Source organism: Serratia sp. BNK-4 (assembly GCF_048685115.1).
Lineage (GTDB): Bacteria > Pseudomonadota > Gammaproteobacteria > Enterobacterales > Enterobacteriaceae > Serratia > Serratia bockelmannii.
This window is the reverse complement of sequence record NZ_JBLQTM010000001.1, coordinates 4137102-4365625: the sequence shown is the minus strand read 5'-3', so window position 1 is coordinate 4365625 and position 228524 is coordinate 4137102. Positions and strand designations below refer to the sequence as shown.

Sequence of the window (228524 nt, the reverse complement as noted above, 5' to 3'; positions counted from 1 at the left end):
AACAAGGGCTAACCCGATGGCTTATCTCAACGTCACCCGCCTGAACAAACACTATGGCCAGACCCAGGTGTTTCAGGATATCGATTTCACCGCCGAAGAGGGGGAGTTCGTCACCCTGCTGGGGCCGAGCGGCTGCGGCAAATCGACGCTGCTGCGCTGCCTGGCCGGCCTGACACCGGTCGACAGCGGGCAAATTTTATTGCAGGGCCAGGATCTGGTACCGCTGGCGCCGCAAAAGCGCGGCATCGGCATGGTGTTCCAAAGTTATGCGCTGTTCCCCAATATGACGGTGGAAGGCAACGTGGCATTCGGCCTGAAAATGCAGAAGCTGGCGGCCGGGCAGATCGGCCAGCGGGTGCAGGAGGTACTGGCGCTGGTGGAGCTGAGCGATCTGGCAAAGCGCTATCCGCATCAGCTGTCGGGCGGCCAGTGTCAGCGCGTGGCGCTGGCGCGATCGCTGGTCACTCGCCCGCGTCTGCTGCTGCTCGACGAACCGCTGTCGGCGCTGGACGCGCGTATCCGCAAACACCTGCGCGAGCAGATCCGGCGCATTCAACGCGAGCTGAACCTGACGGCGATCTTCGTCACCCACGATCAGGAAGAGGCGTTGACCCTATCGGATCGCATCGTGCTGATGAACAAGGGGCAGATCGTGCAGAGCGGCGACGCGGAAACCTTGTATACCCAGCCGGCGGACGCCTTCGCCGCCGGATTTATCGGCAACTATAACCTGTTGACCGCCGAACAGGCCGCCCAACTGACCGGGCGCAGCTATGTCGGCAAGGTGGCGATCCGCCCCGAGTCTATCGGCCTGTTGCCGGCCGGACAGGGGATCGGTGGGGTGATCCTGGGTCACAGTTTGCTCGGGAATGTGGTACGGTATCGGATTCAGGTTTGCGAGATAGAATTGCTGGTTGACGTGCTCAACCGTTCGGTGGCCGACCTGCGGCCCGACGGCGCGGAAATTGGGCTACACTTGGAACCTGTTGTATTGCGGGAAGTTGCATGACTTCGCAGCGCGGCGCCGGGGCCTTCCCGCCGCCGCATTAACCTTTCTCTTCTGCGGTCTGCCGCCCGCCCGCTGTCCTGCCAGACCCACGCCCGGCAGGCGGGACCGCGCGCTGTACCCGTCATCCTTTGGCTCGCCTCTCTGCGTCGCGTGACAAGCATCGGGTATCAGCCTCCTTTGGCCGGGCGTTAATGGAGCGTATCTTCCGTGCTGACCCTTCTTCACCTGCTTTCGTCCGTGGCGCTGTTGGTGTGGGGTACCCACATCGTGCGCACCGGGATCATGCGGGTTTACGGCGCCAATCTGCGGCGCGTGTTGAGCGACAGCGTTGAGAAAAAGCCGCTGGCGTTCGTTTCCGGCATCGGCGTGACCGCGCTGGTGCAAAGCAGCAACGCCACCGCGCTGCTGGTGACCTCTTTCGTCGCGCAGGGGCTGGTGGGGCTGGCGCCTGCGCTGGTGATCATGCTGGGCGCCGACGTCGGCACCGCGCTGATGGCGCGCGTGCTGACCTTCGATCTTTCCTGGCTGTCGCCGCTGCTGATCCTGGTCGGCGTCTTCCTGTTCCTCAGCCGCAAGCAAATGCGGATCGGCCAGATCGGACGCGTCCTGATCGGCCTTGGGCTGATCGTGCTGGCGCTGGAGCTGATCGTCGCCGCCGCCACGCCGATCACCCAGGCGGCCGGGGTGAAAGTGCTGTTCTCGTCGCTGACCGGCGACGTGATGCTGGACGCCCTGACCGGCGCGCTGTTCGCCATCGTCAGCTATTCCAGCCTGGCGGCGGTGCTGCTGACCGCCACCCTGACCGCCACCGGCGTGATTTCTCTGAAGGTGGCGCTCTGTCTGGTGATCGGCGCCAACCTCGGCAGCGGCCTGCTGGCGATGATCAACGCCAGCGGGCAGAACGCCGCCGGGCGGCGCGTAGCGCTCGGCAGCCTGCTGTTCAAGCTGGTGGGCTGCATACTGGTGCTGCCGTTCGTCTCCTATCTGGCGGATTTGATGGCTCAGCTGCCGGGCGGCAGCGAAGAGCTGGTGATCTATTTCCACGTGTTCTACAACCTGATCCGCTGCCTGGTGATGATCCCACTGGCCGGGCCGATGGCGACGCTGTGCGAGCGGCTGATCGTCGACGAAGCGGCCGACGATCCGCGCATGCGGCCGCGCCATCTGGACGCCAGCGCGCTGGACACGCCGACGCTGGCGCTGGCCAATGCGGCGCGCGAAACGCTGCGCATGGGCGACGTGGTGGAACACATGATGATCCTGCAACGTGAAGTGCTGCACGGTAAGCAGGGGGTCGATAAAGAGGTGCGGCGCCTCGACGATGACGTCGACGTGCTGTACACCGCCATCAAGCTGTATCTGGCGCAGATCCAGAAGGAAGATCTGGGCGAGGAAGACTCGCGCCGCTGGGCGGAGATCATCGAAATGGCGCTCAACCTGGAACAGGCGGGCGACATCATCGAGCGCATGGCCGGCGACGTGGGCGCCAAGTCGCACGCCGCGCGCCGCGCCTTCTCGGCGGAAGGGTTGGCGGAGCTGGACGGGCTGCACGAACGGCTGATCGGCAACCTGCGCCTGGGGCTGTCGGTGTTCCTGTCCGGCGACGTCACCAGCGCCAAACGCCTGCGCCGTTCCAAGCACCGCTTCCGCATTCTGGATCGCCGCTACGCGCACGCGCACGTCGATCGTTTGCACCAGCAAAACGTGCAGAGCATCGAGACCAGTTCGTTGCATTTGGGATTGTTGGGGGACATGAAGCGCCTGAACTCGCTGTTCTGCGCGGTGGCTTACAACGTGTTGGATCAGGATGCCAAGGACGACGATCGCGACTGGGAAGACACCCCGAGCACGCTGTAAAAAAACGCCCCCGGTTTTAACCGGGGGCGTTGTGCAGGAAAGGCGCGTTATTTGCCGCTGAACACGCCGGCTTTGGCATCCGCCTGTTTTGTTGAGGCATGGCCGCTGACGAACGGCACGTTGCCGTCAACGCCCTGTTTCGCCGCACCGGCGGCCAGGCCGCCAACCGTGGCCGCCGCATCGACGCGGCCGCCGCCCTGATAGCGTTGGCCGTTGACGTCCTGCTGGCTGACCTGGCTACCGCCCAGTTCCACCTTGCCTTGCTGGCTGCGGATCTCGCCGCCGGTCAGTTGGGTTTGGCCGCCGACCTGCAGCGCCACGCCGTTCTTACCGGTGATCGCCGATTGCTCGCCGACCGCGTTGTTGTTCACCACGTCGGCATTGACCTTGAGGTGCCCCTGGCGACCGGCCGGACCGGTGATGCTGTCTTTCACCGCGCCGCCGACGGTGCGTGCGCCGCGATCCCACAGCGGGCCTTGCGGTTTTTCGCCGGTCGGCGTTGCCGGCAGCGTGACTTTGCCTTCGGCCTTGCTGAAGCTGACCGCGCCGGTGGTGTCCTGCTGCGGATCGAGGCGACGCGCCACGCTGTTGTACTTGTCGGTGGTGGCGTCGGCCACTTTGTTCACTCCGGCCTCCAGTTTCTCTTTCACCTTACCGGCGTAACGTGGTGTGCCGACCTTCGACAGCTTGGAGGTGATGCTGCTGCCCGGATCGTTGCTGTGGCTCAGGCCGGCATCCACATCGACCTTCACCGCGTTCTCAACGTCTTTGCGGCTTTCAACGTGCAGATTGCCGCCCACCTTGCCTTGTACGCTGTCGGCATCGACACGCGCGCCGGCGAGACGGGTGTCTTTGCCGCTGTTGATCGCCACGTCGCCCGCGGTGATGCCGGTGTTGGCGTGGGTGGTTTTATCCTGTTGTTCCACGCCGACCTTCAGACCGGCACCCAGCGTGTGGGTATCTTTGCCGGTGTTCGGGTCGACCTTGCCGCCGGCGTCCTTGTTGAAGGTTTGGCCGCCTTTGGCGTTGGCTTTGATGCCCAGGCTCCAGTTGTCCTTATGCTGCTCGTTTTTGGCGGACTCCAGCAGGATGCCGCCGTTTTTCGCCTCGAGCGCGGCGCTGCCGCCGCTGACTTTGGCCCCCTGCAGATGCAGTGCGTCATCGCCTTTGCCGTTGGCGGACAGGGTGACCTTGCCGTCTGAGGCGATAGTGGCGCCCTGACGCTCGGTTGTGGACTCATTCACCTTGGCGATGTCGAAGGCGCCGCCGGCGGAGAGGTTGCCGCCGGTTTTTTCCTTGCTGTCGCTGCTGCCGGCGCCCAGATCGATATTGCCGGACAGCTTGCTTTCCTTACGCGTTTGGGTCGATTCCGCCGCCTGCAGTGCGACCTTGTTACCCGCGCTCAGGCTGACGTCGCCCTGGCTCTTGACGTTGGTGCCCTGCAGCGTCAGATCGCGGCCCGCCTTCAGCTCAACGCCCTGTTGGCCACTAACGTTGCCGACCTGCGCGGTGCTGCTGCTGCTTTCGCCGTTGTGGGTGCCGCCGCCGAACCCGGCGCCGAAGTTTTTACTGTCGGCGGTGAAACCGCCCTTGGCGGAGGCTTTGACGTTAAAGCCGCTGTGGCTTTCGCTCTGCTTGTCGCTGGCCTGATCAAGGCGGATATCGCCGCCGGCGTTGACGGCGGTTTTACCGCTGCCGCCGTTCAGCGCGGTGCCCTGATAGACCGCGTCTTTTTTCACGTTGACGTTGATGCCGTTGGCCGCGTCGATCGAGCCGGTCACCGCCTGGCTGGCGCTGCTGTTGCTGCGCTGGGTGCCGCCTTCGCCCTTGGCGTCCACGGTCAGATCGCTGCCGGTGGAGGTGTAGACGCGCACGCCGGCGCTGCCGCGGGTATCGCGGCTCTGCTCTTCCTGACGATTTGTCGCAGCTTCGCTGCGGTGGCTGTCCGCCGTCAGCGTGACCGCGCCTTTGTTGGCTTGATATTGCGTGCCCTGATCGCGCACTTTGCCTTTGGCGTTGATGTCGATGCTGCCGGCTTTCACCGAGCTGACGACCGCCTGCGAGCTGCTGCTGCGTTTTTCGCTGCTGCCGCCCTGTGCGCCGATATCCAGGCCGACGTTAGGCGCGCCGATGCCGCCGATGTCGTTGATGACGCCGGTGGCGTCCAGCTTGGCCGCCTTGCCGACCGCACGCTCGACCGGACGGGTCACGGCGCTGTAATCGACGTTGGCACCGATGTTCACGCCGACGTCGGTTTTGGTAGTGTTGCTGCTGGTGGTGTCGGCAGCGGCCAGGTGATCGACGTCCGCGGCGTTTTCTTGATAGGTGCCGCCGACGCTGTGCTGCGCACCTTGCTGGGTCAGCTTGTCACGGGCGTTGACAGTCAGGTTGCCTTTGACGTCGCTGCCGGAGGTGACGGCCTTGCTGCTCTGCGCCTGTGTTTTGCTGTTCTCGTAGCCGGCCTCCACACCGCTGCCGAGCTTGTCGATGCCGCCGGTGTAGTAGAAACCACCGCCGACCTTGGTCTGCTCGGTATTCGAGGTGGTTTTGTCGTCCGCCGCCAGGAACGAAACCTTATTGCCGCTGACGCTGGCGTCGCCTTTGTCGGCGACCAATTTGGATCCGCTGAAGGTCACGTCCTTATCCGCGTCGAGCTTCACGCTGCCGCCGCTGAGGGTGGCGCCGCGGTTCTCGGTGCGGGTGGTTTTCTCGCTGTCGCGGGTGTGTTCGATGCGTAAACCGGCGCGGTATTGCTTGTCGCCGGCTTCTTTGGCGTAGCCGTTGACGGTGAGCGCGGTTTTCTGCTCGTCGATGTTCTGCTGCTGCTCGGCGGCCTTGACGTTGATATTGCCGGTCTGCGACGTGACGCTCAGCTCGCCGCCGCTGGCGACCTGGCTGCCGATCACGTCGGTGTCCTTACGGCTGACCAGCTTCAGGTTGGTGTCGGACTTCAGCTCGCTGGCGGTGCTGCTCTGATAACTGTTATCGGCCTTGTGCGAACTGCTGGTGATGTTGAAGGCGGTGCCGGTACGCGCGTCGATTTTGTCCACGGTGGTGCTCAGCGCGTTGTCGATGCGCAGGCCGCCGTGGGTGGCGGTGACTTCGCCGCCTTTCTGGCCGCGCGCCTTGCTGCCGGTAATGGTGACGCCTTGCTGACCGTTCAGGCGCAGGGTGCCGCCGCTGGTCAATTCGGAAGCGTGGCTGACTTCGCGGCGATTGCTGTTGTTCTTGTTGTCGCCGCCGCCGATGCCGCCCCAGGAGGTTTTGTTATCGCGCACCGCTTTGGCGTTGGCGGTTTTCTGCACCCCGACCTGGATTTGGTTATCTGCGTCGATCGTCAGATCGCGCTGGGCGTGGACCTTGGCACCCTGAGTCGAGACATTGCGGCCAGCTTTCACCGTCAGTTCGCCCTGGCTGCGCAGTTCACTGGCCTTCAGGCTTTCGCTTTCGTCGCTGCTGCTCCAACTGCCGGTGCGCAGGCTGGAGGTGTGGTTGCGCTGATAGCCGCGTTCGCTGGACTTATCTTTCTCCACCAGCCCGGCGAGGTGCACATCGCGAGCCGCTTTGACGCTCAACGCCCGGTCGGCGCTGACGCTGGCGCCCAACAGGTTCACGTCTTCCCGAGTACTGACGAGTTTGGCGTTGCCGCTGGCGGCGACGGTGCTGCCCGCCTGCTGCAGTTGCTCGCGTTCGCGGGTGACGTCGTATTGCCAGGAATAGAACCAGCGGTCGTCGGTGTGACCTTGAGTTTGCTTCAACTGCTGGCCGTCGAGCGTCAGCTTGCCGCCCTGCAGGGTGATGTCTTCGCCGCGAATATCGGTGGCGGTGAGGTGCGCGTGGTTATCCGCCACCAGGCTGATGTTCTTGCCTTTCAGCTCGGTGCGGGTCAGCTTCTGGCTGCTGCTGCGATCGTTGACGTAGATGCCGCCACGGTAATTTTGATAGTTATCGCCGCCGTTTTTGTTGCTGCTGGCGTCGTCGACGCGGCTTTCGCTGCGAATATCGTAGGCTTTCACCTTGAGTTCGTCGCCGGCAGCCAGCGTGCCGGCCAGCTTCACGCCGCTGCCTTGCGCGGTGTTGATGATGTTGATGCGCCCGGCCTGCATGCTGCCGAGGTAGTAGCTGTCCAGCGCGGTCGTCGGCTGTTCGCTGGCCAGCACCTTGCCGTCGCGCGCCACGCGGTTAAGGCCGCTGATGGCGTTGATCGCCGCCGGCGTCACTTTGCCGTTGCGGTGGGTGAAGTCTTGTACGATCACGTCGCCGCGGCTGTCTATCTTCGGTGCGATCAGATCCAGCACGCCGCTGGCGTTCAGGGTGCCGTTGAGGCTCAGGGTATTGCGGTTGCCCAGGGTGCTGTAGCCCTGCAACAGGCCGTTTTCCACCAGCGGGTTGCCGACCACCAGCGAGGAGCGGCTGGTGTTGATGAACCCGCAGCCCTGGCAGCTGATGCCGTTCGGGTTGGCCAGCACGTAGTCGGCCGCCATGCCGAAGATCTCTTGCTGGCCGTGCAGCAGCGACGGGTTGCGGCCGATCACTTCATTAAGGATCACACTGGCTTCGCGTCCGCCCAGATTCGGGTTGGCACCCAGTTGCCCGGCCAGCTGCGACAGCCCCGCCTCGCGGGAGTTGTTCAGCACCGCGCCGGGTTGGTTGACGTTGAAGTCCTGGTATTGGTTATGCGACAGCCCGCTGCCGTTCGGCGCGACGATGTCGACCACCTGGGCGCCGGTCGCGGCGGTGGAAACGCCGGGGCCGTTGGCGCCGTTGGCCGTGACGATCTCTCCGGCGTAGGCGCCGGTGGAAGCGGCGAGAATTATCGCCAGCGCGGCGGCCAGTTTGCCTGCCGCCGAAAGTCTGAAGTTATTATTTTTCATCCATGTCTCTCCGTATATTGCCGTGGGGTCCTGCAAAACTGCTGATTAAAAGGTGTAAGAAAAGCGCGCCAGCACCTGAACGGGATCCTCGGGCGTGGCGTGGTTCGACAAGATCCAGCCGCGGCTGACCTCCAGATCGACCAGCGCCTGGCGGTAGCGTAACGTGGCGCCGCTGCTCAGCCCGGCGCTGCTGCGCCAGCCCGAGTTATCCTGACGCGGCAAAATGCGGCCGACGTCGGCGCCAAGGCGCGGCGTCAGCGTGGCGGCGCCTAAATTGAAGCTGCGCGACAGCGTATTCTGCAAATACCAGCCGTTGTCGCCGGACTGGGTGCTGCGGCTGAAGCCGCGTACGGCGCTGCGATCGGTGAGGCTCAGCCACTCCACGCCGGGCAGCGGGTCGCGGCTGTACTGGCCATAGAACAGGTTGTTGAGCTGATAGGTGGCGTCACCCAGCTTGAGACGCTGGCTGAGGTTGGCGAACAGCTTGCCTTTGGTGAACTGGCTGTCGAGGTGCACCGAGCTCGGGTGGCGATCGGCGCCCAGCCATGGCAGGCCCTGTTCGACGCTGAGGTTGGCGCTGAACACCCCGTTGGGCAGAATCTGCAGGTGGCTGGCGCTCAGCTCGGCCAGGGTCAGCGTGGGGCTGCTGACCTCGAGGCGCACGCTTTCGAAGTAGTTATCGATGCGCTTGTAGGTCAGCTGTCCGCTCAGGCTGTCTATCTGATCGTGATCGCGGTAAAACACGTAGTCGCTGCGCAGACCGTACTGTTGGGTCTGGCCGTGCAGTTTGACCACGTTGTGCGGCAGCTGCTGGTGGTTCTCATAGGACGAGAAGCTGGCGAACCCGCTGAAGGTGAACGCGCCGTACGGCAGCGAATAGAGCAGGGTATAGGCGCGATTATAGCGGTGAGCCGGGTTTTCCAGCGTGCTGTTGGCGTTCAGGCTGACGAAGTCCGACAGGCCGAACGGGCTGTCCAGCGTGGCGGTGGCACGTGCCAGCCACTGGCCGGTGCTTTTTTGGCCGTAATTATCCGTGCCGGCGGTAATCAGCCAGGGCTTGGCATGCTGGTTGCGCAAACGAATAACCGAACCGCCAACCTGATGGCCGGGCAATATATCCAGCTTGGTGGTATTCGATTGCAAACGGTTGGCCTGATCCAATCCCTGGTCGAGTTCGGTTAATTTCAACGGCTTGCCTTCCAGCCCCGGAAATAATAAACGACTGTTGACCCAGCGATCGCCGCCTTCTATTTTCTCGATAAATCCTTCGGTGACGCTTAACCCCAATTCTCCTTGTGAATTAGGGCGAACAATTTGCACGCGCGCGGTGATATAGCCCTTTTGCACATAAAGACGCGTTAATTCACGGATCAGGCGATTGATATCGTTGCTGCTGATGCACTGTTCCGGCAACGCGCTCAGGGCGGATAAATCGCTCGGCGAGAGCAGGGTGACGCCCTGCAGATAAACGCCGGCGATCGGCAGGCACTGCGCGGACTGCGGCAGGGCGGGCGCGGCCGGCTCCGGCTCCGCCAGCAGGCGTTGCTGCTTCAGCTGCTGGTAACGGCGTTGCTCAATCAACTGGTTGACTTCACGCGTGCTGTCTTGCAGCGCGCGGCGCGACTCGCCCATCGACATATCCCGCATCATGTGGGCATCCGGCAGGGTTTCGGCGGAAAGGGCCGTGCTGACCAACAGCGTCAAGGCGGTGATTTTTTTTATCATTGTAATCCATTATGAGAGGCCGCCGGGGCAGCCAGCCCAATCCATGAGGTTAACCACGGGCGGCCGAGGGCCGGCCCGAAATAATGAGCGACATGCACATTGCGAGGTATCTTGATTTGCCGCAGCAAATAAGACGGTGGGTATATATCTAAATAATAATTAGGCTGCTTCTTTTATGGCGGGCAACCCTGGTGACTTAATTAATTAAAAAAAGTAGAACGTCTCTTCCTCTTGCCAACATTATCGGCATGGATAGGAAGAATCTGAATTTTTATTTTTCACGGATGATAGGGGATGAGGGAAATTATGACAATCCGACCAGTGGGAAATACGAAATTTCGCAGGGAAGAAACGGGACGCAATTGTTTGCGTCCCGACAGGCGGTTTATTTTTTCTTGATAGGGCGGCCGGACCAATACCCTGCCAGCAGCGAACCGGAGAGGTTGTGCCAGACCGAGAACAGCGCGCCCGGCAGCGCGGCCAGCGGCGAGAAATAGATTTTGCCCAACGTGGCTGCCAGCCCGGAGTTCTGCATCCCGACTTCGATCGCCAGCGTGCGGCAGGTGGACTCGTCGAAGCCGAACAGTTTGCCGCCCCAGTAGCCGCTCAGCAGGCCGATGCCGTTGTGCAGGATCACCGCGACGATCACCACCAGACCGACCGAGGCGATATGGCTTTGGCTGCCCGCCACCACCGCGCTGATGATGGCCAGAATGCACACCATCGACAGCGCCGGCAGCAGCGGCTCGATGCGCTTCACCGTTTTGGTCAGGGTATGGTGGACGATCAGGCCCAGGCCGATCGGGATCACCACGATCTGCAGAATGCTTAACAGCATGCCCATGATATCGACGCTGATCTCGGCGTCGACGTACAGGCGGGTCAGCAGCGGCGTGGCGAACACCCCCACCAGCGTTGAGACCGCCGAGATGGTCACCGACAGCGCCACGTCGCCCTTGGCCAGATAGATCATCACGTTGGAGGCGGTGCCGCTGGCCACGCTGCCCACCAGCACCATGCCGGCGGACAGATCCGGCGGCATGCGAAACAGCATCGCCAGGATCCAGGCCGCCAGCGGCATGATCAGATAGTGCAGGAAGATGCCGGCCGCCACCGGGCCGGGGCGCGCCAGCACGCGTTTGAAGTCGTCCAGTCGCAGCGTGACGCCCATGGCGAACATGATCAGCATCAGCAGCGGGCTGACGTAGGGGCCGATGCCGGTAAAGGTGGTCGGGGTGTAATAGGCGGCGACGGACAGCAGTATCGCCCACAGGGGGAAGAGACGCGTGAGTAGAGCCAACATGCAGGTTTTCCTTAGCCAGATTGAGAACGATGGGTGTGGTTGTGTTTTTTGCGGGTTCAGCAGGCTGAACCCCTGCAGGTTTTGAACGGATTTTTTAGACGCAGGGGCGCAGCATGCTGCGCCCGCAATCAGGGATAATGACTTATTCGAACAGGTTGTGATGCAGGGTACGCACCACCTGTTCGGCTTCTTCGCCCGGCACTAGGAAGCACAGGTTATAGCTGCTGGCGCCGTAGCAGATCAGGCGGATATTGAACGGATCGAGCACGCCGAACACCTCTTTGCCCACGCCGCAGGCGCGCGACAGCTGGTTACCGATGATCGCCACCAGCGCCAGGTTTTCTTCCACTTCCACCCGGCACAGCGACGACAGTTCGGTCAGCAGTGAGGTGGTCAGCAGGCTGCCGCCGACGGAGGTGGCGCCGGTGGTGTCCATGGTCAGCGCGATGCTGACTTCCGAAGTGGTGATCAGATCGACGGAGATGTTGTGGCGCGCCAGAATGTTGAACACCTCGGCCAGGAAACCGCGCGCGTGCAACATGTTCAGGCTGTGCAGCGTCAGCAGCGTTTGCTTGCGGCGCAGCGCCAGCGCGCGGAACAGCGGCGGATTCTCGGTGGTGTTGCACACCAGCGTGCCGCCGGCCGCCGGATCCTTGCTGGAGCCGACGAACACTGGAATGTCGCTGCGCACCGCCGGCAGCAGGGTGGCCGGATGCAGCACTTTGGCGCCGAAGGTGGCCATTTCCGCCGCCTCTTCGAAACCGATTTTGTCGATGCGCTTGGCCGCCGGCACCACGCGCGGATCGGTGGTGTAGATGCCCGGCACGTCGGTCCAGATATCTACCCGGCCAACGCCGAGCGCCTCGCCGAGCAGCGCGGCGGTATAGTCGCTGCCGCCGCGGCCGAGCGTGGTAGTGCGGCCTTTCGGCTCGCTGCCGATAAAGCCCTGGGTGACCACCAGCGCTTCCTGCAGGCGTGGCTGCAACTGCGATCGGGCCAGTTCGCTGAGCGCGGCGCTGTCCGGCACGGCGCGGCCAAAGTGATCGTCGGTGCGCATCACTTTACGCACGTCGAACCATTCGGCCTGCACGTTGCGGGCGCGCAGGATTTCCACGAACAGCAGGGTGGACATCAGCTCCCCATGGCTGACCAGCTCGTCGGTCAACGCCGTCGAGGTGGCCAGCGACGCGGCCTCCGACAGCATGGCGATGTTTTCCAGCAGGCGGTCTATCTCGTCGCGGATCACCGCAGGCGCCGCGAGGCGATCGAGGATGGCGTACTGGATGCGACGAATTTCATCAAGCTGGTAGTTGCGCTTGTCGGCCTCGCAGCCTTCGGCCAGGGCGACCAACAGGTTGGTGACGCCCGCCGAGGCGGACAACACCACCAGGCGGACCTGCGGGTTGGCCAGCACGACGTCGGCGCTGCGGTTCATGGCTTCAAAGTCGGCGACGCTGGTGCCGCCGAACTTGGCTACCACGGTGGAATTTTGGGGTACTGCTTGGTTCATGTAGAAACCTCGTGTCAGGGATGCCCGTTTGGGGGCACTGTAATTCCATAGCCTTGGCACAAGGGGAGAGCGGTAAACAGGGGGCAGGCGTAGAGGTCAGGCTACGATACACCCAGAAGCGCCCCACCTTGTCGATCGCCCTGTGGGCGATCCCCTGGTGACAACCCAGGGGATTCAGCCCCTGTAGTCGATACGATAATGGCCGGCCATTATCGTACCTCGGCGTCGCTCCCCCTCGGGTGCCGTCAACGGAGAAACGGCTCCTCTGACACTCTACCTGGGCGACGCGCCTCTTCTGGCTTGCGCACCGGGTGCGCAAGTAGGCTGTTAGGAATAGCCGGTTATTGCCATTCTGTCAACGTACGGACGGTGAGGGATTTTCATCTTGTACCAGCGCGATAAGCGTACAGGGCATCGCGGGCGTGGAACCGGCGCCAATCGGTTGCAGAGAACCGTCTTCCTTTTGGCTGAATAGCGGGATAACGCCCTGATGTTTCTCCAAATACTCCAGCCAACCGAAATTTTCGTTCAATTTGGTCGCTTTGATGGTGGCCCCCCTGGCGAGCAGGCTGCTCAGGCGGCCGTAGGTGGCTTCCTGATTAAATAAAATTTCATGCCGGCGGAAACGCGAACTTTCCGCGCTGGCGCCGCGCCCTTTCAGCGGCGCCCCCGAACGGATGGCAAACACGTGATCCTCGCCGAAGAGATGGCCGAAGTGGTAGACCGCCAGCGCGTTCTGGTGGCGATTGGGCGACAGCGCCAACACCTGGGCGATATTGCTCAGATCGAGGTAGTTCTCGGCGTGTTCGGAGTAGGCGTGGCCATAATAGGCCGGAATGCCGTCCATACGCGCCTGACGGTAGTATTCCCAACTGCTGTCGGTGACGATCACCGGCACGTTCAGCTTGATCAGCGCCTGCGCCAGCATGCGCGCCACGCTGTTGGCGCCGACGATCAGTACGCCGCGCGGCTTTTGCTGCTGCACCCGCAGCCAGCGCGCCATCATGCCGCTGGTCAGGCTTTGCAACACCACGGTACCGATGATGATGGCGAACACCACGGTCACCAGCCGGTCGGCGCCCTGATAGCCGCTGCGCTGCAGCGTCAGCGCGAACAGCGAGCTGACCGCCGCGGCCACGATGCCGCGCGGGGCGATCCAGCACAGCAGCAGCCGATCGCGCCAATGCAGGGAAGAGCGCCAGGTCGAGACCGCGATGCACAGCGGCCGGGCGATAAACTGCACCGCCAGCAGCAGCAGCAGCAGCGGCCAGCCCATGTTCCACAGCGCCTGGATGTCGAGCCGCGCCGCCAGAATGATGAACAGCGCCGAGATCAGGATCGCCGACAGTTCTTCTTTGAACGCCAGAATATCGCTGGTATCGACGTCGCGCATGTTGGCCAGCCAGATGCCCATCACCGTGACGGTCAACAGGCCGGATTCGTCGGCGATGGCGTTGGAAACGCCGAAGGCGGTCAGCATGATCGCCAGCACCGCCAGGTTCTGCAGGTAGCGTGGCAGCCAGACGCGGCGCAGCGCCAGGCCGAGCAGGTAGCCGAACAGCGCGCCGGCGATCAGGCCGACGGCGGCAGTCACGCCCAGCGTCCAAAACAGGTGGGTATAGGACTCCGCATTCTGCTTCAGTACGATGAACTCGAACACCAGCAGGGTGAAGATGGCGCCAACCGGATCGATGACGATCCCTTCCCAACGCAACACCTGGTTAATGTTGGCGTTCGGTCGCACCACGCGCATCAGCGGAGCGATCACCGTCGGCCCGGTCACCACCGTCACCGCGCCGATCAGCGCCGCCAGCTCCGGCGGGAAATCCAGCAACCACCAGCTGGCGAGGCTGATGACCAGAAAGGTGACCAGCATGCCGACGGTGACCAGATTACGCACCACGCCGCCGAGGCCGCGTATCTCCTCGAAGCGCAGCGTCAGCGCCCCCTCGAACAGGATGATCGCCACCGACAGCGACACCAGTGGAAACAGCAGATCGCCGAACAGCAGATCCGGCTGCACCAGATGCACCGTCGGGCCGAGCACGATGCCGAACAGCAGCAACGGCAAAATGGCCGGCAGACGCAGCAGCCAGGCCAGCCACTGCGCCAGCAGCGACGCCAGGCCGATAAGCACCAACATAAGCGGGGCGGATAATTCCATAAGCGAGATCCCTTTCAAATGACGAAATAAGTAACGATGACACAGCCTGATGACAATTCGGCAACCCCGATAACAGGCCGTTAGCCAAAAGTATAGAGTGAAAGCTGAAACGAGGCGGCAATGCGTTGACAGTTAGCGCCTATCGCAAGAAAAGCGATCATAATCACAGTCGAACAGGCTACAATCGGACAAACGCGTCATTTTTATTCTCAAGCCTAAGAGTGTTGCTATGAAAAATATCAATCCTAGTCAAACCGCTGCTTGGCAAGCCCTGCAGCAACATTATGCACAGATGAAAGACGTACGGATCGCCGACCTGTTCGCCGAGGACAGCGATCGTTTCTCCAGGTTCTCCGCGACCTTCAACGATCAAATGTTGGTGGACTATTCCAAGAATCGCATCACGCAGGAAACCCTGGAGAAGCTGCAGGCGCTGGCGAAAGAAACCGATCTGCAAGGCGCCATCAAATCGATGTTCGCCGGTGAGAAGATCAACCGCACCGAAGATCGCGCGGTGCTGCATATTGCCCTGCGCAATCGCAGCAACAGCCCGATCCTGGTCGACGGCAAAGACGTGATGCCGGAAGTGAACGCGGTGCTGGCCAAGATCAAACAGTTCTGCGCGCGCGTCATCGGCGGCGAGTGGAAAGGCTACACCGGCAAGCCGATTACCGACGTGGTGAACATCGGCATCGGCGGTTCGGATCTCGGCCCTTACATGGTGACCGAAGCGCTGCGCCCGTATAAAAACCACCTGAACATGCACTTCGTCTCCAACGTTGACGGTACCCACATCGCCGAAACGCTGCAGCCGCTGAATCCGGAAACTACGCTGTTCCTGGTGGCGTCCAAAACCTTCACTACTCAGGAAACCATGACCAACGCCCACAGCGCGCGCGACTGGTTCCTGAGCAGCGCCGCCGATCAACAGCACGTGGCCAAGCACTTCGCTGCGTTGTCCACCAACGGCAAAGCGGTGGCCGAGTTCGGCATCGATACCGACAACATGTTCGAGTTCTGGGACTGGGTAGGGGGCCGTTACTCCCTGTGGTCGGCGATCGGTCTGTCGATTGCGCTGTCCATCGGTTACGACAACTTCGAGCAGTTGCTGAGCGGCGCGCACGCCATGGACAAGCACTTCGCCGAAACGCCGGCGGAGAAAAACCTGCCGGTGCTGTTGGCGCTGATCGGTATCTGGTACAACAACTTCTTCGGCGCCGAAACCGAAGCCATTCTGCCGTACGATCAGTACATGCACCGTTTTGCCGCTTACTTCCAGCAGGGCAACATGGAATCCAACGGCAAGTACGTCGACCGCAACGGCAATCCGGTGGATTACCAGACCGGCCCTATCATCTGGGGCGAGCCGGGCACCAACGGCCAGCATGCGTTCTACCAGTTGATCCACCAGGGCACCAAGCTGGTGCCGTGCGATTTCATCGCGCCGGCCATCAGCCATAACCCGCTGGGCGATCACCACGCCAAACTGCTGTCCAACTTCTTCGCGCAGACCGAGGCCCTGGCGTTCGGCAAGTCGCTGGAAGTGGTGGAGGCGGAGTTCGCGGCGCAGGGTAAAACCCCTGAGCAGGTTAAACACGTGGCGCCGTTCAAAGTGTTTGAAGGCAACCGTCCGACCAACTCGATCCTGCTGCGTGAAATCACCCCGTTCAGCCTGGGTAGCCTGATCGCGCTGTACGAGCACAAGATCTTTACTCAGGGCGCGATCCTGAACATCTTCACCTTCGATCAGTGGGGCGTGGAGCTGGGCAAACAGCTGGCTAACCGCATCCTGCCGGAGCTGGCGGGCAGCGAGAAAATCAGCAGTCACGACAGCTCGACCAATGCGCTGATCAACCGCTTCAAGGAATGGCGCTAATCGCCTGATCTGAAGCCAATAAAAAACCCGCCGCGGCGGGTTTTTTTACGTCTGCGAAAGTTACAGATTGATTGGCACTTCGAAGCTGACGCCCGCGCCCACGTCATCGGCGGTGCTGTGATCGTTGTCGGTGTACCACAGGCTGGTATCAAACTTAACCTGAGACGGGAAGGTGTAACCCCAGCCGACCTGAATGCCCTTCAGCGTATCGGATTTCGGGAAGGCCTGGTTAATGCTTTGGCTCAGCGGGTTCACCTTGGCGTAAACTACGCGGGTGCTCCAACGCTGGCTGTCGTCCAGCACTAGCTCGACGCGGCCGGACAACATCTGGCCGTCGCCGCCCATCGCATGCCCCAGCGGGTAACCCTGTTGGTAGTAGCCGCCTTTGTAAGTGTAGTGAGTGTACACATAGTTTTTACGGCTCATATCCGAACGGGTGTCTGACCCTTCGATATACCAGTTGATGGTGGTCGGGCCCCATTCCGGGTGGCCTTCCAGACCGAGCAGATAGGTATTTTGCGACGGCAGATAGCCCGCCTCATCTTCACCCACCAACTGACCGTACAGGCTAACCGGCAGGCCGATCAGCGGCTGCATTTTCAGCTTGAAGTCGAAACCGGCGAGCTGGTTGCCCGGATCGTTGCCTTTACCTGAATCATCGTTATCTTTGCCGGTAAATCCATCCCAGAACGAGCTCCATGACTGCGGACGGCCTTCACCACCCCACATCATGATACGCGACGCCCCCAATTCCAGGAAGTCAGTCGGCATCATGGTGAAACGGCCGCCGATCAGTTTGGTGTGCGGTACAGAACTGTACTGCGACAGCTGGCCGGCGGACAATTGATATTGCCAGCGGCCGATCCACGACAGCCACGGGGTTTCAAACGGTGATTGGTCGGCGCGCTGCAGCATAAAGCCGGCCACCGGGCGCGCGGCGTCGGAGCGGATCAGGCTGCCGTCGTAACCCGGTCCCCACCACTGGGAAACCTCGCCGAAGGAGAGCCACTGATTCCAGATTTTCACCGCGCCGTAGGAGCCGTTCATATTGAATTTGGAACCGTCGCTGACGCGCTGATCGCCTTCCACCGAGCCCTGCAGACGCACGTCCCAGAACTCGCCGTTGGCGCCGGCGCCGATGGTCAGGCGATCGTCGGCGTACTCGTTTTGGCCGAAGCCCTGCGGGGTGCCGGGTTTATCGGTCGACGCGTAACCGCTGACGCGGATGTTGGCTTTCAGGGCATCGACACGACGTTGTACGCGGTCAATGACGTTTTTCTCAGTGTTGGTCACCGGCTTGGCCTGCGCGATAACGGAACTGATCTCTTCTTGACTCAGCGGCCAGGTGGACAGGCTGACGTTGATAACGCCGCGGTCAGACAACCAGGCGAGATCGTTACGCAGATCGTTGTCAGGGGCTACCAGGCCGGCGGCGTGGCCGGACAATGCACAGGTAAACAGGCCCGCAGCGACCAGTCCGTTAAGTTTAGCGCGCATAAAGAATTCCCTTGTTAATTCGAGGTTATTGGTTTTATGTAAAGATCTCTGTGACCCATGATAGTTGACATTTCGATTTGCTACAAATCTATAAGCCAGAAACATCTTATTATAACTTTATGAATTAAATGGGGTTTAAAGTGCTTTCGCGCGGGGCATAATTTTTAAGACAATGCCTATATTGGCACGGTTGAATCATATAAGCGGTATTCAGAGAGAGGTTTTATGGCAAAAACGTCGCGTTCGATAATGATAGCGAAAGGACTGCAGCGAGTGCTGAACGTGGGCTTGTTGCTGCTGGCGGCAATTCTGGTGGTGTTTCTGGTCAAGGAAACCATCCATCTGGCGAAGGTGTTATTTATCAACAGCGAAGAGTCGTCTTCTTACCTGTTGATTGAAGGTATCGTGATTTATTTCCTGTACTTTGAATTTATCGCCTTGATCGTCAAGTATTTTGAGTCGGGTTATCATTTCCCGTTGCGCTATTTTATTTACATTGGCATTACCGCGATTATTCGTTTGATTATCGTGGACCACAAAAACCCCATCGATACCCTGATCTACGCCGCGGCGATATTGGTGCTGGTGGTGACGCTCTATCTGGCCAATACCGACCGGCTGAAACGGGAGTAGCGATAAAAATGGCGGCCAAAGGCCGCCAAAGACACAGGATATAATTACCCGTCGTCTTTCAAGCGACAGCGTTGTTGACTGCACTCGCTAACCCCAGTTACTTACTGAAGTAAGCGCCTGGGCTTAGCGAGCTGGTCGCCTAGCTGTAACTTGAAATCCATAGGGTAAAAGATAAGGAAAAACATCAAACGCACTGCAGTGGCACAAATTACCCCTTCACGCCGCCGGCCGTCAGGCCGCCCACCAGCCAACGCTGCGCCAGCAGGAACACGGCGGTAATCGGTATCGCTGACAGCACCGCGGCGGCGGCGAAGTCGCCCCACAGATAGTTCTGCGGGTTGAGATATTGCTGCATCCCCACCGCCAGCGTGTAGCTGTTCACATCGCGCAGCAGCAGCGACGCGACCGGCACTTCGGTGATGGCGGCGATAAACGACAGAATGAACACCACCGCCAGAATCGGCACCGACAGCGGCAGCAGCACCAGACGGAATGCCTGCCACGGCGTGGCGCCGTCCAGCGCTGCCGCTTCTTCCAGCGAGTTGTCGATGGTTTCGAAATAGCCCTTGATGGTCCAGACGTGCAGCGCGATGCCGCCCATGTAGGCGAAGATCACGCCGCCGTGGGTGTTCAGGCCGATAAACGGAATGTACTGGCCCAGGCGATCGAACAGGGCGTACAGCGCCACCAGCGACAACACTGCCGGGAACATCTGGAAGATCAGCATGCTTTTCAGCAACGTGCTCTTGCCGCGAAAGCGCATACGGGCGAAGGCGTAGGCGCAGGTGGTGGACAGCGTCACGATGCCGATGGCGGTGATCGCCGCGATCTTGATGGAGTTCCACAGCCACAGCAGCACCGGGAACGGCGGCGGCGTCACGCTGCCGTCGGCGTGGGTGACGCTGAAGCCGAGCGCCAGCCGCCAGTGATCCCAGGAGAGGGTTTCCGGTATCAGGCTGCCGGTGGCGAAGTTGCCGGCGCGCAGCGAGATGGCGACCACCATCAGCAGCGGGAACATGATCAGGGCGATAAAGCACAGCATCAAAATATGGGTGATCCACAGGCGCAGGCGCTGGGACTTGGGTTGAACCATGGCCATCGTTATTCTCCCTAATCGAAGTTCATCTTGCTGGCTTTCAAATTCAGGATCGCCAGCGCGCCCACCAACAGGAAGATCAGCGTGGCGATGGCGGCCGCCAGCCCGAAGTCTTGCCCGCCACCGCCTTCGAAGGCGATGCGGTAGGTGTAGCTGACCAGCAGATCGGTATAGCCGGCCGGCGTGGTGGTGCCGATCATGTCCGGGCCGCCGTTGGTCAGCAGCTGGATCAGCACGAAGTTGTTAAAGTTGAAGGCGAAGCTGGCGATCATCAGCGGCGTCAGCGGCTTGATCAGCAGCGGTAAGGTGATGCGGAAGAAGTTTTGCCACGGGTTGGCGCCGTCCATCGCCGAGGCTTCGTACAGATCGTCCGGGATCGCCTTCAGCAGCCCCATGCACAGGATCATCATGTAGGGGTAGCCGAGCCAGGTGTTGACGATCAGGATCATGCTCTTGGCGGTGAGCGGATCGCTGAACCAGGCCGGTTTGATGCCGAATAGATGGCTGAGCATCATGTTGATCTCGCCGAAGCTTTGGTTGAACAAGCCTTTGAAGATCAGGATCGAGATGAATGACGGCACCGCATAGGGCAGGATCAGCAGCACGCGGTAGATCGCCTTGCCTTTCAGCGCCTCCCACTGCACCACGCAGGCCAGCACCATGCCGACCGCCACGGTGAGGATCACCGTCATCACCGAGAACACGATGGTCCAGATGAAGATCGACACGAACGGTTTCTTAATGCCCTCGTCCTGCAGCACCCGCAGGAAGTTTTTCCAGCCGGTGGTGACGGTATAACCCGGGCTCAGGGTTTCCTGCGCCCAGCCGCCGTCGGCGTTGATCGCCTGATAGAAGCCGGTGTCGCCGTTTGGCCGGTAGCGTACCTGGGTCTGGTTGTTGGTCAGCGTGCTGCCGTCTTTGTCCAGCGCATACAGCGGGCGGGTGCCGGAGAACTGGCGCAGGGAGCTCATGCGCAATTCCCCGCCGTCGGGCAGTTGCGCCACCAGCTGGCTCAGCGCCTGCCGGTTCTGGGTAATCACCCGCAGCGTGGCGCGTTCGCCCTGCGGCGCGGCGTTCTGCGCCGTCAGTTTCAGGGTTTGCGGCGCGGCGGCGTCGAGGCGGAAAGGCTCGGAGATCAGCGGCTGTTCACTGTCCGGTGGCGTCAGCTGCAGGCGCCACTGCTGGTTTTCCGCCGGGTAGAGGCCAAAGGTAAAGGTTTGGCCGCTCTGGAACTGGCGCTGCATCAGCACCGATTGCGCGCGTTCAAAAGTCAGCTGGTTGGTGCTGCTGTAGTTGGTGAAAGCGATGGCGATGGTGCAAATCAGCGGGAACAGGACGAACAGCCCCATGCCGGCGACGCCGGGATACACATAGCGCCAGGCGTAGGCGCGGCGGTTGGCGAAGACGTAAAGCCCGGCGCTGACCAGGATCAGCGTCAGGATGGCGAACAGGTATTCACCCTGTGCATACATCAACACAATCAGGTAGCAGGTCACCAGGCTGAACAGGCCGACCACCAGCCATTTCAGCGCGTCGCTTTGCCACCACTTCGATTTTTTACGCGCGGGCGTCCCGGCGTGAGCGAATTGCATAGGGCGTTCCTTTCTGTGAAGCAACGGCGGGGCACCGTGGCACCCCGCACGACGTCGTTACTTGGTGATACGGGTCTGCACGTCGTCCAGCGCGGCTTTCACCGTCTGACGGCCGCTGACGGCGTTGATCACCGCGCTGCGTTCGGCGTACCAGAAGGCGCTCATCTGCGGGATGTTCGGCATGATTTCCCCGTTTTGCGAGTTCTGCATGGTGGCGGCGATCTTCGGATCTTTGGCCAGCGCTTCCTGATAGGACTTCAGCGCCACCGCGCCCAGCGGCTTGTCTTTGTTGACGTCCGCCAGCCCTTCGTTGGTCAGCAGGTAGTTCTCGAGGAACTCGGTCGCCAGCTCTTTATTCGGGCTGGCGGCGTTGATGCCGGCGGTCAGCACGCCGACGAACGGCTTGGACGGCTTGCCTTTGAAGGTCGGCAGCAGCGTCACGCCGTAGTTGATTTTGCTCTGCTCGATGTTGTTCCAGGCCCACGGCCCGTTGATGGTCATCGCGGTCTGGCCTTTGTTGAACGCGGCTTCGGCGATCGAGTAGTCGGTATCGGCGTTGATGTGTTTGTTTTTCACCAGATCGACGATGAACTGCAGACCGGCCTGCGAACCGGCGTTGGCGACGCCGACATCCTTGATGTTGTATTTGCCGTTTTCATACTTGAAGGCATAACCGCCGTCGGCGGCGATGATAGGCCAGGTGAAGTAGGGTTCCTGCAGGTTCCACATGATGGCGCTCTTGCCGTTGGCGCGCAGCTGTTTGTCCAGCGCCGGGATTTCTTCCCAGGTCTTCGGCGGCTGTTTGACCAGGTCTTTGTTATAAATCAGCGACAGCGCTTCGACGGCGATCGGGTAGCCGATCAGCTTGCCGTCATAGCGCACGGCGTCCCAGGTGAACGGGAACAGCTTGTCCTGGAAGGCTTTGGACGGGTGGATTTCGGCCAGCAGGCCGGACTGCGCATAGCCGCCGAAGCGGTCGTGGGCCCAGAAGATGATGTCAGGGCCGTCGCCGGTGGCGGCCACCTGCGGGTATTTCTCTTCCAGCTTGTCCGGGTGCTCGACGGTGACTTTGATGCCGGTGTCTTTTTCGAATTTCTTGCCGACTTCGGCCAGGCCGTTATAGCCCTTGTCGCCGTTGATCCAGATAACCAGTTTGCCTTCCTCGATCTTGGCGAAGGCGGAAGAAGAGAGCACCAGGGTGGCCAGTGCCGAGAGTGCCAGCGTGCGGGCGAGGGTAATGCTGCGAGTCATAATCCAGTCCTTCTTTTTGTGGGCACATAAATCAAGGAGAGACGTTTCGCGGTAATAGTGGGTCACAACGCGACATATTCTCATCCTCCCCCCCTCTACGCCCCTGAGATGAGGAGTGTGATCCAGTTAACGTTGCGCTCTATTCTGTGGCGTCAGGCACAAAATGGGGGGGCGATTTTTGCCAGCCGGATCACAGAATTGCCTTAAGCGCGGAACTTCTCATCGCCGCGGTCGTTCTCTCATCCTCCCGCCTCCTCCCCCATGAAAAATCTTGTTACGGATGATTACCCTTTCCGGCGACTCCCGCACTATCGGCCCATTGATTTTCAACGCCACGCGCAGCAGGGATACCGGATTTATGTCGTCAATGCCTATCGCTACTCAGCCCACCCTGTACCGGATCCATCCGGCCAGTTTCCGTGACGGAAACGGGGACGGCGTGGGCGACGCGCACGGCATGCTGGCGGCGCTGCCGTACCTGAAAGCGCTGTCGATCGACGGCCTGTTGCTGCCGCAGACGCTGGCGCCGGAGACCGAGGCAACGGTGACGGGCGAAGGGCTGACGCTGTGGTACGCCGATGAAGCCAACCGCGTTCGCAATGCCGTCGCGCCGCGGCGGTTCGCCCACGGTGCGCTGGCGCTGGACGTGATGCCGTTCAGCGCGGAGAAGCTGGTGGCGGTGCTGCACGCCCGTCGTACCACATTGGCGGACAGCCTGTGGAGCACCGGGGACGCCGATCAGCCCCGGGTGGTCAGCCGCTGGGGGCAGGGCGACCTGCGTTCCGCCGCCGCCTTTCTGACGCTGCTGGCGATGCTACCGGCGCCAATCTGCCTGTATCAGGGCGAGGAGCTGGGGCTGCCGCATGCCGCCGGCCTGCAAGATCCGCGCGGCGCGCAAACGCCGATGCCGTGGCACGAAGCCCCCGAACAGGTCACCGCCGGCGAAATCAGCTGGTATCAACAGGTGGCGATCGAACACCGCGCATTGGCCATCAGCCGCCAACAGCACGACAGCCACTCCACCTTACGTTACTGCCAGGCGCTGTTGGCCCTGCGTCGTTCGCCGCTCATCCAGCATGGCGAACTGAACGAAGTCAGCCAGCGCGATGGCGTGGTGCGCTTACTTATTACCCATCAGGATCAATGCCTTGAAGCGCTGATAAACCTGCAGCCTTATACTCAGGCGGCCGCGCCGTCTGAGGCGACCTTGCCGTTGGCATGGCAGCACGGCGCGCAGCAAGAGGGTCATCAATGGGTTTTGGCGGGCTTTGCCTCCGCCATTTTCACACGACATGTTAACTGCGAAAGCAGGGGAGTAACGCATGGCTAGCGTGACACTGCGCAGCGTTTATAAGGCCTTCGGTGAGGCCGTGATTTCCAAAGACGTCAATCTGACCATCGAAGACGGCGAGTTTGTGGTGTTTGTCGGGCCTTCGGGCTGCGGTAAATCGACGCTGCTGCGCATGATCGCCGGGCTGGAGGACATCACCTCCGGCGAGCTGCTGATCGGCGAGAAACGTATGAATGAGGTGCCGCCTTCCGAGCGCGGCATCGGCATGGTGTTCCAATCCTATGCGCTGTATCCGCACCTGTCGGTGGCGGACAACATGTCGTTCGGCCTGAAGCTGGCCGGCGCCAAGAAAGCGGAAATCAATCAACGGGTGAACCAGGTCTCCGAGGTGCTGCAACTGGCGCACCTGCTCGACCGGCGGCCGAAGGCGCTGTCCGGCGGGCAGCGTCAGCGCGTGGCGATCGGCCGCACGCTGGTGGCCGAGCCGGACGTATTCCTGCTTGACGAACCGCTGTCCAACCTCGACGCCGCGCTGCGGGTGCAGATGCGCATCGAGATCTCCCGTCTGCACAAGCGCCTGCAGCGCACCATGATTTACGTCACCCACGATCAGGTCGAGGCGATGACGCTGGCCGACAAGATCGTGGTGCTCGACGCCGGTCGCGTGGCGCAGGTCGGCAAGCCGCTGGAACTGTATCACTACCCGGCCAACCGCTTCGTCGCCGGGTTTATCGGCTCGCCGAAGATGAACTTCCTGCCGGTCAAGGTGACCGCGGCGGAGCCGCAACAGGTGCAGGTCGAACTGCCCAACCGCCAGCTGGTGTGGCTGCCGGTGGAAGGCGCGGGCGTTCAACCCGGCGCCAACCTGTCACTGGGCATTCGCCCTGAACATCTGCTGCCCGGCGAAGCCTCAGAAGTGCGGCTTACCGGCGACGTACAGGTGGTGGAGCAGCTCGGCAACGAGACGCAAATCCACATCCAAATCCCGGCCATCCGTCAAAACCTGGTGTACCGCCAGAATGACGTGGTGCTGGTAGAAGAAGGTGCCACATTCGCCATCGGCCTGCCGCCTCACCGCTGCCACCTGTTCCGTGAAGACGGTACGGCATGTAAACGGCTGCACCAGGAGCCGGGCGTTTAAAGCATCAAAGTCGGTATAACAGGAGAATAATGATGACTACTCTGCGCAAACTTCCTCTGGCACTGGCTGTCGCCGCCGGTGTTCTCTCTACTCAGGCGCTGGCCGTGGATTTCCACGGTTACGCCCGTTCCGGCATCGGCTGGACCGGCAGCGGCGGTGAGCAACAGTGTTTCAAGGCCACCGGCGCCGCGAGTAAATACCGTCTCGGCAACGAATGCGAAACCTACGCCGAACTGAAACTGGGGCAGGAAGTGTGGAAAGAAGGCGACAAGAGCTTCTATTTCGACACTAACCTGGCCTATTCGGTCTCGCAGCGTTCTGACTGGGAAGATGTGACCCCGGGCTTCCGCGAAGTCAACGTGCAGGGTAAAAACCTGATCGAGTGGCTGCCGGGCTCCACGCTGTGGGCCGGTAAGCGCTTCTATCAGCGTCATGACGTTCACATGATCGACTTCTACTACTGGGATATCTCCGGCCCGGGCGCCGGTCTGGAAAACATCGATCTGGGCTTCGGCAAGCTGTCCGCTGCCGTGACCCGCAACTCGGAGTCCGGCGGCTCTTACGGCTACCTGGATAACGAATGGAAACAGCGTCCAACCGTCAACGACACCTTCGACGTGCGCTTGGCCGGGCTGGAGCTGAACCCGGGCGGCACCCTGGAGCTGGGCGTGGACTACGGCCGCGCCAATGCGCAGGATAACTACCGCCTGGCCGACGGCGCCAGCAAAGACGGCTGGATGTTCACCGCCGAACACACGCAGAGTATCCTGAACGGTTACAACAAGTTCGTGCTGCAGTACGCCACCGACTCGATGACCTCGCAGAACAACGGCCGCAACGAAGGCGCCACCATTGATAACAACGGCAAGATGATCCGCGTGTTGGATCACGGCGCCATCGACTTCAACGATCAGTGGGCACTGATGTACGTCGCCATGTTCCAGGACATCGACCGCGACAACAACAACGGCACCACCTGGTACACCGTGGGCGTGCGCCCGATGTACAAATGGACGCCGATCATGAGCACCTTGCTGGAGGCGGGCTATGACAACGTCAAATCCCAGCGCACCGGCGATCGCAACGGCCAGTATAAAGTGACCCTGGCGCAGCAATGGCAGGCGGGCAACAGCATCTGGTCGCGTCCGGCCATCCGCCTGTTCGCCACCTACGCCAAGTGGGACGAGAAGTGGGGCTACGCCACCGGCGATGACACCGGGTATAACGCCGGCACCGCTTACAACGACACCAGCATGCATACCTTCAGCCGCGGCAAGGATGACGAAGTCACCTTCGGCGCCCAGATGGAAATTTGGTGGTAACGACGACAGGACGGGGAGGGCCGCCGGCTCTCTCCCAACCGCATTCGCCGCGGCCGGATCTCTTGCCTGATCCGCCGCGGCGCTGAAAGAGGATATAACGATGAAAAAGAATCTGCTGTCACTCTGCCTGTCGCTGGCGCTGACCGCCGGCGCGCCTCTGGCGGCCAACGCCGAGACGCCGGCTAACGTTTCCGTCGCGCCGGCCATCAGCGCCGCCACGCTGCAAAGCCTGCCGTGGCAGCCGCTGCAGCCGCCGGTGTCGCAAGAAGTGAAGCTCGACGCCGTCAGCCCGCAGCTCAATCAGGGCGAGATCCAGGGGGCGATCGCCGCCTATACGCTGCCGGCCGATCGCGGCTCGCTGGAAGTGACGCTGAGCAGCCTCGCTAAAAACAATTCGCTGTACGCGCCGAGCGTGCTGGTGCTGGACGAGCATCTGCGCCCGGCGGCGTATTACCCGAGCAGCTATTTCCCTTACCAGCCGCCGGGAGCAATGTCCTCCGATCGCCTCGAAGGCACGTTGAAACTGACGCCGGCGCTTGGTCAAAAACAGATTTACCTGCTGGTGTACACCACTCGGCAGGACTTGGCGAAAACCACGCAGTTGACCAATCCGGCCAAGGCCTATGCGCAGGGCGTGGGCAACGCGGTGCCGGATATCCCGGATCCAATCGCCGGCCACGCGACGAGCGGCACGCTGAAGCTCAAGGTGACCGCGGAACAGGGCACCGGCAACGTGATGATCGGTATGCTGCAGCCTGCGCCGACCGTGGCGCCGGTGGTGGTAGGATCAACCGCACCGGCCGCTGTGGCGGCGCCGGCACCGACCCCAGAGAAACCGGCGGAGCCGATGCTCAACGATACCGAAAGCTACTTCAATAATGGCATCAAGCAGGCGGTGAAGGCGGGCGATATCGACAAGGCGCTGAAACTGATGAATGAGGCCGAGAAGTTGGGCTCGACCACTGCGCGTAAAACGTTTATCAGCAGCGTTAAAGGCAAGGGGTAACACCCAGCGCTGCCGATGCTGGCTCGATGATTGGTGCGCCTTGGCGCACCTTTTTTCATCCGCGCGCCAGCGTTGCACCGATCAACGCCAGTAGACGGGCGTTATCGACCTGCTGCATGATGCGCACCGGCTTGCCCTGCGGCGGCGGCATGCCGACCGTCAGGCGTAGGCTGTCCGGCCGCCAACGGCGTGAGCTGCCGCGCGTCAACGCCCCTTCCAGCGCCACATCCACATGGAACATTTCGGTCGTGACCAGCTGCGGTTCCAGCAGCCAGGCGATCACCAGCGCATCATGGATCCAGCAGCCCGGCAGGCGCCGCGTATGGCGCGAATAGTCGATCCACGGCTGCGTGGTGGCGCGCAAATAGCGGCACAGCGGCGTGTCCGGCTGCGTCAACGCGGCCAGATCCGCCTGGGTCAGCATGGTCTGGGTGGTGACATCCAGCGGCGCCAGCGTGATAGCGGCGCCGCTGTTCAGCACCAGCCGTGCCGCTTCCGGATCCAGGCCGAAATTGGTGTCCTTGATGTACCCGTCGACGTTGAATACGCCACCCATGATTACGATCTCTTTCACCGCCTGCGCCATCTGCGGGTAAAGCTGCATGGCGTGCGCAACGTTGGTCAGCGGGCCGATCGCCGCCAGCGTTACCTCGCCGGGATGGCGGCAGATCAGCTCGCCGATGGCGATGGCGGCGTCCGGTGCGGGCGCGTTGGCGAGTGAGGGCGCGGGCAAGTCGCGCCACAGCGCTGCCAGCTTGGGATCGGCGATCGGGCGGTCCAGATGCGCGCGCCACGGCTCCGGCGGCTCACTCAGGGCGCGCGCCGCGCCGAGGGCGACAGGAACCTGATAGCCGCTCTGCGCCAGCAGATCGGTGGTGACGGCGAAGCCCACTTCGCGCGGGGTGTTGCCGGCCACGATGCTGATCAGCTCCAGCTGCAGCTGCGGTTTGGCCGCCAGCGCCAGGGCCAGCGCCAGCCCGTCGTCGACGTTGGCGCCGGGGACGCCATTGCCGGGATCGCAATCAATGATTAAACGCATATAAGGTGTCCTGAAAACCCGCTAACAGCCGCATGAATGGCGGATGCGCAGTTGAAAAGCGAATTCATGCAGCTCGGCGGGCGCGGCACCGGCGGCCAGCATGGCGATGGCCCGCTTGGCCATGGCGTCGATCGGCTGCTCGACCGCGCTGAGCGGCGGCACGCTGAATTCGGATTGCTGCGTGCCGTTAAAACAAATCAGCGCCAGATCGTCCGGTGCGCGCAACCCATGCTCTGCCAGCGCCGACAGGCAGCCGAGCGCCTGCTGTTCGTTGGAGGTGAAAACGGCGCGTGGGCGTGGGCCTTGCACCAGGCACTGGGTGGCCTGGTAGCCGCCTTGGCGGGTGTAGGGCACCTCGAAAATCCACTCGTCGCGCGGCGCAATGCCCGCCTCCAGCAGCGCATCGCGCCAGCCGTTCAGGCGATCCTGCGCGTTGAGCATGGTCAGCGGGCCGATAAAAATGCCGATGTCGCGATAGCCGTGCTGCAGCAGATGGCGGGTCGCCTGGCAGGCGGCGTCGCGCTCGTCGACGCGGATGGCGCAGACGCCGGCCTGGCTGTCGATGGTGTCTATCATCACGCAGGGCGTGCCGGAGGCGCGGATCAGCTCGAACCACGGATGGCGATCGACGCTGGTGTACAGCAGGCCGTCGACCTGGCGGCGCAGCAGGTTGTTGATCAGCTCATACTCACGCTGCCGGTCATCGCCGGCGTCACCCAGCAGCAGCACGCGGCCGCGGCTGAAGGCCTCTTGCTGCAGCGCCCGCGCCAGCGTGGCGAAGAAAGGGTTGGAAATATCCGGCACCACCAGCCCGTAGGTTTGCGTGCTGCCGGAGGCCAATGCCCGCGCGATGTCGTTAGGCCGGTAGCCGGTCTGCTCGATCGCCGCCAGCAGGCGCAGCCGGGTGGCTTCCGCCACCGGGCGCGGGCCGTTGTTGATCACATAGCTGACCACGGCGACGGAGGTGCCCGCTACGCGGGCCACGTCGGCGCGGGTAACGCGTCGCGCGGAGTGATTATCCAAATTGGGTTCCTGTTCGCCTTCTCGCTACGCGGCATCCTGCGGCAGGTTGAGATCGCGGCCGCGGGTTTCGGGAGCAAAGAAGGTGGTGATTAAGCCGATGGCCGCCATTACAACAAAATAGCAGGCGACAGGCCACCAGTGACCGAAACCGGACAGCAGCGCGGTGGCGATCAGCGGCGCGGTGCCGCCGGAGAGGATCGAACCGAGCTCTTTGGCGAACGCCATCTTGGAGTAGCGATTCTTCACGCCGAACAGTTCGACGCCGTAGGCCGCCTGCACGCCGAAGATCCCCAGCGACGCGATGCACATGCCGACCACGATCACCGAGATGACGATCGCCGGTTCACGGCTGTCGAGCAGCCAGAACGCCGGGAAAGCGTACAGCACCAGCAGCAGGCAGAACCAGCGGTAGGTGATGCGGCGGCCGAAGCGATCGGACAGCCAGCCGGCCAGCGGGATCACCAGAAAACCGCACAGCGAGGCGATCAACACCGCCAGCGCCGGCACCGATTTATCGACCATCAGCACCTTGGCGACATAGCCGACGATAAAGCCCTGGCACAGGTAGGAAGGGCCGTTTTCGCCGATGCGCAGGCCGAGCATCACCCAGAACGCCTTGGTGCGCTGCAGGTAGCTGCGCGTATCCGGCGCGGCCTGGGCGGCGTCCAGCATGCGCTGGTGGTTTTGTTGCAGCTCGCGTTCGAAGACCGGCGTTTCCCGCACGTGGCGACGCAGGTACAGCGCCGCACCGGCGATCAGAATGCTGGCGAGGAACGGAATGCGCCAGCCCCAGCTCATCAGATCTTCCTTGTCCAGCTGCAGTACCAGCAGCCATACCAGCGACGCCAGCAGAGTGCCGCTGTTCGAGCCAATGGCGATGATCGACGCCACCAGCCCGCGCCGTTTGGCCGGCGCGTATTCCGCCAGCATCACCGCGCCGCCGGACAGTTCCGCACCGGCGCCGAACCCCTGCGCGAAGCGCAGGATCACTAGGCAGGTAGGCGCCCAGACGCCGATTTGCGCATAGGACGGGATCAGGCCGATCAGCGTGGTGGAGAGGCCCATCAGCGCCACGGTGGTGATCAGCACCACGCGGCGGCCTTTGCGATCGCCGATCCAGCCGAACACCAGCGCGCCGATCGGCCGCGCGACGAAGCCGACGGAGTAGGTGGCGAAACTGGCCAGCAGCGCCACCAGCGGCGTGGCTTCCGGGAAGAACACGTCGCCGAACACCATGCCGGCCGCCAGGCCGTACAGCGCGAAGTCGACGTATTCCATGGCGGTGCCGAGCCAGCAGGAGAAGGTGGCGCGCCAAAATTGGCTGCGCCCCTCTTTGGTCGCCAGGCGTTCATCGGCCGCCAGCGCGGCGTCGGCGGTCTGTGAAGGGGCAAGCGTTGTTTCGCTCATGGCAGTGCTATCCTCTTTTGTTCTGCGCCTGGAGGGGCGCGGCTAAAGATGGTTTCCCTGGTGCCGGCAACAAAGGTGTGCCGACAAATCATGTCGGACGCATGGCGATTCAACGCTGCTGTATCAGGGTATCTACGCGCGTAGATAACAAAACGCGAGGAAGCTGAAACTTTGCGGGCGATCACAGAATCGTCAGCGCGCCGGGAAATGAAGATAGAGAAGGCGGATGGCAAAAAGATGACAGAACCCCGGTTTTTCCGGCCGATAGGCCTGCCGTTTTCGCCACGAATCAGCCTGCCGCTTTCGCATTTCTGCGCTACAATGGGGGCCTGTTAACAGTTTGTATCGCCTGGCGCGCCACACCGGCCGCGGTTCAGGCGAGGAGTAAAGCAATGTCTGGCATCAGGGATTCCATCCTGCCGCCGCTGGAGTGGTTGTCCGAACAGGATCCTCCGGCGCCCGCCGCCGTCAGCGACTGGCTGATGGAGTTAGGCTCCATGACCCGCCGATTTGAACGCCATTGCGCCCAGGTGCGCGTCGAACCGCAGCGCGAATGCTTCGTCACGCGCGAGGCGCTGGGCGACGAGGCGAACCACCTGCCCGACAGCCCGCGCTACTGGCTGCGCGAAGTGGTGCTGCTGGGCGACGACCAGCCCTGGCTGCTTGGGCGCACGGTGATCCCGGAACATACGCTGACCGGCCCCGATCAGGCGTTGGTGGATCTGGGCACGCTGCCGCTCGGGCGCTATCTGTTCAGCAGCGGCGAGCTGACCCGCGACTATATCCATATCGGCCGGCAGGACGCGCTGTGGGCGCGTCGTTCACGGCTGCGGCTGGCGGGCAAGCCGCTGTTGCTGACCGAACTATTTTTACCGGCTTCGCCGCTGTATTCAGCGGTCCCCGCATAAAGAGAGGAGAGCAAGACGTTGGAGGGAAGCGTGACTCAAAGTAAATGGCGGGCTTACAGCCATTTGATGCGCATTGATAAACCGATCGGCACGCTGTTGCTGTTGTGGCCGACGCTGTGGGCGCTGTGGCTGGCCGGGAAAGGCGTGCCGCCGCTCTCGATTCTGGTGGTGTTCGTGCTCGGCGTGTTCCTGATGCGCGCCGCCGGCTGCGTGGTGAATGACTACGCCGATCGCGCGGTGGACGGCTACGTAAAGCGCACCGCCGGGCGGCCGATGCCGAGCGGTCGGGTGAGCGCGAAAGAGGCCAAGGTGCTGTTCGTGGTGCTGGTGCTGATCTCCTTCTGCCTGGTGTTGACGCTGAATGCGATGACCATCTGGCTGTCGCTGGCGGCGCTGGCGCTGGCCTGGGTGTATCCTTTTATGAAGCGGGTGACCAACCTGCCGCAGTTCGTGCTGGGTGCCGCGTTCGGCTGGGGCATTCCGATGGGCTATGCGGCGGTCAGCGAATCGCTGCCGCTCAGCTGCTGGCTGCTGCTGCTGGCCAACATCTGCTGGACGGTGGCCTACGACACGCTGTATGCGATGGTCGACCGCGACGATGACCTGAAGATCGGTATCAAATCTACCGCTATCCTGTTCGGGCGTTATGACAAACTGATCGTCGGGTTGCTGCAGTTCGCGACGCTGCTGCTGCTGGTGTGGGTCGGTTATCTGGCGCAGCTCGGCGGCGCGTTTTACTGGTCGCTGTTGCTGGCGGGCGCGCTGTTCATTCACCAGCAAAAGCAGATCGCCGGGCGTGAGCGCGAAGCCTGCTTCAAGGCCTTCCTGCAGAACAACTATGTCGGGCTGGTGGTGTTTATCGGCATCGCACTGAGCTATCTGCCGGCGTAACGGTTTCCTGCAGCAAGAAAAAAGGCACCTCTCGGGGTGCCTTTTGTGTTTCCGCGCCGGACGAAATCACTCGTCTTGCTCTTCTTCCGCATCGGTTTGCGGCAGAGCGTTGGTCTCTTCCGGCATGTTGACGCTTTCGATGGTCAGCTTGATTTCCGGTGTGATCAGATCGCTCAGCATGTTGTACACCTCGAGGGTGTGCTCGCGGATCGCATCGCCGCTGTCGTTGATATAGCCTTCTTCGCGCAGCGTCGCCACCAGGGTGGAGAATACCGCCTTGTCGAAGAACTCCGGCGCGTTGATGCCGTGCAGCACCGACAGACGCTGCGCCATGATACGGCTTTCTTTCTCCAGCGCGCCGCGGTTGATGCTCGGGTTAGCGCTGAGGATCGACATAGTTATGGCGTAGCGTTGCAGGGTTTCGCGCACCCCGGCGGCCAGCAGCTGCAGCGGGCGAATGCGCGCCGGGTTCAGCACCAGCTCGTCGCCTTTGTCGCAGATAAGCTGTTGGCGGATCAGCTCGTCGATCATCGGCCGCAGCACGTCCGGCAGCTGTTCCTTGTCGTTATGCAGGAACAGCTCGGCTTTCAGCATCGGGTAGATCATGCCGATCTGGCGCAGCAGTTCGGCGCGCGATACCCGGCGATGATGCATGACGATGCTGGCGATCAGCGATGGCAACACCAGCAGGTGGTGGATGTTGTTGCGGTAATAGGTCATCAGCACCGCCTGCTCGCGCGGCAGGATGATGATGTCGCCGATGTTGTCCTTTTCCACCTCGAACTTGTTCATGTTCAGCGCGTGATCCAGCAGCTCGTCCGGCGTCTGCGTCGGTACGGTGACATCATGGGCGTAAGGCGCGTTGCGCATCAGCTGCAGGTAACACTCGAGCTGCTCGAGCAGCTGTTCGCGGGTCAGCGAACGCTGGCGCGAGGCCAGCAGCGCGGTGGAACACAGGTTCATGGCGTTGGCCGCGGCGGCGTTGTTGATGCGCACCATGATCTGGCCGGCCAGATCGTTGACCGTCGGCGTCAGCCAGCTTGGGCGTTGAGCTTCGATCGGATCGATCGACTCGCGCCACTGCGGCACGTGCTGGTTGAGGTAAGCGGTCAACGGCAGCGGTTCGCCGAAGTTGACGTAACCCTGGCCCAGATTGCGCAGCTTGCGCAGGCCGCGCAGCATCTGCAGCAGGCTCTCTTTTTCCTTGGTGGCGCCGCGCAGCTCTTTGGCGTAGGTGCCCACTTCCATCACATGCTCGTAGCCGATGTAGATCGGCACCAGCGTGATCGGACGGGCGCCGCCGCGCAGCATCGCCTGGATGGTCATCGACAGGGTGCCGGTTTTCGGTTCCAGCAGACGCCCGGTGCGGGAACGGCCGCCTTCCACGAAATATTCCACCGAGTAACCGCGAGTGAACAGCTCGCCGAGGTATTCGCGGAACACCGTCGAGTACAGCTTGTTGCCTTTAAAGGTGCGGCGGATGAAGAACGCGCCCAGGCGACGGAAGATCGGGCCGGCCGGCCAGAAGTTGAGGTTGATGCCCGCAGCGATGTGCGGCGGCACCAGGCCCTGATGATACAGCACGTAGGACAGCAGCAGATAGTCCATGTGACTGCGGTGGCAGGGCACGTAGACGATCTCGTGGCCGTCCTGCGCCAGCTGGCGCACGCGCTCGGCGTTGGTGACGTTGATGCCCTGATACAGCCGGTTCCAGGTCCAGCTCAGCACGCGGTCGGACAGACGCACGGTTTCGTAGGAGAAATCGGCGGCGATCTCTTCCATCAGCGCGATGGCGTTCTGCTGGGCCTTCTCGTGCGAGATCTTCTTGCTGCGCGCTTCGTCCTCGACCGCTTTTTCGATCGCTTTGGACGCCAACAGCTTGTTGAACAGGTCCTGACGGGCCGGCAGGCTCGGGCCTACCGCGGCCAGGCGCTGACGCGAGAAGTGCATGCGCGCCACGCGCGCCAGTTTCTGCGCGATGGTTTTATCCGTGCCGTGCTCGGTGGCCATGCGGCGCAGCGAAACGGTGTTGGAGAAACGCACGAAGCTGTCGCGGCCGAGCCACAGTACGGCGAAGAATTTCTGCACGCCGTTCAACAGACGCAGGTGTGGCGTGCCGTGACCTTCGCGGCCCGGCGAACGGCCGAACATGACCGAAACCGGCAGCATCTGAATGTCGAGATCCGGATTGCTGCGATGCAGATCCAGATAGTCGTGGAACAGCTTTACCGACTCTTCTTTCGGGGTGTAGTAGCGGAACACGCGCGGGCCGTCGTGAATGAACACGTAGCTCGGCAGCACGGTGCCGTCGATCTCCAGCGCGTTGAGCGGATCGGGCAGATCCTGCGCCAGGCACTGGGTGCGCAGCGTCAGCAAATCCGCCTTGGAATTGTAAGGTAAAACATACAAAATCGGCCGTGAGGGATCCAACCCTAGCTCGGTAACCGGATCTGAAGGGATGACCTTACTTCTTACCAACAATTTAAGTGGTAAATTCAATATTTTATAATAAATTTTACGCCAACCTGACATAACAACGTGAAGCCTCTTGTTAGCAATGCGCCGCAAGCATACCAGAAACCGGGTAGCAGATCTGTGGTGTTCGAAAACCGAGAGCCGTCAGCGCGGACTGTTCTAGACTCTTTTTATTATGACCGACCTCTGAGAAAGGCACGAAAACATGGCAAACCAAGCAACCGGATTGACCCGCATCATCAAGGCCGCCGGCTATTCTTATAAAGGGCTTTCCGCCGCCTGGCAACACGAGGCGGCGTTCCGCCAGGAACTGGTGGTGACCCTCCTGGCTATCATACTGGCTGTCTGGCTGGACGTGGGTGCGATAGCGCGCATTTTATTGATCGGATCGGTGGCGCTGGTGATGATCGTCGAGATCCTGAACAGCGCGATCGAGGCGGTGGTGGATCGCATCGGCAGCGAACACCATGAGCTGTCCGGGCGGGCCAAGGACATGGGATCGGCGGCGGTGTCGCTGGCGATCGTGCTGGCGCTGTTCGTATGGGGCACGGTCTTGTGGCAGCATTTTGGCTGACGAAAGTCGCCTACTGACTGATTTTTATTTATTCTTCGGTTCCCAATCCGCGCTTACCTGTATATACTCACAGCAAGACTGTATAAACAAACAGGGGGCGGAATGAAAGCACTAACTACCAGACAGCAAGAGGTCTACGATCTGATTCGCGATCATATTTCGCAAACGGGCATGCCGCCAACGCGTGCCGAGATCGCGATGCGTCTGGGGTTCCGTTCGCCTAACGCCGCCGAAGAGCACCTGAAGGCGCTGGCACGCAAAGGCGTGATCGAAATCGTCTCCGGTGCGTCGCGCGGTATCCGCCTGTTGATGGAAGAAGAAGAAGGGTTGCCGCTGATCGGTCGCGTCGCCGCCGGCGAACCGCTGCTGGCGCAGCAGCACATCGAAGGGCACTACCAGGTGGATCCTTCCCTGTTTAAACCGAGCGCCGATTTCCTGTTGCGGGTGAACGGCATGTCGATGCGCGACATCGGCATTCTGGACGGCGATCTGCTGGCGGTGCACAAAACGCAAGACGTGCGCAACGGCCAGGTCGTGGTCGCGCGCATCGAAGACGAAGTGACGGTCAAGCGCTTGAAAAAGCACGGTAACATGGTTGAGCTGCTGCCGGAGAACAATGAATTCCAACCGATCGTGGTCGATCTGCGCCAGCAGAATTTCACGATCGAAGGGCTGGCGGTCGGCGTGATCCGCAACGGCGACTGGATTTAATCGCCGCGCCATCACCGCCGCTCCCTGTATCAATCGCCCCTGTTTTGGGGCGTTTTTGTTTCTGACTTCGCCCTTTGTCACTCTGTCACAGGAACATCCCATCATGCGCCTGATTTCCGCCTTCACCAGCGACACCGATAAAGCCCTGTGGCGCCTCGCCCTGCCGATGATTTTCTCCAATATCACCGTGCCGCTGCTCGGGCTGGTGGACACCGCGGTGATCGGCCACCTCGACAGCCCGATCTATTTGGGAGGCGTGGCGATCGGCGCGGTGGCGACCAGCTTCCTGTTCATGCTGCTGCTGTTCCTGCGCATGAGCACCACCGGCCTCGCGGCGCAGGCGCTGGGAGCGAAAAACCCGCAGGCGCTGGCGCGCGCCTTTATGCAACCGCTGCTGCTGGCGCTGTTGGCCGGGGGGGCGATCGTCCTGTTGCGCTACCCGCTGATCGAACTGGCGCTGCGGATCGTCGGCGGCGATGGCGAGGTGCTGGAGCAGGCGCGGCGTTTTCTTGAGATCCGCTGGTTGAGCGCGCCGGCGGCGCTGGCCAACCTGGTGCTGCTGGGCTGGCTGCTCGGCGTGCAGTACGTGCGTGCGCCGGTGATCCTGCTGATCGTCGGCAACCTGCTGAACATCGTGCTGGATATCTGGCTGGTGATGGGCCTGGGCTGGAACGTACGAGGGGCGGCGGCGGCCACCGCCATCGCCGAATATGCCACGCTATTGCTCGGCCTGTGGCTGGCGTGGCGAGTGATGCGTCTGCGCGGTATTACCCTGGCGATGCTGCGTCAGGCCTGGCGTGGCGATCTGCGCCGCCTGCTGGCGCTCAATCGCGACATCATGTTGCGCTCATTGCTGCTGCAGCTGTGTTTTGCGTCGCTGACCATTTTCGGCGCTCGCCTGGGGAGCGATGTGGTGGCGGTTAACGCGGTGTTGATGAACCTGCTGACGTTTACCGCCTATGCGCTCGACGGCTTCGCTTATGCGGTGGAGGCCCATTCCGGCCACGCCTACGGCGCCCGGGACGGCAGCCAACTGCGTAAGGTGTGGCACGCGGCCTGCAGGCAGGCTGGGCTGGTCGCGTTGGCTTTCGGCCTGGCGTATGCCGTTACCGGCCAGCAGATCGTGGCGGCGTTGACCTCCTTGCCGGAGCTGCGCGCGTTGGCCGCCCACTACTTACCGTGGCAGGTCATTCTGCCGCTGGTCGGGGTGTGGTGCTATTTGCTGGACGGCATGTTTATCGGTGCCACGCGCGGCGCCGAGATGCGTAACAGTATGGCGGTGGCCGCGGCAGGATATGGTCTGACGCTGTTCAGCGTGCCGCTGCTAGGCAACCACGGGCTCTGGCTGGCGCTGGCGGTGTTTCTGACGTTGCGTGGCGTGGCGCTGGGTTGGATTTGGCACCGTCATCAGGTGCGCGGCAGCTGGTTTGCTGCACGTTAGACCGGACGCTTTGTTGGGTTAATTATTAATTTATCTTATGTTTTTATTCATGTTTGCTTACATGTTTCCAGCCTGAATATTTCCGGTTTAGTTCGTTGTTTGTTAGCGTTTTTTGTGTTTATTTTTCTTTTTAATGGTTTTTTATTCTGATATTTGGCTTTTTTATTTCCATGTTTAACTAGAATGAATCATGTGGCTGGTGAATGAAGGGGAGCGGTGCTTCTTAAGGTGAAGGGAGTATCAACCAGAAAAACTTCTGTTTAACCCCGGCCGGCGACAGGGATCACTGATTCACCACAGGTTAACGGAGAGACTATGAATAAAGATCAAGCCGACGGTAACTGGAAGCAGCTGAAAGGCAAAGTGAAGGAAAAATGGGGCAAGCTGACCGATGACGATCTGACGGTCATCGAAGGGAAACGCGAACAGCTAGTCGGTAAAATCCAGGAGCGCTACGGTTACCAGAAAGAGGCGGCCGAGAAAGAGGTGAAAGCCTGGGAAGATCACACCAAACACCGCTGGTAACACGCAGGGCCGCCACTGACGGCGGCCGGCAACAGCGCAGGCCGGCGTCGCTCCATCCTCTGGCGCCCCGGCTGCAGGTACAGGGAAGTACCTGACTTCGTCTTACTTCTTCTTGATGGCGATGCTGTGATCGTGTTCGGCGCAGTCATGCTTGCTGTCACAAGCCTCAACTTCAACGCAACCGGCGCACAGACCGTGCGCTTCCACCACGCTGTGCCGCAGCGCAAATCCGGCTTCCTGCGCCAGCTTCTGCAGCGTTTCCTCCACGCCTTCGGTGGTGCGTTCGGTCACCTGGCCGCAGCGGTCGCAGATAAACAGCGCGGACGTATGCATCGGCTGTTCGAAATGGTGGCACAGCACGTAGCTGTTGGCCGATTCCACTCTATGGATAAACCCTTGCTCCAGCAGAAAATCCAGCGCGCGGTAGACCGTCGGCGGCTTGGCCTGCGGTTCGGCGACGCGCAGCAGATCGAGCAGGTCATATGCGCTGATTGCACCGGGTTGCTGAGTCATCAGACGCAGCACTTCCAGCCGTTGCGGCGTCAATCGCACATTGCGTTGCTGGCAGAGGCGTTCAGCCTGCGCCAGCAGCTTTTCCTGGGTGGTTGAGTTCATCGCAAATATCCCGGTACGTAAAAAAGCCGATTTTACCATGATTACGGCGAATCGCCGAGAGTTGCCCCCTTTTCCCCTGAGGATAGCGCAGGGAAAGGCGCGTCGATCGCGCGAAAAGAGAGTTGCATCACAACTTTTCCCCGCCGTCGGGCGGCAAATCAACGTTGCCGGTTTTAGCGCTGGAGAGCGGGGGACGAGAGCGGTATAACGCCTTTCACCCGCGTGATGAGCAGGAGCCCTGTGTGATGACGGAAAGAGAGAAGCTGTTAAGCGGCCTGGAGTACAACAGCCGCGATGAAGAACTGATCGCCCTGTACCATCGGGCGAGGGCGTTGACCAAAAGCTTGGGGGCGCTGGACTCGCATCAGGCGGACGAGAAAAACCGCCTGCTCGGCGAGCTGTTTGGCGCCTGGGGGAAGGCGAGTTGGATTGAAACGCCATTCTGGTGCGACTACGGGCAGCATGTCCGCATCGGTAAAAACTGTTTTATCAACGTCAATGCGGTGTTCCTCGATTGTAATACCATCACCATCGGCGACAACACGCTGATCGGCCCCAACGTGCAAATCTATACGCCGAGCCACCCGCTGAAGGCCGCAGAGCGCTTCACCGGCGATCCGGATTTCCCTTTCCGCACCTCGGCGCAGCCGGTGTCCATTGGCAACAACGTCTGGATCGGCGGCAACGTAGTGATCCTGCCGGGAGTGACCATCGGCGACGGCACGACCATCGGCGCGGGCAGCATCGTCACCGGCGACATCCCGGCCAACGTGCTGGCGCTGGGGCAGCCATGCCGGGTTATCCGCTCGTTGGAATAGGGCGTTATCGACGAGCAGGAGGCAAGGGGGCGGGATGGCTCTCTTTGCGGTGCGGGCCGTCGTTTGCCAACGGGCGGTCATCGGCCAACGCCAAGCGTGCGGCCGCCAGGCGGCTCATGACGGTGCCGATTGGCACCGCCAGCACTTTCGCGGCCTCCCGATAGGATAGCCCTTCGATATACACCAGAAACAGCGCGTTGCGCTGAGCCGCCGGCAGCCGGCTGACGCGTCGCATCACTTCATGGAGCCAGACCGGCTGTTCACCGTTGTCCGCATCGCCCAGCTCTTCCGCCGCCATGCAGCCTTGCCCCTGGCGAAGATGTTGGGCGCGAACTTCATTGAGCCAGATGGAGTGCAGGATGGAAAACAACCAGCGATCCAGGTGCGAACCGGGAGTGAATTGCGCAGCGCGCTCCAGCGCACGCAGGCAGGTCGCCTGCACCAGATCGTCGGCGATATCCCGCCGGTGCGAAAGCACCAGCGCATAGCGCCACAGGCGGGAGAGATAGTGGCCGAGTTCATCGCGTATCGCATCGCCGCTGATAGTCACCTCCGCAGGCGCGTCGGATCAAGATTCCGGGTGGCGGTCGATGGCCGCCGCCAAATCGCGGTACTCCTCGCATTTGGTGCCGCACAGCGACTGGATCACCTGCAGCTGCTGGCGCGCCAGATCGGGTCGGCCTTTCAGCATGTAGGCTTCCCCCAGGTACTCGCGCACTTTAGGGTATTTCGGATCGAGAGCTACTGATTTTAAATAATAGCCGATACCCTCATCGGTGCGGCCAAGTTTGCGCGTGGCGTAGCCGCGATAGTTCAGCGCAACGGCGGTGTTGGGATCTTTCAGCGTGTTGAGCATATCGAGCGCTTCCTGATAGCGGCCGCTTTTCGCCAGCGCATAGGCGTAGTTAGTGCGGTCGACGTCGTCGACCTTGCCGCTTTTATCCACCATGCAGGTCTGAGTTTTGCTGTCGTAGACCTGGCCTTTCGGGCAGGTCGGCGGGGTTTGGCTGCTGCCGTCGCCGCCCATCGCCAGCGCCGTGCCGGAAAACAGCAGGCAGCCGGCAATGGCCGATGCCAGCAGGCGTTTAATGAAGCTGTTCATGGTTGTGTCCTCAAGGCAGAGGCGCCGTGCGCGCCCGTAATGAGATAACACCTGAACGAGTGGGTTTATTCGCCTTGTCTCCGCTTATTTTTGCCGGCGGCAAGCGGGTTTTCCCAACGGCGCCGATTGTCGTTATAATAGCCGTTTGCGGCCGCGCGCCGTTCGTTGAACCCAGACAGACTCAGGTAGCCAGTAACTCAGCATGACGAAAGACAACCACGCCCCAACCTACGCCGCCAATCGTTTCTCCATCGCGCCGATGCTCGACTGGACCGATCGTCATTGCCGTTACTTCCACCGCCTGCTGACCAAGGAAACGCTGCTGTACACCGAAATGGTGACCACCGGCGCGATCATCCACGGCAAGGGCGACTATCTGGCCTACAGCGAAGAAGAGCATCCGGTGGCGCTGCAGCTGGGCGGCAGCGATCCGGCCGCGCTGGCGCATTGCGCCAAGCTGGCGGAGCAGCGCGGTTACGATGAGATTAACCTCAACGTCGGCTGCCCGTCCGATCGCGTGCAAAACGGCATGTTCGGCGCCTGTCTGATGGGCCAGGCGGCGCTGGTCGCCGACTGCATCAAGGCAATGCGCGACGTCGTATCGATACCAGTGACGGTGAAGACCCGCATCGGCATCGACGATCAGGACAGCTACGCCTTCCTGTGCGACTTTATCCAGACCGTCGCCGGGCGCGGCGAGTGCGACATGTTCACTATCCACGCTCGCAAAGCCTGGCTCTCCGGCCTCAGCCCGAAAGAGAACCGCGAAGTGCCGCCGCTGGACTACCCGCGCGTTTATCAGCTGAAACGGGATTTCCCGGCGCTGACCATCGCCATTAACGGCGGAGTGAAAACGCTGGAAGAGGCGCAGCAGCATCTGCAGCATCTGGACGGTGTGATGATGGGGCGCGAGGCGTATCAGAATCCGGGTATCCTGGCGCGGGTCGACAGCGAACTGTTCGGCGCGCAGACCGCGGTGCCGGACAGCGTGGCGATCGTCGAAGCGCTGTATCCGTATATCGAGCGCGAGCTGTCCAACGGCACCTATCTCGGCCACATCACCCGTCACATCCTCGGTTTGTTCCAGGGCGTGCCGGGCGCGCGCCAGTGGCGTCGCCACCTGAGCGAGAACGCCCACAAGCCGGGCGCCGATGCGCGGGTGGTGGAGCAGGCGCTGGCGCTGGTGCGTCAGCCGCGCGTCGAAATGGCGTAACCCGCAAAAAATTTGACCAATAGTTAGTGTTTTTCGCCAGGTATTCGGTACGTTACCGGATGCCTGTCCTATTTTTTCAATAGGTTAGCCCTTCCGCCATTCTGGCACGCTTCTTGTAATCCACTCTGCAGATACGTTGTATTGCAAAGGAGCAATCATGTTGGAAATCTTCTTTCTCATTGGCTTTGTGGTGATGCTGATGGTGACCGGCATCTCGCTGCTGGGGATCTTCGCCGCGTTGTTGGTGGCGGCGGCGTTCATGCTGTTGGGCGGGTTGTTCGCGGTGGTGATTAAGCTGCTGCCGTGGCTGATTTTGGCGGTGGTCGGGGTATGGATTTACCGTTCGATGCAGAAACCGCAGGCCAGGCGTTACTGATTTTTTGCTGAATAATCAGTCAGTCGCGATGAAACTTGCATAACTGCCCGCCACGCTAATGCGGCAGCGATCACAGCTTGGCAGTTTTACCCGGCGATGTGGCACATAAAGCGTGTTTTTTGCCGCACGGGGCTGTTAGGATGTGGGTCGATGCAGTGATGCGACCGATTTCATCACCGTGAGAGACAACCAAAATTCGTGTTGCTGAAGCAACCCCCTGTCTCTGGCGGACTCTGCTCTACCCCTACAAAACGCAGTAACAGAAAGGGCTCCGTAAGGAGCCCTTTTCTTTGGCCGCGATCAGGGGATCAGCAGGCTGGAGCCACTGGTGCTGCGGCTTTCCAGCACCTGGTGCGCACGCTGGGCGTCGGCCAGCGCGAATTTCTGCTCGTCTTTCACTTCTACCCGAATGGCGCCGCTGCCGATCAGCGAGAACAGCTCGTTGCTGGCGTACTGCAGCTCGGCGCGGTTGGTGATATAGCCGTTGAGGGAAGGGCGGGTGACGTACAGCGAGCCCTTCTGATTCAGCAGCGCCAGATCGACGCCGGTCACCGGGCCTGAGGCGTTGCCGAAGCTGACCATCAGGCCGCGACGCTTCAGGCTGTCGAGCGAGGCCAGCCAGGTGCTTTTACCCACCGAATCGTACACCACGCCGACCTTCTCGCCCTGCGTCAGCTCGGCCACCCGCTGGGCGATATCCTCTTTGTGGTAGTTGATGGTGGCCCAGGCGCCGGCCTGTTTCGCCAGCGCGGCCTTCTCGTCGGAACCGACGCTGCCGATCAGGCGCGCACCCAGCGCTTTCGCCCACTGGCAGGCGATCAGCCCGACGCCGCCGGACGCGGCATGGAACAGAAACACTTCACCCGGTTGCACGTCATAGGTCTGGCGCAGCAGGTAGTATACCGTCAGCCCTTTGAGGAAAGAGGCTGCACCCTGTTCAAAGCTAAGGTTGCCCGGCAGCAGCGCCACGCGTTCTGCCGAGACGTTGTGGATCTCGCTGTAGGCGCCGAGCGCCGATTGCGCATACACCACCCGGTCGCCCGGTTTGAGGACGCTGACCCCGGCGCCGACCTTGGTCACCACGCCGGCCGCCTCGGTGCCGAGGCCGCTCGGCAGGCTGGCCGGCGCGTACAGTCCGCTGCGCACATAGGTGTCGATGTAGTTGATGCCGATCGCCTTGTTCTCGATCTGCACTTCGCCGGCAGCCGGATCGAGCGGTGTAAAATCAACGTATTGCAAGACTTCCGGCCCGCCGGTGGCGGAGAATTGAATGCGCTTGGCCATGTTCTACCCTCATTTGGTTATCTGAATTCACCCTATGCCTTTTGGCTGTGGAGATCTAGCCTGCCCGTGCGCCAGCCTGTGGCAATTATGCGGCGGAATCGTGCGGAAAAATCACGTATACTCTTGCGTCAGCAGCCTCACCCTCATTCGCAACCGGATAAAGACTACGTTTCATGGCAGGAAAAAAACCAACCAACAAAACAAACGCGGACGAAACCAGAGAGCGTTCCAGAGATCGTCAGATGGAAGGGCTGAAGATGCCGCCGCACTCGCTGGAGGCCGAGCAGTCGGTGTTGGGCGGTTTGATGCTGGATAACGAGCGCTGGGACAACGTGGCGGAGCGCGTGGTCGCCAACGACTTCTTCAGCCGCCCACATCGCCTGATCTTTACCGAGATGCAGCGTCTGCTGGAGATGAGCAAGCCTATCGACCTCATCACCCTGTCCGAATCGCTCGAGCAGAAGGGTGAACTGGACTCGGTCGGCGGCTTCGCCTACCTGGCCGAGCTGTCGAAAAACACCCCGAGCGCCGCCAACATCGGCGCCTACGCCGACATCGTGCGCGAGCGCGCGGTGGTGCGCGAAATGATCTCGGTGGCTAACGAAATCGCCGACGCCGGCTACGATCCGCAGGGGCGCAGCAGCGAAGACCTGCTCGATCTGGCGGAATCCCGCGTATTCCAAATCGCCGAGAACCGCGCCAGCAAAGACGAAGGCCCGAAGGGCATCGAACGCATCCTGGAAGACACCGTATCGCGCATCGAACAGCTGTATCAGCAGCCGCACGACGGCGTGACTGGGGTCGATACCGGCTATCAGGACCTCAACAAGAAAACCGCGGGCATGCAAAAGTCCGATCTGATCATCGTCGCCGCCCGTCCATCGATGGGGAAAACCACCTTCGCCATGAACCTGTGCGAAAACGCCGCGATGACCCAGGAAAAACCGGTGCTGATCTTCAGCCTGGAGATGCCCGGTGAGCAGATCATGATGCGTATGCTGGCGTCGCTGTCGCGCGTGGATCAGACGCGCATCCGTACCGGCCAGCTCGACGACGAGGACTGGGCGCGCATTTCCAGCACCATGGGCATCCTGCTGGAGAAGCGTAACATGTACATCGACGACTCCTCCGGCCTGACGCCGACCGAGGTGCGCTCGCGCGCGCGGCGCATTTTCCGCGAGCACGACGGGCTTAGCCTCATCATGATTGACTACCTGCAGCTGATGCGCGTGCCGGCCCTGTCCGACAACCGTACGCTGGAGATCGCCGAGATTTCGCGCTCGCTGAAGGCGCTGGCGAAAGAGCTGCAGGTGCCGGTGGTGGCGCTGTCGCAGCTGAACCGTAGCCTGGAGCAGCGCGCTGACAAACGCCCGGTTAACTCCGACCTGCGTGAATCCGGCTCTATCGAGCAGGACGCCGACCTGATTATGTTCATCTATCGTGATGAGGTGTATCACGAGAACAGCGATCTGAAAGGGATCGCGGAAATTATTATCGGTAAGCAGCGTAACGGCCCGATCGGTACCGTGCGCCTTACCTTTAACGGCCAGTGGTCGCGTTTCGACAACTACGCGGGGCCACAATACGATGACGAATAATCAGCTAAGGAACTGAAATGAAAGCGGCAACCGCTGTAATCGACCGCCGCGCTCTGCGACATAATCTGCAACAGGTGCGCCGCCAGGCGCCGCAAAGCCGCCTGATTGCCGTTGTGAAAGCAAACGCTTATGGACATGGCCTGCTGGAAACAGCACACACCCTGCAAGACGCCGATTGCTACGGCGTGGCGCGCATCGGCGAGGCGCTGATGCTGCGCTCCGGCGGCATCGTCAAGCCGATCCTGCTGCTGGAAGGCTTCTTCAGTGCCGAAGATCTGCCGGTGCTGGTGGCGAACAACATCGAAACCGCGGTGCACTGCATCGAACAGCTCGAAGCGCTGGAGCAGGCCGAGCTGGCGCGCCCGGTGCCGGTGTGGATGAAGCTCGATACCGGCATGCATCGGCTGGGGGTGCGCCCCGAACACGCGGAGGCGTTTTATCAGCGCCTGTGCGCCTGCCGCAACGTGGCGCAGCCGGTCAATATCATGAGCCACTTCAGCCGCGCCGATGAACCGGAGTCCGACACCACGTTGAAACAGATCGCCCGCTTCGAGCAGTTCGCGTGCGGCAAACCGGGCCAGCGCTCGGTCGCCGCCTCCGGCGGCACGCTGCTGTGGCCGGACGCCCACAACGAGTGGGTGCGCCCCGGCATCATTCTGTACGGCGTGTCGCCGCTGGATAACGGCAGCGGCGCCGAGCATGGTCTGCAGCCGGCGATGACCCTGAAATCCAGCCTGATCGCGGTGCGCGAGCACAAGGCCGGCGAAGCGGTCGGCTACGGCGGCACCTGGGTCAGCCCGCGCGATACCCGGCTGGGCGTGGTGGCGATGGGATACGGCGACGGTTATCCGCGCAGCGCGCCGACCGGCACGCCGATCCTGATCAACGGCCGCGAAGTGCCGATTGTAGGCCGGGTGTCGATGGACATGATTTCGGTCGATCTCGGGCCGGATGCCGCCGATAAGGTGGGGGATGAAGCGGTGCTGTGGGGGCCGGCATTGCCGGTCGAGCGTATCGCCGCCTGCACCGGCATCAGCGCTTATGAACTGATCACCAAGCTCACGCAGCGCGTGGCGATGGAATACATCGGCGACTGATGCGCCGCAGGGGCCGACGTGCGTCGGCCCCGTTTCTCAGCGCGTTACTTCTTTACCGCCAACCACTTGTCGATAACCTTCTGATACTCGCCGGTCGCCTTGGCCAGGTGCAGCCACTGATCCACATACAGTTTCCAGCTCAGATCGTCGCGCGGCAGCATGTAAGCCTTCTCGCCGTACTGCATCGGTTTGGTCGGATTCACCGCGCACAGCTTCGGATAGCGCTTCTGCTGGTACAGCGCCTCGGAAGCGTCGGTGATCATCACGTCGGCCTTGCGGTCCACCAACTGCTGGAAAATGCTCATGTTGTCGTGCGTGAGCGTCAGTTTGGCCTTCGGCAGATAGGCGTGCACGAAGGCTTCGTTGGTGCCCCCCGCCGGTTCCAACAGACGCACCGACGGCTTGTTGATCTGCTCGAGAGTGCGGTATTTCTTCACGTCGGTGCAGCGCACCAGCGGGATTTTGCCGTCGGTATCCAGCTTGTCGGCGAAGAACACCTGTTTTTGCCGCTCCAGCGTGACGGATATGCCGCCCATTGCGATGTCGCACTTGCCGGAGGCGAAGTCCGGGGTCAGGGTTTTCCAGCTGGTTTTCACCCACTTCACTTTCGCGCCCAGACTCTTGGCCAGCGATTCTGCCATGTCGATATCGATGCCTTCATAGCTGCCGTCTTCCTTGAGGAAGGTATAGGGCTTGTAGTCGCCGGTGGTGCAGACCTCCAGGATCTTTTGCTGCAGCACTTTATCCAGGTGGGATTGCGCGCTGGCGCTGCCGGCGCCGAGCAGCAGCGCGAGGGGGAGTAGCTTTTTCATCTGGCGTCCTTTTTATACATTCGTGGTTTTATGCGTTACTTCGCCGTTAATTGTCGTTTGTCTGCATGAGTTAGCCGTTTTTTATGCCGCTTACCGGCGAAAACGCCGGGCGTTGCTGCTGTACGCGATTCAAGCGCCAGGGTGTGACGTCGGCAACGGTAAAAAAACTGGTAGGCTGTAACGTCAACATTTATTAACACAGTTTACAGGTGGCTATGTACAACATTGACGATTTTGATATGAAAATCCTGACGCTGTTACAGGCCAACGGCCGTCTGACCAATCAGGAGCTGAGCGAGCTGGTGGGGCTCTCGGCCTCCCAATGTTCGCGGCGGCGCATCAGCCTGGAGCAGGCGCAGCTGATCCGCGGCTACCACGCGCGGCTGGCGCCGGAGGCGGTCGGCCTGGGGCTGGTGGGGCTGATTGAAGTCAGCCTGATCACGCACGCGCAGGAGCAAATCGACAGCTTTCATCAGATGCTGGAGGACGTGGACGCGATCCTTGACGCTTACAAGACCACCGGCGACGCCGATTACCTGCTGAAAGTGGCGGTGGCTGACCTGCCGGCGCTGAGCGAATTCATCAGCCAGACGCTGTCGCCGCACAAAAGCGTGGCGCATATCAAAACGGCGGTGGTGCTCAATCGCATCAAGGAAAACGGTTTGTTGCCGGTGACGCGAGAAAGCTGAAACCGAATGCGCTTTTCCGTCTATATTAGGAACGTAACGCTGTGCCTAAACCACAATAAATAAACCAGGAGAAAAACCCCGTGTTCCAGAACGTTGACGCCTATGCCGGCGATCCCATTCTGTCGCTGATGGAAAAATTCAAACAAGACCCGCGCGCGCACAAGGTGAACCTGAGTATCGGCCTGTACTACGATGCGCAGGGCATCATCCCCCAGATGCGGGCGGTCGCCGCGGCGCAAGCGCAGTTGAACAGCGTCGAGCACGGCGCCTCGGTATACCTGCCGATGGAAGGGCTGCAACCCTATCGCTCCGCCATCCAGCAGCTGCTGTTCGGCGCGCAGCATCCGATGCTGCAGCAGGGGCGCATCGCCACCATTCAGACCGTTGGTGGTTCCGGCGCGTTGAAAGTGGGCGCCGACTTCCTGAAAAGCTACTTCCCGGATTCGCAGGTGTGGGTCAGCGATCCGACCTGGGAAAACCACGTCGCCATCTTCAGCGGCGCCGGTTTCAAAGTGAATACCTATCCGTATTTCGACAGCGAAAGCCTGGGCGTGAAGTTCGACGCCATGCTCGCTGCGCTGAAACAGCTGCCGAAGCACAGCATCGCGCTGCTGCATCCGTGCTGCCACAACCCGACCGGTTCCGACCTGACCCCCGCCCAGTGGGATGAGGTGGTCAAGGTGATCGCCGAGCGTGAAATCATTCCGTTCCTCGATATCGCCTATCAGGGCTTCGGCGGCGGCATGGAGCAAGACGCCTACGCCATTCGCGCCATCGCGGCGGCCGGCCTGCCGTGCCTGGTGAGCAACTCGTTCTCGAAGATCTTCTCGCTGTACGGCGAGCGCGTCGGCGGCCTGTCGGTGGTGTGCGAAAGCGAAGAGGCGGCCGGGCGCGTGCTGGGCCAACTGAAGGCCACCGTGCGCCGCAACTACTCGAGCCCGCCGAACTTCGGCGCGCAGCTGGTGGCCAAGGTGCTGAACGACGCCCAGCTGAAAACCCAGTGGCTGGACGAAGTGGAGAGCATGCGCACCCGCATTCTCGAGATGCGTCACGCGCTGGTGGACACCCTGAAGAGCGCGCTGCCGCAGCGCAACTTCGATTACCTGCTGGCTCAGCGCGGCATGTTCAGCTACACCGGCTTCAGCGCGGCGCAGGTCGATCGCCTGCGTGAAGAGTTTGGCGTCTATCTGATCCATAGCGGCCGCATGTGCGTGGCCGGCCTGAACCACAACAATGTGCGTCAGGTGGCCGAGGCGTTTGCCGCGGTGCAGTAACGCCTGTTAGTCTGAACGGACGTTCATCGGGGAGCGATAGCGATATCGCTCCTTTTTTATTGCCGGCGCGCCGCCGAAGTTGCCGCAAACCGGAGAGAGAATATACTGATTGAGGGGCGCTCACTCATGTGGCATCAGCAAACGCTAATCCTCAGCGCAAAAGCGCGTGGCTTTCATCTGGTTACCGACGAGATCGTCAACCAGTTAACCCACTTACACCGCCTGCAAACCGGCCTGCTGCATCTGTTGCTGCAGCATACCTCGGCCTCGCTGACGCTCAACGAGAACTGCGATCCCACGGTGCGAGCCGATATGGAGCAGCATTTCCTGCGCCAGGTGCCGGAAAACGCACCCTATCAACATGACTACGAAGGGCCGGACGACATGCCGGCGCACATCAAATCCTCGCTGCTGGGCGCTTCCTTGACGCTGCCCGTCAGGCACGGGCGGCTGATGTTGGGCACATGGCAGGGCATCTGGCTGGGGGAGCACCGCATCCACGGCGGAGCACGCCGTATTGTGGCCACATTACAGGGGGAATAACCCAATGAATAACAGCGCATTGCTGGAGTACTGCATGGCGAAACCGGGCGCGGAGCAGAGCGACCAGAACCAGTGGCAGGCCAGCCAGATCAAGGTGGGCGACGTGATGTTCGCGATGGTGTGCGAGGTCGAAGGGCGGCCGGCGCTGGCAATCAAGTCCAGCCCGGAGCTGGCGGAAAGCCTGCGCGAGCACCACCCGGAGATCGTCGCCTGCGACGGCCTGAACAAGGCGCACTGGAATACGGTGTTTCTCGACGGCAACCTGCCGAACTCGCAGTTTTATACGCTGATCGACAGCTCCTATCAGCTGGTGGTGGAAGGCCTGCCCGAACACGTGCGCCAGGAACTGCGCGCCTGATTGCCGGGCGGCGGCACCGCCCGTTTTTCTCCTGCTTTTTCGTGTTAAATCGTGATCGCGGCTTTAAATTGGGAACGTTCCCTTTTTGTCGTCAGGAAAAAACGGCTACGCTTGGGCATTCAAGAAACGCGATAAGATTAAGGAGGCCGACATGGCCATCAGCGAAGAAAAGCGCAAGATGATCGCCGGGGAGCTGTACGACGCCGGTGATGACCTGCTGCGCAGCGAACGTCGGCGCGCGCGCCAGTTGACGCATCGCTATAACCACTCCTCGCCGGAAGAGGGCGAGCTGCGCAAACAATGGCTGGACGAGCTGCTGGGCGGCTATCAGGGCGGCACCATCGAGCCGACCTTCCGCTGCGACTACGGCTATAACATCTATCTCGGCAAGAACTTCTACGCCAATTTCGACTGCGTGATCCTCGACGTGTGCGAGGTGCATATTGGCGATAACTGCCTGCTGGCGCCGGGCGTGCATATCTACACCGCCACCCATCCGCTGGACGCCGAGACCCGCGTCGGCGGCGCGGAGTTCGGCAAGCCGGTCAAGATTGGCGACAACGTGTGGATCGGCGGGCGCGCGGTGATCAATCCGGGCGTGACCATCGGCGATAATGCGGTCGTGGCCTCCGGCGCGGTAGTGACCAAAGACGTGCCGGCCAACTGCGTGGTGGGCGGCAACCCGGCCAGGGTCATCAAGCAGCTATAAAAAAACGGGCGCCGCCGGGCGCCCGCTGTCATCAGGCTCGCAGCGAGTCGATATCCACCACGAAGCGGTACTTCACGTCGCTTTTCAGCATGCGCTCATAGGCCTCATTAATTTGCTGCATCGGGATCAGCTCGATATCGGACGTGATGCCGTGTTGGCCGCAGAAGTCCAGCATCTCTTGCGTTTCCGCGATGCCGCCGATCAGCGAACCGGCGATACGGCGGCGCTTCATGATCAGGTTGAACACCTGCGGCGACGGATGATCGTGCTCCGGCGCGCCGACCAGCGTGAGGGTGCCGTCGCGGCGCAGTAAGTTGAGGAACGGGTTCAGATCGTGCTGAGCCGCTACCGTGTTGAGGATGAAGTCGAAGCTATTAACGTGCTGCGCCATTTCATCCGGGTTGCGTGAAATCACCACTTCATGGGCGCCGAGGCGCTTGGCGTCTTCTATTTTCGACGGCGAGGTGGTGAACAGCACCACGTGCGCGCCCATCGCCTGCGCCAGTTTGACGCCCATGTGCCCCAGCCCACCGAGGCCGACGATGCCGACCTTTTTGCCTGGCCCCGCGCCCCACTGGCGCAGCGGCGAATAGGTGGTGATGCCGGCGCACAGCAGCGGCGCGACCCCGGCCGGATCGAGGTTTTCCGGCACGCGCAGCACGAAGTCCTGATCTACCACCAGATTGGTGGAGTAGCCGCCGTAGGTTACGGCACCGGTCTGACGATCCTGGCCGTTATAGGTGCCGGTAAAGCCGTTCTCGCAATACTGTTCCAACCCCTCATCGCAGCTCGGACAGCTGCGGCAGGAATCCACCATGCAACCGACGCCGACCAGATCGCCGACCCGGTAACGCGAGACATGGCCGCCGACGGCGCTGACGCGCCCGACGATTTCATGGCCTGGTACCACCGGGTAAATCGTATTGCTCCATTCGTTGCGAGCCTGATGCAGGTCCGAATGGCAGACACCGCAGAACAACACCTGAATTTGCACATCGTGGTCGCGCAGGGCGCGCGGTGGGTAATCGAAAGGCACCAGCGCAGACTTCGCATCATGCGCGGCATAGGCATGGGTAATGTTCATGGTCGCTCCAGTTATCAATGTAGGGGGGACAACGCTTGGCCGGCAGCGGAGTGCCGGTAAGATGCGGCCTGAATCAGACAGGGCGGCCGCCGAGGGAACATTGATGATAAAAGCGGTGAGTGCGGAGGGAAATGCCTGAAAATGTCGAAATCTTGCCCGTTTCTGTTTGATTGCAATGAAACGGGTCAGCGTGCGGGTCGCCTGAACGACGGCCCGCACGTTGGCGATATTACTTGTTCAACAGCGGTTTCAGGAAGCGCGCGGTGTGCGATTTTTCACACTCGGCCACGGTTTCTGGCGTGCCGGCGACCAGGATCTCGCCGCCGCCGCTGCCGCCTTCCGGCCCCAGATCGACGATCCAGTCGGCGGTCTTGATCACGTCCAGGTTATGCTCGATGACCACGATGGTATTGCCCTGATCGCGCAGCTGATGCAGCACCGCCAACAGCTGTTGGATATCGGCGAAGTGCAGGCCGGTAGTCGGTTCGTCGAGGATATACAGCGTCTGGCCGGTGCCGCGTTTCGACAGCTCGCGCGCCAGCTTGACGCGCTGCGCCTCCCCGCCGGAGAGCGTGGTGGCCGACTGGCCGAGGCGGATGTAGGACAGGCCGACATCCATCAGGGTCTGCAGCTTGCGCGCCAGCGCCGGCACTGCGTCGAAGAAGTCACGCGCTTCTTCGATGGTCATCTCCAGCACTTCGTGGATGCTCTTGCCCTTGTACTTCACTTCCAGCGTTTCGCGGTTATAGCGTTTGCCCTTGCACTGGTCGCACGGCACGTAGATGTCCGGCAGGAAGTGCATTTCGACCTTGATCACCCCGTCGCCCTGGCAGGCTTCACAGCGCCCACCCTTGACGTTGAAGCTGAAGCGGCCCGGCGTATAACCGCGGCTGCGCGATTCCGGCACGCCGGCGAACAGCTCGCGCACCGGGGTGAAGATACCGGTGTAGGTGGCCGGGTTGGAGCGTGGCGTACGGCCGATCGGGCTCTGATCGATGTCGATCACCTTGTCGAAATGTTCCAGGCCGGTCACTTCGCGGAACGGCGCCGGCTCGGCGATGGTGGCGCCGTTAAGCTGGCGCTGGGCGATCGGGAACAGCGTATCGTTGATCAGCGTCGATTTGCCGGAGCCGGACACGCCGGTGATGCAGGTAAACAGACCGACCGGCAGCGTCAGCGTCACGTCCTTCAGGTTGTTGCCGCGCGCGCCGCTCAGCTTCAACACTTTGGTCGGATCGGCCGGCACACGCTGCGCGGGAATGGCGATCTCGCGCTTGCCGCTGAGGAACTGGCCGGTCAGCGATTCCGGCTGCGCCATGATGTCGTCGACGGTGCCTTCTGCCACCACCTGGCCGCCGTGCACGCCGGCGCCGGGGCCGATGTCGATCACGTGGTCGGCGGCGCGGATGGCGTCTTCGTCATGCTCCACCACGATCACCGTGTTGCCGAGGTTACGCAGGTGGATCAGCGTTTCCAGCAGGCGCTCGTTATCGCGCTGGTGCAGGCCGATCGACGGCTCATCCAGCACGTACATCACGCCCACCAGGCCGGCGCCGATCTGGCTGGCCAAACGAATACGCTGCGCTTCACCGCCGGAGAGCGTTTCCGCCGACCGGGACAACGACAGGTAGTTCAGGCCGACGTTCACCAGGAATTTCAGGCGATCGCCGATCTCTTTCAGCACTTTCTCGGCGATCTTGGCGCGCTGGCCGCTGAGCTTCATGTTCTGGAAGAAGGTCATCGCATGGCCGATGCTCAGATCGGAGATTTCCGGCAGCGTGGTGTCTTCGACGAACACGTTGCGCGCTTCTTCGCGCAGACGGGTGCCGTGACACGAGGCGCAAGGGCGGTTGCTGATGAACTTCGCCAGCTCTTCGCGCACCGCGCTGGATTCGGTCTCTTTATAGCGGCGCTCCATGTTGTGCAGCACGCCTTCGAACGGATGGCGGCGCACGGTGGTGTCACCGCGATCGTTGATGTATTTGAATTCGATCGACTCTTTGCCAGAGCCGCTCAGCACCGCCTTCTGTACGTCGGCGCTCAGGGTGTTGAACGGCGCTTCGACGTCGAACTCATAGTGCTCCGCCAGTGAACGCAGCATCTGGAAATAGTAGAAGTTGCGGCGATCCCAGCCGCGGATCGCGCCGCCGGCCAGCGACAGCTCGGGGTTTTGCACCACGCGATCCGGATCGAAGAACTGCTGCACGCCCAGGCCATCGCAGGTCGGGCAGGCGCCGGCCGGGTTGTTGAAGGAAAACAGGCGCGGTTCCAGCTCGCGCATGCTGTAGCCGCAGATCGGGCAGGCGAAGTTGGCGGAGAACAGCAGCTCGTCCGCTTTTTCGTCGTCCATGTCCGCCACCACCGCGGTGCCGCCGGACAGCTCCAGCGCAGTTTCGAACGATTCGGCCAGGCGTTGCGCCATGTCGTCGCGCACCTTGAAGCGATCGACCACCACTTCGATGGTGTGTTTTTTCTGCAGCTCCAGCTTCGGCGGATCGGACAGATCGCACACTTCACCGTCGATGCGCGCGCGGATATAGCCCTGGGCGGCCAGGTTTTCCAGCGTTTTGGTGTGCTCGCCCTTGCGATCTTTCACTACTGGCGCCAGCAGCATCAGGCGCTTGCCTTCCGGCTGGCTCAGCACGTTATCGACCATCTGGCTGACGGTTTGCGCCGCCAGCGGCACATGGTGATCCGGGCAGCGTGGCTCGCCGACACGGGCGAACAGCAGGCGCAGGTAGTCGTGGATCTCGGTGATGGTGCCGACCGTGGACCGCGGGTTGTGCGAGGTGGATTTCTGCTCGATGGAGATCGCCGGCGACAGACCTTCAATATGGTCGACGTCCGGCTTTTCCATCAGCGACAGGAACTGGCGCGCATAGGCGGAGAGTGATTCGACATAGCGCCGCTGCCCTTCGGCGTACAGCGTATCGAAAGCCAGCGAAGACTTGCCGGAACCGGACAGGCCGGTGACGACGATCAGTTTGTCACGCGGGATGATCAGGTTGATGTTTTTCAGATTATGGGTTCGAGCACCACGAACTTCGATATTGTCCATTTACACTTCCCGTCTTGATGATACACCGCGCCTGTCGCGATTTTTGCGGGGGATTTTGTGATGGATCTCGCAAAAAACCGGCACAGCCAGGTCGAAACGCATAATTATGACACAAAAAAACCTGAATGAATATCCAGTATGAGAATGCAACAAGGTCGATCGAAAAGACAATTCTGGAATGCAATTCGCACTTATCAACACGGGTGTGGTTTCGTACTCAGCGTGGTAAACTGACGCGTTTATACTGTGTAGAAATCAATCATCGGGAGAAGTGCTCATGGCCAGCAGAGGCGTAAACAAAGTAATTCTGGTCGGGAATCTGGGTCAGGATCCAGAAGTCCGTTACATGCCGAACGGCGGCGCAGTGGCCAACATTACCCTGGCGACCTCCGAAAGCTGGCGTGACAAGGCGACCGGCGAACAGAAAGAGAAGACCGAGTGGCACCGCGTCGTGCTGTTCGGCAAACTGGCCGAAGTGGCGGGCGAATACCTGCGTAAAGGCTCTCAGGTCTACATCGAAGGCTCCCTGCAGACGCGTAAATGGACCGATCAGGCCGGCGTGGAAAAATACACCACCGAAGTGGTGGTTAACGTTGGCGGTACCATGCAGATGCTGGGCGGCCGTCAGGGCGGCGGCGCACCGGCCGGTCAATCTGCCGGCGGCCAGGGCGGTTGGGGCCAGCCTCAGCAGCCACAGGGCGGCAACCAGTTCAGCGGCGGCCAGCAGCAGTCTCGCCCGGCGCAGAGCAGCGCTCCGGCGGCCAGCAGCAACGAACCGCCAATGGATTTTGACGACGATATCCCGTTCTAAGCCTGGCGACAGTGCTAAAAAAACCCCGCTCAGGCGGGGTTTTTTGTGGGCGCTCGCTGCCGATTTTCTGCGGCGGTGTCGCCAATCAGTAAATGGCTACCGGGTTGATGTTGACCTGCGTTGAACCGACATACAGCGGTTGCCCCAGCACGAACAGGAATTCCCAGGTTTTCGTGCGCACCAGTGGGCGGCTGTCGATCAGTTCCAGGTTATAGACGCCGCGCTTGGCCAGCAGGTATTGGTTGACCGGGAACTCTTCGTCATTTTTCGGGTTAGGGTACACTTCGGAGGCCCAGGTATCACCGCCAAAGGCCACGATGCCTTGGTCAGCCAGCCACTTCGCCGCTTCCATGCCGATACCCGGTTCGACCTCCAGGAATTTTTTATTGTCCTTACCAATCAGCTCCAGCCAACCGGTATTAAATAAAACAACGTCGCCTTTTCTTAAGCTAATGCCCTGCTTCTTAAGCACCGCTTGAATATCCGCAACGGAAAATTCGGTGCCGCCCGGAACGATGTCTTTATGATAATAAGCCGTCATATCGAGCACCACGCCGCGGGTGACCATGGGCGGCACTTTTTCCACGCCCAATTTTTTCACGCCATCAACGGTGACGAAGTCCGCCGCCTTATTGCCGTTATAATAAACGTTGTCGATGCCGATATGGCCTATACCGTTCAACTGGGTGCCGACGCCGGTCCAGGCATTCACCAATTCATCATTAAAGGTGAATTTATTTGGGCCAAGCGTTTTGCCGTCCTGCTGACCAGGCTGAATATTATATAAACGGAAGCTACGGTGGCGGAACGCCGGGAAATCTTTATCGACGGGAACCGCCAATGACAATGTCTTGCCCTGTTTTACCAGTTGCACGGACTGTAGTACCCCTTCCGGCGTGAGCAGGTTGGCGGCGCCGATTTCGTCTTTTGCACCGTAAACAGAAGGGTACCAGTCTGACGGCTGAGCGGCGGACTCTGCGGCCTGTGCAGGCACTGTGGCAAGCAAAGGCAGCAAGAGGGAGAGGCGATACAATGATTTCATCAGTGACTCATCCTTATAACGACGTAGTGCAGAGTGAATGAAAATGAACCGTCCGGACATAGGCGACGTCAGGCCGCCGAATAATAACCGGTAGAGAAAGAGGCTCATTTTTAGTACGCGGGTGTTTTAGCGTAATGCTTTATAAAGCATGGCGAATAACCACCCGACGATGACTTCCTTATGCGGAAATAAATAACGCCGTGCGAGCGGCGTCATTGATATTATTTTTTCAGCTCTGCACTCATGGTGACGAAATTGCCCATGTAGGCGCTGGTGATTTTGTAGCCGCTTGCACCGGCCTCTTGCGCTTTTTTAGCGATGAGAGCTTCGGTGGAGTCCAGCGTTCTACCGGTTGCGGTAACGCTTTCTGCTGCGGCGTTAAACGACAACATGGAAAACAGAGCGAGTGAAATAACGGTGGTCATGGTTTTCATATCTTTATCCTGTGTTCGACAATTCGAAAAATAAGGGTGTCCGGTACGACACGATGGAGCGAAGGATAAAGGGGACGGTGAGGTGAATAAATAACAGAATCGTCAATAAACTATTCCGTTTTTGTACATAAACTGATTCGATTGTTGTCTTTCAAGCGGTATTGGTGGGGTATAGCGGGGGGGGGGGGCGAACGGGTATGTATCGACCTTCAGGCTTACACTCCGCGACAGGCGAATAAATAAAAAGCCCCTTACGGGGCTTGGACGTTACGCCGAGAAACCGCCGTCTATGCTCAGGCTGGCGCCGGTGATGTAACCCGCCTGCGGGCCGGCGAGGTAGGCGACGAAGCTGGCGATCTCTTCATCTTTGCCGTAGCGGCCGATCGCCATCAGCTGCTTGAGTTGATCGGCGAATTCGCCGGCGTCCGGGTTCATCTCGGTGTCTACCGGGCCGGGCTGCACGTTATTGACGGTGATGCCGCGCGGGCCGAGATCGCGCGCCATGCCTTTGGTCAGGCCGATCAGTGCCGATTTGCTCATCGCATACACCGCCGCGCCGCCGAACGGCACGCGCTCGGCGTTGGTGCTGCCGATGTGGATGATGCGCCCGCCGTCATTCATGTGGCGCGCCGCTTCCTGGCTGGCGACGAACACGCTGCGCACGTTGACCGCTAGCATGCGATCCAGATCGTCCAGCGCCAGCGCTTCGGTGCCGCCCAGTGTAAACACCCCGGCGTTGTTCACCAGAATATCCAGGTTGCCGAAGTGGCTGACGGCCTGACGCACCGCCTGCTGCAGCGCCGCCGCATCGGCGCTGTCGGCCCTGATGGCGAGGGCTTTGCCGCCGGCGGCGGTAACGGCGCTTGCCACCGCTTCGGCGCGATCGGCCGAGGCGGCGTAGGTAAAGGCGACCGCGGCCCCTTCACTCGCCAACCGTTTGACGATGGCGGCGCCGATGCCGCGTGAGCCGCCTTGGACGAATGCGACTTTGCCTTGCAGAGGATGTGCTGTGGTCATGTTATTTCTCCAAAGTGGGTGAGGGTAAGGCGTTATTCCCAGTATCGGTGAAATGTCCGGCGGCCACTGTTCACAAAGAGCTTTGCCTGCCCACAACGAGAAAAGCCCCTTGCGGGGCTTCTTTCTTCCGTCGGTTGGCTGTTCGACGATCAGTTGAAGATTTCTGCGGTGCCGTACAGTTTGTTCTGGCCGCCGGCGGCGACGATGCGGTAGGAGCTGGCGCCCGACGCGGCGGCTTTGCTGGCCAGTTCGCTTTCCAGCGCGCTCAGGTTGGTGGCGCCGCTAACGGAGATTACGCCGATTTTTTGGGCGTCTGCAGCGGGTTGGCTGGAAGGCAGGTCAGCGGCGAAGGTAGCGAAAGAAGCGGTAGCCAGCAGCGCAGCGGTAGCAAAAATTTTGACGTTTTTCATGATGTGTTCCTCAGAGTATTTGTTAGGTGAGAGCCCGTTGCCTCTCGATGTGTTAAATAGTAGTGCACCGGGTGTGAATAAAAAATCGGAGAGTTTTGAGTATCTCTGTCAAATAAACTGATTGTTTTTCACCCGCTGGCGCGCGGTAAAAATCGCCACTACCCTTTACAGAGGATCTTTAACCGGAGAAGCGTAATGACGGTAAACGCGTTTATCGGCAGCTGGGCGCTGGTGTCGTCGGTGTTCAAAAACCAGAACGGCGAGCTGAATTACCCGCTGGGCGAGCAGGTGTTGGGGCGCATCCACTATGAGGCCAACGGCACGATGGCGGCGCAGCTGTATAGCGCCGTGCGGCCGCGTTTCGCCGCCGACGATTTGGCGCAGGGGTCTGAGCGGGAGATCCGCGCCGCCTTCATCAATATGATTTGCTACTTCGGCCACTATCAGGTGGAGGAAAGCGAACAGCGGGTGGTGCATCAGGTCGAAGGCTGTTCGTTCCCCAATTGGGTAGGCAGCCGTCAGGTGCGTTTTTACGCTTTCAGCGGCGATCGGCTGACGTTGCGCACGGTGCCCTTGCAGCTCGGCAACGGCGTGCAGGTTGGCGAACTGGTGTGGCAGCGGACAGGGGCTTCGTCATGATCATTGTTCATCATCTCAACCACTCGCGATCGCAGCGCATTCTGTGGTTTTTGGAAGAGCTGGGCGTGCCCTATCAGGTGCAACGCTACGAGCGCGATCCGCAGACCCTGCTGGCGCCGGCGGCGCTGAAAAAGATCCATCCGCTGGGCAAATCGCCGGTGATCGTCGACGGCGATCTGACGCTGGCGGAATCCGGCGCCATCATCGAATACTTGCAGGAAGCCTATGACGCGCAGGGCATGTTCATGCCGACCGACTTCCACGCGCGCCAGCAGTATCGCTATTGGCTGCACTACGCCGAAGGATCGCTGATGCCGCTGTTGGTGATGAAGCTGGTGTTCAGCCGCCTTGGCCAGCCGCCGATCCCCTGGCTGCTGCGGCCGGTGGCCGGCGCGATCGGCAAGGGCGTGCAGCGCGAATACCTCGACAAACAGATCGCGCCGCACTGCGAATACCTCGAACAGCACCTGAACAAGGGCAGCTGGTTTGTCGGCAACGATTTCAGCGCGGCGGATATTCAGATGAGCTTTCCGCTGGAGGCGATGGCGGCGCGCGGCGCGTTGGACAATTGCCCGAAACTGCGCGGCTTCCTGCAGCGCATTCATGCCCGGCCCGCCTACCAGCGGGCATTGGAGCAGGGCGGCCCTTACGACCTGCTGAGTTAAGCGGATGGGCTATACTCGATGGGGTCATTCTTCATCGGAGGTAGCCCATGGCTACGCAAATCTTCGTTAACCTACCCGTACGCGATCTGCCCGCCTCGATGGCGTTTTTCACCCACCTGGGGTTCGCTTTCAACCCGCAATTTACCGACGATACCGCCGCGTGCATGGTGGTCAGCGACACGATTTACGTGATGCTGCTGACCCATGACAAATTCAGGATGTTTACCCCGAACCCGATCGGCGACGCCAAACAGGCCACCGAGGTGCTGGTGTGCCTGTCGCAACCCAGCCGGGCGGCGGTGGACGAACTGGTGCGCAAGGCGATCGCCGGCGGCGGCAACACTTATCATCAGCCACGCGACTACGGCATGATGTATGGCCATGGCTTTCAGGACCTGGACGGCCATATCTGGGAATTGATGTATATGGATCCCGCTGCGGTACAGGCGCAATAATCTCGCCGGGGCGTCCGTCGCCCCGGTTTTATCGTGCAGACGCCATTCCCGCCACTTTCTGCATAAATTGCCGCGATCTTTAGTTGATTAGACGCCATGGAAGGCAGGATAATCGTTTGCCTTGAATAAACCACCATAAATTACCCGTACCGCGCGCTGCGAGTTAAACGTTTGCCTTGGTGCGCATTGCCGTTGGCGATGCGACGGAAGGGCAAGGAAGCGGAACGTGACGTAAACGATTACGTGGCGATCGGGCGCGGGCGAGATGACAGGCCTGCTGTGACGGGCCGATTAATGAAACACAGGGGAAGTAACCTATGTCGAACTCTCAAGCGAACCACGCCGCAAAACCAACCGGCGGGCTTGATGGCTATTTTAAAATTTCCGCGCGCGGCAGCAGCGTGCGACAGGAAGTGGTGGCGGGGCTGACCACCTTCCTGGCGATGGTGTACTCGGTGATCGTGGTGCCGAGCATGCTGGGCAAAGCGGGTTTCCCGCCGGCGGCGGTGTTTGTCTCTACCTGCCTGGTGGCCGGGCTGGGCTCGCTGCTGATGGGGCTGTGGGCTAACCTGCCGATGGCCATCGGCTGTGCGATTTCATTGACCGCTTTCACCGCCTTCAGCCTGGTGCTGGGCCAGCACATCAGCATTCCGGTGGCGCTGGGCGCGGTGTTCGTGATGGGCGTGCTGTTTACCGTCATCTCGGTCACCGGCATCCGCGCCTGGATCCTGCGTAACCTGCCGATGGGCGTGGCGCACGGCACCGGCATCGGCATCGGTCTGTTCCTGCTGCTGATCGCCGCCAACGGTGTCGGCCTGGTGGTGAAGAACCCGCTGGATGGCCTGCCGGTGGCGCTTGGCGCCTTCACCTCCTTCCCGGTGGTGATGACGCTGGTCGGCCTGGCGGTGATCTTCGGCCTGGAGAAGCTGCGCGTGCCCGGCGGCATTCTGCTGGTGATCATCGCCATTTCCATCATCGGCCTGATCGTCGATCCGGCGGTGAAATACCAGGGGCTGTTCGCCATGCCGAGCCTGGCGGACGCTGACGGCAAATCGTTGATCTTCAGTCTGGATATCATGGGCGCGTTGCAACCGGTGGTGTTGCCGAGCGTGCTGGCGTTGGTGATGACCGCGGTGTTCGACGCCACCGGCACCATCCGCGCGGTGGCCGGGCAGGCCAACCTGCTGGATAAAGACGGGCAGATCATCAACGGCGGCAAGGCGCTGACCTCGGATTCCCTGAGCAGCATCTTCTCCGGCCTGGTGGGCGCCGCGCCCGCCGCGGTCTACATCGAGTCCGCTGCCGGCACCGCCGCGGGCGGCAAAACCGGCCTGACCGCCACCGTGGTCGGCATCCTGTTCCTGCTGATCCTGTTCCTGTCGCCGCTGGCCTATCTGGTGCCGGTCTACGCCACCGCGCCGGCGCTGATGTACGTCGGCCTGCTGATGTTGAGCAACGTCACCAAGCTGGACTTCAACGACTTCGTCGACGCAATGGCCGGCCTGCTGTGCGCGGTGTTCATCGTGCTGACCTGCAACATCGTCACCGGCATCATGCTGGGCTTCAGCTCGCTGGTCATCGGCCGCATCTTCTCCGGCGAATGGCGTAAGCTGAACATCGGCACCGTGCTGATCGCCGTGGCGCTGGTGGCGTTCTACGCCGGCGGCTGGGCGATTTAAGCCTCTTGGGTTTCCCTCGCCCATCGGGCGGGGGAGCCTGTGACGGCAATTCCCTTCTTAAGATAAGTCTTCTTCTGCTCTGCACCGCGTTTTGAAAGGCACAACAAGCTTTAACGGCTGTAAAAAAAGTGATCTACTATCGGGACCAACGCAGGCCCTGAGCCGATGTCGTCTGAATCGTAGAGTCTAAGGAAAGCATGGAAATCTTTTTTACAATCCTCATTTTGATCCTGGTGGTCTCCCTGTCCGGGGTGGTGACGCGCATGTTGCCGTTCCAGGTGCCGCTGCCGCTGATGCAAATCGCCATCGGGGCCCTGTTGGCCTGGCCGCATTTCGGGCTGCACGTCGACTTTGATCCCGAACTGTTCCTGGTGCTGTTCATCCCGCCGCTGCTGTTCGCCGACGGCTGGAAAACGCCGACGCGCGAGTTCTTGCATCACGGGCGTGAAATTCTCGGCCTGGCGCTGGTGCTGGTGCTGATCACCGTGGTCGGCGTCGGTTATCTGATCTACGCCATGGTGCCGGGCATTCCGCTGGTGGCGGCCTTCGCGCTGGCGGCGGTGCTGTCGCCGACCGATGCCGTGGCGCTGTCCGGCATCGTCGGCAAAGGGCGGATTCCCAAGCCGATCATGGGCGTGCTCGAGGGCGAGGCGCTGATGAATGACGCGTCCGGCCTGGTGTCGCTCAAGTTCGCCATCGCGGTGGCGATGGGCACCATGGTGTTCACCGTGGGCGGCGCGACCCTTGAATTCCTCAAAGTGGCGATCGGCGGCCTGTTGGCCGGCGTGGCGGTCACCTGGACCTACAGTAAATCGCTGCGGGTGATGAGCCGCTGGAGCGGCGACGATCCGGCGACCCAGATCGTGTTCCTGCTGCTGCTGCCGTTCGCTTCTTACCTGATTGCCGAACACATCGGCGTCTCCGGCATCCTGGCGGCGGTGGCGGCGGGGATGACCATCAGCCAATCCGGCGTGATCCGCAACGCGCCGCTGGCGATGCGTCTGCGCGCCAACAGCGTATGGGCGATGCTGGAGTTCGTGTTCAACGGCATGGTGTTCATCATGCTGGGCCTGCAGCTGCCGGGCATTCTTGAAACCTCCATCCTGCAGGCGGAGCTGGATCCGACCATCCAGACCTGGTATCTGTTCGCCGACGTGGCTACCATCTACGCCGCACTGCTGGTGCTGCGTTTCACCTGGCTGTGGGTGATGAAGAAGGCCAGTAACCGCTTTATGAAAAAGCGTCCGCTGCAGTTCGGCGATTACAGCACGCGTGAGCTGTGGGTGGCGTCGTTCGCCGGGGTGCGCGGGGCGATTACCCTGGCCGGTGTGCTGTCGATACCGCTGTTGCTGAGTGACGGCACCGCCTTCCCGGCGCGCTATCAGCTGGTGTTTATCGCCGCCGGGGTGATCCTGCTGTCGTTGATCGTCGGCGTGCTGGCATTGCCGCTGCTGCTGCGCGGCGTGCAGGTGGCCGACAAGAGCGCCAGCAAACACGAAGAGCGCATGGCGATCGCCATGGCGGCCGAGGTGGCGATCGAGAGCGTGAATAAAATGGAAGAGCGCCTGGTTGCCGATACCGAAGAGAACCTCGATCCGCAGGTGTTGAAAGAGGTCAGCTCGCGGGTAACGGGCATGCTGCGGCGGCGCATCGCGTCGAAAGACGATATCGAGAATGCGCTGGCGATGGAAAACCTCGAGCGGCGTTTCCGCCTGACGGCGCTGCGCGCCGAGCGCGGCGAGCTGTACCACCTGCGCGCCACGCAGAAAATCAGCAACGAGACGCTGCAAAAACTGCTGCACGATCTCGACCTGCTCGAAGCGCTGTTGATCGAACGCGAAGGGTAAACCCCAGAAGAGGAATAAACGTTTTTCCTCTTTATTTCTGTCCTGAAGGGCCGCCTGTGCGGCCCTTGTTTTTTGGCTACTTGAGCGGCGGCCAATAGTCGCGGCAGCAGGCGATCCAGGCCTGCGCGCTGTGCGACAGGTAGCTGCCCTGACGCCAGATCAGGCCGATTTTCCACTCCATGCGCGGCTCCAGCGGCAGCCAGACCAGGTTTTCCTTGTCCAGCCAGCGGCAAACCGGCTCCGGCAGCATGGCGATGCCCACGCCGGCCTGCACCATCGAGGCGAGGAAGTCCCATTGGCCGCTGCGCACCGCGATTTGCGGTTCAAAACCGGCCTGGCGAAACGCCTTCATCAGCATCTTGTAAAGCGCAAAGTCTTCGTTATAAATCAGGATCGGGCTGTCGGCCAATTCGGCGATATTGATGCGGGTGCGGTTGAGCCACTGCGGCGTGCGCGGCGCCACTACGCACATCGGATGGCCCAGCAGCGGCAGAAAGGTCAGCGGTTGTTCCGAATCGAAGGGTAACACCGTCATCGCCAGATCCAGTTCGCCGGACATCACCGCCTGTTCGACCGACAGCCCGCCCAGCTCGGAAATCTTCAATTCGATACCGGGGTAGGTTTGGCGAAAGCGGCGGATCAGATCGGCGATCTGCCTGCCCACCATTGGCGGAATGCCCAGCCGCAGCACGCCCTTTTTCACCGAGCTGATGTCTTCCAGCTCCGCCTCCAGTTGCCGGAATTCGTCGAGGATCGTCAGGCCACGCTGATACACCGCCTGGCCGCTGTCGGTCAGGCGCAGTTTGCGGCCTTCGCGGATCAGCAGCGTGCACTCCAGCTCCTCCTCCAGATGCCGCAGCATCTTGCTGATGGTGGGCTGGGTGACGAACAGTTTTTCCGCGGCGCGGGTGAAGCTTTGCTGGCGCACCACTTCAACGAAGTAGCGCAGGGTGCGGACATCCACGTTAGGGTTCTCCTTGGGGACGCTACCGGCGGGAAACTATTCCCGGACGGCATGATGTCGATAATTTTAATTCATTTCAGGCGTGGTTTCCCGGCTGCGTATACTGTAGGCCGTTAATTTATTGTTTGAGGTCATCTTTCATGTCTCTGGCGTTACGCCGCGTTGCCCCCTCCCTGCTGACCCGCTTGCAGGTGCCGATTCAGGTGGCGTTGTATGCGGCGCTGTTCCTGATCGCCGATCGTCTGGTGCAACAATTCCACCTGCCGCTCCCCGCCAATATCGTCGGCATGTTGATGCTGCTGGCGCTAATCCTGCTGCGCATTCTGCCGCTGAGCTGGGTTAAGGCCGGCTCCCGCTGGCTGCTGGCGGAAATGCTGCTGTTTTTCGTGCCGGCGGTGGTGGCGGTGGTCAACTATGCCCAGCTGTTGATGGTCGAGGGCTGGAAGATCTTTTTGGTGATCGCGGTCAGCACCATGCTGACGTTGGGCGCCACCGGGCTGGTGGTGGACAGGGTGTATCGGCTGGAGATTTGGCTGCAGCGTCGGAAGCAGCGTCATGAATGATTTTATCCTTAGCTTGGCCTGTTTTCTGGCGACGCTGGCGCTGTACTTCGCCAACAAGAAGCTGTATCGCCGCCGGCGCACGCTGTTGCTGATGCCGCTGGTGCTGACGCCAATGATCCTGGTGCTGCTGCTGGTGGTCACCCACATCTCCTATCAGGACTATATTGGTGAAACTCACTGGCTGCTGTGGCTACTGGGGCCGGCAACCATCGCTTTCGCGGTGCCGGTGTATGAGAACCTGCATATCATCCGCCGCCACTGGCTATCGCTGACCGCCGGCGTAACGACCGCGGTGCTGGTGGCGGTGTACAGCTCGGTGTGGCTGGCGCGCCTGCTGACGTTGCCGGAAGAGGTGCAGCGCAGCCTGGCGGTGCGGTCGATCACCACGCCGTTCGCGCTGGAGGCCGCCAAACAGATGGGCGGGCAGCCGGATCTGGTGGCGCTGTTCGTGGTGATCACCGGGGTGTTCGGCATGGCGGTGGGGGATATTTTGTTTTTGCGGCTGGCGGTGCGCAGCCGTCTGGCGAAGGGTGCCGGATTTGGCGCCTCGTCGCACGGTGCCGGCACCGCTCGCGCTTATGAGCTGGGGCCGCAGGAGGGCGTAGTGTCGAGTTTGGTGATGATGCTGGCCGGCATCATTACGGTCGTGGCCGCGCCATTGATCGGCCGGCTGATGTGGTAAGACCTCTCGGGGCGGGCTCTGCCGCCCCTTTTACGTTATCTGTCGTTGGGAACGGTGCCGTTGGTGGACGCCAGAAAAAACGAAGAAATTTTTCAGCATAATTTTTCTCATCGTTATAACAAAAAACGATAGATGCGCCGCAGGCAAAATCGCCGTCCATTTTAATTGGAAGTAAATTAATTAAAAAATAAATTATTATCATTAAAACAATAAAGTATAACTTATTGATATGGAGGGGCTCTTACCGTAAGTATTGTTGCACATTAACTGTGGTGAATAATACAAAATAATATTAATCTCTCCATAATTATATCGAGTTAATAAAAGCGGAATACGCTCGTCATCCCTGAGTAATATCGGGGAAATAAAATGATCATTTATCCCCTTTCGCACATTTCGCCAAAAAAAATATCCTCTCCTATACTTCACACCTCAGCAAATTGAGGCACAGGGGGAACCTCTGGATTAACCATTTCATTCTTTCTTAGTTGGGGGAGACCCAGCTTTTCTACGGTTTTTTATTCTGACTTGAACTGTCGGACGGCCAGGCTTTGCCTAAATCCGGACGGACCCTTTCATTAACGTAATGAAAACGTGCTAGAGAATATTATGAACAAACAAACTGATGTGAAGAGTGGGGAATTCCGTACGGGTGCTCATATTTCGTTGGAAAAAGTCGAACTGCATGAAATTACCACCGCTCAGCGCGAGCTTTGGCTGAGCGCCAGCATGTCTGAAGGCTTGCCATTCAATATGTGGGGATACGGCACGATACAAGGGCCGTTGCAGATAGCCCTGCTGCGCCAGGCGATAGACGCGATCATTGAAGAAACGCCGGCGATGCAGGCCCATTTCACCGAACAAGACGGCGAGCTTTATCAATACCGTGCGGCGCGCAGTCATGACCCGCTTTCCGTGCATGACTTCAGCAGCCAGGAATACCCTGAGCTGGCGGCGCAGCGCTGGATGCGGCAAGATGCCGATCGCGTGATCTCCGCGCTGGATCAGGACCTGTTCGGTTTTGCCTTACTGACGTTGGCGCCGGGCAACTATATCCTCTACCGACGTTTTCACCACATGCTGGTAGATGGCCGCAGCGCCGAAGAGTTTATGCGTCGTATCGCGCTGTATTACAACGCATTAGCTGAGAAAAAAAACATTCCTGAATTCAGCAATTGCAGTTTTACCCGGCTCTATGAACACGACCTGCAGTACCGCGATTCTTCCCGCTTCGCCACCGATAAACAGTTCTGGCAAGGCTATACGCTCGCCGCGCCTTATAGCCTGACGCGTCAGGAGAAACTCGTCCCTTATTCGTCCATGCAAATCAGCAATCACACATTAAAAATAAATGAGATAGCGGCGATTGATCGGGGGGCGGAAAAAGCCGGCGTACATCGCGCTCATATATTGGCGGCGGCTGTCGCATTATGTTTCCATAGTATTACTGGTCAGACCTTATTGAATTTCAGCCTGCCGGTGACCGGTACGCGAGAGCGAAACAGTATTGGTATGACTGCGAATGTGGTGCCACTGATTTTAGCCATTAACCCTGAAAGTCGTCTGGCTGATTTTGCACAACAGGTCGCTGCGGAAATAGCCAAAGTGGTTCGTCGGCAATTATATCGCGGTGAGGATATTCGTCGCGATCGCAGCACCATGAGTTCATCCTGGTTTGGTCCCGCCATCAATATCGTTTCCTTCGATCATGGCGATCCGTTTTGGGGATGTAAGACACGTTGGTACTACGGTGGCAACATCGCCGTCAGCGATATGCAAATTCTGTTTTACGAAGATCAGCAGGCGCAAGAGTTGGACGTCATGTTTGCCGATGCGCCGCATGCCCATTCATTAAGCCAGCTTGAGAGTTTACAACGGCGTTTCCAATTTATTCTGCGGCTCCTCTCTGAACAACCTGAAGGCAGCATTGCCCAGGTGATGCAACAGATCTCTGCGCAGCCTGAAGCGGACGTCAGCGGCAGTTTCTATGATCTCCGTCGACTGCCGCCGGCCGCCGGCTTCATCCGCTGGGATCGCCCTGCTGCTGAGCTGGTGCGCCTCGCGACGTCACTCGGCCATCCTGCGGGGAATTGCCCGCTGAAAATCCTGTTGGCCGACCGGGCGCTGGGCGTTGGGCGCCTGGAAATGCTGCCTGACGCCGACAATGCGCCACCCGGTACGCTGCTCTGCGTCGACGATGCGGGTTGGAATATCGCCACGGCGGAAGGGGCGGTGCGGATCGGGGGCTGGTTCACCGCCGAAGGCGAGCTGACGGCGGGGGAAGCGCTGGCGCAGCTGCACGGTTTGACGGTGGGCGAGCCGTTACCGTTGCTTGATCCTTCGCAGGCGAAACGATTGGAGGAGCGACAGGCGGCCGGTGGGCATCATGCGGCCTTCTGGCAACCGCGATTGGCGCAGTTTACCCCGGCGGCGTTCCCGGTGGCCTGGCAGCGCGAAGCCCGGCCGGCATGGCAGGCTACGGCCTGGCAACACGCGGGCAAGATCGAGGTTGAAGCGGTGTTGACCGGGCTGGCGCTGTATCTGGGATTGATGGGCGGCGAAAGTGATTTCCAACTTGGCTGGCTGAACGCGACGGACGACGTCATCGGCGAACCGGGCCAGGTTTGGACACTGCCGCTGCAGATCTCGCTGAATCCGACGCTGGGTTTCGCCGAGGCGCAGGTGCAGATGCGACGCGAATGGCAGCAGGCGCGCGCGCGTCGCGCCTACCATCCGGCATTGCTCGGCCTGGACACGCGTTCGCGCGCCTGGTCAACCGTCGTGACGCTATTGCGCCGCGACACCTCGCCGGGATTCGACGACAGTCAGGAGGGCGCAGCGGCGGTGAAACGCTCCGGCGCTCGGGCAGTGCTGCAAATCTGTGAAAGCAACGCCGCTTTCCGTTGGGTGTACGACAGCGCCGCGGTGGGGGACGAGCAGATGCTGCGTGCCGCGCAGCATCTGCTATTGCTGCTCCGGCAGGCCGCTGCGGCGCCGAATGCGCCGGTGCGAGGCGATCGTTTACTGAGCCAGGCGGAGCGAGAGCTATTGCTCAACGTGCGCAACCGCACGCACCGGGCTTTCCCGCAGGCGTCGAGCGTGTCGGCCCTGTTTGAAGCGCAGGCGCGGCGTACGCCGACGGTGCCGGCGCTGTCTCAGGGGGCGATGTCGCTGAGCTATGCGGAATTGAACGCGCGCGCCAACCGGCTGGCGCATTACCTGACGGCACGCGGCGTAGGGCCGGAAAGCCGCGTAGCGGTCTGCGCCGCGCGCAGCCCGGAGATGATCGTCGCACTGCTGGCGATCCTGAAAGCCGGCGGCGCCTATGTGCCGCTGGATCCGGCTTATCCCGCTGAGCGTCTGCACTATATCGTGCAGGACTGCGCGCCGGCGCTGCTGTTGGCGGATAGTACCGGCCGCGCCGCGCTGGGGGCGGTAGCAGCGCCGTTGTTGGCGCTGGAAGACGCGCTGCCAGAGCAGGATCACGACCTGCCGCCGCGCGCGCAGCCAGGCAGCCTGGCGTATGTGGTTTACACCTCGGGCTCGACCGGCAAACCGAAAGGGGTAATGGTGGAGCAGGCGCACCTGATCAACCTGATCATGTGGCACTGCGAAGCGACCGGTTTGCAGGCTGGCGAGCGAACGACCAGCATGGCCGGGTTGGGTTTTGACGCCAGCGTTTGGGAAATCTGGCCGACGTTGACGCAGGGGGCGACGCTGCTGCTGCCGCCGGCAGAGGCGACGGGCAATGGCGAAGCGCTGCTGCAATGGTGGCGCGGCAGCGGTGTGCAGGTCGGGTTTATGGTGACGCCGCTGGCTGAGATCGCACTGATGGGCGAGATGCCTGCCGATCTGCGGATGCTGCTGATCGGCGGCGACAGCATTCGCCGCTGGCCGCTACCGGCGCCGCCTGGCGTAACCATTGTGAATAACTATGGGCCGACGGAGACGACCGTGGTAGCGACTTCGGGCGAGCCGGCGGTCGGTACGGCGATGCCGTCTATCGGCCGGCCTATCGCCAACGGCCGGGCGTACTTGCTGGATGACGATGGCCAGCCGGTGCCGCTGGGCGCCGTGGGTGAACTGTATATCGGCGGCGCGCAGGTGGCGCGCGGTTACCTGAACCAGCCGGCGCTGACGGCGGAGCGTTTCCTGGCCGATCCTTTCGCGCCGGGCGGCCGCATGTACCGCACCGGCGATCTGGCGCGCTATATGCCGGATGGCAGCCTGGAGTATCTGGGCCGCAACGATCTGCAGGTAAAAATTCGCGGCTTCCGCATTGAATGCGGTGAAATCGAGTCGCAGCTGGCTATGCATGCCGCCGTGCGCGACGCGGTGGTGGATGCGCTCACGGATGGCGAAGGCGACAAACGTCTGGTGGCCTGGGTCGTGCCGCAGCCGGAGGCGGAGCGTGAGGCGCTGGCGCAGACGTTGCGCCGGGCACTCGCTACAACGTTGCCGGATTATATGGTGCCGACGGCCTTTGTGTGGCTGGAGGCGCTGCCGCTGTCGCCGAACGGCAAACTGGATCGGCGCGCGTTGCCGGTACCGGCGCCGGATGCCGCCATGCGCGAAGCCTATGTCGAGCCACAGGGGGAAACCGAAACGCTGCTGGCTCAGATTTGGCAGGGGTTGCTGAGCGTTGAACGCGTGGGGCGTCACGACAACTTCTTCGAGTTGGGCGGTCATTCGCTGCTGGCGGTGAAGCTGATGGCGCAGCTGCGCCAGGCCGGGCTGTCGGCGAGCGTTCAGGCGCTGTTCTCCACGCCAACGCTGTCGGCTCTGGCGCAAACGCTGGTGTCGCAGCAGCGGATTCAGGTGCCGGAAAACGTGATTGCGCCGGGCTGCCGTGCAATCACGCCGCAGATGCTGCCGCTGGCCGATCTGACTCAGGCGGAGATCGATCAGATCGTCGACGGTGTGGAGGGGGGCATCGACAACGTACAGGATATCTACGCCCTTTCCCCGTTGCAGGAAGGGATCTTGTTCCACCACATGCTGGCGGAAGAGGGCGACCCCTACCTGCTGTCGGCACTGCTGCGTTTCGACAGCCGGGCGCGTTTCGATCGCTGGCTGGCGGCGATGCAGCAGGTGGTGGAGCGTCATGACATTTTGCGCACGGCCTTTGTCGGTGCGGGGCTGTCCGAACCGGTACAGGTCGTCTGGCGTCGGGCGCGTTTAGCGGTGATCGAGCTGGCGCTGGATCCGGCCGAGGGGCCGGTCGGCCGTCAGCTGGAAGCGCGCTTCGACCCCCGACGGATCCGGCAGGATCTGACGCGGGCACCGCTGCTGTATTACGTTATCGCCGAAGAGAGCGACGGCAGCTGGTACGTCTTGCAGCAGTGGCACCACCTGATTGGCGACCACTCGACGCTGGCGATGATGGGAGAAGAAGTCAACGCCATTCTGGCCGGGCGAGGCGATACGCTGGGCTGCGCGCAGCCGTTCCGCAATGCGGTGGCGCAAGCGCGTTTGGGGCTCAGCGAACAGGAACATGAGCGTTTCTTCCGCGGCATGCTGGCGGACATCGACGAACCGGTACTGCCGTTCGGGCTCGGCAACGTACACGGCGACGGACAGTGCGCCAATACCGGCCGTCTGGCGCTGGCACCTGCGCTGAATGCCGGCCTGCGTCGACAGGCGAAGCGGCTGGGCGTCAGCCTGGCCAGCCTGTGCCATCTGGCCTGGGCGCAGGTGCTGGCGCGCACCAGCGGGCGTGATGCCGTGGTGTTCGGCACGGTGCTGCTGGGCCGCATGGAATCGGGCGAAGGCGCCGACCGGGCGCTGGGGCTATTCATCAATACGCTGCCGCTGCGGCTGGATATGGACGGGCGCAGCGTTGAGGCGTCGGTGCGGCAGGCGCATGCGCGCCTGAGCGGCTTGCTGGCGCATGAGCACGCCTCGCTGGCGTTGGCGCAGCGCTGCAGCGGCGTGAAAAGCGGTGCGCCGCTGTTCAGTGCGCTGCTGAACTACCGCCACAACGACGGGGAAGCCTTGGCGCTGCCGGAAGGGGTCAGCCTGATCGGCGCGGACGAACGCACCAACTACCCGTTCGTGCTGTCGGTGGACGACGGCATGGATTCGCTGGCGTTGACGGCGCAGGTCATCGACCCCATCGAAGCCTCACGGGTGTGCCGCTATATGCAACAGGCGTTGACCGCTCTGGTGAATGCGCTGGAACACACGCCGGAAATGCCGGTACGTGAACTGTCGATTCTGCCGGACGACGAGTACGCCTTGCTGATCAATGGTTGGAACGCAACGGCACAGCCTTATCCGCAGGACGTTTGCCTGCATGGGCTATTTGAAGCGCAGGTGCGCCGCACGCCGGACGCCGTGGCGCTGGTTTGCGGCGACGCCGAACTGAGCTACGCCCAACTGAACGCGCAGGCCAATCGCCTGGCGCACGCGCTGATGCAGCGCGGCGTCGGGCCGGATTGCCGGGTGGCGGTGTGCGCCGAGCGCAGCCTGGCGATGGTGACGGCATTGTTCGGCATCCTCAAGGCCGGCGGCGCCTATGTTCCTCTGGATCCGGCTTATCCGGGCGAACGTCTGCAATATATCCTGCAGGACGCCGATCCGGTGCTGCTGCTGGCGGACGCCGCCGGCCGCGCGGCGCTGGGCGAACACGCGGTGCCGCTGCTGGCGCTGGATGAACCGTTGCCGGACGATCTGAACGCCGATAACCCGGCGCCGCGCGCGCAGCCCAATCATTTGGCCTACGTGATTTATACCTCCGGCTCGACCGGAAAACCGAAAGGCGCGATGAATGAGCATCGCGGCATCGTTAACCGCCTGATCTGGATGCAGCAGGCTTATGGGTTGACGCCGGCGGATACGGTGCTGCAGAAAACGCCGTTCGGCTTCGACGTCTCGGTGTGGGAATTCTTCTGGCCGTTGATGTATGGCGCGCGCCTGGTGATGGCGCGCCCGGAAGGCCACAAGGATCCGGAGTACCTGAGCCGCGCCATTGAACAGTATGGCGTGACAACGCTGCACTTTGTGCCGTCGATGCTGCAAAGCTTCCTGCTGTATGAAGGCGCGAGCCGCCGCTGTGGGCAGGTGGTGCGCGTCATGTGCAGCGGCGAGGCGCTGCCCGCCTCGCTGGTGGCGGAGTTCTACCGCCAGATGCCGCATGTCGAGTTGCATAACCTCTATGGTCCGACCGAAGCGGCGGTGGACGTGACCGCTTGGCACTGCACCCGCCAACCCGGGCTGGTGTCGGTGCCCATTGGGCGGCCGGTGGCCAATACGCGGATCTATCTGCTCGATGAACAAGGGCAGCCGGTGCCGCTGGGGGCGGTTGGCGAGCTGTATATCGGCGGCATCCAGGTAGCGCGCGGCTATTTCAACCGGCCTGAACTGACGGCGGAGCGCTTCCTGGCCGATCCGTTCGATGCCGGCCACGGCGGCCGCATGTACCGCACCGGCGACGTGGCCCGCTACCTGCCGGACGGCAATATCGAGTATCTGGGCCGCAACGATCAGCAGGTGAAGATCCGCGGTTTCCGTATCGAATGCGGCGAGATAGAGGCGGCGCTGGCCGCGCATCCGCAGGTACGCGAAGCCGTGGTGGATGCGCGCGGCGGCGACGGCGGTGAGAAACGCCTGATCGCCTGGGTGGTGCCGCAGCCAGGTGCCGATGAGGCGTCGCTGGCGGAGGTGCTGCGCCGGCATTTGGCCGACAAACTGCCGGATTACATGGTGCCGGCCGCTTGCGTGCTGCTGGAGGCGCTGCCGCTGTCACCAAACGGCAAGCTCGATCGCCGCGCATTGCCCGACCCGTCGGGCGAGGCCTATCGTCGTGAAGCCTACGAGGCGCCGCTGGGGGACGTCGAGCAGCGTCTGGCTGCGCTGTGGGAAGAACTGCTGGGCGTGGATCAGGTTGGCCGCAACGACAGCTTCTTCGCCCTGGGCGGCCATTCGTTGTTGGCGGTGCGTTTGGCCAACCGCCTGCAGCAAAGCGGGTTGCCGCTGTCGCTGCAGGCGCTGTTCGCCAACCCGGTCCTGCAGGCGCTGGCGCGCCAGATCACGCAGGCGGAAAGCCTGCCGCCGATTCTGCCTGCGCCGCGCGATGCGGCCTTACCGCTGTCGTTCGCTCAGCAGCGCCTGTGGTTCCTGACCCAACTGGACGGCATGAGCGAAATTTACCACATGCCGCTGGCGCTGCGGTTGCGTGGGCCGCTGAATCTGGCCGCCTGGCAGAGCAGCCTCGACGCGCTTTATGCGCGCCACGACGCGTTGCGCACCGTCTTTATCAGCCGCGACGGCCAGCCGCAGGCGCTCATTTTGCCGATCGCCGGTTTGCCGCTGACAATCCACGATCTGCGCGGCGTCGCGGATGCGCAGGCGCGCGCCGCCATGCTGATACGGGAAGAGGCTGTGGCGCCCTTTGATCTGGCCGGGGGCCCGCTGTTGCGCGCCAGCCTTATCCGGCTGAGCGACGAGGAACAGCTGTTCGCGTTGACCTGCCACCACATCATTTCCGATGGTTGGTCGAACGGCATATTGCTGCGGGAGCTGGGTGCGTTGTATGGCGCGTTGTGTCGCGGCGAACCATCGCCGCTGCCGCCGCTGGCGTTGCAATACGCGGATTACGCCCACTGGCAGCGGCAATGGCTGCAGCCGGCGCGCTTGTCGAAGCAGGCCGATTATTGGCGCCAGACGTTGGGCGATGCGCCAGCGCTGTTGACGCTGCCGACCGACCGTCCGCGCCCGGCGGTGCAGTCATTCGCCGGGGATCGGGTGGCCGTCTCGCTCGATGCCGAACTGACTGCAGCGCTGAGGCAATTCAGCCTGCGTCAGGGATGCACGCTGTTCATCACGCTGTTGACGGCGTGGAGCGTCGTGCTGTCCCGTTTGTCGGGGCAGCGCGATCTGGTGATCGGCACGCCGGAGGCCAACCGTCGCCGGCTGGAAACGGAACCGATGATCGGCTTCTTCGTCAGCACCTTGGCGCTGCGCATCGATCTGTCCGACGATCCGGATTTGTCGACGTTGGCGCTGCGCGTGCGCGATACGCTGCTGGCGGCGCGCGATCATGGCGATCTGCCTTTCGAGCAGGTGGTTGAACAGGTGAACCCGCCGCGTCATCGTGGCCATACTCCGTTGTTCCAGGTGATGCTGAGCTGGCAGGACGGTTCGGTGCACGACATCGGCCTGCCGGGGCTGCAGGCGGAAGCGATCGATGCCGGCTATGCCGCGGCGAAATATGACATGACGCTGGATCTGACCGAGATCGGCGAAGAGATCGCCGGTTCGCTGTATTACGCCACCGCGCTGTTCGATCGTGAAACCGCCGAGCGCTACGGGATCTATCTGCGCCAGGTGTTGCTGAGCATCGCGTTGGCGGCGCCGCAGCCGGTTTCGCAGCTTGCGCTGTTGCCGCAGAACGAACGGCAGCGGTTGTTGCATGGCTGGAACCGGACGCCGGACGAACCGCAGGCGGATCTCTGCCCGCACCATCACCTGGAGCGGCTGGCGCTGCGCACGCCAGAGGCGATCGCCGCGGTGTGCGGAGAAGAACGCCTCAGCTATCGGGCGCTCAATGAACGAGCCAACGCGTTGGCGCAGGTGTTGATCGCGCGCGGCGTCGGGCCCGATCGTCTGGTGGCGCTGTGTGCGGAGCGCAGCACGCCGATGCTGGTCGGGTTGCTGGCGATCCTGAAAGCGGGCGGCGCCTATGTGCCGCTCGATCCGGCTTATACCGGCGAACGCCTGGAGTACATTTTACACGATGCCCGGCCGGTGTTGCTGCTGGCCGACGCCGCAGGGCGTTCGGCGCTGAGCGGGGCTGATGTGCCGACGATGGCGCTGGAGGAAGACTGGGGCACCGAGGCCGCCAATCCGCAGGTTGCGGGGCTGACGGCGGCCAATCTGGCCTATGTGATCTATACCTCCGGATCGACCGGTAAGCCGAAAGGCGTGATGGTGGAACACCGTCAGGTTGAGCGCCTGTTTACCGCGACCGACGCCGGTTTCGGCTTTGACGCCGGGGATGTCTGGTGTCTGTTCCACTCGTTCGCCTTCGATTTCTCGGTATGGGAAATCTGGGGCGCGTGGCGCCACGGCGGCCGGTTGGTGATCGTGCCGCAGGAAACGGCGCGCTCTGCCCCCGCGTTCTATCAGTTGGTTTGTCACCAGGGCGTGACGGTGCTGAATCAGACGCCAAGCGCCTTTAAAGCGTTCATTCAGGCTCAGGACGACACGCCGCATCGGCTGCGCTACATCGTCTTCGGCGGCGAAATGCTGAATCCGGCCGATCTGGCGCCGTGGTATGCCCGTAATCGGCCGGACGCGCCGCGGTTAATCAATATGTACGGCATAACGGAAACGACGGTGCACGTCACCTACCGGGAAATGTCTCCTGCGGACATCACCGGCAGCGGCAGCCCGATCGGCCGGCGCATCCCGGATCTGCGCCTGTATCTGCTTGACGAACACGGTCAGCCGGTGGCGCAGGGCGCAGTGGGTGAGCTGTATGTCGGCGGGCTGGGCGTGGCGCGCGGCTACCTGAATCGGCCGGAGCTGAATGCGCAACGTTTCCTCGACGATCCTTTCGTGGCGGGAGAACGGATGTATCGCGCCGGCGATCTGGCGCGCTATCTGCCGAACGGTGAGCTGGAGTACCTGGGGCGCAACGACCAGCAGGTGAAAATTCGCGGTTTCCGCATTGAGTGCGGTGAGGTGGAGGCGGCGCTGCTGGACCATCCTGAGGTCCGCAGCGTGGCGGTTGACGCCTGGCAGGACAACGGCGGCGACAAACGTTTGGTGGCCTGGGCGGTGCCGGGCGAAGGGGGAGATCGGGAAACGCTGGCGCTGCGGCTGCGCCAGCATCTGGCCGGCCGTCTGCCGGACTATATGGTGCCGACGGCCTTTGTGTGGCTGGACGCGTTGCCGCTGACCACCAACGGCAAACTGGACAAACGCGCGCTGCCGGCGCCTGAGCTGGGGGCCGCCGCGCGCGCCGTTTATGAAGCGCCGGCCAATGAACGAGAACGCCTGCTGGCGTCCATTTGGCGTCAGTTGCTGAATGTTGAACGCGTCGGTCGTCATGATGATTTCTTCGCTCTGGGTGGACATTCGCTGCTGGCGGTACAGTTGGCCAATCGGGTACAGCAGGCCGGCTGGCGGCTGCCGCTGTCGGCGCTGTTCGCTGCGCCGGTGTTGCAGGCGCTGGCGCAGTGGCTGGAACGGGAGGGGGCGGCGCCGCCGACGGCCATCGTGCCGACCCCACGTCACGACGCATTGCCGTTGTCGTTTGCCCAGCAGCGGCTGTGGTTCCTGAGCCAAATGGGCGGGATCGGCGAGACTTACCATATCCCTCTGGCGTTGCGCCTTGACGGCGACCTGGATGCGCCGGCGTTCCAACGCAGCCTCGACGCGCTGTATGCCCGCCACGAAGCCTTGCGCAGCGTGTTTGTTTGCCAGGATGGGCAACCTCAGGTGCGGATCTTGCCGGAGGCGGCCATGCCGCTGGCGCATCACGACTTGCGCGGCGAGCGTCATGCGGAGCAACGTTTGCACGCGCTAGCCGAAACGGCGATGAAAGCGCCGTTCGATCTGGAAAGGGGGCCGCTGGTGCGGGCTTGTTTGCTGCAAGTGAGCGAGCGGCGGCATCTGTTCCTGCTGACCTGCCACCATATCGTTTCCGACGGCTGGTCTACCGGGATCCTGATGCGGGAGTTGAGCGCATTGTATGGCGCCTTCCAACGCGGTGAACCGTCTCCGCTGCCGCCGCTGGCGGTGCACTATGTCGATTATGCCGTTTGGCAGCGCCAGTGGCTGACGCAGGAACGGTTGGCCGAGCAGGCGGCGTTCTGGCGCCAGACGCTGGGCGATGCGCCGGCGCTGCTGACGCTGCCGACCGATCGGCCGCGTCCGGCGATGCAGTCGTTCGCCGGCGGCGAGGTGCCTCTGGTTATCGACGCGGCGCTCACCGACGCGCTGCGGCGGTTGAGCCGCCAATACGGCGGCACGCTGTTCATGACGGTGCTGGCCGCCTGGAGTTTGGTGTTGTCCCGCATGGCCGGCCAACCGCAGGTGGTGATTGGCACCCCGGAGGCCAACCGCAGCAGGCTGGAAATCGAACCGCTGGCCGGCTTCTTCGTTAGCACGCTGGCGATGCATGTCGATCTGCGCGGTGAGCCGACGCTGAAAATCTTGCTCGAACGCGTGCGCGAGACGGTATTGGCGGCGCGGGAAAACGGCGATCTGCCGTTTGAACAGGTGGTGGAGGTGGTCAATCCGCCGCGCCAGCTGGACGCGACGCCGCTGTTCCAGGTGATGCTGGCCTGGCAGGACGGCTCGGTGCGCGATATCGCATTGCCGGGCCTGCAAACGACGGATGCCGGGCTGAGCTATGACGTCGCGAAATTCGACATGACGCTCGAGTTGGCGGAAAGCGGCAGCGGCATTGTCGGCTCGTTGAACTACGCCAGCGCCTTGTTCGATCGCGACACGGCGGTGCGCTACGGCGCGTATCTGCAGCAGGCGCTGCGAGCGATGGCGGCGGATCTTGACCAGCCGGCGGCGCGCGTCGATCTGCTGCCTGCGGCCGAACGCCAGCTGCTGCTGCACGAGTGGAACCGCACCGAGCGGGCGTATCCGGCGCAGGCGTGCGTGCATCAACTGTTCGACGAGCAGGCGCGGCGCACGCCGCAGGCGACGGCGTTGGTCGATGGCGAGCAGCTTATCTGCTACGCGCAGTTGGCGGAGCACGCCAATCGGCTGGCCTGGCGCCTGATTAAGGCGGGCGTGGAGCCCGGCCAGCGCGTGGCGATCCGGTTTGAGCGCAGCGCTGCCCTGGTGATCGCCCAATTGGCGACCCTTAAGGCCGGTGCTGCCTATGTGCCGGTTGATCCGCAGCTGCCGGCCGGCCGCCAGAACTGGATCATCGCCGACAGCGGTGCAGTACTGTTGCTGAACGGCGGCGAGGACGACGCGCAGATCGGCGTCGGCGTCGCTCGTCTGCCTCAAAGCGATGACGCGGACCTGCCGTCCGATGCGCCGATATTGGCGAGCAACAGTCTGGATCTGGCCTACATCATGTACACCTCCGGCTCAACCGGTAAGCCGAAAGGCGTGATGGTGCCGCATCAGGGGATCAACCGACTGGTGATCAATAACGGTTATGCGGAGTTCAGCGACTCGGATCGTATCGCTTTCGCCATCAACCCGGCGTTCGATCCGGCGACGCTGGAAGTTTGGGGAGCCTTGCTGAACGGCGCCGCGCTGGTGGTAGTACCGCCGGCGGTCTTGCTGGACGCCTCGGCGTTCGCCGATTTGCTGACGCGCCAGGCGATTACGGTGCTGGTGCTGCCAACCTCGCTGTTCAATCAGCATGCGCATAGCATTCCCGCGACGTTAGCGGGGCTGAAATACCTGATCAGCGGCGGCGAAGCGGCGGATCCTCATGCCTATACCCGGGTGCTGAAGGAGGGGGGCCGGGTGCAGCTGATCAACGGATACGGCCCGACGGAAGCCACCACTGCCGCTACCTCGGCGCACATCACCGTGGCGGCGGGGCGGCACCGTTTGCCGATTGGCCGGCCGATCGGTAATACGCGGGTGTATCTGCTGGACGAACATCGCCAGCCGGTGCCGCTGGGCGCGATCGGCGAGCTGTATATCGGCGGCGTGGGCGTGGCGCTGGGTTACCTGAATCGCGAAGACCTCACGGCCGAGCGTTTCCTGGCGGATCCGTTTAACGAGGGAGGCCGCATGTATCGCACCGGCGATTTAGCGCGCTATCTGCCGGACGGCAACCTCGATTACTGCGGACGCAACGATCAGCAGGTGAAGATCCGCGGCTTCCGCATCGAGTGCAGCGAGATTGAAGTCCTGCTGGAAACGCACCCGGCGGTGCGCGAAGCGGTGGTTGACGTGCGCGGTGCGCATCCTGCGTTGATCGCCTGGATCGTGCCGCAAGCCGAGGCCGAGGGCCGCGATCTGACCGACGAGCTGCGGCGGCATTTGGCGGCGCAGCTGCCGGACTACATGGTGCCGGCGGCCTGTCTGATGCTTGCCGACTTGCCGTTGACCCCGAATGGTAAAGTGGATCGCCGCGCGTTGCCGACGCCACAGGCCGGCGATTTTGCGCGCGTGGGCCATGAAGCGCCTCAGGGCGACACGGAAACCCTGTTGGCGGCGATCTGGGGCGAATTGCTCGGTCTGCCGAATGTCGCCCGACATGACAATTTCTTCGAGTTGGGCGGGCATTCGCTGCTGGCGGTGAAACTGATCGCGGAGCTGCGTCGCTGCGGCCTGACGGCGAACGTGCAAACGCTGTTTACCGCCCCGACGCTGGCCTCGCTGGCGGAGGCGCTGGAGGCGCGCTGCGAAATCGAGATCCCCGAGAACCTGCTGCGGCCGGATAGCGCGCGCATCACGCCTGAGTTGCTGCCGCTGGCCTCGCTGAACCAGGTTGAGATCGACAGCATCGTGGCGCGCGTGCCGGACGGGGTGGCCAACGTGCAGGATATCTATGCGTTGTCGCCGTTGCAGGAGGGGATTCTGTTCCACCACCTGTTGGCGGAACGGGGCGATCCGTACCTGCTGTCTACGCTGTTGCGCTTTGAGAACCGCGAGCGTCTGGATCGTTGGCGGGCCGCGATGCAACAGGTGATCGATCGCCACGATATTCTGCGCACAGCGTTCATCAGTGAGGCGATCCGCGAGCCGGTACAGGTCGTTTGGCGCGCCGCCGCGCTGCCGTGGACTGAGCTGACGCTCGATCCGGCGCAGGGGGCGATTGGCGATCAACTGCTGGCGCGCTTCGATCCGCAGCATGCGCGTCTGGATCTCAGCCGTGCGCCGCTGCTGAACGTCGTGGTGGCGCAAGATAGCGATGGCGGCTGGTGGATGCTGCAGCAATGGCATCATTTGGTGGGGGATCATTCCACGGCGGCATTGATCGAAGAAGAGATCGCCGCGATCCTCGCCGGCAAAGGCGCCGAGCTGGGCGCCGCGCCGCCGTTCCGCAATGCGGTGGCGCAGGCGCGTTTGAGCGTCAGCGCGCAAGAACATGAAACCTTCTTCCGCGCCATGCTGGCGGACATCGAAGAGCCGGTGCTGCCGTTCGGGCTCGGCAACGTGCGCGGCGATGGCAAGGGCGTCACCACGGCGCACCAGCCTATCGACAAGGCGCTGAACGAACGTCTGCGGCATCAGGCCAAACGGTTGGGCGTGAGCCTGGCCAGCCTGTGCCATTTGGCCTGGGCGCAGGTCTTGGCCCGCACCAGCGGCCACGACCGCGTGGTGTTCGGTACCGTGCTGCTGGGACGCATGCAGGCGGGGGAAGGCGCCGAGCGAGCGATGGGGCTGTTTATCAATACCTTGCCGCTGCGCCTCGACATCGGCGATGACGATGTGGCGACGGCGGCGCGCCAGGCCCACGCGCGGCTGAGCGGGTTGCTGCAGCATGAGCACGCGCCGCTGGCGCTGGCGCAGCGCTGCAGCGGCGTGGCGGTGGGGATGCCGCTGTTCAGCGCGTTGCTCAACTATCGCCACAACAACGGCAGCGAGCTGGTGTTGCCGGAAGGCATGACGCTGTTGAGCGCGCAGGAGCGCACCAACTATCCGTTCGTCCTGTCGGTGGAAGACGGCGGCGACTCTCTGGGGCTGACGGCGCAGGTCAGCGAACCGGTGCCGGCGGCGAGGATCTGCGGCTATATGCAACAGGCGCTGGCCTCATTGGCGCAGGCGTTGGAAAGCCAGCCGACCCTGCCGGCGAGCGAGCTGGAGATCCTGCCGCCGTCTGAGCGCCGGCTGCTGCTGGAGGAATGGAATCAGACGACGGCGCCTTATCCGGCAGAGCTGTGCGTGCATCAGCTGTTTGAACGCCAGGCGCAGCGTGCGCCGCAGGCTGTCGCGATCGTGCAAGGCGACCGTCGGATCGGCTATGCGGCGTTGAATGCCCAGGCTAACCGGCTGGCGCATGCTCTGATCGCCCACGGCATTCAACCGGGCGAGCGCGTGGCGACGCGTCTGACGCGCAGCATCGATCTGGTGGCGACGCAGCTGGCGATCTTCAAGGCCGGCGCGGTGTATGTACCTATCGACCCGCAGCTGCCAGCGGCGCGTCAGCAGTGGATCCTGGAGGACAGCGGCGCGCGCCTTATCGTCGGTGAAGCGACGGACGGGGATACCTTGCCGCTGCTGCGGCCGGCAATCTCCGGCGGTGACGAGAACGACCCGGCGCTGTCGCTGTCGAGCGCTGAGGTGGCATACATCATGTACACGTCCGGCTCCACAGGGCTGCCTAAAGGTGTGATGACGCCGCACCAGGGCATCACTCGGTTGGTGATCAACAACCGTTATGCGGCGTTCGATGCGACCGAACGGGTGGCTTATGCCGCTAACCCGGCCTTCGACGCCGCGACGATGGAGGTGTGGGCGGCGCTGTTGAACGGCGGCGAACTGGTGGTGATCCCGGCGGAAACCGTGATGGATGCGGCGCGCTTGAGCGCCGCATTGACGCAGCATCGCGTGACGACGCTGTTCCTGACGACCGCGTTGTTCAATCAGTATGTGTACAGCATGGGCGCGACGCTCGCCCAGCTGCGCTATCTGATCTGCGGTGGGGAAAAGGAGGAGCCGAGCGCCTTCGAACGCCTGCTGCAGGAAGCGGGGCCGGTACAGCTGATCCATGCCTATGGGCCGACGGAAGCGACGACCTTCGCCACGACGGCGGCGATTGCCGAGGTGCAAGGCGCCATGCGTTTGCCGATCGGTAAACCGATCGGCAACACCCGCGCCTATGTGCTGGATGCGCGCGGCCGACCGGCGCCGCTGGGCGTGATTGGCGAGCTGTATATCGGCGGCGTCGGCGTGGCGCTGGGGTACCTCAACCGGCCGGAACTGACCGCGGAACGTTTCCTGAACGATCCGTTTAACCCGGGCGGGCGCATGTATCGCACCGGCGATCTGGTGCGTTACCGGGCGGACGGCAACCTCGAGTATCAGCGACGCAACGATCGTCAGGTGAAAATTCGCGGCTTCCGTATCGAGATGGGAGAGATAGAGGCGCGCCTGGCGGCGCATCCGGCGGTGAACGAAGCGGTGGTCGATGCCTGCTGCGTCGGTGCGGATACGCGGTTGATCGCCTGGATCAGCGTGCGTGAGAACGTGGCGAGCGACGGGTTGGCCGGTGAGCTGCGTCAGCACCTGGCGGCGCAGCTGCCGGACTATATGCTGCCTGCGGCCTTTGTCTGGCTGGCGGCGATGCCGCTGACGCCAAACGGCAAGATTGATCGGCGGGCTCTGCCGGCGCCGGAGATGGCCGCCGCCGCAGGCGAAGCCTACGAAGCGCCGCGCGGCGATACCGAGACGCTGTTGGCGCAGGCGTGGGCGGAGTTGCTGGGGCTGCCGCAGATCGGCAGACACGACAACTTCTTCGAACTGGGCGGCCATTCGCTGCTGGCGGTCCGTCAGGCCAGCCTGGCGCAGCAGTGGGGGATCGCACTGCAGGTACAGGCGATCTTTGACCACCCGGTGCTGGCGGATCTGGCGGCGCATGTCGAGCAGCGCACGGGCGGACAGCCGCTCAGGGCATTGCCGGCGCGCCGCAGCGGCCAGCGCCCGCCGGTCTTCTTCATGCCGACCGGTTATGGCGATCACTCCTATGTTTATGAGATAGCCAAAGAGATCGATGCGGACTTCCCGATTTATGCCGTGCCGTGGCCAGAGATGACCGACACGCCGCCGGCAACGATGGAGGCGATGGCGGAGATCGTTGCCGGCGTCATCCGGCAGGTGCAAGCCAGCGGGCCGTATCACCTGTTCGGTTATTCTTCGGGCGGGATCTTGACCTACATGGTGGCGGAACGGCTGCAGGCGGAGGGGGAAGAGGTGGCGCTGGTGGGCCTGCTCGACACCCTGCGGCCGCAGCAGGCGATGCGCGATGCGACACAGCTATTCCTCAGTTGGCTGGAGGTGGAACATCCGACGCTGGAGGCGCCGCTGTTCTCTCGCCTGCAGCCGCTGTCGGTGGAGGAGGCGTTGGCCGTGCTGCACGGCCAGGGCATCAGCACTTACCTCGACGATCCGCTGAAGGAAGCCGCGTTATGGCGCAAGCGTTATCACTATGCGACCCTGGTCGGCGCCAGCGTCATCCGGCCGCTCGGCCTTAATCTGCACCTGTTTAAAGCGGTGGAGGAGATGCCCGGCTTGCTGAACGACGATCTGGAAGCCTACTGGCAGCGCATCAAGCCGGCGGGTTACAACCGCCGCGACGGCTCGGCACTCGGCTGGGAGGGGCATTTGCCGGCGTCGGCGGTGACGGTCAACCTGGTTGATGGCGATCATGTCACCATGATGTCGGAAGCCGTGAACCGGCGCGGCTTAGGGGAGCGCATCAGCGCCGTGCTGAATTCGCTCGTCCGACGCTGACCGCGTTGCTTGTCAATGAAGCCCTCGCAGGAGGGCTTTTTTTTACCCGTTGGCGGCTGTTTTGACGAGTTCCACCACCAGCGGTGAAAGCTCGCCGCGCAGCGCGGCGCGTTCCGACTGGAACAGCGTGGCGACGTAAAAACGCCGGCCCGGCAGTTCGATGGCGCGCACGTCGCCTTCGCTGTCGTGGCCGCTGATGATCAGCGGGAAGCGCTCAAGATCGGCGACGAATTCCGGATTCACGCCAAAGTTGCAGTGGTAGCCTTCATGGGTGTTCAGGCTGCCGTAGGCCTGTGCGACGCGGGTGTCGGGCTGAAAAACGATGTCGCCGGTTTTTTCCACCAGCGAGCAACTCAGCGGGGCGATCACCAGCCGGCCACCGCTGTCGGTTTCCGCATGGCCGGCGTCGTGCCAGCCCATCACGTTGCGGGCGTATTCGACGATGGCGTATTGAAAACCACCGCAGGAGCCGAGGAACGGCACGTCGTTTTCCCGCGCATGACGGATCGCCATAAAGGCGCCGTCGTCGTAACGATACGGGCTGCCTGGCACCACCCAGATGGCGTCGAAATTTTGCAGCGTTTCGGGGGAGATCAAGGTTTCGGTCGGTAGCCACTGGGGCTGCACGTCAATATCGAGATGGGCGGCGGTGAGCTGGAGCGCCACGGGGATGGCCTGATGGGCCACGGCTTGCGGGTTGTAATCACCGACCAGAGCAATGCGAACTTGAGCTTTCATCATTTCCGTTCCTGTGCGGGTAAAGAAGGAGATTACAGGAAAGTAGAGTGTCGAGCCGCCGTTTTTTAAAGGTGGCGCACAAAAAAGCCCGGCATTGGCCGGGCTGAAAAAAAGGTCAGTACAGCGAGGGCGCACCAGCCGGTCGGGTTTTGAAACGGCGGTGCAGCCACATGTATTGCTCCGGCGCTCGCATGATCTCTTTCTCGATCACTTTGTTCATGTAAGCCGCCGCCGCCTGTTCGTCGCTGAGTGGATAGTCTTCCAGGGCCGGCTGGATCAGCAGGTCGTAGCCGCGGCCGCCTTCGCGGCGGATCAGCACCACCGGCACCAGCGCCGGGTTGGCCATGCGCGCCAGCATAAAGGTGCCGCTGGTGGTAGCGGCCTGATCGACGGCGAACAGCGGGGCGAATACGCTGCCGCGCGGGCCGTAGTCCTGATCCGGCGCGAACCATACCGCCTCGCCGCGCTTGAGCGCGTGCACCATGCCCCGCAGATCTTTGCGGTCGATCATCGCCTTGTTGGAACGCATGCGGCCTTTGGTCTGCGCCCACTCCATCGCTTTATTGTTGTGCGGACGGTACATCGCCATCATCGGCTGGCACAGGCCCATTGCCCGGCCGCCCAGCTCCAGCGACATGAAGTGCACGCCGATCACCAGCACGCCGCGATCGTCGCGCTGCGCCATTTTGAGGTGGTTGATGCCGGAGACGTTGAACCAGCGTTTGACGCGTTTATCCGACCAGAACCAGGCCATGCCGGTTTCCAACAGGCCCATGCCGAGCGATTCGAAGTTGCCCACCACCTTGCGCTCGCGCTGCGCTTCGTCCATCTCGGGGAAACACAGCTCGAGGTTGCGACGAGTGATGGTGACGCGGCGTTTGAGAAATCGCATCGAGGTACGCCCCATCCACACTCCCAGCCGATTGAGCAACGGGTAGGGGAGCTGGACCAGCAGGAACAGCAGGGCGAGGCCGAACCAGGTTAACCAGTAGCGCGGGTGCAGCAAGGCCAGTTGAAATGCTTTGGCTGATTTCATAGAAACTCTTTTTATACGTTAAAAGGGGCAGCAAGCTGTAACGCATATAAAGGTTCCACTCGATAGCGATACGACTACTCAGACACCCAGGTACGGCCAGGGTTTAGTCGGAATTCCATAATTGACTAAACATTTACATTCGAAGGGCGGTTTGCGCTGCTATCAGGCTTCGGAGGGATAGCTGTTGGCCAGCGGAGGCGGCTCTAGGAACGTGTATGTTAACACAGGGTACGGGGTGTGGCGGAAGAGGGGCATGCGAATATTCTCATTCGCGTTGCCCCTGTGTTGACGATTGGCGACGGTTTACAGGCTGGGGAGGATGATGGCGGCGAAAATAGCGACGATCACCAGCCACTTCAGCAGGTAGTAACCACGGCGGTTGCGCGCTTTCAGGCGTTGGCCGGCATCGCGCACTGCGTTGACGTACTTGAAGATGCGGTTGATGCCGCCGGTGCGGTCCTGATCGTCGTTCGGCGAGCTGGCTGCCGACATCAGCGTGGCGCCGACCCAGTGGTTGACCGCCTGCGCCCAGCGCCATTTCATCGGCCGTTCGACGTCGCAAAACAGAATGATGCGCGTCTGATCGGTGGCGTTCTGCGCCCAGTGCACGTAGGTTTCATCAAAGATCACCGCCTCGCCGTCACGCCAACTGTGCTGCTCGCCATCGACCTCGATGAAGCAGCGATCGTCGTTGGGCGTCATCAGCCCCAGATGGTAGCGCACCGAGCCGGCGTAAGGATCGCGGTGTTTACCTAAATGGCTGCCGGGCGGCAGCTCGGCGAACATCGCGGCCTTGACCGACGGGATGCGGTTGAGCAGCTCGACGGTTTTCGGGCACAGCGTTTGCGCCGAAGGGTGGCTGTCGCTGTACCACTTCAGATAAAAACGTTTCCAGCCGCGCTTGAAGAAGGTGTTGAATCCGGCGTCGTTGTGCGACTGCGCCTTTTTGATGTGATCCTGCAAGCGCACGGCTTCCTCGCGGATCACCTGCCAGTTGTCGGTCAGCGTCTGCAGCTCCGGGAAGCCTTTTTCGTCGAAATAGGGCTGTTTGGCGGGCAAACGGGAGAAGCCGGTCATAAACATGTTGATCGGCCCCATAAAGGTGGAGTGATCGAACAGTTGGCGGGTAAGCTTTTGTTTCTCTTTGCCGCGGGAGTGTGCGTAGAGGAAGCTGATGATAAAAATGCCGATAATGATCGCGGCAACCATAGAATCCATCCCTGTTGGTGCTTGTTAAAAATTCGTACAAATTATAGTTTTGTGACAGGAAAAATTTAACTTTTTCGTGCGCTTTCCCCGCTCATACTGCTTGGTGGCATAAAAAATCAATAAAACCGTTGGTAATAAAATTTTGTATCGATTTTTTTGGTTTTAGTCCTATTCTTAAATCGTTCAAGGGGCATTTCATGCCATCTTGTTTCATGACGAATGGCACGTATCTGAGAAAAGAGGGACTTATGAAGAAATCAATCATTGCCTTGTCTGCACTGCTGCTCGCTTCCCCGGTGTTCGCTGCTGAAACCGCGACCGACACCGCCGCTCACGCCAGCAACGAGGTCGTCGCTGAGGCGCATAAAGGGGCGGATACCGCCAAAGAAAAGCTGCACCAGTCTCAGGACAAGGGTGAAGAGCTGAAGCTGAAAGCCAAGCACGCCGCCGAAGGCAAGAGCGACAGCGTCGGCAGCAAAGTGAGCGAAGGCTCGCAAAAGGCCTGGCACTCCACCAAACAGGGTACGGAGAAGGCTTGGGACAAGACCAAGCAAGGGGCGGAAAGCCTCAAGAACAAAGCGACCGAATAAGGTCTCCGCTTTACCCCAAGGGCCGCGCTGCGGCCTTTTTTATTGCCCGCAAACCAGAGCCTATGCCCCCGCTTTGTCGCCCCGAGTAAAACGTGAGAGTATTCTTCATCGATTGGCGACTCAATCGTAAGCAAGGAGGAAGCTCTATGAGATCCCACTGGGTAAGGCGTTTATTGACACCCTCACCAACCTGGACAGGCAGAGCATCGGTTATCTTGGGTCTGCTGGTGTTTGGGATGTTGAGCGGGCTGGATAGCCTGGGTGTGGAGTTGGACGGGTGGAAGCGCTCCGTGATGGTCGCGGCCGTGGCGGGTATTTGCTATTTCATTGCCGGATATATTGATAAGCGCATTCCGCGCAAAGCCCCGCCAATGTAGGCATAAATCAGACAAAGAAAAAGGCGCTTATCAAATGAGATAAAGCGCCTTTTCAACACGTTAACTGACTAGTATCAGTTCATGCCGTATTTTTTCAGCTTCTTACGCAGCGTGCCGCGGTTGATGCCCATCATCAGGGCTGCGCGGGTCTGGTTGCCACGGGTGTATTGCATCACCATGTCCAACAGTGGCTGTTCAACTTCAGCCAGTACCAGCTCATACAGGTCATTTACGTCTTGACCGTTCAGTTGAGCAAAATAGTTCTTCAGTGCTTGTTTAACCGAGTCACGCAGAGGCTTTTGAGTCACCTGATCTTGTGAGTTAACGGTAGAAACGGTCAGTACGTCAGAATTTACGCGTTGTTCGAACATAGTTCTGTCAGCTCTTTTTTTACGCTAAGATTTTCGAAATATGCCTCCAACGCCTCCAGCTGTTCGCTGGCATCCTCTATGGCGTTGAATGTGCGCCGAAACTGGTCATTCGGAGCGTGTTCCTGGAGATACCAGGACACGTGCTTACGAGCAATCCGGAATCCCTTGCCTTGGCCATAAAAGCCGTGCAATTCCCGAATGTGCCCAATCAACAAGCGCTTCACCTCGCCAAGCGGCAGCGGCGGCAGCAACTCCCCAGTGTCCAGATAATGCTGGATTTCCCGGAAGATCCAGGGTCTCCCCTGAGCAGCGCGGCCTATCATCAGGGCATCGGCCCCGGTGTAGTCGAGCACTGCTCTGGCTTTATGCGGGTCAGTAATATCCCCATTCGCGATAATCGGAATGGAAACACTCTGCTTAACTGCCCGAATGCTGTCGTATTCCGCGTTGCCGTTAAACAGACAGGCGCGGGTTCGGCCGTGAATCGTCAGGGCCTGAATACCACAGTCTTCGGCCAGTTGGGCAATCTCTACACAGTTACGATGCTCTGGCGCCCAGCCGGTGCGAATCTTCAGCGTTACCGGCACATCCACTGCGTCAACCACCGCGTGGAGGATCCGTTTAACCAGATCCGGGTACTGCAACAAAGCGGACCCGGCAAGCTTCCGGTTCACTTTTTTGGCCGGGCATCCCATATTGATGTCGATGATCTGCGCGCCGCTGGCCACGTTGATACGCGCGGCGGCGGCCATATCATCAGGATCGCATCCGGCAATCTGCACGGAGCGGATCCCTGGTTCATCGCTATGCACCATACGCAGACGCGACTTATCCGTCCGCCACACCTCCGGGTTGGAGGAGAGCATTTCGGATACAGCCATCCCAGCACCCATTGCATGACAGAGGGTTCTGAACGGGCGATCTGTAATACCGGCCATCGGGGCCGCAATCAGGCAATTAGTAAGCTGGTGGTGTCCAATGCGCATAGACAAAGAGTGACCATACTGTGTCCGCAAGGGCGCGTATATTACGCATTTTTGCGTCGAGATGAAAGGCCAAACTTTAACCAATTGGCCCTGTATTAGGGCGAAAAATGCGCTACGCGGCGATTCATAAAAATATTATATATATTTTACAATAAGTTGACGAAAAGTGCTTATTTTGTGTGCGGCAAAATATTCGCCTTTGTGCAGAATATTATCTGCATTCGCCCGCTATTTTTGCTGGTATAGCCTGCCTGGAAGGCGCATTGTCAGGGCGATCCGTCGTTGAACGGCAAAAAATTGCATAAAATTTTGTCTCGTCCGTCTGGCGATCGCCGGACAAAAAAAATCCACCGGCGCAGGGCCGGTGGATGAGGAGGCAATAGACCGTGACGCTTACTTGCGGCGGCCGGTGATACGGCACCACTCTTCGCGCTCGGCGACCGGATCGAGCGTGAACTTCTCTTCGTAGGCTTCCGCTACGCTGCTCGCCTGGCTGGCCAGCACGCCGGACAGCCCCAGATGACCGCCGGCCTTCGGCAGGCAACCTATCAGCGGCGCCAGCTCGCGCAGCGGGCCGGCGAGGATGTTGGCGACCACCACGTCCGCCAGCAGGTCCGCCGGCTGGTCTTTCGGCAGATACAGCTCCAGACGCTCTGAAACGCCGTTACGCTGTGCGTTGTCGCGGCTGGCCTGAATGGCCTGGGGATCGATGTCGATGCCGATAGCGCGCGCCGCACCCAGCTTCAGCGCGGCGATCGCCAGGATGCCGGAACCGCAGCCGAAGTCGATGACGGTTTTGCCGGCCAGATCGAGGCCGTCCAGCCACTGCAGACACAGCGCGGTGGTCGGGTGGGTGCCGGTGCCGAACGCCAGGCCCGGATCGAGCATCACGTTAACCGCGTCGGGATCGGGAACGTCGCGCCAGCTCGGGCAGATCCACAAGCGCTCACCGAAGCGCATCGGGTGGAAGTTGTCCATCCACTCGCGCTCCCAGTCCTTGTCTTCCAGCTGTTCTATCTTGTGGCGGAAACCGGCGCCCAGCAGCGGGTGCTGTTCCAGCATCACCACCACCTCGGCCATATCGGTTTCGGCGTCGTACAGGCCGATCACGTCGGTATCGCCCCACAGCAGGGTTTCACCCGGCAGCGGTTCGAACACCGGGTTGTCGTGGGTGTCCTGGAAGGTCACCGACACGGCGCCGCTTTCCACCAGCGCGTCGCTCAGGTCTTCCGCCTGGCTGCCGGTGGTGTTCAGTTTGAGTTGGATCCAAGGCATAGCAATTCTCTTTAAGAGGGTAATGATGACGCCGCCCGGCGCTTTTCGCCGACGACGTTACCGAGATAAAACGCCAACAGGCTGAGCAACAGCGAAGGCACGATAGGATGCAGCCCCGCCGGTTGCAGGTTGAAGCTGGCCAATAGCGTATAGCATACCGCACCCGACACCATTGAGCTAAGCGCTCCCTGAGCATTGGCGCGTTCCCAATACAGGCCCAGCACCAGCGGCCACAGGAAGACCGCCTCCAACCCGCCGAAAGCCAGCAGGTTGAGCCAGATGATCATCTCTGGCGGCCGCCAGGCCGCCAGCAGCACCAGCAGACCGAGGATCAGCGTGGTCAGGCTGGAGAAGCGCTTGATCAACCGCTCGTTGTGGATCTGCTGTGGGCGTACGCCCAGGTAGAGATCCTTGATGATGGTGGCGGAGGATTGCAGCAGCTGGGCGTTGATGGTCGACATGATCGCCGCCATCGGCGCCGCCAAAAAGATCCCGGCGGCGTACGGCGGCAGCACGGTGATCATCAGCGTCGGGATCACCTGATCGGGGATCTTGAGGTCCGGCAAGACCGCGCGGCCGAGTGCGCCGGCCAGGTGCATGCCGAACATCAGCACCGCCACCACCACGGTGCCGAGCAGAATGCCGCGATGCACCGCCTTGCTGTCTTTGTAAGAGATGCAGCGCACGGCGGTGTGCGGCAGGCCGATCACCCCGAAGCACACCAGGATCCAGAACGACGCCATAAACGGCAGGCTGAGGATTTGATCGCCGCCCTGCGGCGACACTAGCGCCGGATCGATCTGCTGCAGCTTGTCCACCGCGCTGTCCAATCCGCCGGCGGCGTGGATCACCGCCACCAGCAGCAGCACGGTGCCGAGCAGCATCACCAGCCCCTGCATGGCGTCGTTCAGCACGCTGGCGCGGAAGCCGCCGAAGGCGGTGTACAGCGCGATGCTGATGCCGAAGATCAGCAGGCCGGTGTCGTAGGGAATGCCGGCGGCGGTCTCCAGCAGGCGGGCGCCACCGATAAACTGCACCGTCATGGCGCCGAGGAACGCCACCAGCAGACTGAGGCTGGCCAGCCACACCAGCAGGCGGCTCTGGTAGCGGCCATACAGCATGTCATTGAGGGTGATGGCGTTGTAGCGCCGCGCCAGGATGGCGAATTTCTTGCCCAGCACGCCGAGCGACAGCCACACCGCCGGTAGCTGGATCATCGCCAGCAGCACCCAGCCCAGGCCGTATTTATAGGCGGCGCCGGGGCCGCCGATAAACGAACTGGCGCTGATGTAGGTGGCGGTCAAGGTCATCGCCAGCACAAAGCCGCCCATCGAGCGGTTGCCGAGAAAGTATTCGCTGAGGAAATTCCCGCTCTGGCGGCGGCTGTAGGCATACACCGACAGGCCGAATACCAGCAACAGGTAGGCGACCAGCGGCAGGATCACTTCAGTTTGCATCGCTGTCCTCCAGCGAAATGTCGCGGAACACCGTGCGCACCATCAGCCAGCACAGGCCGGTGAACAGCAGCGGGACCAGCAGGCAGGCCATTTCGAACCAGTGCGGCAGGCCGGTGACGCCGATGGCGCTGTCCGGCAGGTAGGCCGCCAGCCCCCAGGCCAGCAGGTAGAGCAGCGTCAGCCCCAGCGCCCAGCGCGCTTCGCTGTGCGCCTGAATAAAGCGTTTGTCCATCCGTGTCTCCCATAGGTTTACGGTGATGGATTCATCAAAGGTAGGGAATTTTACGGCATGACGGCGTTTTGCCAAGCCGTTACTGGCGCAGCGCCAAAGAAAAAGGCCGGTGATTAACCGGCCTTTCGTCAGACGATGCTGCGTGGCTGCCTTAGGTTTCCTGCAGACCCAGCTTCTTCTCCAGATAGTGGATGTTGGTGCCACCGTGCTGGAAGTTTTCGTCGTTCATGATCTTCTGCTGCAGCTCAACGTTGGTTTTGATGCCGTCGATGATCAGTTCAGCCAAGGCGTTTTTCATGCGGGCAATCGCCACGTCACGGTTTTCGCCGAAGGTGATCAGTTTGCCGATCATGGAGTCATAGTACGGCGGTACGGTATAACCGGCGTAGATATGAGATTCCCAACGCACGCCGAAACCGCCTGGCGCGTGGAAGCGGGTGATCTTGCCCGGGCTCGGCAGGAAGGTGTTCGGATCTTCGGCGTTGATGCGGCATTCTACCGCGTGGCCGTGGATCTTCACTTCTTCCTGTTTGATCGACAGCGGCTGACCGGCAGCGATGCGCAGCTGCTCTTTGATCAGATCCACGCCGGTGATCATTTCGGTAACCGGGTGTTCTACCTGAATACGGGTGTTCATTTCGATGAAATAGAACTCGCCGTTTTCATACAGGAACTCGAAGGTGCCCGCACCGCGGTAGCCGATTTCCACACAGGCTTTCGAGCAGCGCTCGCCGATGTAGCGGCGCATTTCGCTGGTGATGCCCGGCGCCGGCGCTTCTTCGACCACTTTCTGGTGGCGGCGCTGCATGGAGCAGTCGCGCTCGGCCAGATAGATGGCGTTGCCCTGGCCGTCGGCCAATACCTGAATCTCGATGTGGCGCGGATTCTCCAGGTATTTTTCCATGTACACCATGTCGTTGTTGAAAGCCGCTTTGGCTTCCGCTTTCGTCATGTTGATGGACTGCTCAAGGTCTTTGTCGCTGCGCACGACGCGCATGCCGCGACCGCCGCCGCCGCCGGAGGCCTTGATGATCACCGGATAACCGATGCGCTTGGCGAAGGCACGGTTTTTATCCATGTCGTCGGTCAGCGGGCCGTCGGAGCCCGGTACGCAGGGCACGCCGGCTTTTTTCATGGCGTTGATCGCGGAAACCTTGTCGCCCATCAGGCGGATGGTTTCGGCTCTCGGGCCGATGAAGATGAAGCCGGAGCGTTCAACCTGCTCGGCGAAGTCGGCGTTCTCCGACAGGAAGCCGTAGCCCGGGTGGATCGCCACGGCGCCGGTGATTTCCGCCGCCGAGATGATGGCCGGGATGTTCAGGTAGCTTTTTACCGATGGCGCAGGACCGATGCAGACGGTCTCGTCGGCCAGCAGAACGTGTTTCAGATCGCGGTCGGCCGCGGAGTGAACCGCAACGGTCTTGATGCCCAATTCTTTACAGGCACGCAGTATGCGAAGCGCGATCTCGCCGCGGTTGGCGATAACAATTTTATCAAGCATGGGGGCGCCTCGTTATTCGATGACGACCAGCGGCTCGTCATATTCGACCGGCTGGCCGTTTTCCACCAGGATGGCTTTCACGACGCCGGACTTGTCCGCTTCGATCTGGTTCATCATTTTCATGGCTTCAACGATGCACAGGGTATCGCCGGCGTTCACTTTCTGGCCCACTTCCACGAAGGCTTTCGCGTCCGGGCTTGGGGTGCGGTAGAAGGTGCCTACCATTGGGGAACGAACGACATGGCCACTCACGGCCGCCGGTGCTGCAGGGGTTTCTGCCGCAGGCGCGGTGGCAACGGCGGTAGCCAGGGCTGGCTGCTGCTGTGCCGGCATCGCGTAAGCCTGCTGCATGACGGGATAAGCCTGCGCCGGTGCGGCACGGCTGATGCGAACCGATTCTTCGCCTTCAGAGATTTCCAGTTCAGAAATACCTGATTCTTCAACCAGTTCGATCAGTTTCTTGATTTTACGAATATCCATGAGTGTGATTCCGTACTCTTTTTGTGGAGCAATTAGTGGGTTTTCGACAGACGGTTAACCGCTGCCTGTAAAGCGAAAGCGTAGCCATCCGCGCCGAGGCCGCAAATCACGCCTACCGCTACGTCTGAGAGATAAGAGTGATGGCGGAAAGGTTCGCGGGCGTGCACGTTGGACAGGTGGATCTCGATGAACGGGATCTGCACCGCCAGCAACGCATCGCGCAGCGCCACGCTGGTATGCGTGAACGCCGCCGGGTTTATCAGAATGAAATCGGTGTTGCCGCGCGCCTGATGAATGCGATCGATCAGCTGATGCTCGGCGTTGGATTGCAGATGGCTCAGGGTAATATCCAATGCGGATGCCTGGTTTTCCAATCCGTTAACAATCTCTGTCAGCGTCGTGCTGCCGTACTTCTCCGGCTCACGCGTCCCCAGCAGATTGAGATTGGGGCCGTTCAGAAGCAAAATGTGAAACTTATCCGCCATTGTGCTGGTATCTCCGGCAATAAAACCATCATCGTAGAAAATAACCCGATGTTACCGATTTGTCACCTGTTAAGGGGCAAATTCACCCTGAGAACAGAAACAAGGTCGGGCATTATAACGATATCGTAGCAATTCGCAGCTAAATACTGGTCTTATCAGCGAAGATATTCAACCCCAAATCGAGGAACTGGGGGATCCGTGACAGGAATATGAGCGCTGGAACACAGAAAAAGTTCCCGCCGGCGGCGCGCGTTTTTCCGCGCCAATAACGCGCACCGCCGCGCGATTCAGCGCCACCAGGCGCGGAATTTCTTGTAACGCAGGCCCAACAGCGCCACCGCCAACAGCGCGTAAATGAACGGCTGGGGGGAGAATGTTTTGACCGACCACAGGTAGTGGATGGGGGCGAGGATCGCCGCCAGATAGACGAAGTTGTGCAACGTTTGCCATTTGGCCCCCAGCTTGCGCATTGCCCACAGCGTTGACGTGGCCGCCAGCGCCAGCAGGATCAACCAGGTGAGGATGCCGAGCGTCAGATACGGGCGGTTCACCAGCTCGCTGCCCAGCAGGCCGAGATTGCTCAGCCCCAGCTCCAGCGTGGAGTAGCTTATCAGGTGCAGCGTGCCCCAGGCAAAGCACCACAGCCCCACCAGACGGCGACAGCGGATCAGCAGCGGCTGCCGGGCGTAGCGCGCCAGCGGGGCTATCATCAGCGTGGCCAGCAGCAGTTTCAGCGTCATCCTGCCGGTGAAATGCTGGATGTCCTTGGACGGATCGGCGCTGAACCAGCCTTGATCCACTGCCAGCACCAACCACAAAAAGGGCAAAAACGCCGCCAGATGCAGGGCGGCTTTCAGCCATTTGATATGAACAGGCGTCAGGCGCACTTAGAAATTCTCCCGCAGATCCATACCGCGATACAGCGACGCTACCTGGTCGGCATAGCCGTTGAACAGCAACGTCGGCTGCCGTTTGACGTCGAGAATGCCGCCGGAGCCGATAAAGCGCTCGGTGGCCTGCGACCAGCGCGGATGATCGACGTGCGGATTCACGTTGGCGTAAAAACCGTACTCGTTCGGCGCGGATTGGTTCCAGGTAGTCGGCGGCTGATCGCGCACCAAACGGATATGCACGATCGATTTGATGCCTTTGAAGCCGTATTTCCACGGCGTGATCAGCCGCAGCGGCGCGCCGTTTTGCGGCGGCAGGGTTTTGCCGTATACGCCGACGGTCAGCAGCGCCAGCGGATGCATCGCCTCGTCCAGCCGCAGCCCTTCGACGTAGGGATATTTCAGGCCGCCGCCGATAAAGCGATCTTTCTGGCCGGGCATCTGCTCCGGATCGTACAGCGTCTGGAAGGCCACGTAGCGCGCGTTGCTGTTCGGTTCGGCCAGCTTGAGAAGCTTGCCCAGTTCGAAACCGATCCACGGCACCACCATCGACCAGGCCTCGACGCAGCGCATGCGGTAAATGCGCTGTTCCAGCGGGAAACGCTTCATCAGATCGTCGATGTCCAGCGTGATCGGCTTCGCCACTTCGCCGTCGATGCGCACTTTCCAGCCTTCGGTCTTTAGCCCGCCGGCGTTGGCGGCCGGATCGGCTTTGTCGAGGCCGAACTCATAGAAGTTGTTGTAGCCGGTGACCTTGTCTTCCGGCGTCATCGCCAGCTGCGCCTGCCAGGCGGCCGGTTTGCTGAATTCCAGCGCTTTGCCCGGCGGCGCCTTGGGGCGATCGTTGCCCTTGAACCACGACAGCAGGTCCGCCTGCGCGCCGGTAGGCAGCGCCAGCGTGGCGGCGGTGATGCCGAGCGCCTGCAGCACCTTGCGCCGCTGGTGGAACACGCTCTCCGGCGTGACGTCGGCCTCGGTTAATTTCGGGTGTTTGTTCATGCTTATGCTCTCCGCGACTGATGCCCGCCGTCCGCGAGCGGCTGACGGGTCTTCATGAAATAAGCATGGCGTTAAAGCCGGCCGGAAGCGAGGGGGCGCGGGAAAATATGAAATTTCGCAGATGCGGGCGAACCCCCCGTTGCCGGGGGGAGAAGGTCAGCGGATTTTCACCAGGGTGCGGCCGGTGATTTGGTTGTTCAGCAGCGCGGCGGCGGTGGCCGGCGCCTGCTCGAGGGCGATTTCATGCGTGGCCTGCTGATAGAAGCTGTCCGGCAGAATGCCGGCCAGCCGTTCCCAGGCGGTTTGGCGGCGGTGCAGCGGCGTATGCACCGAATCCACGCCCTGCAGGCGCACGTTGCGCAGAATGAACGGCATCACGGTGGTCGGCAGTTGATAACCGCCCGCCAGGCCGCAGGCGGCGACGGTGCCGTTATAGTTCATCTGCGCCAGCACCCGCGCCAGCAGTTTGTCGCCGACGGTGTCCACCGCGCCGGCCCACAGCTGTTTCTCCAGCGGACGCGGCGTGTCGATATAGCCATCGCGCGACATGACCTCTTTGGCGCCGAGCGCTTTCAGGTACTCGGTATTGCTGTCGCGGCCGCTGATGGCGGTCACCCGGTAACCCAGCGCCGCCAGCAGGGCGATGGCGGTGCTGCCCACGCCGCCGCTGGCGCCGGTGACCAGGATATCGCCGTCGTCCGGGTGTACGCCGCCTTCTTCCAGCGCCATCACGCACAGCATGGCGGTAAAGCCGGCGGTGCCGATGATCATCGCCTTGCGCTCATCCAGGCCGTTCGGCAGCGGCACCAGCCACTCACCGGAGACGCGCGCCTGCTCGGCCAGGCCGCCCCAATGGTGTTCGCCCACGCCCCAACCGGTGAGCACCACGCTTTGCCCCTCTTTGAAGCGATCGTCGCGGCTGTGGCGCACGGTGCCGGCGAAGTCGATGCCCGGCACCATCGGGAAGTTGCGCACGATCTTGCCTTTGCCGGTGATCGCCAGCGCATCTTTATAGTTCAGGCTTGACCAGTTGATGTCGACGGTGACATCGCCTTCCGGCAACCGATCGCTGCCGATATCTTTGATATGAGCCAGAGTTTGGTCGTCTTGTTGTTCCAATAACAGTGCACGCATGTCACTCTTCCTCTCGTTTACACTTTTCTATCAATGGCTGAATCACATTTATTTGACTATATGCATAATAAGCGGCCCAAGTCCTGATAAAGGACAAAAACGGCGCTTGCAGGTTTAATTCCTCGGCAAGGCTTGTTAGGGTTGGACGGCCCCTTTTAGCTAAAGGGTGAACACTCACTTAACCATAGCGGACAAGGCACAGGGATGCGATTTACCACCAAACTCTCTGCATTGATCACTCTGTTGGTCGCGCTGGCGATGTTTTTGATGCTGATGGGATGCTCATACAGCTTCTTTTACGTTACCCAGGATCGCCAGGAGCGCCGCTTTGATTCGCTGGTCACCTCTCTCGATCAAGCCATGTTGCAGGAATCGCCGCGCGATCAGGAGAAATGGTTGCCGATTGTCATGCGTCCGCTCGGCATTGTGTCGATCCGCGTAGAGGCCGGTACCAGCAAGCTCCTCGACTATAAATTGCCGACGCTGAAAAAAGAGCCCTGGGATGCGCTGAACGGCTATCGTCAGGTCTCGCGAACTCTGTTGCAGCACCCGGGCAGTACGCTGCACATCACCTACCTCGATCCCTTCGCCAGCGACGTGCGCACGCTGCAATCCACCGCCGCCGTCACGCTGTCGATCGTCGTCATGGTGGTGGTTTTGCTGTTCAGCCTGCGCTGGCTGCGTGAGCAGGCCGACGGCGAAGATCGTCTGGAACGCCGTGCGCGGCGCATTCTGAACGGCGAGCGTGAAAACGTCATGCAGGGCGACGTGCGTGAGTGGCCAGCCAACGTCAGCGGCGCGCTCGACCGCCTGCTGGCCGATCTGGCGGAAGCGCGGGAAGAGCGCAGCCGGGTCGATACGCTGATCCGCGCCTTCGCCGCGCAGGATGCCAAAACCGGGCTGAATAATCGCCTGTTTTTCGATAATCAATTGACCACTCAGTTGGAAGATGAAGGCTCGCACGGCATCGTGATGATGGTGCGGCTGCCCGACTTCGAGACCCTGCGCGAGACGCACGGCAGCATGGCGGTGCAAGAGCTGATGTATTCGCTGGTCAACCTGCTGTCTACCTTCGTGATGCGCTACCCGTCGGCGCTGCTGGCGCGCTACTTCCACAGCGATTTTACCGTGCTGTTGCCGCATCGAACCCTGAAGGAAGCCGACGGCATCGCTTCACAGCTGGTCAACGCCATCGATGCCTTGCCTTCCACGGCGCTGATCGATCGCGAGGCCTTCCTGCACATCGGCATCGTGGCGTACCGCAGCGGTCAAACCACCGAGCAGGTAATCGACTATGCGGAGCAGGCGACGCGCCACGCTACGCTGCAGGGCGAAAACGGGTGGTATGTGTACGACAGCCAGGTGCCGGAAAAGGGGCGCGGCAGCGTCAAGTGGCGCACGCTGCTGGAACAGGTGCTGGCGCGCGGCGGCCCGCGGCTGTATCAGAAACCGGCGGTGACCGTGGAAGGCGAGGTGCACCATCGTGAGATCATGAGCCGGATCTATGACGGCACCCAGGAATTGCTGCCGGCGGAATATATGCCGCTGGTGCAGCAGTTGGGGTTGGCGGAGAGTTACGATCGCCAACAGGTGAGCCGCATCATTCCCTTGTTGGCGCAGTGGCCCGAGGAAACGCTGGCGTTTCCGCTGTGCGTGGACTCGATTTTGCAGCGCTCTTTCCAGCGCTGGCTGCGCGATACGCTGTTGCAATGCGAAAAAAGCCAACGTCGGCGAATTCTGATTGAACTTGCGGAGGCAGATGTGTGTCAACATATCGACCGTTTGCGTCCGGTGCTGAGGCTGTTGTCAGGGCTGGGCTGCCGTCTCGCGGTGTCCAAAGCGGGTTTAACCGTGGTCAGTACGTCCTATATCAAGTCGCTGCAGGTGGAGATCGTCAAGCTCCACCCGGGGCTGGTGCGGAGCATCGATAAGCGGGACGAAAACCAGCTGTTCGTGCAGAGCCTGACCGGCGCCTGCGCGGGCACGCGTGCTCAGGTGTTCGCCGCCAGCGTACGTACGCGCAACGAATGGCAGACGCTGAAAGAGCGGGGGATCCACGGCGGGCAGGGCGACTTTTTCGCATCGCCGGAACCTATCGACGCGGGGCGTAAAAAATATTCACGTCGTTATCGTGTTTAAGCTGATTGCCGGACAAAAATTGACGTAGAATGAGCGCCGGATCCATCTGGGCCATGTCACCCGTCATTTTGGAGTTTTCTCCAATCTGCCTGCGACAACGACGCCTATTTGAGATAGGCTCTTGTCAGCTTTTATCTGGTTGGCGTTGGTAGGTGCTTACCATCGGCGGCAATCAGGGAATATGTTAGATTTTATGAGCTGTGTTACGCCGTTTCGTGCGTTGACAGGGTGGTAAACTGAGCCTTTGTTCAGGGAATTCAGGCCTCATCCAATTTCCGTGCATTCGAGCAGAAACAATACAGACTATTTTTCACCGAAGTAGAACGTTTTTGCGCCTTGTCGCTGCTTCGTGTGGTTGGTAAAGTAGGCGGATTTTATTTTCCGCCCCCAGCTTGCAGGATTATCCTTTCGTTATGTTTAAGAAATTTCGTGGCATGTTTTCCAACGACTTGTCCATCGACTTGGGTACCGCCAATACCCTGATTTATGTTAAAGGGCAAGGCATCGTACTGAATGAACCTTCGGTGGTTGCCATTCGTCAGGATCGTGCCGGCTCCCCAAAGAGCGTCGCGGCCGTCGGTCATGACGCCAAACAGATGCTGGGCCGCACCCCCGGCAACATCGCGGCCATTCGCCCGATGAAAGACGGCGTGATCGCCGATTTCTTCGTGACTGAAAAAATGCTGCAGCACTTTATCAAACAGGTTCACAGCAACAGCTTTATGCGCCCAAGCCCGCGCGTGCTGGTCTGTGTGCCGGTCGGCGCGACCCAGGTTGAACGCCGCGCTATCCGCGAGTCCGCCCAAGGGGCCGGCGCGCGTGAAGTGTTCCTGATTGAAGAGCCGATGGCGGCGGCGATCGGCGCAGGTCTGCCGGTTTCCGAAGCGACCGGCTCCATGGTGGTGGATATCGGTGGCGGTACCACTGAAGTGGCGGTGATCTCGCTGAACGGCGTGGTGTACTCTTCTTCCGTGCGCATCGGCGGCGACCGTTTCGATGAAGCCATCATCAATTATGTGCGCCGCAACTACGGCTCGCTGATCGGCGAAGCCACCGCAGAGCGCATCAAGCACGAAATCGGTTCTGCCTATCCGGGCGACGAAGTGCGCGAAATCGAAGTGCGCGGCCGTAACCTGGCTGAAGGCGTACCGCGCGGCTTTACCCTGAACTCCAATGAAATCCTCGAAGCCCTGCAAGAGCCGCTGACCGGTATCGTCAGCGCGGTGATGGTTGCGCTGGAGCAGTGCCCGCCAGAATTGGCCTCCGACATTTCCGAACGCGGCATGGTATTGACCGGCGGCGGCGCGCTGCTGCGCAACCTCGATCGCTTGCTGATGGAAGAAACCGGCATTCCGGTCGTGGTGGCGGAAGATCCGCTGACCTGCGTGGCGCGCGGTGGCGGCAAGGCGTTGGAAATGATCGACATGCACGGCGGCGATTTGTTCAGCGAAGAATAGTCAGCCCCTGGAAGGAGGAATCGTATCGGATGAATGCGCACAGCGAAAATCGGGTACGGTTCCTCTTTCTGTTGTCGAGGAACTCGCATAATTTATGAAGCCGATTTTTAGCAGGGGGCCTTCCCTGCAACTGCGACTTTTTTTGGCGGTGATTGCGGCCATTGGCCTGATCGTTGCCGACAGCCGGCTCGGCACGTTCGTGAAGATACGCAACTACATGGACACCGCAGTCAGCCCTTTCTATTTTCTGGCCAACGGGCCGCGTAAAGTTTTGGACAGCGTGTCAGAGACGCTGGCCACCCGCCAACAGCTGGAGCTGGAAAACCGCGCTCTGCGGCAGGAACTGCTGCTGAAAAACAGCGATATTCTTCTTCTTGGCCAATTCAAGCAGGAAAACGCCCGCTTGCGCGAGCTGCTGGGTTCTCCGCTGCGCCAGGACGAACACAAGATGGTCACCCAGGTGATCTCCACCGGCTCCGATCCTTACAGCGATCAGGTCGTTATCGACAAAGGGTCGGACAACGGCGTCTATGAAGGCCAGCCGGTGATCAGCGACAAGGGCGTGGTTGGCCAGGTGGTGGCGGTGGCGAAAGTCACCAGCCGCGTGCTGCTGATCTGCGACGCCTCGCACGCGCTGCCGATTCAGGTGCTGCGTAACGATATTCGAGTGATCGCCGCGGGCAGCGGCTGCGCCGACGATCTGCAACTGGAGCATCTGCCGAACAACACCGATATCCGCGTTGGCGACGTGCTGGTGACCTCCGGCCTCGGCGGCCGCTTCCCGGAAGGCTATCCGGTGGCGGTCGTTTCCTCGGTCAAGGTCGACAATCAGCGCGCTTACACCGTGATTCAGGCGCGGCCGACCGCCGGTCTGCAGCGCTTGCGCTACCTGCTGCTGCTGTGGGGCGCCGATCGCAACGGCGACATGCCGCTGCCGCCGGACGAAGTGCACCGCGTCGCCAATGAGCGCCTGATGCAGATGATGCCGCAGGTGTTGCCGCCTGCCGGTTCTGTTGGGCCGCAGCTGCCCGCACCGGCCACCGGCGTGGCGCCGCAACCCGCCGGCGCTACGCCATCGGCTCAGCCTGCCGCGGCGGGAGTGGTGCAATGAACAGTTACCGCAGCCACGGGCGCTGGATCATCTGGCTGTCGTTCCTGGTAGCGTTGGTGCTGCAAATCATGCCGTGGCCGGAGCAGATCTACATGTTCCGGCCTTCCTGGCTGGTGCTGATCCTGATCTACTGGGTGATGGCCTTGCCGCATCGTGTCAACGTCGGTACCGGCTTCGTGCTGGGGTTGATCATGGATCTGATCCTCGGCTCTACGCTGGGCGTACGCGCGCTGGCGCTGGGCATCATCGCCTATCTGGTGGCGTTCAAATTCCAACTGTTCCGCAATATGGCGCTGTGGCAACAGGCGTTGATCGTCGTGCTGCTGTCGCTGTCGATGGATGTGGTGGTGTTCTGGGCTGAGTTTTTAGTGATCAACGTCTCTTTCCGCCCAGAGGTATTCTGGAGTAGTGTGGTAAACGGCATTTTGTGGCCGTGGTTATTCCTGTTGATGCGCAAAATCCGCCGTCAGTTCGCCGTACAGTAAGGGTATATCAATGACTTCGCTTTATCTGGCCTCCGGCTCCCCACGTCGACGTGAACTGTTGACCCTGTTGGGCGTGTCGTTTGACATTCTGCTGACGCATACCGAAGAGCAGCGCCGGGAAGGCGAAGCCGCAGAGGCCTATGTGCGCCGTCTGGCGCAGGACAAGGCCAAGGCGGGCGTGGCGCTGGCGCAGGAAGATCGGCCGGTGCTGGGCGCAGACACCATCGTGGTGCTCAACGGCCGGGTGCTGGAGAAGCCGCGCGACGAAGCCCATGCGGCGGACATGCTGGCGGCTCTGTCGGGCAAACAGCATCAGGTGATGACGGCGGTGGCGATCGCCGATCGCCACGACGTGCGCTGCCAGCTGGTGGTGACCGACGTGACGTTCCGCAGCCTGTCACAACAGGATATCCGCGACTATATTGCTACGGGCGAACCGATGGATAAAGCGGGCGCCTACGGCATTCAAGGAAAGGGTGGTTGTTTCGTCAGAACGATAACCGGGAGTTATCACGCGGTGGTCGGTCTGCCGCTGGTCGAAACACATGAGCTGCTCAGTAATTTTGTCGCATTACGTGATGTAAGAACCGGTTGATGGGCGCTGCCATTATCGACCGGCTCTGAGGAGAAGGCATGACAGCTGAGCTACTGGTTAATATCACACCGTCTGAAACGCGGGTCGCCTATATCGATGGCGGCATTCTGCAAGAGATTCATATCGAACGCGAATCCAAACGCGGCATCGTCGGCAATATCTATAAAGGGCGCGTCAGCCGCGTCCTGCCGGGGATGCAGGCGGCGTTTGTCGACATCGGCCTGGACAAGGCCGCCTTCCTGCACGCCTCCGACATCATGCCGCATACCGAATGCGTCGCCGGCGACGAGCGGAAAAACTTCCACGTGCGCGACATCGCCGAGCTGGTGCGCCAGGGGCAAGACCTGATGGTGCAGGTGGTGAAAGATCCGCTCGGGACCAAGGGCGCGCGTCTGACCACGGATATCACGCTGCCTTCGCGCTATCTGGTCTTCATGCCGGGCGCGGCGCACGTCGGCGTTTCGCAGCGCATCGACAGCGAAGCCGAGCGCGAGCGCCTGAAGTCCATCGTTGCGCCGCACTGCGACGAGCTGGGCGGCTTTATTATCCGCACCGCGGCGGAAGGCATCGGCGAGGAAGAGCTGGCGCAGGATGCCGCGTTCCTCAAACGCCTGTGGACCAAGGTGATGGAGCGCAAGAAGCGCAACCAGACCAAATACAAGCTGTACGGCGAGCTGGCGCTGGCGCAGCGCATCTTGCGCGATTTCGCCGGCGCGGCGCTGGATCGCATTCGCGTCGATTCGCGGCTGACGCACGATCTGTTGGTGGAGTTTACCGGCGAGTACATCCCGGACATTACCAACAAGCTCGAACTCTACACCGGCAGCCAGCCAATTTTCGATCTGTACGACGTGGAAAACGAAATCCAGCGCGCGCTGGAGCGCAAGGTTGAGCTAAAGTCCGGTGGCTATCTGATCATCGATCAGACCGAGGCGATGACCACCGTCGATATCAATACCGGCGCCTTCGTCGGCCACCGCAACCTCGACGAAACCATCTTCAATACCAACATCGAGGCGACGCAGGCCATCGCGCGCCAGCTGCGGCTGCGCAACCTGGGCGGCATTATCATCATCGACTTTATCGATATGAACAACGAAGAGCATCGCCGCCGGGTGCTGCACTCGCTGGAGCAGGCATTGAGTAAAGATCGGGTAAAAACCACGATCAACGGCTTCTCTCAGCTAGGCTTAGTTGAAATGACGCGTAAACGCACGCGTGAAAGCATTGAACATGTGCTCTGTCACGATTGTCCTACTTGCAATGGGCGCGGCACCGTGAAAACGGTGGAAACCGTGTGCTACGAGATCCTGCGCGAGATTGTACGCGTGCACCATGCTTACGATTCCGATCGCTTCCTGGTGTACGCCTCCGCGGCGGTTGGCGAAGCGCTGAAGAGCGAAGAGTCGCATGCGCTGGCCGAAGTGGAGATCTTCGTCGGCAAACAGGTGAAGGTGCAGATCGAACCGTTGTACAGCCAGGAGCAGTTCGACGTCGTCATGATGTAGCCCGCCCGACATCGGTAGGGGCCCGGCACGCCGGGCCCGTCAGTGCATAGATATTCCCGTTGCCAGGCAGCGGAGCAAGGAGAACTGCGTGAGGCGACTGCCTGGGATTCTGTTAGCAACAGGCGCCACCCTAATCGTGATTGTGGCGCTGCTGATCAGCGGGCTGCGCCTGATGCTGCCGAAGCTGAACGACTATCGTCCCCAACTGCTGGCGCAGGTGGAGAAGCTATCCGGTGTGCCTGTGCAGATGGATTTCCTGCAGGGCAGTTGGGAAACGTTCGGCCCACAGCTTGAAGTGCGCAACCTGAGCGTTACGCTGCCCAAAAGCGATGTGCATATCGAACGCGTGACGCTGGCGCTGGACGTGTGGCAATCCCTGCTGCACTGGCGCTGGCAGTTCCGCGATCTGACCTTCTATCAATTCCGCCTCGATCTGAACGCCACGCTGGGCGGCGATCGTGAGGGCGACGGCCTTGAGCCCGGTAAAATCAGCGATCTGATGCTGCGCCAGCTCGACCATTTCGATCTGCGCGACAGCCGTATCTCGTTCCTGACGCCCGCCGGCGCGCGCGCCGAATTCGACATTCCCCAACTGACCTGGCTCAACGGCCGCGATCGCCACCGCGCCGAGGGGCAGATCAGCCTGTCGACGCTGAACGGCCAGCACGGTGTGGTGCAGCTGCGCATGGACCTGCGCGATAATCAGGGCCTGCTGGACACCGGCACGGTCTATCTGCAGGCCGATAACATCGACATGAAACCCTGGTTTACCCGCTGGCTGCGCGCCAACACCGGGCTGGAAAGCGCCGACTTCAGCCTGGCGGCCTGGCTGCAGGTGCAAAACGGCGAGATCGCCGGCGGCCATGCGTTGCTCAAGCAGGGGGCAGCTAACTGGAATACCGGCGCCGCGCAGCACCGGCTGGACGTCGACAATCTGGCGCTTTCGCTGCGCCGCCAGGGCACCGGTTGGCAGCTCGACGTGCCGCAGTTGCGGTTGAGCACCGACGGCCAGGCGTGGCCGCAGGGCGCGCTTTCTGCGCTGTGGCTGCCGGAAAACACCGAATTTATGGGGCCGGCGCAGAATGAAGAGCTGCGGGTGCGCGCGACCCATCTTCAGTTGGAGCGTCTGTCGGCGCTGCTGCCGACCTTCTCGTTCCTCAGCCCGGACGTGCTCGATCGCTGGAACGATCTGCAGCCGCAGGGGCAGGTGGAAGCGCTGGCGCTGGACATCCCGCTCAAGCAGCCGGAAAAGAGCCGTTTTCAGGCGCTGTGGCGCGATGTCAGCTGGCAGCGTTGGGAACTGCTGCCGGGCGTCAACCACTTCTCCGGCGCGTTGAGTGGCGGGGTGGAGAACGGCCGCCTGACGCTGGGGCTCACCGACAGCACCCTGCCTTACGGCGACATGTTCCGCGCCCCGCTTGAAATCAGCAGCGCGCGTGGCGCGCTGACCTGGCGTTACAACGATCAAGGCTGGGAGCTGGCGAGTCAGGGGCTGGACGTCAAGGCGAAGTCGCTGTGGGTCAACGGCGATTTCCGTTATCAGCAGCCGGCCAAGGGCGATCCGTGGCTGAATATCCTGGCGGGCATCCGCCTGTATGACGGCGCCGACGCCTGGCGCTATTTCCCGGAACCGCTGATGGGCAAGCATCTGGTGGACTACCTGGGCGGCGCCATTCAGGGCGGCCAGGTGGATAACGCCACGCTGATTTATTCCGGCGATCCGCAGCATTTCCCGTACCGCAAAAACGAAGGGCAGTTCGAAGTCTTCGTACCGCTGCGTCACGCCACCTTCCAGTTCCAACCGGGCTGGCCGGCGCTGACCGATTTGGCGATCGATCTCGATTTCGCCAACGAGGGGCTGTGGATGCATGCGCCGCAAACCCGCTTGGGCAAGGTGGCGGGCAAAAATATCAGCGCGGTGATCCCGGATTACCTGAAAGAGCGGTTGCTGATCGACGCCGAAGTCGCGGGTGCGGGCAGCGACGTACATGACTACTTCATGCAGACACCGTTGCACGATTCGCTGGGGGCGGCGCTGGATCAGCTGCAGATTGGCGGTGATGTCAGTGGGCGCTTACATCTCGATATCCCCCTGGACGGCGAGCAGGTCAGAGCCACCGGTGAAGTGGCGCTGAACAACAATTCGTTGCTGATAAAACCGCTGGAAAGCGAGCTGCAGAAGCTCAGCGGCAAGTTCCGCTTCGACAATGGCAATCTGGAGAGCGACACCCTGTCGGCCAACTGGTTCGGGCAACCGGTGGCGGTCAACTTCACTACGCAGGAAGGCGAGCGTGACTACAAGGTCAACGTCGGTCTGAAAGGAGACTGGCAGCCGGGCAAGTTCCCCGGCCTGCCAAAAGAGGCCGCCGATGCGCTCAGCGGCAGTGCGCCCTGGCAGAGCCAGGTGGCCATCACGCTGCCGCATCAGGGCTCGGCCAGCTACGATATCGGCCTTGACGCAGACCTGAAGAAAGTGAGCAGTCACTTACCTTCGCCACTGGACAAGGCGTCGGGAGAGGCGCTGCCGGTGAACGTCAAGGTCAAAGGCGGTTTGAACGGCTTTATGTTGACCGGCAGCGCGGGCAAACAGAACCGCTTCAACAGCGAATGGAACTTCGATAAAAAACAGGTGAACCTGGCGCGCGCCGCCTGGCAAACCAACGGGGGCGGCACCCCGCCTCTGCCGGCCGGCAAGTCGATGACGTTGAACCTGCCGGCGCTGGACGGCGAGCAGTGGCTGGCGCTGCTGGCACCGGCGCTGAAACAGGGCGGCGGCAGCGGTCAGGTGGGCGGTTTCAGCTTCCCCACCACCGTGGCGCTGACCACGCCGCAGCTGCTGTTGGGCGGCCAGGCCTGGCATAAGCTGACGCTGTCGGCCGAGAAACAGCTTGGCGCTACCCTGGTGAGCGCCAAGAGCGACGAAGTGGATGGTAGCCTGCGGGTGGCCGATCGCGGGCCGTGGCGCGCCGATATCAACTACCTGTATTACAACCCGCAGTTCGCAGAGACGAAAAACGCGGGGGGCACGCCGCCGCCGTCGACCGAGAACGTTTCCTTCCGCGACTGGCCTTCGTTGATGTTGCGCTGCAAATCGTGCTGGGTGCTGGGGCAGAACCTCGGTAAGGTCGAGGCGGATCTGACCAATCGGGGCGATACCCTGACGCTGGATCACGGCCTGGTCGATACCGGCAAAGGGCGCATGACCGCCACCGGCCTGTGGAAACAAAATGCGCAGGAAGAGCGCAGCTCGCTGAAAGGCAAGCTGCTTGGCGGCAAGATCGATGAAACCGCCGCCTTCTTCGGCATCACCATTCCGCTTAAGGGCGCGCCTTATGACGTGGATTTCGATCTGTACTGGCATGGCACGCCGTGGCAGCCACGGGTCGATACGCTGAGCGGTGCGCTGCAGGTCAAGATGGGCAAGGGTGAAATCGACAGTATGGGTGGTGGCCGTGCCGGTCAGCTGCTGCGGCTGGTCAGTTTCGATGCCCTGCTGCGCAAGCTGCAGTTCGATTTCAGCGATACCTTCGGCAAAGGCTTCTACTTTGATTCCATCCGCAGTACCGCCTGGCTGAAAGATGGCATAATGCATACAGATAATCTATTGATCGACGGCCTGGCGGCGGATATCGCCATGAGCGGCCAGATCGATCTGGCGCGCCGTCGCATCGATATGGAGGCGGTGGTGGCGCCGGCGATTTCGGCGACGGTCGGCGTGGCCACGGCGTTTGTCGTCAACCCGATCGTCGGCGCGGCGGTATTTGCCGCCTCGCAGGTGCTGGGGCCGCTGTGGAGCAAGATTTCGCTGATTCGCTACCATATCAGCGGCGATCTCGACCAGCCGAAGATCAATGAGGTACTTCGTAAGGCAAAGGAGGATAAGGCGTCATGAGGAATGCTAACGTTGCGTTGTTGCAGTTGTGCAGTGGCGATCAGGTGCGCGATAACCTGGCCCAGATTGAACAGCAGATCAAGCAGCTCAATGCCGGGGTAAAACTGGTCATGACGCCGGAGAACGCGCTGCTGTTCGCCAACTCCGCGGCCTATCGCCAACAGGCGGAAAAACAGGGCGATGGTCCGCTGCAGAACGCGGTGCGCGAACTGGCGCGCCGTTATGGCGTGTGGTTGCTGGTGGGCTCGATGCCGCTCGTCAGCCGTGAGAACCCGGAGCTTATCACCACCAGCAGCCTGTTGTTCGACGAGCAGGGCGAGATCCGCGCCCGCTACGACAAGCTGCACATGTTCGATGTGGACATCAACGACGCGCACGGCCATTACCGCGAGTCGGATACCTACCAGCACGGGCAGCACCTGACGGTGGTGGATACGCCGGTCGGGCGTTTGGGCATGACCATATGTTACGATCTGCGCTTCCCTGCGCTGTTCCAGGCACTGCGGGCGCAGGGCGCCGAACTGATTTCGGTGCCGGCTGCCTTTACCCGGGTGACCGGCGAGGCGCATTGGGAAATCCTGCTGCGCGCCCGGGCGATCGAAAACCAGTGCATGATCCTGGCGCCGGCGCAGGTGGGGCGCCACGGGCCGACCCGCCGCACCTGGGGCCACTCGATGGCTGTCGACGGCTGGGGCAAGGTGTTGGCCGAGAACGCGGACGCCGTGGCGGCACTGAAGGTGCGTGTGGACGCCGCAAGCCTGAAAAATATTCGTGCGCAGATGCCGGTGCTGCAGCACAACCGATTCCAGACGTCGCTGACGGCGCCGTCTGACAAGTAATCCTCCAATCAAGAGTGAAACCATTATGAGCCTGACGTTTGTCAGTGAGCAGTTACTCGCTACCAACAAGCTGAGTCATCAAGACCTGTACAGGGTACTGGGTCAACTGGCAGAACGCCGTATCGACTACGCCGATCTCTATTTCCAGTCCAGCTATCACGAAGCCTGGGTGATCGAGGACGGCATCATCAAGGATGGCTCTTACAATATCGACCAGGGCGTCGGCGTGCGCGCCGTCAGCGGTGAGAAGACCGGCTTCGCCTATGCCGATCAGATCACCCTGAATGCGCTGCAGCAGAGCGCCCAGGCGGCGCGCAGCATCGTGCGTGAGCAGGGCGACGGGCGGGCGCATACTCTGGGCGAAATCGGTTATCAGGCGCTGTACCCGCTGCTCGATCCGTTGCAAAGCCTGCCGCGCGAAGAGAAAATCGCCCTGCTGCACCGCGTCGACAAGGTGGCGCGCGCCGCCGATGCGCGGGTGCAGGAAGTGAACGCCAGCATCACCGGCGTTTACGAGCAGGTGCTGGTAGCCGCCACCGACGGCACGCTGGCAGCGGACGTTCGCCCGCTGGTGCGCCTTTCCGTCAGCGTGCTGGTGGAGCAGGACGGCAAGCGTGAGCGCGGCTCCAGCGGCGGCGGCGGCCGTTTCGGCTATGACTACTTCCTGGAAGCCGTCGACGGCGAGGTGCGCGCCGATATCTATGCCCAAGAGGCGGTGCGCATGGCGCTGGTCAATCTTGGCGCAGTGGCGGCGCCGGCCGGCAATATGCCGGTGGTGCTGGGGGCCGGCTGGCCAGGCGTGCTGCTGCACGAGGCGGTGGGCCACGGCCTGGAAGGCGACTTCAACCGGCGCGGCACCTCGGTGTTCAGCGGCCATATGGGCGAGCTGGTGGCGTCCGAGCTGTGCACCGTGGTGGATGACGGCACCCTGCAAGGGCGCCGCGGCTCGCTGGCGATCGACGACGAAGGCGTGCCGGGCCAGTACAACGTACTGATCGAAAACGGCGTGCTGAAAGGCTACATGCAGGACAAGCTCAACGCGCGGCTGATGGGCGTTGCGCCGACCGGCAACGGCCGCCGCGAGTCCTATGCGCATCTGCCGATGCCGCGCATGACCAACACCTACATGCTGGCGGGCCAATCGACGCCGGAAGAGATCATCGCCAGCGTCGAGTACGGCCTGTACGCGCCGAACTTTGGCGGCGGCCAGGTGGACATCACCTCCGGCAAGTTCGTGTTCTCCACCACCGAAGCCTATCTGATCGAGAAAGGGCGTATCACCAAGCCGGTGAAAGGGGCGACGCTGATCGGCTCCGGCATTGAGGCGATGCAGCAGATCTCGATGGTCGGCAACGATCTGGCGCTTGATAAAGGCGTGGGCGTGTGCGGCAAGGAAGGCCAGAGTGTGCCGGTGGGCGTCGGCCAACCGACGCTGAAACTGGACACGCTGACCGTCGGCGGCACGGCGTAATTTTTCCTCAAGGGGCCGCATTGGCCCCTTGTTCATTCCCCATTTTGAGTTTTCTCTCGCCCGCGCAAAGAGTGCTGTGCGGCGATGATGCCGAGAAAGATGACGATGGCGTGCTTTGGTGTGTCTACCCGGCGTTGGCTGCTGGTGCTGGGGGTTCTCTCCTTGACGGGGTGCGCCCGTTCCGATGCGCTGTGGGGCGTGGTCGATAAGCTCTGCATGGCCAACTATCAGCAAAAGCGCGATCCGGCCCCGTGTGAGCAGATTTATATGCCGCAGGGGAAAGCGCAGGGCTTCAGCGTGCTGCAAAACCCGCGTTATCCCTATCACTTCATCCTGGTGCCGACGGCGCCGCTCTCCGGCATCGAAAGCCCGCAGCTGCTGGCCGGGGAACGGACGGACTATTTTGGCTATGCATGGCTGATGCGTTACCGGTTGGCCGCCGAGTATGGCGGGCCGGTGCCGGATGATATGTTGGGCATGGCGATCAACTCCGCTTACGGCCGTAGCCAGAACCAATTGCATATTCACCTGACCTGTCTGCGCGAAGATGTTCGGCGTCAATTGCAGGCGGAACGCCCCTACATACAGGAACAATGGCGGCCTTTGCCGGATAAGCTGTTGCGCCACACCTATTATGCTCGCCGCGTGATGCAGCCGACCGCGATGGGCATCTACCCGATTAAGGATTTGGCGGGTTATTTCCATCTGTCGCCGCCGCAGCTGGCGGAATATGGCGTGGCGTTAGTGCCCACCACGTTTGCCGGCCAACGGGGTTTTATCTTGCTGGCCTCGAAGCGCGGCTGGGACGTTGGCAACCGCGCTTCGGTAGAGTCGCTGCTGGATAAAGAGTGCGCGATATTGCCGCGTTGATTTTGCTACATAAAATGACACAGGTGAGAGCGACGAGGTCTCGCTCTCACCTTGTTGTCCCTACCTAAACCGCGCATCCCGAGAAAACAGAAAAGCGGCTTCCCGCAGGCGAGCCTCGGCTTGTGCCTGATCCCCCTGATAGCGCAAGATCATGATCAGCGTGGCGTAGACGTTGGCGTCGATACGGCGCTGCAGATAGGCATTGGCCCACTGCCGATAGCCGGTCAACAGGGCATCATCGCGCGTTTGGTTATAGACCAGCAGCGCGTGAGATTGCTCGTCGAACGTTTTGCGCTCCCGGTAGATCCAGGCGGCCGGCGGCGGCATCTGCTCGATGCTGTCGATGGAGGCCAGCATCGTGCGCTCCGATTGGGTGAGCGCCATGCGCCCTTGCCAGGCGAAGACCGCCATCACTAACACGCCGAGCGCCGCCATTGCTACAGGCAGACTTAGGGCTTTGGCTAACGGCAGCGGGCGTGGGGCGCCGGTTTGGCCGTCCAACAGTGCCAGCAGCAGCAGAAACGCCAGCCAATGCGGCGCAGACAGATAGAAAGGGTATTCCAGTTGGGTGTGTATCAACATTGGCAGCAGCACCAGAAACAGCCCGACGCGCGCACCGGCCGGCGCTTCGCGATCCCGTTGCCAGGCGCGTTTCAGCAGCAGCGCGCCGGCGACGATGACGATAGCGATACCTGCCAGCGCCGGCAGGCCGCCCTCAACCCACCACAGCAGGATTTCATTGTGCGGATGCCCGGCGACTTCCAGCACTTCTCGCCAGGGCATTGTCTGCAGGCGGAAGTGCGCGAAGCTGTATTCAAAGCCGCCATAGCCCCAGCCCAGCAGCGGTTTGGCGAAAATCATGGCGACGGTGTCTTGCAGCATGGTCAGACGTGAATAATTAGAGCCTTCGCGTGCGATGAGACCTGCGCGGCCATCCAGGCCAAAGCCGGTGAACAGCACCGTCAGACCGATCGCGGCGCCCAGCAGCAGCGCGCCACCCGCCCAGCGGCTTTCGAGCGTGCGGTGGCGGGCAAAGCGCCACAGCAGTAGCAGCGCCGCCAATGCGGCCCCCAACCAGGCGGCGCGCGACTGGATCAGTACCAGCAGGGCTGAGAAAGCGGCCAGCAGCGCGAGCAGCGGGATTTGCCGCCGCCGCGTTGGCGCAGAGAGGGGAGCCAGCAGCTGCCAGAGCGCCAAAGCCAACCCGGTGGCGATAAAGCTGCCCAGCACGTTCGGTTGCTGAAAGACGCCGTAGACCCGGCTGCCGTTAGGGGATACCCAAGCCAGCGCGGGGGCGAACAGTTGCAGAGCCGCCAGCAGTGCCTGAACGCCGACGGCGAACAGCAGACCGTACAGCAACAGGTTGCGCTGCCTGGGGGTTAGGCGCAGCTGCAGGCAGGCGACATAGAAAAGCCAACCACCGAGCAGACCGGCGCAGCGCCACAGGGCGTCTTCGCGCCACTCGGAGCGAGTATACAGCAGCGGCAGCGCCAGCACGGCGATGCCGAGCAGCAACAGGCGTGCGGTGGGGGTCAGCGAAAGACGGGTGCGGCCAAGGCAAACGGTGAACGTCACTATCAGCGTGGTGAGCGCCATGACGGCCCAGGCCAGAATGTTTTGCGGCAGCGCCAGACCGTCGCCGCCCATATTGGGGTAATAAATCGGCAGGATCACCGTCATCCAGATCAGCAGCAGGGGCAGCACGGCGATGGTCGCTGCGTTAGCGGGAGATTTATCGGCCATGGTTAACCTGCCATGGCCTGATAGCGTTTATTGAATGCATGTTTTTATTATTCCCTTTCCTTTGTCCTGATATTGAAATGCGTGTAATGTTCAATTCGCAAATGTCTCACGGGAAATTTAAACCGTCTTTATGGTGAAGCGATAAATAATGTTTGCCCTGAGAATGCGCGAGGCTGTGTACCCAAAGAAAGGTTAAGCCGTATTTTTCACCCGCAAAAGGTATGTTTGTTGTTTGCAAAAACAGACGCGCCATTTTCTCAAATCTATTGTGATTCAGTCAATTCATAATCTAATTATTGTTTTTGTCAATTGAAATCAAATGGTTGATTGTGATTCCTACGTACGCGAATATCGTGGGGTATCCCGGCAATGGCCTATATTGGCAGGCCCTGTGAAGAATAAAATAGGTATCTGCTTTTTTAATTGATGTCGTCAGTGTCGGCGCGACGGCGGAAATTTACCTCATCGTTTCTCATTGCTGATTTTTAAATTCAATGTGATTTTCATTTTGTTATTTTTATTAGGATTCTTCTTGTCTTTATCTGTTTTTTTAAATTTTCATGAAATGATTTATTATTAGGATTGTTCTGCTGCATTGGGAATAAAAGCGGTTATGACTTGAGCCTCCCCGTTGCCGCGGCAGAATACAGACTAACGCGCCTGCCCAAGCGCGTTAGTCTCGTCTCTTGTGCGCTTACTCCACGTCGCCGATCCGTTCCAGCGCATCCACCACCAGATCCCAGAATTTATCCTGATCCAGTTTGACCGCGACCTGGGTGTGGCAGTCCGGCGGCGGCAGCGCGCGGAAGTCCGCGACCGTCATGCCCAACGTCAGGGTGCCGGTCAACTCGATATCCACCGGTGCTTTGCGCACCGACATGACGCTCGGATCGATCACATAGGCCACCGCGCAAGGATCGTGCACCGGCGGGGCACTGAAGCCCTGCGCCTGCCGGTACATACGGCCAAAGAATGCCAGCAGTTCGCCGACGAAGGCGGCCGGCCGGGTGCCGAGGGCGGCGATGCGTTCGCAGACTGCCGGCGTGGCCAAAGCCTGGTGAGTGAGATCCAGCCCGACCATGGTCAGCGGCCATTTTTCGTTAAATACAATGTGCGCCGCTTCGGGATCGATTTTGATATTGAACTCCGCCACCGCGCTCCAGTTGCCCACATGGTAGCCGCCGCCCATCAGCACCACTTCCTTGACCCGCTCGGCAATGCGCGGCTCTTTACGCACCGCCATGGCGATATTGGTCAGGCCGCCGGTAGGCACCAGCGTCACGCTGCCGGGCGGGTGGGCCATCACGGTCTCGATGATCAGATCCACCGCGTGGCGCGAGTCCAGCTGCAGGTGGGGTTCCGGCAGCACCGGGCCATCGAGGCCGGAATCGCCGTGAATGTCGGGCGCCACTTCGATATTGCGCACCAGCGGGCGCGGGCAGCCGGCGGCGAAGGGTACGCCGGTGATATTGGCGATGCGGGCCACCGCCAGCGCGTTGCGCGTCACTTTGTCCAGCGTTTGGTTACCCACCACGGTCGTGACCGCCAGTAGGTCGATCTGCGGATTGCCCCAGGCCAGCAACAGGGCGATGGCGTCGTCATGCCCCGGGTCACAGTCCAGTATGATTTTTTTCATGGTTATTCCTGATACAGGGAGAGGTTTCCGCAGCATAACGCAGCGCGGTGGCGTGGGATAATGCCGATGGTGCTTTTGTTAACGGCATCAAAGCCTTGCCACTTTTACGATGTAATGAAACGTAAATCCTTCTCGTCGGGCTTTACCCTGGAGTTTACTCCAGGGTTTACAGTGAGGTTCAGCGTCAATGCACAGAGGAGAGGCGGGATGAGCTTACTGAAACGGTTGTTGGGGCAAGGCGGTATTAACGGCGGTCATCTGCGTGCGAGCCACGGCGGTGGGCATCATGGCAACCGCTATAACCAGCATGGCGAGCCGGGGCCGCAGTGTCCGGAATGCCGGGCCGTGAATAAATCGGGCGCCCGTTATTGCCACCGCTGCGGTCAGCCGTTTGCCGCGGCGAGCGCCACCTGCGGACAGTGCGCCGCGCCGCTGCCGCCGGGGAGCCGCTTTTGTCCGCAGTGCGGCGGCGGTGTGCCGTGAACCGGGGTGGTTGGACACTCGCGCTGCTGCTGGGCGCCATGGTGCTGTGGACGCTGCTAGCCTGGGGCGTCGCCGGGGTGCTGGCCTGGCTCCCGGCGTTGGCGGAGGCAGCCGGGAAAGTATCGTTGCCGGTGAACGGTGCGCTGAACCTGGTGCCGCAGGCGGTGTTGGACGTCTGGCTACCGTGGCTGAAACAGCTGGCCAGCGGGCTGGCGAGCTATTTTCCTCTGCTGCTGACCTGGGCGGGCTACGCCGTCTGGCTGTTGTGGGGCCTCGGTATGTTGGCGCTGACGCTGCTGGGCGCGCTGGCGCACCGTTATTTGAGCACGGCTCAGCGATAGCCCTGATAGACTGCCGCGACGCGTTCGAAATAGTCGGTTAAATAATTGATGCACACCTGCACCTTCAGCGGCAATTTGTCCTTCTCGGTATAGAGCGCGTAGATCGGCCGCGGATCCGAATGGTAGCTTTTGAACAGGATCTCAATTTCGCCGCGTTTGATCTCTTCGATCACCCACATCAGCGGAGCGTAGGCGATGCCGGCGCCGTTTTTCAGCCAACGGATCATGGTGGAGGAGTCGTTGGTGACGAAGCGCCCCTGCGGGGAAATGCGCGTGGTGATGCCTTCCGGCGACATCAGTTCGAATTCGCTGTCGGGCCGCACGCTGTACTCCAGCCAGGAGAAGTTGACCATGTCGCTCGGCTTCTGCGGCGTGCCATGCTGGCTCAGGTAGCTTTTGGCGGCGCACACCACCATCGGCATCTGCCCCAGGCGGCGGGAGAACAGGCTGGAGTCCTGCAGCGCGCCGGTGCGGATCACCAGATCCAGCCCGTCGGTGATCAGGTCCGGTGCCGGAATGCCGGTCACCAGGTTGACCGTCAGACCCGGATACTCTTTCATCATCTCGGCGGTCATGTTCGCCAGCACGTTTTGCGCCATGGTGGATGAGCTGCCGATACGCAGCGTACCGGCGGGCGTATTGTTAAACGCGTACAGCTGCTCATGCACTTCGCTGACTTCCTGCAGCATGCGTCGGCAGCCCTGATAGTAGATTTTGCCGGCCTCAGTCAGGCCGATGCTGCGCGTGCTGCGGTTCAACAGCTTGACCTGCAGCTCATTTTCCAGTTTCGAGACGGTTTGGCTGATCGATGAAACGCTCATGCCGAGTTGGCGCGCGGCCGCGGTAAACGACCCGAACTCAACCACTTTGGCGAATACCGACATCCGTTTTAATCTTTCCATTATTCACTCTGGCTTAAAAGTGATTTAGATCACAGATTGTTGATGCCTTGATAGTAAGCAGGCTAATATAACGTGGTCGGGTGAATAGACCTTACCAACGTGCGAGAGCGATCGGCGACGTAATCCTGCCGCTCCTCCGGCACCCTCGCAATCCCTGTCGTGGACGTCTGCCCCAAAGTTTAACCTTTTTTCGGGTTCGTGACCTGGACAAGCTGTCTGGTCAAGATTTGTGGCGCGCGCACGCTAAAATGTAAAGAGAATGTGAATGGCGAGATGTGTCTTTCCCCGGCGTAGTGAACAATAAGGAAAAAGTGATGAGTTTGCTTCCGGTTATGGTCATCTTCGGACTGTCGTTTCCGCCGGTGTTTTTCGAGCTGCTGGTGTCGCTGGCGCTGTTTTTTCTCTTGCGCCGCCTGCTGCAGCCGACGGGGATTTACGATTTTGTCTGGCATCCGGCGCTGTTTAATACCGCGCTGTATTGCTGCTTGTTTTATCTGATTTCGTGTCTTTTTGTTTGAGGTCGCTGTGAAAAATTTTTCGATAAAAATAACCCGAATCGCGATCACTTTGATTCTTGTGCTGCTGGGCATTGCCGCGGTATTCAAGGCCTGGGTGTTCTACACCGAGTCGCCGTGGACGCGTGATGCCAAGTTCACCGCCGACGTGGTGGCGATCGCGCCGGACGTCAGCGGCCTGCTGACCGACGTGCCGGTGGTGGACAACCAACTGGTGAAGAAAGGCCAGGTGCTGTTCGTGGTCGATCGGCCGCGTTATGAGCAGGCCCTGGCGGAAGCCGGCGCCGACGTCGCCTACTATCAGACGCTGGCGGCGGAAAAACGGCGTGAGGCCGGCCGCCGAGTGAAGTTGGGCGTGCAGGCGATGTCGCAGGAAGAGATTGACCAGTCGAACAACTCGCTGCAGACCGTGCAGCACCAGCTGGCGAAGGCCATTGCGGCGCGCGAGCTGGCGCAGCTGGATCTGGAGCGCACCACGGTGCGCGCCCCGGCCGATGGCTGGATCACCAACCTCAACGTACACGCCGGTGAATACATCACCCGTGGGTCGGTGGCGGTGGCGCTGGTGAAGAAAGATTCCTTCTACATCCTGGCGTACCTGGAAGAGACCAAGCTGAACGGCCTGAATAAGGGCGATCGCGCGGAGATCACTCCGCTCGGCAGTAACCGCATCATGCACGGCACCGTCGACAGCGTGGCGGCGGCGGTGAACAACAGCAGCAGCACGCTGAACAACAAAGGGTTGGCCTCGATCGACAGCAACCTGGAGTGGGTACGCCTGGCGCAGCGAGTGCCGGTGAAAATCCTGCTGGACGCCAAGGATCAACAGCATCCGTACCCGGCCGGCACCACTGCCACCGTGGTGATCGTTGGCAAAAACGATCGCAATGCCGACAGCGGCTCACCTTTTGTGCGCCTGATGCACCGGCTGCGTGAGTTCGGCTAATGAGCAGCCCAACCTTTATCCGGCTGAGATTCGCCTTCAAACTCAGCTTCGCGATTGTGTTTGCGCTGTTCGTCGGCTTCCATCTCAATCTGGAAACCCCGCGCTGGTCGGCGATGACCGCCGCCATCGTCGCCGCCGGCCCGGCCTTTGCCGCCGGCGGTGAACCCTTCTCCGGCGCCATCCGCCACCGCGGCTGGCTGCGTATCATCGGCACCTTTATCGGCTGCTTCGTCGGCCTGATCATTATCATCACCACCGCCCGCGCGCCGGTGGTGATGCTGCTGCTGTGCTGCATCTGGGCCGGTTTCTGCACCTGGCTTTCTTCACTCATCAAGGTGGAGAACTCCTATGCCTGGGGGCTGGCCGGATATACCGCGCTGATCATCATCGTGACGGTCGCTACCAGCGAGTCTCATCTGCTGGAAGCGCCGCAGTTCGCCATCGAGCGTTGCAGCGAGATCGTGCTGGGGATCGTCAGCGCCGTGTTGGCGGATCTGCTGTTCTCGCCGCGTTCGATCAAACAGGACATCGATCGGGCGGTGGATCAACTGCTGGTGGCTCAATATCGCCTGATGCAGATGTGCATCAGCAACGCCGACAAAGAAGACATCGATCGCGCCTGGAGCAATCTGGTCAAGAGCACCACGGCCCTGGACGGCATGCGCAACAACCTGATGATGGAGTCCTCGCGCTGGCAGAAGGTCAATCGACGGGTGAAGGCGCTGCATACGCTGTCGCTGACGCTGATCACCCAGGCCTGCGAAACCTATCTGATCTTGTTGAATCACCCGGAGGCACTGAAAGACAGCCTGCGGGAGCAACTGATGGTCCCGGCGGAAACCCCGCAGGAGATCCACAAGCGCATGAAGCTGTTGCGCCAGGTGCTGACCACGCATCGTTCCGAGGAAACGCTGCCGACCATCACCGGCTGGGTCGGCGCGGCGACGCGCTACCTGTTGCTGTCGAAAGGCGTGCACGCCAACTGCAGCATCAGCGCGGTGGAAGAAGGGGTGCTGAGCAACGAAACCGTGGTCAAACCGACCTCGGCGGAAGGGCATCACGCGATGATCAACGGCTTGCGTACCTTTGTGGCGACGGCCTTCGGCAGCCTGCTGTGGCTGTGGACCGGCTGGACGTCCGGCAGCGGTTTTATGGTGATCATCGCGGTGATCACCTCGCTGGCGATGCGCACCCCGGCGCCGCGCATGGTGGCGATGGATTTCGTGCTGGGCATGCTGGCGGCGATCCCGGTCGGTTCCCTGTTCTTCATGGTGATCCTGCCGGCGACCCAGCAGAGCATTTTGCTGCTGTGTCTCAGCCTCGGCCTGCTGGCGTTTTTCATCGGCATCGAGGTTCAGAAGCGGCGGCTCGGTTCGCTGGGGCTGCTGGCGGGGACCATCAACATTCTGGTGCTGAGCAACCCGATGGAGTTCAACGTGACCCAGTTTCTCGATGGGGCGCTGGGCCAGTTCCTCGGCAGCTGCGTTGGGCTGATGGTGCTGCTGCTGATCCGCGATAATTCGCGCGAACGCACCGGCCGCACGTTGCTCAACCAGTTCGTCAGCAGCGCGGTGTCGGCGCTGACCACCAAGGCGGCGCGCCGTCGGCAAAACCACCTGCCTGCGCTGTATCAGCAGCTTAATCAGCTGCTGATGATGTTCCCGAACGACATCGCCAAGTATCGTCTGGCGCTGAACCTGATCATCGCCCACCAGCGCATGCAGCGAGCGGAAATTCCGGCCAGCGAAGAGCTGTCGGCCTTCCACCGCCAGATCCGCAGCACCGCCGATCGGGTGGTCTCCGCCAAGAACGACGTCAAGCGCGCCTATTACTACGATCGCTTGCTGGGTGAGATGAATGAGTACCAGCAGAAGCTGGTGGACAATCAGGCGCCGCTCAGCGTCACCGGGCCCGTGAAACGCCTGGCCGATATGCTGCATCGCTATCGTCACGCCTTGATCGATTGATGCGTTCCCTCCTGTTGCGCCGCGTTGTGCGGCGCCTTCCCTGACTATACTGAAAGCAGTGCCCGATCTGGCGGGCCGTCTCATAAGAGGCGGCCCGTTTTCAGAGAGACTCCGAGTGCCAGAACGGCTGGAAAGTGGCATCATTGTCATGAATGGATGAAACGCTTACCGCCGCGAAAACGTGACGTGCCGGTCATCTTAGTTTCATCCAGGTCGACTATATACCTAACTAGCCTGGGGGAGCTGCGGCGCCTTCGGCGGCATAATTTCAGGGAATGTCATGAACAAGCGGATTCTGTTGGCGATTGTCATCGCCGTGGTCATCGCCGTCTTCAGCGCGCTGCGCGGCAACGAGCACCGTGCGATCGACGGCAATCCGGCGAGGGTGCCGGCACCGGCGGGCCAGCAGCAGAGCATCGACCGGCTCACGCAGCAGCAAACGGTGGTGAGCTACCTGCAGCAGCATCAGCGGCTGCCGGACTATTACGTCACCAAGAAGCAGGCGCGCGAGCAGGGCTGGGATCCGCGTTCAGGCAACCTCTGTGCAGTATTGCCGGGCAAGGCGATTGGCGGCGATCGATTCTCTAACCGTGAAGGGCAACTGCCGAGCGCCGGCGGCCGGGTCTGGCGCGAAGCGGACATCAATTACCAGTGTGGCCGGCGCGGCGCCGATCGCCTGTTGTATTCGAGCGACGGTCTGATCTTCGTCACGCGCGACCATTACAAAAACTTCATTCGTGTGGAGTGAGTTTGATGGCAAAAGTAGAGTTTGATTTTGAGCAGATCCAGGACGTGCCAACCTTCTACCGCGATTTCGCGCACAAGTTTGCGCTGGACGAGGGGTTTGGCGCCAACCTCGACGCGCTGTGGGACGTGGTGACCGGCGATATCGGTCTGCCGGTGGAAATCGAGTTCACCCACCTCAATGCCCGCAGCAAGCGTCGTTTCGGCGCAATCATTCTGCTGTTTGAAGAAGCGGAAGAAGAGCTGGAAGGCAGCCTGCGCTTCAATATCCGCGAAAGCAGCGGCGAACCGGCGCATCACCGGGGATGAAACGGGTTCATCCCGGGATGGCGGTGGCGCTTAGTCAGCCGCTTCGGCCAGCTCGCGCAGGTATTGGAAGATCTGGCGGTAAGCCTTAGGCGGCTTGTTGGCGGCCTTCTCTTTCTGCGCGTTGCGCACCAGTGAACGCAGCTGTTGACGATCGGCTGCTGGATACAGATCCAGGATCGACGGAATGACGTCATCGCCTTCTTCCACCAGGCGGTCGCGCAGCGCTTCCAGCTTATGGAACAGCGAAACCTGCTGGTTGTGGCGGTTTTTCAGCTTGTCGAGCGCGGTCTGAATCGGCTCGATATCGCGGGCGCGCAGCATCTTGCCGATCAGCTGCAGCTGACGGCGACGGCCTTCTTTCTTGATCTTCTGCGCCAGCTCGATGGCGGCGCGCAAATCTTCGTCCAACGGAATGCGATCCAGCGCGTTTTTGCCCAGATCGACCATTTCGGCCCCCAGGTCTTTCAGCGCTTCGGCATCACGTTTAATTTCACTTTTACTGACCCAGATAATCTCGTCATCGTCCTCGTTTTCATTCTCCGGGACATCGTCGAGCCAGTCTTCAGGCTGTTTGTTCATGGTAGGCTCCGTTAAAAAGAGGCTAATCCTAACAGGTTGCCGGCTTTATGCGAAATTCAACGCGGTTCCTGTTAGACTCAACGGCAGAGATCTCAGGATTTTTGCGCGCCGCTCCGCGTGCACAACTACGCCGCTCCGGCACTTTTCTCAACGATTTTCTGATTAATTATGGCAGATTGATGAAAGTAGTCACTCAAGTTGCAGAACAGCGCAAGGCGCTGGAACAGGCCGTTTCTCAGGCGCTGGAGCTGGCCCGCGCCGGTTCCGACGCGGCGGAAGTGGCGGTCACCAAATCGACCGGCATCAGCGTCAGCACCCGCTTCGGCGAGGTTGAAAACGTCGAGTTCAACAGCGATGGCGCGCTGGGCATCACCGTGTATCACCGCCAGCGCAAAGGCAGCGCCTCTTCCACCGATCTCAGCCCGGATGCCATCGCCCGCACCGTACAGGCGGCGCTGGACATCGCGCGCTACACCTCTGAAGATCCCTGCGCCGGCCCGGCGGAGAAAGATCTGCTGGCGTTCGAGGCGCCGGATCTCGATCTGTTCCACCCGACCGAGCTGGACGCCGAGCGCGGCATCGAGCTGGCGGCGCGCGCCGAGCAGGCTTCGCTGGCGGCGGACAAACGCATTACCAATACCGAAGGCGGCAGCTTCAACAGCCACTACGGCATCAAGGTGTTCGGCAACAGCCACGGCATGCTGCAAAGCTACTGTTCCAGCCGCCACTCGCTGTCCAGCTGCGTCATTGCGGAGCAGGACGGCGATATGGAGCGGGATTACGCTTACACCATCGGCCGTGCGATGGGCGATCTGCACAGCCCCGAGTGGGTGGGGCAGGAGTGCGCCCGCCGCACGCTGGCACGTCTTGCGCCGCGCAAACTGTCGACCATGAAGGCGCCGGTGCTGTTCGCCTCCGAAGTGGCCACCGGGCTTTTCGGCCATCTGGTGGGCGCCATCAGTGGCAGCAGCGTCTACCGTAAATCCACTTTCCTGCTGGACTCGCTCGGCAAACAGATCCTGCCGGAATGGTTGACCGTCGAGGAGCATCCGCACCTGCTGAAAGGGCTGGCGTCAACGCCGTTCGACAGCGAGGGCGTGCGCACCCAGCGGCGCGATATCATCAAGGACGGCGTGCTGCAGACCTGGTTGATGACCAGCTACTCGGCGCGCAAGCTGGGCCTGCACAGCACCGGCCATGCCGGCGGCATCCATAATTGGCGCATTGCCGGGCAGGGCGCGGACTTCGCCGGCATGTTGAAACAGCTTGGCACCGGCCTGGTGGTCACCGAGTTGATGGGCCAGGGCGTCAGCGGCGTCACCGGCGATTACTCGCGCGGCGCCGCCGGTTTCTGGGTGGAAAATGGCGAGATCCAGTACCCGGTCAGCGAGATCACCATTGCCGGCAACCTGAAAGACATGCTGCGCAACATCGTCAGCGTCGGCAGCGATATTGAAACCCGCAGCAATATCCAGTGCGGTTCGGTGCTGCTGCCGGAAATGAAGATCGCCGGTCAGTGATCCTCTGCGCGGCCGGCGCCCGCCGGTCGCGCGTTATCCCGTCTCAACCTTGCTTACAAATCTCCGGTTTCGGTTTTGCCCGGCCTTGCCTATGGTAACGGTGGGTTAATTAAAACAATAACTGGAAGGTGAGCAAACATGCAGAATACCCTGAAAGCGCTGGCGGCGTTGACGCTGCTGGCAGCCAGTTCGCTGGCGGTCGCTGCCGATCTGGGCGACGATATGGACACCCTGGCGGAAAACTATAAAACGGTGCTGAATACCGATTCCGCCGCTACCCTCACACAGAGCCTGCAAAACATGCGCGCCGCCGCGCAGGATGCCAAACAGGGCACTCCGCCGAAGCTGGAAGACAAAGCCGCCGACAGCCCGGAGATGAAAGATTTCCGCAGCGGGTTGGATACCCTGATCGGCCAGATCGATCAGGCGCTGGCCCTGGCCAATCAGGGCAAAGTCGCCGAAGCGAAGCAGCTGGCGCAGGGCTTCAAGCAAACCCGCGACGCCAACCACAAGAAATTCCGCTAATCCGTCAACCGTCGCGCCCGTCTTCCGTCAAATAGGAGGAGGGCGCCTGCCCGAGCACGCGGCGAAACATGGTTGAAAACGCCGCGCTGCTGTCATATCCCATTTCCATCGCCACCTGCGTTACGCTGCGCCCTTCGGCCAGCAGCGCCAACGCCAGTACCACGCAGGCGCGCTGGCGCCATTGCGAAAACGGCAGGCCGGTCTGCGCGCGAAAGAAGCGGCTGAAGGTGCGAATGCTCATGTACAGACGAGGCGCCCACCGCTGCGCGGAGTCGTGGGCGTCGGGGTGCTGCAAAAAGGCGCGGCACAGCTCGCCTAACCGAGGATCGGCGGGTAGCGGGATGTGCAACGGCAAGGGCTGCAGCCTGGCCAGCTCATGCAGCAGCAGTGTTGCCAGCGCTCCGTCGCGCCCCTCTTGTTCATACTCCAGCGGCATGTCCACCGCCGCCATCAACAGCTGGCGCATCAGCGGAGTGACGCTGACCACCTGGCATACCTGCGGCCGTTCGGCGGGCAACGCGCCGGGTTCGAGGTATAGGCTGCGGGTGGTGACGCCGACCATCCTCACCGCGTGCGGCATCTGCGGCGGCAGCCATACCGCGTGCTGCGGCGGGACGACCCAATTGCCTTGCTGCGTGAAAACGTGCATGACGCCGGTGGCGCCGTACAGCAACTGCGCGCGCCGGTGGCTGTGCATCGGCAGCAGGTGTCCCGGCGGATAATCGGTGCCGATGGCGATCACCGCGCGCGTTACGTGGTCGATGTCATCAATGCGGACGTTGCGCATGTGTTTCCTTTGGCGGGCAGATTGGCCGAAACGCAATGATAGTTGGCCTTTCATATAAAGCAAGCCAGCGGCCGCCGCCCTACTATCGGGGCAGAAAAATAATGCTTGTTCGCGGTGCCGTTATTTTATCGGCCATAAAGCCCGTGCAAGTTTTCACACCGGGGTGGGACGAAGGTTTTCGTTCTCGCAATACAAGAAGTTAATAAGGAATAAAGCGTCATTTTATTCCAACACCTGAAGCAATAGTTCTTAGCGCAGTTCAATGACTATAAGGTGATATTTCATGTATAAGTTCGGTGTGGTTGGCGGCGGAGCCGCCGGGATCGCTTTTGCGTATAACTTTATAAAAAATAAGTCGGTTAATCATTGCAAAAGGCCGCTTTCCCTGACGGTGTTCGACAAGCAGGGCTTCAAGGGCGGAATGGCATACAGCAGCGATTTTGACAGCCATATATTAAATATGACGCCGGAAAATATGTCGGCGGATATTTTCGACGACACGCACTTCGTTGATTGGATCGCCATGCATTTCCCGCAGTTTTGCCAGGATCGTTATCCGCCGCGCTGGCTGTATCGGGAATATCTCGATTTTATTCGCGACATGACGATTTATATGGCGGCGGACAGTAACGTCGCGCTGAATTTCGTGACCGCCGAAGTAAATGCCATCGCGCCGCTCGAAGCCGGCTACCGGCTGACCACCACCTGTGGCAGCGCCGAACAGATGAATGCGCTGGTGCTGTGTTCGGGGCACAACCCGCCGGAATGTCTCTATCCGGTAGATGGCGTGATCGCTTATCAGGCCCACCAGGATCTGCCGCCGATCAACCCTTATTCGAGCATCGGCGTGATCGGCTGCAGCCTGACGGCGATTGACGCCATCGTTGAGCTGATGGAGCGCCTGGGGGCGACCGACATCTGTGCCCTGTCGCGCTCGGGCCTGTTCCCCAGCGTGCAGCCGGCGCTGATGCGTCCGCCGCCGGAAGCGTTTGTTGAGGCGCTGCGGCGCTTTGTCGCCGGCCGCGATTTTATTGACGCGCATCAGCTGGTACATGCGATCAATGCCGCGCTGGCGCGCCACTATCCGGGGCCGGAGCGGCTGACGGTTCTCTCGGCGCTGGGGGAAAGGCGCGATTGCTATCGCGATCTGGCAGACAGTCTCGATCGCGCGCGTTTTGCCCGGGAGCATATCTGCAGCTATCTGGCGGCGATCCACCCGGCGGTGTGCGCCGCCTGGGTCAAGATGGATGCCAACAACCGGCAGGTCTTCATGCGCTTTTACAACTCCTCCTGGATGCGCAATCGACATGCCATGCCGCTAAAGAACGCCAGCAAGATCGTGGCGGCGCTTGAGAGCCAACGCTTGCGTGCCTGCGGCGGCCTGGTGGATATCAGTAAGGGGGCGGACGGGTTTATCCTTCGTTGCCATGAGACGCGGGTGCATGCGCAGTATCTGTTCAACTGCACCACGCCTTCTTATCAACTGCCGCCCAACCGCCTGAGCCATCAGCTGCTGCAAGACGGGCTGGTGCAAGAGAACCTGTTCGGCGGCGTGAAGTGCAACCCGCACACGCTGAAAATCGCCGACCGACGCGGCCGTGAGCAGCATCTCTACTCGCTCGGCGCGCCCGCCAAGGGCGATCTGTTTTACACCTCGGCGATGGAATCCATCACGCGGGATATCAGCAAGATCGTGTTCAACAACCCTATTTTCAATGCAAAGAAGGCTGAAGTATGAAAAACGTAGCGCTCTTTGTCGGCAACGACATTTTCTCCTGGCTGGTGTGTCAGGATCTGATCGCCGCCCTGAGGGACGAGTGTACTTTTACGGTGTATTTTCCCCTGGCGAAAAGCGCCGGGCGCACGCAGGAGCCGGCGGTTCGCCGCCTGGGGCTGTATGAGCGCGAGGTGCTGAATGATTTCGTGTTCCCGTTCGTTGGCCGCAACGCCGCCGCCTGTGAGGGCGCCTATCAGCCGCCGGCTCTGTTCCTGGCCGCCGCCGGGGTCAAAGCGCATCGCGTTCTCGACATCAATGACGCCGCGTTTATCAGCAGCCTGGGCCATATGGACGGGGTGATCTCTTTACGCTGTTATCAGAAATTTTCCGCCGACTATGTGCGCGCCTTCAGCCGACGCGGCAAGCTGCTGTGGAACCTGCATCCGGGAGATTTGCCACGCTATCGCGGGGTGATGACGCTGTTCCGCGCGATGATGAACGGTGACAGGGACTGTGCGGTAACGCTGCATGAAATGGATGAGCACTGGGACGCCGGCCCGGTGATCGCCCGTCTGCCCGCCGAGCTGCGCCACGATCTGTCGTTCCTGGAAAACATGATGTTGCTGGGCGTACAAAGCGGCACCTTTTTGGCGCGCCAGCTGATGCGGGCGGAGCACAGCGAAGCGATAACGGCGGAAAAGCAGGGCGATTCGCGCTACTGGGGTTTCCCGGATGCGCAGACGCTGGCGCAGGCAGAACAGGCGGGCATTGAGCTGGTGGACCATGACGCCGTGCGCGAGCAGTATCTGGGGCTGTTCGTCGGCGATCGCTTCCACCCGCTGGCGGGGCAGTTCTGCGCCGGGTTCGACGACTTCGTGCGGGCGCACGGCCATGATTGAAACGTTGATTGTACTGGGGGCCGGTTTTCTGACCGGCATCACCACCATTCTGTTCGGCTTCGGCGGCGGCTTTGTAGTGGTGCCTTTCGTCTATCACTTGATCTCTGTGTCGGGCGAGCAGCCCGGCCAGGCGATGCATATCGCGGTGGCAACCTCGACGGCGGTGATGATCCTCAACGCGAGTTACGCGACGCTGACCAACTGGCGCAGCGGCAACCTGCTGCGCGAAACCATCGTGCCGCTGATCTTTTTCATCGGCATCGGCGCTGCGCTGGGCGCGTTCGCCTCCTCACTGCTGGCGGACGGCGTGATCCGAGGGCTGTTTGTGGTCTATATGGCGGTGACCATCGCCGATTGTCTGTTCCGCCGGGGCTTTTTGATCAAACCGGCGCGCGCCGAACTGTCCCCCGTCACGCTGTGGGGCGGGGGGCCGCTGATCGGCGGCATCGCCACCCTGCTGGGAGTGGGCGGCAGCGTGATGACCGTACCGCTGCTGCGTCGCCATGGTTACGACATGAAATATTGCGTCAGCGCTGCCAACCCGCTGTCGATCCCGGTGGCGGTGATCGGGGCGCTGATGTATATCGTGTTGGGGTGGCACGAGATGAGCGGGCCGCAGTATCTGGGTTACGTCAATCTGAACATTCTGGGGTTGCTGGTGGTCGCGGGGATTGCGGGGATCGTGTTTGCCAGGCGCTGTTTGCCGAAGGTGAGCGATGCGCTGCATGCCAAAATCTACGTGCTGCTGCTGATCGCCGTGCTGATCGCTATCTGCCTCTGAGACAGAAAGGGCGGCCGGATGCCGCCCTGAAAACCGCTTAACGGTGGTATTCGCCCGCCGCTTCCGGCTGGTACAGCAATTCCAGCACTTCAATCCGCGCTTCTTCACCGTTCGGCAATTGCCAGGAGATCTGCTTGCCGACGTGCATGCCGAGCAGCGCTGCGCCCAGCGGCGCCATTACCGACAGCTGATCGTGGCTGTCTTTCAGCGATGCCGGGTAAACCAGCGTACGCACGTGCTCTTCATCGGTGTGCAGATCGCGAAAACGCACGCGGCTGTTCATGGTCACCACGTTGGCCGGCATTTTCTCCGGCGGCAGGATTTCCGCGCGATCCAACTCGTCGTTCAGCGCGGCGGCGACGTCGGTGTTGGCAAAGGCCGGTTGTTCCAATAGCGCATCCAGGCGTTCCGCATCCAGCTCATTAATAGTAATGATGGGTTTGGTCATTCCACTCTCCAGTCAAATCAAAGGGCGCCAGTCTGTGCACCCATAAATTCGGAAAAACAACACAAAGCAACACCCCCGCGCCAGAGGAGCGGGGGTGTGGGTAATGTCGATTTGTCCTATTGATAGTAGGCGGTTGGGGCGAGAAAAGAAAGAGATCCCGATCACGAAGGCTTTTATCGTCAATCGTGGCAAAAGAAACGGTTAGCCCGGTTATCTATTTGTTATCTCATTGACTTTTTCACCTTGGTGCCGTTTTGCGAAATGGATCTCCGCGCGTCATTCGATTTCCACTTCAAACTGGAAAAAACCGGTCTACACAGAAAATCCTACCGGGGGTAGGGTAAAGACATCACAGAAAGCGGGTTATTCAGGTGATGCGCTTTACGGCTTACTGATTAATGTAGGATCTAGGGGTACTGAAAAGTGAATGATGGATCTGCTTCGATAAAAGAAATTGAACAATCCGATGTCAGCGAAGCCGGGGCGATCGCCGCTCGGGTGTTGGCGGATATTACCGCGATGCTGAATGCTGAAAATATTTATACCAATGCGGTGCAGCAACAGATGCTGGAATCGCATATTCGTGCCATGGTGCTGCGTTCAATAACCGGCGAGCCGTTGCCGGAGGTAGATAAATCATTGTTCGACGAAATATCCGCCGAATCCATGCAAATGGCGGAGCGCGTGGTGGATCAGTTTGACACATTGCCTATCGAAGAAGCCTATTTATTGTCAGTGCACTTCGAAGTGGCGAAAGATAATAACGCATAGCGGTTAATGCATCGATTTAAATCAGGAGAATATAACATGGGTCAAATTACCGTAGTGATCGGCGATCGTTTGGGCAAAGGGCAAAAAGTCGGCCAGGGTGTTGAAAACGCAGGCGGAAAAGCGGTGGTTATCCCCGGCGTGGCGGCGGACATGAAGCTGGGCGACGTCATGAAAGCGGAAAACGCGCAGCTGGGCATCTCTTTTTGCGGTAGCGGTGGCGCCGGCGCAATTACCGCGCAAACCAAATACGGCTACAAAGCCAAATACGGCATGCGTTCGGTGGAAGAGGGCGTGACGGCAATTAATGAAGGCTGCAACGTGCTGGGTTTCGGCTTTATGGATAAAGAAGAGCTGGGCCAGAAACTGGTGGAAGCCTACGTCAAAAAACATGGCAACCCATAATGAAAGAGCAATATACCACATCGGTAAAGGTGGAGGGTAAAGGCGACAGCAAAGCGAAAGCTTTTGCTTCCGCCTTGGCTAATGTGCAGGGCGCGGTATTAAAGTCCACCAACAATATTCTGCTGCGCATCGAGCCGCAGGACGTCAGCGTAGTGAAAGCGGAAGAGAAAATAACTAAAGAGAAATTTCTTTTCTTCTTTTTGCCGCGTGAAAGAAAGCGCTATGCCGTTTCTCTGGAAATAACCGTGAACGTAACCATTATCAATACCGAGAAGGTTGTCTTCGTCACGAAATAAAAACGTTAGCATAAATGAAAGGGTATACTGATGTTTTTAATCATCTTATTTAAATCGATAATTATCGGTGGGCTGGTGGGAGTCGGCGTAGGGGCCGGCGCCGCACGCATGTTCCACGCGCCGACAACACAGGGCATGGGGGCGTTTCGCACCCTGGGCGAGCTGAACTCCTGCGAGGGCGATCCGGCTTCCCACTTCTCATTCGGTCTGGGCTTCTTCTTCAACGCCTGGGCGTCTTCCGTAGCGGCAGGTTCCTTCACGCAGGACGTCGATCACCGCATCATCCCGCACTGGGGCGCGGCGGCCCTGATGGTCAAGAACCGCAATCTGGCGCAAACGCTGCACGATCCGAAAAAAATGGCCATCGCCTGCGGCATCATCGGCATGCTGGTGGTGGCCTTCCTCAATACCACCGCTTCCGCCGTGCCTGCCGCGCTGCAGGTCACCGCGATCAAGGTGCTGGTGCCGGCGGCCAACCTGCTGGTGAATACCGTGATGCCGGTGATCTTCTGGCTGGCGGCGATCGACGCCGGGCGCCGTTCCGGCTTCTGGGGCACCATCTTCGGCGGCCTGGCGCAGCTGATCATGGGCAACGCCGTACCGGGCCTGGTGCTGGGCATTCTGATCGGCAAAGGCGTGGAAGAGAGCGGCTGGAACAAGATCACCAAGATCATGATGGCGGTGATCGTGCTGCTGTTCGTGCTGAGCGGCTTCTTCCGCGGCTTCGACATGAAAGTTCTCGAGTCCTTCAGCCTCGGCGTGCCGGGCTGGCTGGACGCCATTCACAATACCCTGAGCGGTAAATAAGGAGCGGGATGATGGAAGAGCAAACCCAAAAGGGCTTCTGGTACGCCGACTGGTCATTCCCGATTTTTGTTGGCCTGCTGTCCTCCGGCGTGTTCGCCGGGACGCACATGTACTACCTGTACGGCATCGGCGCCTTTAACGAAGTGGCCTTCGTCTCCATGCTGCGGGCGGGGATGGATACCGGCGTGTATGGCGCGGTGGCGGCGTTCGGCGCCAGCTTCCTGTTCGCGCGCATCATCGAAGGTTCACTGGTGGGCATCCTCGACATCGGCGGCGCGATCCAGACCGGCGTCGGGCTGGGCGTACCGGCGCTGCTTTTGGGGGCCGGCATCGTGTTCCCGGTCGCCAACTTTGCCGCTTCGCTGGCTACCGGCCTGATCATCGGCCTGGCGATCGGTTATGTGATCATTCTGGCGCGAAAATTCACCATCAATCAAAGCAACTCCACCTACGGGGCGGACGTGATGATGGGGGCGGGCAACTCCTCGGGCCGCTTCCTCGGGCCGTTGATCATCCTGTCGGCAATGACCGCCTCGATCCCGATCGGCATCGGTTCGCTGCTCGGCGCGCTGCTGTTCTATATCTGGGGTAAACCGATCACCGGCGGAGCGATCCTCGGCGCGATGATCCTGGGGGCGATCTTCCCGGTAGCCATTTCTTAAGAGGCCTGCGCCAGGCGCCGCCCGATGCTGCGGCGGCGCCCGGGCTAACAGGAGCAATGCGGTATGTATGACTTAGTAATCAGAGGCGCCAGACTGGCGGACGATACGCTGATCGATCTGGCGGTGAAAGACGGCAAAATAGCCTCGGTGGGGCGGCTGGCGGCGGACATCAGCGCCGTTCGCCAGCTGGATTTGGCGGGCAACTGCCGCCTGAGCGCCGGTTGGATCGATGCGCACGTGCACTGCTATCCCGAATCGCCGATTTATCATGACGAGCCGGATCGGGTCGGCGTCGCCAGCGGCGTCACCAGCGTGGTCGATGCCGGCAGCACCGGCGCCGACGATATCGACGCCTTTTATCAACTGACGCGCAGCGCCAAAACCAACGTTTTCGCCTTCCTCAATATCTCGCGCATCGGCCTGCTGCGGCAGAACGAGCTGGCGGAGTTGACGGACATCGACAAGCGCGAGGCCGGCCAGGCCATCGCCAACCATCCCGGTTTCATCATCGGTATCAAGGCGCGCATGAGCAGCAGCGTGGTGGGCAAGAACGGCACCCGCCCGCTGGTGTTGGCTAAAGAGATCCAGCAGGAAAACCGCCAGCTGCCGCTGATGGTGCATATCGGCAATAACCCGCCGGATCTGGACGAGATTGCCGATCTGTTGACCCGTGGCGACATCATCACCCACTGCTACAACGGCAAACCGAACCGCATTCTGACGCCGGCGGGCACGCTGCGCGAGTCTATCCAGCGCGCGCTGCGGCGCGGCGTATTGCTCGACGTGGGGCACGGCACCGCCAGCTTCAGCTTCGAGGTGGCGCGCCAGGCGATCACGCTGGGTATTTTGCCGCACACCATCAGCTCCGATATTTACTGCCGCAACCGCATGAACGGACCGGTACACAGCCTGGCGACGGTGATGTCCAAATTCTTCAGCGTCGGCCTGACGCTGCCGCAGGTGATCGCCTGCGTGACGGAGAACGCCGCGTCGGCGCTGCAGCTGAGCGGCAAAGGGCGGCTGGAGCCGGGCTATGACGCCGATTTCACGCTGTTTGAGCTGCGCCGCGAACCGCAGGTCTTCGCTGACGCCGAAGGGCAAACCGCCGAGGGCGAACGGCTGCTGGTGCCGCTGGCTGCGGTGGTGGCCGGGGAAATCCTATTAACCGAACAAGGGGAGGCAAGCCATGTCTTCGATTTATGAAAAATACGGTTTGAAGCAGGTGATCAACACCTCCGGCCGCATGACCATTCTCGGCGTTTCCACGCCGCGCCAGGACGTGATCGACGCCGTTGATTACGGCCTGAACCACTATTTCGAAATCAAGGATCTGGTCAACAAGACCGGCGCCTACATCGCCGATCTGCTCAACGTGGAAGATGCGGTGATCGTCTCCTGCGCCTCGGCGGGCATCGCCCAGTCGGTGGCGGCGGTGATCGTTAAAGATAACGCCAATCTGCTGGTGAACCTGCACTCGATGCCGGTGACCGTGCCGCGCGAGATCGTGCTGCCGCGCGGCCACAACGTCAACTTCGGCGCGCCGGTGGACACCATGGTGGCGCTGGGCGGCGGCAAGGTGGTGGAGGCGGGGTACGCCAACGAATGTTCGCCGGAGCAGATTGAAGCCTGCATCACGCCGCAGACTGCGGCGATCCTGTACGTCAAATCGCACCACTGCGTGCAGAAAAGCATTCTGTCCGTCGAACAGGCGGCGGTGGTGGCACGCAAGCATAACCTGCCGCTGATCGTCGACGCCGCGGCGGAAGAAGATCTGATGTGTTACTACCAGATGGGGGCCGATCTGGTGATCTACAGCGGCGCCAAAGCCATCGAGGGGCCGACCAGCGGTCTGGTTGTCGGCAAGAAACAGTACGTCGAGTGGGTGAAGTTGCAATCCGGCGGCATAGGCCGGGCGATGAAGGTCGGTAAAGAGGGCATCCTCGGCCTGACGCAGGCGATTGAAAGCTATCTGACGCTTGAGAAAACCACCGGGCAACAGATGGTGGAGCGGATGACGCCATTCCTCAACAGCCTCAACACCCTGACCGGCGTCAGCGCCAAGACCGTCTGGGACAGCGCCGGCCGCGATATCGCCCGCGCCGAGATCGCCTTTGACGAAGCGGTGTTGGGGCGGTCGACCTATGACATCGTCCAGGCGCTGAAAACCGGCGACATCGCCATCTACTTCCGCGGCTATAAGGCCAACGAGGGTAAGATTGAGGTCGACGTGCGCAGCGTCGACGAGCAACAGCTGATGACCGTCTTTCGCTGTATCAAAAACCTGTTTACGGAGAAACAAGCATGAAGCTGCAGCCTAACTACTATCGCGACCGCGTCTGCCTGAACGTGCTGGCCGGCTCCAAAGCCAACGCGCAGGATATCTACGCCGCGGCGGAAGGCCATGTGCTGGTGGGCGTGCTCTCCAAGAACTACCCGGACGTCGACAGCGCGGTGACCGACATGCTGCGCTATGCGCGCCTGATCGAAAACGCGCTGTCGGTCGGCCTGGGCGCCGGCGATCCGAAGCAGTCGGCGATGGTCAGCCTGATCGCTCAGCAGGTGCAGCCGCAGCACGTTAACCAGGTGTTTACCGGCGTCGGCGCTAGCCGCGCGCTGCTGGGCCAGAACGACAGCGTGGTCAACGGCCTGGTGTCGCCGACCGGCCGCGTCGGTTGGGTGAAGATCTCTACCGGCCCATTGAGCGCCGCGGCGCCGGACGGCATCGTGCCGGTGGAAACCGCCATCGCCTTGCTGAAGGACATGGGCGGCAGCTCCATCAAGTATTTCCCGATGGGCGGCCTGAAGTGCAAGGACGAATACCAGTACGTCGCCAAGGCCTGCGCCGAGCATGACTTTATGCTGGAGCCGACCGGCGGCATCGATCTGGAGAACTTTGAGCCGATCGTCGAGATCGCGCTGGCGGCCGGCGTGAAACGCGTGATCCCGCATATCTACAGCTCGATCATCGACGCCGCCAGCGGCGACACGCGTCCGCAGGACGTGAAAACCCTGCTGGCGATGACCAAAAAGCTGGTGGGCTGAACGCACAATGGGATGAGGTAAACGCTGGGAGGCGAAGGTTTTCCCGTGGCGCGGCATGCCGCGCCGTTACCTATAGCCTATAGCTTTCAAGTTGCAGCTAGGCGGCAAGCGCAGGAGCCCCAGGAGCTTACTTAAGTAAGTGACTGGGGTGAGTGTGGGCAGCCAACAACGCTGCGGCTTGAAAGATGACGGGTATATACTGAGGACTACTATGCGAAACTGGCAGGCTCCAACCCGACGCACCGCGTTGTTCCTGGCGCTGCTGGCCGTGACCGGCCCGGCGCTGCATGCTGAGGATGCAATGAACTCCACGTCATCTCATTTTGCCTATATCGGCACCTACAATCCCAACGGCGAAGGCGTTTACCGGGTGCAGGTCGATCCGGCCAGCGGCGCGCTGAGCCACGCCACGCTGGTCAGCAACGTGCCGAATCCGGCGCAGCTGACGCTGGGCGTCGGCGGCAAAACGCTGTATGTCGCCAGCGAAGTGGCCGATTTCAACGGCGGTAAGCACGGCGGCATCACCGCCTACCGGGTCAATCCGGCCGATGGCGGCCTGACGCAGCTCAACCAGGTGGATTCGCAGGGGGCGGGGCCGGTGTATCTCTCATCGACGCCGGACGGGCGGCATCTGCTGGTGGCGAACTACGTCAGCGGCAGCGTGGCGGCTTTCCCGATCGAAGCGGACGGCCGCCTGGGCACCGCCAGCTCGGTGCAGCAACAACAGGGCCCGGCGGGCGCGGCCAAACCGGCGGCGGCGGTGAACGGCAGCTTCGCCATCAGCGATCACAACGGCCCGCATGCCCATATGATCGCCAGCGATCCAAGCGGCAAGTTTGTGTTCTCTACCGATCTGGGATTGGATCGCATCTACCAATGGCGCTTTGACGCCGCGAGCGGCCGGCTGACGCCCAACGATCCACCGTGGATCGCTGCCTCGTCCGCCGGCGCCGGCCCGCGTCACTTTGTGTTTCATCCGGATGGCGACACCGTGCTGCTGGTGAACGAAGAGGCTTCAACGTTGACCAGCTACCGTTTTGATCGCCAAAAAGGTACTCTGAAACAACTGCATGCAGTTTCCGCGCTGCCCGCCGACTATCAGGGTACCAGCTTCGCTTCGGGGCTGGCGCTCAGCAAGAACGGCGACACGTTGTACGTCGCCAACCGGCTGCATAACAGCATTGCCCAGTTCAGCGTGGGCGCCGGCGGCGAGTTGAAACCGGTGGCGGAAACCTGGACCCGTGGCGATTACCCGCGTTCGCTGGCGCTGAGCTTGGATGGCCGCTATCTGTATGCGTTGAACCAGCGCAGCGATAACGTCACTCGCTTCAGCGTCAACCCGACGGACGGCAAACTCAGCTTTGTGGGCGGCTATCTGCCGATCGGCAGCCCCTCGCAAATGGCGTTTCTGCCGCCGGCGAAGTAACCCGTGGCCCGCCCGGTTCGCCGGGTGGGCCGCCTGATTGACGGATACAGAATGGTGCGATTTCCTTACCCGCGTTTGGCTTACTTGTTCGATGCTTTGCAAACCGAGACTTTGCCGCAGGATGAGCTGGCGAAGCGTTTCGCCGTGTCCACCCGCACGGTGCGGGCGGATATCACCGCGCTGAACGAGATCCTGGACAAGTACGGCGCGCGTTTCGTGCATAGCCGTGGGGCCGGCTATCGCCTGCAGGTCGATAACGCCGCGCTGTTCAGCGCCCTGCAGCATCAGGAGCGCCGCAAGCATGCTACCCCGCGCAGCGCGCAAGAGCGGGTGCATTATCTGCTGGTGCGTTTTTTGACCTCAGCCTTCTCCCTTAAACTGGAAGATCTGGCCGACGAATGGTTCGTCAGCCGCGGTACGTTGCAAAACGACATGGCTGAGGTGAGGGAACGTCTGGCGCACTATCAATTGACGATCGAAACCAAACCGCGCTACGGCATGAAGCTGTTCGGCGCCGAGATGGCGATCCGCGCCTGCCTCACCGATCTGCTGTTCCAGCTGCAGCTGGCCGATGCCGAGAACCCGCTGCTCAACAACGAGATCCTGCTGCAGCCGCAGGTAGCGGCGTTCGCCGGATTGCTGCATCCGCTGTTGTCGCAATATGCCATTCGCCTGACCGATGAGGGCGAACAGTACCTGATTTTCTACTGCGCGGTGGCGCTGCGGCGCATCAACGATGGCTATCCGCTGTCGGACTTCGAGGTGGAGGACGGCGACGAGGCGGTGCGCCAGGTGTCGACCCGCCTGGCGGCGGAGCTGCGTGCGGCCTCCGGCAAAGAGATCTCGATGGCCGAAGAGGCCTATCTGCGGGTCAACATCGCCGCGCGCCGCGTGCAGGACGTGCAGCCGACCGAAATCAACGCCGACGATGAAGAAGCGCTGGTGGACTACATTCTTTCCTACATCAACGCACACTATAACTACAACCTGCAGGGCGACGAGCAGCTGCGGGCCGATCTGCTTACCCATATCAAAACCATGATTACGCGGGTGAAATACCAGATCAACATCCCCAATCCGCTGCTGGCCAATATCAAGCAGCACTATCCGATGGCTTACGACGTGACGCTGGCGGCGGTCTCCAGCTGGGGCAAGTACACGCCTTATACGCTGAGCGAGAACGAAATCGGTTATCTGGTGCTGCACATCGGCGTGGGGCTGGAGCGGCATTACAACATCGGTTATGAACGCCACCCGCAGGTGATGCTGGTGTGCGATACCGGCAACTCGACGGTGCGCATGATCCAGGCGCAGATTGCGCGCAAGTACCCGCAGCTGGTGATGACGCGCATCGTCTCGCTGCGCGATTATGAGATGCTTGCGCACATCGACGAAGACTTCGTGATTTCCAACGCCCGCATCGGCGAAAAGAACAAGCCGGTGGTGGTGATGTCGCCGTTCCCGACCGATTATCAGCTGGAGCAACTGGGCAAACTGGTGCTGGTGGATCGCACCAGGCCGTACATGCTGGAGAAGTTCTTCGACGCTGAGCATTTCATGGTGCTCAACGAGCCGCTGACGCAGGCGGAACTGTTCAGCCGGGTGTGCGGCCAGCTGGAGCGGGAAGGGTACGTCGGCGCGGACTTTTATCCGTCGCTGGTCGAACGTGAGGCGATCGTCTCCACGCTGCTGGGTGAAGGCATCGCGCTGCCGCACTCGCTGGGGCTGCTGGCGAAAAAGACCGTGGTAGTGACGCTGCTGGCGCCGCAGGGGGTCGCCTGGGGGGAAGGTGAGATCGCGCACGTGATTTTCCTGCTGGCGATCAGCAAGAGCGACTATGAAGAGGCGATGGCGATCTACGAGCTGTTCGTCACCTTCGTGCGTGAACGCTCAATGAGCCGCCTGCTGGGCAGCGACAGCTTCGACAGCTTCAAAGCGGTGGCGCTGGACTGCCTGAGCCGGAGTTGAGGGGCATGTGAGTGATTGGGCGCAGAAGTGCCCTCAGCGACTAATCTTCATCAAACCCGGAGTTGAACAGCTCGACCACCGCCGTCAGCGCGTTGACTTCGTCGGGGCCGGTCGCTTCGACTTCGATATGCCGGCCCTGGGCGGAGTCCAGCATCAGCAGCGCGATGACGCTGCTGGCTTCGGCCTCGGTGCCGCTTTCGTTGCGCAGCATCACTTCGGCGTCGAAGCTTTGCACCAACTCGAACAGTTTCATCGCCGGGCGCGCGTGCATGCCCAGCTTGTTTTTGATTTCAACCGTCTGTTTGACCGTCATTGTTTACGCTTTTCCAGCGTGCGGTGGCGCGACTGCACGTTCTTGCCGCGCGAGCGGAAGTAATCGGCCAGCTGTTCCGCCACGTACACCGAGCGGTGTTTACCGCCGGTACAGCCGATGGCGACCGTCAGGTAGCTGCGGTTGTTGGTTTCCAGCATCGGCAGCCATTGTTCCAGGTAGCTGCGGGTCTGGTAGATGAAGTTGTGCACTTCGGTATGGCGATCGAGGAACGACGCCACCGGCTTGTCCAGACCGGTCATCGGCCGCAGCTTCGGATCCCAGTGCGGGTTCGGCAGGAAGCGCACGTCGAACACGTAGTCGGCGTCGATCGGAATACCGTGCTTGAAGCCGAAGGATTCGAACACCATCGTCAGTTCGCGCTCGCGCTTGCCGAGCAGGCGGGTGCGCAGCATTTCGGCCAGTTCGTGCACCGACATTTCCGAGGTGTCGATAATCAGGTCGGCCCGGGAGCGCAGCGGTTCGAGGAGATCGCTCTCTTCGTCAATGGCGCTTTCTAGCGACAGGTTTTTGCTGGAGAGCGGGTGCAGGCGGCGGGTGTCGCTGTAACGGCGGATCAGCGTGTTGCGATCGGCGTCGAGAAACAGCAGCTGCGGCGAGAAGCTGTCCGGCAGTTGAGTCATCGCGTATTCGAACACTTCCGGCGATTCCGGCATGTTGCGCACGTCGATGCTGACCGCCGCGGAGATATTGCGTTCCGCCAGCGTATTGGCGAGCTGCGGCAGCAGAACCACCGGCAGGTTGTCAACGCAGTAAAAACCCATGTCTTCCAGCGCCCGCAAGGCGACGGATTTTCCGGAACCGGAACGGCCGCTGACAATCATCAGCACCATGTGGCAACTCCCCTGGCATCGCGGCGGCGTTCATCGCCACCGGTGTAAACTTTGTTATTCCGGCCGAGGCCGGATCCATCATCGTGAAACAGTAACGTTATCCGGGCTGGAAGTCACGCCGACCGGGTATCACTCGGTGATGATTTGGTAAAGTTCTTCGTCGCTTTGCGCGGCGCGCAGGCGGCGGCATACGGTTTTGTCGGCCAGGCGTTTGGCGACCAGCGACAGGGTATGCAAATGGGTTTTGCACTGATCGGCAGGCACCAGCAGCGCGAACAGCAGGTCGACCGGCTGGTTGTCGATAGCGTCGAAAGCGATGGGTTGGTCGAGACGGATAAACACGCCAACGGCCCGCAGTGTGTCCTCTTCCAGTTTGCCGTGGGGAATGGCGATACCGTTGCCGATACCGGTGCTGCCCATGCGTTCCCGGGTGAGAACCGCGTCAAACACCACCTGCGAAGGCAGATTGAGCTGTTTGGCGGCCAGTTCGCTGATAATTTCCAAAGCCCGCTTCTTGCTGGTGCAGTGTACCGAGCTTTTGGTGCACTCGATGTTTAACACCGAGCTTAATTGCATATATTCGTTGTTCATCTCATCTTCACTTAAAACCGCGCCGCCGGGCGCACCCGGCAAGGCGGTTTTTCGTCGGTTTTAACCCTGATTACCGTTCGGCGCGTCACCCATGCGGGTCACGCGCCGAAGGGCGAGGCTGCGACGGAGGCAACCTCACGGAATGGGTTAGGGTGTCAGTGTTGCTTCAATTTGTCTTTATGTTTGTTCAATTGACGTGCCAATTTATCGATCAGCGTATCAATTGCGGCATACATATTCTCGTCTTCCGAGGTGGCGTGCAACTCGCCTCCATTCACGTGCACCGTTGCTTCCGCAATTTGCTGCACTTTTTCCACACTTAATACAACATACACCTGATTGATGCGATCAAAATACTGTTCGAGTTTGGCGAACTTGTTGTTCACGAACTCGCGCAACGGATCGGTGATTTCGATGTGGTGTCCGGTAATGTTGAGCTGCATAGTGTCTTCCTTCTCAATAGAGGTCAAACCAACTGTTTACGCTGGTTCGACGGCGGGATGGACAAAGACTCTCGGTACTTGGCGACGGTGCGCCGGGCCACGATGATCCCCTGATCGGCGAGCAGGGTGGCCAGCTTGCTGTCGCTGAGTGGTTTGGCGGGGTTTTCCGCCGCAATCAATTTCTTCACCAACGCGCGGATCGCCGTCGAGGAGGCTTCGCCGCCGCTGTCGGTATTCACGTGGCTGGAGAAGAAATATTTCAATTCGAAAATGCCGCGCGGGCTGTGCAGAAACTTCTGCGTGGTAACGCGCGAGATCGTCGATTCATGCATCTCCACAGCCTGGGCGATATCCGCCAGCACCATGGGTTTCATAAACTCTTCGCCTTGCTCGAAGAACGCCTGCTGCTGGCTGACGATGCAGCGGGTGACCTTCAGCAGCGTTTCGTTACGGCTCTCCAGGCTTTTAATCAACCACTTGGCTTCCTGCAGGTTGCTGCGGATAAACTGGCCGTCGGCTTCGCTGCGGGCGCTGTTGCCCAGCGCGGCGTACTGCTGATTGATCTTCAAACGCGGCACGCTGTCGCCGTTGAGCTCGACCGTCCATTTGTTCTGCGTCTTGCGCACCAGCACGTCCGGGATCACGTATTCCGATTCGCCGGTATTGATCGACTGCCCCGGGCGCGGATCGAGCGACTGAATCAGCAGCATCGCTTCTTTCAGTGTATCTTCTTTTAGCCGGGTTGATCGCATCAGGCTGCGAAAGTCGTGGTTGGCCAACAGATCCAGATGCTCGCTGATGATCAGCCGCGCTTCGGCCAGATAAGGCGTATCTTTGGCGTATTGGGAGAGCTGCACCAGCAGGCAATCGCGCAGATCGCGCGCGGCGACGCCGATCGGATCAAAACGCTGCACGCGCTTCAGCACCGCCTCGACTTCCTCGAGGGTCACGTTCTCGTCGCCCAGGCTTTCCAGAATGTCTTCCAGGGGGACGGTGAGATAGCCGGTGTCATCCACCGCGTCGACGATGGAAGTGGCGATGGCGGCGTCGGTATCGGAGAACGGCGTCAGATCCACCTGCCACATCAGATAATCCTGCAGCGTTTGGGTGGTTTCGCCCTGATAGACCGGCAGCTCGTCGTCGCTGTAGTCGGTGCCGGTGCCGGACGGTGTGCCGGCGGTGTAGATCTCATCCCAGGTGGCGTCCAGCGGCAGCTCTTCCGGCATGTCTTTCTGTTCCAGCGCCTCGCGGGTATCGAGCCCCTCGGTCTCCTGGGTTTCTTTGGCGTCGATTTCGTCGTGCAGATCGGTCTGTTCAAGCAGCGGATTGCTCTCCAGCGCCAGCTGGATCTCTTGCTGAAGCTCAAGCGTGGACAACTGCAGCAGGCGGATCGCCTGCTGGAGCTGAGGTGTCATGGCCAGCTGTTGGCTGAGCCTGAGTTGCAAACCTTGCTTCATAGTTTTCTGTCTACTTCCGTTAACGGTGTCGCCCCACAGGGCGCGCCGGCGCTTAGAGGCGGAACTCTTCGCCCAGATAAACGCGTTTAACCTGCTCGTCGGCCAGAATAGCATCCGGCGTGCCGTGGGCAATCAGTTTGCCCTGGCTGACGATGTAGGCGCGTTCACACACGTCCAGCGTCTCGCGCACGTTGTGGTCGGTGATCAGCACGCCCAGGCCGCTGTCACGCAGGTGCTCGATGATTTTCTTGATATCGATAACGGAAATCGGATCCACCCCGGCAAAGGGTTCGTCCAGCAGAATGAATTTCGGGTTGGCCGCCAGCGCGCGGGCGATTTCGACGCGGCGGCGTTCGCCGCCGGACAGCGCCTGGCCGAGGCTGTCGCGCAGATGGGAGATATGGAACTCTTCCATCAGCTCTTTGGCGCGGTCTTCGCGCTGTTCGCTGGTGAGATCGGGACGGATCTCCAGCACCGCCATCAGGTTGTCGTACACGCTCAGGCGGCGGAAGATCGACGCTTCCTGCGGCAGATAGCCGATGCCGCGGCGCGCGCGGGCGTGCAGCGGCAGCAGGCTGATGTCTTCTTCGTCGATCACGATGCGCCCGGCGTCGCGCGGCACGATGCCGACCACCATGTAGAAGGTGGTGGTTTTACCGGCGCCGTTCGGCCCGAGCAGGCCGACGATCTCGCCGGATTTCACTTTCAGGCTGACGTCTTCGACAACTTTACGGCCTTTGTAGGCTTTCGCCAGGTTTTCTGCGATGAGTGTTGCCATAAGTGATTAGTTACTCTTTTTTTGCCCGTTTTTGTCTTGCAACTGCGACGGTACCAGAACCGTTGTCACGCGTTTGCCTTTGTCGCTAAACGCCTGCATTTGCTGCTGTTGCACCAGATAGGTGATGCGATCGCCTTTCACGTTGCTGTCGAGCTGCTCCAGATAGGCGTTGCCCGTCAGGGTCACCAGCTGGGTCGCCACGTCGTAGCGCACTTTTTGCGCGTGGCCTTTGACCGGCTTGCCGCTGTCCTGCATCTGGTAGAAGGTTACCGGGTTGCCGAACGCTTCAATATAGGTCTTATTCTGATCTCCGCCCGGGCGGGTGACGACCACCTTGTCGGCGCGAATATCGATGGTGCCCTGTTTGATCACCACGTTGTCAGTGAAGGTGCTGACGTTGCTTTGCATGTCCAACGACTGCTTGAGCGAGTCGATGCTGACCGGCTGGCTGGAGTCGGATTTCAGCGCCAGAGCGGGGGCGCTGGCGGCCAAAACTAAGCTGCCGAGCAACAGGTTACGGAGTTGGTTTTTGGTTCTGAATTTCATAGTTGGTCTTAACCTTATCAATCAGCTCAGCGGTTTTGGTCCGCAGGTTCCCACGCATTTTCATGCCGTTAGAGGTAAAATTGGTCCCGTAAAGCGTGACTTCGTCATCGGAGGTGACGTCCTGGGTGACCAGGTTTACCTGAGCGTTGTCCGTCTTAATTTTTTCCAGCTGCGAGGTGGTGGTCAGGCTGTTAACCTCGACGTGACCATACAGATACAGCATCCGGTCTTTAGTCAGTTTGGCGCGATCGGCGCGAACTGACCAGGTGGCCACCGCATTCTCATCGAACAGCGTCATCACCGGCTGGGTGAACCAGCTCAGCTCGCCGGCGGTGTAATACTTCGCGTCTTCCGCCACCAGTTTATAATTCAGCTTGCCGGCTGGGTTGTACACCACGGTGACCGTGTGCTGGCTCTGGTAAGTCGGATCCTGATCGTTGACCGGGCCCGGGGCCGTGTCGTCGCTGAAGTCCGTCATGTTCCAGCCGATCAGCGCCAGAACGATCACCGTCAACAGGATGGTGATCCACAGTTTGGTTTTACTCATATCGACAGCCCTTTGGCGTCCTCCAGCTTATTTTGAGCCAAAAGAATGATGTCGCACAGTTCGCGTACCGCACCGCGGCCGCCGGCAATGCGGGTGACGTAGTGGGCGCGCGGCGTCAGCAGCGGGTGGGCGTCCGCCACCGCGACCGCCAGGCCGACCTGCGCCATCACCGGCCAGTCGATCAGGTCATCGCCGATATAGGCGACCTGATCCGCCGTTAACGACAGTTTATCCAACAGTTCACGGAAGGCCAAAAGCTTATCGGATTGCCCCTGATACAGATGGGTGATACCGAGCGTTTGCGCACGGTCTTCCAGCAGCTTGGCGGAGCGTCCGGTAATGATCGCCACCTCGATGTCCGAGGTTTTCAAGCAGCGGATGCCGTAGCCATCGCGCACGTTGAACGCCTTCAGTTCTTCACCGTTGTTGCCCATGAAGATCAGGCCGTCCGACAGCACGCCGTCAACGTCGCAAATCAACAGGCGGATGTTACCGGCACGCGCCATAACCTCTTGTTCTACCGGCCCGTAGCAGGTTTCTACCATACTCATTTTGTTCTATTCCTTAATTAAACGACGCCGGCGCGCAGCATGTCATGCATATGTACCACACCCAGCAGTTGGTCGCCATCGGCAACCAGCAGCGCAGTGATGTGGCGTTGTTGCATCAGGTTCAATGCATCGACCGCCAGGATGTTGGGGCGCACCCGCACGCCGCCCGGCGTCATGACATCGGCGATCTTCGCTTCGTGCAGGTTGATGCCCATGTCGAACACCCGGCGCAGGTCACCGTCGGTGAAGATGCCGGCGATTTTCATCAGATCGTCGCAGACAACCGTCAGGCCCAGATTTTTACGGGTGATTTCCAGCAGCGCGTCGCGCAACGAGGCGTCGGTACTGACGTGGGGCATTTCGTCACCGCTGTGCATGATATCGCTCACCCGCAGCAGCAGTTTACGGCCGAGTGCGCCGCCCGGATGCGACAGCGCGAAATCTTCCGGCGTGAAACCGCGCGCCTTCAGCAGCGCGACGGCCAGCGCATCGCCCATCACCAGCGTGGCGGTGGTGCTGGTGGTCGGCGCCAGCCCCAGCGGGCAGGCCTCCTGCGGCACCTTGATGCACAGGTGGATATCCGCTGCTTTGCCCATCGAACTTTCCGGATTGTTGGTCATGCAGATGAGGGTGATCTGTTGGCGTTTCAACACCGGGATCAGCGCCAGGATCTCACTGGACTCGCCAGAGTTGGAGATGGCGAGCACGATGTCCTGCGGGGTGACCATGCCCAAATCGCCATGGCTGGCTTCCGCCGGGTGAACGAAGAATGAGGGGGTGCCGGTGCTGGCGAAGGTCGCGGCGATCTTGCAGCCGATATGGCCGGATTTGCCCATGCCCATCACCACCACTTTGCCGCCGCAGGCGGCGATCGTTTCGCAGGCGCGAGTGAAGTCCGCGTTGATGTAGCTGTCGAGCTGAGCCAGCCCTTCACGCTCTATCTGAAGCACTTCTTTGCCGGCCTGTTGAAAATCGAAGCCCGGTTGCAACTCAATGTTCGACATACTCATTCCCGTCGGTTTAGCCGAAAGTACTGAAAGGGTTAAAGAACAGCACCGAAAGATACGCAATAAAGCCGCATAATAACAGCGCGCCCGCCAGGTGGCCGATGCGATGTTTGCGGCCGATGCACAGCACGCTCAGCAGCACGCTGGCCGCCAGCATCACCCAGTAATCGCGCTGGAAGGCGGCGGCATCCACGCTGCCCGGCGACAGCAGGGCGGGTACGCCCAGCACGATAACCGTGTTGAAAATATTGGAGCCGATGATATTCCCAATCGCCATATCATCCTCGCCCTTCAGCGCCCCGGCGATGGAGGTGGCCAGTTCGGGCAGGCTGGTGCCGATGGCGATAATGGTCAAACCGACCACCAGTTCGCTCAGGCCGAAATAGTGTGCAATCACCGTCGCATTATCGACCACCATTCTGGAAGAGAGCGGCAGAATGATAAACGCCAGCACCAGCCACAGCACCGCCACGGTATTGCTGCTGTCCTGCGGCAGTTCGGCGATCTGCTCCATAGTCAGGCTGTCACTGCCCTCGCGCTGCGCCAGCCGCGCGATTTTCAGCATCAACAAGATGAAGCCGGCGGCGGCGGTCAGCAGCAGCACGCCGTCCAGCCTGCTCAGGGTACCGTCCATCAACACGAAACCGCACAATACTGTGACCGCTAACATCAGCGGCAGTTCGCGCCGCAGTATCTCGGAGCGCGCGGCCAGCGGGTGAATCAGCGCCGCCACCCCCAGGATCAATAAGATGTTGGTGATGTTGGACCCTAATACGTTGCCAACGGCCATATCTATCTGCCCGTTCAACGCGGCGGTGGTGGACACGATCAGCTCCGGCAGCGACGTGCCGATGCCGACGATGGTCATGCCGATGATCAACGGCGGTACGCCGAGCGAGCGGGAAATCACGGCAGCACCATAAACTAAGCGGTCTGCACCATACACCAGTAGAAATAAACCAACGATTAATAATGCTATCGCGAGAAACATGCAGGGTCCTTTGTCGGGTATTATCCCGGTTCGTTGGTTAAAGCCGTCAATGCGGCGGTATTGCTTGCCCTCCGTTGCACGCGTTTGAGCCGCAGCAACGGTTTTTCCCGGCTAATTGTTGAACAGTTTCGTTTTTTTTCGTTATGGCGCCAATTTTGACCGGGTGGCGCGGAAAAGTAAAACCAATGGCACCATTGGTTGCGAAATGGCAGTAAGTTTTTGTAAAGATGAGACGGATTGCGCCCATTGCTTTAACATCACGGGTAGATTCAGCAAAAGATGAGTCGTAAAGGGTCCATTAACATGCTCCAAAAGGCAGATAATTTGGTCGAAGTGCGCGACATGAGCTTCTCGCGCGGCGACCGACGGATATTTGAAGACATCAACCTGACGGTGCCTCGCGGTAAGGTCACGGCGATCATGGGGCCATCGGGCATCGGCAAAACCACGCTGCTGCGCCTGATAGGCGGCCAGCTGGCGCCGGACAGCGGGGAGATTTGGTTCGACGGCGACAACATTCCCGCGTTGTCCCGCCGTCAGTTATACGACGCGCGCAAAAAGATGAGCATGCTGTTCCAGTCGGGCGCGCTGTTTACCGATTTGACCGTATTCGAAAACGTGGCTTACCCGCTGCGCGAGCACAGCAACCTGCCGGAGCCTTTGTTGCGCAGCACGGTGCTGATGAAGCTGGAAGCCGTGGGGCTGCGCGGCGCGGCTCAGCTGATGCCCAATGAGCTTTCCGGCGGTATGGCGCGCCGGGCGGCGTTGGCGCGTGCGATCGCGCTGGACCCGGAAATGATCATGTTCGACGAACCTTTCGTTGGCCAGGATCCGATCACCATGGGGGTGCTGGTCAAGCTGATCGACGAGCTGAACCATGCGCTGGGCATTACCTGCATCGTGGTGTCGCACGACGTACCGGAGGTGCTGAGCATCGCTGACTACGCTTACATCGTGGCCGATCACCGGGTGATCGCTGAAGGCACCACGCAGCAATTGCAGAACAATCCTGATGCGCGCGTGCGCCAGTTCCTGGATGGTATAGCGGATGGGCCGGTGCCGTTCCGCTATCCGGCCGGGGATTATCAGGCCGAACTGCTAGGCTTAGGGAGTAAATAAGCTCATGTTATTAAGAGCGTTAGCGTCGTTGGGGCGCAGTGGCATCAACACCAGCGCCAGCTTCGGCCGCGCCGGGTTGATGCTGTTCAACGCGTTGATTGGCCGGCCGGAACCCGGCAAGCAGTGGCCGCTGTTGTTGAAACAGCTCTACAGCGTCGGCGTGCAGTCGCTGCTGATCATCATGGTTTCCGGGCTGTTTATCGGCATGGTGCTGGGCCTGCAGGGCTATATCGTGCTCACCACCTACAGCGCCGAGGCCAGCCTCGGCATGATGGTGGCGCTGTCGCTGCTGCGCGAACTGGGGCCGGTGGTCACGGCGCTGCTGTTCGCCGGCCGCGCCGGTTCCGCGCTCACGGCGGAAATCGGCCTGATGAAGGCGACGGAGCAGATCTCCAGCCTGGAAATGATGGCGGTCGATCCGCTGCGGCGCATCGTGGCGCCGCGCTTCTGGGCGGGGCTGATCAGCATGCCGCTGTTGACCATCATTTTCGTGGCGATCGGCATTTGGGGCGGCTCGGTGGTCGGCGTGGACTGGAAAGGCATCGACAGCGGCTTCTTCTGGTCGGCGATGCAGGGCGCCGTGGAGTGGAAAAAAGATCTGCTCAACTGCCTGATCAAGAGCGTGGTATTCGCCATTACCGTAACCTGGATTGCCATTTTCAACGGGTACGACGCCGTGCCTACCTCTGAAGGGATTAGCCGGGCGACGACGCGTACCGTGGTGCATTCGTCACTGGCGGTGTTGGGATTGGATTTCGTGCTGACAGCACTGATGTTTGGGAATTGATTCGATGCAAACGAAGAAGAGTGAAATCTGGGTTGGGGCATTTATGCTGATCGCGCTGTGCGCCATCGTGTTTATCTGCCTGCAGGTGGCGAACCTTAAATCGATCGGCAGCGAGCCGACCTACCGCATTTACGCAACGTTCGACAACATCGGCGGCCTGAAACCGCGTTCGCCGGTGAAGATTGGCGGCGTGGTGATCGGCCGCGTGGCTGACATCGAACTCGATTCGAAAACCTACACGCCGCGCGTGGCGCTGGATATCCAGAAAAGGTACGACCAAATCCCAGATACCAGCTCGCTGGCGATCCGCACCTCCGGCCTGCTGGGCGAGCAATATCTGGCGCTTAACGTGGGCTTTGAAGATCCTGATATGGGCACCACCATCCTGAAAGACGGGGGTACCATTCAGGACACCAAATCAGCCATGGTTCTGGAAGACCTGATCGGCCAGTTCCTGTATAAAAGCGGCGGTCAGGACAGCGCTAAATCGGGAGACGCGGCCGCTGAGCCGGCTGCCGGCGCCGCACCGCAACCCGCTGTTCCAAATCATTAAGAGAGGATACCTGCATGTTTAAACGTTTACTGATGGTGGCTCTGCTGGTGGTTGCACCGCTGGCGAGCGCAGCCGACCAAACCAATCCTTACAGCATGATGCAAGACGCGGCGCAGAAGACTTTCAGCCGTTTGAAGAACGAACAGCCGAAGATCAAGCAGGACCCGAACTACCTGCGTGCCATCGTGCATCAGGAACTGATGCCGTTCGTGCAGGTGAAATACGCCGGCGCGCTGGTGCTGGGGCGTTACTACAAAGAGGCAACGCCTGCGCAGCGCGAAGCTTACTTCACCGCCTTCCAGGCTTACCTGGAGCAGGCTTACGGCCAGGCGCTGGCGATGTATCACGGCCAGACTTACCAGATCGCGCCTGAACAACCGCTGGGCAATGCCGACATCGTGGCTATTCGCGTCACCATCATCGACAACGGCGGCCGTCCGCCGGTGCGTCTGGATTTCCAATGGCGCAAGAACAGCAAAACCGGCTACTGGCAGGCGTATGACATGATCGCCGAAGGCGTCAGCATGATCACCACCAAGCAGAACGAGTGGGCGTCTACGCTGCGTACTCAGGGCATCGACGGCCTGACCAAACAGCTGCAGGCCGCCGCCGCGCAGCCTATCACGCTGGACAAGAAAAACTGATGTCGGCAGCGCTCAGCTTCGAATCAGAGCAGCAGACGCTGATCCTGCGCGGTGAACTGGATCGGGAAACGCTGCAGCCGCTGTGGCGGCAGCGCGACGCGCTGATGGCGGATAAAACCGCGATCGACGTGGCGCAACTGCAGCGCGTGGACTCCGCCGGGCTGGCGCTGTTGCTGCATCTGCAGGAAGAGCAGCGCCAACGCGGCGTCGCGCTGAAAATTTTCGGCGCCACCGAGCGCCTGAAAACGCTGATCGCGCTCTACAACCTGCAGGCGATAATGCCTGTCGATACCGTCGGTTAGCGGCGTTTTACGCCGCCATTGCGTGGTAAAACGATACAAAGCCCCTGTTATGCAGGGGCTTTTTCTTTAGTTTAAGAAAACATCGTATTCCACTAAGATACTAGGCTGTTTATGATCCTTTAGCGGCAGAACTGGATACTATGGAAACCAACGAGATTAAAGACGTGCTGATGCAGGCATTGGCACTGGATGAAGCACATGTGACGGGCGACGGCAGCCATTTTCAAGCGATCGTGGTCGGTGAACTGTTCGCCGGCATGAGCCGCGTCAAAAAACAGCAGACGGTTTACGCACCGCTGATGGAATACATTGCTGACAACCGCATTCATGCCTTGTCTATCAAGGCGTACACCCCTGAAGAGTGGCAGCGAGACCGCAAACTCAACGGATTTTAAGGCTGTTTGCCCTGCTGGGCGGGCAGCTTCAGATTAGATAACAGAGAGTAGTCAGATGGATAAATTTCGTGTGCAGGGTCGGACCCGCCTGAGCGGTGAAGTGTCTATTTCCGGGGCCAAAAACGCCGCCCTGCCGATCCTGTTCGCCGCCCTGTTGGCGGAAGAGCCGGTCGAGCTGCAGAATGTCCCTAAGCTGAAGGACATCGACACCACCATTAAACTACTCAACCAGTTGGGTACCAAGATTGAGCGTAACGGTTCGGTCTTCGTGGACGCCAGCGGCGTGAACGAGTTCTGCGCCCCTTACGATCTGGTGAAAACCATGCGCGCTTCCATCTGGGCGCTGGGGCCACTGGTGGCGCGCTTCGGCCGCGGTCAGGTTTCCCTGCCGGGGGGCTGCGCGATCGGCGCGCGTCCGGTCGATCTGCACATCACCGGCCTGGAGCAACTGGGTGCCGAGATCAAGCTGGAAGAAGGCTACGTCAAGGCGTCCGTCGAGGGCCGTCTGAAGGGCGCGCACATCGTCATGGACAAGGTGAGCGTGGGCGCGACCGTAACCATCATGAGCGCCGCGACTCTGGCGACTGGCACCACCGTTATCGAGAACGCCGCGCGTGAGCCGGAAATTGTCGATACCGCCAACTTCCTCAATACGCTGGGCGCGAAGATCAGCGGCGCCGGCAGCGACAAGATCACCATCGAAGGCGTCGAGCGTCTGGGCGGCGGCGTGTATCGCGTGCTGCCTGACCGCATCGAGACCGGGACCTTCCTGATCGCCGCCGCGGTTTCCGGTGGCAAAGTGATGTGCCGCAACACCCGCCCGGATACGCTGGATGCGGTGCTGGCCAAGCTGCGCGAAGCCGGTGCCGATATCGAAGTGGGTGAAGACTGGATCAGCCTGGACATGCACGGTAAACGCCCGAAAGCGGTCACCGTGCGCACCGCGCCGCACCCGGGCTTCCCGACCGACATGCAGGCCCAGTTCAGCCTGTTGAACCTGGTGGCGGAAGGCACCGGCGTTATCACCGAGACCATCTTCGAAAACCGCTTCATGCACGTGCCGGAATTGATCCGCATGGGCGCACACGCGGAAATCGAGAGCAATACCGTGATCTGCCATGGCGTTGAGCAGCTGTCCGGTGCTCAGGTGATGGCGACCGATCTGCGCGCTTCCGCTAGCCTGGTGATCGCCGGCTGTATCGCCGACGGCGTGACCGTCGTCGATCGCATCTATCACATCGATCGCGGCTATGAGCGTATTGAAGACAAGCTGCGCGCGCTGGGTGCGAACATCGAGCGTGTGAAAGGCGAGTAAGGCATTAGCGCCGGCGCGACTGCGTCGGCAGGATGAAAATCAAAGGGCCGGCTATCAATGCCGGCCCTTTTTTAATTGCTGTCTTCCGGGAATTCACCCACCGTCATTTTCAGCGTAATGCGTTTGCCGTCGCGCAGCACGATGACCGGTATCTCGGTGCCCGGTCTGATCTCCGCTACCTGATCCATGGTTTCCAGCACGGACACCGCCGGTTTGTTATCCACGTTGATGATGATGTCGTTGATCTGGAAACCGGCGCTGCTCGCCGGGCCGTTCGGCGTAATTTCGGTCACGATGATGCCCTGCAGGCGATCGATGCCGGAATTGGAGGAGCGCAGCGGAATGATCTCTTTGCCCTGAATGCCGAAATAGCCACGGATCACGCGGCCGTCGCGGATCAGCTTGTCCATGATTTTGGTGGCCAGCTCGATCGGAATGGCAAAACCGAGCCCCTCCGGCGTTTCGCCGTCGGTGATTTTGTCATAGGTCAGGGTATTGATGCCGATCAGCTCACCCAGCGAGTTGACCAGCGCGCCGCCGGAGTTGCCGCGGTTGATTGAGGCGTCGGTCTGCAGGAACGTCTGGCGGCCGGTGGTGCTCATACTGATGCGCCCGGTAGCGCTGAGAATGCCCTGAGTCACGGTTTGCCCCAGGTTATACGGGTTGCCGATTGCCAGCACCACGTCGCCGACGTGGGCAACGCGATTTTTATTGGTCGGGATCACCGGTAAATTGCCGGGATCGATCTTCAGCACCGCCAAATCGGTCAGGCCGTCGGAGCCGACCAACAGTGCTTCGTAGCGGCGGCCATCCTGCAACACCACGGTGATCTGCTGAGCGTCTTTGATCACGTGGCGGTTGGTGATGATATAGCCGCGTTCGTTCATGATCACGCCGGAACCGAGCGACAGCACATTGGCGGCGCCGTTCAGGTTGCGGTTGTAGATGTTCACCACGGCGGGGGCGGCGCGGCGCACCGCCTTGTTGTAGCTCACCGGCGTTTCGTCGCTGGTATTCTCGGTTTTCTCTGCAAACAGGCCGTTGGAAGAGCGCAGCATGGGCAGAGCGACCAACAGCAGGCCGGCAACGATGAGACCGATAACGACAGAACGCAAGAGCTTAGCAAACATGGAGTTTTCGTGGTGTGGTGAACGATGTTCGGAGGATAGCATGAGTTAACCGGGCGCAGTATGTCACCGAGCCCGGTTTTTGCACAAATTAACGCAGTAGCAGATAAATGGTTTCGTTACCGCGCACGATATTGAGCGCCATCACCGGTGGCTTGGCCTCCAGCACTTTGCGCAGCGTAGTGATGTTGTCCACGCGCTGACGGTTGACGCCGATGATCACGTCGCCTTTCTGCAGGCCGATCTGCGCCGCCGTTGACCCTTTATCCACGTTCTCCACCTTCACACCCTTGTCACCGCTCGGCAACGCGCCGTTACTGAGGGAGACGCCCTGCAGCGCCGGCGACAGCGTTTCGGCATTGGTCGAGGCGCTCTCGCTGTTGTCCAGCGTGACCGAGACTTCCTGCGGTTTGCCATCGCGCAGCAGGCCCACCTTGAGGGTTTTGCCCGGCGCGGTGGTGCCCACCTTGGCGCGCAGTTCGGCGAAGCTGCTCACCGGTTTACCGTCGACGGAGACCAGGATATCCCCAGCCTTGATGCCCGCCTTGGCGGCGGCGGATTTCGGCAGCACTTCGCTGACGAAGGCGCCGCGCTGCGCGTCGGTGTTGAAGGCTTTGGCCATATCCGGGGTCATTTCGCTGCCCTTGATGCCCAGCAGGCCGCGTTTCACTTCGCCGAATTCAATCAGCTGCTGGCTCAGGTTCTGCGCCATATTGCTCGGAATGGCGAAGCCGATGCCGACGTTGCCGCCGCTCGGCGCCAAAATGGCGGTATTGATGCCGATCAGCTCGCCATTCAGATTAACCAGCGCGCCGCCGGAGTTACCGCGGTTGATGGAGGCGTCGGTCTGAATGAAGTTTTCCAGCCCTTCCAGATTCAGGCCGGAACGCCCCAGCGCCGAGATAATGCCGGAGGTGGCGGTTTGGCCCAGGCCGAACGGGTTGCCGACCGCGACGGCAAAGTCGCCGACGCGCAGCTGATCGGAGTCGGCCATCTTGATGGCGGTCAGATTCTTGGTGTCACTGAGCTGCAGCAGGGCGATGTCGGATTGCTCATCGCGGCCAACCAGCTTGGCGTCCAACTCGCGCCCGTCGTTCAACTGCACGCGAATTTTATCGGCGTTGTTGATGACGTGGTTGTTGGTCAGCACGTAGCCTTTGGCGGCGTCGATGATCACGCCGGAACCCAGCCCCTCAAACGGGCGGGAGCTCTGCTGTTGGCCGGGGAAGTTAGGGCCGAAGAAGCGTCTGAACTCTTCCGGCAGCTGTTGACGCTGCACCTGAGTGCCGGCGACATGCACGCTCACTACGGCCGGCAAGACTTTTTCTAGCATCGGCGCCAGGCTCGGCAGCGGCTGCCCCTGAACGGCGACGGGCAGGGCCGCGTTGGCCACCGGTACGGAGCTGAGCGTCAGGCCGAGGCTCATTGCCAATGCACTAAGAATTAACGACTTTTTCTTCATTGATTATAACTCTCTCAATACCTGCCGATGAAAATTTGATGATAAGGCAATCACCTTGTCATAGTGAAGGGTAAGACCGTGAATTTGCGTGCAAAGTTCAGTAAAGGTAATGCGAGGGAAGGTCAAGACGGTAAACGCGAGGAAGCCCGCGGGTGGCCCCGCGGGCGAAGGGGATCAGTCGCGGCGCGCGCTTTGCCCGCGCAGCAGGCCGGAGGCACCTTCCGAATAGTCGCGCGGCATTTCCACCGGCGCTTGATCGTTGTCTGCTTCCGCTTCGGTCAGGCGATAGCGGAACGGATTTTCCTGCATCGGCAGATCCGGCAGCAGGTTGTTCGAGCTTTTCGCCATGTGCTGATACAGCTGACGATAATCGCGCGCCATGTTATCCAGCAGCTCGGCGCTGCGGGCAAAGTGGCCGACCAGCTCCTGACGGTACTCTTCCAGCTCGGTTTTGCTCTTGTCCAGCTCGTTCTGCAGGACTTGTTGTTGACGTAATTTACGGTTGCCAAAACGCATCGCCACCGCACCAATCACGATACCGACGACCAAACCAATCAGCGCATACTCCCAGGTCATGATGACTCCTATTTTGACTTCGTTGTTCCGCAGGGATTTTTCACTTAATAATATCCACTATAACCGTTAACCTTGTCCGAGTGGAATCCTGATGCGCTTCCACCTAATTTTTACAGGGTTTTCAGCGGCGCCCGCAGCGGGCATTTGTGGCGATAACGGTGCGAATCGGCATCAACTTGCCGCCAACGTTGGCTAAATAATTTCTAAGCGTTCTTAGGGAACATCGAACAGATGCAGGCACTATCACCGTTATCTCGCTACCAGCAGGCGCTGGATGCGGGTGAATATCAGGCCGATGAGGTTCAACGCCGGGCCGTGACTCAACTGGATCGCATTTATCAGGCTCTACTGCAAAAGCCGGCGGCGAGCGCGCCTGCCGGCGGGCTGCGCGGCAAGCTCAGCCGCTTGCTGGGCAAGGGCGGCGACACGGCGCCACAGCGCCCGGTGCAGGGGCTGTATATGTGGGGCGGCGTCGGGCGCGGCAAAACCTGGTTGATGGATATGTTCTTCCACAGTTTGCCGGGCGATCGCAAAATGCGTCTGCACTTTCACCGCTTCATGCTGCGGGTGCATGAAGAGCTGACCGAGTTGCAGGGGCGGGAAAACCCGCTGGAAATCGTCGCCGACGGGTTTAAGGCCGAGACCGACGTGCTGTGCTTCGACGAATTCTTCGTGTCCGACATCACCGACGCCATGCTGCTGGCCACGCTGCTGCAGGCGCTGTTCGCGCGCGGCATTACGCTGGTGGCCACGTCGAACATCCCGCCGGACGATCTGTACCGCAACGGTCTGCAGCGGGCGCGTTTCCTGCCGGCCATCGATCTGATCAACGAGTACTGCGACGTGATGAACGTCGACGCCGGCATCGACTATCGTCTGCGTACCCTGACCCAGGCGCACCTCTACCTGACGCCGCTGAGCGACCAGACGCGCGAGACGCTGGATCGGATGTTCGTTAAGCTGGCGGGCAAGGCGGGGGATGACGCGCCGGTGCTGCAGATCAACCATCGGCCGCTGCAGGCGATCCGTTCGGTGGACGGCGTGCTGGCGGTGGATTTCCACACGTTGTGCGAAGAGGCGCGCAGCCAACTAGACTACATCGCGCTGTCGCGGCTGTATCACAGCGTGATCCTGTATAATGTGCAGGTGATGGGGCCGCTGAAAGAGAATACCGCGCGCCGTTTCCTGGCGTTGGTGGACGAATTCTACGAACGGCACATCAAGCTGGTGATCGGCGCCGAAGCGTCGATGTTCGAGATCTATCAGGGGGTGCAGCTGAAATTTGAATTCCAGCGCTGCCTGTCGCGCCTGCAGGAAATGCAGAGCGAAGAGTACCTCAAGCTGCCGCATCTGCCCTGAATCTGCCGGGCTTGCCGCCGCCATATCGCCGGTTGTCCGCCGCCGGCGATAAATTTATTTTCCATTCAAAAACCGTTCGATCTTTGTGAGCGACTTCTCTATAATCTTGCGACCCCACGTTACAACAAAGTTTTTTTTCCCAAAAACTTTATAGTGCCGGCAATGGCTATTCGAAGGGGTAGGTTTGCTGGACTTGTATGGTCGTGTGAGCCTCAACTGTTTTCGAGCGTTTGGGTGTTCACCAACGTGTAACTAATTATTGGGTAAGCTTTCTAATGAAAACTTTTACAGCTAAACCAGAAACCGTAAAACGCGACTGGTACGTTGTTGATGCAGATGGTAAAACTTTAGGCCGTCTCGCTACTGAACTGGCTCGTCGCCTGCGCGGCAAGCATAAAGCGGAATACACCCCGCACGTGGATACCGGTGATTACATCATCGTTCTGAACGCTGACAAAGTTGCTGTAACCGGCAACAAGCGTACAGACAAAGTGTACTACCACCACACCGGCCACATCGGTGGTATCAAGCAAGCGACCTTTGAAGAGATGATTGCCCGCCGTCCTGAGCGCGTGATTGAAATCGCGGTTAAAGGCATGCTGCCAAAGGGCCCGCTGGGTCGTGCTATGTTCCGTAAACTGAAAGTTTACGCGGGCACCGAGCACAATCACGCGGCACAGCAACCGCAAGTTCTGGACATTTAATCGGGATTAATGGCAATGGCTGAAAATCAATACTACGGCACTGGTCGCCGCAAAAGCTCCGCCGCTCGCGTCTTCATCAAGCCGGGCAACGGTAACATCGTTATCAACCAGCGCAGCCTGGAACAGTACTTCGGTCGCGAAACTGCCCGCATGGTAGTTCGTCAGCCGCTGGAACTGGTCGACATGGTTGGCAAACTGGATCTGTACATCACCGTTAAAGGTGGTGGTATCTCCGGTCAAGCTGGCGCTATCCGTCACGGTATCACCCGTGCACTGATGGAGTACGATGAGACTCTGCGTTCTGAACTGCGTAAAGCTGGCTTCGTCACCCGTGACGCTCGTCAGGTTGAACGTAAGAAAGTCGGTCTGCGTAAAGCACGTCGTCGTCCGCAGTTCTCCAAGCGTTAATTTTCGCTGCTTCGGCAGTGCGATTTACGCAAAAAACCCGGTGCTTCACCGGGTTTTTTTATGCCTGAAATCCGCCGTCCCCGACTAAAATCTGTGGCATATCAGACAATTCAACATGAATTCGCCGCACTGCCCCCACAAAACAAGCAAAATCTGGTAAACTATCATCCACTTTTGCGCCTGTTCGCCGTGCAGTTGACCTCCTGGGCCGGTTTTTTATGGGTTCGGGTCGCGCTGCGTGCTGCCGGCCTGCGGCAAGATTATTCAGGATAGCAGCCTGTCAGTTGGCTATTCGCAGTATTTTCTAGATAACTTGGAGGTTTTCATGGCTGTCGCTGCCAACAAACGTTCGGTAATGACGCTGTTCTCTGGCCCGACCGACATTTTTAGCCATCAAGTACGTATCGTACTGGCGGAGAAAGGTGTCAGCGTCGAGATCGAGCAGGTCGAAATGGATAACCTGCCGCAAGATCTGATTGACCTCAACCCTTACCAGACGGTGCCTACGCTGGTCGATCGCGAACTGACCCTGTATGAATCCCGCATCATCATGGAATATCTGGATGAGCGCTTCCCGCACCCGCCGCTGATGCCGGTTTACCCGGTTGCCCGTGGTGAGAGCCGTCTGATGATGCTGCGCATCGAGAAGAACTGGTACTCGCTGATGGACAAGATCGAGAAGAGCAGCGGTCAGGAAGCGGAATCCGCCCGTCGTCAGCTGCGTGAAGAGCTGTTGGCGATCGCGCCTATCTTCGGCCAGACGCCGTATTTCATGAGCGAAGAGTTCAGCCTGGTGGATTGCTACCTGGCACCGCTGTTGTGGCGTCTGCCGCAGCTGGGCATCGAATTGAGCGGCGCCGGCTCTAAAGAGCTGAAAGGCTACATGACCCGCGTCTTCGAACGCGACGCTTTCCTGGCTTCCCTGACCGAAGCCGAGCGTGAAATGCGCCTGCAAACCCGGGGCTAAGCGCGATGGACATGTCTCAGATGACGCCGCGTCGCCCGTATCTGTTGCGGGCGTTCTACGACTGGTTGCTGGATAACCAGCTGACGCCGCACCTGGTGGTCGACGTGACTCGCCCGGATGTTCAGGTGCCGATGGAGTTCGCGCGTGATGGCCAGATCGTGTTGAATATCGCGCCGCGCGCGGTAGGCAACCTGGCGTTGGGCAACGAAGACGTGCAGTTTAACGCACGTTTCGGCGGCGTGCCGCGTCAGGTTTCGGTGCCGATGGCAGCCGTACTGGCGATTTATGCGCGTGAAAACGGCGCCGGCACGATGTTCGAACCGGAAGCCGCCTACGACGAGAGCGAAGGCGTGTTCGAAGGTCTGGACAATGAGACGATCCCTTCGGAAACCCTGATGTCAGTGATCGACGGCGATCGCCCGGATACCGCGGAAGATGACGGCCCGGACGACGAACCGCCGCAGCCGCCGCGCGGTGGCCGCCCGGCGCTGCGTGTGGTGAAATAAGCCCGCGTGAACAAACGAAAAAGCACCCCGTGGGGTGCTTTTTTTTGCCCGGACGAGGCGGATCAGCCTTTCAAGGCGGCAATGCAGGCATCGCGCGGCGCGCTGAGATCGCCTACGCGCACGGTGGACAGCGCGTGGGCTGCACGCTCACGGAAGCTGGTGATGGCGGTGTCGCCTTGCACTTCCGGTGGCGCGGTGCAGATGTCATTGAGCGGCAGATCGTTGCCTTTGTTGAGCGCCTGCAATACCGCTGCCGGGTTGTAGATCAGGGCCGCGGAGAGGGCAGATTTAATGCCGGCGGTAAATCCGGCATTGCCGCCGCCGGCCAGCTTGGGCGCCAGAGCAATCCAGTTGTCGTCCCCCAACCGGATGCTGTTTTCCACGGCGCTGAACTGCCCGGCCTTGCCCAACTGCGCCACGACCGGCCGCGCGCCGCGCGCTTCGATATTGTAACCGACCTCCTGCGAATCCAGCGCCAGGGCTGAGGCGCTGAAACTGACGGCCAGCAGCGCGCCGGCCAACAGGGAAATGGAGCATTTCATGTTCGCTATCCTTATCTCGGTGTCAGGCGCAGCCGCGCCCTGCAATGGTGCTAACTCAATACTATAGCGCGTTGAGGCAGTGAGGAGAGGGGCGGTTGTTACAAAGCGTGGCCGGTTAAAACAAAGGCCCGGCAACGTGCCGGGCCTTTGGCGGTACGGAAGGTTTACACTTCCAGGTAGTTCATGATGCCATCAGCCGCTTTGCGGCCTTCGGCGATCGCCGTCACCACCAGGTCGGAGCCGCGGACCGCGTCGCCACCGGCGAAGATTTTCGGGTTGCTGGTCTGGAATGCGTTGTCGCTGCCTTCCGGCGCCACGATGCGGCCCTGTTTATCGAGCTGCACGTCGTGCGCCGCCAGCCAGTCCATACGGTGTGGGCGGAAGCCGAACGCCATCACCACCGCGTCGGCGTCGATAACGTGTTCGGAACCCGGTACCTGCTCCGCCGCCTGACGGCCGTTGGCATCCGGTGCGCCCAGCTGAGTGCGCACCATTTTCACCCCGGCCACGCGGCCGGCGCTGTTCAGTTCGATGCTCAGCGGCTGCAGGTTGAACTGGAAGTCCACCCCTTCTTCCCGCGCGTTCTTCACTTCGCGCTTGGAGCCCGGCATGTTGGCCTCGTCGCGGCGGTAGGCGCAGACGACCTGCGTCGCGCCCTGACGCACCGAGGTACGCACACAGTCCATGGCGGTATCACCGCCGCCCAGCACCACTACCCGCTTGCCTTCCATGCTGACGTAAGGCTCGTGCTGCTCGGTTTCATAGCCCATCAGCTGCTTGGTGTTGGCGATCAGGAACGGCAGCGCGTCGTACACGCCCTGCGCTTCCTCATTCTCCAGGCCGCCGCGCATCGACTGATAGGTACCGACGCCGAGGAACACCGCATCGTACTCGCTCAGCAAGGTCTCCATGCTGATGTCTTTGCCCACTTCGGTGTTCAGCTGGAACTCGATGCCCATCTTGCTGAAGATGCCGCGGCGTTTGACCATCACTTCCTTTTCCAGCTTGAAGGCCGGGATACCGAAGGTCAGCAGGCCGCCGATCTCAGGATGACGGTCATACACCACCGCTTTGACGCCGTTGCGGGTCAGCACGTCGGCGCAGGCCAGCCCGGCAGGGCCGGCACCGACGATCGCCACGCGCTTGCCGGTCGGCTGCACGTGCGACATGTCCGGCTTCCAGCCCATTTCGATGGCCTTATCGCTGATGTAGCGCTCGATATTGCCGATGGTGACCGCGCCGAACTCGTCGTTCAGGGTGCAGGAGCCTTCGCACAGGCGATCCTGCGGGCATACGCGGCCGCACACTTCCGGCAGGCTGTTGGTCTGATGCGCCAGGTCCGCCGCTTCCATGATGCGGCCTTCGTTGGCCAGCTTCAGCCAGTTCGGGATGTAGTTGTGCACCGGGCACTTCCACTCGCAATACGGGTTGCCGCAGGACAGACAGCGGTCCGCCTGGGCCTTGGCCTGGGTTTCCGAAAACGGTTCGTAGATCTCGACGAACTCGATTTTGCGGATCTTCAGCGGTTTCTTTGGCGGATCAACACGCTGCAGGTCGATAAATTGGTAAACGTTCTGGCTCATTAATGACCTACCTCTTACTGCGCCTGCACCCGCAGCTCGGCTGCGGAACGGCTACGGTGACCCAACAGCGCTTTGACATCGCTGGACTTCGGTTTGACCAAGGCGAACTTCGGCGCCCATTCCGGCCAGTTGGCCAGGATCTCTTCCGCGCGGGAAGAGCCGGTCGCCTGCACGTGTTCGGTGATCAGGCCGCGCAGGTGCTCCTCATGGATCGCCAGCTGATCGACATCCAGCACTTCCACCAGCTCCGGGTTCACGCGCTTGCGGAACTCGCCGTCTTCGTCCAGCACGTAGGCGAAGCCGCCGGTCATGCCCGCACCGAAGTTGATGCCGGTTTTACCCAGGACGCAGACGATGCCGCCGGTCATGTATTCGCAGCCGTTGTCACCGATGCCTTCCACCACGGTGATGGCGCCGGAGTTGCGCACCGCGAAGCGTTCGCCCGCGCGGCCGGCGGCGAACAGCTTGCCGCCGGTGGCGCCGTACAGGCAGGTGTTGCCGACGATGCTGGCTTCATGGCTGCGGAAGGCGGAGCCGATCGGCGGACGTACCGCGATGCTGCCGCCGGCCATGCCTTTGCCGACATAGTCGTTGGCATCGCCGGTCAGGGTCAGCTCGACGCCGCCGGCGTTCCAAACGCCGAAGCTCTGCCCGGCGGTGCCGGAGAAGTGCGCCTTAATAGGATCGGCCGCCATGCCCTGATCGCCGTGCACGTCGGCGATCGCGCCGGACAGCATGGCGCCCACGGAGCGGTCGGTGTTGCGAATGTCGAAGTAGAAGGTTTTACCCTGCTTCGCTTCGATGTACGGCTGCGCCTGCGCCAGCAGCTCTTTGTTCAGCAGGCCCTTGTCGAACGCCGGGTTGCTGCTTTCGGTGCAGTACACCGCTTTGCCCGGATGCGGCGTGGCGGTTTTCAGCAGCGGCGACAGATCCAGCTTGTTCTGCTTGGCGGAGATGCCGTCCAGCTCGGTCAGGAACTCGGTGCGGCCGATCAGATCCACCAGTTGGCTCACGCCCAGTTGGGCCATGATCTCGCGGGTTTCACGCGCGATAAACTGGAAGTAATTCGTCACGCGTTCCGGCAGGCCGTGGTAGTGATCGCGGCGCAGCTTGTCGTCCTGAGTCGCGACGCCGGTCGCGCAGTTGTTGAGGTGGCAGATGCGCAGGTATTTGCAGCCCAGCGCCACCATCGGCCCGGTGCCGAAGCCGAAGCTTTCCGCGCCCAGGATCGCCGCTTTGACGATGTCCACGCCGGTTTTCAGGCCGCCGTCCACCTGCAGGCGGATCTTGTGGCGCAGGCCGTTGGCCACCAGCGCCTGCTGGGTTTCCACCAGGCCCAGTTCCCACGGACAGCCGGCATATTTCACCGAGGACAGCGGGCTGGCGCCGGTGCCGCCGTCGTAACCGGCGATGGTGATCAGATCGGCATAGGCTTTCGCCACGCCGGTGGCGATGGTGCCGACGCCCGGCTCGGACACCAGTTTCACCGAAATCACCGCCTTCGGGTTGACCTGCTTCAGGTCGAAGATCAGCTGCGCCAGATCTTCGATCGAGTAGATGTCGTGGTGCGGCGGCGGGGAGATCAGCGTCACGCCCGGCACTGAATAACGCAATCTGGCGATGTACGGAGTGACTTTGTCGCCCGGTAGCTGGCCGCCTTCGCCCGGCTTGGCGCCTTGCGCGACCTTAATTTGGATCACGTCGGCGTTCACCAGGTAGGCCGGCGTCACGCCGAAGCGGCCGGAGGCCACCTGTTTGATGCGCGACACCTTGTTGGTGCGGTAGCGTGCCGGATCTTCGCCGCCTTCGCCAGAGTTGGAGAAGCCGCCGAGACCGTTCATGGCGATCGCCAGCGACTCGTGCGCTTCCGGGCTCAGTGCGCCGATCGACATCGCCGCGGTGTCGAAGCGTTTGAACAGCGACTCCGCCGGTTCGACCTGATCGACCGGGATCGGTTCACCTTTCGGCGTGATGGCCAGCAGATCGCGCAGCATGGCGATCGGTCGCTCGTTCACCAGCTTGGCGTAGGCCTGGTAGTCGCTGTACTCGCCGCTGTGCACCGCTTTTTGCAGTGAGTTCACCACGTCCGGGTTGTAGGCGTGGTATTCGCCGCCGTGTACGAACTTCAGCAGGCCGCCTTGCTCCAGCGGCTTGCGTTTCAGCCAGGCGCGCTTGGAAAGGTTCTGCAGATCCTGCTGGAAGTCGCTGAAGCTGGCGCCGCCGATGCGGCTGACCACGCCCTGGAAGCATAGATCCGCCAGATCGCGGTGCAGGCCGACCGCTTCGAACAGCTTGGAGCAGCGGTAAGAGGCGATGGTCGAGATGCCCATCTTGGACATGATCTTATACAGACCCTTGTTGATGCCGTTGCGGTAGTTCAGCATCACGTCGCGGTATTTCTTGTCGATCGCCTGGCTGTCCACCAGCTTGGCCAGGGTTTCATAGGCCAGGTACGGGTAGATGGCGGTCGCGCCGAAGCCGAGCAGCACGGCGAAGTGGTGCGGATCGCGGGCGCTGGCGGTTTCAACGATCAGGTTGGCGTCGCAGCGCAGGCTCTTCTCCACCAGGCGGGTTTGCACGGCGCCCACAGCCATCGGAGCCGGTACCGGCAGGCGGCCGGGCGCGATGGCGCGGTCGGACAGCACCAACAGCACTGCGCCTTCGCGCACCTTGCGTTCCGCTTCGTCGCACAGGGCGCGAATGGTCTGCTCCAGATCCTGCTGCTGCGGATCGAAGGTCAGATCGAGCGTCTCGGCGCGATAGTATTCGCCTTCCAGCGTGGTGAGCTGTTTGAAATCGGAGTACAGCAGGATCGGCGATTTGAAGCTCAGGCGGTGCGCCTGGCCTTCGGCTTCGCAGAACACGTTCATTTCACGGCCGATGCTGGTGGCCAGCGACATGACGTGCGCTTCGCGCAGCGGATCGATCGGCGGGTTGGTGACCTGCGCGAACTGCTGGCGGAAGTAGTCGTAAACGATGCGCGGCCGGCTGGAGAGCACGGCGAACGGGGTATCGTCGCCCATCGAACCGGTGGCTTCCTGGCCAATCTCGCCCAGCACGCGGATCACCTGATCCAGCTCTTCGCTGCTGTAGCCGAACTGTTTCTGGTAGGTTTCGAGCTGCGCGTCGTCGAGCTCGCGGCTGCCGACCTGATCGTCCGGCAGATCTTCGAACGGCACCAGGCGTTTGACGTTTTTCTCCATCCACTCTTTATACGGGTGGCGGCTTTTCAGATCGTTGTCGGTTTCCGCTGAGTGCAGGATGCGGCCGCTGCGGGTGTCGATCACCATCAGCTCGCCGGGGCCAACGCGGCCTTTTTCCACCACTTCATCCGGCTGGTAATCCCAGATGCCGACTTCGGAGGCGCAGGTGATCAGCTTGTCTTTGGTGATCACGTAGCGCGCCGGGCGCAGGCCGTTGCGATCGAGGTTACAGGCGGCGTAGCGGCCGTCGGACATCACGATGCCGGCCGGGCCGTCCCACGGCTCCATGTGCATCGAGTTGAAGTCGAAGAAGGCGCGCAGATCGCCGTCCATGTCCGGGTTGTTCTGCCAGGCCGGCGGCACCAGCAGGCGCATGGCGCGGATGAGATCCATCCCGCCCGCCAGCAGCAGCTCCAGCATGTTGTCCAGCGAACTGGAGTCGGAGCCGGTTTCGTTGACGAACGGCGCGGCGGCCTGCAGATCCGGGATCAGCGGCGTTTGGAATTTGTAGGTACGGGCACGCGCCCATTGGCGGTTGCCGGTGATGGTATTGATTTCGCCGTTGTGCGCCAGGTAGCGGAACGGCTGCGCCAGCGGCCAGCGCGGCACGGTGTTGGTGGAGAAGCGCTGGTGGAACAGGCAAATGGCCGACTCCAGGCGCAGGTCCGCCAGATCGAGATAGAAGCGCGGCAGATCCGCAGGCATGCACAGGCCTTTATAGATCGTCACCAGGTTGGAGAAGCTGCAGACGTAGAAGCTGTCATCCTGCACGCGTTTCTCGATGCGGCGACGCGCCACGAACAGGCGGCGTTCCATATCGCGCGGGCGCCAGCCGGCCGGGGCGTTAACAAAGATTTGCTCGATGCGCGGCAGGGAGGAGAGGGCGATCTCACCCAGCACGTCCGGGTTAGTCGGCACTTCGCGCCAGCCGACGATCGACAGCGTTTCGTTTTGCAGCTCTTCTTCCACGATGCGGCGGCTGAGGCGCGCTTCCTCTTCATTCTGGCTGAGGAACATCATGCCGACGGCGTAGTTCTTGGCCAAACGCCAGCCGCGCTCTTCCGCCACCATGCGGAAGAAGCGATCGGGTTTTTGCAGCAACAGGCCGCAGCCGTCGCCGGTCTTGCCGTCGGCCAGGATCGCGCCGCGGTGCTGCATGCGGGCCAGCGCGTGAATGGCGGTGCGCACCACCTTGTGGCTAGGTTCGCCTTCTATGTGGGCGATCAGGCCGAAACCACAGTTGTCCCTCTCTTGGGATTTATCGTACAACATATCGTGAACCTCCCCAGGCTCTGCGTGACTCTCACAACCTACTGCGAGGGGGCTTCCCAATTTCAGGCAGAAGTCCAATCAGCAAGTTAACCCCGCCAATCTGCTTTTCCGCCCTCCATCAATGGCCTCTCGTGACGGTCTCACAAGTGGTATAGGACTTGTTTTAAGAGGGAGTCTTCAATTACTGCATAAATATGACGAGACGTTTGCCCGTCCAGAAAGCTTCCAGCGGACTTCCAACTTAGCGAGAAAGAATTCGCAGGTCAAATGTGGGCTTAAGATAGATTCTTATCGAATTAATGATGTTTATTTATTTGATAAATAAGTAATTTAATGCATTTTTGCACTGTCGTGGGGCAACACCGATCCCCGCAGAAGTGTGAGCTGTCTCACTATAGTGCAACCCCTTAATCTCTGCACCATGCTAGTGCGGGGGTTAATGCCAGAATTTTATTCTATAAGATATTGCCTGGCTGATGTTTATGACTATTTTTCACCGTGTTGTCATATTGCCGTTAACGGTTGCGTGACGATTAGAATAATTCATCAGAATTATAGTGAATTGATTTGCGTTTATGATGAATAGTTATGCCTGGTGGCGCCTTGCGGGGAAAGCGTTGATCTCTGTCATCGCGGGAAAAGCCGTTTCTTATTAGCATCGCGGCTTTGAACACAGAGAATCACCAAGATTATGCAGTTGCCGCAATTAGTCAATATGTTTGGCGCAGATCTCCAGCGCCGCTATGGCGAAAAGATCCATAAACTCACGCTGCACGGCGGATTCAGCTGCCCTAACCGCGACGGCACGTTGGGGCGCGGCGGCTGTACGTTCTGCAATGTCGCCTCGTTCGCCGATGAAGCGATGCAGCGCCAGAGCATCGACGAACAGCTGGCGCAGCAGGCCGCGCGGGTCGATCGGGCGCGGCGCTATCTGGCCTATTTCCAGGCCTATACCAGCACCTATGCGCAGATCGAACGGCTGGCGTCGATGTATCGGCAGGCGTTGGCGCAGAGCGCCGTGGTCGGCCTGTGCGTCGGCACCCGGCCGGACTGCGTGCCGCCCGCCGCGCTGGATCTGCTGGCGGGATACCGCGAGCAAGGCTATGAAGTGTGGCTGGAGCTGGGGCTGCAGACGGCGCACGATAAAACGCTGAAGCGCATCAATCGCGGCCATGATTTTCGCTGTTATCAGCAGACGGCGCGGCTGGCCCGGCAGCGCGGGCTGAAGGTGTGCTGCCATCTGATCGTCGGGCTGCCGGGAGAAAATCAGCGCGATCATCTGCTCACGCTGCAGCGGGTGGTGGAGACTGGCGTGGATGGCATCAAACTGCATCCGCTGCACGTCGTGACCGGCAGTACCCTGGCACGAGCGTGGCGCGCCGGGCGCTTGTCCGAACTGGCGTTGGAGGACTACGCCGTCAGCGCCGGGGAGATGATCCGCCACACGCCGGGCGAGGTGGTGTATCACCGTCTTTCCGCCAGCGCCCGTCGGCCGACGCTGCTGGCGCCGCTGTGGTGCGAAAACCGCTGGAGTGGCATGCAGGCGGTCGGTGCTTATCTGCAACAGCGCGGTGGGCAGGGCAGCGCGCTGGATGAAAAGTGGCGCTACCACCCTGGAATGCCGTTCTGAAGTGCAATCTTTGCCACACTTCGGCGTTTGCCGCCTTATCTCACCGCGGTTTTACGGTATGATTCAAAAGATTGTGTCTGATGGGAGCCGCTATGAAGCAAATCCGGGTGTTGGCCCAGTACTACGTTGATTTAATGGTGAAACTGGGGTTGGTGCGCTTCTCGCTGCTGCTGGCCTCGGCGCTGGTGGTGCTGGCGATGGTGGTGCAGATGGCGGTGACCATGCTGCTGCGCGGCGAAGTGGAAAGCATCGACGTGGTGCGTTCGATCTTCTTCGGCCTGTTGATCACCCCGTGGGCGGTCTATTTTCTCTCGGTGGTGGTGGAACAGTTGGAAGAGTCGCGCCAACGGCTGGCGCGGCTGGTGGACAAGCTCGAAGAGATGCGCCACCGCGATCTGGAGCTCAATCAGCAGCTCAAAGACAATATCAGCCAGCTGAATCAGGAGATTGCCGACCGTATCAAGGCGGAAGAAGAGCGCCTGCAGGTGATGGAAAAGCTGACCGAAGAGATGGAACAGCGCGAGCTGGCGCAGATTGAGCTGGGCCAGCAATCGGCGCTGTTGCGTTCCTTCCTCGATGCCTCGCCGGATCTGGTCTACTACCGCAACGAAGACAAAGAGTTCTCCGGCTGCAACCGCGCGATGGAGCTGCTGACCGGCAAAAGCGAGAAGCAGCTGATCGGCCTGACGCCGTTCGACGTCTACGGCCAGGAGATCGCCGAAAAGGTCATTGAGACCGACGAGAAGGTGTTCCGCCACAACGTTTCGCTGACCTACGAACAATGGCTGGTGTATCCCGACGGCCGCAAGGCCTGTTTCGAGCTGCGCAAGGTCCCGTTTTACGACCGGGTGGGCAAACGCCACGGGCTGATGGGCTTCGGCCGCGATATTACCGAGCGTAAGCGCTACCAGGACGCGCTGGAGAACGCCAGCAGGGAGAAGACCACCTTTATCTCCACCATCAGCCACGAGCTGCGTACGCCGCTTAACGGCATCGTCGGCCTGAGCCGCATCCTGCTCGATACCGAGCTGAATGACGAGCAACTGAAATACCTGAAGACCATCCACGTCAGCGCCATCACCCTCGGCAATATCTTCAACGACATTATCGAAATGGATAAGCTCGAGCGGCGCAAGGTGCAGCTCGACAACCAGCCGGTGGACTTCACCGGTTTCCTGGCAGATCTGGAGAACCTCTCCGGCCTGCTGGCGCAGCCGAAAGGGCTGCAGTTCATCATGGATCCGCAGACGCCGCTGCCGCAGCAGATCGTGACCGACGGCACGCGCCTGCGGCAGATCTTGTGGAACCTGATCGGCAACGCGGTGAAATTTACCCAACAGGGGAAAATCGTGGTGCGCGTGCGGCGCGAGGCGCAGGAGAAGTTGGTGTTCGAGGTGGAAGATTCGGGCATGGGCATCCCGCAGGACGAGCAGGACAAGATCTTCGCCATGTATTACCAGGTGAAAGATCAGCGCGGCGGCCGTCCGGCCACCGGCACCGGTATCGGGCTGGCGGTCTCCAAGCGGTTGGCGCAGAGCATGGGGGGTGACATCACCGTGCGCAGCGAACAGGGGCACGGTTCTTGCTTCACTCTGACCATCCAGGCGCCGGCGGTGCAGGAAGCCGTCAGCGAGGTATCGGAGGAAGAGGAGCTGCCGTTGCCGGCGCTGCACATCCTGCTGGTGGAGGATATCGAACTGAACGTGATCGTGGCGCGATCGGTGCTGGAGAAATTGGGCAACAGCGTCGATGTGGCGATGAACGGCCACGATGCGCTGGCGATGTTCGACCCGGACGAGTTCGATCTGGTACTGCTGGACATCCAACTGCCGGACATGACCGGGCTGGATATCGCCCGGGCGCTGCGCGAACGCTATGCCGGGCAGGCGCTGCCGCCGCTGGTGGCTTTGACCGCCAACGTGCTGAAAGACAAAAAAGAGTATCTCGAGGCGGGCATGGACGATGTGCTGAGCAAGCCGTTGTCGGTGCCGGCGCTGACCCAGGTCATCAAACACTATTGGGATCATCAACCTTCTCACACTTCAAAGAAAACGGAGCACAAGGCGATGCAGATTAATGAGTCGTTACTCGATACCGCGATGCTGGAACAGTACATGGATCTGGTTGGCCCGCAGCTGATCCACCAAAGCCTGGAGATGTTCGAACAGATGATGCCGGGCTACCTGGCGGTGCTGGACTCCAACATGACGGCGCGCGATCAGAAAGGCATCACCGAGGAAGGGCACAAGATCAAGGGCGCCGCCGGTTCGGTCGGTCTGCGCCATCTGCAGCAGCTGGCGCAGCAGATTCAAACGCCGACGCTGCCGGCCTGGTGGGATAACGTGCAGGATTGGGTGGATGAGTTGAAGCAAGAGTGGCGCAACGATGTGCAGGTACTGCGGGCTTGGGTTGAGAACGCTGAAAAAAAATGACCCCGACCTAAGCCGGGGTGCGCGAATATTGCGCCAACACCAGGGAAATTGTGAACCTGCGTATTGGTTTCAGTGTTCTGGTCGAGCAGGTTGTTGCGAATTCCTAAACATCATACAGCCAACAACATAGCAAATGTAAGCGCTCTTGTTAGAAGATTCATTAAAATGTGTGATGTAGATTAGTGTTTGTCAACTCAGAGCACGAACCAGTTGACAGCAGCGACAGGAGTAAGAGTGATGAAAAAGGTGGGTGTAGTCCTCAGCGGCAGCGGCGTTTATGACGGTACGGAGATCCATGAAGCGGTGCTGACGCTGCTGGCGTTGGACCGTGCCGGCGCCCAGGCGGTGTGCTTTGCGCCTGATAAACCACAATGCCATGTTATTAATCACTTATCGGGTGAGGAGATGGCGGAGTCGCGCAATGTCCTGATTGAATCGGCGCGCATTGCCCGCGGGGCAGTGCAGCCGCTGGCGCTGGCGGAAGCCGCCCAGCTGGATGCGCTGATCGTGCCCGGTGGCTTTGGCGCCGCCAAGAATCTCAGCAATTTCGCCGAAGCCGGCGTGGAATGTTGGGTCGATGAAGATTTGGCGCGTCTGACGCGCGAGATGCATAAGGCCAACAAACCAATTGGCCTGATGTGCATCGCGCCGGCGCTGTTGCCGAAACTGCTGGATCAACAAGCGCGGCTCACCATTGGCAACGATCCGGACCTGGGGGAAGTGATTGACGCCATGGGCGGCGAGCCGGTGATTTGTCCGGTGGACGACATCGTGGTGGACAGCGAGCACAAGATCGTGACTACGCCAGCCTATATGCTGGCGCCGTCGATCGCGCAGGCGGCCCTCGGCATCGATAAGCTGGTGGCGCGGGTGCTGGAACTGTCTGAATGAGAAAATCGCTCGGCGGATGGCGGTGGCTGCGCCCGTGGTATTGGCTGAAGCGCGGTGTCATCGCGATTATCGGCCTGTGGGTGTTGGGCATTGTGCTCTTTGCCTTCCTGCCGGTGCCGTTTTCCGCCGTGATGGTGGAGAGGCAAGTCAGTGCCTGGCTGAGCGGCGACTTCGGCTACGTCGCCCATTCGGACTGGGTGTCGATGGACGATATCTCGCCGCAAATGGCGCTGGCGGTGATGGCGGCGGAGGATCAGAAGTTTCCAGACCATTGGGGCTTCGATGTGGCGGCCATTGAAAAGGCGCTCAGCCACAACGAGAAACGCCCGACGCGCATCCGCGGCGCATCCACGCTGTCGCAGCAGACCGCTAAAAACCTGTTTCTGTGGGATGGCCGCAGCTGGCTGCGCAAAGGGCTGGAGGCCGGGTTGACGTCGGGCATCGAGCTGGTGTGGACCAAGCGACGTATTCTGACGGTGTATCTGAACATCGTCGAGTTCGGCGACGGGGTGTTCGGCGTGGAAGAGGCTTCACAGCGCTTTTTCCATAAGCCGGCCAAACGTCTGAGCGCGGCCGAAGCGGCGCTGCTGGCGGCGGTATTGCCGAATCCGCATCGCTTCAGGGCCGATGCGCCGTCCGGCTATGTGGTGCAGCGTCAACAATGGATTATGCGCCAAATGCGGCAACTGGGCGGGGAAGCGTTTTTACGCGAGAACAAGCTGGATTAAACGGGCGGGAGCGGCACGGTGCCGCTCCCGCCAAGCGGTTTATTTCACATAGGTAAAGGCGGTAGTGACGTGCTTCACGCCGCTGACCTGGCTAGCAATCTGCGCCGCTGACTGCCCTTCCTGCTGCGTGACCAGGCCCAGCAAGAACACTTCGCCGTTTTCGGTAGTAACCTTCACGTTGGACGATTTCACCGTATCGCTGGTGAGCAGCTGCGAACGCACCTTGGTGGTGATCCAGGTGTCGGAGGACGCGGTGCTCAGGCTGACCGGCGTGCCCTGACGGATCTCGTTATACACTTCGGTCGTGCCTTCCACGCCCATGGCGATCTGCTTGGCGCGCGCGGTGAGATCGGCGTTAGGCGACTGGCCGGTCAACAGCACCTTGCCCTGATAGGCGGTGGCGACCACCCGGGCATCTTTCTTCAACTGCTGGTCTTTGCTCAGGGCGCTTTCGACCCTGGCTTCCAGCGTGCCGTCATCCACCTGGGTCCCGACGCTGCGCGGGTCGGTGGCGGTTTTGGTCGCGACGGCCGCACTGCCGACGACGACGCCGGCGATACAGCCTTGCAACAGCAGGGCGCTGGACAGCACTGCAAATGTGGCTTTTAGCTTCATCTCAGTTCCTTAATCGTCCTGGTGGGGGAATAACGTATTGTCTATCAGGTCGCACAGGCAGTTTACGGTCAGCATATGCATTTCCTGAATGCGCGAGCTGCGGTGCGACGGGATGCGGATCTCGACATCCTGCTGGCCGAGCAACCCGGCCAGTTCGCCACCGTCGTAGCCGGTGAGCGCGACGATGGTCATATCGCGGGTCACGGCCGCCTCGACCGCTTTCACAATATCACGGCTGTTGCCGCGGGTGGAAATCGCCAGCAGCACGTCACCGGTGTGCCCAAGTGCGCGCACCTGCTTGGCGTACACTTCGTCGTGCAACCGATCGTTGCTGATCGCCGTCAGCACCACGTTGTCGGCGTTGAGAGCGATGGCTGGCAGGCTGGGGCGCTCGGTTTCAAAACGGTTGATCATGCTGGCGGCGAAGTGCTGCGCGTTGGCCGCCGAGGTGCCGTTGCCGCAGCACAGGATTTTGTTGCCGTTGAGTAAGGATTGAACCAGCGTCATCGCAGCGCGGGAAATGGCGTCCGGCAGTGCTTCCGCCGCCGCGATCTGGGTTTGGATGCTTTCGGTAAAACAGACTTTAATTCTATCCAGCACGTTGTATTAATCCACTAAGTCAAAGGGCCGGTCTGCGCCGCAAAACCCCAATTAATCCGCATTGAAGGCGTTGGGTATCCATTCTAACTGGCTACCGGTAATGGCCAAAACATCAAAACGGCAAGATGATGTGTCAAAACTGGCTCCGCGCCCCGCCAGCCAGACGGCGGCGGCGTGCAGCAACCGCTGTTGTTTGCGAAAGGTGACGCTGGCGGCCGCGCCGCCGAAGGCGTCGTTGCGGCGGTAGCGCACTTCGACGAATACCCAGGTAGTGCCGTCGCGCATGATGAGGTCGAGCTCACCGCCGCGCACCGCGACGTTGGCGGCGCAGAAGGTGAGCCCGGCGTGTTCCAGGTGACGGCGGGCCAGTAGCTCATAGCCCGCCCCGGAGGCGCGTGGGTTCAAGAGACCGGAACGACCGTACCCTGACGGTATTGCAGCCAAGGCAGCTTGCGGTTGATCACACAGTTCGGCGACGCGCTCAGCGTGCCGGTGGTGCCGGAAACCTGGAAACCCGGCAGCTGGCGCATTTCAGCAAAGTGGTTGGCCAATGTCCAGGCATCCATCCCCATTGCATACAGGCGCACCAGCGAGTAATCGTTGCGGAAGCGCGCGCTGGCCTGCTGCAGCAGCTGAGGGTTTGAGCCGGCCAGCAGCGGGATATCGCTGAACTGCAGGCCTTCCATTTCCAGACGGAAGTCCGGGCCGGCGCCGGCCTGGTAGCTGCGCGAGCTGGCGTACATCGCCGGTTTGCCGCGCGAGCTGGTGGCCATGTCGATCATCGGTTTGATCAGCGTCAGTTGGGACTGGGTAGCGACGATATACACCGCGTCGACGCTGCCGCCGGTGGCGGCGGGCACGTCGCTCGGCGGCGCAGGAATGGTCAGCCCGGCGATGGTGACGCTCTGCGGCGCCGGGGCGCTCGACATCGGCGTGCCGGTCATGCGGATGCCGCCGCTGTTCACCATCTGGCGCAGCTCGCCGGCAGAGCCGATGTCCTGACGCAGCACGGTTTGCCCGCCTTGCTTCTGCCATTCCTGGTTAAAGGCCTTGGCGACGCGATCGCCGAAGGCGCCGCGCGGCACCAGCAGCAGCGGTTGACGCTTCTGCTGTTCCCAGATGTGGCGGGCGGCGTCGCGCGCTTCATCTTCCGGCGACAGGGCGAAGTAACAGATGTTCAGGTTGTCCTTCGGCGTTTCCGGCTGGTTGAGCGCCAGCACGTTCAGCGTGGTGGTGCTGGCGGACAGCTGATCGACGTTCTCTTTGAGCAGCGGCCCGACCACCAGAGTAGCGCCATCCTGCTGCGCCTGGCTCAGCAAGGCGGCCAGCGGCTGGCTGGTGGTGTCGTACACTTTGACCTGCGCATTAGCGGCCTGCAGCGGCGTTATCGGCGCGCTGGACGGTGCAGCGGGTTGCGCGGCGGTCACGGCCGGCTGGCTCTCTTGCGCCGAAGGGCTGACGGCGCCGTTGGCGTTGATGTCACCCGCTGCGGCCTGATCGGCCGGCGCCGTTTGGGCCGGTGCGCTGGCAGGTTGCGCGGCTTGAGGTTGCGGCGCCGGCATGGAACCGCCGTTTTTCGCCGCTTCGAAGCCTTGCTGGATGGCGTCGGCGAACACTTTCGCCTGGCCGTTCAACGGCAGCAGCAGGGCGATTTTCGAGGTGGAGGCCTGAGTGAAGTTCAGCACCTGGTTCAGGCGAGCCGGCAGCGTTTTGGCTGCCGGGTTCTTCGGATAACGGTTCTGCCAATCTTTGATGCCGGCCTTCAGCAGATCGGGATCCTGCTTGTTGTCCTGATAGACGCGCAGCAGATCCAGCCAGCCTTGCAGCACGTTCTCGTCGGCGTTGATCACCAGGCTGTTCATCTCCTGCGGCGTCAGCTGCAGCAGGGCCTGCCAGGTTTGATCCAGATTGTCCTGGTGCGGTTTGCCGGTCAGCAACGGCTCCTGAGCGATATAGGCGCGGATCAATGGCAGCGACGCTTTGCCTTGATTGGCGGCGATCTGCGCCTGGTAGTAGCGCACCTTCTGATTCGGCGACAGCGCACCGCTGTCCAGGTGGCCCAGCGTGCTGCGGGCGCTGACGTAGCTCTTGTTGGCGATCTGCAGTTCGGCGGTCAGCAACTGGCGCTCAGTCTGCTGTGCGCCGCTGAGGTTTTTCGGCAGCTGATTCAACTGGTCGCCGGCCTGCGGCAGTTTTCCTTCGCGCAGCAAGGCGCGAATAGCAAGTAATTGCCAGTCAGCCTTGTTATCATCGCTGCTTTGCTGCAACTGCTGCAGGTAGTAATCGGAGCTGGCGCTCGCTTCGTCCTGTATATTGGCGGGCGGCGTTTGCGGGGCCCGACTTGGACAGCCTGCCAGGAAAAGGGCGGCCGCGATGACTGCGGTAAGTCGGACAGGCTTGGAACGCCCTGCTTTGGTACGAACGAATGTTGAGGAAAGCATACTGTATCCAGTGATGTTTTTTTCAAGATGCTCAATATTAAATCGGCAACCCGGATGAAACAATGAATCAACACCAACAATCAGTCATTTCTGCATCAACGCTGTATGTGGTGCCCACCCCCATCGGCAATCTGGGCGATATCACTCACCGTGCGTTAGAGGTACTGAAAAGCGTTGATCTGATCGCGGCGGAAGACACGCGCCATACCGGATTGCTGCTGCAACACTTCGCGATCAACGCGCGTCTGTTCGCGCTGCATGACCACAACGAACAGCAAAAGGCCGATCAGCTGCTGGCGAAACTGCAGGAAGGCCAGAGCATCGCGCTGGTGTCCGACGCCGGCACGCCGCTGATCAACGATCCCGGTTATCACCTGGTGCGCCGCTGCCGCGAGGCCGGCATTCGCGTGGTGCCGCTGCCGGGCGCCTGCGCCGCCACCACCGCGCTGTGCGCTGCGGGTGTCGCTTCCGACCGCTTCTGCTACGAAGGCTTCCTGCCGGCGAAAACCAAGGGGCGCAAGGATACGCTGATGGCGCTGGCGGAGGAACCGCGCACGCTGATTTTCTACGAATCCACTCACCGTCTGCTGGAAAGTCTGCAGGACATGGTCACCGTTTGGGGCCCGCAGCGTTATGTCGTGCTGGCGCGCGAGCTGACCAAAACCTGGGAATCTATCCACGGCGCGCCGGTGGGCGAGCTGCTGGCGTGGGTGCAGGAAGATGAAGTGCGCCGCCGCGGTGAGATGGTGCTGATCGTCGAAGGCCACAAAGCGCAGGAGGATGCGTTGCCGCTCGAGGCGCTGCGCACGCTGGCGCTGCTGCAAAAAGAGCTGCCGTTGAAAAAGGCGGCGGCGCTGGCGGCGGAAATCCACGGCGTGAAGAAAAATGCGTTGTATAAGCACGCGCTGGAGCAACAACAGCCGTAAAGCGGTTGACCTGCCGCCGCCGCAACGCTACTATCCGCGCCGGAGTTGACCAGACAGTCGCCGCTTCATTGCCGTCCTCTTCGGGGAGACAGATGGAGGGGAGGAAAGTCCGGGCTCCATAGGGCAGGGTGCCAGGTAACGCCTGGGAGGCGCAAGCCTACGACTAGTGCAACAGAGAGCAAACCGCCGATGGCCCGCGCAAGCGGGATCAGGTAAGGGTGAAAGGGTGCGGTAAGAGCGCACCGCGCGGCTGGCAACAGTTCGTGGCACGGTAAACTCCACCCGGAGCAAGGCCAAATAGGGGTTCACATGGTACGGCCCGTACTGAACCCGGGTAGGCTGCTTGAGCCAGTGAGCGATTGCTGGCCTAGAGGAATGACTGTCCACGACAGAACCCGGCTTACCGGTCAACTCCCTCGACAAAAGAAAACCCCGCGCAACTGGCGTTGCGCGGGGTTTTTCGTTTTCCGGCCGGCCTTACACCGGCAGGTCAATCAACAGCGCGCGCAGCGGCGTCTCGGCGCGGATCGTCAGGCGGTTCTCCTCGCGCACGAAGGCGCCGTCGCCGCAGGTCAGGCGCTGTTCCTCGTGGCGCTCGCCGGTGGCGGCGATGGTACCGTGTATCGACTGCAGATAAGCGCGCGGCCCATTAATCGTCAGCGTGTGTTCTTCGCCCGGCTGCAGATCGAGATGATGGATCCAGACCTGCTGGCGCAGCTGCAGGCTGCCCTGCGCGCCGTCAGGCGAGGCCAGCAGCAGGTTGCCTGCCGCCGGCAGCGTCAGACGCTGCACCCGCTCGTTGTTGCGTTCCGGGCAGGCATCCAGCCACAGCTGCAGACGAGTCAGTGGCGTATCGCTGCTGACGTTCTGTTCGCTGTAGCTCAGGCTTGGCTGGGTGGCCAACAGCAGCGCTTCGCCGGCTTTGGCGCGTGCGGTGTTGCCGTCGCTGTCGCGGTATTCCGCCTCGCCTTGCAGGATCAGGTTCAGGATATCGACGCTGGGATAGGTGCGCGGCTGGAACGACGCGCCCGGCGCCAGCACCTCCTGATTCAGCACGCGCAGCGACGCGTAGCCCATCAGTTTGGGATCGAAGTAATGACCAAAGGAAAAGGTGTAGCGAGCCTGCAGCCAACCAAAGTCAGCTTGCCCGCATTGTTGTGCTGTTCTGCATGTAATCATGGCAATCGGCTCTCTAAATTCATTATCCAAATGGTAAGCATCTGGACGTCGGATTGTTAGCCAGTTAATCTGGTCGGCATATTCAAATTTCCTGACAGAGGGATGCGATGGCCAGAGATCGGGCGCTCACGCTTGAGGCACTAAGGGTGATGGATGCAATCGACCGGCGCGGCAGTTTCGCCGCGGCCGCCGACGAATTGGGCCGGGTGCCGTCGGCACTCAGCTACACCATGCAAAAATTGGAAGAAGAATTGGACGTGGTGCTGTTCGACCGTTCGGGCCACCGCACCAAGTTCACCAACGTGGGGCGCATGTTGCTGGAACGCGGGCGGGTGCTGCTGGAAGCGGCCGACAAGCTGACCACCGACGCCGAGGCGCTGGCGCGCGGTTGGGAAACTCACCTGACCATCGTCAGCGAAGCGCTGTCGCCGCCGAGCCTGCTGTTCCCGCTGGTGGACAAGCTGGCGCTGAAGGCCAACACCCAGGTGTCGATTTTCACCGAGGTGCTGGCGGGCGCCTGGGAGCGGCTGGAGCAGGGGCGCGCCGACATCGTGATCGCGCCGGACATGCATTTTCGCGCGTCGTCGGAGATCAACACCCGCAAACTGTATAAGGTGATGAGCGTTTATGTCGCCGCGCCGGATCATCCTATCCACCTGGAGCCGGAGCCGCTTTCCGAAGTGACCCGCGTGAAATACCGCGGCATCGCGGTGGCGGATACCGCTCGTGAGCGCCCGGTGTTGACCGTACAGCTGCTGGATAAGCAGCAGCGTCTGACGGTGAGCACCATTGAAGATAAACGTCTGGCGCTGCTGGCCGGGTTGGGGGTGGCGACCATGCCGTATCCGATGGTGGAGAAAGATATCGAGGCCGGGCGGCTGCGCGTGGTGGGGCCGGAATACAGCCGCGAAGCCGATATCATCATGGCCTGGCGGCGCGACAGCATGGGGGAGGCGAAAGCCTGGTTCCTGCGCGAAATTCCGCGCCTGTTCGCGCAGCGTTAAGTCGGTTGGATGACATCCCCTTGCCGGGCGGCAAGGGGATTTTTTTCGCCTTAACCGAAGCGCTGGTCGCGGCCGTGCGGCTCGTCCAGATCCTGCGCCGGCCCGATGGAAATGATGCCGTGCGGGTTGATGGTGGCGTGGCTGCGGTAGTAGTGGTTGCGAATGTGCGGCAGGCTGACCGTCTCGGCGATGCCCGGCATCTGGTAGATGTCGCGCAGGAAGCCGTACAGGTTGAGGTAGTCGCTGATGCGGTGTTTATCGCACTTGAAGTGGGTGACGTACACCGGATCGAAACGCACCAGCGTGGTCCACAGACGCAGGTCGGCTTCGGTCAGCCGATCGCCGGTCAGATAGCGATGCTGCCCCAGGAGCTGCTCCAGGCGCTCCAGCGCGTTGAATACCCCGTTGACTGCTTCGTCATAGGCTTCCTGGCTGGTGGCAAAACCGGCTTTGTACACGCCGTTGTTCACTTGATCGTAAATCCAACCGTTCAGCTCATCGATCTTGCCGCGCAGCGCGGTCGGGTAGTAGTCGCCTGCCCGAGCGCCGACGCCGTCAAATGCGCTGTTGAACATGCGGATGATGTCGGCGGATTCATTGCTGACGATGGTTTGCCGCTGTTTATCCCACAGCACCGGCACGGTCACGCGCCCGCTGTAGTGCGGATCGGCCCGCAGGTAGATCTGGTACAGGAAGTCGGCGTGATACAGCGGATCGCCGGTGGTTTCCGGAAAATCCTGGCCGAAGGTCCAGCCGTTTTCCAGCATCAGCGGGTGCACCACCGAGACCGGAATGATCTGCTCCAGCCCTTTCAGTTTGCGCATCAGCAGCGTGCGATGCGCCCAAGGGCAGGCGAGAGAAACATAAAGGTGATAACGGCCCGCTTCGGCCTGGAAGCCGCCCACGCCGTGTTCGCCCGGCTGACCGTCGGCGGTCACCCAATTGCGAAACTGAGCGGTTGAACGTTTGAAACGGCCGCCGGTAGATTTGGTGTCATACCAGATGTCTTGCCAAACGCCATCGACGAGTTGTCCCATGGGAATCTCCTTGGTGTCCGAGTTAAAAAACGACAGAGCCCGGCATGCCGGGCCCTGAATGACAGTTTAGATTACCATTTCTTGTTCAGAAGACGGTCGATGCTGAAGCCGCCCGGGCCTGCGACCGCCAACACGATGAAGCCGCCGGCGATGGTCAGGTTTTTCATGAACATCAGCTGGTTTACGCCTTCCGCAAAGTCAGTGTGGAACAGCAGCGCGGTCAGGATGGTGAAACCGGCAGTGAACAGCGCCACGGTGCGGGTCAGGAAACCGAACAGGATCGCCAGACCGCCGCCAAATTCCAGCAGGATGGTCAGCGGCAGCAAGAAGCCAGGCACGCCCATCGATTGCATGTACTGTTGGGTACCGGCATATGCGTCACCCATTTTGCCGTAGCCTGCCACGATAAACAGGATTGGCATCAGAATACGAGCAACCAACAAACCTGTATCTTCTAATTTTTTCATCATCTACTCCAAAGTGTTTTTGTGCGCCTGTTCGGCGGTAGTCATATCAACGGGCGGCGTAGCGGGTCTCTGACCCTGTCCGCTCCGTATCGTATTGATGGAGTGAATGTTAAGCGGGAAGTGCTCAGGTTGTTAGCAAGTAAAACTGTCGTAATTTTTCAAAAAATCTGAATCTTTAGCGTGCTAATAAAATGCCGCCGATCAGCAGGTTGCCCGGCCCCGGGGTTGGACGCGTTGTATCAAGGGAGAAAATGCGGGCAGAGCAACAGGAGGTTTGAAGGAAAGACTAAGCGGCTTACTTGGCAGAAAACGTCTTTTTAAACAGACGGATAGCGCTCCATGCGCCGAAAGCGCGACGCGACCAGCGGATCATCTTGCTGGGATGGCGGATGCCGTACAGCGCCATGACGCTGGAACCGAGCACCAGATAGCGGCGCAGGCCAAACACCGTTTGCCAGCCGCGGTCGATGCGTTCGGTCTTTTCCAGCCACAGAGACTTGTGTTCGGCCAGATCCAGACGCTGTTGCTGGATCTGCCGAATCAGCCTCTCTTTTTTCCATTCCAGATAGCGGCGGCGGCTCATGGCTCGCGCTCCAGCTCGGCGCGATCGAGTTCCAACTGCTTGCGCGTGGCGCCGAGCAGCGTGGTGCGACGGGCCTTGACCAGCGTCCAGATGGTGCCGACCACGGCGAGGAACAGCAGCACGCCGGTTGTCGCGCCCAGCGCCACCAGCCGGTAGACCGGATCGATGGCCCAGAAGATCAGGATCAGCAGGCTCATCAAACCGAAGGCGGTGAACAGCAGCGTCATGCCGGCCATGATCAGCAGCTGAATGAGGTTGGCTTTCTCCTCTTCCAGCTCGACCACTGCCAGCCGGACGCGGGTTTCCACCATGCCGACCAGGATCGTGATGATGCGCTGACCGATATCCAGGACCCCTTTAGCGGGGCCCTGCGCGCGCACTTGCGGTTGTTCAGCCATGATTAACGACGCGCGAGCAGCACGCCCAACACGACGCCGACCGCCGCGCCGATACCGATGCCGGTCCACGGGTTGTCGCGCACGTAGTCGTCGGCCTGGCCGGCGATCTGCTTGGTTTGCGAAGCCAGCTTGTCACCGGCGTCGCTCAGGCGAGCGCGGGTCTCTTTCAGCGCGCCTTCCGCTTTCGAGCGCAGCTTCTCCAGCTCGGCTTTCGGCTTGTCGGTGGAGGAGTTCAGCACTTCCTCCAGCGTATCGGCTAAGGACTTCAGTTCAGCGCGTAAGTTTTCTGCATTTGAATCATGTGCCATGTGATTATTCCTTAACGTTTATTTCGACAGACTTTTAACATAGCGGATTTTTTCGCCGGAGCAAAGGGGTGATGGCCAGCAGATAACACCAGACATCAATTTCATATGCTTAAGAAATCCCGTGTGATGGGGCTCTCATCGATAAATCCGCTGGTGTGAAAAAATTATTCCGCCTGGGCGCGTTTCAACTCAGCCTGCGCTTCCGCCAGCTTTTGCTGCTTCTTGGCGACCTTGTCCAGCTTGCCGGTTTGCTGCGTTTCTTTCAGTTCCTGCCGGCGCTCGTCGACCTTGCGCTGTTTCTCTGCGATGTTTTTTTGGCGTTCGGCCTGCAGGCCGGCTTCGGTGCAGTGAGTCTGCACTTCGCTCAGCGCTTTTTTTAGCCCGTCCACGCGGTGGGTGTTACCGTGCTGGGTGGCGTAGTCGATTTGCTGTTGGATGTTTTGCGCTTTGGCGGCACAACCGCCCTCAGCGGCCGCAGCGAGGGCCGGCAGCGTGCAGAGAGGCAACAGCAGTAACAGGGAGTGGCGTAATTTCATCTTTCAGTTCCTTTTCATGGGGTACCTGAACAGGCACCCGCTTTCCTGGCTGCCGAAGGTGGCAGCGCGAGAGGAGGGCGTTCATCGCCGGCTGAAGTTATCCTTCAGCATAGTCATGAAACCGGCGTGCCCCCAAAGAATCAGCCGTGACGCAGTGCTGACTGATTAATTCTTGAGCTAATCGGTGCGAATGAAAATGAAGATAATGGCAGTGAAAGGAAACCCCTTCATCTGAAGGGGGATTATCCCAGATTGAGTGGGGAACGCGCAAATTCGCGCACCCAATGCGATGGCACGGGGGATTCGCTCAACGCGATGTGGTAACCGGGCGGCAGGATGGTTTGCAGCGCTTCGCGCGCCAGCAACTGCTGCTCCGGCGAATCCAGACGGATGACCAGGCCATCACCTTCCGGCGTGATGCTTTTGATGCGGATGCCGCGCTCATCCAGGCGCTGGTAGACGTAAAAGCCGTCGGGCAGCGACAGCCCTTGCTGGCTGGCGCGAATGCGCAGCTCGCTCTCGGTGCGCACCATACAGGGCACCAGCAGCGTCGCCAACGCCAGTAGGGCGAGCGCGATCATCAAGACGTATTGCCAGCGCGGGCGCTTTGCTGTCACGCCCCTTTCCCCGGGTTCTGGCCGCTGGCGCGTTTCTTGCGCCACAGCACGATCAGTGAGCCGACCAGCCCAACCACCAGCAATACCAGCGGCAACATCATCAGGCAGAACATCAGTTGATCTTCATACTTGCGGAACACCGGGGTTTTCCCGAGGGCGAAGCCCAGCGTCGTCAGGATCAAGACCCACAGCAGGCCGCTCATCCAGTTGAAGAACTGGAAGCGCGCGTTGTTCAGGCCGGACAGGCCAGCGATGGTTGGCAGCAGGGTGCGCACGAAGGCCAGGAAGCGGCCGACCAGCAGGGCGGAAAGGCCGTGGCGGTGGAACAGGTTATGCGCACGCTGATGGTAGTGGGCCGGCAGATGCGAAAGCCAGCCTTGCACCGTTCGCGTATTGCCGAGCCACCGGCCCTGTATATAGCTGACCCAGCAGCCCAGGCTGGCGGCGACGGTCAGGATAACGATGGTCAATGGGAAGCCCATGGTGCCTTTGGCGATCAGCACGCCGACCAGGATCAGCAGGCTGTCGCCCGGCAGGAAAGCGGCCGGCAGCAGCCCGTTTTCCAAAAACAGGATCATGAACAGCAGGATGTAGAGGGTCCACACCAGCGAAGGGTTCGCCAGCGTCTCAAAATCCTGCTGCCATAAGGCATGTATCAGTTCTTTAATGATATCCATCCGGTGTTCCTAAAACGTCATTGTTTATTTTTATCTCAGCGGTGGAACGGGCGTGGGCTGAAAACGCGCGGCGATCCTGAATGCTGATAACGATGAAACGGCGTTGCTTTAAGGTTTCTAAGCGGTGCGACACCGGTCATAGGTGGTAAGTCAGCGTGCCACGGTACTGCATGTTACTTTCTTTCCAGCCGGCCTGCCGACTCTGTTGCCTGGAGGCGTCCAGCATCCCGTCGACCTGGGCAAGCCGGTTGGGGGCCGGCGTGTCCTGGCGGGGGAAGCGAATTCGGTAGCCCGGCTCTGCGGCCAGGGTATAGACCGGCACCGGCAGGGAGGAGGCGAGCAGCGAGCCGGAGAAAGAGTGCGCTCTGGGCAGCAGCAGCGGCAACTTGCCGGGGGCTTTGCGGCGCGCTTCGGCCGGCGCCCGATACACCTGATCATAGGGGGAAAGCGCCGGCTCCGCCAACAGCGGCAGGCTGCTCAGCGCGCTGGGGGTGGGCTTGGGTGACGCCACGCATAGCTGTGGGCCGGAGACCGAACCGGTCCAGCAGAAAACAGCAATCAGCATGGCAAACAACCAGCGCATTTATTCGCGTCCCGCCCCCGCAGCAATGGGTAAAAAAGTGGGCTAACTCTACCAAAATAGCACGATTGGCAACAGGGAAATCTACGTTGCCGACGGTGAAATAGTACACGGCAAACGGCGGTTCCGGCATCGATTCAGCGGATTTTACATTACCTGACATAAGCCGACGGTTTTTGACCGCCGTGGCTATTTCGGCTCGTGGCTCACGCCATCCAGATGCACCACCGGATTCTCGGCGAACAGGTAGCGATCGGCGTTGTATTCGAAGTCGTCGCTGGTGGCGTTGAACAGCATCTGCTTGGTGTTTTCCAGGTGCTGCCACATCGCCAGTTTGGCGGCGTAAGGATCTTTGCGCATCAGCGCCTTGAGGATCTGATCGTGATCGTCGCACCAGCTGGCGATCGAACGTTCGTCGATATGCTCGTGCAGTTTCTTCCAGTAAGGGTTGTTGACCCGCTGCACCCACATTTTTTCCACGATGGTGGCCATGGCGGTGTTCTGGGTGGCCAGCGCCACCTGCACGTGGAACTTCAGATCCCACTGCGAGTCGCGGAAACGATCCTCTTTGCGGGCATGCTCCTGGATCTCCATCAGTTGCACGATATCCTGCTTGGTCACCTGGGTGGCGGCAAATTCGGCGATGTTGCTTTCTATCAGTTGGCGCGCCTGCAGCAGCTCAAACGGGCCGGCGGTGGCGAACTCGATGCTGTCGCCCGGCACCACCAGGTGTTTTTGCTGGTTGGACACCACGTGGATCCCGGATCCCTTGCGCACGTCCACATAGCCTTCGACTTCCAGCATGATGATCGCCTCGCGCACCACGGTGCGGCTGACATTCATCTCTTCGGCGATGTATCGCTCGGCCGGCAGCTTGTCGCCTACCGGATAACGGCCGCTTTCGATGCGTTGCTTCAGCTCGGCGGCCAGTTGCTGATACAGGCGTCTGGTTTCAGTGAATTCCATAGTGAATGCTCTATACGGTGCGGTGGGAAGGGGCGCGTGGCCATCGGATTTGTTATACCACTTATTCGGCACCGCTGCCAGAGGAGCAAGGGGCCCGGCGCAGCGGCCGGGCGGGGGATCAGCTGCGCGCCGGGGTGGGCTGCAGCGCGGCGGGTTGCGGTTCGGCGGCCGGGCGGTTTTGCAACACCGTCCAGATGACGATGGCGCCGAGAATGTCGAAGACCGACAGCGCGGCGAACAGTGGGCTGAAGCCGAGGGTGTCCGCCAGGGCGCCGACCACCAGGGCGAACAGCGTGCTGGCGGTCCAGGCTGCCATGCCGGTCAGCCCGTTGGCGGTCGCCACCTCATTGCGGCCGAACACGTCGGAAGAGAGGGTGATCAACGCGCCGGACAGTGCCTGATGGGCGAAGCCCCCGACGCACAGCAGCGCGATAGCCGCGTAAGGGCTGGTGAACAGGCCGATCATGCCGGGGCCGATCATCAACACCGCCCCCATCGTCACCACCAGCTTGCGTGAGACGATCAGGTTGACCTTGAAATACTTCTGGAACAGCGGTGGCAGATAACCGCCGACGATGCAGCCGAGATCGGCAAACAGCATCGGCATCCAGGCGAACATGGCGATCTCTTTCAGGTTAAAGCCGTAGGCCTTGAACATGAACAGCGGGATCCAGGCGTTGAAGGTGCCCCACGCCGGCTCCGCGAGAAAGCGCGGCAACGCGATGCCCCAGAACTGGCGATTGCGCACGATCTGCCAGGCGGGCATCTTTTTGGCGTTAGAGGTCTGGTGCTGCGCTTCCTGGCCTTCGAGGATGTAACGGCGTTCTTCCTGGCTCAGTTTCTTCTGATCTTTCGGGTGTTTGTAGAACAGCAGCCAGCAGATGGCCCAGATCAGGCTCAGCACGCCGGTGATAATGAACGCCATCTCCCAGCTGTGCGCGACGATGGCCCATACCACCAGCGGCGGGGCGATCATGCCGCCGATCGACGAGCCCACGTTGAAATAGCCGACGGCGATCGAACGCTCTTTGGCCGGAAACCATTCGCTGCTGGCCTTCAGCCCGGCGGGGATCATTGCCGCTTCCGCCATGCCGACCGCGCCGCGCGCCAACGCCAGCCCGCCCCAACTGTTGGCCAGTGCGGTGCCCATGCAGAACAGCGCCCACAGAATGGCGAACATGGCGTAGCCGACCTTGGTGCCCAGCACGTCCAGCACGTAGCCCGCCACCGGTTGCATCACGGTGTAGCACGCGGAGTAGGCGGCGACGATATAGGAATACTGTTGGGTGGTGATGTGCAGCGTATCTTCCAGCGTCGGCGCCGCCACGGCAATGGCGTTGCGGGTCAGGTAACCCAGCACGGTGCCGATGGTCACCAGTCCGATCATGTACCAGCGTAACCCTTTAATTTTACGCATCCGAAGTGTCTCCCCGTTTGAAGGTGTGGCCGTCGATGCGGCTGGCGAGACAATAACCTGTCATACAGGTTTAAAAGTTGAGTGATATCACAAAAGGAATTATTCGCCTGAGCAATACTGTGGCCGGTGAAACAGGGCATTTTTGCCGGTAAAGTGAGCGAAAAAGGGCGTAGAGAGAGGATGAACGGCAGACTTCGGGAAAAATCTGCTGGACGTTAGTAAAAATTGGTGTGATAACTTTTGTGATTCGAACCCCGTGCCGCACGGCAAGTAAGGAGCCCGAGATGGCGACGTTTTTGAGCGAAGATTTCCTGCTGGACAGCGAATTTGCCCGGCGCTTGTATCACGACTACGCGGCGCAGCAGCCGATTTTTGATTATCACTGTCATTTGCCGCCGCAGCAGATCGCGGAGAATACCCGCTTCAGCAACCTGTACGATATCTGGCTGCGGGGCGATCACTACAAATGGCGGGCGATGCGCACCAACGGCGTGGCGGAGCGGTTGTGCACCGGCGATGCGGGCGATCGCGAGAAATTCGACGCCTGGGCCGCCACGGTGCCGCACACCATCGGCAACCCGCTCTATCACTGGACGCATCTGGAGCTGCGCCGGCCGTTCGGCATCACGGATACGCTGTTGTCGCCGGCCACGGCGGATGAAATCTGGCAGCGCGGCAATGCGCTGCTGGCGCAGGATGCGTTTCGCGCACGTGGCATCATGCAGCAGATGAATGTGAAAATGGTCGGCACCACCGACGATCCGATCGACGATCTGCGCCATCATCGGGCGATCGCCGACGATCATAGCTTCGATATCAAGGTGCTGCCGAGCTGGCGGCCGGACAAAGCTTTCACTATCGATGCGTCCGGCTTCAACGACTATCTGCGGCAGCTGGAGGCGGCGGCGGACACCGCCATCGGCCGCTTCAGCGCGCTGTGCGACGCCCTGTACAAGCGCATGGATCACTTCGCCGCTCACGGTTGCAAAGTGGCCGATCATGCGCTGGACGTGGTGGTGTTCGGCGAGGCCGATGAAGCGGCGCTGGATGCGATCCTGCTGCGCCGCCTGAACGGCGAGCTGCCGACGGCGGAACAGAGCGCCCAGTTCAAAAGCGCGGTGCTGCTGTTTTTGGCCGGCGAATACCGGCGCCGAGGCTGGGTGCAGCAGTATCACATCGGCGCGCTGCGCAATAACAACAGCCGCATGTTGGCCGCCGTCGGGCCGGATATCGGCTTCGACTCGATCAACGACCGGCCGCTGGCGGAACCGCTGTCGCGGCTGCTGGATGCTCAGGCGCGGCAGGGCGGTCTGCCAAAAACCATTCTCTATTGCCTCAATCCGCGCGATAACGAAGTGATCGGCACCATGATCGGCAATTTTCAGGGGGAAGGCACGCCGGGCAAGATGCAGTTCGGCTCCGGTTGGTGGTTCAACGATCAGAAGGACGGCATGCAGCGCCAAATGACGCAGCTGGCCCAGCTCGGGTTGCTGAGCCGCTTCATCGGCATGCTGACCGACAGTCGCAGCTTCCTGTCGTATACGCGGCATGAATACTTCCGCCGCATCCTTTGCCAGATGATCGGCCGCTGGGTGGCGGACGGCGAAGCGCCGGCGGATATCGCGCTGCTGGGCGAGATGGTGAAAAACATCTGCTTCGACAACGCCAAAAACTATTTCGCCATCGAACTGGCGTAGCCGTTATCCGGGACTGGTTTATGCAAAGTACGATAAAGATTCACGAGCAGGATAACGTGGCGGTGGCGCTGCGCGATCTGGCCGCCGGAGAAATGCTTGAGTTGGGCGGGGAGCGTATTCAGCTGGCGCAGCCGGTGGCGCGCGGGCACAAGTTTGCGCTCGGCCCGATCGCCGAGGGCGAAGACATCATCAAATACGGCCAGCCGATCGGCCATGCGCTCGCGGCCATTGCACCTGGGGAGCACATTCATTCGCAAAACGCCAAAACCAACCTGAGCGATCTGGACAGCTACCGTTACCAGCCGCAGTTCCCGGCGTTGCCGCCGCAGGCGGCGGATCGCGAGGTGCAGCTGTACCGCCGGGCCGGCGGCGACGTGGGGATCCGCAACGAGCTGTGGATCGTGCCGACCGTCGGCTGCGTCAACGGCATCGCCCGCCAGATCCAGCAGCGCTTTTTGCAGCAAACGCAGGCGGAGGGGATCGACGGCGTGCATCTGTTCAGCCATCCGTTCGGCTGCTCGCAGCTGGGGCAGGATCATGCCAACACCCGCATCATGCTGCAGAACATGGCGCGCCATCCCAACGCCGGCGCGGTGCTGGTGATCGGGCTGGGGTGCGAGAACAATCAGGTGGATGCCTTTCGCGCCACGCTGGGGATGGCGGACGAGCGGCGGCTGCGCTTTATGGTGTGCCAACAGCAGGACGACGAGGTGGAGGCCGGGCTGGCGCTGTTGCACGAGCTGTACCGGGAGATGCGCCACGATCGCCGCGAGCCGGGCCGCCTGAGCGAGCTGAAGTTCGGCCTGGAGTGCGGCGGTTCGGACGGATTGTCGGGCATCACCGCCAACCCGTTGCTGGGGCGCTTTTCCGACTATGTGATAGCCAACGGCGGCACCACGGTGCTGACCGAAGTGCCGGAGATGTTCGGCGCCGAGCGCATTCTGATGAGCCGCTGCCGCGACGGGGAGACCTTCGACAAAACCGTCGACATGATCAACGATTTCAAACGCTATTTCATCGCCCATCAACAGCCGATTTACGAGAACCCATCGCCGGGCAACAAGGCTGGCGGCATTACCACGCTGGAAGAAAAATCGCTCGGCTGCACCCAAAAAGCGGGCCTGAGCCAGGTGGTGGACGTGCTGAAGTACGGTGAGCGGCTGCGCGTGCCGGGGCTGAATCTGCTCAGCGCGCCGGGCAACGATGCGGTGGCGACCAGCGCGCTGGCCGGTGCCGGCTGCCATATGGTGCTGTTCAGCACCGGGCGCGGCACGCCGTACGGCGGCTTTGTGCCGACGGTGAAGCTGGCCACCAACAGCGAGCTGGCGGCAAAGAAACCGCACTGGATCGATTTCGACGCCGGCGGCCTGATCCACGGCGTGGCGATGGAGACCTTGCTCGGCCGCTTCGTCGATCTGATTGTCGAGATCGCCAACGGCCGCCCGGCGCGTAATGAAACCAACGACTTCCGCGAGCTGGCGATCTTTAAAAGTGGAGTGACGCTGTAAGGCTGACGAAAAAGGCGCTCTAAGGAGCGCCTTTTTTATGAAGCAAGGCGGGATTAACGCACCTTCAGCGGGTCTTCGTTCGCCAACCGTTGATCTTCCGCCTGGCAGGCGGCGGCGGTGAACAGCACGTCGGTGGAGGAGTTGAGGGCGGTTTCCGCCGAATCCTGCAGCACGCCGATAATAAAGCCGACCGCCACCACCTGCATCGCCACGTCGTTCGGAATGCCGAACATGTTGCACGCCAGCGGGATCAGCAACAGCGAGCCGCCGGCCACGCCGGAGGCGCCACAGGCGCACAGGGCGGCCACCACGCTCAGCAGCAGAGCGGTCGGGACGTCCACCGCGATGCCCAGCGTGTTCACCGCCGCCAGCGTCAGCACGGTGATGGTGATCGCCGCGCCAGCCATGTTGATGGTGGCGCCCAGCGGGATGGAAACCGAGTAGGTGTCCTCATTCAGGTTCAGCTTCTTGCACAGCTCCATGTTCACCGGAATGTTGGCGGCCGAGCTGCGGGTGAAGAAGGCGGTCACACCGCTCTCGCGCAGGCAGGCGAACACCAGCGGATACGGATTGCGGCGGATCTTCCAGTAAACGATCAGCGGGTTGAGCACCAGCGCCACCAGCAGCATACAGCCGAGCAGCACCATCAGCAGCTGGGCGTAGCCCCACAGCACGCCGAAGCCGGTTTCCGCCAGCGTGGAGGCCACCAGGCCGAAGATGCCGAGCGGCGCACAGCGGATCACTGCGCGCACCACCAGCGTGACCGCATGGGACATGTCGTTGATCAGCCCCTTAGTGGTTTCGGAAGCGTGGCGCAGCGCCAGCCCCAGCCCGACGGCCCACGCCAGAATACCGATGTAGTTGGCGTTAATCAGCGCATGGAACGGGTTGGCCACCACACTCATCAACAGACCCTTCATCACCTCCACAATGCCGCCCGGCGGGGTAATGTCCGTCGCGCCGGTGGTCAGCGCCAGCGTAGAAGGGAAGATAAAGCTGACGACGACCGCCACCAGCGCGGCGGCAAAGGTGCCCAGCAGGTAGAGGAACAGGATCGGGCGAATGTTGGTCTTCTGCCCCTGTTTATGGTTGGCGATCGAGGCCATCACCAGAATCAGCACCAGCACTGGCGCCACCGCTTTCAGCGCGCCGACGAACAGGGAACCGAGCAGGCCGACGGCCGCAGCGGCCGCCGGCGAAACCAGCGCCACCAGAATGCCGGCCACCAGGCCGACCATGATTTGTTTGACCAGGCTACCCTGCGTGATCCTTTGTAATAGTTTTTGCATAGTGCTTTCTTCCTGATGTTATCTGGCCGCCGCGGCGGGAACGACGCCGGGCAGCTTTATATGATTCTGTAACTAAGTGTGTTTGCCGAATTAGTATTCAGCAATCGAATGAGGTTGGAAAGAGGCGAGGGTGAAATTCTGAGCGCGGATCAACACTTGATAACATACTGGTTACATTTGTGTGATCGCAATAACGTTTGGCGTTTTGGGGGAATTGCCAAACAATCGCGGGGCGACTAGCGCCCCGGATAACAGATTGTGGTTATTTCTTCGCCAGGCGATCGTTGCGGCGATTGACCCAGGCGTTGATCAGCAAAGTGAGCGTCAGGATGCCCGCCACCACGCCGAGCGAGATGCCGATCGGGATGTGGAAGAAGTCGATAATCAGCATCTTGATACCGATAAACACCAGGATCACCGACAGGCCGTATTTCAGCATCGAGAAACGTTCCGCCACGTTGGCCAGCAGGAAGTACATGGCGCGCAGGCCCATGATGGCGAACAGGTTAGAGGTCAGCACGATGAATGGGTCGGTGGTCACGGCGAAGATCGCCGGAATGCTGTCCACCGCGAAAATCACGTCGCTCAGTTCCACCAGGATCAGCACCAGCACCAGCGGGGTGGCGAACAGGATGCCGTTGCGGCGCACGAAGAAACGCTCGCCTTCCAGGCTGTCGGTCATGCGCAGGCGGCTGCGCAGCCATTTCACCAGCGGCTTGTCGCCGATCGCCGAATCATCTTCCTTCGCCAGCGCCATCTTGATACCGGTGAACAGCAGGAAAGCGCCGAACAGATACAGCAGCCACTGGAACTGGCTGACCAGCCAGCTGCCGGCGAAGATCATGATGGTGCGTAGCACGATCGCGCCCAGCACGCCGTAGATCAGCACCCGCCGTTGCAGGTTGGCCGGCACGGCGAAGTAGCTGAACAGCATCAGCCAGACGAACACGTTATCTACCGCCAGCGCTTTTTCGATCAGGTAGCCGGTCAGGAAGGCCAGCGCCTGGGTATCGGCGACGGCGCGCCCGGCGGTTTCATTCAGGTAGTACCAGAAACCGAAATTGAACAGCAGAGAGAGGCTGACCCACACCAGCGACCAGCTGGCGGCCTGCTTCAGGGTCATGGTGTGCGCGCCTTTACGGCCCTGCAACAGGAGATCGATTGCGAGCATCACGACTATGACGGCGGCGAAGCTGCCCCATAACCACGGTGTGCCAACGGAATTCATCATCAGAGGTATCCTTCAAAAACAAAAACGGCCAACGTCGGAAGACGCCAGCCGCTCTGTGAACGCTGCAAGCAAACCTCGCCTTCCGGCAAGGTCTCACTTACAACGTTGATGAAGGTGATTACACCTTTGACAGCAGGTTGCCCGGTAACCGGATGCTTGCGCATCGTAATGACGATTGACCGGCAATGAAGTTACTCCCCTTTGCAGAGCAGAAAGTAATGCAAAATGTGTCGGCGGTCAACGTGAATCGCGTTAGCCGGCCATCGCTTTTTGCGCGCCGAGGCTGACGACGAATCCCTGCAGCAGCAGGCGGCTGAACGGTGTGTCGCTAACCTGTTGTTGTTGCTGCTGATAGCGGGCCTGCTGCTCGGGATGCAGCTCGCCGAGCCACTGCAGGTACTGGCTCATCACCGCGCCGTTGAATTCCGGGTGGAACTGGGTGGTCAGGGCATGATCGCCATAGCGCAGGATCTGGTGCGCATCCTGCTGCGAACGCGCCAGCGTCTGCGCGCCGGCGGGCGGCGTCAGCACGCTCTGCGAGTGGATCAGGTTGGCTTTGAAGCGCGGCGGCAGCAGGGTGAACCGCCGGTCTTCGGCCGCGGCGGGCAGCAGTTCGATCTCCAGCGTGCCGACCTCCATGCCCTGCGGGTGGTAACCCACTTCGCCACCGAGCGCGTAGGCCAACAGCTGGTGGCCGTAGCAGACGCCAAACAGCGGCAGTTTGATCGCCATCGCCTGGCGCAGCCACTCGGCCGCCGCCTCGCTCCACGGCAGCCGTTCGGTCACCATCGCCGGCGAGCCGGTGATGACCACGCCGCAATAGGCGGCCGGCGGCAACGGCCGCTCGCCGGCGGGCAGATGCACGATGTGCGCGCGTTCGGCGTCGATGTTGCCCTGTTGCAGAAACATGCCTTCAAAGTTGGCCAATTCCTGACGAATGGCCTGCGGCGCGTCGCCGGTTTGCATCACGAGCAGCGGTTTCATCTCATTCTCCGTCGGCGGGGAAAACGACGCCGGTCTGGCGGCGGATGTCGGTCAGCAGGCGGGCGACGATCAGCGAATTCTCCAGCCCTGGATGTTCCACCTGACGCTTCTCAACCAACTCGGCGAAGGCCAGCGCCTCATACAGCATGGTGTTGATGTGCTGCGGCTGGCTCAGATCCTGGCGGTTGCCGCCGCGCGGCGTCAGCGCCACGCCCTGGCACTCGGAAATCTTGTCGATAATCAGCGTGCCTTCCTCCCCCTGGATCTCACTGGGGATCGCCGAGTCGCTGACCTTGGAATGGGAAAGCGTGACGTCGAAATCGCCGTAGTTCAGGCAGACGGTGCCGTGGGCGTCCACGCCGGTATCGAGCAGCGTGGCGCTGGCGAGCACCGACTGCGGCGCGCCGAACAGCGCCACCGCGCTGGCCAGGCAGTAGTAGCCGATGTCCATGATGGAGCCGTTGGAGAACTGTGGATTAAACGTGTTGGGGTTCTCGCCGGCCAGGTAGCGCGGGTAGCGCGAAGAGTATTGGCAGTAGTTGATGAAGGCTTTGCGCAGCCGGCCGATTTTCGGCAATGCCTGTTGCAGCGCCAGAAAATTCGGCAGATAGGCGCTTTTGAACGCCTCGAACAGCACCACCTGATTTTCCCGCGCGCAGGCTACCAGCTGTTCCGCTTCGCGCTGGTTGGAGGCCAGCGGTTTTTCGCAGATCACGTGCTTTTTATGGCGCAGGAACAGCAGCGATTGCGGGCAGTGCAGGGAATTGGGGCTGGCGATATACACCGCGTCTATGGCGTCGGACTGGGCCATCGCCTCGAGAGAGTCGAAAAACTGCGTGACCTGATAGTTGGCGCCAAACGCCTGCGCCTGTTCCAGCGAGCGTGAATACACGGCGCTCAACTTGAGTTTGCCGCTTTCATGGGCGGCATCGATAAAACGTTCCGTAATCCAGTTGGTGCCGACGACGGCAAAGCGAATCATGGCGAGCTCCGGTCCAGGCTTAAAACCGCAGATTATCACGCCCTCACTCGCTATGCATACAGCTCGCCGAACAGCGAAAGGTGCGTCAGATACAGCCGGGTATCGAATTCCAACTGGTGGTAATCCGGCTCCATATGGCAGCACAGACTGTAGAATGCCTTGTTGTGATCTTTCTCTTTCAGGTGCGCCAGCTCATGCACCACGATCATGCGCAGGAACGGTTCGGGCGCGACCTTGAACACCGTCGCCACGCGGATTTCCGCCTTGGCCTTCAGCTTGCCGCCCTGCACGCGCGAGATAGCGGTATGCAGGCCGAGCGCGTGCTTCATGACGTGGATCTTGCTGTCGTAGGCCACCTTGCTCAGCGGCTGGGCGTTGCGCAGATACTGGTTTTTCAGATCGACGGTAAACTGATACAGCGATTTGTCGGTCGTGCAGTCGTGCACCTGCGGATAGCGCTGCAGCAGCACGTCCCCCAGCCGATTCTGATGGATCAGTTGTTGCACCTGGCTTTGCAGATGCGTTGGGTAGCCTTGCAGGTAGGTCAATTCAGACATTCTTGTTCCGTATCAACGGCCATTCAGCCGGTCATTCTATGCTGTTTTTTCGCTCAAATCCTGACATACGCAATTTATCCGAAAAAACATTTTACTGACGGGCGTTTTTAGGGGATAAACAGCCCAAATTTTATCAGTCAGGAGGGGCAATGAGCCAACTCGATCTGGGAACACAGCAACTTGAGCTGGAGCGTTATCCCCAACAGGAAGAATCCACCCAGTTGCAGGCGTGGGAAGCGGCGGATGAATATCTGCTGCAACAGCTTGAAAACGTAGATATCGGCGGACACCCGGTGCTGATTTTCAACGATAACTTCGGCACCCTGGCCTGTGCGCTGCACGCGCATCGCCCTTACAGCGTCAGCGACTCGTACATGAGCCAGCTGGCGACGCGTCACAACCTCAAGCTCAACGGTCTGGATCCTGAGCAGGTCACGCTGTTGGACAGCCTCGCCGAGCTGCCGGCGGCGCCGGCGGTGGTGCTGATTCGCGTGCCGAAAGCGCTGGCGCTGCTGGAACAGCAGCTGCGCGCGCTGCGCCACGTTGTGACCGAAGACACGCTGATCGTCGCCGGCGCTAAAGCGCGCGATGTGCATACCTCGACGATGCAGCTGTTCGAAAAGGTGCTGGGCCCGACGCGCACCAGCCTGGCGTGGAAGAAGGCGCGCCTGATCTTCTGCCAGGCGGCGGACATCGTCCCGCCGGCGGCGGCGGAAACCACCAACTGGACGCTGGACGGCACCGATTGGCTGATCCACAACCACGCCAACGTCTTCTCGCGCGGCAGCCTGGATATCGGCGCGCGCCTGTTCCTGGATCACCTGCCGCGTGGCCTGAACGGCCATATCGTCGATCTGGGCTGCGGCAACGGCGTGATTGGCCTGGCGGCGCTGGCGCAAAACCCGGAAGCGCAGGTGACCTTCGTCGATGAATCTTACATGGCGGTGGCCTCCAGCGAGCTGAATGTGGAGCACAATCTGCCACAAGAGCTGGATCGCTGTCAGTTTGAGGTGAACAACGCGCTGGCGGGCATCGAGCGTGAAAGCGTGCAGGCGGTGCTGTGCAACCCACCGTTCCACCAGCAACACGCCATTACCGATCACACCGCCTGGCAGATGTTCTGCGACGCCAAGCGCTGCCTGCAGGTGGGTGGCGAATTGCGCATCGTCGGCAACCGTCACCTCGACTATCATCAGAAACTCAAGCGCCTGTTCGGCAACTGCACGCTGGTGGCCTCGAACAAGAAGTTCGTGATCCTGAAAGCGGTGAAATCCGGCGCGCGTCGCTGAGCGTGAATAACCAGGGGCGCCGGGCGCCCCTCAGTCTGTAGACAAAGGGGAAAAAGCGTGGTTTTTCCCCCTTTGTGGTTATCAGCCGAAAATCAATAAATTGATTTTCCTTGTTTTCTTTTCGCTGGTCTCTGCCTACCCGGCATGGGGATGAGGTTTGTCATCAATATCAGGGGCGCCGGGCGCCCCTTTTTTACAGTGACATCGCCAGCCGCGTGCCCTGATCGATCGCACGGCGGGCGTCCAGCTCGGCAGCCACGTCGGCGCCGCCGATCAGGTGCACGATTTTCCCCATCGCCAGCAGCGGTTGCTGCAGCTCGCGGCGCGGTTCCTGCCCGGCGCAGACGATCACCGTGTCCACCGGCAGGCAACTTTCCTGCTCGGCGCGGGTGATGTGCAGCCCTTCATCGTCGATCAGCCGATAGTTGACGCTATTGAGCATCTTCACGCCGCGCATCGCCAGGCTGGCGCGGTGGATCCAACCGGTGGTTTTCCCCAGGCCTTCGCCTACCTTGCTGGTTTTACGTTGCAACAGGTAGATCTGCCGCGCGGCGCGTGGCGCCTGAGGGCCTTGCGCTGCAAGCCCGCCGCGTTGCTCAAGGCGACCATCGATGCCCCATTCGCGGTTGAATTCCGTCTGATCCAGGCTGCTGGACATGCCGTGCTGGCTAAGGTACTCGGCGGTGTCGAAGCCGATGCCGCCGGCGCCGATGATCGCCACCCGCTGGCCGACCGGTTTTTTATCGCGCAGTACGTCCAGATAGCTCAGCACCTTGGCGTGCCCGATGCCGGGGATGTCCGGGGTGCGCGGCACGATGCCGCAGGCGAGGATCACTTCGTCGAATTCGCTTAAATCCGCCGCCTCGACCTTGACGCCCAACCTGACCGTCACTTCGCGCAGCGCCAACTGGCGGCGGAAGTAACGCAGGGTTTCATGGAATTCTTCCTTGCCGGGGATTTGTTTGGCGATGTTGAACTGGCCGCCGATCTGCTCGGCGGCGTCGAACAGCGTCACCTGATGGCCACGGCTGGCGGCGGTGGTGGCAAACGCCAGCCCGGCGGGGCCGGCGCCGATCACCGCCAGCTTTTTCGGTTTCTCCGCCATCGTCAGCGGCATTTCGGTTTCGCGGCAGGCGCGCGGGTTGACCAGGCAGGAGGTCAGCTTGCCTTCAAATATCTGGTCGAGGCAGGCCTGGTTGCAGCCGATGCAGGTATTGATCTCGTCGGCGCGCCCCTCGGCGGCTTTCTGCACAAAGGCTGCGTCGGCAAGGAACGGGCGCGCCATCGACACCATGTCGGCACAGCCGTCCGCCAGCACCTGCTCGGCCACCGCCGGATCGTTGATGCGGTTGGTGGTGATCAGCGGGATGCTGACCTTGCCCATCAGCTTGCGGGTTACCCAGCTGAATCCGGCGCGCGGCACCATGGTGGCGATGGTCGGGATGCGCGCTTCGTGCCAGCCGATGCCGGTATTGATGATCGTGGCGCCCGCCTGTTCGACCGCCAGCGCCAGCTGTTCGATCTCCTGCCAGCTGGAGCCGTCCTCCACCAGATCGAGCATCGACAGCCGGTAGATCAGAATGAATGCCGGGCCCACGGCCTGGCGCACCGCCCTGACGGTCTCGACGGCGAACCGCATGCGGTTGGTGAAGCTGCCGCCCCATTGGTCGTCGCGTTGGTTGGTGCGCGTCGTCAAGAATTGGTTGATCAGATAGCCCTCGGATCCCATCACCTCAACGCCGTCATAGCCGGCCTGCTGCGCCAGCGCCGCGCAGCGGGCGAAGTCGGCGATAGTCTGCTCGATCTCCGCTGCGCTGAGCGCGCTCGGCGTAAACGGGTTGATTGGCGCCTGCAGCGCGGAAGGGGCCACCAGCTTGGGTTGATAGCTGTAGCGGCCGGTGTGCAGGATCTGCAGCGCAATTTTGCCGCCCGCCCGGTGGACGGCCTCGGTTACCGGGCGGTGGTGAGGCAATTGCGCCTCGCTGTTGAGGATCGAACCGCCGCGAAACACCACGCCCTGTTCGTTCGGGGCAATGCCGCCGGTGACGATCAGCGCCACGCCGGCGGCGGCGCGCTCGGCATAGAACGCGGCCAGGCGCTGCGGGCCGTCGGGCAGCTCTTCCAGGCCGGTATGCATCGATCCCATCAGCACCCGGTTTTTCAGGGTGGTGAAGCCGAGATCCAGCGGCGCCAGCAGGTGAGGGTAATTGCTCATTGCACTCTCCATCGGGTGAAATCGGGGCCCGTTGTTATAATTATGTGAACACAAGTGGTCGGATGAGATAAATCTAGCCGTTGTCATGCCGCTTGGGAATCTGCGTTGCGCCGAATGTGATAGACGTCATGAATCTCAGACTCTGTTTGCATAACGAACAAAAGATCGGTTAACCTTTGCGCGTTGTAAATTCCTTCTCTCTGCGGAGCCATAACCGAAAATGAACACCCACACCTGTTGATATCTGGTCCCACGCTGTGCGCTCTTGCGCCCTGTGGGGATGTTTTGATCTCATTCAGGAGTGCTTATGGCTCATTTTGCGCAGTCCCCTTATTTCGTTTTACATCAACTGACCTGCCAATTTGCTGACGGCGAAACGCTGTTCGGCCCGCTGGATCTCGCTTTCGATCGGCAGCGCTGTGGCCTGGTGGGGCGCAACGGCGTCGGCAAAACCCAGCTGCTGCGCCTGATCGCCGGGTTGGATCGGCCGGGTAACGGTCACGTCGAATCCCATGCCGCATTGGCTTACGTTGCGCAGCAGCCGGAGATCGCCGCGGACACCACGCTGGCCCAGCTGTTGGGCTATGGCGAGGTGTTTGCCGCGCTGGCGCGTCTCGAGCAGGGGCGGCCGCTGGCGGACGATATCGATCGTCTGGAAGGGCGCTGGGATCTCAACGATCGCCTGCAAAACGCCTTCGCCGCCGCCGGGCTGCCGGCCTTCGATCCGTTGCGATCCGCAAGTTCTCTGAGCGGCGGCGAGCGAATGCGCGCGGCGCTGTGCGGCGCCTTGATCGGCGAGGGGGATTTTCTGCTGCTGGACGAACCGACCAACCACCTCGACAGCGTCGGGCGCGCCTGGCTGTATCAGCAGCTGGATCAGTGGCGGGGCGGGTTGCTGATCGCCAGCCATGACCGGCAGCTGCTGGCGCGCATGGCGCGCATCGTCGAACTGACGCCCGGCGCGCTGCGCAGCTACGGCGGCAACTACGATGACTACCGGCGCCAGCGCGACACGGAACAGCAGGCGGCGCGCGCCGATCTGGAGCATGCGCGCGAGGAGCGCCGCCGCACCCGCGCCCGCCAGCAAAAAGAGCACGACATGAGCCAGCGGCGCTCGGCGCAAACGCTGCGCGTCGTCGATACGCTGAATATCGCCTCTTTTGAGCGGGTGGCCTACAAGTCGGCGGCGAAGGAGAGCCTCGGTACGCTGCGCAAACAGCATCAGGATCAGCGCGACAGCCTCGATGCGGCGGTGCGCGAAGCCTATCAGCGGGTGGAAGAGGAACAGCCGGTGTTGCTGGCACTGCCCGGCAGCGAAGTGAGCGCGAACAAGCAGGTGCTGGTGCTCGAGCGGCTGCAGCTGCCGTTCGTCAGCGCGCCGCCGCTCGATCTGCGTATCGACGGCCCGATGCGCGTGGCGTTGACCGGCCCCAACGGCTGTGGCAAGTCCACCTTACTGAAGACCGTTCTCGGTCAGCTGACGGCGCTTTCCGGCCATTGTCATTGCCCGCTGTCGACGGCCTACCTCGATCAAACCCTGTCGCAGCTCGACCCGAATCTGTCGGTGATGGAGCATCTGGGGCTGCAGGATTCGCCGCTGGCGGAAGGCGCGTTGCGCACCCGGTTGGCGCAGCTGCAGCTTGGCGCAGATCGCATCGCGCTGCCGCTGGGCTCGCTGAGCGGCGGTGAACGGCTCAAGGCGGCGTTGGCCTGCGCGCTGTGGCGACAGCAACCGGCGCAGCTGCTGTTGCTCGACGAGCCGACCAACCACCTGGATCTGGCGTCGTCGCTGGCGATCGAAACTGCGCTGGCGGATTTCCCCGGCGCGATGCTGGTGGTGTCGCACGACGAAGACTTCCTGCAGGCGCTGCGGCCGACGCACCGCCTGCACCGGCAGGCGGATGGCTGGCGGCTTCAGGCCTGGTAATGCGTAGGCGACCTTAAGGAGCCGCCTTTTTCATTGCAGGTACGTTGATGCACGCCAGCAGCTGGGTGAAGGCCGCGGCCATCTGCTCTTCCGGCACGCAGGCAAACCCCATCAGCAGGCCGCGCCGGCGGTTGGGCAGCATGTAGTAGCGCGACAGCGGCCGCACCAGCACCCCCTGCGCGCCGGCGGCGGCGGCGATCGCCACGTCGTCGGCCTCGTCCGGCAGGTTGAGGATCAGGTGCAATCCGGCGTTGCTGTTGAATTCGCTGAGCGCCTGTTTGCCGAGGTGCTGTTCGATCAGGCCGGTTAGGAAGGCGCGCCGCCGGGCGTACAGCAGCCGCATGCGGCGGATGTGCGCGGTGTAGTGCCCCTCTTGGATGAATTCCGCCAGCGCGCTCTGGATCAGCAGGTGCCCGCCGCGATACAGCTCGGCGTGGGCGGTTTTCAGCGGCTGCACCAGCGGCGGCGGCAATACCACATAGCCGAGGCGCAGCGCCGGGTAGAGCGTTTTGCTGAAGGTGCCGATGTAGATCACCGGCGCGTCGGCCTCCAGCCCTTGCAGCGCCGGGATCGGTTGGCCGGAAAAGCGGAATTCGCTGTCGTAGTCGTCCTCGACGATCCAGCCGCCGGCGTTGCGCGCCAGCGCCAGCAGCCGTTGGCGGCGCGCCAGGCTCATCACCGAGCCGAGCGGATACTGGTGCGACGGGGTGACGAAAATCAGGCGGGGTGGCGTCGTTGGCTGCTCCGGCGGCACCAGCCCGGCCTCGTCCACCGCCAGCGGGCAGATGTTCAACGCATTGATGCGCAGGATATTGCGGATCCCCCAATAGCCCGGTTCTTCGATCCAGGCGTCATCCCCCGGATTGCACAACATGCGCGTCACCAGATCGATCGCCTGATGGATGCCTTCAGTGATCAGGATCTGTTCCGGCGAGCAGCGCACCGAGCGCGCCACCCGTAAATACTCCACCAACGCATGCTGTAGCTCCGGGCTGCCGCCCTGATTGCTGTAGGTCAGCCGCTGCGGCGCCGGGCGGCGGCTAAGGCGCGCCTGGATCTTGCTGAACAGCTGATGAGGAAAGGCGTTGACGTCGGGCACGCCGGGAATGAACGCCCCCCACTGTTTTGGGCTGGCGCTGGCGTGGTGCAGCAGCGTGGCGCCGCGCTCCGACAGTTCGACGCGCCGCGGTTGCCCGCTGCCGTCCGCCGGAGTGCCGCCGGTGGATAGGCAGCTGTCCGGCACCGTGTCGGCGACGAAGGTGCCGCTGCCGGCGCGCGCCGACACGTAGCCTTCCGCCAGCAGTTGTTCATAAACGGTTAACACGGTGTTGCGGGACAGGCTGAGCTCCTGCGCCAGATCGCGCGAGGCGGGCAGGCGGCTGGAGGGCGGCAGGCTGCCGTCGAGAATACTGGTGCGGATCGCGTTGTAAAGCCGCTTGTGCAGCTTGTCATCGGGCTGTTCGCCGAGGCGCTGCAGCAACAGATCACCACTCAATGAGCGCAATTGGATCCCTCAATTATTCGTAACTGGCACTCGATTATAGGGCCACATCCTGTGTAAATAAACGGCATTGTTTCACGAATGTGAACGAAACGTGTAACTGGCACCGACCGGAGAGAACAGCATGAAAAACGCAGAATTGAACCAACGCCGTCAGGACGCCACCCCGCGCGGAGTGGGCGTGATGTGTGGTTTTTACGCCGAGCGCGCAGAGAACGCCACGCTGTGGGATGTGGAAGGCAAAGAAGTGATCGACTTTGCTTCGGGGATCGCCGTGCTGAACACCGGGCATCGCCACCCGAAAGTGATCGCCGCAATTGAAAAGCAGCTGCAGGCCTTCACCCACACCGCCTATCAGATCGTTCCTTACGAAAGCTATGTCTCGTTGGCGGAGCGCATCAACCAGCGCGCGCCGATCGCCGGTCCGTGTAAAACCGCTTTCTTCACCACCGGCGCGGAAGCGGTGGAAAACGCGGTGAAGATCGCCCGCGCTTACACCGGCCGTCCGGGCTTGATCACCTTCGGCGGCGGCTTCCACGGCCGCACCTATATGACCATGGCGCTGACCGGCAAAGTGGCGCCTTACAAACTGGGCTTTGGCCCATTCCCCGGCTCGGTGTTCCACGGCCAGTACCCGAATGCGCTGTACGGCGTGACCACCGAAGACGCGATGAACAGCCTGGATCGCCTGTTTAAAGCGGATATCGATCCCAAGCAGGTGGCGGCCATTGTGCTGGAGCCGGTGCAGGGCGAGGGCGGCTTCAACGTGGCGCCGGCCGAGTTCATGCAGGCGCTGCGTGCGCTGTGTGACCAGCACGGCATTCTGCTGATCGCCGACGAGGTGCAGACCGGCTTCGCCCGTACCGGCAAGCTGTTCGCCATGGAGCACTACAGCGTTAAGCCCGATTTGATCACCATGGCGAAAAGCCTGGCGGGCGGCATGCCGCTGTCGGCGGTGGCGGGCCGCGCCGAGGTGATGGACGCGCCGGCGCCGGGCGGGCTGGGCGGCACCTACGCCGGTAACCCGCTGGCGGTGGCCGCCGCGCACGCGGTGCTGGACGTGATCGACGAAGAGCAGCTGTGCCAGCGCGCCCAGCGCTTGGGGCAGCACCTGGTGGAAGTGCTCCAGCAGGCGCGCAAAACCAGCCCGGCGATCGCCGATGTGCGCGCGCAGGGATCGATGGTGGCGGTGGAGTTCAACGATCCATCTACCGGCAAGCCTTCGGCGGAGATCACCCGTCAGGTGCAGCAGAAGGCGATGGCGGAAGGGCTGCTGCTGCTGAGCTGCGGCGTGAACGGCAACGTGATCCGCTTCCTCTACCCGCTGACCATCCCGGACGATCAGTTCACCAAGGCGATGGGCATTCTGTCCCGCGCGCTGGCCCACTAAGGAGCTATCGGCATGAAATTGAATAATCCCGAGCTGTTGCGCAGCCAGTGTCTGATCAACGGCGAATGGTGCGATGCCCTGAGTGGCAAACGCGAAGCGGTGATCAACCCGGCCACCGGCGCCGAACTGGCCAGCATTCCGCTGGTCAGCGAAGAGGAAACCCAGCAGGCGATCGCGGCGGCGCAGCGGGCGCAAAATGACTGGAAACAGCTGACCGCCAAGCAGCGTTCTGCGCTGCTGTTGTCCTGGGCCGACAAGGTGTTGGCCGCGCAGGAAGATCTGGCGCAGCTGATGACCGCCGAGCAGGGCAAATCGCTGGCGGAAGCGCGCGGCGAAGTGGCGTACGCCGCGTCGTTCATCACCTGGTTTGCCGAAGAGGCCAAGCGGGTGGACGGCGCGGTATTGCAGGCGCCGCAGGCTTCGCAGCGCCTGGTGGTGGTGAAGCAGCCGATCGGCGTGTGCGCGGCCATCACCCCGTGGAATTTCCCGGCGGCGATGATCACCCGCAAGGTGGCGCCAGCGCTGGCGGCCGGTTGCGCCATCATCGTCAAACCGGCCGAGCAAACGCCGCTGACCGCGCTGGCGCTGGCCAAGCTGGCGCAGGACGCCGGCATTCCCGCCGGCGTTTTGCAGGTGGTGACCGGCGAAGCGGCGCAGGTGGGCAAGGTGCTGTGCGACAGTCCGGTGGTGCGCAAGCTGAGCTTTACCGGCTCGACCGAGGTCGGCCGCATCCTGATGGCGCAGTGCGCACCGAGCATCAAGAAACTGTCGCTGGAGCTGGGCGGCAATGCGCCGGTCATCGTGTTCGACGACGCCAATCTGGATGCGGCGGTGGCGGGCATCATGGCCTCCAAGTTCCGCAACAGCGGCCAGACCTGCGTCTGCGCCAACCGTATCTACGTGCAGGACGGCATCTACGAGCGGCTGGCGGAGAAGCTGGTGGCGGCGGTCGAGCAGTTGAAAGTGGGAGACGGCAGCCACGAAGGCACCACCCAAGGGCCGCTGATCGACAGCGATGCGGTGGCGAAGGTGCAGAGCCATATCGACGACGCGCTGATCAAAGGGGCACAGATCGCCACCGGCGGCCAGCCGCACGCGCTCGGCGGCACTTTCTTCCAGCCGACGGTGGTGACCGGCGTGACGCAGAAGATGCGCTTCGCCAAAGAAGAAACCTTCGGGCCGGTGGCGCCGCTGTTCCGCTTCCATGACGAGGCGGAAGCCATCGCCATGGCCAACGACACCGAATTCGGCCTGGCCGCCTACCTGTTCACGCAGAACGCCGCGCGCCAGTGGCGCGTGCCGGAAGCGCTGGAGTACGGCATGGTCGGCATCAACACCGGGCTGATTTCCAACGAAGTGGCGCCGTTCGGCGGCGTGAAACAGTCAGGGCTCGGGCGTGAAGGATCGCGCTACGGGATAGAAGAATATCTGGAGCTGAAATACCTGTGTATCGATGTGAGCTGTTGAGCGTCAGGACGTTAACCCATCCCGGCGGCCAGCGTCGCCGGGCGATAAAGGATGATGCATGTCTGATAATATCTCTGTTTCTCCGGCGCTTGCCGCCGGGGTGCGAGCACCTGCACCCGCCAAATCGTTAAGTTTCCTCGAAGGGGTGGCGATGATCGTCGGCACCAACATCGGCGCCGGGGTGCTCTCCATCGCCTACGCCTCCAGCAAGGCCGGCTTTCTGCCGCTGCTGTTCTGGCTGGTGCTGGTGGGAAGCCTGACCACCATCACCATGCTGTACGTTGCCGAATCCACGCTGCGCACCCGCGCGCATCTGCAGCTGAGCGGGCTGGCGAAGCGCTACGTCGGCGGCCTGGGCGCCTGGCTGATGTTCGCTTCGGTGTGCGTCAACAGCGTTGGGGCGCTCACCGCCTATATGACCGGCAGCGGCAAGCTGTTGCAATCGCTGTTCGGCATCTCGCCGGCGCTGGGCAGCCTGCTGTTCTTCGTGCCCGCCGCCGGCGTGCTGTACCTGGGGTTGAAAGCGATCGGCCGCGGCGAGAAGTTCATCAGCATCGGCATGGTGGTGATGTTGACCGCGCTGGTGGCGGCGACGCTGCTGAAAGACACCACCCAGATGCGCAACCTGCTGGACGGCGACTGGCGCTATATGGTGCCAGTGTTCAACGTGGTGGTGTTCTGCTTCTCGGCGCAGTACATCGTGCCGGAAATGGCGCGCGGCTTCGCCGACAAGCCGGAGCAGTTGCCGAAGGCGATCATCGTCGGCATGGTGGTGACCTTCATTTTGCTGGCGGCGGTGCCGATGTCGGTGATCGCGCTCAGCGGGCTGGATGACATCTCCGACGTGGCCACCATTTCCTGGGGCCAGGCGCTGGGGCAGTGGGCGTTCTTCTCCGCCAACATCTTCGCGCTGTGTGCGATGCTGACCTCGTACTGGGGATTGGGCGGCAGCTTCCTGACCAATATTTTCGACAAGTTCCGGTTGGGCAACGACGAGCTGCCGCTGCGCCGCTTCGGCGTGCTGCTGTTGGTGGTGGTGCCGCCGTTCGTGCTGGCCTACAGCGGGCTGGTGTCGTTCGTCAACGCGCTCTACTTCGCCGGGGTGTTCAGCGGGGTGATCCTGTCGATCATGCCGATGCTGATCCTGCGCGGCGCGCGCAAACAGGGCGACCAGACCCCGCGCTGGCAGTGCAACTGGATCACGCACCCGTTGCTGCAGGTCAGCATTGTGTTGCTGTATCTGGCCAGCGCGGTGTACGCCATCGCTTCATTGTTAGGCTATCTGCCCTCTGGATGGTGATTTGCCTTCCCTCAAGCAGTGATGTTGTTTCTCGGCATTGAGAACGGCGGCGTCGTGGCCGCCGATTTTTTTCTCAGGCGCGCCGTTTTTCCGACAATGCCAGCCACGCCTGCACCGACGGGCGCTGCCACTGCTTGTGCGCATAGTGGCGCACGCGCTCCGGCACCGGATCGCCGTGCATCACCAGCCGGTTGAGCATCAGCGCCAGATCGGTGTCGGCGATGCACCACTCCCTGAACAGATTGTCCTGCCCGTGGCTCAGCAGTTTTTCCACGGCGGCGATCAGCTTGCGTGCGGCCTCCTGCGCGGCTTCGGACAGCGGCGGGAACTTGCCGTTGTTGAACACCACCTCGGTCGAGCGCTCGGCGCGGATCGGCAGCAGATCGCTGCGCAGCCAGGCCTGGATCTCGCGCGCCTTGGCGCGCAGCTTCACGTCGCGCGGGTATACGGCGTGGGCCGGGTGGATGTCTTCCAGGTATTCGGCGATCGCCGAAGACTCCGAGAGCTGGAATTCGCCGATCGCCAGCGTCGGTACCCGGCGGGTGAGCGACAGCGCCGCGTAGGCCGCCTCTTTGTTCTCTTCCTTCGCCAGATCCACCGGCTTCACGGTGAACGGAATGCCTTTTTCCGTCAGCACGACAAAGGCGGACATGGCGTACGGGCTGAAAAATTCACTGTCGGTATAAAGCTCGGTGATCGGTTGAGACATCGGCGGTTCCTCGGGGTTAAGGGGGGAACATTCATCATTGTCGAGGGGAGGCTAAAAATCAATCTGTTAGCTAAAAGTTCTTGGGCGGCGCGGTTTACGGCGCCGTGAGTTCCTTCAGGATGATGTGATATATTTGTTGCCAACAAGTGAATTGAGCCGTATTGGGTAACATGAAGACGCAGTGGATTGAACGGGTAAAAGTGGGAGTTGCGCGCCTGTGGCCGCACCCGCTGGCGGTGGGCAAGCGAGAGATGCTGATTTCCAGCGTCGGCGCCGGTTTGGGGCTGATGCTCGCCGGTTGGATCAGCCACTTTATTTTGGGCGAGGTGAACCTGTGGTTTATCGCGCCGATGGGCGCTTCGGCGGTTCTGCTGTTCGGCGTGCCCAACAGCCCGCTGGCGCAGCCCTGGTCGATCGTCGGCGGCAATGCGCTGGCGGCAACGGTGGGCGTCAGCGCCGGTCTGCTGATCCCCGATCCGGGCCTGGCTAGCGGCGCGGCGGCGGCGGTGGCCATCGGCCTGATGTTCAAGCTGCGTTGCCTGCATCCACCCGGCGGCGCGGTGGCGCTGACCGCCATCCTCGGCGGCCCCGGCATTCACCAGATGGGCTATGACTTCGTACTGTATCCGGTGCTGCTGAACTCGGTGCTGCTGGCGGCGCTGGCCATTCTGTTCAATAATCTGGCCGGGCGACGCTACCCGCACGCACTGGCGCCGGCGGAGGCCAAGCCGGCCAATCTGCCGATCGATGCCGTTTCCATCACCCGCGCCGATCTGCACGAGGCGCTGATGGAGGGGGATCTGTTCGATATCGACGAGGACGATCTGCAGGAGATCCTGCTGCGCGCCGAGCAGTTGGCGCATCAGCGGCAAAGCAAGATCGCCTGATCAGCCCAGCGTTTTATCGGATGGCGGAAGGCGCGTAACCAAAACGCTTTTGAAAGCGTTCGCTAAAACGCGCTCTGGATTTGTAACCGCAGGCCTCTGCAATGCGGGTCATATCCCATCGGGTGGTTTGAAGCAACATCATGGCGTGATGCATACGGACGTCTATCAGCAAGTCTTCGAAGCGTGTCTGTTCGGCGGCAAGGCACCGCCGCAACGTTGCCGGGCTCATCGCTAACGTTTTTCCCGCTGTTTCTGCCGTCCAGTTTTGTTCCGGAGCCTCAAAAATCAAGGTGCGCAGGCGCTGTGATGGGCTATCCAATGGCAAATGCGTAAAAACATGTCCTCGTTCGGCCAGCGCGATCAAAAAGTCCAGAAGGCGGTATTGCAGGCGAATATCACTGATTTCCTGTTTTTCCACGCTTTCAATCACGTGATAAAACGTCGCCGACAGGTCTTCGTCCAGAGGCAGCGTTTTCCACGCGTCATCTTTAGGGGGAATAGGGGGTGAAGCCTGCCGGGTTCGGTGAAAGACATCCAGCAGTTCTGCCGACAGCGTCAGGAGTATCGAGCGAAAAGGCCGATCGATATCGCCCGGCGTTTTGACTAAATCTGCGCGGGTGTTGGGGGGGACCAGGAGCAGTTCGCCGGGGGTCTCCAGAGACAAATGTTGTGAAGCCGATGTGATACCGAGTTGGCCCGCCACGATCAGCAAGACCGTCGCTTCATGGAAGACGAACTGCGGCGTGTGTAGCTGACGTTTCAATGTCGGCTGGCACACCCCGCACAAGCGGTGCCTCAACACCGGAGCCCCCGACGGAGAGTGCCAGTGCAAAAGTTTCGCACCCTGCTCGCGTCTGGTTCGCACTGATCCGAAGGAACCGGTCCGGCTCATATTCGACTCCTTTATGCGATTATTTCGCCGTTGATGCTACGTTAGGGTTCAGGCTGTAAAGGCCTGTCAGGCTCGCCTGGGCTAACACCGGCGCTTCCGCCAGGGCAGCATTCACATTAGCCCCTGTCCAAGGCCCTTGTACATCCAAACCGGGGGTAGCAAGCGCATAAACCGTGAAAATATAATGATGAACTAACGTATCGTTCCACGGTGGGCATGGGCCATCGTAACCGTAGTATTCCCCCTTCATCTGCTCGTCGGCGGCAAACCAACCGGTATAGTCATTGATGCCGTGGCGATAGGCCGAAGGGGCGTTTGGCCCGGCTTTGCCACGCGGCGTTACGCCGTCCGATTGAGAGCCCGCCGCAATTTCCACGGTACTGGCCGGAATATCCAGCAGCAGCCAGTGAAAGAAATCAACGCGCGGCAACGATGCGGGCACAACCCGACCCTCTTGATTCACATCATCACCACGGCTTGGCACGTCGGGATCATGGCAGACGATCACGAAAGACTGCGTGCCTGCAGGCACTTCACTCCAGGCCAGATGGGGGTTGCGATTTCTCGATAAAGCGACATGGTTAGCGGCATCGGGGATAGCGAAGGCGAACTCACCGGGAATGAACTCTCCTTCTTTAAAGCTTTGGCTGGTCAGTTTCATAAATGCCAATCTCCTGTTCTATTGAGCGGTATCTGCGGGTATGTGATGTCCCCATTATAAGTTTTTCAAAATAAAGTAAGGCGACAAATCCAATCAAAATAGAACCAATTACGCTCATTGTGATTGTATTTGATGGCCTTATGTCGATGGGCGACCGATACGATTGCTGTGCCGATGAGAGTGCCACGGCGAAAACGCTGGATGAGGAAGGGGGTTGGTTAATATTGGTGGGGAAGAGACTGCTGCGCGCCGAGCCGTTGACGCATCAGCGGCAACGCAAGGTGCCTGATCAGCCCAGCGTTTTGCGGTAAAACACCACCCGCTCCGTTTCGGCAAAGCCCAGCGCCGCATGCAGGCGTTGGGAATCCAGATTAGCGATGTCGGTATCCGACGCCAGCTCGCTGCACCCCTGTTGCTTCGCCCACTCCTGCACCTGCGCGATCAGGCGCGCGGCCCAGCCCTGGCGGCGGGCGCGTTCGGCGGTATAAATCCCTTCCAAAAACGCCACCGGCGACGATTCGCAGCCGTTGACGTAATCGTAGCGCAGCGCGATCTCGGCAAAGCCAACGAAAGCGCCGTCCAGCCCCCGCGCCATAAACGCGGTGTGGTGCGGCGAAGCCAATATCTCGCGCATTTCCGCGCGGTGCTCTTCCAACGGGCAGGTGGGCCACAGCGCCGAGCGCAGCGCCAGCCAGGCGTCGAGGTTGTCGTGGTCGCAGTTGACGATCATGCAGGGGCCTTATGAGTCGGAATAAATCAGGAATGCCGAGAGGGAAGTGTGGCACGGCGGCGGGAAACAAAAAAGCCATTATGCCGAGGGGCGCCCTTCATTAGGATGAAAGGGATGTTGATATTTTAAGCGAAGTTAGTATAGGGTACGGCCAGGGCGCTGATAAGGGATTGTTATGGATGCGAAAGCCGTAGCTCAAGGAATTCTTGAGGGAATAGAGTCTTTACCAAGGGGCATTGCCTATAGTGCTCGTAGGACATGGCAGGGAGCAGGGCTCGGCGGCCGAGAGCTTAAGCACCGCAATGAAATTGAAACGGAACGATTTATTAAGGTCGTTCGTGCCGGTTATGGTATCGAAACCCCGCTACGTGAGCTGATAGTGGTGATTATCCGTGACTGCTATCAGCGGATGGATCTGCAAACACAAACCGCGCTAAGCCAAAAATTTAACCATGCAGAGGGTTATCTTACAGGACGTATGGGGACGCAGTTCATTCTGGTTCAGCAAATCACACACCATATTTTGAAAAAGGTTATCGGCAGCACACTTTTCAAATGGGTATTCAAAGGTGTCACCATTGCTGGGCTAAACATCATTCTTTTACAAGGAATTATTGAAAAGGCCGCCGTTTCTTCGCGTCGTTTGCGGGAACAATATCCCTCAACGTACCATAAGCTCACGCCACGAAATTTGGACATGATCTACTTTCTGGCGGAGGAGTATCTTGAACCCTTTGTTGCCTATACCAGCAAATCGAAAATGTTCTGTGAAGGTGTGAATCATGAGCTATCTAAAGTCTTGGGGCAGTAAGCTCGGTAAAGGATTGTCGCACCTTGTGGAAGCGATTTTGGGCGGGATATTTTCTATCGCTGCGTTTGGCTCACTGTTCTGGTTCGACGAATGGTGGCAACGAATTCTAAGCGCGGCAATATTCCTGTTGCTGGTGTTTGTCACTATTGCTTTGTGTAGCCTTGTGAGAGGCGAGCGATAGCGGATAAATCAATCAAAAGCCAGCGGTTGGATTTTAACTAATGATCAAGTGATGATGACTTCCTATCGTTAATTAAGAAAATCAATGAGCTGGCTAAAATCCTTTCTTGTGAAGTTCGCTAAATTTGTTGGCCGGCAAACTGCTGACTTGGTTGAGTCCATAGTCATTGGCCTGTTCTCTATAACGGCATTTGTTGCCTTGTTCTGGTTTGACGAGTGGTGGAAATCTATCGCTGTGGCTATCGCGATCTTCTTTGCCGGCTTCCTGGTGAGTCTGGCTATAGGCTGGTTAAGAGGGGAAAGATAGCTGAGAGTGCCGGCATACCGCCGCCATTTTGCCGCCACTGTGAGCAAGAAATAAAAAAGCCACTTCGAGAGAAGTGGCTTTTTTATATGATTTTAAAGCTAAAATTTGGTGGCCCCTGTTGGGTTTGAACCAACGACCAAGCGATTATGAGTCGCCTGCTCTAACCACTGAGCTAAGGGGCCAAGCCGCGAGATTATAGGGAATCCTTAAGCGGCGGTCTACTGTTACCCGCCCGTATGTTGCTTTTCTGCACAGTTCTAGCCTGTTGTAATTGCTGGCGGATTTTGCGATAACCGCAGTAAATCCCTGCAATGGACTCATGACACTCATGGAACTTCTGGCGCCCAATCTGCGGGTGGTGTTTTGCGGCATCAACCCCGGCCTTTCTTCCGCCCACCAGGGCTACCCTTTCGCCAACGGCAGCAACCGCTTCTGGAAGGTGATCCATCAGGCCGGCTTTACCGAGAGCCAGCTGGCGCCGGAGCAGTGGCAGCAGTTGAAGGATAACGGCTGCGGCATTACCGCGCTGGTGGCGCGCCCGACGGTGGCGGCCAGCGAGCTGTCGCGCGACGAGTTGCGCAGCGGCGGCGAGGCGCTGCAAGAGAAGATCCTGCGCTACCAGCCGCGCGCGTTGGCGATTTTGGGCAAGCAGGCGTTCACCACCGCCTTCGGGGTGAAAAACGCGCCCTGGGGCAAGCAGACGATGGTGCTGGGGCAAACCGAGGTGTGGGTATTGCCCAACCCCAGCGGATTGAACCGCGCCACGCTGGAGCAGCTGACTGCCAGCTATCGCGAGCTGTTCCTGGCGCTGCAATGACATAAGGGAGTTGCGATGACATCGATGATGAAAGGTTGTGTGATGGCGCTGTTATTGGTGACCGGCACTGCACAGGCGGGGCATTCGCCACAGGAGGCGCGCAACAAGCAGAACGTGCTGGAGTTTTATCGGCAGGGGCTGAACAACAAGGATTTTGCGGCGGCGCGGCCGTTTTTGGGCGAGCAGTACAAGCAGCATAACCCCAACGCTAAAGACGGCGTGGCGGGCTTTCGTCAATTTGTCGAGCTGCTGAAAACGCGTTACCCCAATTCGCACAGTGAGGTGAAACAGGCGTTTGTCGACGGCGACTTCGTGATTTTGCATGTGGAAGTCAGCGGGCGCGAGGCCGGCAAGACCGCGGCGATCGTCGATATCTTCCGTCTCGACAGCGCCGGGAAGATCGTCGAGCATTGGGATGTAACGCAGCCGGTGCCGGAGAAGACCGCCAGCGGCAACAGCATGTTCTGAGGCATAAAAAAACCCCGGCAAGCCGGGGTTTTTGCTTTTGGTGCGGCAGCCGGACTTAATCGTCCAGGAAGCTGCGCAGCACTTCGGAACGGCTCGGGTGACGCAGCTTGCGCAGCGCCTTGGCTTCGATCTGACGAATACGCTCACGGGTAACGTCAAACTGCTTGCCTACCTCTTCCAGCGTGTGGTCGGTGTTCATGTCGATACCGAAACGCATGCGCAGCACTTTCGCTTCGCGCGCGGTCAGGCCGGCCAGCACATCGTGGGTAGCGGAACGCAGGCTCTCTGAGGTCGCGGAATCCAGCGGCAGCTCGAGGGTGGTATCCTCGATGAAGTCGCCCAGATGCGAATCTTCGTCGTCGCCGATCGGCGTTTCCATCGAGATTGGCTCTTTGGCGATCTTCAGCACCTTGCGGATCTTGTCTTCCGGCATCAGCATGCGCTCGGCCAGCTCTTCCGGCGTCGGCTCGCGGCCCATCTCTTGCAGCATCTGGCGCGAAATACGGTTGAGCTTGTTGATGGTCTCAATCATATGCACCGGAATACGGATGGTGCGCGCCTGATCGGCGATGGAGCGGGTGATAGCCTGACGGATCCACCAGGTGGCGTACGTCGAGAACTTGTAGCCGCGGCGATATTCGAACTTGTCTACCGCTTTCATCAGGCCGATGTTGCCTTCCTGGATCAGATCCAGGAACTGCAGGCCGCGGTTGGTGTATTTCTTGGCGATGGAAATAACCAGACGCAGGTTGGCCTCAACCATCTCTTTCTTCGCGCGGCGGGCTTTCGCTTCACCGATCGACATGCGACGGTTGATGTCTTTGACCTGCTCGATGGTCAGGCCGGTTTCTTCTTCGATCTGACGCAGTTTCTGCAGGCTGCGCTGCACGTCTTCGGCAACGTCTTTCAGCTTTTCCGACCATGGCTTGGCCATCGCCACTGCGGCTTCGAACCAGGAATCGCTGGTTTCGTTGCCGGCGAACAGGGTGACGAAGTTTTTCTTCGGCATTTTGCACTGTTCAACGCACAGCTTCATGATGATGCGTTCCTGGGTGCGAACGCGGTCCATCATAGTGCGCATGCTGTTGACCAGGAAGTCGAACTGTTTCGGCACCAGGCGGAACTGCTTGAACACTTCAGACAGCTTCAGGATCTCGTCCGCTGCGCTGGCGTGGCTGCGGCCGTTCTTTTTGATCACCAGACGCGTCGCTTCATACTGATCGCGCAGCTCGGCGAACTTCTGACGCGCCAGCTCAGGATCGATGCTGTTGTCGTCTTCGGTGTCGTCGTCTTCGGCGTCCTCATCTTCTTCGTCGTCGTCTTGCTCTTCGCTCGACAGTTCAGAACCGATGTGGGTCGCGGTAGGGGCGATGTCCTCTTCCGCGTTAGGATCGACGAAGCCGGTGATCAGATCGGACAGGCGCGCTTCGCCCGCTTCGACGCGATCGTACTGCTCAAGCAGGTAGGTGATGGCTTCCGGGTATTCGGCAACCGAGCACTGCACCTGGTTGATGCCGTCTTCGATGCGCTTGGCGATGTCGATTTCGCCTTCGCGCGTCAGCAGTTCGACGGTACCCATTTCGCGCATGTACATGCGCACCGGGTCGGTGGTGCGGCCGATTTCGGATTCCACGCTGGACAGAACCTGTGCGGCGGCTTCTTCCGCATCTTCGTCCGTGCTGTTCGAGTTTTCGGCGAGCAGCAGGTCATCGGCGTCCGGTGCTTCTTCCATCACCTGGATGCCCATGTCGTTAATCATCTGGATGATGTCTTCGATCTGATCGGAGTCGACGATATCTTCCGGCAGATGGTCATTGACCTCAGCATAGGTCAGATAGCCTTGCTCCTTACCACGGGTGACAAGTAGCTTCAGCTGTGACTGCGGGTTTTGCTCCATAAGACGGTATCCACACTTCAGAGTATTTAGGTTGGTGTCGGTCGGCGAAACCGCCAACAATAGCATTTGGGGCGTTTTCGTTATCGCCGCGGCCCACTATGGCGGCACTGTGCAGGGCTCTGCCCTCGCAATTATCGGCACTTAAGCCGTTTGGTATTCAGTTTTTCTTCGCTAAAACCTGGTTGAGAGAACGGACTTCCTCACGTTCCTCCGGGCTCAGGCCGCGCGTTCTGGCCTGGGCGATCAGCGTTTCCAGCCGTTGCTCGAGCACCGAGTCGTACAGGCTGGCCAACGTATCCAAAAAGGTCTGTTCGACCATGTCCTCAACGATCATATGGTTCCATGTCGCCAAGGTTTCAAGCTGCTGGCTGAATTTGTTGTCGCGATACAGCTCCAGCAATTGCCCGGTCGTCAGGCCCGGCTGCGCCAAACAGGTCTGCACCAGTTCGACGAACAGCGGCAATCCCGCCTGTTTGGTCTGCTCCAACCCTTCCAGCGAAGGGATAAGTGTAGCCAACTGCGGATTTTGCACCAGTAACCCTATCAGTATACGCATGGTTGTGCGTTTTAGCTGGGGCGCCTGATAAGGATTCGCATTTTCCGCCTGCTTGGGCATCAGCTTGTCGAGCTGGCTGTCGTCCAGCAGCCCCAGCTTGTTGCCGAGCTCCTGACGCAGGTACAAGCGCAACGTTTCGCCCGGCACCTGAGTAATCAGCGGCAGCGCCAGCGTGCTCAGCTTGGCGCGCCCGTCCAGGCTGCTCAAATCCACCTGCGGCAGCAGGCTTTCGAACAGGAACGTGGACAGCGGCTGCGCCTGCTCCATTCGCTGTTCGAAGGCTTCTTTACCTTCTTTGCGCACCAGGGTGTCCGGGTCTTCACCGTCGGGCAAAAACATGAACCGCAGCTGGCGCCCATCGTTCAGGTACGGCAGCGCGGTTTCCAGCGCCCGCCAGGCCGCTTCGCGGCCGGCGCGGTCGCCGTCGTAGCAGCAAACGACGTTGTCGGTAGCGCGGAACAGCAGCTGAATGTGTTCAGCCGTCGTCGAGGTCCCGAGCGAGGCGACGGCATAATCGATGCCGAATTGCGCCAACGCCACCACGTCCATATACCCTTCCACCACCAGCAGCCGCTGGAGGGTAGGGTGGTTCTGCTGTGCTTCATACAGGCCGTACAGCTGGCGGCCCTTATGGAAAACTTCGGTTTCCGGCGAGTTCAGGTACTTCGGCATACCGTCGCCCAGCACGCGGCCGCCGAAGGCGATCACGCGCCCGCGCTTGTCGCGGATGGGGAACATCACCCGTTCGCGGAAACGGTCGTACGAACGCCCCTGATCGTTAGTCACCAGCATGCCGGCATCGTTCAATGCGCGGCGCGAGTCGGCATCGCGGCCGAAACGCTTCAGGGCGTTGTCCCATCCCGCCGGCGCGAAGCCGATGGCGAAATGGCGAATAACGTCGTCACTTAATCCGCGCTGCTGCAAATAGCTGCGCGCCGGTGCCCCGGAGGACTGCTGCAGTGACTGTTGATAGAACGCGCTGAGCTGCTCCATCAGTTGGTACAGGCTCTGGCGCTGATGGCGTTCGATCTGGGTCGGCCCGGTGCCCGCTTCGTAAGGCACTTCCAGCCCGTGCATGGTCGCCAGCTCTTCGATGGTTTCGACAAACTCGAGTCGGTCGTAATTCATCAAAAAGTCGACGGCGTTGCCGTGCGCACCACACCCAAAACAGTGATAAAACTGCTTTTCGCCATTAACGGTAAAGGAAGGCGTCTTTTCGTGGTGGAACGGACAGCACGCGTGGTAGTTCTTGCCTTGCTTCTTGAGCTTCACGCGGGCGTCGATCAAATCGACGATGTCGGTGCGAGCCAGCAAGTCATTGATAAATACGCGCGGAATTCGTCCAGCCATAAGCCCTTACTTCATTAGCCTATAAACGAGAACAAGCCGCGCATTCCTTTCGGAAAGCACGGCCTTCGTATGCAACTACTCGGTCTGCGCGATTTTGAAAATCAGAAATTCACGCGGTGGGGTTGCCCCCGAAGAATTAATACAGACGAGTGCGGCGTGCGTTTTCGCGAGCCAGTTTCTTCGCGTGACGTTTCACAGCAGAAGCTTTAGCGCGTTTACGTTCGGTAGTTGGTTTTTCATAAAACTCACGACGACGAACTTCAGCTAAAACACCCGCTTTTTCGCAAGAGCGTTTGAAACGACGCAGAGCAACGTCAAATGGCTCGTTTTCACGTACTTTAATTACCGGCATGTGCCTCTCACCTCAATAAAATTCGGTTTGCTGCTGGCCAAGCGCCAGCCTTTTCAAAATGGTGCGGAATTTTACTCCAATGGATGCTGCTTTGTAAAGCATCACAGCAAATTGAAACCCGCGTCGCTCTGCCGCAACGTGCGCAATTTTGCACCGGGCGCTGATTATAGACTAATCAGAAAAAAATGCTCGTATTTAATCGCTCGGGCATTTTCTGGATGAATCATCGACATAGGCGCAAGCCGGTGACAAGATGCGCCGCATCGGCGGTAAATGCGGCGGAATGTGGTAGACTGGCGGCCGCACGTGAATGATGGGAAATGTAATGCGAGTACTGGGTATAGAAACGTCCTGCGATGAAACCGGAATTGCAGTGTATGACGATCAAACCGGTTTGTTGGCCAACCAATTATACAGCCAGGTGAAGCTGCACGCCGACTACGGCGGCGTGGTGCCGGAACTGGCCTCCCGCGATCACGTGCGCAAAACCGTGCCGCTGATTCAGGCGGCGCTGAAAGAGGCCAACCTGACTCCGGCCGATATCGACGGCGTGGCTTATACCGCCGGGCCGGGCCTGGTAGGCGCGCTGCTGGTCGGCGCTACCGTCGGGCGTGCGCTGGCGTTCGCCTGGAACGTGCCGGCGGTGCCGGTACACCACATGGAAGGCCACTTGCTGGCGCCGATGCTGGAAGATAACCCGCCGGCGTTCCCGTTCGTCGCGCTGCTGGTCTCCGGTGGCCACACTCAGCTGATCAGCGTCACCGGCATCGGTGAGTATGCACTGTTGGGCGAGTCGATCGACGATGCCGCCGGCGAAGCGTTCGACAAAACCGCCAAGCTGCTCGGCCTGGATTATCCCGGCGGGCCGATGCTGTCGAAGATGGCGCAGCAGGGCACGGCGGGGCGTTTCACCTTCCCGCGGCCGATGACCGATCGTCCGGGGCTGGACTTTAGCTTCTCCGGGCTGAAAACCTTCGCCGCCAACACCATTCGCTCCAACGGCAACGACGATCAGACGCGTGCCGACATCGCCCGCGCCTTCGAGGATGCGGTGGTGGACACGCTGGCAATCAAGTGCAAACGCGCGCTGGAGCAGACCGGTTTCAAACGCCTGGTGATGGCCGGCGGCGTGAGTGCCAACCGCACGTTGCGCGCCAAGCTGGCGGAGATGATGCACAAGCGCGGTGGGGAGGTATTCTATGCCCGCCCGGAATTTTGCACCGACAACGGCGCGATGATCGCCTATGCCGGCATGGTGCGGCTGAAGAGCGGCGCCAACCCGGAGCTGAGCGTTTCGGTGCGGCCGCGCTGGCCGCTGGCGGAACTGCCTGCGGTATAAAGCAAAGGGCCGGATAATCCGGCCCTTCTGTTATTCGTCTTTCGGCTGGTCGCCGTTATCCGCATCCGCCTGGTTTTTCTTCTTGCGGAACTTGCCCCAAATCTTGCCTTCCTGGCCGCGCCACAGGCGCTGGATATTGTCGTGATGCCGCATCAGGATCAGGCAGGAGAGCATCGCTACCGGGAAGGTGAACTGCGGTTTGAACCACCAGACGTAGAACGGGGCGATAAGCGCGCTAACGATGGCGCCGAGCGAAGAGTAGCCGCTGAGCAGCACCGTCAACAGCCAGGTGCCGGTCATCAGGCCGGTCAGATCCCAGCCGATAGGCGCGATGGCGCCAAACGCCGTCGCCACGCCTTTACCGCCGCGGAAGTGGAAGAACACCGGATAGATGTGCCCCAGACAGGCGGCGATTGCCGTCAGGCCGAGGTACAGCGGCGGTACATCGAGTTTGTAGGCCAGCCAGACCGGCAACATCCCTTTCAGAATATCGAACACCAGCACCGCCGCCGCCGCCAGCCGGCCGCCGATGCGCAGGACGTTGGTCGCCCCGGGATTTCCTGAGCCATGCTCACGCGGGTCCGGCAGCCTGGCGATCCGGCAAACCAGGATCGCGCTCGAAATCGAGCCGCACAGATACGCGAAGATAATCATGCCAAGCGCGGTAGCACTCATAACGCGGTTCCGTTTAATAATGGTCGTTTTACTCGCAACATCTATGGATAATACGCACATTCCGCTGGAAGTGGTATCCGGCAAGGCCAAAAACAGAGAATGACGTGATGGATATCGTATTTATTGAAGAGCTTACCGTAATTACCACCATTGGCGTTTATGAGTGGGAACAGGGCATTCGTCAGAAGCTGGTGTTCGATATCGAAATGGGCTGGGATAACCGGCCGGCCGCCGCCAGCGACGACGTAACTGACTGTCTGAGCTATGCCGACGTCAGCGATGCCGTGATCCAACACGTGGAGTCGAACCGCTTCGCCCTGGTGGAACGCGTGGCGGAGGAAATATCTGAAATTTTGCTTCAGCGCTTCAATTCCCCGTGGGTCCGTATTAAGGTCAGCAAACCGGGCGCTGTAGCACATGCCAATCGGGTCGGCGTGATCATTGAGCGCGGCACTCGTCCCGCATGATTTTATGTCATCTGCTTGCAACGAAAGACCGTTAAGCTGGTCTTAATCCTGAGAATTGTTTTAGCGGCATTGTCTTTAAGCACTGCCGCTTTTTTATGTGATAGCCGTTATTTTATAGGGTGAGCGAAGCACATGGCTGACATGCATTCACTGTTTATTGCGTTTGTTCTTGGGGTTGTCGAGGGGTTAACCGAATTTCTGCCGGTGTCTTCCACCGGGCATATGATTATCGTTGGCGAGTGGCTGGGCTTTACCGGCGACAAAGCCAAAACCTTTGAAGTCATCATCCAGCTGGGGTCGATCCTGGCCGTCGTCGTGATGTTCTGGCGCCGGTTGTTCGGCCTGATCGGCATCCATTTCGGCGGCAAGCCGGTGAAGCACGAGGGCAAAACCAGCGGTCAGCTGAAGCTGGGGCACATCCTGCTGGCGATGATCCCGGCGGTGGTGCTGGGCCTGGCCTTCCATGATTTCATCAAGTCGCTGTTCGCGCCGAAAAACGTGATGTATGCGTTGGTGGTCGGCGGTCTGCTGCTGCTGGCGGCGGAATGGCTGAAGCCGAAGAAACCGAGCGCGGAAGGGCTGGATGACATCACCTACCGCCAGGCGTTCATGATCGGCTGCTTCCAGTGCCTGGCGCTGTGGCCGGGCTTCTCCCGTTCGGGTTCCACTATCGCCGGCGGTATGCTGGTTGGCGTGAACCGCTATGCGGCGTCCGAGTTCTCCTTCATTTTGGCGGTGCCGATGATGATTGGTGCCAGCGGCCTGGATCTGTACAAGAGCCTGCACTTCCTGACCTGGGGCGATCTGCCGATGTTTGCCGTCGGCTTCGTTACTGCCTTCGTGGTGGCGCTGATTGCGATCAAGACCTTCCTGTCGCTGATCAAACGCATCTCGTTCGTGCCGTTCGCCATCTACCGCTTTATCGTGGCGGCCGTGGTTTACATGGTGTTCCTGTAAGCCCGATACCAAGAAAAAACCCCGCTCTGCGGGGTTTTTTTATGCCTGATCGTTGATAATCGTTTGGGTGAGCTTCCACTCGGCCAGCGCCTGCTGGCGGCGGCGTTTGAGCTCGTCGCGGATCGCGGTGCCCTGCAGCCCGCTGGCTACCACCTCTTTAATCGATACCGCGCTCGCCACCTGATACGCCTGGCGCAGATAGTCGCCCTGCGGATAGGGATTCTTCTCAAAGCCGGTGCGTCCGCGCGCGTCCGCTTCGCTGGTCAGGATCATCTGCTCCAGCCTCTGGGGCTTGCGCCAGACGTCGATGGCGTCGAACAGCTTCAATAGGGTCTCCGGCCGCAGCTTGTTCACGGTGTGGATCAGATCATGGTACTCGGCCACCAGCTTGCTCAGATCGCGCACCGGGTTAGGCACCCGCAGCCGCTGGCACAGCGCCTCGACCAGCCGTACGCCCGCCGGGCCGTGGCCGTGGTGATGCGGCCAGAACTCTTTTGGCGTCAACCCTTTGCCGAGGTCATGGCACAGGGTGGCGAAGCGCACGTCCACCTCCGGCGTGAGGCGGGCGGCGATCGCCAGCGCCATCAGCGTGTGCACGCCGGTGTCGATCTCCGGGTGCCACTTGGCGGGGGCCGGCACGCCGAACAGCGCGTCGATTTCCGGGAACAGCACCGCCAGCGCATCGCAATCGCGCAGCACCTGAAAATAGACCTGCGGGCTCTGGCTTTGCAGCGCCTTTTCGGTTTCCTTCCAGACGCGTTCGGCGGTCAGCGCAGCCAGTTCACCGCCGTGCGCCATTTGGCGCATCAGGGCCAACGTTTCGTCGGCGATGCGAAAACCCAGGTGGGCGAAGCGGGCATTGAAACGCGCCACGCGCAGTACTCGCAGCGGATCTTCGCCGAACGCGTCGGAAACGTGGCGCAGCACGCGCGCCTGCAGATCGGCCACGCCGCCGTAAGGGTCAATCAGCTCCCCTTCGGCGGAACGGGCGATGGCGTTGATGGTCAGATCGCGCCGCAGCAGATCTTCCTCCAGCGTGACGTCCGGCGCGGCATAGCAGGTAAAACCGGTGTACCCTTGGCCGGATTTGCGCTCCGTGCGCGCCAGCGCGTATTCCTCATGAGAATCGGGGTTGAGGAACACCGGGAAATCTTTGCCGACCTGTTGGTAACCCAATGCCAGCAGCTCTGCCGGCGTGGCGCCCACCACCACCCAATCATGATCGACCACCGGAATATTGAGCAGGCTGTCGCGAACGGCGCCGCCGACCAGATAAATCTGCACTGTTGACTCCTGAATATCGTGTAAGGCTCTGTCTATCAGATTACATGAATTGACCGCGGGATGTCGGCACCAATGAAAAGGGCGCCCGCAGGCGCCCATACTCAAACTGAACGATACTGAGATCAGTTCATCCAGCGATTGTTGTTCTTGCGGCGCGGGATCAGGTGCGGCAACAGCAGACCCAACAGCAAACCGACGCCGGCAACGCCGCCGCCGTACATGAACCACTGCAGAATAATGGTGCGCTGTTTATCGTCGAGCTGCAGGTTAACGGCGTTGACCTTCTTCTGCGCGACCACCAGCTGGTTTTTCAGATCCTGGTTTTCCTTCTGCAGGCTGCTGATGGTGCTGTCGCTGCCCGCGACTTTTTCCTGCATTTCCGAGGTGCGCTGGTTCCAGGTGTTATCGATGTTGGCCAGTTTGTCGGTCAGGGTTTTCACCTGCTGTTCCAGCTCGGGCACGCGGGTGCGCAGGCTTGGCGTCTGGCTGAGCTGATCGAGCGGGATCCAGGTGGTGCGGCCTTTGGGATCGCGGATCTGGCCGTAATTGGTGCTGTCGTTGACGCTCAGCAGGGTCACTTCTTCACCGGCGTTCAGAGTGCCGACAATACGGTACTGATTACCTGGGCCGCTATGGACATAAGTGCTTAACTCATCGGAGATATAGCGTTTATCTTCGGCATGTGCGGCCCAAGTGATGCTGAAGCTCAGCGCGGCAAGGAAAATCAGGCGTAATTTCTGCATTAGTTCATCGTTTCTGGGTGAATTTATGGAACGATAGTAGAGGGTTCAGTCTGACGACGCAACGCCAAAACCGGAATGAGAACTATCTTACTGTGGCTGATTCTGTGAGTTGCGCAGCGTTTTATAACGTAACAGGTTTTTTCTACAGTTAGCAGGGTTAAGGCGCCGGGAATCGCGGTAAGATAACGGCAACTGTGCGTCAGTGGGCAGCATACGGCGGGCCGAGCGCGCCGCGCTGAAACCGACGCGAATGCGTAACTTATTGGTGTTAAAGAATTATGACCGTTGAAATTGAACTGAAATTCATCGCCGCGCCGCAAGCGGTGGCCGCTCTGCCACACTGGCTCGCCGCCTGGCCGCATCAGCATTCCGCGCCGCAAAAGCTGACCAACATTTACTTCGAAACGGCCGACAACTTCCTGCGCCGTCACGACATGGGGCTGCGCATTCGCGGTTTCGACGATCGCTATGAGATGACCATCAAAACCGCCGGTAAAGTGGTGGCCGGCCTGCACCAGCGCCCGGAATACAATGTCGCCATCGCCGAACCGCAGCTGGCGCTGGCGCAGTTTCCTGCCGACATCTGGCCGCAGGATTGCGATATCGCGGCGCTGCAGCAGGCGTTGCAACCGCTGTTCCGTACCGATTTTGTGCGTGAGAAGTGGGTGGTTACTTACGGCCAAAGTGAGATAGAGATTGGCCTGGATCAGGGTGAGGTGCGCGCCGGTGATCTCAGCGAAGCCCTGAGCGAGATAGAACTGGAGTTGCTGAAAGGCAACACCGCCGATCTGCTGGCATTGGCCGGTGAGCTGGCGGCGCACGATGGGCTGCGTCAGGGCAGCCTGAGCAAGGCGGCGCGTGGTTACCACCTGGCGCAGGGCAATCCGCCGCGCGAGGTGCGCTCGCTGCAGGTGCTGAAGCCGGCGGCGAAGGCGACCGTGGAGCAGGGGATGATCGCCGCCTTCGAACTGGCGCTGAACCACTGGCAGTACCATGAAGAGCTGTGGCTGCGCGGCGACGCGCAGGCGCGCGGGGCGGTCATCGAAGCGGTCGGCACGATCCGCCAGGCGCTGGTGATCTTCGGCGGCCTGGTGCCGCGCAAGGCCAGCGCCGATCTGCGCGCCCGTCTGACCGAACTCGAACCATTGTTGGCGGATAAAGCCGCGCAACCAGAGACCCTGTGCTACAGCACAGCTTACCTGCAATGTAAGTTGGCGCTCACATCATGGCTGGTGAGCGGCGCCTGGAGGCCGTTTATCGATGCCAAAGGGCAGACCAAGCTGGACGGTTCTTTCAAACGCTTTAGCGACATCATGCTGGGGCGCAGCGGCGCGGAGCTGAAAGAAGCCTTCAGCCGTACGCTGAACGAAGATGAATATCAGGAACAATTGCCGCGCCTGACGCGTCAGATTTCGGCGCTGATCCTGCTGTCGGGCGCTTACCCCGACGAGCAGACCGGGCCTTATATCGACGCCTGGCGCGAGTTGCAGGCGGCGCTGAGCGAGCGCCGCCAGGGCTGGTATGAAGCCAGCCGCAAACAGGCCTTATCGCATGCGCCATTCTGGTTAAACGGCGCGCTTCGTTAATCCAGTCGGCCCGCCAGCCGTGGGCCGCAGAACGGGTCATACACTATGTCGCCACTTTCAGCCGCGTTACAGGCTCAGGCACAGCAGGTTGTGCAGCGTTTTCAGGAAGTTCACGGCGCGGACAGCGCCTTTAGCGAGCAGGAGCAGTGGGTGCTGGCGTCGAGCGACTTCGTCAGCGACGCGCTGCTCGCACAGCCGGCCTGGCTCGCGACGCTGCGCGAGCAGCCGCCGGCGCCCGGCGAGTGGCAACACTATGCCGCCTGGCTGCAGGACGAGCTGGAAGAGGTGCGTGACGAAGCGCAGCTGATGCGCACGCTGCGCCTGTTTCGCCGCGAGACGCTGGTGCGTATCGCCTGGGCGCAGGCGCAGGGGCTGTGTTCGACCGAAGAAACGCTGCTGCAGCTGAGCGGGCTGGCGGAGACGCTGATCGTCAGCGCCCGCGACTGGCTGTACCAAACCTGCTGCCGCGAGTGGGGCACGCCGTGCAACGCCGCCGGCGAACCGCAGCCGCTGCTGATCCTCGGCATGGGCAAGCTGGGCGGCGGCGAGCTGAATTTCTCGTCGGATATCGATCTGATCTTCGCCTACCCGGAAAATGGTCAAACCCAGGGCGGGCGGCGCGAGCTGGACAATGCCCAGTTCTTCACCCGCCTCGGCCAGCGGCTGATCAAGGCGCTGGATCAACAGACCATCGACGGCTTCGTCTATCGCGTCGACATGCGGCTGCGGCCGTTCGGCGACAGCGGCCCGTTGGTGATGAGCTTCGCGGCGCTGGAAGATTATTATCAGGAGCAGGGGCGCGACTGGGAGCGCTATGCGATGGTGAAGGCGCGCCTGATGGGCGGGGCGGAAGACGCCTACAGCCAGGAGCTGCGCAAAACCCTGCGGCCGTTCGTGTTCCGCCGCTACATCGATTTCAGCGTCATCCAGTCGCTGCGCAACATGAAGGGCATGATCGCCCGTGAAGTACGGCGTCGCGGCCTGAAGGACAACATCAAGCTGGGCGCCGGCGGCATTCGCGAAATCGAATTCATTACCCAGGTATTCCAGCTGATCCGCGGCGGCCGCGAGCCGGCGCTGCAGGGGCGTTCGCTGCTGCCGACGCTGCAGGCGGTGGGTGAGCTGGGGCTGCTGGAGGCCGAGCAGGTGCGGGCGCTGAGCGCCGCCTACCTGTTCCTGCGGCGGTTGGAGAACTTGCTGCAGGCGATCGGCGATCAGCAAACCCAGACGCTGCCGCAGGAGGCACTCGATCAGGCGCGGTTGGCCTACGGCATGGGATTGGCGGATTGGCCGGCGCTGATGGCGGCGCTGGACGCGCACATGCAGGCGGTGCGCGCGGTGTTCGACGACCTGATCGGCGACGATAGCCCGGATGTCGGCGAAGATCCCGATTACCAGCACTACCACAGCCTGTGGCAGGACGCGCTGGAGGAGAACGAGCTGGCGCCGCTGACGCCGCACCTCGATGAAGAGGGGCGCCGACAGATGCTGCGCACCATCGCCGATTTTCGTCACGACGTCGACAAGCGCACCATCGGCCCGCGCGGCCGCGACGTGCTCGATCAGCTGATGCCGCGCCTGCTGGCGGAGGTATGCCCGCGGCAGGACGCGCCGACCGCGCTGGTGCGGCTGGCGCAGCTGCTGCTCAGCATCGTCACCCGCACCACCTACCTCGAATTGTTGGTGGAGTACCACGCGGCGCTCAGCCATCTGATCCGCCTGTGCGCCGCGTCGCCGATGGTTGCCAACCAGCTGTCGCGTTACCCGCTGCTGCTGGACGAGCTGCTGGATCCGGCCACGCTGTATCAGCCGGTGGCGCTGGACGCCTACCGCAGCGAACTGCGCCAGTATCTGCTGCGGGTGCCGGAAGACGACGAAGAGCAAAAGCTGGAGGCGCTGCGCCAGTTCAAGCAGGCGCAGCAGCTGCGCATCGCCGCTGCGGATATCGCCGGCGCGCTGCCGGTGATGAAAGTGAGCGATCACCTGACTTATTTGGCGGAGGCGATCATCGACGCGGTGGTGCAACAGGCCTGGAGCGACATGGTGGCGCGTTACGGCCAGCCGACCCATCTGCAGGAACGCGAAGGGCGCGGCTTTGCGGTGATCGGCTACGGCAAGCTGGGCGGTTGGGAGCTGGGGTACAGTTCCGACCTCGATCTGGTGTTCCTGTTGGATTGCCCGCCGGAAGTGATGACCGACGGCGATCGCTGCATCGACGGCCGTCAGTTCTACCTGCGGCTGGCACAGCGGGTGATGCATCTGTTCAGCACCCGCACCTCCTCCGGCATTCTGTATGAGGTTGACGCGCGTCTGCGGCCTTCCGGTGCGGCGGGGATGCTGGTCAGCACCGTCGAAGCGTTCGCCGACTACCAGCAAAACGAAGCCTGGACCTGGGAGCATCAGGCCCTGGTGCGTGCGCGCATCGTGCATGGTGATCCGGCGCTGCATCAGCAGTTTGACGCAATCCGGCGCGAGATCCTGTGCAAAACGCGCGATGCGCAGACCCTGAAGCGCGAAGTGCGCGAGATGCGCGAAAAGATGCGCAACCATCTCGGCAGCAAGCAGCGCGATCTGTTTGATATCAAAACCGATGAGGGCGGCATAACCGACATCGAATTTATCGCCCAATATCTGGTCTTACGCTATGCGCCGGGTGAACCGCGCCTGACGCGTTGGTCGGACAACGTGCGCATCTTCGAGCTGATGGCCAATTACGACATCATGCCGGAAGAGGAAGCGCGCGCGCTGACCCAGGCCTATGTCACCATGCGCGACGAGATCCACCACCTGGCGCTGCAGGAACATTCCGGCAAGGTCGGCAGCGGGCTGTTTGCCGCCGAGCGCGAACAGGTACGCGCCAGCTGGGCCAAATGGCTGGATTAATACCTTTTTGCGGGTATTCCGGCGGTCTGTGGTAATATCTGCGCCACTAAAATTTTGTTCTTTTTTGGAGTTATCGGATGAAAGTTACGCTGCCTGATTTTCGCCGCGCCGGTGTGCTGGTGGTCGGTGACGTCATGTTGGATCGCTATTGGTATGGGCCGACCAGCCGCATTTCACCGGAAGCCCCGGTGCCGGTGGTCAAGGTCGATACCATCGAAGAGCGTCCCGGCGGCGCGGCTAACGTGGCGATGAACATCGCTTCGCTGGGCGCCACTTCCCGTCTGGTGGGCCTGACCGGCATCGACGATGCGGCGCGGGCGCTGAGCGCCAAGCTGAATGAAGTCAACGTGCGCTGCGACTTCGTCTCGGTGCCGACCCATCCGACCATCACCAAGCTGCGCGTGCTGTCCCGCAACCAGCAACTGATCCGTCTCGACTTCGAAGAAGGCTTCTCCAACGTTGATCCACAGCCGATGCTGGAGCGTATTCAGCAGGCGCTGCCGCAGATCGGCGCGCTGGTGCTGTCCGATTACGCCAAGGGCGCGCTCAGCCAGGTGCAGGGCATGATCCAACTGGCGCGCGCCGCCAAGGTGCCGGTGCTGATCGATCCGAAAGGGTCCGATTTCGAGCGCTATCGCGGCGCGACGCTGCTGACGCCGAACCTGTCCGAGTTCGAAGCGGTGGTGGGCCACTGCAAGGATGAAGCGGAACTGGTGGAACGCGGTATGAAGCTGGTGGCGGATTTCGAGCTGTCGGCGCTGCTGGTTACCCGTTCAGAACACGGCATGACGCTGTTGCAGCCGGGCGTTGAACCGCTGCACTTGCCGACCCAGGCGCAGGAAGTGTTTGATGTGACCGGCGCCGGCGACACCGTGATCGGTGTGCTGGCCGCCTCGCTGGCCGCCGGTAACTCGCTGGAAGAGTCCTGTTTCCTGGCCAACGCTGCCGCCGGCGTGGTGGTGGGCAAGCTCGGTACCTCCACCGTGTCACCGATCGAGCTGGAAAACGCGGTGCGTGGCCGCGCCGAAACCGGTTTTGGCGTGATGACCGAAGCGCAGTTGAAGCATGCCGTCGCGCAGGCGCGTCAGCGCGGCGAAAAAGTGGTGATGACCAACGGCATCTTCGACATTTTGCATGCCGGCCACGTCTCTTATCTGGCCAACGCCCGCAAGCTGGGCGATCGCCTGATCGTGGCGGTGAACAGCGATGCGTCGACCAAGCGCCTGAAAGGGGAAACACGCCCGGTCAACGCGCTGGAGAACCGCATGATTGTACTGGGCGCGCTGGAAGCGGTGGATTGGGTGGTGCCGTTCGAAGAGGACACGCCGCAGCGCTTGATCGCCGACATTCTGCCGGATCTGCTGGTGAAAGGCGGCGATTACAAACCGGAAGAGATTGCCGGCAGTGCGGAAGTGTGGGCCAACGGCGGCGATGTCAAAGTGTTGAACTTTGAAGACGGCCTGTCGACCACCAACATCATCAAAGCGATTAAAGACGGGCGCGGCTAACGCCGGGTAATCTAAAGAACAAGGGCGCGCGGTTCATACAGGTGCGCGCCCTTGGCGGAAATTATTCGTCTTCCTGCTTGGCTGCCGGCGCCGTGCTCAGTTTGCTTTCCAGCTCGGCCATGCGCTGTTCCAACAGCGCCAGCTTCTCGCGGGTGCGCAACAGCACCTGAGTCTGCACGTCGAACTCTTCGCGGTTAACCAAATCCAGGCGGGTCAACTGCGATTGCAGGACCTGACGGATTTTTTTCTCAACGTCTTCCCCGAATTCACGAACGCCTTTAGGCATGGACTCATGAACCTGGCGTGCGATTTGTTCGATTTTTTTCGGGTCAATCATGGCGTATCCCTTTCAGAGTTTAATAGCTGCCGCTTAGTGTAATGCGAGTTGCCCGCCGGATAAACACCATTAAGCGCATTCGCCGCGCGTGGCCGAATTGTGCTTTTGCCAATTGCCCTGTCTATCCATTAGCGTTATAGTCATCTTGCTTATTCTCAGGGCGGGGTGAAAGTCCCCACCGGCGGTAAATCACCTTCTACGGTGAAAGCCCGCGAGCGCTCAGCCAGCCTGTAAAGGCCGGTTAGAGGTCAGCAGATCCGGTGTAATTCCGGGGCCGACGGTTATAGTCCGGATGGGAGAGAGTAACGGTATCTGCCGGGCATGCGCCCGCTTGCGTTATTTTTTTAGCTATTGCTAGCTACTCCTCAAGATCGCCCTGGTTCTGGTAATCCATAATTTTTAATGAGGTTTTTTACCATGAATCAGACGCTACTTTCAGACTTCGGCACGCCGACAGAACGCGTTGAACGCGCGATTGACGCACTGCGCAACGGGCGCGGCGTAATGGTGCTCGATGATGAAAATCGTGAAAACGAAGGTGACATGATCTTCGCCGCGGAAACCATGACCGTTGAGCAGATGGCGCTGACCATTCGCCACGGCAGCGGTATCGTGTGCCTGTGCATCACCGAAGAACGCCGTCAGCAGCTTGAGCTGCCGATGATGGTGACCAACAACTCCAGCCAGTTCCAGACCGCCTTCACCGTGACCATCGAAGCGGCGCAGGGCGTGACCACCGGGGTTTCCGCTTCCGATCGCCTGACCACCATCCGCGCGGCGGTGGCAGACAGCGCCAAGCCGAGCGACCTGAACCGTCCGGGCCACGTGTTCCCGCTGCGTGCGCAGCCGGGCGGCGTGCTGAGCCGTCGCGGCCACACCGAAGCGACCATCGATCTGGTCTCCATGGCCGGTTTCAAACCTGCCGGCGTGCTGTGTGAACTGACCAACGACGATGGCAGCATGGCGCATGCACCGGAAGTGATTACCTTCGCCAAACAGCACGACATGGTAGTGCTGACCATCGAAGATCTGGTGGCCTACCGCCAGGCGCACGAGAAAAAAGCCAGCTGATAGCCGGCCGCTTTCAACGATAAAAAAGCCGCGTTACGCGGCTTTTTTTGTGGCTACCGTTTTGACAGGCGTTCGCC

General features: G+C 60.8%; 201 protein-coding genes, 1 tRNA gene, 1 other RNA gene and 2 riboswitches (2 of these 205 cut by a window edge). Of the genes, 105 read left to right on the top strand and 98 right to left on the bottom strand.

Annotated elements, in window-relative coordinates; genetic code table 11:
- The 3 genes from ACMGGW_RS20735 to ACMGGW_RS20725 all read left to right on the top strand — a co-directional run.
- Positions 1–12, top strand: the 3' portion of a protein-coding gene (locus ACMGGW_RS20735) for an ABC transporter permease (protein ID WP_025304475.1). It extends 774 nt beyond the left edge of the window; only the last 12 of its 786 coding nucleotides appear in the window; its start codon lies off the left edge, out of view; it ends in the stop codon at positions 10–12.
- A 4-nt stretch (positions 13–16) separates the two neighbouring features.
- On the top strand, positions 17–1009 hold the full coding sequence (locus ACMGGW_RS20730; protein WP_025304474.1) for an ABC transporter ATP-binding protein: 993 nt from the start codon (positions 17–19) through the stop codon (positions 1007–1009).
- A 207-nt stretch (positions 1010–1216) separates the two neighbouring features.
- Positions 1217–2866: a Na/Pi cotransporter family protein gene (locus ACMGGW_RS20725; protein WP_016930295.1), complete on the top strand. Its 1650-nt coding sequence runs from the start codon at positions 1217–1219 to the stop codon at positions 2864–2866.
- A gap of 47 nt (positions 2867–2913) precedes the next feature.
- Here the strand turns inward: ACMGGW_RS20725 and ACMGGW_RS20720 are convergent, their stop codons facing one another.
- The 5 genes from ACMGGW_RS20720 to ACMGGW_RS20700 all read right to left on the bottom strand — a co-directional run bounded on the left by ACMGGW_RS20720 (position 2914) and on the right by ACMGGW_RS20700 (position 14442).
- Positions 2914–7740 (bottom strand): hemagglutinin repeat-containing protein, encoded by a 4827-nt coding sequence (locus ACMGGW_RS20720; RefSeq protein ID WP_197825106.1) that lies wholly within the window; start codon positions 7738–7740, stop codon positions 2914–2916.
- A gap of 45 nt (positions 7741–7785) precedes the next feature.
- Complete coding sequence (locus tag ACMGGW_RS20715) at positions 7786–9465, bottom strand: ShlB/FhaC/HecB family hemolysin secretion/activation protein (protein ID WP_127146297.1); 1680 nt, start codon at positions 9463–9465, stop codon at positions 7786–7788.
- A 385-nt stretch (positions 9466–9850) separates the two neighbouring features.
- Positions 9851–10768 carry a ketopantoate/pantoate/pantothenate transporter PanS gene (gene panS / locus ACMGGW_RS20710; protein ID WP_025304471.1) on the bottom strand — a complete coding sequence of 306 codons (918 nt, stop codon included), beginning with the start codon at positions 10766–10768 and terminating at the stop codon, positions 9851–9853.
- A gap of 142 nt (positions 10769–10910) precedes the next feature.
- A complete protein-coding gene (gene lysC, locus ACMGGW_RS20705) occupies positions 10911–12278 on the bottom strand; it encodes a lysine-sensitive aspartokinase 3 (RefSeq protein WP_197832226.1) in 1368 nt (455 codons plus the stop codon).
- 108 nt (positions 12279–12386) lie between these two features.
- Positions 12387–12581, bottom strand: a riboswitch (Lysine riboswitch).
- A gap of 52 nt (positions 12582–12633) precedes the next feature.
- A complete protein-coding gene (locus ACMGGW_RS20700) occupies positions 12634–14442 on the bottom strand; it encodes a cation:proton antiporter (protein ID WP_004936687.1) in 1809 nt (602 codons plus the stop codon).
- A gap of 229 nt (positions 14443–14671) precedes the next feature.
- On the opposite strand from ACMGGW_RS20700, the gene pgi reads away from it, so the two are divergent.
- Entirely contained in the window at positions 14672–16318 is a 1647-nt protein-coding gene (gene pgi, locus ACMGGW_RS20695) for a glucose-6-phosphate isomerase (RefSeq protein WP_004936690.1), read from the top strand.
- 60 nt (positions 16319–16378) lie between these two features.
- On the opposite strand, the gene ACMGGW_RS20690 is transcribed toward pgi, so the two are convergent.
- Positions 16379–17815: a capsule assembly Wzi family protein gene (locus ACMGGW_RS20690; RefSeq protein ID WP_025304467.1), complete on the bottom strand. Its 1437-nt coding sequence runs from the start codon at positions 17813–17815 to the stop codon at positions 16379–16381.
- A 225-nt stretch (positions 17816–18040) separates the two neighbouring features.
- Here ACMGGW_RS20690 and psiE point away from each other — a divergent pair, with 225 nt between their 5' ends.
- Positions 18041–18448, top strand: a complete 408-nt coding sequence (psiE, locus tag ACMGGW_RS20685; RefSeq protein ID WP_015379238.1) for a phosphate-starvation-inducible protein PsiE — start codon at positions 18041–18043, stop codon at positions 18446–18448.
- Between the two features lie 208 nt (positions 18449–18656).
- Here the strand turns inward: psiE and malG are convergent, their stop codons facing one another.
- From malG to malE, 3 genes are read right to left on the bottom strand one after another with little or no spacing between them, the layout of a single operon-like run.
- Positions 18657–19547 (bottom strand): maltose ABC transporter permease MalG, encoded by an 891-nt coding sequence (malG, locus tag ACMGGW_RS20680; RefSeq protein ID WP_025304466.1) that lies wholly within the window; start codon positions 19545–19547, stop codon positions 18657–18659.
- Positions 19548–19558: 11 nt separating this feature from the next.
- A complete protein-coding gene (gene malF / locus ACMGGW_RS20675) occupies positions 19559–21136 on the bottom strand; it encodes a maltose ABC transporter permease MalF (RefSeq protein WP_025304465.1) in 1578 nt (525 codons plus the stop codon).
- 57 nt (positions 21137–21193) lie between these two features.
- The gene (gene malE, locus ACMGGW_RS20670; RefSeq protein WP_025304464.1) at positions 21194–22387 is read right to left on the bottom strand and encodes a maltose/maltodextrin ABC transporter substrate-binding protein MalE; all 1194 of its coding nucleotides are present in this window, start codon (positions 22385–22387) and stop codon (positions 21194–21196) included.
- Between the two features lie 358 nt (positions 22388–22745).
- On the opposite strand from malE, the gene ACMGGW_RS20665 reads away from it, so the two are divergent.
- The 4 genes from ACMGGW_RS20665 (at position 22746) to malM (ending at position 27147) form a co-directional block, all read left to right on the top strand.
- Positions 22746–23717 (top strand): alpha-amylase family glycosyl hydrolase, encoded by a 972-nt coding sequence (locus ACMGGW_RS20665; RefSeq protein ID WP_197832227.1) that lies wholly within the window; start codon positions 22746–22748, stop codon positions 23715–23717.
- Positions 23710–24819, top strand: coding sequence for a maltose/maltodextrin ABC transporter ATP-binding protein MalK (malK, locus tag ACMGGW_RS20660; RefSeq protein WP_025304462.1), 1110 nt, complete (start codon positions 23710–23712; stop codon positions 24817–24819). The genes ACMGGW_RS20665 and malK overlap by 8 nt, the downstream gene beginning before the upstream one ends.
- A 32-nt stretch (positions 24820–24851) precedes the next feature.
- Complete coding sequence (locus ACMGGW_RS20655) at positions 24852–26141, top strand: maltoporin (RefSeq protein WP_025304461.1); 1290 nt, start codon at positions 24852–24854, stop codon at positions 26139–26141.
- A gap of 100 nt (positions 26142–26241) precedes the next feature.
- Entirely contained in the window at positions 26242–27147 is a 906-nt protein-coding gene (malM, locus tag ACMGGW_RS20650; RefSeq protein ID WP_099817741.1) for a maltose operon protein MalM, read from the top strand.
- A 55-nt stretch (positions 27148–27202) separates the two neighbouring features.
- Here the strand turns inward: malM and ACMGGW_RS20645 are convergent, their stop codons facing one another.
- The 3 genes from ACMGGW_RS20645 to ACMGGW_RS20635 are packed head-to-tail and all read right to left on the bottom strand — an operon-like array spanning position 27203 to position 30616.
- Positions 27203–28186, bottom strand: coding sequence for a nucleoside hydrolase (locus tag ACMGGW_RS20645; RefSeq protein WP_197832228.1), 984 nt, complete (start codon positions 28184–28186; stop codon positions 27203–27205).
- Positions 28187–28207: 21 nt separating this feature from the next.
- Positions 28208–29209, bottom strand: coding sequence for a LacI family DNA-binding transcriptional regulator (locus ACMGGW_RS20640; RefSeq protein ID WP_420279528.1), 1002 nt, complete (start codon positions 29207–29209; stop codon positions 28208–28210).
- A 24-nt stretch (positions 29210–29233) separates the two neighbouring features.
- Positions 29234–30616, bottom strand: coding sequence for an MFS transporter (locus tag ACMGGW_RS20635; RefSeq protein ID WP_025304457.1), 1383 nt, complete (start codon positions 30614–30616; stop codon positions 29234–29236).
- A 392-nt stretch (positions 30617–31008) separates the two neighbouring features.
- On the opposite strand from ACMGGW_RS20635, the gene ubiC reads away from it, so the two are divergent.
- Together ubiC and ubiA are read left to right on the top strand one after the other, a co-directional pair.
- Positions 31009–31524, top strand: coding sequence for a chorismate lyase (gene ubiC, locus ACMGGW_RS20630; protein ID WP_025304456.1), 516 nt, complete (start codon positions 31009–31011; stop codon positions 31522–31524).
- A gap of 18 nt (positions 31525–31542) precedes the next feature.
- Positions 31543–32415: a 4-hydroxybenzoate octaprenyltransferase gene (gene ubiA / locus ACMGGW_RS20625; protein WP_025304455.1), complete on the top strand. Its 873-nt coding sequence runs from the start codon at positions 31543–31545 to the stop codon at positions 32413–32415.
- 66 nt (positions 32416–32481) lie between these two features.
- On the opposite strand, the gene plsB is transcribed toward ubiA, so the two are convergent.
- Positions 32482–34947 carry a glycerol-3-phosphate 1-O-acyltransferase PlsB gene (plsB, locus tag ACMGGW_RS20620; RefSeq protein WP_025304454.1) on the bottom strand — a complete coding sequence of 822 codons (2466 nt, stop codon included), beginning with the start codon at positions 34945–34947 and terminating at the stop codon, positions 32482–32484.
- 148 nt (positions 34948–35095) lie between these two features.
- On the opposite strand from plsB, the gene ACMGGW_RS20615 reads away from it, so the two are divergent.
- The 4 genes from ACMGGW_RS20615 to ACMGGW_RS20600 all read left to right on the top strand — a co-directional run bounded on the left by ACMGGW_RS20615 (position 35096) and on the right by ACMGGW_RS20600 (position 38141).
- A complete protein-coding gene (locus ACMGGW_RS20615) occupies positions 35096–35464 on the top strand; it encodes a diacylglycerol kinase (RefSeq protein WP_015379225.1) in 369 nt (122 codons plus the stop codon).
- A 102-nt stretch (positions 35465–35566) separates the two neighbouring features.
- A complete protein-coding gene (gene lexA, locus ACMGGW_RS20610) occupies positions 35567–36175 on the top strand; it encodes a transcriptional repressor LexA (protein ID WP_025304453.1) in 609 nt (202 codons plus the stop codon).
- Positions 36176–36278: 103 nt separating this feature from the next.
- On the top strand, positions 36279–37616 hold the full coding sequence (dinF, locus tag ACMGGW_RS20605; protein WP_025304452.1) for an MATE family efflux transporter DinF: 1338 nt from the start codon (positions 36279–36281) through the stop codon (positions 37614–37616).
- A 315-nt stretch (positions 37617–37931) separates the two neighbouring features.
- Entirely contained in the window at positions 37932–38141 is a 210-nt protein-coding gene (locus ACMGGW_RS20600; RefSeq protein WP_004936743.1) for a CsbD family protein, read from the top strand.
- 102 nt (positions 38142–38243) lie between these two features.
- On the opposite strand, the gene zur is transcribed toward ACMGGW_RS20600, so the two are convergent.
- Positions 38244–38756 (bottom strand): zinc uptake transcriptional repressor Zur, encoded by a 513-nt coding sequence (gene zur, locus ACMGGW_RS20595; RefSeq protein WP_015379223.1) that lies wholly within the window; start codon positions 38754–38756, stop codon positions 38244–38246.
- Between the two features lie 245 nt (positions 38757–39001).
- Between zur and ACMGGW_RS20590 the strand changes: the two genes are divergently transcribed.
- Positions 39002–39574 carry a sugar O-acetyltransferase gene (locus ACMGGW_RS20590; protein WP_025304451.1) on the top strand — a complete coding sequence of 191 codons (573 nt, stop codon included), beginning with the start codon at positions 39002–39004 and terminating at the stop codon, positions 39572–39574.
- A gap of 4 nt (positions 39575–39578) precedes the next feature.
- Here ACMGGW_RS20590 and ACMGGW_RS20585 read toward each other — a convergent pair whose 3' ends face one another.
- On the bottom strand, positions 39579–40124 hold the full coding sequence (locus tag ACMGGW_RS20585; RefSeq protein WP_038629948.1) for an RNA polymerase sigma factor: 546 nt from the start codon (positions 40122–40124) through the stop codon (positions 39579–39581).
- Between the two features lie 18 nt (positions 40125–40142).
- Positions 40143–40676, bottom strand: a complete 534-nt coding sequence (locus tag ACMGGW_RS20580) for a tetratricopeptide repeat protein (RefSeq protein ID WP_043139672.1) — start codon at positions 40674–40676, stop codon at positions 40143–40145.
- Positions 40677–40878: 202 nt separating this feature from the next.
- On the opposite strand from ACMGGW_RS20580, the gene dusA reads away from it, so the two are divergent.
- Both dusA and pspG read left to right on the top strand, forming a co-directional pair.
- Positions 40879–41889 carry a tRNA dihydrouridine(20/20a) synthase DusA gene (dusA, locus tag ACMGGW_RS20575; protein ID WP_127146301.1) on the top strand — a complete coding sequence of 337 codons (1011 nt, stop codon included), beginning with the start codon at positions 40879–40881 and terminating at the stop codon, positions 41887–41889.
- Between the two features lie 157 nt (positions 41890–42046).
- Positions 42047–42265 carry an envelope stress response protein PspG gene (gene pspG, locus ACMGGW_RS20570; RefSeq protein WP_025304448.1) on the top strand — a complete coding sequence of 73 codons (219 nt, stop codon included), beginning with the start codon at positions 42047–42049 and terminating at the stop codon, positions 42263–42265.
- Between the two features lie 300 nt (positions 42266–42565).
- Here the strand turns inward: pspG and ACMGGW_RS20565 are convergent, their stop codons facing one another.
- The gene (locus ACMGGW_RS20565; protein WP_025304447.1) at positions 42566–43549 is read right to left on the bottom strand and encodes a quinone oxidoreductase; all 984 of its coding nucleotides are present in this window, start codon (positions 43547–43549) and stop codon (positions 42566–42568) included.
- Between the two features lie 173 nt (positions 43550–43722).
- Between ACMGGW_RS20565 and dnaB the strand changes: the two genes are divergently transcribed.
- Positions 43723–45147, top strand: a complete 1425-nt coding sequence (dnaB, locus tag ACMGGW_RS20560) for a replicative DNA helicase (protein ID WP_025160134.1) — start codon at positions 43723–43725, stop codon at positions 45145–45147.
- Between the two features lie 17 nt (positions 45148–45164).
- Positions 45165–46244, top strand: coding sequence for an alanine racemase (gene alr / locus ACMGGW_RS20555; protein ID WP_197832229.1), 1080 nt, complete (start codon positions 45165–45167; stop codon positions 46242–46244).
- Positions 46245–46288: 44 nt separating this feature from the next.
- On the opposite strand, the gene ACMGGW_RS20550 is transcribed toward alr, so the two are convergent.
- Complete coding sequence (locus ACMGGW_RS20550; protein WP_197832230.1) at positions 46289–47056, bottom strand: transporter substrate-binding domain-containing protein; 768 nt, start codon at positions 47054–47056, stop codon at positions 46289–46291.
- Positions 47057–47271: 215 nt separating this feature from the next.
- On the opposite strand from ACMGGW_RS20550, the gene ACMGGW_RS20545 reads away from it, so the two are divergent.
- The 5 genes from ACMGGW_RS20545 to maa all read left to right on the top strand — a co-directional run bounded on the left by ACMGGW_RS20545 (position 47272) and on the right by maa (position 50629).
- Positions 47272–47745 (top strand): Lrp/AsnC family transcriptional regulator, encoded by a 474-nt coding sequence (locus ACMGGW_RS20545; protein WP_025304444.1) that lies wholly within the window; start codon positions 47272–47274, stop codon positions 47743–47745.
- 80 nt (positions 47746–47825) lie between these two features.
- Positions 47826–49019, top strand: coding sequence for an amino acid aminotransferase (locus ACMGGW_RS20540; protein WP_049195296.1), 1194 nt, complete (start codon positions 47826–47828; stop codon positions 49017–49019).
- A gap of 126 nt (positions 49020–49145) precedes the next feature.
- Positions 49146–49562: a secondary thiamine-phosphate synthase enzyme YjbQ gene (locus ACMGGW_RS20535; RefSeq protein WP_004936779.1), complete on the top strand. Its 417-nt coding sequence runs from the start codon at positions 49146–49148 to the stop codon at positions 49560–49562.
- A gap of 4 nt (positions 49563–49566) precedes the next feature.
- Positions 49567–49920 (top strand): MmcQ/YjbR family DNA-binding protein, encoded by a 354-nt coding sequence (locus ACMGGW_RS20530; RefSeq protein ID WP_025304442.1) that lies wholly within the window; start codon positions 49567–49569, stop codon positions 49918–49920.
- A gap of 151 nt (positions 49921–50071) precedes the next feature.
- Positions 50072–50629 (top strand): maltose O-acetyltransferase, encoded by a 558-nt coding sequence (gene maa, locus ACMGGW_RS20525; RefSeq protein WP_025304441.1) that lies wholly within the window; start codon positions 50072–50074, stop codon positions 50627–50629.
- A gap of 31 nt (positions 50630–50660) precedes the next feature.
- On the opposite strand, the gene ACMGGW_RS20520 is transcribed toward maa, so the two are convergent.
- On the bottom strand, positions 50661–51713 hold the full coding sequence (locus ACMGGW_RS20520; RefSeq protein WP_025304440.1) for an NAD(P)-dependent alcohol dehydrogenase: 1053 nt from the start codon (positions 51711–51713) through the stop codon (positions 50661–50663).
- Between the two features lie 229 nt (positions 51714–51942).
- The gene (gene uvrA / locus ACMGGW_RS20515) at positions 51943–54771 is read right to left on the bottom strand and encodes an excinuclease ABC subunit UvrA (RefSeq protein WP_025304439.1); all 2829 of its coding nucleotides are present in this window, start codon (positions 54769–54771) and stop codon (positions 51943–51945) included.
- Positions 54772–55048: 277 nt separating this feature from the next.
- Here uvrA and ssb1 point away from each other — a divergent pair, with 277 nt between their 5' ends.
- Positions 55049–55582: a single-stranded DNA-binding protein SSB1 gene (ssb1, locus tag ACMGGW_RS20510; RefSeq protein WP_197832231.1), complete on the top strand. Its 534-nt coding sequence runs from the start codon at positions 55049–55051 to the stop codon at positions 55580–55582.
- Positions 55583–55667: 85 nt separating this feature from the next.
- Here ssb1 and ACMGGW_RS20505 read toward each other — a convergent pair whose 3' ends face one another.
- From ACMGGW_RS20505 to bhsA, 4 genes are all read right to left on the bottom strand, one after another.
- Positions 55668–56732 carry a cyclase family protein gene (locus tag ACMGGW_RS20505; protein WP_227255618.1) on the bottom strand — a complete coding sequence of 355 codons (1065 nt, stop codon included), beginning with the start codon at positions 56730–56732 and terminating at the stop codon, positions 55668–55670.
- Positions 56733–56845: 113 nt separating this feature from the next.
- A complete protein-coding gene (locus ACMGGW_RS20500) occupies positions 56846–57058 on the bottom strand; it encodes a DUF1471 domain-containing protein (RefSeq protein WP_004936800.1) in 213 nt (70 codons plus the stop codon).
- A gap of 267 nt (positions 57059–57325) precedes the next feature.
- Positions 57326–58075: a 3-oxoacyl-ACP reductase family protein gene (locus ACMGGW_RS20495; protein WP_060448018.1), complete on the bottom strand. Its 750-nt coding sequence runs from the start codon at positions 58073–58075 to the stop codon at positions 57326–57328.
- Between the two features lie 149 nt (positions 58076–58224).
- Positions 58225–58485, bottom strand: coding sequence for a multiple stress resistance protein BhsA (gene bhsA, locus ACMGGW_RS20490; RefSeq protein ID WP_099816661.1), 261 nt, complete (start codon positions 58483–58485; stop codon positions 58225–58227).
- A gap of 195 nt (positions 58486–58680) precedes the next feature.
- Here bhsA and ACMGGW_RS20485 point away from each other — a divergent pair, with 195 nt between their 5' ends.
- The 5 genes from ACMGGW_RS20485 (at position 58681) to ACMGGW_RS20465 (ending at position 63770) form a co-directional block, all read left to right on the top strand.
- Positions 58681–59124, top strand: a complete 444-nt coding sequence (locus ACMGGW_RS20485) for a lipocalin-like domain-containing protein (RefSeq protein WP_127146307.1) — start codon at positions 58681–58683, stop codon at positions 59122–59124.
- A complete protein-coding gene (locus ACMGGW_RS20480) occupies positions 59121–59789 on the top strand; it encodes a glutathione S-transferase family protein (RefSeq protein ID WP_025304433.1) in 669 nt (222 codons plus the stop codon). The genes ACMGGW_RS20485 and ACMGGW_RS20480 overlap by 4 nt, the downstream gene beginning before the upstream one ends.
- Positions 59790–59836: 47 nt before the next feature.
- The gene (locus ACMGGW_RS20475) at positions 59837–60244 is read left to right on the top strand and encodes a VOC family protein (RefSeq protein WP_025304432.1); all 408 of its coding nucleotides are present in this window, start codon (positions 59837–59839) and stop codon (positions 60242–60244) included.
- A gap of 317 nt (positions 60245–60561) precedes the next feature.
- The gene (locus ACMGGW_RS20470) at positions 60562–61923 is read left to right on the top strand and encodes an NCS2 family permease (RefSeq protein ID WP_025304431.1); all 1362 of its coding nucleotides are present in this window, start codon (positions 60562–60564) and stop codon (positions 61921–61923) included.
- Positions 61924–62120: 197 nt separating this feature from the next.
- The gene (locus ACMGGW_RS20465; protein ID WP_025304430.1) at positions 62121–63770 is read left to right on the top strand and encodes a Na+/H+ antiporter; all 1650 of its coding nucleotides are present in this window, start codon (positions 62121–62123) and stop codon (positions 63768–63770) included.
- Positions 63771–63846: 76 nt separating this feature from the next.
- On the opposite strand, the gene ACMGGW_RS20460 is transcribed toward ACMGGW_RS20465, so the two are convergent.
- Entirely contained in the window at positions 63847–64734 is an 888-nt protein-coding gene (locus ACMGGW_RS20460) for a LysR family transcriptional regulator (RefSeq protein WP_025304429.1), read from the bottom strand.
- 140 nt (positions 64735–64874) lie between these two features.
- On the opposite strand from ACMGGW_RS20460, the gene ACMGGW_RS20455 reads away from it, so the two are divergent.
- From ACMGGW_RS20455 to ACMGGW_RS20445, 3 genes are all read left to right on the top strand, one after another.
- A complete protein-coding gene (locus ACMGGW_RS20455) occupies positions 64875–65297 on the top strand; it encodes a CidA/LrgA family protein (RefSeq protein WP_004936830.1) in 423 nt (140 codons plus the stop codon).
- A complete protein-coding gene (locus ACMGGW_RS20450; protein WP_004936833.1) occupies positions 65290–65979 on the top strand; it encodes an LrgB family protein in 690 nt (229 codons plus the stop codon). The genes ACMGGW_RS20455 and ACMGGW_RS20450 overlap by 8 nt, the downstream gene beginning before the upstream one ends.
- 609 nt (positions 65980–66588) lie before the next feature.
- A complete protein-coding gene (locus ACMGGW_RS20445; protein ID WP_197832232.1) occupies positions 66589–84369 on the top strand; it encodes a non-ribosomal peptide synthetase in 17781 nt (5926 codons plus the stop codon).
- A gap of 42 nt (positions 84370–84411) precedes the next feature.
- Here the strand turns inward: ACMGGW_RS20445 and ACMGGW_RS20440 are convergent, their stop codons facing one another.
- The 3 genes from ACMGGW_RS20440 to lpxO form a co-directional block, all read right to left on the bottom strand.
- Complete coding sequence (locus tag ACMGGW_RS20440; RefSeq protein WP_169540440.1) at positions 84412–85110, bottom strand: CTP synthase; 699 nt, start codon at positions 85108–85110, stop codon at positions 84412–84414.
- 112 nt (positions 85111–85222) lie between these two features.
- Positions 85223–86143, bottom strand: a complete 921-nt coding sequence (gene lpxP, locus ACMGGW_RS20435) for a kdo(2)-lipid IV(A) palmitoleoyltransferase (RefSeq protein WP_016930250.1) — start codon at positions 86141–86143, stop codon at positions 85223–85225.
- A gap of 303 nt (positions 86144–86446) precedes the next feature.
- On the bottom strand, positions 86447–87352 hold the full coding sequence (gene lpxO, locus ACMGGW_RS20430; protein WP_025304427.1) for a lipid A hydroxylase LpxO: 906 nt from the start codon (positions 87350–87352) through the stop codon (positions 86447–86449).
- A gap of 248 nt (positions 87353–87600) precedes the next feature.
- On the opposite strand from lpxO, the gene ACMGGW_RS20425 reads away from it, so the two are divergent.
- Positions 87601–87942, top strand: coding sequence for a hypothetical protein (locus ACMGGW_RS20425; protein WP_016930249.1), 342 nt, complete (start codon positions 87601–87603; stop codon positions 87940–87942).
- Between the two features lie 451 nt (positions 87943–88393).
- Here ACMGGW_RS20425 and fis read toward each other — a convergent pair whose 3' ends face one another.
- From fis to ACMGGW_RS20370, 11 genes are all read right to left on the bottom strand, one after another.
- Positions 88394–88690 carry a DNA-binding transcriptional regulator Fis gene (gene fis / locus ACMGGW_RS20420; protein ID WP_000462905.1) on the bottom strand — a complete coding sequence of 99 codons (297 nt, stop codon included), beginning with the start codon at positions 88688–88690 and terminating at the stop codon, positions 88394–88396.
- The gene (gene dusB / locus ACMGGW_RS20415; RefSeq protein ID WP_025304426.1) at positions 88672–89676 is read right to left on the bottom strand and encodes a tRNA dihydrouridine synthase DusB; all 1005 of its coding nucleotides are present in this window, start codon (positions 89674–89676) and stop codon (positions 88672–88674) included. The genes fis and dusB overlap by 19 nt, the downstream gene beginning before the upstream one ends.
- A gap of 393 nt (positions 89677–90069) precedes the next feature.
- The gene (gene prmA, locus ACMGGW_RS20410; protein WP_197832233.1) at positions 90070–90951 is read right to left on the bottom strand and encodes a 50S ribosomal protein L11 methyltransferase; all 882 of its coding nucleotides are present in this window, start codon (positions 90949–90951) and stop codon (positions 90070–90072) included.
- Positions 90952–90962: 11 nt separating this feature from the next.
- Positions 90963–92408, bottom strand: coding sequence for a sodium/pantothenate symporter (gene panF / locus ACMGGW_RS20405; RefSeq protein WP_197832234.1), 1446 nt, complete (start codon positions 92406–92408; stop codon positions 90963–90965).
- The gene (locus ACMGGW_RS20400) at positions 92398–92640 is read right to left on the bottom strand and encodes a YhdT family protein (RefSeq protein ID WP_164067740.1); all 243 of its coding nucleotides are present in this window, start codon (positions 92638–92640) and stop codon (positions 92398–92400) included. Before ACMGGW_RS20400 ends, panF begins: the two co-directional genes overlap by 11 nt.
- Positions 92641–92791: 151 nt before the next feature.
- Complete coding sequence (gene accC, locus ACMGGW_RS20395) at positions 92792–94141, bottom strand: acetyl-CoA carboxylase biotin carboxylase subunit (protein WP_019453177.1); 1350 nt, start codon at positions 94139–94141, stop codon at positions 92792–92794.
- Between the two features lie 12 nt (positions 94142–94153).
- Positions 94154–94621, bottom strand: coding sequence for an acetyl-CoA carboxylase biotin carboxyl carrier protein (gene accB / locus ACMGGW_RS20390; RefSeq protein ID WP_004936889.1), 468 nt, complete (start codon positions 94619–94621; stop codon positions 94154–94156).
- A gap of 32 nt (positions 94622–94653) precedes the next feature.
- Entirely contained in the window at positions 94654–95106 is a 453-nt protein-coding gene (aroQ, locus tag ACMGGW_RS20385) for a type II 3-dehydroquinate dehydratase (RefSeq protein WP_004936891.1), read from the bottom strand.
- A 287-nt stretch (positions 95107–95393) separates the two neighbouring features.
- The gene (gene msrQ, locus ACMGGW_RS20380) at positions 95394–95993 is read right to left on the bottom strand and encodes a protein-methionine-sulfoxide reductase heme-binding subunit MsrQ (RefSeq protein ID WP_004936895.1); all 600 of its coding nucleotides are present in this window, start codon (positions 95991–95993) and stop codon (positions 95394–95396) included.
- Positions 95994–96995, bottom strand: a complete 1002-nt coding sequence (gene msrP, locus ACMGGW_RS20375) for a protein-methionine-sulfoxide reductase catalytic subunit MsrP (protein ID WP_025304423.1) — start codon at positions 96993–96995, stop codon at positions 95994–95996. It abuts the gene before it with no gap.
- A gap of 156 nt (positions 96996–97151) precedes the next feature.
- Positions 97152–98129: an MDR family oxidoreductase gene (locus ACMGGW_RS20370; RefSeq protein ID WP_004936902.1), complete on the bottom strand. Its 978-nt coding sequence runs from the start codon at positions 98127–98129 to the stop codon at positions 97152–97154.
- A 204-nt stretch (positions 98130–98333) separates the two neighbouring features.
- Between ACMGGW_RS20370 and csrD the strand changes: the two genes are divergently transcribed.
- The 10 genes from csrD (at position 98334) to ACMGGW_RS20320 (ending at position 112496) form a co-directional block, all read left to right on the top strand.
- Positions 98334–100268 carry an RNase E specificity factor CsrD gene (gene csrD / locus ACMGGW_RS20365; protein WP_025304421.1) on the top strand — a complete coding sequence of 645 codons (1935 nt, stop codon included), beginning with the start codon at positions 98334–98336 and terminating at the stop codon, positions 100266–100268.
- A gap of 413 nt (positions 100269–100681) precedes the next feature.
- On the top strand, positions 100682–101725 hold the full coding sequence (gene mreB, locus ACMGGW_RS20360) for a rod shape-determining protein MreB (RefSeq protein ID WP_003855260.1): 1044 nt from the start codon (positions 100682–100684) through the stop codon (positions 101723–101725).
- Between the two features lie 94 nt (positions 101726–101819).
- Positions 101820–102836 carry a rod shape-determining protein MreC gene (gene mreC, locus ACMGGW_RS20355; protein WP_025304420.1) on the top strand — a complete coding sequence of 339 codons (1017 nt, stop codon included), beginning with the start codon at positions 101820–101822 and terminating at the stop codon, positions 102834–102836.
- Positions 102833–103321, top strand: a complete 489-nt coding sequence (mreD, locus tag ACMGGW_RS20350; protein WP_004936918.1) for a rod shape-determining protein MreD — start codon at positions 102833–102835, stop codon at positions 103319–103321. The genes mreC and mreD overlap by 4 nt, the downstream gene beginning before the upstream one ends.
- 10 nt (positions 103322–103331) lie before the next feature.
- Positions 103332–103916, top strand: a complete 585-nt coding sequence (locus ACMGGW_RS20345; protein ID WP_004936921.1) for a Maf family protein — start codon at positions 103332–103334, stop codon at positions 103914–103916.
- A gap of 38 nt (positions 103917–103954) precedes the next feature.
- Positions 103955–105424 carry a ribonuclease G gene (rng, locus tag ACMGGW_RS20340; protein ID WP_025304418.1) on the top strand — a complete coding sequence of 490 codons (1470 nt, stop codon included), beginning with the start codon at positions 103955–103957 and terminating at the stop codon, positions 105422–105424.
- An 88-nt stretch (positions 105425–105512) separates the two neighbouring features.
- Positions 105513–109316, top strand: coding sequence for an AsmA2 domain-containing protein YhdP (gene yhdP, locus ACMGGW_RS20335; RefSeq protein WP_197832235.1), 3804 nt, complete (start codon positions 105513–105515; stop codon positions 109314–109316).
- Entirely contained in the window at positions 109313–110155 is an 843-nt protein-coding gene (nit1, locus tag ACMGGW_RS20330; protein WP_038629939.1) for a deaminated glutathione amidase, read from the top strand. The genes yhdP and nit1 overlap by 4 nt, the downstream gene beginning before the upstream one ends.
- A 25-nt stretch (positions 110156–110180) precedes the next feature.
- On the top strand, positions 110181–111626 hold the full coding sequence (gene tldD / locus ACMGGW_RS20325) for a metalloprotease TldD (RefSeq protein ID WP_025304416.1): 1446 nt from the start codon (positions 110181–110183) through the stop codon (positions 111624–111626).
- Between the two features lie 120 nt (positions 111627–111746).
- Positions 111747–112496, top strand: coding sequence for a CDP-diacylglycerol diphosphatase (locus ACMGGW_RS20320; protein ID WP_230201427.1), 750 nt, complete (start codon positions 111747–111749; stop codon positions 112494–112496).
- A gap of 60 nt (positions 112497–112556) precedes the next feature.
- On the opposite strand, the gene ACMGGW_RS20315 is transcribed toward ACMGGW_RS20320, so the two are convergent.
- A complete protein-coding gene (locus ACMGGW_RS20315; RefSeq protein ID WP_049204357.1) occupies positions 112557–114239 on the bottom strand; it encodes a PglL family O-oligosaccharyltransferase in 1683 nt (560 codons plus the stop codon).
- A gap of 694 nt (positions 114240–114933) precedes the next feature.
- Entirely contained in the window at positions 114934–115875 is a 942-nt protein-coding gene (locus ACMGGW_RS20310) for a nucleoside hydrolase (RefSeq protein ID WP_197832236.1), read from the bottom strand.
- Positions 115876–116082: 207 nt separating this feature from the next.
- Here ACMGGW_RS20310 and ACMGGW_RS20305 point away from each other — a divergent pair, with 207 nt between their 5' ends.
- Positions 116083–116358: a zinc ribbon domain-containing protein gene (locus ACMGGW_RS20305; protein ID WP_025304396.1), complete on the top strand. Its 276-nt coding sequence runs from the start codon at positions 116083–116085 to the stop codon at positions 116356–116358.
- The gene (locus tag ACMGGW_RS20300; RefSeq protein WP_089196292.1) at positions 116355–116699 is read left to right on the top strand and encodes a hypothetical protein; all 345 of its coding nucleotides are present in this window, start codon (positions 116355–116357) and stop codon (positions 116697–116699) included. The genes ACMGGW_RS20305 and ACMGGW_RS20300 overlap by 4 nt, the downstream gene beginning before the upstream one ends.
- Here the strand turns inward: ACMGGW_RS20300 and aaeR are convergent.
- Positions 116690–117601, bottom strand: a complete 912-nt coding sequence (aaeR, locus tag ACMGGW_RS20295; RefSeq protein ID WP_025304394.1) for an HTH-type transcriptional activator AaeR — start codon at positions 117599–117601, stop codon at positions 116690–116692. The genes ACMGGW_RS20300 and aaeR overlap by 10 nt on opposite strands.
- A gap of 314 nt (positions 117602–117915) precedes the next feature.
- Here aaeR and aaeX point away from each other — a divergent pair, with 314 nt between their 5' ends.
- The 5 genes from aaeX (at position 117916) to ACMGGW_RS20270 (ending at position 122082) form a co-directional block, all read left to right on the top strand.
- Complete coding sequence (aaeX, locus tag ACMGGW_RS20290) at positions 117916–118119, top strand: p-hydroxybenzoic acid efflux pump operon protein AaeX (RefSeq protein WP_004936952.1); 204 nt, start codon at positions 117916–117918, stop codon at positions 118117–118119.
- Between the two features lie 7 nt (positions 118120–118126).
- A complete protein-coding gene (gene aaeA, locus ACMGGW_RS20285) occupies positions 118127–119062 on the top strand; it encodes a p-hydroxybenzoic acid efflux pump subunit AaeA (RefSeq protein ID WP_197832237.1) in 936 nt (311 codons plus the stop codon).
- On the top strand, positions 119062–121029 hold the full coding sequence (gene aaeB, locus ACMGGW_RS20280; RefSeq protein ID WP_025304392.1) for a p-hydroxybenzoic acid efflux pump subunit AaeB: 1968 nt from the start codon (positions 119062–119064) through the stop codon (positions 121027–121029). The genes aaeA and aaeB overlap by 1 nt, the downstream gene beginning before the upstream one ends.
- Positions 121030–121309: 280 nt before the next feature.
- Complete coding sequence (locus ACMGGW_RS20275) at positions 121310–121777, top strand: ribonuclease (protein WP_025304391.1); 468 nt, start codon at positions 121310–121312, stop codon at positions 121775–121777.
- A 5-nt stretch (positions 121778–121782) separates the two neighbouring features.
- The gene (locus ACMGGW_RS20270; RefSeq protein ID WP_004936963.1) at positions 121783–122082 is read left to right on the top strand and encodes a barstar family protein; all 300 of its coding nucleotides are present in this window, start codon (positions 121783–121785) and stop codon (positions 122080–122082) included.
- Positions 122083–122112: 30 nt separating this feature from the next.
- Here the strand turns inward: ACMGGW_RS20270 and yjgA are convergent, their stop codons facing one another.
- Positions 122113–122661 (bottom strand): ribosome biogenesis factor YjgA, encoded by a 549-nt coding sequence (yjgA, locus tag ACMGGW_RS20265; RefSeq protein WP_004936968.1) that lies wholly within the window; start codon positions 122659–122661, stop codon positions 122113–122115.
- A 179-nt stretch (positions 122662–122840) separates the two neighbouring features.
- Between yjgA and pmbA the strand changes: the two genes are divergently transcribed.
- Both pmbA and cybC read left to right on the top strand, forming a co-directional pair.
- The gene (pmbA, locus tag ACMGGW_RS20260; RefSeq protein WP_025304390.1) at positions 122841–124181 is read left to right on the top strand and encodes a metalloprotease PmbA; all 1341 of its coding nucleotides are present in this window, start codon (positions 122841–122843) and stop codon (positions 124179–124181) included.
- Between the two features lie 138 nt (positions 124182–124319).
- Complete coding sequence (gene cybC, locus ACMGGW_RS20255) at positions 124320–124706, top strand: cytochrome b562 (RefSeq protein ID WP_016930224.1); 387 nt, start codon at positions 124320–124322, stop codon at positions 124704–124706.
- Positions 124707–124710: 4 nt separating this feature from the next.
- On the opposite strand, the gene ACMGGW_RS20250 is transcribed toward cybC, so the two are convergent.
- Positions 124711–125493 (bottom strand): AraC family transcriptional regulator, encoded by a 783-nt coding sequence (locus ACMGGW_RS20250; RefSeq protein ID WP_025304388.1) that lies wholly within the window; start codon positions 125491–125493, stop codon positions 124711–124713.
- A 283-nt stretch (positions 125494–125776) separates the two neighbouring features.
- On the opposite strand from ACMGGW_RS20250, the gene ACMGGW_RS20245 reads away from it, so the two are divergent.
- The 3 genes from ACMGGW_RS20245 to ACMGGW_RS20235 are packed head-to-tail and all read left to right on the top strand — an operon-like array spanning position 125777 to position 128890.
- The gene (locus ACMGGW_RS20245) at positions 125777–127231 is read left to right on the top strand and encodes an FAD/NAD(P)-binding protein (RefSeq protein WP_025304387.1); all 1455 of its coding nucleotides are present in this window, start codon (positions 125777–125779) and stop codon (positions 127229–127231) included.
- Positions 127228–128109 carry a formyltransferase family protein gene (locus tag ACMGGW_RS20240; RefSeq protein ID WP_043141942.1) on the top strand — a complete coding sequence of 294 codons (882 nt, stop codon included), beginning with the start codon at positions 127228–127230 and terminating at the stop codon, positions 128107–128109. The genes ACMGGW_RS20245 and ACMGGW_RS20240 overlap by 4 nt, the downstream gene beginning before the upstream one ends.
- On the top strand, positions 128102–128890 hold the full coding sequence (locus ACMGGW_RS20235) for a sulfite exporter TauE/SafE family protein (RefSeq protein WP_043141945.1): 789 nt from the start codon (positions 128102–128104) through the stop codon (positions 128888–128890). Before ACMGGW_RS20240 ends, ACMGGW_RS20235 begins: the two co-directional genes overlap by 8 nt.
- 37 nt (positions 128891–128927) lie before the next feature.
- On the opposite strand, the gene rnk is transcribed toward ACMGGW_RS20235, so the two are convergent.
- A complete protein-coding gene (rnk, locus tag ACMGGW_RS20230) occupies positions 128928–129338 on the bottom strand; it encodes a nucleoside diphosphate kinase regulator (RefSeq protein WP_004936993.1) in 411 nt (136 codons plus the stop codon).
- A 444-nt stretch (positions 129339–129782) separates the two neighbouring features.
- On the opposite strand from rnk, the gene ACMGGW_RS20225 reads away from it, so the two are divergent.
- The 10 genes from ACMGGW_RS20225 to ACMGGW_RS20180 all read left to right on the top strand — a co-directional run bounded on the left by ACMGGW_RS20225 (position 129783) and on the right by ACMGGW_RS20180 (position 138712).
- The gene (locus ACMGGW_RS20225) at positions 129783–130109 is read left to right on the top strand and encodes a glycine dehydrogenase (protein WP_373275261.1); all 327 of its coding nucleotides are present in this window, start codon (positions 129783–129785) and stop codon (positions 130107–130109) included.
- A 36-nt stretch (positions 130110–130145) separates the two neighbouring features.
- A complete protein-coding gene (locus ACMGGW_RS20220; RefSeq protein WP_004937000.1) occupies positions 130146–130511 on the top strand; it encodes a glycine-rich SFCGS family protein in 366 nt (121 codons plus the stop codon).
- Positions 130511–130807: a DUF4312 family protein gene (locus ACMGGW_RS20215; protein ID WP_047729783.1), complete on the top strand. Its 297-nt coding sequence runs from the start codon at positions 130511–130513 to the stop codon at positions 130805–130807. The genes ACMGGW_RS20220 and ACMGGW_RS20215 overlap by 1 nt, the downstream gene beginning before the upstream one ends.
- Positions 130808–130837: 30 nt before the next feature.
- On the top strand, positions 130838–131614 hold the full coding sequence (locus ACMGGW_RS20210) for a DUF4311 domain-containing protein (protein ID WP_004937006.1): 777 nt from the start codon (positions 130838–130840) through the stop codon (positions 131612–131614).
- Positions 131615–131625: 11 nt separating this feature from the next.
- Complete coding sequence (locus ACMGGW_RS20205; protein WP_004937013.1) at positions 131626–132276, top strand: DUF4310 family protein; 651 nt, start codon at positions 131626–131628, stop codon at positions 132274–132276.
- A 63-nt stretch (positions 132277–132339) separates the two neighbouring features.
- Positions 132340–133479 carry an amidohydrolase/deacetylase family metallohydrolase gene (locus tag ACMGGW_RS20200; RefSeq protein ID WP_099816649.1) on the top strand — a complete coding sequence of 380 codons (1140 nt, stop codon included), beginning with the start codon at positions 132340–132342 and terminating at the stop codon, positions 133477–133479.
- Positions 133463–134581, top strand: a complete 1119-nt coding sequence (locus tag ACMGGW_RS20195) for a DgaE family pyridoxal phosphate-dependent ammonia lyase (RefSeq protein WP_197832238.1) — start codon at positions 133463–133465, stop codon at positions 134579–134581. Before ACMGGW_RS20200 ends, ACMGGW_RS20195 begins: the two co-directional genes overlap by 17 nt.
- A complete protein-coding gene (gene dagF / locus ACMGGW_RS20190; RefSeq protein ID WP_025304381.1) occupies positions 134578–135318 on the top strand; it encodes a 2-dehydro-3-deoxy-phosphogluconate aldolase in 741 nt (246 codons plus the stop codon). Before ACMGGW_RS20195 ends, dagF begins: the two co-directional genes overlap by 4 nt.
- Positions 135319–135529: 211 nt before the next feature.
- The gene (locus ACMGGW_RS20185; protein WP_197832239.1) at positions 135530–136744 is read left to right on the top strand and encodes a lactonase family protein; all 1215 of its coding nucleotides are present in this window, start codon (positions 135530–135532) and stop codon (positions 136742–136744) included.
- 51 nt (positions 136745–136795) lie between these two features.
- Positions 136796–138712: a BglG family transcription antiterminator gene (locus tag ACMGGW_RS20180; protein WP_043141955.1), complete on the top strand. Its 1917-nt coding sequence runs from the start codon at positions 136796–136798 to the stop codon at positions 138710–138712.
- 40 nt (positions 138713–138752) lie between these two features.
- Here ACMGGW_RS20180 and npr read toward each other — a convergent pair whose 3' ends face one another.
- From npr to ACMGGW_RS20125, 11 genes are all read right to left on the bottom strand, one after another.
- Positions 138753–139025, bottom strand: a complete 273-nt coding sequence (npr, locus tag ACMGGW_RS20175; RefSeq protein WP_043141958.1) for a PTS phosphocarrier protein NPr — start codon at positions 139023–139025, stop codon at positions 138753–138755.
- Positions 139022–139876 (bottom strand): RNase adapter RapZ, encoded by an 855-nt coding sequence (gene rapZ, locus ACMGGW_RS20170; protein WP_015379177.1) that lies wholly within the window; start codon positions 139874–139876, stop codon positions 139022–139024. Before rapZ ends, npr begins: the two co-directional genes overlap by 4 nt.
- Before the next feature lie 129 nt (positions 139877–140005).
- Positions 140006–140467 (bottom strand): PTS IIA-like nitrogen regulatory protein PtsN, encoded by a 462-nt coding sequence (gene ptsN, locus ACMGGW_RS20165; RefSeq protein WP_016930212.1) that lies wholly within the window; start codon positions 140465–140467, stop codon positions 140006–140008.
- A gap of 155 nt (positions 140468–140622) precedes the next feature.
- Positions 140623–140910: a ribosome hibernation promoting factor gene (gene hpf / locus ACMGGW_RS20160; protein ID WP_004937038.1), complete on the bottom strand. Its 288-nt coding sequence runs from the start codon at positions 140908–140910 to the stop codon at positions 140623–140625.
- Positions 140911–140933: 23 nt separating this feature from the next.
- Complete coding sequence (rpoN, locus tag ACMGGW_RS20155; protein WP_043141961.1) at positions 140934–142367, bottom strand: RNA polymerase factor sigma-54; 1434 nt, start codon at positions 142365–142367, stop codon at positions 140934–140936.
- Between the two features lie 52 nt (positions 142368–142419).
- Positions 142420–143145: an LPS export ABC transporter ATP-binding protein gene (gene lptB / locus ACMGGW_RS20150; protein WP_004937040.1), complete on the bottom strand. Its 726-nt coding sequence runs from the start codon at positions 143143–143145 to the stop codon at positions 142420–142422.
- Between the two features lie 6 nt (positions 143146–143151).
- Complete coding sequence (lptA, locus tag ACMGGW_RS20145) at positions 143152–143691, bottom strand: lipopolysaccharide ABC transporter substrate-binding protein LptA (protein WP_025304377.1); 540 nt, start codon at positions 143689–143691, stop codon at positions 143152–143154.
- Entirely contained in the window at positions 143660–144238 is a 579-nt protein-coding gene (lptC, locus tag ACMGGW_RS20140; protein ID WP_004937047.1) for an LPS export ABC transporter periplasmic protein LptC, read from the bottom strand. Before lptC ends, lptA begins: the two co-directional genes overlap by 32 nt.
- Entirely contained in the window at positions 144235–144789 is a 555-nt protein-coding gene (gene kdsC, locus ACMGGW_RS20135; protein ID WP_141999028.1) for a 3-deoxy-manno-octulosonate-8-phosphatase KdsC, read from the bottom strand. The genes lptC and kdsC overlap by 4 nt, the downstream gene beginning before the upstream one ends.
- A 17-nt stretch (positions 144790–144806) precedes the next feature.
- Positions 144807–145793: an arabinose-5-phosphate isomerase KdsD gene (kdsD, locus tag ACMGGW_RS20130; RefSeq protein WP_141999026.1), complete on the bottom strand. Its 987-nt coding sequence runs from the start codon at positions 145791–145793 to the stop codon at positions 144807–144809.
- 16 nt (positions 145794–145809) lie between these two features.
- Positions 145810–146787, bottom strand: a complete 978-nt coding sequence (locus ACMGGW_RS20125; protein WP_197832240.1) for a calcium/sodium antiporter — start codon at positions 146785–146787, stop codon at positions 145810–145812.
- A gap of 303 nt (positions 146788–147090) precedes the next feature.
- Here ACMGGW_RS20125 and mlaF point away from each other — a divergent pair, with 303 nt between their 5' ends.
- From mlaF to murA, 7 genes are all read left to right on the top strand, one after another.
- Positions 147091–147906, top strand: coding sequence for a phospholipid ABC transporter ATP-binding protein MlaF (gene mlaF, locus ACMGGW_RS20120; RefSeq protein ID WP_043141965.1), 816 nt, complete (start codon positions 147091–147093; stop codon positions 147904–147906).
- A gap of 4 nt (positions 147907–147910) precedes the next feature.
- Positions 147911–148693, top strand: a complete 783-nt coding sequence (gene mlaE / locus ACMGGW_RS20115) for a lipid asymmetry maintenance ABC transporter permease subunit MlaE (protein WP_004937059.1) — start codon at positions 147911–147913, stop codon at positions 148691–148693.
- Positions 148694–148697: 4 nt separating this feature from the next.
- Positions 148698–149246, top strand: a complete 549-nt coding sequence (mlaD, locus tag ACMGGW_RS20110) for an outer membrane lipid asymmetry maintenance protein MlaD (protein ID WP_197765055.1) — start codon at positions 148698–148700, stop codon at positions 149244–149246.
- Between the two features lie 14 nt (positions 149247–149260).
- The gene (mlaC, locus tag ACMGGW_RS20105; RefSeq protein WP_025304372.1) at positions 149261–149890 is read left to right on the top strand and encodes a phospholipid-binding protein MlaC; all 630 of its coding nucleotides are present in this window, start codon (positions 149261–149263) and stop codon (positions 149888–149890) included.
- Positions 149890–150192, top strand: a complete 303-nt coding sequence (gene mlaB, locus ACMGGW_RS20100; RefSeq protein WP_025304371.1) for a lipid asymmetry maintenance protein MlaB — start codon at positions 149890–149892, stop codon at positions 150190–150192. Before mlaC ends, mlaB begins: the two co-directional genes overlap by 1 nt.
- Positions 150193–150332: 140 nt before the next feature.
- On the top strand, positions 150333–150587 hold the full coding sequence (ibaG, locus tag ACMGGW_RS20095) for a BolA family iron metabolism protein IbaG (RefSeq protein WP_025304370.1): 255 nt from the start codon (positions 150333–150335) through the stop codon (positions 150585–150587).
- Positions 150588–150642: 55 nt separating this feature from the next.
- On the top strand, positions 150643–151902 hold the full coding sequence (murA, locus tag ACMGGW_RS20090) for a UDP-N-acetylglucosamine 1-carboxyvinyltransferase (RefSeq protein WP_004937068.1): 1260 nt from the start codon (positions 150643–150645) through the stop codon (positions 151900–151902).
- 71 nt (positions 151903–151973) lie between these two features.
- On the opposite strand, the gene degS is transcribed toward murA, so the two are convergent.
- From degS to zapG, 3 genes are all read right to left on the bottom strand, one after another.
- Entirely contained in the window at positions 151974–153032 is a 1059-nt protein-coding gene (gene degS / locus ACMGGW_RS20085; RefSeq protein WP_025304369.1) for an outer membrane-stress sensor serine endopeptidase DegS, read from the bottom strand.
- An 88-nt stretch (positions 153033–153120) separates the two neighbouring features.
- Entirely contained in the window at positions 153121–154491 is a 1371-nt protein-coding gene (gene degQ, locus ACMGGW_RS20080) for a serine endoprotease DegQ (RefSeq protein ID WP_025304368.1), read from the bottom strand.
- Positions 154492–154665: 174 nt separating this feature from the next.
- The gene (zapG, locus tag ACMGGW_RS20075) at positions 154666–155067 is read right to left on the bottom strand and encodes a Z-ring associated protein ZapG (protein ID WP_004937074.1); all 402 of its coding nucleotides are present in this window, start codon (positions 155065–155067) and stop codon (positions 154666–154668) included.
- A 231-nt stretch (positions 155068–155298) separates the two neighbouring features.
- Between zapG and zapE the strand changes: the two genes are divergently transcribed.
- The 5 genes from zapE to sspB all read left to right on the top strand — a co-directional run bounded on the left by zapE (position 155299) and on the right by sspB (position 159011).
- Positions 155299–156426, top strand: coding sequence for a cell division protein ZapE (gene zapE / locus ACMGGW_RS20070; protein ID WP_197759143.1), 1128 nt, complete (start codon positions 155299–155301; stop codon positions 156424–156426).
- 275 nt (positions 156427–156701) lie between these two features.
- Entirely contained in the window at positions 156702–157130 is a 429-nt protein-coding gene (gene rplM / locus ACMGGW_RS20065) for a 50S ribosomal protein L13 (RefSeq protein ID WP_004937079.1), read from the top strand.
- Between the two features lie 15 nt (positions 157131–157145).
- The gene (gene rpsI, locus ACMGGW_RS20060; protein WP_004937080.1) at positions 157146–157538 is read left to right on the top strand and encodes a 30S ribosomal protein S9; all 393 of its coding nucleotides are present in this window, start codon (positions 157146–157148) and stop codon (positions 157536–157538) included.
- 325 nt (positions 157539–157863) lie between these two features.
- Complete coding sequence (sspA, locus tag ACMGGW_RS20055) at positions 157864–158505, top strand: stringent starvation protein SspA (protein ID WP_025304366.1); 642 nt, start codon at positions 157864–157866, stop codon at positions 158503–158505.
- A 5-nt stretch (positions 158506–158510) separates the two neighbouring features.
- Positions 158511–159011, top strand: coding sequence for a ClpXP protease specificity-enhancing factor (gene sspB, locus ACMGGW_RS20050; RefSeq protein WP_025304365.1), 501 nt, complete (start codon positions 158511–158513; stop codon positions 159009–159011).
- 62 nt (positions 159012–159073) lie between these two features.
- On the opposite strand, the gene ACMGGW_RS20045 is transcribed toward sspB, so the two are convergent.
- From ACMGGW_RS20045 to gltB, 3 genes are all read right to left on the bottom strand, one after another.
- On the bottom strand, positions 159074–159553 hold the full coding sequence (locus ACMGGW_RS20045) for a hypothetical protein (RefSeq protein WP_025304364.1): 480 nt from the start codon (positions 159551–159553) through the stop codon (positions 159074–159076).
- Positions 159554–159717: 164 nt separating this feature from the next.
- Positions 159718–161136, bottom strand: coding sequence for an FAD-dependent oxidoreductase (locus ACMGGW_RS20040; protein WP_197832241.1), 1419 nt, complete (start codon positions 161134–161136; stop codon positions 159718–159720).
- Positions 161137–161150: 14 nt separating this feature from the next.
- Positions 161151–165611 carry a glutamate synthase large subunit gene (gene gltB / locus ACMGGW_RS20035; protein WP_025304362.1) on the bottom strand — a complete coding sequence of 1487 codons (4461 nt, stop codon included), beginning with the start codon at positions 165609–165611 and terminating at the stop codon, positions 161151–161153.
- Positions 165612–166302: 691 nt separating this feature from the next.
- Between gltB and ACMGGW_RS20030 the strand changes: the two genes are divergently transcribed.
- The 4 genes from ACMGGW_RS20030 to mtgA all read left to right on the top strand — a co-directional run bounded on the left by ACMGGW_RS20030 (position 166303) and on the right by mtgA (position 171292).
- Positions 166303–167241: a TIGR01212 family radical SAM protein gene (locus tag ACMGGW_RS20030; RefSeq protein ID WP_060448033.1), complete on the top strand. Its 939-nt coding sequence runs from the start codon at positions 166303–166305 to the stop codon at positions 167239–167241.
- Between the two features lie 92 nt (positions 167242–167333).
- Positions 167334–169673, top strand: coding sequence for an aerobic respiration two-component sensor histidine kinase ArcB (gene arcB, locus ACMGGW_RS20025; RefSeq protein WP_025304360.1), 2340 nt, complete (start codon positions 167334–167336; stop codon positions 169671–169673).
- Between the two features lie 237 nt (positions 169674–169910).
- Entirely contained in the window at positions 169911–170564 is a 654-nt protein-coding gene (gene elbB / locus ACMGGW_RS20020) for an isoprenoid biosynthesis glyoxalase ElbB (protein ID WP_193402403.1), read from the top strand.
- On the top strand, positions 170561–171292 hold the full coding sequence (gene mtgA / locus ACMGGW_RS20015; RefSeq protein ID WP_197832242.1) for a monofunctional biosynthetic peptidoglycan transglycosylase: 732 nt from the start codon (positions 170561–170563) through the stop codon (positions 171290–171292). The genes elbB and mtgA overlap by 4 nt, the downstream gene beginning before the upstream one ends.
- Positions 171293–171331: 39 nt before the next feature.
- Here the strand turns inward: mtgA and dolP are convergent, their stop codons facing one another.
- From dolP to ACMGGW_RS19995, 4 genes are read right to left on the bottom strand one after another with little or no spacing between them, the layout of a single operon-like run.
- A complete protein-coding gene (dolP, locus tag ACMGGW_RS20010; RefSeq protein ID WP_004937101.1) occupies positions 171332–171907 on the bottom strand; it encodes a division/outer membrane stress-associated lipid-binding lipoprotein in 576 nt (191 codons plus the stop codon).
- A 9-nt stretch (positions 171908–171916) separates the two neighbouring features.
- Complete coding sequence (gene diaA, locus ACMGGW_RS20005) at positions 171917–172507, bottom strand: DnaA initiator-associating protein DiaA (protein WP_004937103.1); 591 nt, start codon at positions 172505–172507, stop codon at positions 171917–171919.
- Positions 172508–172558: 51 nt separating this feature from the next.
- Complete coding sequence (locus ACMGGW_RS20000; protein WP_015379164.1) at positions 172559–172912, bottom strand: YraN family protein; 354 nt, start codon at positions 172910–172912, stop codon at positions 172559–172561.
- Positions 172909–174948, bottom strand: coding sequence for a penicillin-binding protein activator (locus ACMGGW_RS19995; RefSeq protein WP_043141990.1), 2040 nt, complete (start codon positions 174946–174948; stop codon positions 172909–172911). The genes ACMGGW_RS20000 and ACMGGW_RS19995 overlap by 4 nt, the downstream gene beginning before the upstream one ends.
- 62 nt (positions 174949–175010) lie before the next feature.
- On the opposite strand from ACMGGW_RS19995, the gene rsmI reads away from it, so the two are divergent.
- Both rsmI and rnpB read left to right on the top strand, forming a co-directional pair.
- On the top strand, positions 175011–175874 hold the full coding sequence (gene rsmI, locus ACMGGW_RS19990; protein WP_004937108.1) for a 16S rRNA (cytidine(1402)-2'-O)-methyltransferase: 864 nt from the start codon (positions 175011–175013) through the stop codon (positions 175872–175874).
- A gap of 41 nt (positions 175875–175915) precedes the next feature.
- Positions 175916–176293, top strand: an RNA gene (gene rnpB, locus ACMGGW_RS19985) — RNase P RNA component class A.
- Between the two features lie 58 nt (positions 176294–176351).
- On the opposite strand, the gene ACMGGW_RS19980 is transcribed toward rnpB, so the two are convergent.
- Positions 176352–177053, bottom strand: a complete 702-nt coding sequence (locus tag ACMGGW_RS19980; protein ID WP_049204376.1) for a pirin family protein — start codon at positions 177051–177053, stop codon at positions 176352–176354.
- A 107-nt stretch (positions 177054–177160) separates the two neighbouring features.
- Between ACMGGW_RS19980 and ACMGGW_RS19975 the strand changes: the two genes are divergently transcribed.
- The gene (locus ACMGGW_RS19975) at positions 177161–178057 is read left to right on the top strand and encodes a LysR family transcriptional regulator (protein ID WP_025304355.1); all 897 of its coding nucleotides are present in this window, start codon (positions 177161–177163) and stop codon (positions 178055–178057) included.
- A 50-nt stretch (positions 178058–178107) separates the two neighbouring features.
- Here ACMGGW_RS19975 and ACMGGW_RS19970 read toward each other — a convergent pair whose 3' ends face one another.
- The 11 genes from ACMGGW_RS19970 to ACMGGW_RS19920 all read right to left on the bottom strand — a co-directional run bounded on the left by ACMGGW_RS19970 (position 178108) and on the right by ACMGGW_RS19920 (position 185643).
- Positions 178108–179094, bottom strand: coding sequence for a glutathione S-transferase family protein (locus ACMGGW_RS19970; protein ID WP_049204378.1), 987 nt, complete (start codon positions 179092–179094; stop codon positions 178108–178110).
- 71 nt (positions 179095–179165) lie between these two features.
- Positions 179166–179561: a DoxX family protein gene (locus ACMGGW_RS19965; protein ID WP_004937119.1), complete on the bottom strand. Its 396-nt coding sequence runs from the start codon at positions 179559–179561 to the stop codon at positions 179166–179168.
- Between the two features lie 295 nt (positions 179562–179856).
- Entirely contained in the window at positions 179857–180144 is a 288-nt protein-coding gene (locus ACMGGW_RS19960; RefSeq protein ID WP_004937121.1) for a YqjK-like family protein, read from the bottom strand.
- Positions 180141–180542, bottom strand: a complete 402-nt coding sequence (locus tag ACMGGW_RS19955; RefSeq protein ID WP_015379160.1) for a phage holin family protein — start codon at positions 180540–180542, stop codon at positions 180141–180143. Before ACMGGW_RS19955 ends, ACMGGW_RS19960 begins: the two co-directional genes overlap by 4 nt.
- Positions 180543–180544: 2 nt before the next feature.
- Positions 180545–180850 (bottom strand): DUF883 family protein, encoded by a 306-nt coding sequence (locus ACMGGW_RS19950; RefSeq protein ID WP_004937125.1) that lies wholly within the window; start codon positions 180848–180850, stop codon positions 180545–180547.
- A 164-nt stretch (positions 180851–181014) separates the two neighbouring features.
- On the bottom strand, positions 181015–181386 hold the full coding sequence (locus tag ACMGGW_RS19945) for a DUF1090 domain-containing protein (RefSeq protein WP_025304353.1): 372 nt from the start codon (positions 181384–181386) through the stop codon (positions 181015–181017).
- 242 nt (positions 181387–181628) lie between these two features.
- Complete coding sequence (gene mzrA / locus ACMGGW_RS19940) at positions 181629–182003, bottom strand: EnvZ/OmpR regulon moderator MzrA (RefSeq protein WP_004937130.1); 375 nt, start codon at positions 182001–182003, stop codon at positions 181629–181631.
- Positions 182000–182680 (bottom strand): DedA family protein, encoded by a 681-nt coding sequence (locus ACMGGW_RS19935; protein WP_025304352.1) that lies wholly within the window; start codon positions 182678–182680, stop codon positions 182000–182002. The genes mzrA and ACMGGW_RS19935 overlap by 4 nt, the downstream gene beginning before the upstream one ends.
- Before the next feature lie 136 nt (positions 182681–182816).
- Positions 182817–183263, bottom strand: a complete 447-nt coding sequence (locus ACMGGW_RS19930) for a hypothetical protein (protein ID WP_025304351.1) — start codon at positions 183261–183263, stop codon at positions 182817–182819.
- A 186-nt stretch (positions 183264–183449) separates the two neighbouring features.
- Positions 183450–184226 carry a transcriptional regulator ExuR gene (gene exuR, locus ACMGGW_RS19925; protein ID WP_033636102.1) on the bottom strand — a complete coding sequence of 259 codons (777 nt, stop codon included), beginning with the start codon at positions 184224–184226 and terminating at the stop codon, positions 183450–183452.
- A gap of 118 nt (positions 184227–184344) precedes the next feature.
- Positions 184345–185643 (bottom strand): MFS transporter, encoded by a 1299-nt coding sequence (locus ACMGGW_RS19920; protein ID WP_197832243.1) that lies wholly within the window; start codon positions 185641–185643, stop codon positions 184345–184347.
- 284 nt (positions 185644–185927) lie between these two features.
- Here ACMGGW_RS19920 and uxaC point away from each other — a divergent pair, with 284 nt between their 5' ends.
- Both uxaC and ACMGGW_RS19910 read left to right on the top strand, forming a co-directional pair.
- Complete coding sequence (gene uxaC / locus ACMGGW_RS19915; protein ID WP_197832244.1) at positions 185928–187340, top strand: glucuronate isomerase; 1413 nt, start codon at positions 185928–185930, stop codon at positions 187338–187340.
- 20 nt (positions 187341–187360) lie between these two features.
- Positions 187361–188848, top strand: coding sequence for a UxaA family hydrolase (locus tag ACMGGW_RS19910; RefSeq protein ID WP_197832245.1), 1488 nt, complete (start codon positions 187361–187363; stop codon positions 188846–188848).
- A 53-nt stretch (positions 188849–188901) separates the two neighbouring features.
- On the opposite strand, the gene sstT is transcribed toward ACMGGW_RS19910, so the two are convergent.
- The 5 genes from sstT to ACMGGW_RS19885 form a co-directional block, all read right to left on the bottom strand.
- On the bottom strand, positions 188902–190137 hold the full coding sequence (gene sstT, locus ACMGGW_RS19905; protein ID WP_025304346.1) for a serine/threonine transporter SstT: 1236 nt from the start codon (positions 190135–190137) through the stop codon (positions 188902–188904).
- Positions 190138–190399: 262 nt separating this feature from the next.
- On the bottom strand, positions 190400–191368 hold the full coding sequence (locus tag ACMGGW_RS19900) for a TerC family protein (RefSeq protein WP_025304345.1): 969 nt from the start codon (positions 191366–191368) through the stop codon (positions 190400–190402).
- 252 nt (positions 191369–191620) lie between these two features.
- A complete protein-coding gene (locus tag ACMGGW_RS19895; RefSeq protein WP_089196280.1) occupies positions 191621–192352 on the bottom strand; it encodes a glutamine amidotransferase in 732 nt (243 codons plus the stop codon).
- Between the two features lies 1 nt (position 192353).
- Complete coding sequence (locus ACMGGW_RS19890; RefSeq protein ID WP_025304343.1) at positions 192354–193334, bottom strand: Gfo/Idh/MocA family protein; 981 nt, start codon at positions 193332–193334, stop codon at positions 192354–192356.
- 50 nt (positions 193335–193384) lie between these two features.
- Positions 193385–193891 carry a M48 family metallopeptidase gene (locus ACMGGW_RS19885; RefSeq protein ID WP_004937154.1) on the bottom strand — a complete coding sequence of 169 codons (507 nt, stop codon included), beginning with the start codon at positions 193889–193891 and terminating at the stop codon, positions 193385–193387.
- A gap of 149 nt (positions 193892–194040) precedes the next feature.
- Between ACMGGW_RS19885 and rlmG the strand changes: the two genes are divergently transcribed.
- A complete protein-coding gene (rlmG, locus tag ACMGGW_RS19880) occupies positions 194041–195180 on the top strand; it encodes a 23S rRNA (guanine(1835)-N(2))-methyltransferase RlmG (RefSeq protein WP_197832246.1) in 1140 nt (379 codons plus the stop codon).
- 193 nt (positions 195181–195373) lie between these two features.
- Here rlmG and ACMGGW_RS19875 read toward each other — a convergent pair whose 3' ends face one another.
- Positions 195374–197395 (bottom strand): FAD-dependent oxidoreductase, encoded by a 2022-nt coding sequence (locus ACMGGW_RS19875; protein ID WP_127146320.1) that lies wholly within the window; start codon positions 197393–197395, stop codon positions 195374–195376.
- Positions 197396–197702: 307 nt separating this feature from the next.
- Here ACMGGW_RS19875 and ACMGGW_RS19870 point away from each other — a divergent pair, with 307 nt between their 5' ends.
- A complete protein-coding gene (locus ACMGGW_RS19870) occupies positions 197703–199322 on the top strand; it encodes an ABC-F family ATP-binding cassette domain-containing protein (protein ID WP_043142037.1) in 1620 nt (539 codons plus the stop codon).
- A gap of 13 nt (positions 199323–199335) precedes the next feature.
- Here the strand turns inward: ACMGGW_RS19870 and ACMGGW_RS19865 are convergent, their stop codons facing one another.
- Positions 199336–200826 (bottom strand): PLP-dependent aminotransferase family protein, encoded by a 1491-nt coding sequence (locus ACMGGW_RS19865; RefSeq protein WP_043142041.1) that lies wholly within the window; start codon positions 200824–200826, stop codon positions 199336–199338.
- 121 nt (positions 200827–200947) lie between these two features.
- Here ACMGGW_RS19865 and ACMGGW_RS19860 point away from each other — a divergent pair, with 121 nt between their 5' ends.
- Genes ACMGGW_RS19860 through ACMGGW_RS19850 form a run of 3 tightly spaced genes read left to right on the top strand, consistent with a single transcriptional unit; the run spans position 200948 to position 204980 of the window.
- Positions 200948–202213: a 4-aminobutyrate--2-oxoglutarate transaminase gene (locus tag ACMGGW_RS19860; protein WP_043142044.1), complete on the top strand. Its 1266-nt coding sequence runs from the start codon at positions 200948–200950 to the stop codon at positions 202211–202213.
- Positions 202214–202225: 12 nt separating this feature from the next.
- Positions 202226–203680 (top strand): NAD-dependent succinate-semialdehyde dehydrogenase, encoded by a 1455-nt coding sequence (locus ACMGGW_RS19855; RefSeq protein WP_089196279.1) that lies wholly within the window; start codon positions 202226–202228, stop codon positions 203678–203680.
- 58 nt (positions 203681–203738) lie between these two features.
- Positions 203739–204980 (top strand): aromatic amino acid transport family protein, encoded by a 1242-nt coding sequence (locus tag ACMGGW_RS19850; protein ID WP_043142048.1) that lies wholly within the window; start codon positions 203739–203741, stop codon positions 204978–204980.
- A gap of 73 nt (positions 204981–205053) precedes the next feature.
- Here the strand turns inward: ACMGGW_RS19850 and yfcF are convergent, their stop codons facing one another.
- Entirely contained in the window at positions 205054–205689 is a 636-nt protein-coding gene (gene yfcF, locus ACMGGW_RS19845) for a glutathione transferase (RefSeq protein WP_004937171.1), read from the bottom strand.
- 170 nt (positions 205690–205859) lie between these two features.
- Between yfcF and ACMGGW_RS19840 the strand changes: the two genes are divergently transcribed.
- Positions 205860–206576: an HPP family protein gene (locus ACMGGW_RS19840; protein ID WP_049204397.1), complete on the top strand. Its 717-nt coding sequence runs from the start codon at positions 205860–205862 to the stop codon at positions 206574–206576.
- Positions 206577–206589: 13 nt separating this feature from the next.
- Here ACMGGW_RS19840 and ACMGGW_RS19835 read toward each other — a convergent pair whose 3' ends face one another.
- From ACMGGW_RS19835 to aac(6'), 3 genes are all read right to left on the bottom strand, one after another.
- Positions 206590–207468, bottom strand: coding sequence for a helix-turn-helix transcriptional regulator (locus tag ACMGGW_RS19835; RefSeq protein WP_197824319.1), 879 nt, complete (start codon positions 207466–207468; stop codon positions 206590–206592).
- Between the two features lie 19 nt (positions 207469–207487).
- On the bottom strand, positions 207488–208129 hold the full coding sequence (locus ACMGGW_RS19830; RefSeq protein ID WP_025304333.1) for a YbhB/YbcL family Raf kinase inhibitor-like protein: 642 nt from the start codon (positions 208127–208129) through the stop codon (positions 207488–207490).
- 289 nt (positions 208130–208418) lie between these two features.
- Positions 208419–208859 carry an aminoglycoside 6'-N-acetyltransferase gene (gene aac(6') / locus ACMGGW_RS19825; protein ID WP_060448046.1) on the bottom strand — a complete coding sequence of 147 codons (441 nt, stop codon included), beginning with the start codon at positions 208857–208859 and terminating at the stop codon, positions 208419–208421.
- Between the two features lie 175 nt (positions 208860–209034).
- Between aac(6') and ACMGGW_RS19820 the strand changes: the two genes are divergently transcribed.
- The gene (locus ACMGGW_RS19820) at positions 209035–209670 is read left to right on the top strand and encodes a hypothetical protein (protein ID WP_043142051.1); all 636 of its coding nucleotides are present in this window, start codon (positions 209035–209037) and stop codon (positions 209668–209670) included.
- A 265-nt stretch (positions 209671–209935) separates the two neighbouring features.
- The gene (locus ACMGGW_RS19815) at positions 209936–210157 is read left to right on the top strand and encodes a hypothetical protein (RefSeq protein ID WP_043142054.1); all 222 of its coding nucleotides are present in this window, start codon (positions 209936–209938) and stop codon (positions 210155–210157) included.
- Positions 210158–210263: 106 nt separating this feature from the next.
- On the opposite strand, the gene ACMGGW_RS19810 is transcribed toward ACMGGW_RS19815, so the two are convergent.
- Positions 210264–210339: transfer RNA gene (locus tag ACMGGW_RS19810), tRNA-Ile, on the bottom strand.
- A 146-nt stretch (positions 210340–210485) separates the two neighbouring features.
- Here ACMGGW_RS19810 and mug point away from each other — a divergent pair.
- Positions 210486–210974, top strand: a complete 489-nt coding sequence (gene mug / locus ACMGGW_RS19805) for a G/U mismatch-specific DNA glycosylase (protein ID WP_049208359.1) — start codon at positions 210486–210488, stop codon at positions 210972–210974.
- 24 nt (positions 210975–210998) lie between these two features.
- Positions 210999–211442, top strand: coding sequence for an ester cyclase (locus ACMGGW_RS19800; RefSeq protein WP_049204445.1), 444 nt, complete (start codon positions 210999–211001; stop codon positions 211440–211442).
- A 55-nt stretch (positions 211443–211497) separates the two neighbouring features.
- On the opposite strand, the gene rpoD is transcribed toward ACMGGW_RS19800, so the two are convergent.
- From rpoD to rpsU, 3 genes are all read right to left on the bottom strand, one after another.
- On the bottom strand, positions 211498–213339 hold the full coding sequence (gene rpoD, locus ACMGGW_RS19795; protein WP_043142056.1) for an RNA polymerase sigma factor RpoD: 1842 nt from the start codon (positions 213337–213339) through the stop codon (positions 211498–211500).
- Positions 213340–213496: 157 nt separating this feature from the next.
- Positions 213497–215245 carry a DNA primase gene (dnaG, locus tag ACMGGW_RS19790; RefSeq protein WP_197832247.1) on the bottom strand — a complete coding sequence of 583 codons (1749 nt, stop codon included), beginning with the start codon at positions 215243–215245 and terminating at the stop codon, positions 213497–213499.
- A 136-nt stretch (positions 215246–215381) separates the two neighbouring features.
- Complete coding sequence (rpsU, locus tag ACMGGW_RS19785; protein ID WP_001144069.1) at positions 215382–215597, bottom strand: 30S ribosomal protein S21; 216 nt, start codon at positions 215595–215597, stop codon at positions 215382–215384.
- Positions 215598–215922: 325 nt separating this feature from the next.
- Between rpsU and tsaD the strand changes: the two genes are divergently transcribed.
- On the top strand, positions 215923–216936 hold the full coding sequence (gene tsaD / locus ACMGGW_RS19780) for a tRNA (adenosine(37)-N6)-threonylcarbamoyltransferase complex transferase subunit TsaD (RefSeq protein WP_060434597.1): 1014 nt from the start codon (positions 215923–215925) through the stop codon (positions 216934–216936).
- 30 nt (positions 216937–216966) lie between these two features.
- Here the strand turns inward: tsaD and plsY are convergent, their stop codons facing one another.
- Entirely contained in the window at positions 216967–217611 is a 645-nt protein-coding gene (gene plsY / locus ACMGGW_RS19775; RefSeq protein WP_047729813.1) for a glycerol-3-phosphate 1-O-acyltransferase PlsY, read from the bottom strand.
- Positions 217612–217718: 107 nt separating this feature from the next.
- On the opposite strand from plsY, the gene folB reads away from it, so the two are divergent.
- Positions 217719–218078 carry a bifunctional dihydroneopterin aldolase/7,8-dihydroneopterin epimerase gene (gene folB, locus ACMGGW_RS19770; RefSeq protein WP_004937203.1) on the top strand — a complete coding sequence of 120 codons (360 nt, stop codon included), beginning with the start codon at positions 217719–217721 and terminating at the stop codon, positions 218076–218078.
- A gap of 132 nt (positions 218079–218210) precedes the next feature.
- Complete coding sequence (bacA, locus tag ACMGGW_RS19765; protein WP_420279527.1) at positions 218211–219035, top strand: undecaprenyl-diphosphate phosphatase; 825 nt, start codon at positions 218211–218213, stop codon at positions 219033–219035.
- A gap of 39 nt (positions 219036–219074) precedes the next feature.
- Here the strand turns inward: bacA and ACMGGW_RS19760 are convergent, their stop codons facing one another.
- Together ACMGGW_RS19760 and ACMGGW_RS19755 are read right to left on the bottom strand one after the other, a co-directional pair.
- The gene (locus ACMGGW_RS19760) at positions 219075–220319 is read right to left on the bottom strand and encodes a multifunctional CCA addition/repair protein (protein ID WP_060448047.1); all 1245 of its coding nucleotides are present in this window, start codon (positions 220317–220319) and stop codon (positions 219075–219077) included.
- A 122-nt stretch (positions 220320–220441) separates the two neighbouring features.
- Positions 220442–221062: a TIGR04211 family SH3 domain-containing protein gene (locus tag ACMGGW_RS19755; RefSeq protein ID WP_016930153.1), complete on the bottom strand. Its 621-nt coding sequence runs from the start codon at positions 221060–221062 to the stop codon at positions 220442–220444.
- A 278-nt stretch (positions 221063–221340) separates the two neighbouring features.
- Here ACMGGW_RS19755 and ACMGGW_RS19750 point away from each other — a divergent pair, with 278 nt between their 5' ends.
- The 3 genes from ACMGGW_RS19750 (at position 221341) to hldE (ending at position 227039) form a co-directional block, all read left to right on the top strand.
- Entirely contained in the window at positions 221341–222648 is a 1308-nt protein-coding gene (locus ACMGGW_RS19750; RefSeq protein WP_025304321.1) for an inorganic triphosphatase, read from the top strand.
- 45 nt (positions 222649–222693) lie between these two features.
- A complete protein-coding gene (gene glnE, locus ACMGGW_RS19745; RefSeq protein WP_049208361.1) occupies positions 222694–225531 on the top strand; it encodes a bifunctional [glutamate--ammonia ligase]-adenylyl-L-tyrosine phosphorylase/[glutamate--ammonia-ligase] adenylyltransferase in 2838 nt (945 codons plus the stop codon).
- A 77-nt stretch (positions 225532–225608) separates the two neighbouring features.
- Positions 225609–227039: a bifunctional D-glycero-beta-D-manno-heptose-7-phosphate kinase/D-glycero-beta-D-manno-heptose 1-phosphate adenylyltransferase HldE gene (gene hldE / locus ACMGGW_RS19740; protein WP_019453075.1), complete on the top strand. Its 1431-nt coding sequence runs from the start codon at positions 225609–225611 to the stop codon at positions 227037–227039.
- A 61-nt stretch (positions 227040–227100) separates the two neighbouring features.
- Here hldE and ubiK read toward each other — a convergent pair whose 3' ends face one another.
- Positions 227101–227376 carry a ubiquinone biosynthesis accessory factor UbiK gene (gene ubiK / locus ACMGGW_RS19735; protein WP_025304319.1) on the bottom strand — a complete coding sequence of 92 codons (276 nt, stop codon included), beginning with the start codon at positions 227374–227376 and terminating at the stop codon, positions 227101–227103.
- A 147-nt stretch (positions 227377–227523) separates the two neighbouring features.
- Positions 227524–227684: riboswitch (FMN riboswitch) on the top strand.
- A 109-nt stretch (positions 227685–227793) separates the two neighbouring features.
- Between ubiK and ribB the strand changes: the two genes are divergently transcribed.
- Positions 227794–228447, top strand: a complete 654-nt coding sequence (gene ribB / locus ACMGGW_RS19730) for a 3,4-dihydroxy-2-butanone-4-phosphate synthase (RefSeq protein WP_004937218.1) — start codon at positions 227794–227796, stop codon at positions 228445–228447.
- 53 nt (positions 228448–228500) lie between these two features.
- Here the strand turns inward: ribB and ACMGGW_RS19725 are convergent, their stop codons facing one another.
- Positions 228501–228524 carry the 3' portion of an alkaline phosphatase gene (locus ACMGGW_RS19725; protein WP_197832248.1) on the bottom strand. 1509 nt of this gene lie beyond the right edge of the window, so 24 of the gene's 1533 nt are visible here — the last part of the coding sequence; the start codon falls outside the window, past its right edge — the gene reads right to left on this strand; the stop codon is at positions 228501–228503.

Excerpts from the sequence above, each read along its gene's own strand:
- mlaD (WP_197765055.1), top strand. The coding sequence starts at position 148,698 with ATGCAAACGAAGAAGAGTGAAATCTGGGTTGGGGCATTTATGCTGATC.
- ssb1 (WP_197832231.1), top strand. The coding sequence starts at position 55,049 with ATGGCCAGCAGAGGCGTAAACAAAGTAATTCTGGTCGGGAATCTGGGT.
- ribB (WP_004937218.1), top strand. The coding sequence starts at position 227,794 with ATGAATCAGACGCTACTTTCAGACTTCGGCACGCCGACAGAACGCGTT.
- rsmI (WP_004937108.1), top strand. The coding sequence starts at position 175,011 with ATGAATCAACACCAACAATCAGTCATTTCTGCATCAACGCTGTATGTG.
- sspB (WP_025304365.1), top strand. The coding sequence starts at position 158,511 with ATGGACATGTCTCAGATGACGCCGCGTCGCCCGTATCTGTTGCGGGCG.
- ACMGGW_RS20195 (WP_197832238.1), top strand. The coding sequence starts at position 133,463 with ATGTCTTCGATTTATGAAAAATACGGTTTGAAGCAGGTGATCAACACC.
- dnaB (WP_025160134.1), top strand. The coding sequence starts at position 43,723 with ATGGCAGGAAAAAAACCAACCAACAAAACAAACGCGGACGAAACCAGA.
- lptC (WP_004937047.1), bottom strand. The coding sequence starts at position 144,238 with ATGAGTAAAACCAAACTGTGGATCACCATCCTGTTGACGGTGATCGTT.
- ACMGGW_RS20715 (WP_127146297.1), bottom strand. The coding sequence starts at position 9,465 with ATGATAAAAAAAATCACCGCCTTGACGCTGTTGGTCAGCACGGCCCTT.
- ACMGGW_RS19885 (WP_004937154.1), bottom strand. The coding sequence starts at position 193,891 with ATGTCTGAATTGACCTACCTGCAAGGCTACCCAACGCATCTGCAAAGC.
- elbB (WP_193402403.1), top strand. The coding sequence starts at position 169,911 with ATGAAAAAGGTGGGTGTAGTCCTCAGCGGCAGCGGCGTTTATGACGGT.
- ibaG (WP_025304370.1), top strand. The coding sequence starts at position 150,333 with ATGGAAACCAACGAGATTAAAGACGTGCTGATGCAGGCATTGGCACTG.
- ACMGGW_RS19800 (WP_049204445.1), top strand. The coding sequence starts at position 210,999 with ATGATGAAAGGTTGTGTGATGGCGCTGTTATTGGTGACCGGCACTGCA.
- ACMGGW_RS20635 (WP_025304457.1), bottom strand. The coding sequence starts at position 30,616 with ATGAGCGAAACAACGCTTGCCCCTTCACAGACCGCCGACGCCGCGCTG.
- ACMGGW_RS20400 (WP_164067740.1), bottom strand. The coding sequence starts at position 92,640 with ATGGACAAACGCTTTATTCAGGCGCACAGCGAAGCGCGCTGGGCGCTG.
- rpsI (WP_004937080.1), top strand. The coding sequence starts at position 157,146 with ATGGCTGAAAATCAATACTACGGCACTGGTCGCCGCAAAAGCTCCGCC.
- mlaC (WP_025304372.1), top strand. The coding sequence starts at position 149,261 with ATGTTTAAACGTTTACTGATGGTGGCTCTGCTGGTGGTTGCACCGCTG.
- ACMGGW_RS20030 (WP_060448033.1), top strand. The coding sequence starts at position 166,303 with ATGCAGTTGCCGCAATTAGTCAATATGTTTGGCGCAGATCTCCAGCGC.
- ACMGGW_RS19945 (WP_025304353.1), bottom strand. The coding sequence starts at position 181,386 with ATGAAATTACGCCACTCCCTGTTACTGCTGTTGCCTCTCTGCACGCTG.
- ACMGGW_RS20185 (WP_197832239.1), top strand. The coding sequence starts at position 135,530 with ATGCGAAACTGGCAGGCTCCAACCCGACGCACCGCGTTGTTCCTGGCG.
- ACMGGW_RS20615 (WP_015379225.1), top strand. The coding sequence starts at position 35,096 with ATGGCAAACCAAGCAACCGGATTGACCCGCATCATCAAGGCCGCCGGC.
- ACMGGW_RS20590 (WP_025304451.1), top strand. The coding sequence starts at position 39,002 with ATGACGGAAAGAGAGAAGCTGTTAAGCGGCCTGGAGTACAACAGCCGC.
- ACMGGW_RS20530 (WP_025304442.1), top strand. The coding sequence starts at position 49,567 with ATGAATAACAGCGCATTGCTGGAGTACTGCATGGCGAAACCGGGCGCG.
- dagF (WP_025304381.1), top strand. The coding sequence starts at position 134,578 with ATGAAGCTGCAGCCTAACTACTATCGCGACCGCGTCTGCCTGAACGTG.
- ACMGGW_RS20235 (WP_043141945.1), top strand. The coding sequence starts at position 128,102 with ATGATTGAAACGTTGATTGTACTGGGGGCCGGTTTTCTGACCGGCATC.
- ACMGGW_RS20215 (WP_047729783.1), top strand. The coding sequence starts at position 130,511 with ATGAAAGAGCAATATACCACATCGGTAAAGGTGGAGGGTAAAGGCGAC.
- rng (WP_025304418.1), top strand. The coding sequence starts at position 103,955 with ATGACAGCTGAGCTACTGGTTAATATCACACCGTCTGAAACGCGGGTC.
- ACMGGW_RS20245 (WP_025304387.1), top strand. The coding sequence starts at position 125,777 with ATGTATAAGTTCGGTGTGGTTGGCGGCGGAGCCGCCGGGATCGCTTTT.
- lpxP (WP_016930250.1), bottom strand. The coding sequence starts at position 86,143 with ATGAAATCAGCCAAAGCATTTCAACTGGCCTTGCTGCACCCGCGCTAC.
- arcB (WP_025304360.1), top strand. The coding sequence starts at position 167,334 with ATGAAGCAAATCCGGGTGTTGGCCCAGTACTACGTTGATTTAATGGTG.
- aaeX (WP_004936952.1), top strand. The coding sequence starts at position 117,916 with ATGAGTTTGCTTCCGGTTATGGTCATCTTCGGACTGTCGTTTCCGCCG.
- ACMGGW_RS20720 (WP_197825106.1), bottom strand. The coding sequence starts at position 7,740 with ATGAAAAATAATAACTTCAGACTTTCGGCGGCAGGCAAACTGGCCGCC.
- ACMGGW_RS20690 (WP_025304467.1), bottom strand. The coding sequence starts at position 17,815 with ATGCGCGCTAAACTTAACGGACTGGTCGCTGCGGGCCTGTTTACCTGT.
- ACMGGW_RS20250 (WP_025304388.1), bottom strand. The coding sequence starts at position 125,493 with ATGCGCAACGTCCGCATTGATGACATCGACCACGTAACGCGCGCGGTG.
- mreC (WP_025304420.1), top strand. The coding sequence starts at position 101,820 with ATGAAGCCGATTTTTAGCAGGGGGCCTTCCCTGCAACTGCGACTTTTT.
- bhsA (WP_099816661.1), bottom strand. The coding sequence starts at position 58,485 with ATGAAAAACGTCAAAATTTTTGCTACCGCTGCGCTGCTGGCTACCGCT.
- ACMGGW_RS20200 (WP_099816649.1), top strand. The coding sequence starts at position 132,340 with ATGTATGACTTAGTAATCAGAGGCGCCAGACTGGCGGACGATACGCTG.
- panS (WP_025304471.1), bottom strand. The coding sequence starts at position 10,768 with ATGTTGGCTCTACTCACGCGTCTCTTCCCCCTGTGGGCGATACTGCTG.
- uvrA (WP_025304439.1), bottom strand. The coding sequence starts at position 54,771 with ATGGACAATATCGAAGTTCGTGGTGCTCGAACCCATAATCTGAAAAAC.
- ACMGGW_RS20310 (WP_197832236.1), bottom strand. The coding sequence starts at position 115,875 with ATGAAAAAAATCATACTGGACTGTGACCCGGGGCATGACGACGCCATC.
- kdsD (WP_141999026.1), bottom strand. The coding sequence starts at position 145,793 with ATGTCGAACATTGAGTTGCAACCGGGCTTCGATTTTCAACAGGCCGGC.
- ACMGGW_RS19935 (WP_025304352.1), bottom strand. The coding sequence starts at position 182,680 with ATGGATATCATTAAAGAACTGATACATGCCTTATGGCAGCAGGATTTT.
- ACMGGW_RS20045 (WP_025304364.1), bottom strand. The coding sequence starts at position 159,553 with ATGAAATGCTCCATTTCCCTGTTGGCCGGCGCGCTGCTGGCCGTCAGT.
- tsaD (WP_060434597.1), top strand. The coding sequence starts at position 215,923 with ATGCGAGTACTGGGTATAGAAACGTCCTGCGATGAAACCGGAATTGCA.
- ACMGGW_RS19900 (WP_025304345.1), bottom strand. The coding sequence starts at position 191,368 with ATGATGAATTCCGTTGGCACACCGTGGTTATGGGGCAGCTTCGCCGCC.
- sspA (WP_025304366.1), top strand. The coding sequence starts at position 157,864 with ATGGCTGTCGCTGCCAACAAACGTTCGGTAATGACGCTGTTCTCTGGC.
- dusA (WP_127146301.1), top strand. The coding sequence starts at position 40,879 with ATGACGAAAGACAACCACGCCCCAACCTACGCCGCCAATCGTTTCTCC.
- ACMGGW_RS20440 (WP_169540440.1), bottom strand. The coding sequence starts at position 85,110 with ATGATGAAAGCTCAAGTTCGCATTGCTCTGGTCGGTGATTACAACCCG.
- malF (WP_025304465.1), bottom strand. The coding sequence starts at position 21,136 with ATGCAATTCGCTCACGCCGGGACGCCCGCGCGTAAAAAATCGAAGTGG.
- ACMGGW_RS19965 (WP_004937119.1), bottom strand. The coding sequence starts at position 179,561 with ATGAAAAAATTAGAAGATACAGGTTTGTTGGTTGCTCGTATTCTGATG.
- rpoN (WP_043141961.1), bottom strand. The coding sequence starts at position 142,367 with ATGAAGCAAGGTTTGCAACTCAGGCTCAGCCAACAGCTGGCCATGACA.
- rpsU (WP_001144069.1), bottom strand. The coding sequence starts at position 215,597 with ATGCCGGTAATTAAAGTACGTGAAAACGAGCCATTTGACGTTGCTCTG.
- ACMGGW_RS19820 (WP_043142051.1), top strand. The coding sequence starts at position 209,035 with ATGGATGCGAAAGCCGTAGCTCAAGGAATTCTTGAGGGAATAGAGTCT.
- npr (WP_043141958.1), bottom strand. The coding sequence starts at position 139,025 with ATGACGGTCAAACAGACGGTTGAAATCAAAAACAAGCTGGGCATGCAC.
- plsY (WP_047729813.1), bottom strand. The coding sequence starts at position 217,611 with ATGAGTGCTACCGCGCTTGGCATGATTATCTTCGCGTATCTGTGCGGC.
- nit1 (WP_038629939.1), top strand. The coding sequence starts at position 109,313 with ATGAGGAATGCTAACGTTGCGTTGTTGCAGTTGTGCAGTGGCGATCAG.
- ACMGGW_RS19955 (WP_015379160.1), bottom strand. The coding sequence starts at position 180,542 with ATGGCTGAACAACCGCAAGTGCGCGCGCAGGGCCCCGCTAAAGGGGTC.
- lpxO (WP_025304427.1), bottom strand. The coding sequence starts at position 87,352 with ATGGTTGCCGCGATCATTATCGGCATTTTTATCATCAGCTTCCTCTAC.
- ACMGGW_RS19930 (WP_025304351.1), bottom strand. The coding sequence starts at position 183,263 with ATGCGCTGGTTGTTTGCCATGCTGATTGCTGTTTTCTGCTGGACCGGT.
- aaeR (WP_025304394.1), bottom strand. The coding sequence starts at position 117,601 with ATGGAAAGATTAAAACGGATGTCGGTATTCGCCAAAGTGGTTGAGTTC.
- ACMGGW_RS19995 (WP_043141990.1), bottom strand. The coding sequence starts at position 174,948 with ATGCTTTCCTCAACATTCGTTCGTACCAAAGCAGGGCGTTCCAAGCCT.
- mlaE (WP_004937059.1), top strand. The coding sequence starts at position 147,911 with ATGTTATTAAGAGCGTTAGCGTCGTTGGGGCGCAGTGGCATCAACACC.
- mtgA (WP_197832242.1), top strand. The coding sequence starts at position 170,561 with ATGAGAAAATCGCTCGGCGGATGGCGGTGGCTGCGCCCGTGGTATTGG.
- malE (WP_025304464.1), bottom strand. The coding sequence starts at position 22,387 with ATGACTCGCAGCATTACCCTCGCCCGCACGCTGGCACTCTCGGCACTG.
- maa (WP_025304441.1), top strand. The coding sequence starts at position 50,072 with ATGGCCATCAGCGAAGAAAAGCGCAAGATGATCGCCGGGGAGCTGTAC.
- gltB (WP_025304362.1), bottom strand. The coding sequence starts at position 165,611 with ATGTTGTACGATAAATCCCAAGAGAGGGACAACTGTGGTTTCGGCCTG.
- ACMGGW_RS20240 (WP_043141942.1), top strand. The coding sequence starts at position 127,228 with ATGAAAAACGTAGCGCTCTTTGTCGGCAACGACATTTTCTCCTGGCTG.
- ACMGGW_RS20445 (WP_197832232.1), top strand. The coding sequence starts at position 66,589 with ATGAACAAACAAACTGATGTGAAGAGTGGGGAATTCCGTACGGGTGCT.
- ACMGGW_RS19890 (WP_025304343.1), bottom strand. The coding sequence starts at position 193,334 with ATGATTCGCTTTGCCGTCGTCGGCACCAACTGGATTACGGAACGTTTT.
- uxaC (WP_197832244.1), top strand. The coding sequence starts at position 185,928 with ATGGCGACGTTTTTGAGCGAAGATTTCCTGCTGGACAGCGAATTTGCC.
- ACMGGW_RS20645 (WP_197832228.1), bottom strand. The coding sequence starts at position 28,186 with ATGCGTTTAATCATTGATTGCGATCCCGGCAATGGCGTCCCCGGCGCC.
- tldD (WP_025304416.1), top strand. The coding sequence starts at position 110,181 with ATGAGCCTGACGTTTGTCAGTGAGCAGTTACTCGCTACCAACAAGCTG.
- ACMGGW_RS20425 (WP_016930249.1), top strand. The coding sequence starts at position 87,601 with ATGAAGAAATCAATCATTGCCTTGTCTGCACTGCTGCTCGCTTCCCCG.
- ACMGGW_RS20500 (WP_004936800.1), bottom strand. The coding sequence starts at position 57,058 with ATGAAAACCATGACCACCGTTATTTCACTCGCTCTGTTTTCCATGTTG.
- plsB (WP_025304454.1), bottom strand. The coding sequence starts at position 34,947 with ATGTCAGGTTGGCGTAAAATTTATTATAAAATATTGAATTTACCACTT.
- accC (WP_019453177.1), bottom strand. The coding sequence starts at position 94,141 with ATGCTTGATAAAATTGTTATCGCCAACCGCGGCGAGATCGCGCTTCGC.
- ACMGGW_RS19950 (WP_004937125.1), bottom strand. The coding sequence starts at position 180,850 with ATGGCACATGATTCAAATGCAGAAAACTTACGCGCTGAACTGAAGTCC.
- ptsN (WP_016930212.1), bottom strand. The coding sequence starts at position 140,467 with ATGAACAACGAATATATGCAATTAAGCTCGGTGTTAAACATCGAGTGC.
- fis (WP_000462905.1), bottom strand. The coding sequence starts at position 88,690 with ATGTTCGAACAACGCGTAAATTCTGACGTACTGACCGTTTCTACCGTT.
- ACMGGW_RS20220 (WP_004937000.1), top strand. The coding sequence starts at position 130,146 with ATGGGTCAAATTACCGTAGTGATCGGCGATCGTTTGGGCAAAGGGCAA.
- ACMGGW_RS19755 (WP_016930153.1), bottom strand. The coding sequence starts at position 221,062 with ATGCAGAAATTACGCCTGATTTTCCTTGCCGCGCTGAGCTTCAGCATC.
- pgi (WP_004936690.1), top strand. The coding sequence starts at position 14,672 with ATGAAAAATATCAATCCTAGTCAAACCGCTGCTTGGCAAGCCCTGCAG.
- malM (WP_099817741.1), top strand. The coding sequence starts at position 26,242 with ATGAAAAAGAATCTGCTGTCACTCTGCCTGTCGCTGGCGCTGACCGCC.
- zapG (WP_004937074.1), bottom strand. The coding sequence starts at position 155,067 with ATGACCTGGGAGTATGCGCTGATTGGTTTGGTCGTCGGTATCGTGATT.
- ACMGGW_RS19850 (WP_043142048.1), top strand. The coding sequence starts at position 203,739 with ATGTCTGATAATATCTCTGTTTCTCCGGCGCTTGCCGCCGGGGTGCGA.
- bacA (WP_420279527.1), top strand. The coding sequence starts at position 218,211 with ATGGCTGACATGCATTCACTGTTTATTGCGTTTGTTCTTGGGGTTGTC.
- ACMGGW_RS19910 (WP_197832245.1), top strand. The coding sequence starts at position 187,361 with ATGCAAAGTACGATAAAGATTCACGAGCAGGATAACGTGGCGGTGGCG.
- degQ (WP_025304368.1), bottom strand. The coding sequence starts at position 154,491 with ATGAAGAAAAAGTCGTTAATTCTTAGTGCATTGGCAATGAGCCTCGGC.
- ACMGGW_RS20315 (WP_049204357.1), bottom strand. The coding sequence starts at position 114,239 with ATGGCCGATAAATCTCCCGCTAACGCAGCGACCATCGCCGTGCTGCCC.
- ubiK (WP_025304319.1), bottom strand. The coding sequence starts at position 227,376 with ATGATTGACCCGAAAAAAATCGAACAAATCGCACGCCAGGTTCATGAG.
- rnk (WP_004936993.1), bottom strand. The coding sequence starts at position 129,338 with ATGACCAAACCCATCATTACTATTAATGAGCTGGATGCGGAACGCCTG.
- ACMGGW_RS20480 (WP_025304433.1), top strand. The coding sequence starts at position 59,121 with ATGATCATTGTTCATCATCTCAACCACTCGCGATCGCAGCGCATTCTG.
- dusB (WP_025304426.1), bottom strand. The coding sequence starts at position 89,676 with ATGCGCATTGGACACCACCAGCTTACTAATTGCCTGATTGCGGCCCCG.
- ACMGGW_RS19980 (WP_049204376.1), bottom strand. The coding sequence starts at position 177,053 with ATGATTACATGCAGAACAGCACAACAATGCGGGCAAGCTGACTTTGGT.
- lptB (WP_004937040.1), bottom strand. The coding sequence starts at position 143,145 with ATGGCAACACTCATCGCAGAAAACCTGGCGAAAGCCTACAAAGGCCGT.
- ACMGGW_RS20495 (WP_060448018.1), bottom strand. The coding sequence starts at position 58,075 with ATGACCACAGCACATCCTCTGCAAGGCAAAGTCGCATTCGTCCAAGGC.
- mreD (WP_004936918.1), top strand. The coding sequence starts at position 102,833 with ATGAACAGTTACCGCAGCCACGGGCGCTGGATCATCTGGCTGTCGTTC.
- degS (WP_025304369.1), bottom strand. The coding sequence starts at position 153,032 with ATGTTTGCTAAGCTCTTGCGTTCTGTCGTTATCGGTCTCATCGTTGCC.
- zapE (WP_197759143.1), top strand. The coding sequence starts at position 155,299 with ATGCAGGCACTATCACCGTTATCTCGCTACCAGCAGGCGCTGGATGCG.
- ACMGGW_RS20520 (WP_025304440.1), bottom strand. The coding sequence starts at position 51,713 with ATGAACATTACCCATGCCTATGCCGCGCATGATGCGAAGTCTGCGCTG.
- folB (WP_004937203.1), top strand. The coding sequence starts at position 217,719 with ATGGATATCGTATTTATTGAAGAGCTTACCGTAATTACCACCATTGGC.
- sstT (WP_025304346.1), bottom strand. The coding sequence starts at position 190,137 with ATGCAAAAACTATTACAAAGGATCACGCAGGGTAGCCTGGTCAAACAA.
- ACMGGW_RS19750 (WP_025304321.1), top strand. The coding sequence starts at position 221,341 with ATGACCGTTGAAATTGAACTGAAATTCATCGCCGCGCCGCAAGCGGTG.
- pspG (WP_025304448.1), top strand. The coding sequence starts at position 42,047 with ATGTTGGAAATCTTCTTTCTCATTGGCTTTGTGGTGATGCTGATGGTG.
- ACMGGW_RS20470 (WP_025304431.1), top strand. The coding sequence starts at position 60,562 with ATGTCGAACTCTCAAGCGAACCACGCCGCAAAACCAACCGGCGGGCTT.
- zur (WP_015379223.1), bottom strand. The coding sequence starts at position 38,756 with ATGAACTCAACCACCCAGGAAAAGCTGCTGGCGCAGGCTGAACGCCTC.
- rlmG (WP_197832246.1), top strand. The coding sequence starts at position 194,041 with ATGAGCCAACTCGATCTGGGAACACAGCAACTTGAGCTGGAGCGTTAT.
- ubiC (WP_025304456.1), top strand. The coding sequence starts at position 31,009 with ATGTCTGGCATCAGGGATTCCATCCTGCCGCCGCTGGAGTGGTTGTCC.
- ACMGGW_RS20665 (WP_197832227.1), top strand. The coding sequence starts at position 22,746 with ATGTCGTCAATGCCTATCGCTACTCAGCCCACCCTGTACCGGATCCAT.
- ACMGGW_RS19855 (WP_089196279.1), top strand. The coding sequence starts at position 202,226 with ATGAAATTGAATAATCCCGAGCTGTTGCGCAGCCAGTGTCTGATCAAC.
- hldE (WP_019453075.1), top strand. The coding sequence starts at position 225,609 with ATGAAAGTTACGCTGCCTGATTTTCGCCGCGCCGGTGTGCTGGTGGTC.
- exuR (WP_033636102.1), bottom strand. The coding sequence starts at position 184,226 with ATGGAATTCACTGAAACCAGACGCCTGTATCAGCAACTGGCCGCCGAG.
- yjgA (WP_004936968.1), bottom strand. The coding sequence starts at position 122,661 with ATGAACAAACAGCCTGAAGACTGGCTCGACGATGTCCCGGAGAATGAA.
- ACMGGW_RS19815 (WP_043142054.1), top strand. The coding sequence starts at position 209,936 with ATGAGCTGGCTAAAATCCTTTCTTGTGAAGTTCGCTAAATTTGTTGGC.
- yfcF (WP_004937171.1), bottom strand. The coding sequence starts at position 205,689 with ATGTCTCAACCGATCACCGAGCTTTATACCGACAGTGAATTTTTCAGC.
- ACMGGW_RS19830 (WP_025304333.1), bottom strand. The coding sequence starts at position 208,129 with ATGAAACTGACCAGCCAAAGCTTTAAAGAAGGAGAGTTCATTCCCGGT.
- ACMGGW_RS19920 (WP_197832243.1), bottom strand. The coding sequence starts at position 185,643 with ATGCGTAAAATTAAAGGGTTACGCTGGTACATGATCGGACTGGTGACC.
- ACMGGW_RS20040 (WP_197832241.1), bottom strand. The coding sequence starts at position 161,136 with ATGAGCCAGAACGTTTACCAATTTATCGACCTGCAGCGTGTTGATCCG.
- dnaG (WP_197832247.1), bottom strand. The coding sequence starts at position 215,245 with ATGGCTGGACGAATTCCGCGCGTATTTATCAATGACTTGCTGGCTCGC.
- ACMGGW_RS19860 (WP_043142044.1), top strand. The coding sequence starts at position 200,948 with ATGAAAAACGCAGAATTGAACCAACGCCGTCAGGACGCCACCCCGCGC.
- ACMGGW_RS20505 (WP_227255618.1), bottom strand. The coding sequence starts at position 56,732 with ATGAGCCTCTTTCTCTACCGGTTATTATTCGGCGGCCTGACGTCGCCT.
- ACMGGW_RS20270 (WP_004936963.1), top strand. The coding sequence starts at position 121,783 with ATGGCAAAAGTAGAGTTTGATTTTGAGCAGATCCAGGACGTGCCAACC.
- ACMGGW_RS20205 (WP_004937013.1), top strand. The coding sequence starts at position 131,626 with ATGGAAGAGCAAACCCAAAAGGGCTTCTGGTACGCCGACTGGTCATTC.
- alr (WP_197832229.1), top strand. The coding sequence starts at position 45,165 with ATGAAAGCGGCAACCGCTGTAATCGACCGCCGCGCTCTGCGACATAAT.
- mlaF (WP_043141965.1), top strand. The coding sequence starts at position 147,091 with ATGCTCCAAAAGGCAGATAATTTGGTCGAAGTGCGCGACATGAGCTTC.
- ACMGGW_RS19895 (WP_089196280.1), bottom strand. The coding sequence starts at position 192,352 with ATGAAACCGCTGCTCGTGATGCAAACCGGCGACGCGCCGCAGGCCATT.
- ACMGGW_RS19870 (WP_043142037.1), top strand. The coding sequence starts at position 197,703 with ATGGCTCATTTTGCGCAGTCCCCTTATTTCGTTTTACATCAACTGACC.
- ACMGGW_RS20730 (WP_025304474.1), top strand. The coding sequence starts at position 17 with ATGGCTTATCTCAACGTCACCCGCCTGAACAAACACTATGGCCAGACC.
- rpoD (WP_043142056.1), bottom strand. The coding sequence starts at position 213,339 with ATGGAGCAAAACCCGCAGTCACAGCTGAAGCTACTTGTCACCCGTGGT.
- ACMGGW_RS20565 (WP_025304447.1), bottom strand. The coding sequence starts at position 43,549 with ATGGCCAAGCGCATTCAATTCTCCGCCACCGGCGGGCCGGAAGTCTTG.
- kdsC (WP_141999028.1), bottom strand. The coding sequence starts at position 144,789 with ATGAGTATGGTAGAAACCTGCTACGGGCCGGTAGAACAAGAGGTTATG.
- ACMGGW_RS19835 (WP_197824319.1), bottom strand. The coding sequence starts at position 207,468 with ATGAGCCGGACCGGTTCCTTCGGATCAGTGCGAACCAGACGCGAGCAG.
- ACMGGW_RS20345 (WP_004936921.1), top strand. The coding sequence starts at position 103,332 with ATGACTTCGCTTTATCTGGCCTCCGGCTCCCCACGTCGACGTGAACTG.
- csrD (WP_025304421.1), top strand. The coding sequence starts at position 98,334 with ATGCGATTTACCACCAAACTCTCTGCATTGATCACTCTGTTGGTCGCG.
- aroQ (WP_004936891.1), bottom strand. The coding sequence starts at position 95,106 with ATGGCGGATAAGTTTCACATTTTGCTTCTGAACGGCCCCAATCTCAAT.
- mreB (WP_003855260.1), top strand. The coding sequence starts at position 100,682 with ATGTTTAAGAAATTTCGTGGCATGTTTTCCAACGACTTGTCCATCGAC.
- glnE (WP_049208361.1), top strand. The coding sequence starts at position 222,694 with ATGTCGCCACTTTCAGCCGCGTTACAGGCTCAGGCACAGCAGGTTGTG.
- ACMGGW_RS20305 (WP_025304396.1), top strand. The coding sequence starts at position 116,083 with ATGAGCTTACTGAAACGGTTGTTGGGGCAAGGCGGTATTAACGGCGGT.
- panF (WP_197832234.1), bottom strand. The coding sequence starts at position 92,408 with ATGCAAACTGAAGTGATCCTGCCGCTGGTCGCCTACCTGTTGCTGGTA.
- ACMGGW_RS20485 (WP_127146307.1), top strand. The coding sequence starts at position 58,681 with ATGACGGTAAACGCGTTTATCGGCAGCTGGGCGCTGGTGTCGTCGGTG.
- aaeB (WP_025304392.1), top strand. The coding sequence starts at position 119,062 with ATGAGCAGCCCAACCTTTATCCGGCTGAGATTCGCCTTCAAACTCAGC.
- msrP (WP_025304423.1), bottom strand. The coding sequence starts at position 96,995 with ATGAACAAACACCCGAAATTAACCGAGGCCGACGTCACGCCGGAGAGC.
- ACMGGW_RS20125 (WP_197832240.1), bottom strand. The coding sequence starts at position 146,787 with ATGTTTCTCGCGATAGCATTATTAATCGTTGGTTTATTTCTACTGGTG.
- rplM (WP_004937079.1), top strand. The coding sequence starts at position 156,702 with ATGAAAACTTTTACAGCTAAACCAGAAACCGTAAAACGCGACTGGTAC.
- accB (WP_004936889.1), bottom strand. The coding sequence starts at position 94,621 with ATGGATATTCGTAAAATCAAGAAACTGATCGAACTGGTTGAAGAATCA.
- ACMGGW_RS20210 (WP_004937006.1), top strand. The coding sequence starts at position 130,838 with ATGTTTTTAATCATCTTATTTAAATCGATAATTATCGGTGGGCTGGTG.
- lexA (WP_025304453.1), top strand. The coding sequence starts at position 35,567 with ATGAAAGCACTAACTACCAGACAGCAAGAGGTCTACGATCTGATTCGC.
- ACMGGW_RS20535 (WP_004936779.1), top strand. The coding sequence starts at position 49,146 with ATGTGGCATCAGCAAACGCTAATCCTCAGCGCAAAAGCGCGTGGCTTT.
- cybC (WP_016930224.1), top strand. The coding sequence starts at position 124,320 with ATGCAGAATACCCTGAAAGCGCTGGCGGCGTTGACGCTGCTGGCAGCC.
- dinF (WP_025304452.1), top strand. The coding sequence starts at position 36,279 with ATGCGCCTGATTTCCGCCTTCACCAGCGACACCGATAAAGCCCTGTGG.
- ACMGGW_RS20180 (WP_043141955.1), top strand. The coding sequence starts at position 136,796 with ATGGTGCGATTTCCTTACCCGCGTTTGGCTTACTTGTTCGATGCTTTG.
- ACMGGW_RS20450 (WP_004936833.1), top strand. The coding sequence starts at position 65,290 with ATGAATGATTTTATCCTTAGCTTGGCCTGTTTTCTGGCGACGCTGGCG.
- ACMGGW_RS20370 (WP_004936902.1), bottom strand. The coding sequence starts at position 98,129 with ATGCGTGCACTGTTATTGGAACAACAAGACGACCAAACTCTGGCTCAT.
- mlaB (WP_025304371.1), top strand. The coding sequence starts at position 149,890 with ATGTCGGCAGCGCTCAGCTTCGAATCAGAGCAGCAGACGCTGATCCTG.
- ACMGGW_RS19960 (WP_004937121.1), bottom strand. The coding sequence starts at position 180,144 with ATGAGCCGCCGCCGCTATCTGGAATGGAAAAAAGAGAGGCTGATTCGG.
- prmA (WP_197832233.1), bottom strand. The coding sequence starts at position 90,951 with ATGCCTTGGATCCAACTCAAACTGAACACCACCGGCAGCCAGGCGGAA.
- psiE (WP_015379238.1), top strand. The coding sequence starts at position 18,041 with ATGGCAAAAACGTCGCGTTCGATAATGATAGCGAAAGGACTGCAGCGA.
- ACMGGW_RS19975 (WP_025304355.1), top strand. The coding sequence starts at position 177,161 with ATGGCCAGAGATCGGGCGCTCACGCTTGAGGCACTAAGGGTGATGGAT.
- ACMGGW_RS19875 (WP_127146320.1), bottom strand. The coding sequence starts at position 197,395 with ATGAGCAATTACCCTCACCTGCTGGCGCCGCTGGATCTCGGCTTCACC.
- hpf (WP_004937038.1), bottom strand. The coding sequence starts at position 140,910 with ATGCAGCTCAACATTACCGGACACCACATCGAAATCACCGATCCGTTG.
- mug (WP_049208359.1), top strand. The coding sequence starts at position 210,486 with ATGGAACTTCTGGCGCCCAATCTGCGGGTGGTGTTTTGCGGCATCAAC.
- dolP (WP_004937101.1), bottom strand. The coding sequence starts at position 171,907 with ATGAAGCTAAAAGCCACATTTGCAGTGCTGTCCAGCGCCCTGCTGTTG.
- ACMGGW_RS20465 (WP_025304430.1), top strand. The coding sequence starts at position 62,121 with ATGGAAATCTTTTTTACAATCCTCATTTTGATCCTGGTGGTCTCCCTG.
- ACMGGW_RS20655 (WP_025304461.1), top strand. The coding sequence starts at position 24,852 with ATGACTACTCTGCGCAAACTTCCTCTGGCACTGGCTGTCGCCGCCGGT.
- malG (WP_025304466.1), bottom strand. The coding sequence starts at position 19,547 with ATGGCCATGGTTCAACCCAAGTCCCAGCGCCTGCGCCTGTGGATCACC.
- ACMGGW_RS20545 (WP_025304444.1), top strand. The coding sequence starts at position 47,272 with ATGTACAACATTGACGATTTTGATATGAAAATCCTGACGCTGTTACAG.
- ACMGGW_RS20550 (WP_197832230.1), bottom strand. The coding sequence starts at position 47,056 with ATGAAAAAGCTACTCCCCCTCGCGCTGCTGCTCGGCGCCGGCAGCGCC.
- pmbA (WP_025304390.1), top strand. The coding sequence starts at position 122,841 with ATGAAAGTAGTCACTCAAGTTGCAGAACAGCGCAAGGCGCTGGAACAG.
- ACMGGW_RS20700 (WP_004936687.1), bottom strand. The coding sequence starts at position 14,442 with ATGGAATTATCCGCCCCGCTTATGTTGGTGCTTATCGGCCTGGCGTCG.
- ACMGGW_RS20475 (WP_025304432.1), top strand. The coding sequence starts at position 59,837 with ATGGCTACGCAAATCTTCGTTAACCTACCCGTACGCGATCTGCCCGCC.
- ACMGGW_RS20580 (WP_043139672.1), bottom strand. The coding sequence starts at position 40,676 with ATGAACAGCTTCATTAAACGCCTGCTGGCATCGGCCATTGCCGGCTGC.
- lysC (WP_197832226.1), bottom strand. The coding sequence starts at position 12,278 with ATGAACCAAGCAGTACCCCAAAATTCCACCGTGGTAGCCAAGTTCGGC.
- ACMGGW_RS19970 (WP_049204378.1), bottom strand. The coding sequence starts at position 179,094 with ATGGGACAACTCGTCGATGGCGTTTGGCAAGACATCTGGTATGACACC.
- malK (WP_025304462.1), top strand. The coding sequence starts at position 23,710 with ATGGCTAGCGTGACACTGCGCAGCGTTTATAAGGCCTTCGGTGAGGCC.
- ACMGGW_RS19840 (WP_049204397.1), top strand. The coding sequence starts at position 205,860 with ATGAAGACGCAGTGGATTGAACGGGTAAAAGTGGGAGTTGCGCGCCTG.
- ACMGGW_RS20455 (WP_004936830.1), top strand. The coding sequence starts at position 64,875 with ATGTCTCTGGCGTTACGCCGCGTTGCCCCCTCCCTGCTGACCCGCTTG.
- lptA (WP_025304377.1), bottom strand. The coding sequence starts at position 143,691 with ATGAAATTCAGAACCAAAAACCAACTCCGTAACCTGTTGCTCGGCAGC.
- murA (WP_004937068.1), top strand. The coding sequence starts at position 150,643 with ATGGATAAATTTCGTGTGCAGGGTCGGACCCGCCTGAGCGGTGAAGTG.
- rapZ (WP_015379177.1), bottom strand. The coding sequence starts at position 139,876 with ATGGTGCTGATGATTGTCAGCGGCCGTTCCGGTTCCGGAAAATCCGTC.
- ACMGGW_RS20600 (WP_004936743.1), top strand. The coding sequence starts at position 37,932 with ATGAATAAAGATCAAGCCGACGGTAACTGGAAGCAGCTGAAAGGCAAA.
- ACMGGW_RS20275 (WP_025304391.1), top strand. The coding sequence starts at position 121,310 with ATGAACAAGCGGATTCTGTTGGCGATTGTCATCGCCGTGGTCATCGCC.